We start from the raw sequence: 164,094 nt of genomic DNA, 5'->3' as shown, positions 1-164,094 counted from the left end.
CTCGGCGCTATGCGGCCTCGCGCCGGACGCCGGGTCGTTGATCGCCGCGCGGGTGCTGCAGGGGCTGGCGGCCGCGTTGCTGTTCCCGCAGGTCTACGCTTCGATCCGGGTGCACTTCGAGGGCGACGCCGCGCGCCGCGCGTTCGGCCTGCTCGGCATGACCCTGGGCCTGGCCGCGATCGCCGGCCAGGTGCTCGGCGGATGGCTGGTGCACGCCGATATCGGCCGGCTGGGCTGGCGCACGATCTTCCTGATCAACGTGCCGATCGGCCTGCTCGCGATCGGCATGGCGCGCTTCGTGCCCGAGTCGCACGCGCCGCAGCGCCCGGCGCTGGACTGGGGCGGCGTCGCGCTGGCAAGCGCGGGCCTCGGCCTGCTGCTGGTGCCGCTGCTCGAAGGGCCGGGGCGGGGCTGGCCGGCCTGGGCGCTGGCCGCACTGGCGGCGGGCGTCGCGCTGCTTGCCGTGTTCGCCGTGCACCAGGAACGCCGCAGGCGCGGCGGCCGCGCGCCGCTGGTGGACATGCGGTTGCTGCGCGAACGACGCTTCGCCACCGGTGGCGCGCTGGTGCTGCTGGTCTACTCGACGTCGAGCTCGTTCTTCCTGTGCTTCGCGCTGCTGGTGCAGTCGGGCTTCGGCCTCGACCCGCTGGCCGCGGGCCTGCTGTTCGCGCCGTGCAGCGTTGGTTTCGTCGTCGCCTCGCTGTCGGCGCCGCGGCTCGTCGCACGCTTCGGGCCGGCGGCGATCGCGGCCGGCGCGCTGGTCTACGCGGCGTCGCTGGCATGGCTGGTCGCGCAGGTGGCGCTGGCTGGCGGCGCGCTGCAGCCGCCGGCGCTGGTCCCGGCGCTGGTCGTCGTCGGCGCTGCGCAGGGCCTGATCATGACGCCGCTGCTCAACCTCGTGCTCGGCACGGTCGAGCCCGCGCACGCGGGCATGGCCTCGGGCGTGATCTCGACGCTGCAGCAGGTCGGCGCCGCGTTCGGCGTGGCGGTGGTCGGCATGCTGTTCGGTGCGACGCTGTCCGATGCCGCGACCGGCGAGACGCGCGACCTCTACGCCGAGGCATTCGTTTCGGGTATGGCCTGCAACCTGGTCGCAGCGCTCCTCGCGGCCCTGCTGCTGCGGCGGCTGGCGCGCGCGTCCTGACGTGGAATCGCTGCACCATGACGGCTTCCGTCGAAGCGTCAGGGAGACCAGGACGTGGAGGAATCGGACTGGACGCGGTTCCGCGAGATCCGGAAGCGGGCACTCGACCGCCACTACCAGCAGACGCTCGAACAACTGCGCGCGCTGTGCGATCCGGCAGCCGAGGGTTCGAATCGGGAGCGTCGAGGCCTTTACGCTGCTGCGCGAGCGAGACAAGGAGGTGGCAGTGCTGTTCAACGGGAGTTCGCGCCGCACCTTGGCCATGCAGTTCACCGGCATGTGCCTGCGGGGGCTGATCACCGACGCCGAGCTCGCGCAATTCAGCCAGTCCCTGCGCGACTACGTGGAAGACGCCCGGTCCTGGTTTTGTCTTCTCGTCTGCCTCGCCCGCACGCGCGATACTCGGAAAGGGCGGCGCGCCCGCAGGCGAGGGCAGGCGATGAGCGGATCGATGGGCTGGGCAGGCTGGGCACTCGCGTCGGCGGTGTTCGCGGCGTTGACGGCGATCTTCGCCAAGATCGGCCTGCAGGGCGTCGACTCCGACCTCGCCACGCTGGTGCGCACCGCGGTGATCCTCGTCGTGCTCGCGCTGTTCGTCGCCTGGACCGGCAAGTGGAGCAATCCGCTGCAGCTCCCGCCACGTACGTTGCTGTTCCTCGTGCTGTCGGCGCTCGCGACCGGCGCATCGTGGGTCTGCTACTTCCGCGCGCTGCAGCTCGGCGACGCCTCGCAGGTCGCGCCGATCGACAAGTTCAGCGTCGTGCTCGTCGCCGTCTTCGCGGTGGTGGTGCTCGGCGAGCGGCCATCGCCTCGGGACTGGGCCGGCATCGGCCTGGTGGGCGCGGGCGTGCTGCTGCTGGCGTGGCGGCGGTGAGCGGTTCTGTCGATACCGGAACGCGGATCGCGGCGTGGTCGCTCGTCGGGTGCCGCTCGGGGAAGTCCCGGCATTGCGGCCCCGCATGCTGCTACTCGACCGGGGCAGGTTGCTGAGCGGCTGGGGGCGCAGGGCGAGGGACGCTGATTCTGCGTGCGGCGCACGCCGGGAAACCGGCGGTTCGGGATCGGTGATGCGCCTGTTCGTCCCGCCGTTCTCCCGCTGTTGACGCGGCCGCCCCTAGCCTGTGCGCAGTGACGATGGCAGCGAGGCGCACATGTTCAACGTGATCCGCGTGGCGCCGGACCGGGTCGACGTCGAAATCGGCGGACGGTTCGACCGGGAGGCGATGGCGGGACTGATCGACGCGTTCGTCGAGGCGGCCGACGGCATCGAGGGCGGCACGATGCTCTACCGGGTGCGCGACGTCGACCTGCCGACTTTCGGCGCGGTCGCGGTCGAGTTCTCGCGCCTGCCGGCGCTGCTGCGCGCGGTGCGGCGCTTCGACCGGATCGCGGTGATCGCCGACGCCTTGTGGATCCGAAGCCTCGCCGAGCTGGAAGGGCTGCTGATGCCGGGCGTCGAGGTCCGTGGCTTCACGCCCGAATGCGCGGGCGACGGACAGGCGTGGCTGCGGGCGCGGTGAGGCTGCGCTGGCTGACGCGGGAATCCAGCGTCCCATTGGAACGTAGTCCGGAGCGCATGAGGCCGCCGGTGCGGCGTTGATCTGCGGGATCGCGCGAGGGCGCGCCTGCGACGGGTGCCTCGATTCGGTCGGCCGCACGCCACCTGCAGGCGTCGTTTTCGTGATCGCGCGCGAGCGCGCTCCTACGGCAACCGCCTGCACGATTAGATCGGCAGCCACTGTAGGAGCGCGCTCGCGCGCGCAGGCCTTCCCAAAGAACCTTCGCGCCCCCAAACGCCGCCCATGGCGCACCGCAGCAAGCATGTTCGGCGACAAGTGGCTACAGTGCCCGCACCGCCGATTGACGCCGAACGCGCCCATGCCGCTGCCAGCTCCAAGCCGTGCCGTTTTTTTTAGCCCGAAGAATGGTAGCGCTAACTTTTTGATCGCGCGGAGGGGCGCATGAGCCTCGTCGCCGGCCTGGACCTCGGCACCCAGAGCGTCAAGCTGGTGGTCTACGACCCGGCCTCGCGGCAGGTGCTGGCGACGCAGGGCCGGGCGCTGGACCTGATCGCCGGCGCCGACGGCAGCCGCGAGCAGCACCCGGCCGACTGGCTCGACGCGATCCGCGGCTGCTTCGCCGCGCTCGACCCGGCACTGCGCGGCCGGATCGCCGCGCTCGGCGTGTCGGGCCAGCAGCACGGCTTCGTGCCGCTCGACGCGCAGGGCGCGGTGCTGGCGCCGGCCAAGCTGTGGTGCGACACCAGCACCAGCGCGCAGTGCGGACCGATCATGGACGCGGTCGGCGGTGCGGCCGCCTGCATCGCGCAGGCCGGCAACCCGATCCTGGCCGGCTACACCGCCTCCAAGCTGCCCTGGACGAAGGCCCACCGGCCCGAGGTCTACGCACGGCTGGCGGCGATCGCGCTGCCGCACGACTACATCAACGTCTGGCTGACCGGCCAGCGCTGGATGGAGCATGGCGATGCGTCGGGCACCGGCTGGCTCGACGTGCGCGCGCGCACCTGGTCGCCGGCGCTGCTGCGCGCGACCGACCCCGACCGCGACCTCGCAGCTTGCCTGCCGCCATTGGTCGAGCCCGACGCGCTGGTCCCGGTGCTGCCGGCGATCGCGGAAGAGCTCGGCCTGTCGCCGGACGTGCGGGTATCGGCCGGCGGCGGCGACAACATGATGGCCGCGATCGGCACCGGCTGCGTGGCGCCGGGCCGGCTGGCGATGAGCCTGGGCACCTCGGGCACGCTGTTCGCCTACAGCGACACGCCGGTGGTGTCGGATACCGGCGCCTGGGCCGCGTTCTGCGACTCGACCGGCGGCTGGCTGCCGCTGATCTGCACGATGAACTGCACGGTGGCGACCGAGCAGGTGGCGCGGATGTTCGGCTTCGCCACGCGCGAGGGCGATGCGCACATCGATGCGACGCCGCCGGGCGCCGGCGGGCTGACGCTGCTGCCGTTCCTCAACGGCGAGCGCACCCCCGACCTGCCGCTGGGCCGCGGCGTGCTGGCCGGGCTGACGCCGCAGACCATGGACGCCGCGCACCTGTACCGCGCGGCGATGGAAGGGGCGACCTACAGCCTGAAATACGGGTACGACGCGTTCGTGTCGGCGGGCATGGCGTTCGAGCGCATCGTGCTGACCGGCGGCGGCGCCAACAGTGCGGCGTGGCGGCAACTGGTCGCCGATGTGTTCGGGCTGCCGGTGGACGTGCCGGCGCAAAGCGAGGGCGCGGCGTTCGGCGCGGCGCTGCAGGCGCTGTGGGCACTGGGCCGTGCGCAGGGCGATGCGACGCCGATGGCGGCGCTGGCGGCCGCGCACGTCGCGACCGACCCGGCGCTGGCCTGCACGCCCGATCCGGCGCGTGCGCCGGCCTATCAGGCGGCCTACCGGCGCTTCCTCGACCACCTCGACGCGGTGCGGCCGCTGTACGCCGCGCCGTCTTCATCTCCGCCCCCGTAGGCGCGCGCTGGCGCGCGATGAGGTTTTCCCGGGAACGCCCCATCGCGCGCCAGCGCGCTCCTACGGTTCCTTACCAAGACGAGACCCCCACATGATCAAGACCCCCTTCATCGGCGCACAGGAATACTTCCCCGGCATCGGCGCGATCCCCTTCGAGGGACGCGATTCCGACAACCCGCTGGCGTTCAAGGTCTACGACGCGCAGAAGAAAATCGGCGGCAAGACGATGGCCGAGCACCTGCGCTTCGCGGTGTGCTACTGGCACACGTTCTGCAACGCCGGTGCCGACCCGTTCGGGCCCGGCACGCGACGCTTCCCGTGGGACGGCGGCGCGCCGCTGGCTGCGGCCGAGGCCAAGCTCGACGCCGCGTTCGAGTTCTTCACCAAGCTCGGCGTGCCGTACTGGTGCTTCCACGACGTGGACCTGGCGCCCGACGCCGACGACATCGGCCAGTACGAGCAGAACCTCAAGCACATGGTCGCGCTGGCCAAGGAGCGCCAGCAGGCGACCGGCATGCAACTGCTGTGGGGCACGGCGAACCTGTTCAGCCACCCGCGCTACATGAACGGCGCGGCGACCAACCCGGACTTCGCGGTGGTCGCGCGCGCGGCGGTACAGGTCAAGGCCGCGCTGGAAGCCACCGTCGAACTGGGCGGCGAGCACTACGTGTTCTGGGGCGGGCGGGAAGGTTACGCCAGCCTGCACAACACCGACATGCAGCGCGAGCTGGCGCATTTCGCCCGGTTCCTGACGATGGCGCGCGACTACGGGCGCAGCATCGGGCTCAAGGGCAACTTCCTGATCGAGCCCAAGCCGATGGAGCCGATGAAGCACCAGTACGACTTCGACAGCGCGACTTGCGCGGGCTTCCTGAAGGCGCACGGGCTGGACAAGGACTTCAAGCTCAACATCGAGGCCAACCACGCGACGCTGTCGGGGCACACGTTCGAGCACGACCTGCAGGTGGCGTCCGACCACGGGCTGCTGGGGAGCATCGACGCGAACCGGGGCAATGCGCAGAACGGCTGGGACACCGACCAGTTCCCGACCGACCTGTACGACACGGTGGGCGCGATGCTGGTGGTGCTGCGCCAGGGCGGGCTGGAAGGCGGTCTGAACTTCGATGCCAAGCCGCGGCGCGAGTCGACGGACATGGCCGACCTGTTCATCGCGCACATCGGCGGCATGGACGCGTTCGCGCGCGGGCTGGAAGTGGCCCATGCGCTGCTGAACGAGTCGCCGTGGGAGCAGTGGCGCCGCGACCGCTACGCGAGCTTCGACGGCGGCGACGGCCAGGCGTTCGAACAGGGCCGACTGTCGCTGGCCGATCTGCACGCGATCGCGGGCAAGGCCGGCGAGCCGACGCAGCGCAGCGGCCGGCAGGAGGCTTACGAGAACCTGCTCAACCAGTACCTGCTCCGCTGAGCGATGCGCGCCACGCCCACCACCGCGAGCATTGTGGCCGGCGCGCCCATCGGGCACGCCGCGAGCGGGCAGGGCGCGCTACTTCTTCTTCGGCGGCGCGGCGACCGAATCGCGCGCGATCAGGCGGTGCGGCACCACGCGGTCGGTGAGCACGCGGGTGCTGGCGTCGTTGCGGCGGATGCCGCGCAGCAGCACGTCGATCGCCGCGTCCGCCATCGAGGCGATCGGCTGGTGGATCGTCGTCAGCTCGGGCCAGACCGTGGTCGCGGCCGAGGTGTCGTCGAAGCCGACGACCGACAGGTCGCGCGGCACGTCGAGCCCGCGACGGTGCGCGACCGAGATCGCGGCGGCGGCCATGTCGTCGTTGCTGGCGAAGATCGCGCTTGGCGGCCTGCGCTGGCCGAGCAGCTTCTCGGCCGCCTTCAGTCCCGAGCGGTAGGTGTAGTCGCCCAGTTGCACCAGCGCCGGATCGAGCGCGATGCCGGCCTCTTCGAGCGCGGCCTGGAAGCCCTGGAACCGCCGGGCGCTCGCGCTGAGGTCGGCGCGGCCCTTGATGAAGCCGATGCGGGTGTGCCCACGCTCGATCATGTGCTCGGCCAGTTCCTTGCCGGCGCGGAAGTCGTCGATGCGCACGCAGGAGATGTCGTCGCTGAAGCGCCCCGACGCGATCGCGACGACCGGGATGCCCGCGCGCACGAACTCGGTCACCGCCGCGCGCGATTCGCACAGCGGCGGCGGCAGGATCACCGCGTCCACCCGCTTGCCCAGCGCACGCGCGGCCTTGCGCTCGGCCTCGGCGTCGAGGTCGTCCCAGTAGTCGACGACCAGCTGGATCGCCGTGCGCGAGGCCACGCGCAGCAGCCCGACCAGCAGTTCGCGCAGGTACGCGCCGCTGGGGTTGGTGTAGATCAGCGCGATGCGCGTGTGCTGCGCGGCGGCCAGCGAACTGGCCGCCAGGTTGGGCGTGTAGTTGAGTTCGCGCACCGCGCGCATGACGCGTTCGCGCGTGGTGTCGCGCACCTTGCCCTGGCCGTTAATGACCCGCGAGATCGTCATCGGCGACACGCCCGCCAGGGCGGCGACCTCGTCGATGGTGACGCCGCGGGTCTTGCGGCGGACCGACTTCTTCGGCTTGTCCAACGTTCGTTCCTTCGCCCGGCCGGCGGTCTGCGGGTCCCGTCCGGAAGGCTAGGGGAACAGGGATGAAAACCGTCTGCAGGCAGGTGATCTGATGCCAGGAATGTTACCGCTAACCATGCTGCGCCGCGACCGCGCGCGCCGGGCCGACGCGTCACGCCCTGGCGTCCAGGGCCGGGCCGTCATGCGCCGGCTCCGCGCCGTCGCCACTGTCTTCGGCCTGCTCGCGCTGTGCGGCTCGCCGCTTGCGCAGGCCGAGGACGGCTACGACCTGTGGCTGCGCTACGCGCCGGCCGAGGCCGGCCAGGCCGGCGCGACCCGCGTCACGCAGTTGGCGATCGCGCAGGACACGCCGACCCAGCGCGCGACCCGCGACGAACTGCTGCGCGGTCTGCAGGGGCTGCAGGGGCAGGCGCCCGCCACCGCCCGCGATGCCGATCGCGACGGTGCACTGGTCGTCGGCACGCCGCGCTCGCTGTCCGCGATCGCGCGGCTGCGCCTGGACCTCGACGACCTCGGCCAGGAGGGCTACCTGATCCGCACGCTGCGCGTGGACGGCCGTCCGGCGACCGTGGTCGCCGCCAACACCGATGTCGGCGTGCTCTACGGCGCGTTCGCATACCTGCGCCTGCTGCAGACCGGGCAGCCGGTTGCCGAGCTCGACCTGCGCGAGGCGCCGAAGCTCCGGCACCGCGTGCTCAACCATTGGGACGACCTGGACCGGCACGTCGAGCGCGGCTACGCCGGCCAGTCGATCTGGGACTGGCACCGGCTGCCCGGTTGGCGCGACCCGCGCTACACCGACTACGCCCGCGCCAACGCCTCGCTCGGCATCAACGGCACGGTGCTCAACAACGTCAACGCCAATGCCGACGTGCTGACGCCGATGTACCTGGAGAAGGTCGCCGCATTGGCCGACGTCTTCCGGCCCTGGGGCATCCGCGTCTACCTGTCCGCACGCTTCAGCGCGCCGATCGAGATCGGTGGGCTCGACACCGCCGATCCGCTCGACCCGGCCGTGCGGCGCTGGTGGCGTGCCAAGGCCGACGAGGTCTACGCGGCGATCCCGGACTTCGGCGGCTTCCTGGTCAAGGCCAATTCCGAGGGCCAGCCCGGCCCGCAGGACTACGGCCGCTCGCATGCGGACGGCGCGAACCTGCTGGCCGACGCGCTGGCCCCGCACGGCGGCATCGTGATGTGGCGGGCCTTCGTCTATTCCCACGAGGAACCCGACGACCGCCACAAGCAGGCCTACACCGAGTTCGTGCCGCACGACGGCGCGTTCCGCGACAACGTGATCGTGCAGGTCAAGAACGGGGCGATCGATTTCCAGCCGCGCGAGCCGTTCCATCCGCTGTTCGGCGCGATGCCGAAGACTCCGCTGATGATGGAGTTCCAGATCACCAAGGAATACCTCGGCTTCTCGACGCACCTGGCCTACCTCGGCCCGCTGTACGAGGAAGTGCTGCGCGCCGACACGCAGGTGCAGGGCCCAGGCTCGACGGTCGCCCGCGTGCTCGACGGTTCGCTGCACGGGCAGCGGCTCACCGGCATCGCCGGTGTCGCCAACATCGGCAGCGACCGCAACTGGAGCGGCTCGCACTTCGACCAGGCCAACTGGTACGCCTACGGGCGGCTGGCCTGGAACCCGGAGCGGTCGTCGCGCGACATCGCCGGGGAATGGACGCGCATGACGTTCGGCAACGACCCGGCGGTGGTCGAGCCGGTCGTCGGCATGATGATGGCCTCGCGCGAAGCGGTGGTCGACTACACCGGCGCGCTCGGCCTGCATCACCTGATGGGCCGCGGCCACCACTACGGCCCCGGCCCCTGGGTCGACGGTGGCCCGCGCGCGGACTGGACCTCGATCTACTACCACCGTGCCACGCCGGGCGGCATCGGCTTCGACCGCAGCCGCCGCGGCAGCGATGCGGTCTCGCAGTACGCGCCGCCGGTGGCCGACGTCTTCGACGATCCCGACCGCGTGCCCGAAGAACTGCTGCTGTGGTTCCACCACGTGCCCTGGGACCGCCCGATGGCGTCGGGCCGCCCGCTGTGGGACGAACTGGTGCACCGCTACGACCGCGGCGTCGCCACCGTGCGCGGCATGCGCGACACCTGGGCCGGACTGGACGGGCGCGTCGATGCCGAGCGGCACGCGCAGGTCGCCGCGTTCCTCGCGATCCAGGAGCAGGAAGCGCAGTGGTGGCGCGACGCCAGCATCGCGTACTTCCAGTCGATCTCCGGCCGACCATTGCCCGCCGGCATCGCCCCGCCCGCGCACCTGCTGGCGTACTACCAGGCGCTCGAGTTCCCGCATGCGCCGGGGGATACGCGATGATGCCGCTGGCGCACCTCCCCCGCCCGCGGGGGAGGTCGGCGCGCCCCGCGCGCCGGGTGGGGGCACGGGCGTTACCGATTCACGCGCCGCTGCTCGCCTGCCTGCTCGCACTCGCACCGCTCGCCCACGCCCAAGACCCCGCAGCGCCGCTGCTGCACCCGCTGTTCCAGGACCACGCCGTCCTCCAGCGCGACCGCCCGCTGCGCCTGCATGGCGACGCGCCCGCCGGCGCGACCGTCCACGTGGAACTGGCCGGCCATCGGGCGCAGGTCCGCGCCGACGCATCCGGCCGCTGGCAGGCGGCGCTGCCGCCGCTATCGGCCGGCGGGCCGCACACGTTGACCGTGCGCGCCGGTACCACGACCCGGACCGTCCGCGACCTGCTCGTCGGCGACGTCTGGCTGTGCTCGGGCCAGTCGAACATGGAGCTGCAGCTCTGGCGCTCGCTCGACGCCCGGGCCGAGATCGCCAACGCGGACGATCCTGAGATCCGCCTGCTGACCGTGCCGCAGGCCGGCAGCCCGGTGCCACTGGCGCGTTTCCCACAGCCCGCGGCGTGGCAGCGCGCCACGCCCGAGACCGCACGCGACTTCTCCGCCGCCTGCTTCTACTTCGCCCGCGAACTGCGCAAGACCGTCGACGTGCCGATGGGGCTGATCAACGCCTCGTGGGGCGGGTCGCGCATCCAGGCTTGGACCAGCGGCGACGCGCTGCGCGCGGGCGGCCATGCGGGCGAGGACCTCGACGTGCTCGCGCTCTACGCCGCCGACCCGGTGCGCGCCGCTGCCCGCTGGGGCGAGCGCTGGGGCGCCTGGTGGGCGCAGGCGCCCGGCGTGGCCGCCGGCGACCGGCCGTGGGACGGCACCGCGCACGGCGACTGGCACGAGGCCCCGCGGGACCTCGGCGCCTGGGAGCGCTGGGGCGTGCCGGACCTGGCCGCGTTCGACGGCATGCTCTGGTACCGCAGCACCGCGACGTTGACCGCCGAGCAGGCCGCGCAGGACGCCACGCTCGTGCTCGGGCCCGCCGACGAGATGGACGTCACCTGGGTCAACGGCACCGCGGTCGGCAGCACCTACGGCGCCGGCACGCCGCGCGCGTACCCGCTGCCGCGCGGCCTGCTGCGCGCCGGCGACAACACCGTCGTCGTCAACGTGCTCGACACCTACCGCGAGGGCGGGCTGGCCGGCCCCGCCTCGGCGCACCGGCTGCAACTGGCCGACGGCAGCGCCGTGCCGCTCGACGGCGGCTGGCGCTACCGCGTCGTCCCGCCGGAGACCGGCACGCCGCCGCGCGCGCCGTGGCAGTCCGCGGCCGGGCTGTCGACCTTGTACAACGGCATGATCGCGCCGCTGGCCGGTACCGCGTTGCGCGGCGTGCTCTGGTACCAGGGCGAATCCAACACCGCCGAGCCCGACGCCTACGCCGGCCTGCTGCGCGGTCTGCGCGACGACTGGCGCACGCGCTTCGGCGATCCGCAACTGCCGTTCCTCGTCGTGCAACTGGCCAACTACGGTGCCCAGGCGGACGTGCCCGGCGACAGCGGCTGGCCCGCGTTGCGCGAGGTGCAGCGCCGTGTCGCCGCCGAGCCGCACGGCGGGCTCGCGGTGACCATCGACATCGGCGAGCGCGACGACATCCACCCGCCTAACAAGCAGGCGCTCGGCCTCCGGCTCGCGCGCGCCGCGCGACACGTCGTCTACGGCGAAGCGCTGGCGCCGAGCGGCCCGGTGCCGCGCAGTGCCCGGCGCGAGGGTGGGGCGGTCGTGGTGACGTTCGACGATGTCGAGGGCGGCCTGGTCGCCTACGGCGCGCCGGGGCCGGTCGCCTTCGAGCTGTGCGGTGCCGAGCCCGGCAGCTGTCGCTGGGCACAGGCCACGCTCGATGGCCACCGTGTGCGCCTGCAGGCACCCGACGTGCCCGCCCCGGTCCGCGTACGCCACGCCTGGGCCGACAACCCGCTGGTCAACCTGTTCGACCGCGCCGGCCTGCCGGCGGGACCGTTCGAAATCGAAATCCGCTGACCCTTCCCTGCCAACAGGGGAAGGGAGATGCCATCGCCACGTCCACACCGCATCCAGAGCCGCCCGCATGTCCACCCACGCCGAACCCAGCCGCCACAGCAGCCGCAACGACCGCGAGATCGTCGAGGCCCGGGTCATCGTCACCTGTCCAGGCCGCAACTTCGTCACGCTCAAGATCGTCACCCGATCGGGCATCCACGGCCTGGGCGACGCCACGCTCAACGGTCGCGAGCTCGCCGTCGCCGCGTACCTGCAGGAGCACGTCGTGCCGAACCTGATCGGCCGCGACGCCGGCCGCATCGAGGACCTGTGGCAGTTCCTCTACCGCGGCGCGTACTGGCGGCGCGGCCCGGTGACGATGACCGCGATCGCCGCCGTCGACGTCGCGCTGTGGGACATCCTCGGCAAGATGGCCGGCATGCCGCTGTACCAGCTGCTCGGGGGCCGCTCGCGCGAGGGCGCGCTGGTCTACGCGCACGCCAACGGCCGCGACATCGCCGAGGCGAGCGACGAGGTCGGCAGGTACATCGAGCAGGGCTTCCTCGCCGTGCGCGCGCAGTGCGGCGTGCCGGGCGTCAAGAAGGCCTACGGCATCTCCACCGCCGGCAAGCCCTACGAACCGGCCGAGAGCGCACTGCCGGCCGAGACCGTCTGGAACACGCCGCGCTATCTCGAGACCGCCCCGAAGCTGTTCGAGCAGTTGCGTGCAGACCACGGCAACGATGTCGAGCTGCTGCACGACGTGCACCACCGCCTCTCGCCGATCGAGGCCGCGCGGCTGGCGCGCGATGTCGAGCCGTCCCGGCTGTTCTGGCTCGAGGACGCGACGCCCGCGGAGAACCAGCAGTCCTTCGAACTGATCCGCCAGCACTCGGTGACCCCGCTCGCGGTCGGCGAGGTGTTCAACTCGATCTGGGACTGCAAGCACCTGATCGAGCGGCAGCTGATCGATTACATCCGCACCACGATCGCCCACGGCGGCGGCATCACCCACATCCGCCGCCTCGCCGATTTCGCCGCCCTGCACCAGGTGCGCACCGGCTTCCACGGCGCCACCGACCTGTCGCCGGTCACGATGGGCGCCGCGCTGCACTTCGACACCTGGGTGCCGAACTTCGGCATCCAGGAATACATGTTCCATGGCGACGAGACGCGCGCGGTGTTCCCGCACGACTACGCCTTCCGCGACGGCCGCCTGCACGTCGGCGACACGCCCGGCCACGGCGTCGATATCGACGAAGCGCTGGCCGCGAAGTACCCGTACGCCCCCAAGCAACTGCCCGTCGCGCGCCTGGAAGACGGCGGGATGTGGGACTGGTGATGGCGCTTCCTCTCCGGTCACACGTAGGGGCGCGCTCGCGCGCGTTTGGCCCGGCATGGCGATCGCGCGCGAGCGCGCTCCTACAGGCGTGCTTGGCGCCGACGCTCGTCGCGCAAGCGCCCGTGCGACGACTGATCGCGCAGTGTCCCCAGGCCCTCGTAGGAGCGCGCATGCGCGCCATGGGGATTGGCCAGACATGCGAATCGCGCGCGAGCGCGCTCCTACTGGGGGTGCTGTTGTCGGGTTCTGCGTTCGCCGAGCCGGCGCCCGTGCTCTTCGACTGGTTCGAATACACCGGCCGCGATGCCGCGTTCGAACAGCCGCTGCCCGAGGGCCACTACCGCAACCCGATCCTTGCCGGCTTCTATCCCGATCCGAGCATCGTCCGCGTCGAGGACCGCTACTACCTCGTCAACTCCAGCTTCGGCTACTTCCCCGGCATCCCGATCTTCGAGAGCCGCGACCTCGTGCACTGGACGCAGCTCGGCCACGTCATCGACCGCCCCGAACAGCTCGACGTCGATGGCCTGCGCATCTCGCGCGGCATCTTCGCGCCGGCCATCGAACACCATGACGGCACCTTCTATCTCGTCACCACCGCGGTCGATGCCGGCGGCAACTTCGTCGTCACCGCCACCGATCCCGCCGGCTCGTGGTCGAATCCGCACTGGCTGCCCGAGGTCGACGGCATCGATCCCTCGCTGTTCTTCGACGACGACGGCAGCGCCTGGCTGCTCAACAACGGCGCGCCCGAGGGCACCCCGCGCTACGACGGCCACCGCGCGATCTGGCTGCAGCGCTTCGACCCGGCCGCGCTGCGCACCGTCGGCCCACGCCGCGTGCTCGTCGACGGCGGCGCCGATCCGGCGACGAATCCGATCTGGATCGAGGGTCCGCACCTCTACAAGCGCGACGGCTGGTACCTGCTGACCAGCGCCGAGGGCGGCACCGGGCCGCAGCACTCGCAGGTCGTGCTGCGCAGTCGCGACATCCAGGGCCCGTACGAGGCCTACGCGCACAACCCGATCCTGACCCAGCGCGACCTGCCGGCCGACCGGCCCGCGCCGATCACCAATGCCGGCCACGCCGATCTCGTCGAGGCGCCCGATGGCCGGTGGTGGGCGGTGTTTCTCGCCAGCCGCCCGTACGTGGGCAATCACTACAACACCGGCCGCGAGACCTTCCTGCTGCCGGTCGAATGGCGCGATGGCTGGCCGACGATCCTCGACCGCGGCCAGGCGATCCCGTACGCCGCGCCCGCGCCGGCCGCGATGCCGGCCGCCGCCGCGCAGGCGCCGCTGGCCGGCAACTTCACCTGGCGCGACGACTTCGACGGCCCCGCGCTCGACCCGCTGTGGACCTTCGTGCGCGTGCCGAAGACGCCGTGGGCCGATCTCGCCGCGCAGCCCGGCCAGCTCGCCGTACGCCCGCTGCGCGATGGCCTCGACAGCCTGCACAGCCCCGCCTTCCTCGCCCGTCGCCAGCAGCATCTCGCCTTCGAGGCCAGCACCGCACTCGCCGTGCCGACGGAGGTCGGCGTCTCGGCTGGCCTCGCGCTGTTCCAGGGCGAACGGCACTGGCTGTTCCTCGGCGCGCGGCGCGCGGGGCAGGGCGCCCAGCTGTTCCTCGAGCGCCACGACGGCGACGCGCGCGACATCGTCGCCACCGCCGCGATCGCCGCCGATGCGCCGCTGACGCTGAAGGTCGTCGCCGACGGTGCGCACTACGCCTTCGCCTACAAGGACGGCGACGACTGGCGCTGGCTCGCCCGCGACGTCGACGGCCACCTGCTCAGCACCGAAAGCGCCGGCGGCTTCGTCGGCGCCACACTCGGCCCGCACGCCCGTCTCGATCCCGAGCCTGCCGAATGACCGGTCCCACTCCTGTTTCGCGCCCGCGCCTGTCCGACGCCACCCTCGCCACGCTGCCGTCCGCCGTCGCGCGCCCCGCCTACGAGCGTGCCGCGATCCGCATCGGCATCGTCCATCTCGGCGCCGGCGCGTTCCACCGTGCGCACCAGGCCGTCTACTTCGACGACGCGCTCGCGCTCGATCCCGACTGGGCCGTCTGCGCCGTCTCGCTGCGCAACCCGGACGTGCGCGACGCGCTGCGCCCGCAGGGCGGCCTGTACACGCTCGCGATCCTCGGCCAGATGCCGCAGCTGCGCATCGTCGGCGCGCTGCGCGGGGTGCTGTGCGCCCGCGACGAGGCCGCCGCCGTGCTCGCCCGCCTCGCCGATCCCGCCGTCCGCCTGGTCACGCTGACCGTCACCGAGAAGGGCTACTGCCTCGTCGGCGACCGGCTCGACTTCGCGCATCCGGACATCGTCCACGACCTCGCCACGCCCGACGCGCCGGTCAGCGCGATCGGCCACATCGTGGCCGGCCTCGCGCGCCGTCGCGCCGCCGGCCACGCGCCTTACACCGTGCTCAGCTGCGACAACCTCGCCGACAACGGCGTGCGCCTGCGCCGCGCCGTGCTCGACTTCGCGCAGCGCCTCGACCCCGCGCTCGCCGACTGGATCGCGGCCGAAGTCGCGTTCCCGCGTTCGATGGTCGACAGCATCACCCCCGCCACCGACGACGCGCTGCGCAACCGTGTCGCCGACGCCCTGGGCGAGGATGACGCCTGGCCCGTCCAGCGCGAGCCCTATACCCAGTGGGTCGTCGAGGACCGCTTCTGCAACGGCCGTCCGCCGCTCGAACGCGTCGGCGTGACCCTGAGCGACGACATCGCCGGCTTCGACCGCGCCAAGCTCCGCCTGCTCAACGGCCCGCACAGCGCGCTGGCCTACCTCGGCCTGCTGCTGGGCCTGGAGACCGTCGCCGACGCCATGCGCCACCCTGGCCTCGCCGCGTTCGTCGAGCGCCTGATGCGCGAGGACATCGCGCCGACGCTCGACGTGCCGGTCGGCCTCGATCTCGACGCCTACATCGGCGCCATCCTCGACCGCTTCCGCAACCCCGCCATCGCCCACCGGCTCGCGCAGATCGCCTGGGACGGCAGCCAGAAACTGCCCGTGCGCCTGCTCGGCACGATCCGCGACGCGCTCGCCGCCGGTCGTCCCATCGACCGCCTGTGCCTGCCGATCGCCGCGTGGATGCACTTCGTGCGGCGGCAGGCGCGCGACGGCGTGGCGCTGGTGGACCCGATGGCCGACAGCTTGGCGAAGATCGGGCGCGAGGCGACCGGCGAGGCAGAAGATGTCGCGCGGTTCCTCGTCTTGCGAGAGGTGTTCGGCGAGGCGGCGGGAGAGGCGGCCATTGTCGATGCCATCGCGCGCGGCTACGCGGCGCTCTGCCGGCAATCCGAGTCCGCGATCGCGAGTTAGTCCCCCGCGTGGATGGGTTTGGCCGCGCACGGCCGCCAGGATGCGTAGACCGCTCCCGGACAGGAGTGGTGTCTTCTGTTGGAAAAGCCCAGACTTCCGCAGCAGAACGATGGACGATGGGACATGCAGCCAGCCAGCGTAAGCCGGGCTCGGACGTGAGCCTATCCCCGAAGTCCTCGCCGGAAGCGCTGGCGTTTTCGCCGGCAACCGCGTTGGCGCAGCTGATTCGGCAAAAGCGAATCAGCTCGCTCGAGCTCACCCAGCTCTACATCGAGCGCATCGAGCGGTTCGACAACGCGTTGAATGCCGTGGTGGTGCGGGACTTCGAGCGGGCGCTGGAAGCGGCGAGGCTGGCCGACGCGTCGCTTGCCCGGGGGTGCTGGCTGGGACCGCTGCACGGCGTCCCAATGACGGTGAAGGAAACCTTCGACGTGTCCGGGTTGCCCACGACATGGGGCGTGCCGGAGCAACGGGGCCACCGCGCTTCGAGCGACGCGACGGTCGTCGAGCGCCTGAAGGCAGCCGGCGCGCATGTCATGGGGAAGACGAACATTCCGCTGCGGCTCGGGGACTGGCAGAGCTACAACGCTATCTACGGCACGACCCGCAACCCCTGGGATACGGAACGGTCGCCGGGCGGATCCTCCGGTGGAGCGGCCGCCGCGCTCGCGGCGGGCCTGACCGGCCTGGAGTTCGGCTCGGATATCGGCGGGTCGATCCGGAATCCGTCCCACTTCAGCGGGGTGTATGGGCACAAACCGACCTTTGGCATCGTGCCGACGCATGGTCACAATTCTCCCGGTGTCGTCTCCGCACCGGATCTGAACGTCGTCGGGCCCATGGCGCGAAGCGCGGAAGACCTGGCGCTCGCCCTGGATGTCGCGGCAGGCCCCGACCGGTTCCGTTCGCCGGGCTGGAGGCTTGCGCTTCCACCGCCGAAGGCGCGCACCCTGCGCGGCCTGCGCGTCGCGATCTGGCCGAAAGAAGATGCCCTTCCCATGTCCGCCGAGATATCGGATCGTGTGGAGGAGGTGGGCGCGGCGCTCGCTCGCGCGGGCGCAGTCGTCTCCGATCGGGCGCGCCCCGGAATCTCGCCAAGGGACGCGCACACCACCTACTTGAGCCTGTTGGGATCGACGGGGCTCGTCAACCTGCCCGATGCGTATTACGCCGAGGCCCAGCGGGCGGCCGCAGCGCTCGATGCGAGCGACGACTCGCCGTCGGCGGTCCTCACGCGCGCCCGCGTCCTGGACCATCGAAGCTGGTCCGACCACGACGAAGCGCGGACCCGCGATCGACTGCGATGGCGCGCCTTCTTCGACGACTGGGATGTGCTGATCTGCCCGATCTCCGCAACGACAGCCTACGCGCACGACCATCGGCCCAAGCTCGAGCGAGTGCTCGCCGTCGACACGGCCATGACGTCGCACTACGAGCACTACTTCTGGGTCGGCCTGGCGACCGTCGCCTACTTGCCGAGCACTGCGTTTCCCAGTGGATTGTCGCGCGATGGGCTTCCGATCGGCCTGCAGATCATCGGCCCGGAGTACGGCGATCGGACAACGATCGAAGTCGCCCGGTTGATCGCGCACGAGCTCGGTGGTTTTCGGGCGCCGGCAGGTTTCGGGGGGTGATCCCGGCCGCAAGTCTGAGTTTGGTTGACATGGATGCGGCTGACGGCGCGCCACGCGCCTTTTGGCCAACTCACACGCTATACGCACTGCCCGGCGTCTCGCGGACCTCGCGACGCAGACATCAGAACGCTCCGCGCCCAGCAGGATCCGGATCAGCACCACAGCGGTAATCAGGACCACTAGACAAGCAACGCGAGTGCCCAGGCGGGCTGGATGAGCGACACCGCGCCCGCGCCGGCAAATAATGACCTCCTCCCCGCATCGGGCCCGGGCAGAACTGGAAAATTCGGCCTTGGGTCGAGGGGTGAAACGTGCGGCGAACTCGGCGGGCGGGATGATGTCGTAACCGTTCCATCACTGCCACGACGTCTTTTCCCCTTGAGCCCGCGTGTCTCCTTGCAGGGCAGGCAACGCCAGCGCGGGTGCGTTAACGCAGCCAGAGAACAGCGACGACACCCAGCGCAAGCAAGATCAGGACGGCGCCGGAAATGCGCTCCAGCCAAGGCAGCGCCCGTGCGAAGCGGCGCAGTACGGCCCGGTTGCCGATGAGGAGTGCGACCAGCACGTCCCACAGCAGCACAATGCTGAACATCCAAACGCCATAGATCGTCTTCCAGCCGGCGCTGGCGTGCGCGCCGGTCAGCATTGCGGCCAGGCTCGTGTAGAACAGCGCGTTCTTCGGGTTCAGGATGCCTGCCAGGAAGCCCCTGCCGGTTGCGCGTCGCCACGCGATGAAAGGATTCCCGAGTGCCGTGGAACGCCCCCCATTCGAGACATCCAGGTCGCTGCGCCCCGCGTAGCGGAGGAACAGCACGCCGAGATAGACCAGGTAGGCGCAGCAGGCCAGTTGCAGGATGACAAACGGGAGACTGCCCGGGCGCAGTGCGGCCATGCCGGCGAAGGCGGCGGCAATGAAAACACCGTTGGCCAATGCAATGCCCAGGCATGTCCCGCTGGCCACCCGCCAGCCGGCAGACAAGGAGGTTCGGGCGATCAGGAAAAAATCGGGGCCGGGCGAGAGCAGCGCCAGGAAATGCGCTGCGGCGATTATCAGAAACTGCTGCATTCGGGCGACATTTGCGAGGTTTCCCGCAGTGTGCCGATGGCGGTGATCTCTGTATTGAACGAAATTGCGGCCGAGGTGTTTCAGACCCCTATTTGCGGAAACAGCCGGGCGTTACCCCCGTAAAGGCCTTGAACACCCGATGAAAATGCGCCTGGTCGGCAAAGCCCAGGTGCTGGGCCACTGCAGCAATGTCGTCCCCGTCGCGAAGCCGATTTCTGGCAAGGTTGACGCGCTGGTTCAGTTGCCAGGCATGCGGCGTCATTCCGGTCGCGGCGCGGAAGGCGCGAATCGTCTGGTAGCGGCTCATGCCCGCCAGTCGCGCCAACTCCCCCAGCGCGATGCTGGCCGAGGGGGTCGCGCGCAGGCAGTCCAGCGCCGGGCGGATATGTTCGGTCAAGTGCGTTGGGATGCTTGGGGCGTCGATGCGCAGGCCTTGACCGGTATCGAAGTCGCCGATGAACTCGATCAGCGATGCTTCCTTGTCGCCGGGTTCCACCTGCGAGAACAGCAACGCGTTGAGCTGGGAGAAGCGCGCATAGGTTGCTTTGTCGCTGACGATACGTACCGGCTCGGACGCCCTCGAGGCCGTGTCCGCGTACTCCCGGCGAACGGCGCGGAGCCAGTCGGCATCCAGATGCAGCATCTGGTAACTCCAAGCACTGTCGGGCGCCGGGTTACAGGCGTGCACACGCTCGGCCGGCACGAACACCAGCGCTCCGGGGGATAGCATGACCGGGCCGGCTTCGGCGCCGGTGAAAACGCTGCGGCCGCCATCGACCGCGCCGATGGAAAAAGTCGGGTGGTGATGCGGCTTGTAGCAGGCCCGGCTCTGGCAGGCGCGGCGGCTCTCGACGAAGGGCAGAGCAGGATCGCGCCAGAACGCCTGGGTCGGATCGCTGCGCGACATCCAGTGGGAGGGTTTCGCAGACATGCAAGCGCTCGGCACGGTGAACCGGAGATTTTCGCATGGCGTTCTCGGCCAGGAGAACATGGCCGGTCGCGCTGTCGTGTTTCACATCGAACCCCTCCTCGGCGTTTCGCCTCCGACCCAAGGCGCTCGAGTTCTGGGCACGGTCGGCCAATGCGTCGGGTCCGCTCTCCCGATGCGCCGCCCTGCATTCGGGCGGCTACACTGCCGCCGACGGGAATGGGGCTTCCCGATAACCGCCGGCCGGTGCACGGTCCGGCTGATGGCGCCTGCTGCCAACGGGCGCGTGCGTCCGCTGGGGTGGGGCTGTCCTCGCACCGGCGTGCGTCCGCCGCCTCTCACTGTTGCTGGAGGATGAGATGACACATGTCCTGCTGGTGTTCCTCGGCGGTGGCCTCGGCGCAGCGCTCCGCCACGGGGTGAACATGCTGGCCCTGCGCGCCGGCACGACGTTCCCGTACGGCACGCTGTGCATCAACGTGGTCGGCTCGCTGGTGATGGGCATGGTGGTGTCCTGGTTCGCGCTGCGCAGTGGGCTGTCGCCGTCGCTGCGGCTGTTCCTGACCACCGGGGTGCTGGGCGGCTTCACCACGTTCTCGGCGTTCTCGCTGGAGGCGGCGCTGCTCTACGAGCGCGGGGAGCCGGGGTTGGCGGCGGCGTACGTGGTGGCGTCGGTGGTGCTGTCGATCGGTGGGCTGTTCGCGGGCATGGGATTGGTGCGGGCGATGCTGTAGCAGGTGACCGGCGCTGCCTGGATTCGCGGGGTTCCGAACCTGATCCGATGCTGCGCCATGGCTCGCTAGTCTTCGCGTCGCACCGCCTCGCCCGCCAACAGTCGCGCCTTTTCGTACAACGCTTTGGCCTTCTCATCGTCGCCGTTGGCCGCATGCGCTTCGGCGAGGCTGTCCCAGGCATTGGCCGAGACCGGGAAGAGTTCGGTGTTCAGCGCGAAGACGCGGATTGCGGGTTCGATGCCGAGGTTGTCGCGGATGGCGTAGCCGGTGGCGTTGACGGTGCGCTCGAACTCGGTGTCGTCGAGCTGACTGCCTGCTCGGATGGATCGCGCCTGCGCGGTTGCGTCGCCGTCGGCCGGTGCCTGCAGCGCGTAGCCCATCAGCGTGTCCGACAGGGCTTCCCTCGGGAATCGGTCTGGCGCGGTGATGGCGAGGACGCTGTCCACCAGCGTCCGCGACCAGACGTTGCGAGCGCTGCCGTTGGTCAGGTAGATGATGGTGTAGACGTCGGGCGTCCAGCGTGCCGTCGAACAGCACGCGCGCCCGGACCCGCGTCCCGCCGTCGTGGCCGACCTGGCGGTAGGCGCCGCTCTCGCCGTACTCCCAGCCGGCCGCGAACCAGCCGCGCTGGCCGGTGGGCAGCGTGCGCGGTTGCCAGAGCCGTTGCAGGGTCGCCTTGCCGACCAGTTCCCCCGAGGTCACGGCCTGCAGGAAGCAGGCGAAATCGTCGAGCGTGGTGTACAGCGCGGCGTGGCCGAGGGCGTAGTCGGGCCAGGCCAGGTCGGGTTCCGCCTCGAGCCGGCCGTCCCGGCCGATGTAGCCGGTCGCGACGCCATGCTGGGGCAATGCGGCCCGTCCCAGCCAGGTGTGGCGTAGCGCGAGCGGGCGCAGGATGCGTTCGTCGACGAGCTGGGGGTACGGCTTGCCGGCGTGCGCGGCAAGCAGCGCGGCCAACACGAGGTAGTTGGTCTGGGTGTAGCGGGTCTCGGTGCCAGGGGCGAACTGCAACGGCGTCTCTGCAAGCGAGGCGAAGACGGCCCGTGCGTCGGCGGGAAACGCGATGTCAGGTGCGGCGCCCGCACCCTGGCGATTGTCGAAGTACTCGGGCAGACCGGAGGTGTGGTCGAGGATGTCGCGGAGGGGAATGCGCTGCCAGCGCGCTGGCAGGCCGCGCAGCTGTGCGCCGATGGGGGCGTCCAGGTCCAGAGTCTGGCGCTCGACCAGCTGCATGACCAGCGTGCTGGCGAACAGCTTGGCCAGCGAGTAGCCAGCGAACACGGTGGCCTCGGTCACCGGCGCGTGGGTGTCGGTGTCGGCCTCGCCGTCCACGCCGCGAAAGAGCACCTGGCCGTTGCGCGCCACCAGCACGGCCTGTCCCGCGATGCCGTAGCGCTGCCGGTTGGTTTCCAGTTGCGCGCGCAACGCCGGGGCGAGCGCATCGTCGGCCGAGGCGGCGCAGGGCAGGAGCAGCGCGAGCGCGAGCAGGGGGACAAGCCAGTGGCGAATGCGCATCTCGTGTCCTTGCGAGGCCGGTTGCGGCCGGCGGGCGGGCGGCGCCCGGCGCGCAGCCGGACGCTGCGCAGCTTGCCATTCCCTGCGCGCCAGCGGCGCGGATCGATCCCGCTATCCGTAAGTCCGTCGTAAGAACCCGCGCCGCAAGATGCGCGTCCCCCCCACGATGCGAACCCCGCCATGCGCCCTGCCTGCCTTTTGCTGCTGCTCGCCACGCCCTCGCTGGCGCTCGCCCAACAGACGACCGACCGGGTCGGTGCGGAAGTCGACACGCGGTCCGACCGCTGGACGCTGGGGATCGGCGCGTCGGTGCGCGACAGCCCGTACGCGGGCGAGGGCACGCGGGTGCGGCCGTTCCCGCTGGTGGCATTCCAGGGCGAGCGGTTCTTCTGGCGCGGGCTGACCGGCGGCGCGCATCTGTGGACGTCGCGCGGCTTCACGCTCGATGCGCTGGTGTCGGGCCGCTTCGACGGTTTCGACATCGACGACCTGGGGCGGGCGGAACTGGCGGCGAACGGGCTGGACGCATCGCGGCTGGAGGACCGCGACGACGCCGTCGACGCAGGCCTCGCGGCCGAGTGGAAGGGCCGTGCCGGCGGCCTGCGGGTGCGGGCGCTGGCCGACGTCACCGGCACCAGCGACGGCTACGAGCTCAGCGCCGACTACGGCTATCCGCTGCAACTGGGCAGCACGACGCTGGTGCCCGGCTTCGGCGTGCGCTGGATGTCCGACGACCTGGTCAACTACTACTACGGCACGCTGGACACGGAAGTCGCGCGCGGGGCGCGGGCGTACGCGCCGGGCGCATCGGTCGTGCCGCAGCTCAACCTGGACGTGGTGCACCCGCTGACGCGCCACTGGCGGCTGTTCGGCGCGCTGGAATACCAGTTCCTGCCGGACGAGATCGCCGACAGCCCCTTCATCGAACCCGACACCGACGGTACCGTGCGGTTGATGCTGGGCATCAGCCGCTCGTTCTGAGCGGGCGCGTCTTCCTTTCCGACCGGACCCCGCCGTGCACCGTATCGCCCTGATCGAGGACCACGACCGGCTCGTCTCGCTGGTCCAGCGCGGGATGGCGGCTGCGGGCATCGCGGTGGACGCGTTCCCGGGCGTGGAAGCAGCGTGGCACGCGGTGCGCGCAGCGCCCTACGCGGCGATGATCGTCGACCGCGGGTTGCCGGACGGCGACGGTATCGAGCTGGTGCGCCGGCTTCGGGCGGCCGGTCATCGCACGCCGTGCCTGCTGCTGACCGCGCGCGATGCGCTGCGCGACCGTGTCGATGGGCTCGAGGCGGGTGCGGACGACTACCTGGTCAAGCCGTTCGAGATGGCCGAGCTGGTCGCGCGGGTGCGGGCGCTGATGCGACGGCCGGCGACGGTGCGCACGCTGGAGGTCGAGTACCTGGGCGTGCGCGTGGTGCCGGACGCGGGCTGCATGGTCTGCGGCGAGGACACGATCAGCCTGGCGCCGGCCGAGCTGCAGATCCTGATCTGCCTGCTGCAGGCGCAGGGGCGCACGGTGCGCCGGGCGACGCTCGAATCGGCGGGCTGGGGCGTGGGCACGGCGGTCACGCCGAACGCGGTGGACGTGGCGCTGCACCGGCTGCGGCGCAAGTTGGCCGCGTTCGACGCCAACGTGGGGCTGGTGAACATCCGCGGGCACGGCTTCGCGGTGCGGGCGCTCGATGCGACCGCGTAGCCTGGCGGGCCGGCTGATGCTCGCGGCGCTGGTGGGTGTGCTGGCAGCCGTGGTCGCGGCGCTGGTCGTGCGCGGGCAGTGGCAGCCCTCGATCGAGACGATCTGGCGCAGCGAGCTGGAGGAGGCGGTGCGCGATCTGGCGGACGGCCTGCACACCGATGCGGACGGGCGGGCCACGTTGTGGCTCAAGCCGCTGCACCTGAGCCTCTACGACGCGATGCCCAAGGACGCCGCGTACCGTGTGGTCGATGCCGACGGGCGGCTGGTGGCGCAGAGCGACGACGGCCCGGCGCTGCGCGGCCTGCGCAACGCGCCGGGCGGCGCCAGCCTGTTCGAAGTGGACAACGGCGGCACGCCGATCGTGCTGCAGGCGCTGCGGCGCGACGTCGAGCGCGACGGGCACCGCTACGCGATCGCGGTGGCGCGCAGCGACCGGCTGGTGCTGTCGCTGGACGAGTACGCCGGCCGTCTGTCGCTGCGTGCGGGCGTGCGCACCGCACTGCTGATGCTGCTGGTGTTCCTCCTGGTGGTGTTCCTGATCGTGCGCCAGTCGTTGCGTCCGGTACGTGTGGCCTCGGAACTGGCAGCGCGGATCGGACCGCGCAACCTGTCGGCGCGGCTGCGGATGGACGACCTGCCGACCGAGCTGGTGCCGCTGATCGAAGCGCTCAACAACGCACTGGGGCGGCTGGAGCAGGGCTACCGCGTGCAGCAGGCGTTCCTGGCGACGGCCGCGCACGAGCTCAAGACGCCGCTGGCGCTGCTGCGCGGCGAGATCGAGCTGGGGGGCGCGGCGAACCGCGAGGTCCTGCTGCGCGACACCGCGCTGATGGCGCGCCAGGTCCACCAACTGCTGCACCTGGCCGAGGTCAGCGAGGGCCACAACTACACGTTCGACGCGGTGCCGATGCACGCGGCGGCGTTCGACGCGGCGGACTACCTGGCGCGACTGGCGGACACGCGCGGCGTGGCGATCGAGGTACGCACGTCGGGCACCGAACGCGAGGTCGAGGCCGACGGCGGTGCGGTGTTCGTGCTGCTCAAGAACCTGCTGGAAAACGCGATCCACCACACGCCGCGCGGCGGGTCGGTGCGGCTGCACGTGTCGCGGCAGGGCTTCGCAGTGGAGGACGATGGTGCGGGGGTCGCACCGGCGCAGCGCGCGCGGCTGTTCCAGCGCTTCGGCCATGGCGATGGCCCGCGCGGCGACGGTGCGGGGCTGGGGCTGGCGATCTGCCGCGAGATCTGCCTGGCGCACGGCTGGCACATCGCGCTCGATGCGTCGCATGCGGGGCCGGGGGCGCGGTTCGTCGTGGCGATCGCCGGCGCGGCGACCGGCGGGCCGGCGGCATGAGGGCCCGACCGGCGATGCACGCAACGATCCATCGGATCGCATGCCGGCTGGCGGTGACGCCGGCCGACGTGGCGCAGTGGTACGCGCACGATGCGATCGCGGGACTCGATGGCCTCACCGCGGAGGAACTGGTGGCCTGCGGGCGCGGCGGCGAGGTGGTCCACTTCCTGCTGGGCGTGTTGGCGTCGGAGGGAATCGACGCGTGTGCGGTCGGACCACCGGCCCGGGTCGCGACGACGTGCGCGTCGGCACACGACCGGGAGGCGCCGCGCGGCCGCCGCGCGCGGTCGGCATCGCCATGAGGATCGGCTCGCCCGGCGATGCCTCTTTCCGCGACGGGACGGCCGGTCCCGGCGCCGTTCAGGCGGCCGTGGGCGGCGGCAGCCCGTCGAACCAGCTCAGCGCGTCGCGCCACAGCGGCTCGGCCGTCGGCCGGAAGTAGCCCATGTGGCCGATCGGCGCGCCGAGCACGCGTGGGTCCACGTCGTGCCGCATGGTCGGCGCGTTGCGGTAGGCGAACACGAACGCCTCGCGCGAGCGCGGCGGCGCCCAGCGGTCGTCGAGCGCGTTGACGAAGGCCATCGGCGCGCGGACGGCGGCGTAGCCGCGCTCGATGCCGCGCATCGCCGGGTCGTCGAAAAAGTAGTGCGGGAAGCCGCACCAGCGCCGCCATTGCCGGTACACACCGACCGGCAGGTCCTCGCCCAGGCCGAGCAGCTTCCACGGGCAGTAGCCCTTCCACCAGGTGAGCACCGGGAACCCGACGTGCCACATCGCCAGCACCTTCAGCCGCTCGCCGGGCGGCATGTGGCCATGCCAGCCGGCGCCGGTGCCGAAGACGTAGAAGCCGGCGACCTTGTCGTGGTTGGGCAGCAGGCCGGGCGCGTGCCCGCCGTAGGAGTGGCCGACGACGTGCAGCGGCAAGCCGGGCGCGGCCATGTGGTCGATCGCAGCGGGCAGGTCGAGCCGGCCCCAGTCGAGCATCTCGGCGTGGAAGCCGCGCAGGGTGCGCGGTGCGGACAGGCCGATGCCGCGGTAGTCGAACGTCAGCACGTCGTAGCCGCGCGCGGCAGCGAACCGGGCGAAGCGGCGGTAGAAGCCCTGCGGCACGGCGGTCGCGCCGGCGACGACGATGCGTCCGCGCGGCGCGCCCTCGGCGGCGAAGTACAGCGCGCCGAGCGGCAGGCCATCCACCGCGGTGAGCGTGACGGGCGTGGGCTCGGCATCGGTCGATGCGGGTTCTATGACGACTGTCATAACTGCGGAGGCTAGACGCTCCGCGGCGCCGCTGCAAGACTGCCGGCATGAGCCCCCGCCGTACCGACGCCCGCGCGCGCGTCGTGGCCGCCGCCGCCGAGATGATGGCGCGCCACGGCCTCAATTCAACCAGCATCCGCGAGATGGCGCGGCGCGCCGACGCGCCGCTCGGCTCGACCTACCACCATTTCCCGGGCGGCAAGCAGCAGGTCGTCGTGGAAGCGGTGCGCCATGCCGGCGATCGCATCGACGCGGCGATCGCCGAGCACCTGCGCACGGGGCCGGCGGCGGGCCTGCGCGGGTTCCTGGCGATGTGGCGCGAGCGGCTGGAGCGCTCGGGCTTCCACGGCGGCTGCCCGGTGCTGGCGGCGGCGGTCGAAGAGCCGGTGGACGCCGACAGCGACGGCGCGGCGGCCGAGGCGGCGGACGTGTTCGCGCAATGGGAGCGGCGTCTGTCCGATGCGCTGGCGGACGCGGGCGTGGCCGTGACGCGCGCCGCCGAACTGGCGACGCTGATCGTCGCCGCCGTCGAGGGCGCGGTGGTGCTGGCCCGCGCGCGCCGCGAGATCGGGCCGTTCGACCGGGTGGCCGCGCAGCTGGAACGGCTGGTCGCGGAGGCGGTGGCGGCCCTGTAGGCGCGCGCTCGCACGGTGCCTTCGGGGCTGACGCCCGTGTCCCTACGCGCGACCGCCAGCGAGCGGCAGCCGTCACTGTTCGTCGCGGGACAGGCGCCAATGCCATCGCGCGCGAGCGCGCTCCTACGGGCGATACGTGCGTTCGAAGCGCCGGGCGCGCCGTGGTTACGGTGCCGCGCAGTTGGAGCGGCTGCGTGGCACGTGTAGGAGCGCGCTCGCGCGCGACCCTTGCCCGCCTCGGGGCCGCGCGCGCCTACGGGTTGATGCGCGCGCTCAGAGCGCCTGGCCGCCCGAGACCTCGATGCGCTGGCCGGTGACCCAGCGGCTGGCGTCGCCGAGCAGGCTGGCGATCATCGGGCCGATATCGTCGGGCAGGCCGACGCGGCCGAGCGCGGTGATGCCGGCGAGCTGCTCGTTGACCTGCGGGTTGTCGCGTACGACGCCGCCGCCGAAGTCGGTCTCGATCGCGCCGGGCGCGACAGTGTTGACGGCGATGCCGCGCGGGCCGAGTTCCTTGGCCAGGTACCGGCTCAGCACCTCGACCGCGCCCTTGGCCGCTGCGTAGGCGGCATAGCCCGGATAGGCGAAGCGGGTCAGGCCGCTGGACAGGTTGACGATGCGGCCGCCGTCGGCGATCAGCGGCAGCAGGGCCTGGGTCAGGAAGAACGCGCCCTTGAAGTGCACGTCGACGAGGCGGTCGAATTGCGCTTGCGTGGTCTCGCCGAACGGCGCGGTGTCGCCGTGGCCGGCATTGTTGACCAGGTGGTCGAAGCTGTCGCGTTGCCAGGTCTCTTGCAGCGCGGTGCGCAGGGCGTCGGCGAAGGCCGGGAAGCTGGCGGCGTCGCCGACGTCGAGCCGGAACGTGCGGGCCTTGCGGCCGAGCGCTTCGATCTCGGCGACGACGGCCTGGGCCTCGTCCTCTCCGTTGCGGTAGGTCAGTGCGACGTCGCCGCCGGCGCGGGCGATGGCGAGGGCGGTGTTGCGGCCGAGGCCGCGGCTGGCGCCGGTGATCAGGGTGATGCGGGTCATGGGGCGTCCTGTGGGGCGTCTTGCGGGGGCGACCATGATCGCGCCGCGTCGGTGGCCGCGGTTGCCGGAAGCTGGGCGATGCTTGCCCGATCCTCCAGCGCGATGGCCGATGGGCGCGCGCGGCGCGTAGTCTGGCGCCATGTCCACGTTGCTCGATCTGGTCCGCGGCCATGCGGACGCCCACGCGCCCGGCGGTGGCATCGCCGCCACGCCGATCGCCGGCCTGTCGACGGTGCACGCGCTGGCACCGAGCGGGCTGGGCCACGACATCCAGCGCCCGCTGGCCTGCCTGGTGCTGCAGGGCGCCAAGGAGGTGACGATGGGCGCGCGCACGTTCGCGTTCGCGGCCGGCGACACCTTGGTGATCGCAGCCGACCTGCCGACCGAGAGCCGGATCGTGCAGGCGAGCGCGGCGGCGCCGTACTGCTCGCTGGTGCTGGAGATCGACCCGGCGGTCGTGGCCGACCTGGTCGCGGACATGGACGTCGCGCCGGACGCGGGCGCGCCGCCGATCGGCGTGGAGCCGACCGATGCCGAACTCGCCGAGGCCGCGCTGCAGCTGATGCGGCTGCTGCTCGTGCGGCCGTCGGCGCTGCCGGTGCTGCAGGCCCAACGCGTGCGCGAGATGCACTACTGGCTGCTGGCCGGGCGGCACGGCCCGGCGATCCGGCGACTGGCGTGGCCGAACGGCAGCGCGCAGCGGGTGGCGCGCGCGGTCGCGGCGCTGCGCGCCGGGTACGACCGGCCGCTGCCGGTGGAACGGCTGGCGGCCTTATCGGACATGAGCGTGTCGGCGTTCCATGCGCATTTCCGCGCGGCGACCTCGCTCACGCCGCTGCAGTTCCAGAAACGGCTGCGGCTGATCGAGGCGCGCCGGCGGATGCTGGCCGACGGCGTGGCGGCCAGCGTCGCCGCGCACGGCGTGGGCTATGCGAGCGTGCCGCAGTTCACCCGCGAGTACGCGCGGATGTTCGGCCAACCGCCGACGCGCGAGACCGACGCGGCGCGGCAGCGGGCGCAGGCGGGCTGACGCGGCATCCGGTCCCGTAGGCGCGCGCTTGCGCGCGATGCAGTCTGCGTTGGGGCGCGATGGAAAGCCCATCGCGCGCAAGCGCGCTCCTACGGGGCGGAGAGCCGTTCGTGTCGATATTGCGAGGAGCCCCTGGGATCGCGCGGGCCACAGGCGGTGGGCCGACACGGCATCGGATCCCGTAGGCGCGCGCTTGCGCGCGACGGCGTTTGGTCGTGACCGAGGGCGCGCGCACCTACGGGGCAGGCGTGTGCATGGGCATCGCGAGGAGACCCGGGATCGCGTTCGTGTCGGCGTCGCGAGGGTGAATGGGATCGTGTATGCGCCGAAGTTGCGAGGCGGTCGGTGATCATGCGCGCCGCGAGCGCGACGAGGTTCACGACCGACGCGGCGTCGCGATCGCGGGGATGGGCCAGCGTGCGGCGGGCGATCGGGTGCGTGCCGGCGATGGCGCGGTAGGCGACACGCCCAGCGCGAACCGGGGCATCACCGCAGGCACGACCGAGACGCCGAGCCCGGCGGGCGCCAGCGCCCGTGCCGACGCCCGCTCCGGGACGTCCGGGCCCCAGCGTGGGCGCGGCGTCTTTCGGCGTGCGCCACGGCGCGACCGCCCGGCGCGTGGCACGATGCGGGCTGATCCACGCAGGAGGAACGCGCATGGCCACGGTCTTCATCGTCGGCGGCGCCGGCCAGGTCGGGCGCCGGCTCGCGCAGCGGCTCGCCGACCGCGGGCACGTCGCGCGTGCGCTGCACCGCGATTCCGCGCAGGCGGCGGAACTGGAGGCACTCGGCGCGACGCCGGTCGCCGGCGACCTGACTCGACTCGATGCCGACGGCCTCGCCGCGTTGGTGGCCGACAGCGACGTCGTGGTGTTCACCGCCGGCGCCGGCGGCAAGGGCGGACCCGAACGGATCGATGCGATCGACGGCCGCGGGCTCGAACTGGCCGTCGCCGCGGCGGAGCAGGCAGGCGTCCGGCATTTCCTGCTGGTATCGGCATTCCCGGAGGCCGCGCGTGGCCGCCACGTCTCCGACACGTTCGAGCACTACATGGCGGCCAAGAAGCGCGCCGATGTGCACCTGGCCGCGTCCGGCCTGGACTGGGCGATCCTGCGGCCCGGCACGCTGACCGACGCGCCGGGCACCGGCCGCGTGCGCGCAGGGCTGGCGATCCCGTACGGCGAGGTGCCGCGCGACGACGTCGCGGCGGCGCTGGTCGAACTGGTCGAGCGTCCGGCGGTGCGCCAGGTCATCGTCGAGCTGACCACGGGCGAGACCCCGGTCGGCGCGGCGCTGCAGGCGCTGGCGCGATGAGCGCGGGCGTGCGCCTGCTGCTGGTCGGCGCGACCGGGCTGGTCGGGCGCCACGTGCTGGCGCAGGCGCTGGCCGATCCGCGCGTGGCGACGGTCGCCGCGCCGGTGCGCCGCGCACTGCCCGCGCATCCGAAGCTGCAATCGCCGCAGGTGGACTTCGACCGGCTGCCGGACGACGCCGACTGGTGGCGCGTCGATGCGGCGATCTGCACGCTCGGCACGACGATCCGCGTCGCCGGCTCGCAGGCCGCGTTCCGCCGCGTGGACCACGACTATCCGCTCGACGTCGCACGCCGCGTACATGCGCACGGTGCGCGGGCGTTCGCACTGAACTCGGCGCTGGGCGCGGACGCGGCGTCGCGGGTGTTCTACAACCGGGTCAAGGGCGAACTGGAACGCGACCTGGCGGCGGTGGGCTTCGCATCGCTGACGTATGTGCGCCCGGGCCTGATCGGCGGCGACCGCGATGCGTTCCGGCTGGGCGAGCGCTCGGCCGGCGTCGTGCTCGGCGCGCTCGGCCCGCTGCTGCCGCCGCGCTGGCGGATCAACCCGGCCACGCGCATCGCCGCGGCGCTGCTGGACGCCGCGGTCGCCGCGGTGCCGGGCACGCACGTCGTGGGCTCGGAACGGCTCATCTGATCGCGCCCGGGCGCATGCCGCCCTCCCGTAGGCGCGCGCTCGCGCGCGAAGCATCCGTGATGCGTCATCGCGTCGGAGCGAAAAGGCATCGCGCGCAAGCGCGCTCCTACACGGGAAAGCGGACGATGCGGACCCGGACGACGTTTTCGCAGGAGCGCGCTCGCGCGCGAAGCTCCGTGAGGCGTCATCGCGTCGAAAGGAAAGGGCATCGCGCGCAAGCGCGCTCCTACGGGATGAGGCCGCGAGCGGCAGAAGCGGCATCCGTCAGGGTGCGAACCCGAGGCCGGGTGTCTGCACGCGCACGCGGGCGAGGACGCCGTCGGCGGTCATGTACAGGGTGCGGCCGTCGTCGCCGAAGGTGCAGTTGGAGATCGCGCCGCCGGTCTCGATGCGGCCCAGGCGCGTGCCGTCGGGGGCGAACACCAGCACGCCGCCGGGTCCGGTGGCGAACACGGTGCCGTCGGCGGCGACCGTCATGCCGTCGGGCAGGCCCGGCGCATCGTCGGCCATCAGGTCGCTGGCGTCTGCGAACACGCGACGTCCCGAGACCGCGCCGTCGGCGTCCAGCGCGTAGGCGTACCAGACCGGCGCCTCGGGGTCGGAACTGGCGACGTAGAGCGTGCGCTCGTCGGGCGACAGCGCGATGCCGTTGGGGAAGGGCACGGTGGCATCGAGCAGGTGCAGGCCGCCGTCGGGTGCGATGCGGTAGACGCCATTGAAGTCGAGTTCCTTCGCTGGCGAATCGTTCATGCCCGACAGGCCGTACGGCGGATCGGTGAAGAACACGCTGCCGTCGCTGCGGCGGGCGAGGTCGTTGGGGCTGTTGAGGCGCTTGCCGTCGAAGCGGTCGACGAGCGTGGTCTTGCGGCGGGTCGCCAGGTCCAGGCGCGCGACCAGCCGGCTGCCCGAGTCGGCCAGCAGCAGCGTGCCGCCGGGCTCGGCGAGCAGGCCGTTCGCGCCGGCCTCGCGCAGGGCGTCGGTGTCGGGACCATCGTAGCCGGAGGGGTCGAGGAAGACCGAGACGCCATCGGCCTCGGACCAGCGGTGCATGCGGTTCTCGGGCACGTCGGTGAACAGCAGGTAGGCGCCGTCGGCGATCCACGCGGGGCCCTCGGACCAGGTGAACCCGTCGGCGAGGCGCTCGATGCGCGCGTCGGGCGCGACGACCGCATCGAAGCCGGCGTCCCAGCGCGTGAGCCGGCCGAACGGCGACGCACCGTCGGCAGCGTCGACGGCAGGCGCCGCAGGGCTCGCGCAGGCAGCGAGCAGGGGCAGGGCGAGCAACAGGGCGGGCAATCGCATGGGCATGCGGCCTCCGGTGACGGGGCGGACAGGATGCAACGTCCGGCGCGCACTGGCGAATCGCGGGCTTGGCGTGCGCCGACGCGGGCCGCGCCGGTAAGCATGTGCTAGGCGTGGGACGCGCTCACTGCCATGCCCGCCCGCCACCGTGCGATGGCGGCCCCCGGACGGACATGCGAAGCTTCCCCGCTCGTGGCCGGCCCCCGCCGCGCCGACCACCGCACAGGGAACGCGTGAAGACGCCACAAGGCCTGCAGGCACTGATCGACGACGGCGTGATCGACGCCGTCGTGCGTCCGCTCAAGAGCGGCAAGGAAGCGGCGGTGTACGTCGTGCGCAGCGGCGACGAGGTGCGCTGCGCGAAGGTCTACAAGGACATGGCGCAGCGCAGCTTCCAGCAGCGCGTGCAGTACCAGGAGGGCCGCAAGGTGCGCGGCAGCCGCGAGGCGCGCGCGATCGGCAAGGCCAGCAAGTACGGGCGCAAGCAGCAGGAGACCGCCTGGAAGAACACCGAGGTCGACGCGCTGTACCAGTTGCGCGAAGCGGGCGTGCGCGTGCCCGAGCCGTTCGGCTACGTGCACGGCGTGCTGGTGATGGAGCTGGTGACCGATGCGGACGGCTTCTCGGCCCCGCGGCTGGGCGAGGTCGCGCCCGAGCCGGCGCAGGCGCGCGACTACCACCGGGCGCTGGTGCGCGAGGTCGTGCGGATGTTGTGCTGCGGCCTGATCCACGGTGACCTGTCGCCATACAACGTGCTCGTCGACGCGCAGGGCCCGGTGGTGATCGACTTCCCGCAGGTGGTCAGCGCATCGGGCAACAACGCCGCGCGCACGATGCTGCTGCGCGACGTCAACAACCTCACCGCGTACCTGGGACGCTCGGCGCCGGAGCTGCTCGACACCTGGTACGGCGAGGAGATGTGGGCGCTGTTCGAGGCCGGCGCGCTACAGCCCGACACCGAACTTACCGGTCGCTTCACGCCCGACGCCGGCGCGGTCGACGTCGACGGCGTGCGCGATGCGATCGAGGACGCGCGGCAGGAAGCGCTGATCCGCCAGCAGGGGCGCGAGGCGGCGGACGCGGACGACTAGGGCCGCGGCTTCAGAACTTCTCGCCGACCGGCAGGTAGCGCCAGGCGCCGGGCGGCATCGCCCCGTCCGGGCCCTTGCCCAGCGCGATGCGGCCGATGCGCAGGCGGCGGATCGACACCACCTCCAGTCCGACCTGCGCGCACATCGCGCGCAACTGGCCGTCGCGCGCACCCTTGATCGCGAAGCGCAGCCGGGTCTCGTTCTGCCAGCTGACCTTGCACGGCGGCAGTATGCGACCGTCAATCCGGATGCCGTGCGCGAGCTGGCCCAGGCCGTAAGGCCCGAGCGTGCCGGCGACCTCGACGATGTACTCGTGCTCGATCTGGTCGGCGTCCTCGGTCAGCCGGCGCCAGACGCGGCCATCCTGGCTCAGCACCATCAGGCCGCTGGCCTCGGTGTCGAGCGGCACCAGCGGCGTCAGCCGGTGGAAGTGGCGTTGCAGCAGGCGCACGCCGCTGGGATCGTCGGCCCAGCGCGTGTCGGGCGTCGCCAGCGCGACGGCCGGCCGCGGGCCGTCGATCGCATCGACGCCGGCCGGCTTGTGCAGCAGCAGCGTCGCCGGTTCGACCGCCTCGTCGGTGCGCGCTGCCGGGTCGAGTTCCACGTGCTCGTCGGTCACGCGATGCTGCGGCGCCTCGACCACGACGCCGTCCACCGACACCCAGCCGTTGCGGATGACCTGTTCGGCCTCGTTGCGCGACAGGGCGAACAGCTCGGCGACGCGATGGGCGAGACGGACGGGATCGGACATGGCGGGAATCGGGACGGGGGGCGGGCAGTGTAGCGGCCGGCACGATGCGGGCCGGTCGTCGCCGCGAGATGCGTCGTCGTCGTCGGGCCCGCACCCGCGCGCGATCCGGCTAGGCACGCCGATCAATGGCCGACATCGCCGGCCCAGCGTGCCGCCATCAGCGTCCGGAGGTCGTCGACCTGCGCGGCGTCGAGCGCACGCTTGGGAACCAGTTGGAAGTTGTAGTCGGAGAGAAAGAACACGAACAGGTCCCGGCTTTCCTGGCAGGCCACGTAGGTGCGCCATGCCACCTGGCTTTCGACGCCGCCCTGGCGCGCGCGGTAGGCGGCCTCGTCCCATTGCGCGACGACCGGCTCGCGCAGCAGCGCCTCGCGCCGGAAGCGCTGCCGCACGACGAGCGGCGTGAGCACCAGCGGCAGCCCGAACGCGAAACCGAGGACCGCCGCCGCCACGCCGAGCGCGAGCCATGGCAGGTGGCCGAGGACCTCAGGCCACGGCACGTCCCGGAGCACCAGGAATGCGGTCGCGACGAGCGTCGCGGCAAGCCACAGCAGCGTCAGGCGCAGGCGCGTGCGCCGGTCGCGCATCGCCCGCAGCAGGTGGACGCGCGCACCGCGGCGGTGGTCGCGCTCGTCGAGCGTGAAGGTCGTGCTGCGGTCCATGGCTTGCGGGGGAGAGAACGTGACGCGCGATGCTACCGCGTGACGGCCTCCGGCACCGCCAGCACCGCCTCCAGCGCGGGCCTGGGGCGGCGCTCGCGGTCGAACAGCAGCGGGTAGTTGGTGCGGTTGGGCACGGGATAGTCGTTCTTCCACGACATGCCGTCGTGCACGCCCCAGACGGTGACGCGGTCGATGACGTCGCGCTTGCGGTGGAACAGCGCGAACAGCTCGGCGTAGCGCTGCGCGAGCTGGCGCTCGACATCGGGGGGCAGGCCGTCGGGGTAGGGGTCGAGGTAGCGTTCGAATTCCTCGAGCTGGAACTGCGGATGCGCCAGCCCGGTGCCGATCACCTGGCCCTCGCGCGTGAGCGGCAGCACATCGATGTCGAGTTCGGTGATCATGACCTTGACCCCGAGCGCGGCGTAGGCGTCGATCGAGGCCTCGATGTCCTCCAGCGACGGGTAGTTGAGGCCCCAGTGCGCCTGCATGCCGATGCCGTCGATGCGGATGCCGGCGTCCTGCAGCATCTTCGCCATGCGCACGATGCCGGCGCGCTTGGCCGGGCGCCAGGTGTTGAAGTCGTTGTAGTAGAGCTCGGCGTCGGGGGCGGCGCGCGCTGCGGCGGCGAAGGCTTCGCGCACGACGGTGTCGCCGTCGCCGAGCGCGCGCGTCCAGACGGTGTCGCGATACGCGCCGTCCTCGCCGACGATCTCGTTGACGACATCCCAGGCGTGCACGCGGCCGGTGTAGCGGCCGGCGACGGTGGCGACGTAGTCGCGCAGCCGCGCGGCCATCGCGTCGGGGACGAGCGGGGCGCCGGCGGCGTCGCGGAAGAACCAGTCGGGCGTCTGGTTGTGCCAGACCAGGGTGTGGCCGACGACGAACTGGCCGTGGCGCTGCCCGAAGTCGACGAATGCGTCGGCCGCCGCGAAGTCCCAGGTGTCCGGCGCGGGATGCAGGACCTCGGCCTTCATGACGTTCTCGGCGGTGATCGCATCGAAGTGCAGCGGCACCAGCGCCTGCGCGCGCGGATCGCGGCCCGCGGCGATGTCGTCGTTGACCGCCGTGCCGATGCGGAACGCACCCGCGTAGGCGGCCTTGAGGCTGCCTGCGGCGGCCGGCTGCGCGGCGGGCGTGCCGGGGGCGGGCGCCGCGTGTGGTCCGGCGGCGTGGGCGGCGCCGGTGAATGCGACGAGCGCGAGGGCGAGCAGGGCGTGGCGGGTCGATGCGGTCATGGGGTTTGGCGTCTCGTATGTACGGTTTGCGAAGCGCTGAGCGGCGTCGACGGAACGCCCCCCATCCGCCCTTTGGGCACCTTCCCCCGCGAGCGGGGGAAGGGAGATCAAAGGGCCTCGGCGCGCACGACGACGCGTGCCGGCTGCAGGCCGTCGGCGTCGGCGTGGACGACGATGGCGCCGTGCTGGCCCGGCAGGGCGCGGACGATCGCCAGCGCCTTGCCGCTGAAGGCGCGGCGTTCGGCCGAGGGGAACGGGGTCATGTCGGTCGGGTCGCCGTTGTCGGTCGCGACGAGTTCGGCGGCGCCTTCGACGCGGAAGCGGATGCGGTCGGCGGCCTCGGGCACGGGCTCGCCGGCGGCGTCGCGGACCTGCACGGCGACGAAGGCGAGATCGCGGCCGTCGGCGGCGATGCGCCCGCGGTCGGGCACGGCGTCGAGCGCGGCGGCGGCGCCGGCGGTGCGCACGCGGGTCTCGGCCCAGGGGCGGCCGGCCTTGTAGGCCTGCACGCGCAGTTCGCCGGGGCGGTAGACCACGTCGTCCCAGCGCAGCCGGTACTCGAACGCGCCCTTGCGCTTGCGCCCCTGCGAGACGCCGTCGACGAACAGCTCGGCCTCGTCGCCCGACGTGAACACGTGCACCGGCGTGACCTGGCCCTCGCGGCCGGGCCAGGTCCAGTGCGGCAGCACGTGGACCGTCGGCAGCTCGGGGCGCCAGCGCGAGCGGTAAAGCCAGTAGCGGTCCTTCGGGAAGCCGGCCAGGTCGACGATGCCCGAATACGAACTGCGCGCGTCGTAGTACGGCGTCGGCTCGCCGAGATAGTCGAAGCCGGTCCAGACGAACTCGCCGGCCACGTACGGATGGCGGTCGAGCTGCGCGAACACGTGGTCGGCGCTGGACCCGAAGTCGGCGGCGTGCAGTTCGTAGGCGCTGACCTGGCGGCGCGCGGCGTCGCCGCCGCGGCCCTCGCGCACCGGGCCGCTGGCCGCGGGCGAGACCGGGAACAGGTAGACGCCGCGGCTGCTCAGCGCCGAGGCGGTCTCGCTGCTGAAGATCGGGCGGTCGGGGAACGCGGCGCGGAAGGCCGGGTACTGCGGCGGCGTGCGGATGCGGTCGGTGCCGTCGAACTCGGGCGACTGGCGGATCCCCTCGCCCTGGTAGTTGAGGTGGATCACGTCGAACACCGCGGCGAACGGCGCGTCGGGCTTGGCCCAGTTCATCGACGCCGCCGCCGGGCGGGTCGGATCCTGCTCGGCGACGATCGCGCGCAGGCGCCGGGCGATCGCCGCACCGTCTTCGCCGGTGTACTGCTCGCCGACCTCGTTGCCGACGCCCCACATCACGATCGAAGGATGGTTGCGGTCGCGGCGCAGCATCGCGCGCAGGTCGGGCTCGTGCCAGTCGGGGAAGACGAGGTGGAAATCGAGCGGGGTCTTCTTGCGCGCCCAGCTGTCGAAGATCTCGTCGACGACCAGCAGGCCCATGCGGTCGGTCAACTCAAGCAGCTGCGGATCGGGCGGGTTGTGCGCCATGCGGATCGCGTTGGCGCCCATGTCGCGCAGGATCTCGAGCTGGCGCTGCGCGGCGCGGCGGTTGAACGCCGCGCCGAGCGCGCCGAGGTCGTGGTGGTTGTTGAGCCCGCGCACGACGATGCGCTCGCCGTTCACGTGCAGGCCGTCGGGCGCGAAGCGCAGGTCCCGGATGCCGAACGCGGTCTCGACGCGGTCGATCGTCTCGCCGTCGCGGTGCAGCGTGGTGATCGCGACGTAGCGGTGCGGCGCCTGCGTCGGCGGCGGGCCCCACAGACGCGGGCGAGCAACCGCGACGCGACCGCGCGCGGTGGCGCTGGCGCCGGGCGCGATGCGCAGCCGGGTCGGGTCGATCCGTGCGGCCGCCGTGGCCTCGGGGCGCCCGTCGTCGCCGAGCGCGTGCAGCGCGGTGCGGACCTCGATGTCGGCGGCCGTGTCGCCGGTGTTGTCGACAGCGACCTCGAGCGCGACGACGGCGCGTTCGGCCGAGACCTCGGGCGTGGTGACGACCGTGCCCCAGTGGCCGACGTGCACCGGCGCGGTGCGGGTCAGCCAGACGTTGCGATAGAGCCCGCCGCCGGGATACCAGCGCGCGGAATCGGGCGGGTTGTCGAGCCGGATCGCGAGCTGGTTGCGGCCTTCGACGAGGTACGGGCTCAGGTCCAGCCGCCAGCCGTTGTAGCCGTAGGGCCAGCCGCCGACGAGGCGGCCGTTGAGCCAGACCGCGGCGTAGGCCATCGCGCCGTCGACGTCGAGATAGTGGCGTCGGCCGAGGTCGGCGGCGTCCACCTCCAGCGTGCGGCGGTACCAGCCCACGCCCCAGCTCGGCAGCCGGCCCATGCCGCCGTGCGGGCCGTCTTCGATGAAGGGCCCGGCGATCGCCCAGTCGTGCGGCAGCGTCACGGCCTGCCAGCCGCGGTCGTCGAAGCCGGCCTGGACGAAGGGATGGTCGCCGCCGGGATCGCCGTCGGGACGGACGTGGCGGCGCGCGGGATCGGCGATCAGCGCGTTGCCGCTGGGCAGGATCCAGGGTTTGAGCACGCGGCGGTCGCCGGCGTCGACGCGGCGCGCCTCGGTGGGCCGGGTGTCGGCGTCCTGGCCATCGCTGTGGTCGCCGGGCTCGGGGCGCACGTCGTAGTCGAGCTGCGGGTCGGGGCCGGGCGCCTCGCCGCGATGGAAGCGCCAACCGGTGTCGAGCAGCACGCGTCCGCGTGGCGCGGCGTGGGCGGCCACCGACGCCAGCATGCACACGAGCACCAGCCCACGTAGGAGCGCGCTCGCGCGCGATGCGCCTTGCCGCCGACGCCAGAGAAAAAGCATCGCGCGCCAGCGCGCTCCTACGTGAGCTGTCACCGCTACGCGCACCGTCACAGCCGGTACGCCCGCTTGGGCAGGCGGTAGGCGAGATCGGTCGCGACCTCGACGGCCTCGTCCTCGTCGAGCCGGTGCTCGGCCACCAGCCTGGCGAGGAACGTGCAATCCACGCGGCGGGCGACGTCGTGGCGCGCGGGGATCGACAGGAACGCGCGGGTGTCGTCGTTGAAGCCGACGGTGTTGCAGAAGCCCGCGCTGCTGAGGGTCTGCTCGCGGAAGCGCCACATGCCTTCCGGCGCATCGTGGAACCACCAGGCCGGGCCGAGCGACAGGCAGGGCCAGTGGCCGGCCAGCGGCGCGAGCTCGCGCGCGTAGGTGCTCTCGTCGAGCGTGAACAGGATCAGGCGGAAGTCCGGGGCGTTGCCGGCGACGTCGAGCAGCGGCTTGAGCGCGCGCACGTACTCGGTGCGCAGCGGGATGTCCGCGCCCTTGTCGCGGCCGTGGCGCTCGAACAGGGCGCGGTTGTGGTTGCGGAAGCAGCCTGGATGGATCTGCATGACCAGGCCGTCGTCCAGGCTCATGCGCGCCATCTCGGTCAGCATCTGCGCGCGGAACAGTTCGGCCTGCGCCGGCGTGGCCTCGCCGCGCACGACGGTGTCGAACAGCCGCCGCGCCTCGCCGGGGGGCAGGTCGGCGGTCGCGCAACTCGGGTGTCCGTGGTCGATGGAGGTCGCACCGTGTGCGGCGAAGAATGCGCGACGTGCGCGGTGCGCGCGCAGGTAGCCGTCCCAGTCGTGCACGTCCTCGCCGGTGAGCTCGCCGAAGCGGGCCAGCGCGTCGGGAAACTGCGCGTGCTCGGGATCGATCACCGCGTCCGGGCGGTAGGCGGTGACCACGCGGCCGCTCCAGCCGCTGGCGCGGATCGCGGCGTGGTGGTCGAGCGGGTCGAGCGGCGATTCGGTGGTCGCGATGACCTCGATGCCGAAGCGCTCGAACAGCGCGCGCGGGCGGAACGCGGGCGTCGCCAGCGCCTCGGTGATGGTGTCGTAGTACAGATCGGCAGTCGCCGCCGACAGCCGCACGCGCAGACCGAACACCTCGAAGAACACGTGATTGAGCCACAGCGACGACGGCGTACCGCGGAACAGATGAAAGCGCTCGGCGAAGACGCGCCAGGCCGCGCGCGGATCGACCCGGGCGCGCGAACCGTCGGCACGCGGGATGCCGAGCGTGTCGAGGTCCACGCCCTGGCTGTAGAGCATGCGGAACACGTAGTGGTCGGGCACCAGCAGCAGCTCGGTCGCGTTCTCGAACGGCGCGTCGGTCGCGAACCACGCCGGATCGGTGTGGCCGTGCGGGCTGACGATCGGCAGGCCGGCGATCTCCGCGTACAGCCGCCGCGCGATCGCGCGCTGGGTCGGCTCGGGGGAGAACAGGCGGTCGGGATGCAGGGTGAGGGGCGCGGTGTCTGTGGTCATCGGCAATCTTCTTCGAACCAGTGCAGGAGCGCGCTCGCGCGCGATCGGTATTCCCGGGAAAGCCCGTTCGCGCGCGAGCGCGCTCCTACGGGGGGACTCATCGCTTCACGCTCGCTGCCGGGCCGAGCAGCGTCGTCGGCGTGCCGTCGCGGACGATCTCGATGCGCTGCACGACCACGCCCGGATCGATGCGCCAGAGCTTGAGTGTCTGCGCACCGGCCTCGACGCGGTGGCGCGACGTGGCGACGTGCACGCTGTCGGCGACCGCGCGCTGCCAAGCCGGGAAGTCCGGATGGCCGGGCGTGGGATCGAGCCGCATCGTCTGCAGCTGCGGCGCGGCATCGCCGAACGACACCGCGAAGCGCTGGCCGCCGCGGTGCGCATAGTCGAGCGTCGGCGACAGCACGACGCGCACCTCGACCTCGCCTGCGGCATGCAGGTGGACCGGGTATTCGAGCCAGGCGCCGCCGGGGCCGGCCTCGCCGGGTGCGGCGGTGATCGGCGCCGTGGTCACGCCGGCGCGGGTGCGGCCCAGGTGCGGGATCGTCTCCCAGGCCAGGCCGTCGGGCGCCACGGCGCGTGCGTAGTCGCCGGCCTCGATCGCGACCGCGCCGCCGCTCTCGACGAAGCCGGCCACCGGGCCGTTCGATGCGGGCCGCGACACCGGCACGACCACGCGGACTTCGGTGCGGTCGCTGCCGAGCAGGTCCACGTAGCCGACGTGCGTGCCGGCGGGCACTGCGTCCCAGTCGATCTCGACGCGCAGCGGCTGCGCATCGGCGACCTCGGCGGCGGCCGGGGTCACCCGCAGCCAGGGCTCGGACACGTTCGCGGTGTAGCGGATCGGCGCGGCGCCGCGGTTGAACACCACGAGCCCGGGCGCGCGCGTGGCGTACGGATCGAGCATCGGCAGGCGCGCGGTCTCGGCCGGGACCGGCCAGCCGCGTGCATCGCCCTCGACGGACACGCCCATCGTGCCGTGCTCGCGCACATCGATGCGCGCCAGCGCCGGCAGCACGTTGCGGTCGGGCATCTGCCAGTGGGTGTAGCCGATGCGCGGCTGCGACATCATGTGCACCCACTTGCCGCCGGCGATGTCCTGCTCGTAGACGCGCGCCAGTTCGGCGTCGCGCGCGAACAGCCGCGTCGCTTCATCGGCCCAGGCGTTCGTCGAGGCGCGCCCCTGGTCGGCGTACAGCCGGTTGCGCGCGACCGCCACATGGAAGCGGTTGAGGTTGGCGCTGGCCAGCACCGGGTACGCGATCAACTGGTACCAGGCATCGCGGTGCGAGGCCGGCAGCGCCGCGCCGACGCGTTCGGTCTTCTCGACCAGCGCGTCCCATTCGGCCAGCACGCGTTCGGCCTCGCCATGGTGCAGCAGGCTCCAGGTGTCGGCCGACAGCAGTTCGGGCTTGCGGCGCGCGTTGTACTGCGTGTAGCGGGTCAGGATCTCGCCGATCTCCGCGGCATGGGCGTCGCCGAACTGCTGCGCGGCCCAGGCGGCGGGATAGGCCGCCAGCGCCTCGCGCGTCATCGCGTCCGGGTTCCAGGCCTGGTCGAGGAAGAAGCCGATCGGCAGTTCCATCGGCTTGATGTCGCCGACGTTGACCACCCACAGCCGGTCGACGCCGTGCGCCCAGGCCAGCCGCATCTGTTCCCAGACGCGCTCGATCTGCGTGGTGTTGATCCACTTGTAGTTGCGCGGGCCGCCGACGTAGTCGAAGTGGTAGTAGACGCCAGTGCCGCCGGCGCGGCTTTCGCCCGGTGCGGGCAGCCGGCGCAGGTTGCCCCAGTTGTCGTCGGCGAACAGCAGCGTGACGTCGTCGGGCACCCGCATGCCGGCGTCGAGGTAGTCCTGGACCTCCTTGTACAGCGCCCAGACCTGCGGCGTGTCCTGCGGCGGGCGGCCGGTGACGTCGGCGAGGATCCGTCGCTGGTCGGCGACGATGCCCTCGAGCAGCGAGATCGCGGTGCCCTCGGCCATCGGCTCGTCGCCGTCGCCGCGCATGCCCAGCGTGACCACGGCCTCTCGGCCGTCGAGGCGTTCGATGCCGGTGCGCCAGAACGCCTGCAGCCGGTCCGCGTTCTTCGCGTAGTCCCACGGGCCCTCGCCGTGGCGCGACCATTCGACGTGGGCGCGCATCATCGGCTCGTGGTGGCTGGTGCCGATGACCACGCCCATCTCGTCGGCGAGCGCGGCGTTTTGCGGGTCGTCGTCGTAGAACGCCCGGCCCCACATCGCCGGCCACAGGAAGTTGCCCTTGTGGCGCAGCACGAGTTCGAACACGCGCTCGTAGAACCTGTGGTTGGGACCGCCGTAGGTCGCCTGCATCCAGCCGCCGAGCGCGGGGTCCTCGTCGTTGATGAAGAGGCCGCGGTAGCGCACCGCCGGTGCGTCAACGAAGCGGCCGGGCGCGACGTACAGCGCGGCCCGGCGCGGCGCCGGCACGTCGGCCCACCAGGTCCACGGCGAGACGCCGATGCGGCGCGAGAGTTCGTAGAGGCCGAAGATCGTGCCGCGCCGGTCGGCGCCGACGATCACCAGCGCATGGTCGATGCCCGGCTCGGGGGTATCGACGACCTGCAGCAGGTGGGCCTCCCAGCGGCCCTGGACGCCGGACACGTCGAGCCCGCGCTCGCGCACGATGCGGTCGATGCGCGGGCTGCGGCCGAGCGTGCCCGCGATGACCGCCATGCGCGGCGCGGCCTCGCGTGGCGCGGCGCCGGCGACCGCGGCCAGGTCGCCGCGCAGGTCGCCGGCGGCGCGCAGCACACCGGGGAAGTCGGCCTCGTCGACGAGCACCGGCAGCGGGCGACCGTCGTCGATCAGCGGCAGCGCGCCGGGCACCGCTGCCTCGCAGACCGCGGCCGGCTGCGCGCAGTCGCGCGCGTGCAGCGGCAGGGTGCACAGCAGCGCCAGCAGCGCCACCACCACCGACGTAGGAGCGCGCTTGCGCGCGATCGCGCTTTCCCCGCGATCAGCCATGGCGCGCTCACGCACGCCCGAGGGTCGCCGGGAAAGCGTCTTCGCGCGCAAGCGCGCTCCTACGGGCGGGGTGCCGGTCGCGCGCGCGCCCGCACAGCTCATGGTTGCGCCTCTCCGCCCACGTAGCGGCGCAGCCAGTCCAGCGCCGGCCGCTCGCTGCCGTCGTCGCGGACCAGGTAGGCGCCCTGTTCGTCGCGCCACAGGCCGCGGCGGAAGCCCCACATCGTGATGCCGTGGACCGCCGGATGCTCCCAGAACACCGGGAAGATGCGCTGGTAATCGCGCAGCTGGGTGTCGTCGTCGGGACCGTCGATGTCGAGCTCGGTGACGTAGACCGGCAGGCCGGTCGCGCCGAGCGCGTCGAGGTTGGCGCGATGCACGTCCATCGATGTCTCGGTCGTGGTCGAGAACGCATGGCCCTGTACGCCGATCGCATCGACCAGGTTTTCTGCCTGCAGCAGCCGCACGATCTCCAGGTAGCGCTGCGTCGCCTCGGGATCGTTGGTGACGCTGTACTCGTTGATCATCAGCTTAGAATCGGGGAAGTGCGTTCGGGCGAGGCGGAACGATTCCAGGATCCAGTCCCATCCGCTCTCGCCGTCCCCGCCGAGCGCCTCGATGTAGTGGCCGCCGCCCTGGTCGTCCTTCGACGGCGGGTCGTTGAGCGGCTCGTTGACGACCTCGACGAAGTCGATGCCCGGGTAGCGTTCGGCGACTGCCGCGAACCACTGTTCGATCTCCGCGCGCTGTTCGGCCGGCGGCAGCGTCTTGATCCACTCGGGCTGCTGGTTGCCCCAGACCATCACGTGCATCTGGAACGGCAGGCCGTGGTCCTTCGCCACCTGCCAGGCGGCGTCGAGCTCGTCCCAGACCATCACGTCGCGCTCGGCCTCGACCTCGCCCCACTTGCCGCCGTTCTCCGGGCTGACCTTGTTCCAGTAGTCGACGAAGCCCTCGGCCTGCGACGGGCTGTGCGCGCCGCCAAGAAATTTGGCCTGGCCGTGCGCCAGCGCGGTGGAGGCGGGTGCGGGTGCCGGGTCCGCGGCGGATCCGGGCGCGGCGGGCGGGCGGTCGCCGCAGGCCGACAGTGCGAGCGCCAGCGCGGCGAGCAGGGAGGCGGGGACGTATTTCATGGTCTGCATGTCCTTCTGGAAACGCGCTCGCGCGCGATGGTCTGAACGTGTGACGACAGGGCGCTCGCGCGGCGCCTCAGGGCGATTCGAGCCTGGCCGGTTCCAGCCGCGGCGCCAGCAGGTGCACCACCAGCAGCGCCAGCAGGTAGGCCGAACCCGCCATCAGGAACACCGGCAGGTAGCTGCCGGTGGTCTGCAGCAGCCAGCCGGTGAAGGTCGCGATCATCATGCCGCCGACCGCGCCGGCGAACCCGCCGATGCCGACGACCGACGCGACCGCGTGGCGCGGGAACATGTCCGAGGTCAGCGTGAACACGTTGGCCGACCAGCCCTGGTGGCCGGCGGTCGCCAGGCCGATCAGCGCCACCGCCAGCCACAGGTTGTCGGCCTGCGCGGCGAACACGATCGGCACCACGCATAGCGCGCAGACCAGCATCGCGCCCTTGCGCGCGCGGTTGACGCTCCAGCCCAGGCGCAGGAAGCGCCCGGCCAGCCAGCCGCCCAGGATGCTGCCCACGTCGGCGAGCACGAAGATCGCCACCAGCGGCAGGCCGAGCGCGAGCAGGGTCAGGCCGTACTCGGCGTTGAGGAACTTCGGCAGCCAGAACAGGAAGAACCACCAGATCGGGTCGGTGATGAACTTGGCGGCGACGAAGGCCCACGCCTGGCGATGGCGGAGGATGCGCCGCCAAGGGACCTTGGCCGTGGGCTCGGGCGGATCGCTGCGGATGTGCGCGAGCTCCGCCGCCGACAGCGCCGGCTGTTGCTCCGGTGCGCGGTAGGTCAGCAGCCAGACCGCCAGCCATGTCGCGCTGAGCGCGCCGGTGAACAGGAACGCGGCCTGCCAGCCCCAGGTCACCGCGATGACCGGCACCAGCAGCGGGGCGACGATCGCGCCGATGTTGGAGCCGGAGTTGAAGATGCCGGTCGCGAACGCACGCTCGCGCCGCGGAAACCACTCGGCCACGGTCTTGATCGCGGCCGGGAAGTTGCCGGCCTCGCCCAGCCCCAGCATGAAGCGGGCGATCACGAAGCCGACGACCCCGGCCGCCAGCGAATGGCTCATCGCCGCGATGCTCCACACGCAGATCGCGATCGCATAGCCGGCCTTGGTGCCCAAGCGGTCGATGATCGCGCCGGCGCACAGCAGTCCGATCGCGTACGCGGCCTGGAACGCGGTGACGATGTAGCCGTACTGGATCTCGTTCCAGCCGATCTCGTCCTGCAGGAACGGGGCGAGCACGCCCAGCACCTGGCGGTCGATGTAGTTGATGGTCGTCGCCGCGAGCAGCATCGCGCACACCCGCCACCGGTACATGCCGATCCGCGCCGCCGGCGGCTGCGCGGCGAGCCCCGCAGGAGCGCCGCCGCTCACCTCGGCGGCTCCGTCCGGGTGCCGAATACCATCGCCGGCGACCGCTGCGGCCGCGCCCCTCGAGTCGCTGTCATCGCCTCCCTCCAGGCGTGCTCCACGGCGCAAATCCGTGGTAGCGCTATCATTAACACAGCCTCGCCGGGATTGCGTTCTGCACTGCATCACGCCGCCCGCCTTGGGCAGTCAAGGGAGGAAAACCGGCCTCGAACGTCGCAGCGGCGCGGTTTCGATGGCGCTTGCCGGTCATGCTGCTACGCAGCGTGCGCGCCATTTTTGATAGCGCTACCATCAATTCGAGCGCGGAGGCGGGCATCCACCGACGCGTCAGGGGTGGGACGAACAACACGCAACGGCCCGGGCGACGCGCAGCGCGCCACGTGCCGGTCACCAGAAACGGGAGGGGAGTACGGTGCAGATCCAAGTCTCGAAAACCGCATTGTCGCGTGCGCTGGGCATCGCGCTGCTGGGCACGGCGGGCGCGTCCGCGTTCGCGCAGGACCCGACGCCGCCGACCGAAACATCGGCCTCGGCCACCGACCTCGACGCGGTCGTGGTCCGCGGCTACCGCCAGAGCCTGCAGTTCGCGACCGAGGCCAAGCGCGAGTCGACCGGCTTCACCGACTCGATCTTCGCCGAGGACATCGGCAAGTTCCCCGACACCAACATCGCCGAATCGCTGAGCCGCATCCCCGGCATCCAGCTCAACCGCGACGTCAACGGCGAAGGCCTGAACATCGCGATCCGCGGCCTGCCCAGCAGCTTCACCAAGACCACGATCAACGGCGCATCGGTGGCGACCGCGTCGATCGGCCTGGATGCGACCAACCAGAACCGCGAGGTCGACCTCAACATCTTCCCGACCGAGTTCTTCAACCAGCTCACGGTCTACAAGTCGCCGACCGCCCGGCTCACCGAGGGCGGCGCGTCGGGTGTCGTGGACATGCGCAACATGCGCCCGTTCGACGTCAACGGCAGCCAGGTGACCTACTCGCTGCAGGCCGACTACAACGACATCGCCGAGAAGACCAGTCCGCGCGGCACCGTGATCGGCAGTTGGACCAACGACGAGGGCACGTTCGGCGTGCTCGTCGGCGTGACCTCGCAGCGCGGCAAGATGGGCGTGGAGGGCTACGAGACCGTCGGTTGGACCAACCCCAACCTCACCAATGCGCAGTGCGGCAATGGCGGCGCGCCGGGCGGCTTCCCGGCGCTGGGCAGCGCCTGCAACGTCACCGGCGGCAACGGCTGGCGCATCCCCGATGTGGTACCCAACAACGCGTCGACGATCGCTGCCGGGCTGGTGCCGGGGCAGGCGATCGACGCCGCCTGGCTGCAGGCCAACAACCCCGGCCTGACCACCGCGCAGATCGGCGAGGCGCTGATCCCGCGTCTCGGCCGGCCGGTGCACATGTCCGGCGACCGCGACCGCGACGCGTTCCTGGGGTCGCTGCAATGGCGGCCCAGCGACAACGCCGAGCTCTACCTCGACGTGCTCTACACCAAGGCCAAGCGTACCAACGACCGCATCGACATCAACCTGATCGGCCGCAACGGCGCGCTGATCCCGCTGGACATGCAACTCGATACGAACAACGTCGTCACCGGCGCCACGTTCACCAACGCGCAGTTCTTCCTGGAGGCGCGCCCGTACACCGAGGACGTGCAGTACTGGCACCTGACCCCGGGCGGCACGTTCTGGTTCGGCGACGCCCAGGACGTCAAGCTCGACGTGCAGGCCAACATGAGCCGCAGCTGGATGTTCCGCGACTCGCCGACGATCCTGTTCAACTCGCCCTACACCACGCTGCAGTACGCCAACGACGGCAACGTGCCGACCTGGAACACCGATCTCGACCTCAACGACCCGAACCTGGGATGGACCTGGAACGGCGGGCGCGTCTGGGCGCAGAACGAGAAGCGCGTGACGCAGACCCGCGGCGTGCGCGCCGACCTGCAGCTGGGCGAGGACCGCAACAACGTGACCTTCGGCGTGGCCTGGGACAACAACCAGCGTCGCGTGCAGGGCTTCGGCGACACCGGCACCGACTGGCAGCCGTATGCGTTCTCGCAGGTCAGCGACGCCGAACTGGCCGGCTACATCGTGCCGGGCCCGCTGGGCTTTGTGACCGTCGACTTCGAGCGCTTCATGCGCGACACCAACTACGCCCAGTACCGCGACGCGGCCGGCGAGGCCAGCGGTGCCAACACCGGCGGTCCGACCGGCGGCTTCGACGAGACCACCAAGGCCGCCTACGTGATGGTCAACGGCGAGTCGGAGATCTGGAACCGCAACCTGCGCTACAACATGGGCGTGCGCTACGCGACCACCGACCAGGAGATCAGCGGGCCGGTGACGATCGGCGGCGTGCGCCAGTGGCAGACGCTGACCGGCGACTACGCCGAGTGGCTGCCGTCGTTCAGCGCGGCGTGGGACGTCGCCGACAACGTCGTGCTGCGCACGTCGGCCTCGCGCACGATGACCCGGCCCAACCCCAGCTCGATGCTGCCGGCGACGACGTTCACCGACATCTCGGCGCAGGTGGCCAACCAGGGCAACCCGAACCTCACGCCGTACACCTCGACCAACTTCGACATCGGCGGCGAGTGGTACACCGGTGGCGAGGGCTTCGTCGGGCTGACGCTGTTCAACAAGCGCATCGAGGGCTATACCTACCAGGGCGTGACCACGCGGCCGTTCAGCAGCCTGGGCATCCCGTTCGAGAGCCTGGTCGCCGAGCAGCAGCAGGCGATCCTCTCGCGCGGCGGCCCGGACGTGGCGACCGTCAACGTCAACCAGCAGGTCAACGCCGACGCCGAGCTCGAGGTCCGCGGCTGGGAGGCGATCTGGGTGCAGCCGCTGAGCGTGGTGCTCGAGGGGCTGGGCTTCATGGCCAACTACACCAAGCTCGACATCAAGACGCTCGGCAACGACGCCGACGCGCTGGCGGGCAACGTCTACGGCGTGGCGCCGTCGATGTGGAACGCGACCGCGTACTGGGAGAACGACGTCGCCTCGGTGCGGCTGTCCTACACCTGGGCGGAAGGGGCGGTGGGCACGGGGCCGAACCAGCAGGGCATTCCGTTCGCGCAGATCTACGGCGAGGACCGCGGCCAGCTCGACCTGTCGGCCAGCTACACGCTCAAGGGCATCCGCTCCGAGCCCCAGCTGACCTTCAACGTGCTCAACATCACCGGCGAGGAACGTCGCTCGTACTTCGCCTACCCCAACGCGGTCAACGACATGTACGACCCGGGCACGACGTTCACCGTCGGCATCCGCGGGACGTTCTGACGCGTCGGCGGGCCCTGCGCGACGGCGTCGTCCTCCCGGACGCCGTCGCGCAGGCGCCCGGTGCCGCGAGGCGATGCGGGCACCGCGCCGGTGCCGTCCGGGAGCAGCAGGAAACACAGGAACGATGAGCAACGCATCGCAGCACCTCTCGGTCCGGGAGAAGGTCGGCTACAGCCTCGGCGATCTCGCCGCGAACCTGATCTTCCAGACCCTGATCACCTACCTGGCGTTCTTCTACACCGACGTCTATGCGCTGCCGGCCTCGACCGCGGCGACGATCATCTTCGTCGTCGGCCTGCTCGGCGCGTTCGTGTTCACGCCGGTGATCGGCATCCTGGCCGACCGCACGCGCACGCGCTGGGGCAAGTTCCGGCCGTGGATCCTGTGGACGGCGGTGCCGTTCGGCGTGCTGTCGCTGCTGGCCTTCAGCACGCCGGAACTGGGCGAGCGCGGCAAGGTGATCTACGCGCTGGCGACCTACACGCTGCTGGTGCTGGTCTACGGCGCCAACAACCTGCCGTACTCGGCGCTCAGCGGCGTGCTGACCGGCAACATGGCCCAGCGCAACAGCCTGTCGGCCTACCGCTTCGTCGCGGTGATGATCGCCCAGTTCGTGATCCAGGTGCTGCTGTTGCCGCTGGTGCTGATCCTGGGCGACGGCGACCGGGTGCGCGGCTTCGAGAGCGTGATGACGGTGTTCGCGGTCGTCGGCACGGTGTTCTTCCTGATCACGTTCGCGACCACGCGCGAGCGCATCGTGCCGACCCCGGCGCAGTCGTCGGGCGTGCGCCAGGACCTGGCCGACCTCGCCCGCAACCGGCCGTGGCTGGTGATGCTGGCGCTGACGATCCTGGTGTTCGCGACGCTCGCGCTCAAGGGCGGCATGACGATCTACTACTTCCAGTACTACCTCGACCCGGCGGCGCTGGCGGACTTCCTGGAACGCAGCGGCTTCGAGCGCGCGATCGGCGGGCTCAACGCGATGCTGGCCAGTGCAGGCATGGCCGGCTTCCTGTGGCCGGAGGACGCGCCGACGTCGGCCTTCAGCCTGTTCAACGCCGGCGGCATCGTCTTCATGATCCTGGGCATCGGGCTGTCGCGCCCGCTGGCCGACCGCTTCGGCAAGCGCAACGTGTTCGGCGGCGCGCTGTTCGTCTCGACGCTGTTCCTGCTGGCGTTCTACGTCTATCCGCCCGACGCGATCGGCCTGGTGTTCGGCTCGCAGATCCTGCACGGCTTCTTCTACGGCATCACGATCCCGCTGCTGTGGGCGATGATCGCCGACGTCGCCGACTGGTCGGAGTGGAAGAACGACCGCCGCGCGACCGCGATCATCTTCTCGGCGATGCTGTGCGGCCTGAAGATCGGACTGAGCATCGGCGGCGCGCTGGTCGCCGCGGTATTGGCGCGCTACGGCTACGAGGCCGGCGCGAGCACCCAGCCGGCGGCCGCGATCGACGGCATCCGGCTCGCGGTCAGCGTGTACTGCGCGCTGCCGTTCCTGGCCGCCGTGGCCCTGCTGTTCTTCTACGAGATCGACAAGCCGATGGAAACCCGAATCGAACACGAGCTCGGTGCGCGTCGTGCGCGCGCCGCCGGAGCGACGCCGTGACCGCGCCGCCCGACGATGCCCGTGCGGTCGACGCCGCCGCCGACGCCGCGCCGACCCCCGACCTGCAGGCGCTCGCCGCCACGGCGATCTCGCCGCCGCTGGTGACCCACATCCACACCGCCGACCCGTCGGCGCACGTGTTCGAGGGCCGGATCTACATCTATCCCTCGCACGACATCGACGCCGGCGCGCCGTTCGACGACGAAGGCGGCCACTTCGGCATGGAGGACTACCACGTGCTGCGCCAGGACCGGCCCGACGGCGAGGCCGTGGACTGCGGCTGCGCGCTGCACGTGCGCGACGTGCCGTGGGCGGCGCGGCAGATGTGGGCGCCCGACGCGGCATGCCGCGACGGCCGCTACTACTTCTATTTCCCGGCCAAGCGCGACGACGGGCTGTTCCGCATCGGCGTGGCGGTCGGCGACCGGCCGGAAGGGCCGTTCGTGCCCGACCCCGAGCCCATCGAGGGCACGTACTCGATCGACCCGGCGGTGTTCGCCGACGACGACGGCGAGCAGTACCTGTACTTCGGCGGGATCTGGGGCGGACAGCTGCAGAAGTACCGCGACAACGTCTACGACCCGGGTCACGAGGAACCCACGGGCGATGCGCCGGCGCTGGGGCCGCGGGTGGCGCGGCTGCGCGCGGACATGCGCGGGCTCGCCGAGCCCACGCACGAGGTGGCCATCCTCGACGCCGACGGCCGCCCGCTGCGCGCCGACGATCACGCGCGGCGCTATTTCGAGGGGCCGTGGGTGCACCGCCACGGCGGGCGCTACTACCTGTCGTACTCGACCGGCGACACCCACCTGCTGTGCTACGCGGTGGGCGACAGCCCGTACGGCCCGTTCGTCCACCAGGGCGTGCTGCTCGAGCCGGTGGTCGGCTGGACGACGCACCATTCGATCGTCGCGTTCGACGGGCGCTGGTGGCTGTACTACCACGACGCGTTGCGCTCGGGCGGGGTGACCCACCTGCGCGACGTCAAGGTCGCCGAGCTCCACCACGACGCGCAGGGCCGCATCCGCACGATCGCGCCCTATGGCGGCTGACGCCGGTCCGGCACGTGCGTGGCGCGATGCGACCGCACCATTGCCGCCCGGCCCCCTGCTGCGCATCGGCTGCGGCGCGACCGAGGTCGCCGTCGCACCCGAGGCGGGTGGGCGCATCGCGCAGATCGTGCACGACGGCATCGCGCAGTTGGTCGGGCCCGAGGACGGCACCCTGGCGACGATCGCCTGGGGCTGCTATCCGATGCTGCCGTGGGCGGGCCGCGTACGCCGTGGCCGCTTCCGCTTCGAGGGGCGCGCGCACGCGCTGCGGACGAACTTCGAGGGCCATGCGATCCACGGGCTGGGCTTCGCCTCGGCGTGGCGGGTCGAGGCGCAGGCGCCGGACGCCGTCGCGCTGTCGCTGAGACTGCCGCGCGATACCGACTGGGCGTTCGGCGGCACCGCGCACCAGCGCATCACGGTCGCGCCGGGCCGGGTGAGGCTGACGCTGTCGTTGACGGCGGGCGACACCGCGATGCCGGCCGAGATCGGCTGGCATCCCTGGTTCCGCAAGCCCGAGCGCGTGGACTTCGCGCCGGCGTGGGTCTACCCGCGGGACGCGGAGGGCATCGCGACGCTGCCGCTGGCGCCGGCGCCGCCCGGACCGTGGGACGACTGCTTTCCCGGCGATGGCGAGATCGTGCTGCACCGCGCCGGCCAGCGCCTGCGGCTACGCTCGGACTGCGAGCACCGGGTCGTGTTCGACGCGGCGCCGCATGCGACCTGCATCGAGCCGCAGACCGGGCCACCGGACGCGTTCAACCTCGCGCCAAGGCGGCTGGCGCCGGGCGAACGGCTGACGCGGTGGTTCGAACTGGCGTGGTGACGCCGATGCCGGGGTCGGACGTCTTGCTGCGTGCGTGACGCTCTCGCCTGACAAAAGCGGGCGCCGGGCGATCGTGGATCGGCCGGCGCCCGCAAGGACGGTGACGCGTGGCGTCAGCCCTCGTCGCCGAAGCTGCGGCTCGCGTGCGCCGGGCGCGTCGTCGGTGTGTCGGGGACTTCGCGGTCCGGGCCGCCGACGGTGATCGCATCGCCGTGCGGTGGCGTGCTCCTGCCGTCGTCGAGCGTGCCGGCCGGCGACGTGCCGGCGGTGGCCTGGCGCTTCTGCCAGGCGTTGTAGGCGAAGGCGCCGGCGGCACCGACCGCCAGCCATTTCAGCATTCCCATCGTCGATCTCCGTGGTTGATTGCGACCGGGCAAGCGTCGGCGCTGCGCCGTGAGCCGGCCGTGACCTGGCGGCCGATCGGTGCGCGAATGCGTTGCGCCGTTGTGCCTGCGTTCCGTTCCGGAACCCGGCCGGGATGCCGCGCCGGCGGACGGCGCCATCGCGGGGGGATCGCGCCTGCACATTCGAATGTCCGCAAGACATTGATTCGATTGATTGTCCCCCGGTAGTCATCGGCCGTCCGGATGTGCATACTCCAGGTCCCCCCCCCATCCGTCGGCATCCGGTTTCGTGGATCGAATTCCGGGGCTTGCCCCCCTTCGCAGGAGGTGACGGAGATGAGAGCGACAAGGCAGTGGCTGTTGGCGGCGGCATTGGGCGCGTGCGCCGTGGGCGGCGTCCATGCGCAGACGGGACCCAACCTGAGCCTGGGCGCGAGCGCCGACGGCTCGAGCAAGGGCGGGGGGACGAGTTACGGCAACGCCATCGATGGCGATGCCGGCACGTGGTGGTCGCCCAGCGGCACGACGGGCCGGATCTCGGTCAAGTGGAGCGCGGCGCGCACCGTGGGTGCGGCCGTGATCCGCGAGCCGAGTGGCCAGCAGGGCCGCATCGGCAACTGGCGGCTGGTGAACAACGGCAACGGCCAGGTGCTGGCGACCGGCAGCGGCGCGGGCACGATCGCGTTCGCACCGGTCTCGCTGAGCAAGCTCAACTTCGAGATCCTCAGTGCCAGCGGCACGCCGGCGGTGGCCGAGTTCGAGACCTATGCGGGCGACGGGCCCGCGAACCCGCCCGGCACGCCGTGGACGGTGAGCCTGTCGGCGACCGCGTCGGGCACGACCGCGCAACTGGCGTGGTCGGTCGGCGGCGGGACGCCGGCGCGGCAGCAGGTGTACCGCGACGCCGATGCGAACCCGGCGGGGCGCACGCTCGTGGCCGACCACGTCGTCGGCGGCAGCTATGCGGATGCAGGCCTGGCGGCGGGCACGCACTACTACTGGGTGCGCGTGCTCGACGGCAGCGGCACCGCCTACGAGTCCGCGCCGGTCGCGGTGACGGTCGCGCCGGGCGGCGGCAACGGCGGCGGAGGCGGGGGGGGTGGACCGGGCAGCGGGATCGCCGCGGCCTGCCGGCAGCTGTTGGAGACGCCGTCGATGAACTGGCGGCAGTCGCCGGTGCTGACCACCGACCAGGCGATCGTCCAGTGCCTGTCCGATTCGCTGGGCAAGCCGGTCGGCTTCGGGCACCGCACCACCGGCGGCTACGCGCCGGCCGGCGGCAGCACGCTGGTCGTGGTGACCAAGGGCGGCGCGGTGCCGCCCGAGCAGCAGATCCTCGATGCCATCGGGACCGACACGCCGACCTGGATCGTGTTCGACAAGGTCGATTTCGCCGCGCCGACCGAGATCGGCATGTACCGCAACGGCTGCAGCGATCCGAAGGTGCGCACGGCGCTGGGCAATGCCAGCGTCGCCGAGTGCCGCGATCACCGGCTGTGGTGCAGCAACCGCGGGGTGTCGGCGGCGGCCTGCGAAGACACGTTCTTCAATTCGCGGCTCAACGATTCCAGCCTGGACGCGCTGAAGCTGCCGCTGGTTCAGTCCAACACCACCATCGACGGCCGCGGCGCGAACGCGCGCTTCATCTTCAGCGGCTTCAAGATCGGCGCCGACAGCGGCGGCAGCCCGTCCCACACCTCGCGCAACGTCATCGTCACCAACAACCGGTTCGTCGGCGTCGGGCATACCGAGGACCACGACCTCGACCCGGACATGGTGCGCTCGACCGGCGCCTCGCACGACATCTGGATCCACCAGAACACGTTCGAGAACACCGGCGATTCGGCCTACGACGTCAAGGTCGGCGCGTACGACATCACGGTGTCGTTCAACCGGCTGCACAACGTCAAGCGCGCCGCGCTGCACGGCTCGAGCGACAGCCGCGTCATCAACGAGCAGATCACCAGCACGGTGCACAACAACCTGTACGTGACCACCGACGACGTGTTCGGCGACAGCGCCTACAACGGGCTGCGCCGCGTGCCGCTGCTGCGGCGCGGTCGCTCGCACATGTTCAACAACGTCTTCTACGGCTACCGCAAGGACGTGCTGAGCGTGCGCGTGGGCGGGCGCCTGGCGTTCGAGGACAACCTGCTGCTCAACAACAGCGTCAACAGCAAGGGCGACGATCTCGACGACTGGGTCGCCGCGCTGCTGCGCGACGTGCGCGACACGTCGGGCCTGCGCGTGGAGGGCAGCGTGGTCCGCTATTCGGACGCCAACTGCCAGGCGCACGGCGTGCCGGGTGACCTGACCCGCACGGTCGGTTCGGTGCCCGACATGCTTGCGGCCTACGACGCGCGTTCGCTCGCGTTGTTCGAGGACAACTGGCTGCCGGCCGACATGGACCTGGCGCGCTACGTGTTCGCGACCGCGGGCAAGGGCGGGCTGGCGCCGTACGTGTCGCCGGCGACGCCGGGCTTTTCGGCGATCGTCGCCGCGGCGCCGGCGGGCTGCCAGTAGGTACGCGCCGGCGCATGTAAGGCCGGGCCGCGTGGAAACCGACTGCGGGCAGGTCGGTTCGCGGTCGGCGGGCCTGCCTGGGAGGTGGTTTTCCGGGCAGGCCCGTGCCCCCACCCGGCCCGCGGGGCGGGCCGACCTCCCCCGCAGGGCGGGGGAGGTGCCTCGCCGCGTGGCGGGCTGTGCCCGCGACGCGGTTCGGCTTCAGCCGTCGCTGCGGTCCAGGGCCTGGCGGCCGGCGTCGGTCAGCGTTGCCAGGGTCCGGGGGCCGTCGTCGACGGTGCGGACCCAGCCCAGGCCTTGGGTACCGCCGATCGCGTCCTCGCCGAGGTAGGCGAGCATGCGCATCAGCACGCTCATGCGCAGGCCCAGGCGCTTGCACAGCCGCGGCAGCGAGACGCCGCCGGGCGCGGCGGCGAGCTCGTGCAGCAGCGCCTCGAGCAGGGCGGTGTCAGCGGACAACGGCGGCCGGGATGTCGCGCTGCCGCGGGGTCGCGCCGTCGCCGTCGGGCACGTGCGGAGTGACGATCACCGGCACCGACTTCGACGTCGGCGTGCGCGATTCGTCGGCGTAGCTCGACAGCGGGACCAGCGGGTTGGTCTCCGGGTAGTACGCGGCCAGGCAGCCGCGCGGGATGTCGTACTCGACCAGCAGGAACCGCTTAGCCTGGCGGCGCACACCGTCGTCGCTGAGGCTTTCCAGGTCCACCCAGTCGCCGGCGCGCATGCCGAGTGCGGCGATGTCCTCGGCGCCGATGAACAGCACGCGGCGCTCGCCGAACACGCCGCGGTAGCGGTCGTCCAGGCCATACACGGTGGTGTTGTACTGGTCGTGCGAGCGCGTGGTGGCGAGCGTGAACACCGGGCGGTCGCCGTGCATGCGCCGCGCGCGGTGGATCGGGTTGTCGGTGGGGACGGGCGCGGCGACGAAGTTCGCCTTGCCGGTCGCGGTCACCCAGTGGCGATCGCGCGCGGTGTTCGACAACCGGAAGCCGCCGGGCACGCGCACGCGCGCGTTGAAGTCGCGGAAGTCGTCGAAGGTGCGCGCGATCAGGTCGCGGATGCGGTCGTAGTCCTCGACCAGCGCCAGCCACGGCACGCGGCTGCGTGCGCCGAGCGTGGCGTGCGCGAGCCGGGCGACGATCGCCGGCTCCGACAGCAGGTCGTCGGAGGCCGGCGGATTGATGCCCGACGACAGGTGCACCATGCTCATCGAGTCCTCGACCGTGACGCCCTGCGCGCCGCCGGCCTGGATGTCGATCTCGGTGCGGCCCAGGCACGGCAGGATCAGCGCCTCCTGGCCATGCGTGAGGTGGGTGCGGTTGAGCTTGGTGGTGACGTTGACGGTCAGCGCGCAGTTGCGCAGGCCACGCGCGGTGGCCTCGGTGTCGGGGGTCGCGATCGCGAAGTTGCCGCCCATGCCGAAGAAGACCTTCGCGCGGCCGTCGATCATCGCCTCGATCGCGCCGACGGTGTCGAACCCGTCCTCGCGCGGCGGCTCGAAGCCGAACACGTCGCGCAGCCGGTCGAGGAACGCGACCGGGGGCTTTTCGTAGATCATCATCGTGCGGTCGCCCTGCACGTTGCTGTGGCCGCGCACCGGGCAGGCGCCGGCGCCGGGGCGGCCGAGGTTGCCGCGCAGCAGCAGCAGGTTGACCAGCATGTTGATCGTCGCGACCGAGTGCTTGTGCTGGGTGATGCCCATGCCCCAGCACGCGATGACCCGCTCGGATCGCAGGTAGAGCTCGCCGGCGCGGCGGATCTGCGCCTCGTCGAGCCCGGACTCGTCGACGATGACGTCCCACGATTCGGCCATCACGTCGGCGGCGAAGGCCTCGAAGCCGGCGGTGTGCTCGGCGATGAAGGCGTGGTCGAGCAGCGAGTCGCCGCCCTGGCCGGTGACCTCGACGTCGCGTTCGAGCACGTGCTTGATCATGCCCTTGATCGCGGCCAGATCGCCGCCGATCTTGAGCTGGAAGTAGTCCGACGAGATTCGCGTCGAGCCGTTGGTCAGCATCGCGACCTTGTCCTGCGGGTCGGCGAAGCGCTCCAGGCCGCGCTCGCGCAGCGGGTTGAACGAGGCGATCGCGCAGCCGCGCCGCGCGGCCTCGCGCAGTTCGCCGAGCATGCGCGGATGGTTGGTGCCGGGATTCTGGCCGAAGATGAAGATCGCGTCGGCCAGTTCGAAGTCGTGCAGCGACACCGTGCCCTTGCCCACGCCGATCTGCTTCTTGAGCGCGGTGCCCGACGACTCGTGGCACATGTTCGAGCAGTCGGGGAAGTTGTTGGTGCCGTACTCGCGCACGAACAGCTGGTACAGGAACGCGGCCTCGTTGGAAGTGCGTCCGGAGGTGTAGAAGATCGCCTCGTCGGGCGAGGGCAGGGCGTTGAGGTGCCGGGCGATCAGCGCGAACGCCTCGTCCCAGCTCACCGGCACGTAGTGATCGGTGGCCGCGTCGTAGCGCATCGGCGTCGTCAGCCGACCCTGGCCCTCGAGCCAGTGGTCGCTGTAGCCGCGCAGCTGGGCGACGCTGTACTGCGCGAACAGCTCGGGCCCGGCGCGGAACTTCGTGGCCTCGGCGGCGACCGCCTTGGCGCCGTTCTCGCAGAACTCGAACGTCGAGGTGTGGTCGCGGTCGGGCCAGGCGCAGCCGGGACAGTCGAAGCCGTCGGGCTGGTTGGCGCGCAGCAGCGTCCTGGCGCCGTCGACGGCGATGTTCTGGTCCATCAGCGTCTTGGCGACGCTCTTGAGCGCGCCCCAGCCGCCGGCCGGGGCGTCGTACTTGCGGATCGGATGCTTGCTCATGGCGTGGAGCTCCTGCCTTGGCGCGTGGCTGCGGGCGGCGGCGATGCCGGCTCGGGCAGCAGCCGCTGCGCGTGGGTGTACACGGCGTGCCCGTCGTCGCGGGCGAAGCCGATCAGGGTGAGGTTGGCGCGCTGGGCGAGCGAGATCGCCAGCGCGGTCGGGGCCGAGATCGCGGCCATCAGCGCGATGCCCGCGCTGGCGGCCTTCATCGCCATCTCGTAGCTGGCGCGGCTGGTGACGACCAGGAACCCCGCGTCCAACGCGAGGCCCTCGCGGTGCAGCGCGCCGATCAGCTTGTCGAGCGCGTTGTGCCGGCCGATGTCCTCGCGCAGCAACTGCAGCGTGCCGTCGGTCGCGGCCCAGCCGGCGGCGTGCGTGGCACCGGTCACCGCATTGATCGACTGGGTGTCGCGCAGCTGGTGCATCGCGCGCCGCAGCGCCTGCGCCGAGACTCGCACGTCGGCGGCGACCGGCGGCGGCTGGCGCAGCGCCGCCTCCAGCAGCTCGCTGCCGCACACGCCGCAGCCGCTGCGCCCGCTCATGCTGCGCCGGCGCGAGGCCAGCGCGTCGGCGCGCGCGTCGGGAATGCGCAGGCGGATCTCGATGCCCTCGAGCAGATGCTCGATGCGCTCGATCGCCACGTCGCCGGGGCGCTCGACGATGCCTTCGCTGAGCGCGAAGCCGCGCGCGAAATCCTCCAGGTCGGCGGGCGTGGCCATCATCACCGCGAACGGCGCGTCGTTGTAGACGAACGCGACCGGCACCTCCTCGGCGACCGGGTCGTCGAGGCGGTGGCCCGCGCCGTCGCGCCAGCGTTCGACGGAACGCAGCACGGCGCCTGCGGGCAGATCGGGATCGGTGGACTGGGTCATGGCGGCGAGGGTAGCGGCGGGCGTGTGAGCGCCCGACGGCGACGGGCCTGGCTCAGGAGAACAGCACCAGGGCCTTTTCCAGCGTCTTCCAGATGCCGAAGGCCAGCGGGATGCCGACCGCGGCCCAGCAGAACGCGACCAGCAGCGGGTTGCCGCCCGAGCCGATGCGGTCCATCTCGTCCTGGGAGATCAGCGACTTGCCGCTGGCGTCGACCTTCTCGTGCGCCAGCTGCTTCTCGTGCGCCAGTTCCTCGGGCGTCATGAAGTGCTTCGCGTTCACCGGGCGCACCAGCAGGTTGCAGACCAGGCCCAGCGCCAGCATGCCGGCCAGGATGTACATCGTGGTGTTGTAGACCTGCGACGGCGGCATGCCCAGGCCCAGCTGGTACTCGCGCATGTAACCGATCACCGACGGGCCGAGGATGCCGGCCGTGGCCCAGGCGGTGAGCAGCCGGCCATGGATCGCGCCCACGTGCTGGGTGCCGAACAGGTCGGCCAGGTACGCCGGCACGGTGGCGAAGCCGCCGCCGTACATCGACAGGATCACGAAGAACGCGACGACGAACAGCGCGATCGAGCCGGCGTTGCCGAGCGTCGGTGCGGCCGCGTACAGCGCGATCCCCAGGACGAAGAAGATCGAATAGGTGAGCTTGCGGCCGAACTTGTCCGACATCGTCGCCCAGAAGAACCGGCCCAGGATATTCGCCAGGCTCAGCAGGCCGACGAAGCCGGCGGCGATCGCGGCGATCGCCGAGAGCTGCTCGGCGCTCAGCTCACGAAAGCCCACGTCCTCGCCGATCAGGCGGCCGCCGAACATCTCCTGCAGCATCGGCGACGCCAGGCCCAGCACGCCGATGCCGGCCGAGACGTTCAGGCACAGCACACCCCAGACCAGCCAGAACTGCGGGATCCCCCAGACCTTCTTCACGTGCACGTGGCCCTGGGTGATCATCGCGTTGTTCGCTGCCGGGGGCGGCGTCCAGCCCTTGGGCTTCCAGCCGGTCGGCGGCACGCGGTAGCCGAACGCGCCGGCCATCATGAAGACGAAGTACACCACCGCCATGACCAGGAAGGTTTCCTTCACGCCCACCGAGGTCGGCGAGGCGAAGTAGCGCATCGACATGTCCGCCAGCGGGCTGCCGACAAGCGCGCCGCCGCCGAAGCCCATGATCGCCATGCCGGTCGCCATGCCGCGGCGGTCGGGGAACCACTTGATCAGCGTCGACACCGGCGAGATGTAGCCCAGTCCCAGGCCGATGCCGCCGATCACGCCCGAGCCCAGCCACAGCATCCAGATCTGGTGCAGGTGCACGCCGAGCGCGGAGATCAGCAGGCCGCCGCACCAGCACAGCGCCGCGACGAACCCGGCCTTGCGCGGGCCGACGCGCTCGAGCCAGCCGCCCCAGATTGCGGCCGAGCAGCCCAGCAGCACGAAGAACAGCGTGTACATCCACTGCAGTTCGCTGATGTTCCAGTCGCAGGCGGCCGAGGTGATGCGTGCCAGGAAGCCCATGTCGGCGCCACAGGCGATCGGCGCGTCGATGCCGACGGCCATCGACAGCGGCAGCCAGAACACGCTGAAGCCGTAGGCCATGCCGATGCACAGGTGGATCGCCAACGCGGCCGGCGGGACCAGCCAGCGGTTGAAACCGGGCCGGGCGATGATGCGTTCCTTCGTCAGCAGGCCGCCCGAAGGCGCCCCGGCGGCAGGAAGCGGAATTGCGGTGCTGTTGGCCATGGATCCTCCCGAATCGATCAGCCGGAATGCGGGACCGCGGCCTAATATGCTTTCTATTGCATATTGGCTGCGACAAAGTGTCGCAACGGTACGCGCATCACGCTTGCCCGGGAAGCGTCGTTGATCGAATAATCGGCTTTGAAAAGCCGATTTGAGCCCGTCCGCGGGTGGAGGTTCCGATGTACAAGGTCCGCATCCAGCCGCAGTGGTCGCTGGAGAACGCCGATGGCGTGGCGCTGTCGTCGCAGCTCGTCGACCTGCTGCTGGCCGTACGCGCGACCGGCTCGCTGGCCGCCGCCGCGCGCCAGGCCGGGCTCTCGTACCGCTACGCCTGGGGGCGGCTGCAGGACGCGCAGGCGGTGTTCGGCCAGCCGCTGCTGCGCATGAGCCGCGGCCGGGGTGCCGCGCTGACGCCGATCGGCGAGCGCCTGGTCTGGGCCGACAGCCGCATCGCCGCGCGCCTGTCGCCGCTGCTCGACAGCCTGGCGACCGAACTGGAGGCCGAGCTCGAGCGCACCGTCGGCGCGCATGCGCGGCCGCTGCGCGTGCACGCCTCGCACGGCTTCGGGGTGGAGACGCTGCGCCGCTCGATGGCCGAGTCGGGCGTGGCGCTGGACCTCAAGTACCGCAGCCCCGACGACGCGTTGGCCGCGCTGCGCACCGGCGCCTGCGACATCGCGGGCCTGCACCTGCCGATCGGCGTGCTCGAAGAGCCGCTGTTCGCGCACTACCGCGCGCGGCTCGACCTCGATGCCGACCGCGTGATCCACCTGGCGATGCGCCGGCAGGGGCTGGTGCTGGCGGCCGGCAATCCGCTGGGTATCGGCACGCTGCAGGACCTGGAGCGCCCCGACATCCGCGTGATCCATCGCCAGCCGGGCTCCGGCACGCGGCTGCTGTTCGAGACGATGCTGGTGCGGCACGGCATCGCGTTCGAGCGCATCCGCGCCTGCGACGTCGAGGAACTGACCCACGCTGCGGTCGCGGCGTACGTCGCCAGCGGGCTGGCCGACGTCGGCTTCGCGCTCGAACCGCCGGCGCGGCGCTACGGGCTGGATTTCCACCCGCTGGTCACCGAGCACTATTTCTTCCTGTGCCACAACGACGTGCTGGAGTCGGGCCGCCTGCGCGGCCTGCTCGCGCTGCTGCGCAGCGACGGCTTCCGCCGCGAGCTCGGCCTGCTGCCCGGCTACGACCCAAGCCGCTGCGGGCAGGTGCAGACGCTGCCCGAGGCGTTCGTGTCGGCGCGGGGGTAGATCATTCGCCCCGTCGCATCCGCTGCGCGCCATTGCGTCTGCCGTAGGAGCGCGCTTGCGCGCGATGGGGCTTCACCGGAAATCCCGATCGCGCGCGAGCGCGCTCCTACAGGTGGCACGGGAGATCACTCGATCGCTTCGTCCAGCATCAGCTGGCGCGCGAAGCGGACCGGCGGCGCGCCCTGGGCCAGCATGTCGTCGTGGTACTGCTTGAGGTTGAACGCATCGCCGCGCGCGGTCTCGGCCGCCTTGCGCGCGTCGAAGTGCTCCTGCGCGCCGACGAAGTAGGTCGCCAGCTGCGTCGACGACAGCTGCGCGCGCGTCCACTTGCCCTCGGCCTCGCTCTGCTGCTGGAACGTCTGGTGCACCATCAGGTCCAGCGCCTGTTCCTTGGTCCAGTTGTCGACGTGGATGCCCTGGTCGAGGATCGCGTTGGCGACCGCGCGCGCGTAGAACTTGAGCTGCATCAGCCGGAACAGCGGGTCGCTGTCTGCGTAGCCGGCGTCGGCCATCATCCGCTCGGTGTACACCGCCCAGCCTTCGGCGAACGGGCCGGAGCGGAACACCGCGCGCAGCGTCGAGGGGTGGTTCACCGAATGCGCGCCTTCCAGATAGTGGCCCGGCATCGCCTCGTGGATCGTCAGCACGTGCAGCATGTGCTTGTTGTACTCGCGCAGGAACGAATCGACCTGGGCGTCGTTCCAGTCTTCGGGGATCGGCGAGATCGCGTAATAGGTGTCCAGGCCCTTGTCGAGCGGGCCGGGCGAATCGCAGTACGCCGCCGCGACGCCGCGCTGGAACTCCGGCATCAGGATGATCTTGACCGGATCGTCGGGCACGGTGACCAGGTCGTGCTCGCGGGTGAACGCGGTGGCGACGTCGAGCGTGTGGCGCGCGTACTCCACGACCTCCTCGCGGCCCGGGCGGTCGGCATAGGCCACTTCCATCGCCGCCTCGATCGCCGCCTGGCGCTGGTCCTCGGTCGGCTGCGCCGGCGTTGCGGGCGCGCCGTCGCGGCCGTCGAGCACCGTCTGCGCGACGACGTACATCTCCTCGCGGATGCGCGCCAGTTCGGCCTCGGCGCGCTGGCGGATGTCCTGGCGCGAGAGCGAGGAGTTGAGCGCGAACTTGAGCTTCTGGTCGTACTTCTCCGCGCCGATGCGGAACTCGCCCTTGGCGTTGGGCACCAGCGTGCCGTCGAGCCAGGCCTGGTGTTCCTCGACCGCCGCACGCAGCGTCTCGACCGCCGCGTCCAGGCGCGTGCGGTCCTCGCCCTGCAACTGGTCGGCGTTGGGCGCGATGAAGGTCTCGATCAGCGCCAGCACGCCCTTGTTCTGCGCCGCGACGGTGCGCGCGTGCGTCGGCGGCACCCGCACCGGGTCCAGGTTCTCGCGGGCCTGGGCGAGGATCGCCGGGATCTTCTCCATGCGCTGCGTCGCCGACTTCAGGCGCTCGGGCATCGGCGCGAACTCGCGCGCCATCAGCCCGTAGATCGCTCCGCCGGCCAGCCCGCTGTAGGTCTGCGGGTCCCAGGCCCAGCTCTGCATGACCTCGGTGTCCCAGACGCCGTACTCGAGCTGGTTGCGCAGGATCAGCGCATCGACGCGGTTCTCGCGCGAGAGCTTGTCGAAGTCGATCGCGTCGAGCTCGGCCAGATACCGGCGGTTGAAGTCCAGCCCGGCCTGCCGGCCCGCTGCCGACAGGTCGTCGATCTCGGTGTCGAAGCGGTGGTCGCCGATCTGCGTGGCCGACACCGGCGACAGCGCCATGGCCTCGTCGAGGTAGCGCTTGGACAGCTCGGCGAACGCGGCGTCGGCCGGGGACGCCGCGGTGGCGGCCGCGCCCTCCTGCGCGCTGGCGGGCGCGCTCGGCGCCTCCCGGTTGCAGCCGGCGAGGGCGGCGGTGAGCACGGCAACGGCGAGCAGGGAACGGCGCATGCGGCAACTTCCAGGCATTGGGACAGCCCGCAAGCATAGAGGCGCCGCCCACGCGCCGCATGTGCCGATCGTGCCGACTCGTCCTGTCCGTGCGCCGGTCGTGGCCATGCTCGTGCATATGTCGGTTGCTCCGGGCCGTTCCGGTTGATCGCGCCAACCTGCTGGGTAGGAGCGCGCTCGCGCGCGATGAAGCATCCCGGGTAGCGCCATTCGCGCGCGAGCGCGCTCCTACGGGCGACGCTCCTGTAGGCGCGCGCTTGCGCGCGACCGGGCCTGTCGCGGATCGCCCTTTGCGCGCGAGCGTGCGCCGACGCTGCGGCGTGATTCGACCGGCCATGCGGCGCAAGTTGACCCGGGCGGCGCATGCACAGAAGAATCGACGCTGCGCGGCCATCGCCGCAGGGGAGAATGCAATGCGACGTCGCGACTTCATGGCCCTGGGCGGGATCGGGCTGGGCAGCCTGCTGCTGCCCGGCGGCATCGGCCGCGCGATCGCGGCCGAGGACCTGACCAGCACGCTCGATCCGGCACTGAAGAAGCGGCTCGCCGACGTCGGGCTGCAGGCCGCGCGCGACGGCGGCGCCGGCTACTGCGACGTGCGCATCGGCCGCTACCTGCGCCAGTACGTGATGACCCGCGAGACGCGGGTGGAGAACGTGGTCAACGAGGAATCCACCGGCGTGGGCGTGCGCGTGCTCGCCGACGGCGCCTGGGGCTTCGCGGCGACGAACGCGCTCGATCCCGACAGCGTCGCCGCAGCCGCACGCCAGGCGGTGGCGATCGCGAAGGCCAATGCGCGCATCCAGGCGACGCCGGTGCAACTGGCGCCGGTTCGCGGGGTCGGCGAGGTGACCTGGCGCACGCCCATCGCCACCAACGGTATGGCGGTACCGGTCGAGGACAAGGTTGCGCTGCTGCTCGACATCAACGCCGCGGCGACCGCCGCCGGCGCCGACTTCGTCGGTTCGCGGCTGTTCCTGGTCAACGAGCAGAAGTACTTCGCGAGCACCGACGGCTCGTACATCGATCAGGACGTGCACCGGATCTGGGCGCCCTTCACCGTGACCGCGATCGACAAGGCGAGCGGGAAGTTCCGCACGCGCGACGGACTGTCGGCGCCGATGGGCCTGGGCTACGAGTACCTCACCCCCGACCCGGCGCAGCGCTTCGAACTGCCCGGCGGCGTGATCGCCTACGGGCGGGCCTACGACATGCGCGAGGACGCCGTCGCCGCCGCGCGCCAGGCCCGCGAGAAGCTGCGCGCGCCGTCGGTCCAGCCCGGCCGCTACGACCTCGTGCTCGATCCGTCGAACCTGTTCCTGACCATCCACGAGAACGTCGGCCATCCGCTCGAACTCGACCGCGTGCTCGGCTACGAGGCCAACTACGCCGGCACCAGCTTCGCCACGCTCGACAAGCGCGCCGCCGGCTACCGCTGGGGCAGCGACATCGTGAACTTCGTCGCCGACAAGACCCAGCCCGGCAGCCTGGGCGCGGTCGGCTACGACGACGAAGGCGTGCGGTGCAAGCGCTGGGACCTGGTGAAGGACGGCATCCTCGTCGACTACCAGGCCACGCGCGACCAGGCGCACATCCTGGGCAAGACCGCGTCCGACGGCTGCAGCTACGCCGATGCGTGGTCGAGCGTGCAGTTCCAGCGCATGCCCAACGTTTCGCTGGCGCCGGGCCGGGCGCCGCTGACGGTGCGCGAGATGATCGCCGGCGTCGAGCGCGGCCTCTACATCCACGGCCGCGGTTCGTACTCGATCGACCAGCAGCGCTACAACGCCCAGTTCGGCGGCCAGCTGTACTACGAGATCCGCAACGGCGAGATCGCCGGCATGGTCGAGGACGCCGCCTACCAGATCCGCACGCCGGAGTTCTGGAACGCCTGCAGCGCGATCTGCGACGAGCGCGACTACCGCCTGGGCGGCTCGTTCTTCGACGGCAAGGGCCAGCCCAGCCAGGTCTCGGCGGTCTCGCACGGCGCGGCGACCACCCGCTTCGACGGCATCAATGTGATCAATACGGCGCGCAATCTCTAGTGCGTGATGGCGGGATCGGTGACAGGCGATTCGAAAGGGCGCCGGGTCCAGGGTCTGTTCGCGATCATGCGCCGGCCGGGCGACAGGCTGTCCCGAATCCCGAATCCCGAATCCCGTCTATGCCATTCGTCACTGGACGGCGCGCGCGCGGCATGTCATCAATCCGGACGGCGCGTAGGGGACGCGTCGCCATCTCATCGCCCCGTCCGCGCGCGCCGCGGACCCTCGCTTTTCGGGAGAGCTGCTGTGCATAGACGCGATTTCCTCGCCCTCGCTGGTGTCGGCGCGGGCGGCCTGTTGCTGCCCGCCGTCTTCGGCAAGGTGATTGCCGCCGAACAACTGCTGTCCGCGCTCGACGTGGGCTTCAAGAAGCGACTGGCCGATGCCGGCCTGAATGCGGCGTCCGCCGCCGGCGCGAGCTACTGCGACGTGCGCGTGGGCCGCTATCTGCGCCAGTTCGTGATGACCCGCGAGGACAAGGTGCAGAACGTGGTCAGCACCGAGTCGACCGGCGTGGGCGTGCGCGTCGTCGCCGGCGGGGCCTGGGGCTTCGCGGCGACCAACACGCTGACCGAGCAGGGCGTGGCCGAGGCCGCGCGCCAGGCCGTCGCGATCGCACAGGCCAACGCCAAGGTCCAGACCGCGCAGGTGCAGCTGGCGCCGGTCAAGGGCGTGGGCGAGGTGGCCTGGCGCACCCCGATCGCCCGCAACGGCATGGAGGTGCCGGTCAAGGACAAGGTGGACCTGCTGCTGGGCGTCAACGCCGCGGCGCTGTCGGCCGGTGCGAGTTTCGTCAACTCCACGTTGTTCCTCGTCAACGAGCAGAAGTATTTCGCCAGCACCGACGGGTCGTACATCGACCAGGACGTGCACCGGATCTGGGCGCCGATGACGGTGACCGCGATCGACAAGGCCAGTGGCAAGTTCCGCACCCGCGAGGGCCTGTCTGCGCCGATGGGCATGGGCTTCGAGTACCTCGACGGCGCGGCCGCGGGCAAGGTCGTCTCGCCCAACGGCGTGGTCAACTACAGCACCTCCTACGACATGCGCGAGGACGCGATCGCCGCGGCGCGCCAGGCGCAGGAGAAGCTGCGCGCGCCGTCGGTCAAGCCCGGCCGCTACGATCTGGTGCTCGACCCTTCGCACACTTGGCTGACGATCCACGAGTCGATCGGCCACCCGCTCGAGCTCGACCGCGTGCTCGGCTACGAGGCCAACTACGCCGGCACCAGCTTCGCCACGCTCGACAAGCGCGAGCAGCGCTTCCAGTACGGCAGCGACCAGGTGACCGTGTTCGCCGACAAGACCCAGCCCGGCAGCCTGGGCGCGGTGGCCTACGACGATGAAGGCGTGGCGACCAAGCGCTGGAACCTGATCGACGCCGGCAAGCTGGTCGACTACCAGGCCACGCGCGACCAGGCGCACATCCTGGGCAAGACCGAGTCCGACGGCTGCAGCTACGCCGACGCCTGGTCGAGCGTGCAGTTCCAGCGCATGCCCAACGTCTCGCTGGCCGCCGGCCGCACGCCGCTGAGCGTGGAGCAGATGATCGGCGACGTCGAGAACGGCATCTACATCGTCGGCGACGGCTCGTTCTCGATCGACCAGCAGCGCTACAACGCCCAGTTCGGCGGGCAGCTGTTCTACGAGATCCGCAACGGGAAGATCGCCGGCATGATCGAGGACGTCGCCTACCAGATCCGCACGCCGGAGTTCTGGAACGCCTGCGTCGCGGTCTGCGACGAGCGCGACTACCGTCTGGGCGGCTCGTTCTTCGACGGCAAGGGCCAGCCCAGCCAGGTCTCGGCGGTCTCGCACGGCTCGGCGACCGCCCGCTTCAACGGCATCAACGTCATCAACACCGCGCGTTCGCTCGGCTAAGGAGTTCCGACCATGACCATCTTCACCGAAGCCCAGGCCCGCGAACTGCTCGAGAAGACCGTCGCGCTGTCGACCGCCGACGAGTGCACCGCGACGCTGTCGGGCTCGATCGACGGCAACATCCGCTTCGCGCTCAACAACGTCTCCACCAGCGGCATCGTCAGCAACGCCGAACTCGCCGTCCAGGTCGCGTTCGGCAAGCGCGTGGGCACGGCCAGCATCAACGCCTTCGACGATGCGTCGCTGCGCAGCGTGGTCAAGCGCGCCGAGGATCTCGCCCGGCTGGCGCCGGAGAACCCCGAGTTCCTGCCGGCGATCGGCAAGCAGGACTATCGGCCGAGCCCGACGTTCAGCGAGTCGACCGCGGCGATCACCCCCGAGTTCCGCGCCGACGTGGCCGCCGGCTCGATCGCGCCTTGCCGCGCCGAGCAACTGATCGCAGCCGGCTTCCTCGAGGACGGCCGCAGTTTCGTCGCGTTCGCCAACAGCAACGGCAATTTCGGCTACCAGCAGGCGACCAACTTCAACTACACCTGCACCGTGCGGACCGAGGACGGCCGCGGTTCGGGCTGGGTCGGGCGCAACCTCAAGGACGCCAGCGCGTTCGACGCCGGCCGCGACGTGCGCGTGGCGATGCGCAAGGCCAGCGATTCGGCCCAGGCGCAGGCGCTGGAGCCGGGCAAGTACACGGTGATCCTGGAGCCGGCGGCGGCCGCCGGGCTGATCTCGTTCATGATGCGCTTCTTCGACGCGCGCACGGCCGACGAGGGGCGCAGCTTCCTGTCCAAACGCGGCGGCGGCAACAAGCTCGGCGAGCAGGTCTACGACCCGCGCGTCAACATCGTCGCCGACCCCTGGCACCCCGAGGCGCCGGTGCTGCCGTGGGACGGCGAGGGCCTGCCGCGCGAGAAGATGGCGATCATCGAAAACGGCAAGGTCGTCAACCTCGACTACTCGCGCTTCTGGGCGCAGCAGCAGGGCAAGCGCGCGGTCGGCCGGCCGGGCAACCTGCTGATGTCGGGCGGCGACAAGTCGACCGCCGACCTGATCGCCGGCACCGACCGCGGCATCCTCGTCACCCGCACCTGGTACATCCGCATGGTCGATCCGCAGACCGTGCTGCTGACCGGCCTGACCCGCGACGGCACGTTCTACATCGAGAACGGCGAGATCAAGTACCCGCTGAAGAACTTCCGCTTCAACGAATCGCCGGTGATCATGCTCAACAACATCGACGAGCTCGGCCGGCCGGTGCGCGTGGGCGGCGACGAGTCGTCGATGGTGATGATGCTGCCGCCGATGCGGCTGCGCGACTTCACGTTCACGTCGTTGTCGGATGCGGTCTGAGGCACGACGCGCCGACGCGGCTCGATAGTGCAAGGCTTTTGCTCTCCGTGACACTCTCAGCGCTATCTGCCGACCCGAAGGGCGCCACCCATGGATGGGTGGCGTTTTCCGACCGAGGCAGGATGCCGAGTCGGAAAATCCCGGAACGAATGACTGACCAGGTTAGCTTCTTCGGGGAGGCCATTTCTTTTGGTTACTTTTCTTTGGGCCAGCAAAGAAAAGTGACCCGCTCGCCGGCAGGCGAGTGGAAGCTCTGCTTTTCAAGGAAAATGGCGCGAACCCGCGAAGATCAAGTTCTTTTGGGGTCTGGTGAGCGCCTCGACGATGCGTTAAGCGCCAACGGCAGCCGGGCCTTGCGCGGAGGCGTGAGGCCGTGAACCGTCGCCAGTCGCTCCAGCTGCTGCTTGGCGCCGCCGCCGGCTTCGCATTGCCGCAGGTTCCGGCCCAGTCGGCGCGCTACGACTTCTGGTTCACGCGGCTGCGCTACGAGTCGGGCGACTGGGACGTCGATGCGCGGATGCCGTCGAACGTGATCACCTCGCTGATCGACTACACCGACCTGCGCGTCGATCCGGTCGAGCACGTGGTCGCGCTGTCGGACCCGAAGATGCTCGCCGCGCCGTTCTGCTACCTGGCCGGGCACCGGCTGGTCGAGTTCAGCCCGGCCGAGCGCCGCAACTTCGAGCGCTACGTGCGCGGCGGCGGCTTCGTGTTCGTCGACGACTGCAACCACGACATCGACGGCCTGTTCGCGAAGTCGTTCGAGGCGCAGATGGCCGCGCTGTTCGGCGCCTCGGCGATGCGCAAGCTGCCGAACTCGCACGCGCTCTACCACAGCTTCTTCCGCTTCCCGGACGGCCCGCCGGCGACCGGCTTCGAGCTCAACGGCTGGGGCGACGATCTGGTGCACGACTACCTCAAGGGCATCGAGATCGACGGCCGGCTGGCGGTGCTCTACAGCAACAAGGACTACGGCTGCGAATGGGACTACGACTGGCGCAACAAGCGCTTCCTGGCCGAGGACAATACGAAGTTCGCGGTCAACATCGTCATGTACGCATTGAGCGCATGACCCCCATATTTCCTGTAGGAGCGCGCTTGCGCGCGACGAGGCTGTACCGGTACAGCCCCATCGCGCGCAAGCGCGCGCCTACAGGGTTTTCAAGGACTTCCACATGACCACTATCGCTCCGACCGAAGCCGACCTGCAGGCGCGCCTGGCGCAGCTCGACACGCTGCGCGCCGCGATCGCGCGCGCCGTCGTCGGCCAGGCCGGCGTCGTCGAACAGTTGCTGGTCGCGCTGCTCGCCGGCGGGCACGTGCTGCTCGAGGGCGTGCCGGGGCTGGGCAAGACGCTGCTGGTGCGCACGCTCGGCCAGGCGCTCGACCTGGACTTCCGGCGCGTGCAGTTCACGCCCGACCTGATGCCCAGCGACCTGCTGGGTACCGAACTGCTCGAGGAGGACCACGGCACCGGCCGGCGCCACTTCCGCTTCCAGGAAGGGCCGGTGTTCACCCAGTTGCTGCTGGCCGACGAACTCAACCGCACGCCGCCCAAGACCCAGGCCGCGCTGCTCGAGGCGATGGCCGAGCGCACGGTCAGCCACGCCGGCGTGACCCGCGCGCTGCCGCGGCCGTTCTTCGTGCTGGCGACCCAGAACCCGATCGAGCAGGCCGGGACCTACCCGCTGCCCGAGGCGCAGCTCGACCGCTTCCTGCTGCACGTCGCGCTGGGCTATCCGGATGCCGACGAGGAGCAGGCGATCCTGGCGCGCACGACCGGCGCCACCGAGGCCGAGGTGCCGCGCGTCATGGACGCCGACGCCGTGCTCGCGTTGCAGGCGCTGGTGCGGCAGGTGCATCTGGGCGAGGCCCTGCTGGGCTGGATCGCGGCGCTGGTGCGCGCAACGCGACCGGGCGAGGGTGCCCCCGAGATCGTGCGCGAGTACGTGCGCTGGGGCGCCGGGCCGCGTGCCGGGCAGTCGCTGGTGCTCGCGGCCAAGGCGCGCGCATTGCTGCACGGCCGGATCGCCGCGACGCGCGACGACGTCGCTGCCTTGATCACGCCGGTGCTGCGCCATCGCCTGGTGCTGTCGTTCGCGGCCGAGGCCGGGCAGGTCGATGCCGACGCCGTCGTCGCCGGCCTGCTGCGGGCACTGCCCGCACCGGACCGCTGAGGCGCACCGTGGCGGCTGCGAGCCCGGCAACGCCGTCGTCGTCGGACGGCCCGCCGCCCGGCGACGGGCTGACGCCCGCGCTGCGGGCGTGCCTGGCGACGCTGCGGCTGCGGCTGCGGCCGCGTCACGCGCGGGGCCGCGACGGCCTAGGCCAGCACGCCAGCCGCAACCGCGGCGCGGGCCTGGAGTTCGCGCAGTACCGCGCCTACGAGCCCGGCGACGAGCCACGGCAGATCGACTGGCGGTTGTACGCGCGCAGCGACCGGTTCTTCGTGCGCGAGGCCGAGCGTGAGAGCCCGGTCCGGGCCTGGGTGCTGCTCGACACCACCGCGTCGATGGCCCAGGCCGACGAGGCCGCGCCGCAGCGCACGCGGCTGGACGTTGCGCGCCTGCTGGCGACGTGCGTGGCCGAGATCGCGCAGCGCCAGGGCGACGCCTGCGGGCTGGCGACCTGCGGCGGCGCCGGCGTCGCGCTGGTGGCGCCGGGCACCGGGCCGCGGCAGCGCGACCGCCTGCGCCACGCGCTGGCGCAGGCGACGCCGGCCGATGGCTGGCCCGAGGCCGCGACGCTCGCCCCGGTCTGGGGCCGCATCGCGCGCGGCGACCTGGTCGTCGCGATCGGCGACTGGTTCGACGCGGGCGCGGTGGACGCGCTGCTACAACTGGCGCAGGCCGGGCGCGACGTGGTCGCGCTGCAGGTGCTGACCGCCGACGAGCGCGATTTTCCGTTCCGCGACGGCCGCCGCTTCGTCGACCCCGAGACCGGCGAGGCGCTGCTCGGCGACGGGCCGGCGCTGCGTGCCGACTATCTCGCGCGCTTCGGCGCGGCGCAGCGCGCGCTGGCGGCCCGATTGGGGGCGGCCGGCATCGCGTTCGCGACGCACGTCGCCGACGCGCCGGCCCAGGACGTGCTGCGCGCGCTGTTCGGCGATCGCGCGCGATGAGCCTCGGCCTGCTCGCACCGGCCGCGCTCGCCGCGCTGGCGGCGCTGGTGCTGCCGCTGCTGCTGCATCTGGCGCGCCGCGATGCGACGCGGCCCACGCCGTTCGCGGCACTGCGCTGGCTGCGCGAGCGGCCGAAGCCGCGCCGGCGTCTGCGCTTCGACGACTGGCCGCTGCTGCTGGCCCGCCTGCTGCTGCTTGCGCTGCTCGCGCTGTGGCTGGCGTGGCCGGTGCTGCACGGGGGTGCGGCGCCGGAACGCTGGACGGTCGTTGTGCCCGGCGTCGCGGCCGACGCGATGCCAGAGGCCGACCCCGACGCGCCGGTGCGCTGGCTGGCACCGGGCTTTCCCGAGGCGACGGGCGCCGCGCCGGCCGGCCCGGTGCCGGTCGCCAGCCTGCTGCGCGAACTCGACATGATGCTGCCGGCCGGCACCGCGTTGACGGTCGTCGTGCCCGGGACCGTCGACGGGGCCGACGGTGGCCGCGTGCTGCTGTCGCGCGCCGTGGACTGGCGGATCGTGGCGGCCGCGTCCGCTGCAGGTGAGCAGACCGTCGCGCCGCCGCCGCGGCTCGACGTGTTCGGGATTGCCGACGACGATCCCGCGCTGCGCACGCTCGCCGCGGTCGCGCGCGCCTGGCGCCCCGACGATGCGGACGCGCTGCGGCGTGGCGCGCCTGGCGATGCCCCGCGCGCGGATGCGGCGCTCGCCTGGTGGGGCACAGCCGCGCCGCCGCGCGCGCTGCTCGACGCCGCGGCCGGTCGCGTGCTGCTGCTCGGTCCGGCGGCCACGCTGCCGGGCGGCGCGCAGTGGCAGGCGAGTGGGGACGCCGCCGGGTTCGCACAGGCGGCCTGCGGCGCGTCGACCTGCGTGCGCTGGACCGGCCCGTTCGACCCGGCGCTCGACCCGGATCTGCTCGATCCCGGATTTCCGGCGAGTCTGCGCGACCGGCTGCAGCCGCGGCCGCCGCCGGCGCGCATTGCCGCAAGCGCGCTCGCGCCCGGCGCCGGCCTGGCGGCGTATCCGCCGACGCCGCGCGACCTGCGGCCATGGTGGGCGCTGCTGGTCGCGCTGGCGTTCGCGCTCGAGCGCTGGCTGGCCGCCGCCGCGCGCCGGACAACTGCCGCATGAGCGTCGCGTCCGCCCTGCAACGCGTGCGCCGTGCGGCGCGACGGCGCGCGGCCGCCGGCGTCGCACTGGTGGCCGCGCCGCTGGCGGTCGGCGTCGCTGCGATCGCCTGGCGGGCGGCCGGCGCACCGGCTGCAGCCGTCGCCGCGTCGCTGGTCGCCGCGGTGGCCGTGGGCGTCGCCGTGCGCCGCGTCCGCCACCTCGACACCCGCTGGCTGGTGCGGCGGGTCGATGCCGACCGCGTCGACATGGACGACAGCGCCGCGCTGCTGTTCGCCGACCCGGGCGCGCTCGCGCCGCTGCAGCGCTTGCAGCGCGCGCGGTTGGACGCCCGGCTCGCCGCGCGGCCGTGGACCCCGACGCCGGCGCCCTGGCCGCGGCGTGCGCTGGCGCTGGCGTGGGGGGCCGGTGCGCTGCTGGTGGCCGGCGCGCTTGCCTGGCCGACGGCCGCGCCCGCTGGAACCGCCGACGCCGTGCCCGCGCGCGCCGCGGCGCCGGGCGCGCCGGTGCTGCGGTCGCAGGCGCTGCGCATCGACGCGCCGGCCTACACCGGCCTGGCGCCGCGCACGCAGGTCGAGCTCGACGCGCAAGCGACGACCGGCGCGACGTTGCGCTGGACGCTGCGTTTCGCGCCGCAGCCGCAGCGTGTGGCCCTGCAGTTGCACGACGGCAGCGGGCTTGCGTTCGTGCGCCAGGGCGAGGATTGGACCGCGACGCTGCGGCTCGACCGGTCGTGGCTGTACCGCATCGCGGTCGATGGCAGGACCGACGGGGCCCTCGCGCGCGCCCAGCCCTGGCGCCTGGACGCGGTGCCCGACCGTCCGCCCGAGGTGCGCGTGCGCGCACCCGAGGCCACGCTGTCGACCTACGTGCGCGGCCAGCGCGCCTGGACGCTGGCGTTCGAGGCGGTCGACGACTTCGGGGTCGCGGCCGACGCGCGCCTGCGCATCACCGTCACCCGCGGCAGCGGCGAGGCGGTCACGTTCGAGGACCGCACGCGCACGCTGCGCGGCACCGGCGATGCGCGGGCGCGCGCGTTCGCGGCGACGCTCGACCCGGTCGCGCTGGGCCTGGAGGAGGGCGGCGACCTGGTCGTCCAGCTCGAGGTCCGCGATCACCGCGCCCCCGACCCGCAGGTCGCCCGCAGCGCCAGCCTGATCCTGCGCTGGCCGCCACCGACGCCACCCGATGCCGACGGGCTCGAAGGCCTGGCGCGCGACGTGCTGCCGGCATATTTCCGCAGCCAGCGCCAGATCATCCTCGACGCCGAAGCGTTGATCGCCGAGCAGCCGCGACTGGCGCGCGAGACGTTCGAGACCCGCTCGGACACGCTCGGCGTCGACCAGCGCCTGCTGCGGCTGCGCTACGGGCAGTTCCTGGGCGAGGAATCGGAAGGTGGCGCGCGTCGGCCGCCGCCGACCGCCGATGCCGACGACGCACCGCCTCCGCCGCCGCGCAAGCCGCTGCCGATCGACGACTTCGGCCAGGGCGAACCGCCCGCCACCGTCGCGCCGGAGGAAGACGCGCACGCACACGATGCGCAGGGCCACGACGCTGCGCACGACGACCACGACCACGACCACGACCACGACCATGACCACGGACAGGGACACGACCACGGACACGACCACGCGCCGCGGGACGCGACGACGTTCGGCCGCGCCGACGACGTGCTCGAGACGTTCGGCCACACCCACGACCTGCCGGAGGCCGCGACGCTGCTCGATCCGCAGACGCGCGAACTGCTGCGCGCCGCGCTGCGCGAGATGTGGCAGTCCGAACTGCACCTGCGCCAGGCCGCGCCGCGCGAGGCGCTGGCGCCGGCGAACCGTGCACTGGTGCTGATCAAGCAGGTCCAGCAGGCTGACCGCATCTACCTGGCGCGGGTGGGCACCGCGCTGCCGCCGGTGGATTTCGCCCGGCGCCTGGGCGGCGACCGCGACGGCATCGCCCCGCGCACCGTGCCGGGGCCGGACGCGACCGATGCCGACGTACCCGCCGCGGCCTGGCAGTCGCTGGCCTGGGACGAGGCCTTCGATCCGGCGGCGCTCGTCGCCTGGGCGCAGGCGCACCCGCGTGCGGTCGACGACCCGCTGGCGCTGCTGGCCGCGGTCGACGCGTTGCAGCGCGACCCGGGCTGCGCCGCGTGCCGGCAGGCGCTGCGGGGCCAGCTGTGGCACGTGCTGCAGCGGCCGCTGCCTGCACCGCCGCGCCGCGCCGCGATCGACGCAATCGGTGCACGCTATCTCGACGCGCTGCGGGAGGACGCGCCATGACGCCAGAACGCTGGCTGGTCGCGCTGTTGTCCGCCGGCGCCGCGCTGTCGATCCTGCGGCTGGCGACTGCGCACCTGCGCGCGCCGCGCGGCGCCCGGCCCGCGGTCTGGCGCACCTGCGCGCTCGCGGCGCTGACGGCGGTGTCCGCGGCCCTGCTGGCGCTGACGCTGCAGCCGCCGCCGGTGCCGGTCGCGCGCGACACGCTGGTCGTGCTGACCGCCGGCTGGGCGGATTTGCCGCGGCCCGCGTCGCAGCGGGTCGTCGCGTTGCCCGAGGCCGGCGACGGGCCGCCGGGGGCGACGCGGATGCCCGATCTGGCGACCGCGCTGCGGCGCCATCCCGACACGCAGGCGCTGGCCGTCGTCGGCGCCGGGCTGACGGCGCGCGACCGCGATGCGGTCGACGGGCGTGCGCTGGCGTTCGTACCGGCGGCGCTGCCTGCCGGCATCGTCGCGCTGGAGGTGCCGCGTGGCATCGCGCCGGGGGCGCGGTTCGAGGTGCGCGGCCGGGTCGCCGGCATCGACGGTGCGCAGGTCTCGCTGTCCGATCCCGCAGGCCGCGTCGTCGACGCGGCGGCGGCCGACGACGCGGGCCGCTTCCGGCTCGCCGGCACGGCGCGCGATGCCGGGGCCGCGACATTCGTCGTGCGGGTGCGCGACGCGGACGACGGCGAGGCGGACCGGGTCGACGTGCCGGTGGTCGTCGAGGACGTCGCGCCGGTCCGGGTGCTGCTGCTGGCCGGCGCGCCGAACCCGGACCTGCGCGCGCTGCGCCGCTGGTCCGAGGATGCGGGCCTAGGCCTGCGGTGGCGGGCCGCGCTGGGGGGCGGTGCCGGCGTGGGCGATGCGCCGGCGCTCGAGGCGGCGGGCCTCGCCGAACAGGACCTGGTCGTGCTCGATGCGCGTGCGTTCGACGGCCTGGGCGCGGGCGCGCGGGCCGCGCTGCGCAGCGCTGTGGCCGACGGCCTCGGCCTGCTGGTGCACGCGCCGCAGCCGCCGTCGGCCGCGCTGCGCGACTGGCTGCGTGGTACCGGGCTGACGATCGAAGCAGGGCCGGTGCGTCCCTGGCGGCCCGATCCCGGCCCGGCCGACGCGGCGCGGTGGCGCGCGTGGGCCGGCCCCGGCAGCGACGACGCGCCGTTCGACCCGCTGCTTGCCGGCGAGACGCCGCCGGCACTGGCCTATCGTCCGCTGACCGGCGGGTTGCCGGGTGCGGACGTCGGCCCGCCGGACATGATGCGCTGGCAGGCCTTCGGCCGCGGCCGCATCGGCCTGGTCACGCTGGCCGACAGCTGGCGCCTGCCGCTGGCCGGCCGCGCGGACCTGCACGCGGGACTGTGGAGTGGCTGGGCGGGCACGCTCGCGCGCGCCGGCGACCGCGCGGTGCCGGGGGTCGAGGGGCAGGGCCGTGTCGGCGACCGGCTGGCGCTGTGCGGGCTCGGCCCGGACGCGCACGTGGTCGCGCTCGACGGGCGCGCGGTGCCGCTGCTGCGCGACCCGGTCGCCGGCGGCTGCACCGGCCTGTGGCCGGACGCGCCCGGCTGGCATCGCATCGTCGACGCGGGCCGCAGCTGGCCGTTGCCGGTGCGCGCCGCGGACGACGCGCCGGGCCTGCAGGCCGCGCGTCTGCAGGCCGCGACGCGCGCACTGGTGCGCGAGGCCCCGGGTGCGGCCCCGGCGCAGGCGAGCGTCCCCGGCCCGAGCTGGCCCTGGGCGCTGGCCTGGCTGCTCGCGACGACCGCGCTGTGGGCGCTGGGCCGGGCGCGCCTGGGGCGCGCACGGGTGTCGGCGCCGCCCGGGATCGCCTAGCCTGCGGCCTGGGCGAGGGAGGGGCGACGATGACGCATCGCGGACGCTGCCATTGCGGCAGCCTGGCATTCGAACTGGACGGCGAGATCGCCGAGGTCTACGACTGCAACTGCTCGATGTGCCGCCGGCGCGGCGGCCTGCTGGCGTTCGCGCCCGCCGACGCGCTGCGCGAGACCGGCACCGGCGAAGCGGGCACGTACCGCTTCAACGCGCACCGGATCGACCACCATTTCTGCACCGTCTGCGGCATCGCGCCCTACAGCCGCGGTACCGGGCCGGACGGATCGCCGATGGCCTGCGTCAACGTGCGCTGCATCGACGGACTGGACCTGGCGTTGCTGAAGATCGTCCAGATCGACGGCGCCAGCTTCTGACGGCGACGCGGGCGCCGCCCGGGCGCCGGTTGCCCGCCCGGGCCGGGCTGCGGCAGACTCGGGGCGCCGCGCGATCGCCGGCTTTCCCTGCGCGCCGTCGGCGCCGTCCCGGCGCAGGTCCGTCGCCTGCGTCATCCCTGCGAGGAGCACGCCATGGTCACCCGTCGCGATTGCCTGAAACTCTCCCTCGGTGCCGGCCTGTCGCTTGCGCTGCCCGGCGCTGCGTTCGCCGTCTCCGCCGCGCCGTTGAACACGCGCGCGATCCCGTCGAGCGGCCAGCGCATCCCGGTCGTCGGGCTGGGCAGTTCGGCCACGTTCTCCCGCGCCGCGGGCGAGGACGCGGCCGCGGTGCGCGAGGTGCTGCGCACGCTGGCCGCCGAGGGCGGGGTGTTCGACACCGCACCCAGCTACGGCGCGTCGGAGGAGGTCGCCGGCCGCGCGGCGCAGGACCTGGGCATCGCCGATCGCCTGTTCTGGGCGACGAAGGTCAACGTCGCCGGCCGCGGCGCGGAGGCCAAGGCCGATCCGGCGCAGGCGCGCGCGCAGATCGAGACCTCGTTCGCGCGCCTGGGCCGCGACACCATCGACCTGGTGCAGGTGCACAACCTCGGCGACGTGCCGACGCAGCTGGGGATCCTGAAGACGCTCAAGGCCTCCGGGCGCGTGCGCCACATCGGCGTGACCTCGACGTCCAAGGCCGACTATCCGCGGCTGGTCGAGACGATGCGCCGCGAGCCGCTCGACTTCATCGGCGTGGACTACGCGATCGACAACCGCGACGTCGAGCGGACGATCCTGCCGCTGGCCGCCGAGCGCGGCATCGCGGTGCTGGTCTACGCGCCGTTCGGGCGTACGCGGCTGTGGAACCGCGTCGGCGACCGCGCGCTGCCGGACTGGGCCGCCGAGTTCGACGCCGCGAGCTGGGGGCAGTTCTTCCTGAAGTTCGTGCTCGCCAATCCGACGGTCACCTGCGTGACGCCGGCGACCAGTCGCGTGCGCAATCTCGTCGACAATCTCGGTGCCGGACGCGGGCGGCTGCCCGACGAGGCGCAGCGGCGGCGGATGATCGACCTGATCGAGGCGCTGCCGGCGGCGTGACCGGCGCAGCGCCGCGGGGGCCGGTCCGACGCGCGTGCGTGGGCCGGCCGGGCTCAGCCTTCCTCTTCCTCCTCGAACTCGACCAGCGCATCGAGGTCGAATGCCAGCGCCTCGACCGCCTCGCGCACCTTGCGCGCGGTCGCAGGGTTTCCGACCTCGACCTCGATCTCGTGCATCTGCGGACCGCCCACGTCGCTCAGACCGGCGGAGCTGGAGTCGGCGTCGTCCATGTGCGGCATCAGGTCGTCGATCTCCTCGACATGCTCGATGCCTTCGACGCTCTGCAGGAGATTGATCACCGCGCGGGCGGTGTCGTCGCTGCCGGTCAGGCGGATACGGAGCATGGGCATGGCGGTTCCTCTTCTTCGATCGGGCGGGGAAGCGTGAGGCTGGAAGAAGCCGGCGCAAGCCCGCGTGACGAATGCGTGCGATGCGCGTCGGTCAGGCGCGCAGCCAGCGCATCGACAGTGCGACGCACGCGATCGCCACGGCGACGCCGAGGAACGCGACGATCAGTCCGGTCGCGTGCGCGACGAAGCCGATCAGCGCCGGACCGGCGAGCACGCCGGTGTAGCCGAGCGTGCTGATCGCCGGGATCGCCTGCGCCTCGGGCATCGTCGTCTGCCGGCCGGCCATCGAGAACATCACCGGCACGATGTTGGCGCAGCCCGCGCCGACCAGCGCGTAGCCGGCGAGCGCGAGCGTGCCGTCGGGCACGAGCGTCGCCACGCAGAGCCCGGCGCAGGCGCACAGCGCACCCAGCACCACCGCGCGGCGGTCGCCCAGGCGCTGCACGAGGCCGTCGCCGAGCAGCCGCGCCACCGTCATCGCCAGCGAGAACACGACGAACCCGAGCCCCGCGCGTGCAGCGTCCACGCCACGGACCTCGTGCAGGAACACCGCACTCCAGTCGAGCATCGAGCCCTCGACCAGGAACGTCACGAAGCACAGCACGCCGATGAACGCGACCACGCCGCGCGGCCATGCGAACGCGGCGGTGTCGCGCGCCAGCCGCTCGCTCCGCCAGTGCCGCGCCGAGGGCCCGTGCAGCGCCAGGATCGCGGCCGCGACCAGCACCGCCGCCAGCCACGGCGCCAGGCCCGCGCTCAGCAGCGCGGTCATGCCGGCGGCGCCGACGAAACCGCCGATGCTGTAGAACGCGTGGAAGCCCGACATCATCGGACGCGCGGCGTCGCGCTCGACCGCGACCGCCTGCAGGTTCATCGCGCAGTCCATCGCGCCGATGCCGGCGCCGAACGCGAACAGCGCGGCCGCCAGCAGCCACGGCGCACCGGCGAGCGTGAGTGCCGGCAGCGCCGCGCAGATCAGCAGCAGCGCGGCGACCATGACGCGCCGGCAGCCCTGGCGCGCGGCGAGCGCGCCGGCCATCGGCATCGCCAGCAGCGAGCCGGTGCCCAGGCACAGCAGCACCAGGCCGAGCGAGGCTTCGTCCAGGCCGGTGCGGGTCTTGGCGAACGGGACGATCGGGGCCCAGGCGGCGATCGCGAAGCCGGGGATGAAGAACGCGGCGCGCGTCGCATGCTGCTGCGCGCGGGGAGAGGAGGCGGGGGAGGACATGCAAGAAGAAGGGCGGTGCGGCGCGGCAGTGTGCGACAGGGGCGCGTCGGACGCGAGTGTGTCAGGCGGCGAAGGCCGGACCCGGACGAAGACTCACGCGCCTTCGGGCGAACGGCCGAAATCCGGTCCGAGTCCCCGGCGGAAATCTGCAAAGCCGGCACCGCCGAGATAATGGCCGGTGTCGCGGTGCAGCACCGCGAAGATGCCGTAGCCCAATGCCTGCCAGTGACCGATGTAGCGCAGCAGTCGGTTCCAGACGTCTTCTTCGGTCGGCGGCACGGCCGAGAGATGCCGCAGGACTTCAGGGTCGGCCAGCATGGCGCGCATCGGCGCGAAGTCGTCGAGGACATGCGGGCGCAGCCTCAGGCGGGCGGTTTCGACGATGGTCATGGCGCTGTGGGCGTGCGCACCGGCACCGTGATGTTGCACAGGTCGATGTGCTCGGCCGGACGCAGGTACCAGGCGTCGCGGCGGTTGCGGCGCGACTCGACCACCGCGTCGAACAGCGGCGTGTCGGTACGCAGCACCTCGAGCGGCGTGCGTTCGGCGAGCGGCGTCTCGGAGGCCAGCCGGACCGCGCGGATCGGCGTGCGCTGCGCGGCATCGGTGTAGAAGCCGAGCGGACCTGTGCCGCGCGGGAGCACGCTCAGCAGTTCCATGCCCCGCAGCACGCGGCCGACGACGGTGATGTTGCGGTCGAGCTGGCGCGGCGACTGCCCGGTGACGACGTAGAGCTCGGTGCCGTTGCTCGAATCGGGCGCGGTGTCGCGGCCGGCGCCGAGCGTGCCGTAACAGTGCGCGAGCCAGGCGCGCCCGTCGCGGCCGGCCTGTGCGGCGGCGTCGCGCGCGGCCGGAAAACCGGCGGCGAACCCGGTCTGCGCGGCCCAGCCGTCGGGGTCGGGCAGGGCGTGGAAGTCCAGCCCCGTCGCCGGGCGGTCGAACTCGGCCGGCAACCGCGCGCGGGCGCTGCCGATCGGCTTGCCCGGCGCGCCGTCCTCGACGATGTCGCCGAACTGCACGACGAAGTTGTCCTGCGCGCGGTAGAGCGTCAGGCCGTTCCAGAAGCCCTCGCGTGCGAGCGTGCGGATGTTGGTCACGTGCGCAGGCGCGAAGTCCGGCGCCAGTTCGATGATCACCCGACCGGTCGCGAGGTCGAGATACAGCGTGTCCTGCGGGTCGGGCGTGCGCCAGTCCGCCGGCGTCGAGGCGTCGAGCAGGTCCTGGGTCGAGCGCGCGTCGGGCGCACGCGTGTCGGCGGCGCCGGGGGCGGGCACGCTCGCGCAGCCGGCGAGCAGCAGCGCGAGCGCGATCGCGCATGCGGCGGGACGGTGCGGACGGGACGGGAGCAGGCGCATGGGCGGATTCCGGCGGGGTCGAGCGCCGATTGTGGCCGACGCGGGCCGCCGCATGACTAGCGGCACATTCGCTATAGCGAAGTTCGCAATAGAGTCCTGGTCGAACGAGTGGAGGGGCGGGCATTGACCGGGAGCGACGACGGCGACGACGCGGGCCTGCGCAAGTTCCAGAAGGAACTGAGCGCAGGCACGGTGTCGCTCGCGCTGCTGGCGGTGCTGGGCGCGAGCGCCGAGCCGATGTACGGCTACCAGATCGCCAAGCGGCTCGAACGGCTCGACGGCGTGCTCGCCGGCAAGCAGAGCGCGCTGTACCCGGTGCTGCGCAACCTCGGTGCCGCGGGGCTGCTCGACAGCCACGTCGCGCCGTCGGACGCCGGGCCGCCGCGCCGCTACTACCGCATCACCGAGGCAGGGCGGACGACCCTGCGCCACTGGGCCGCCGCCTGGCGTGCCACCCGCGATTCCGTCGACGCCGTCCTGGAGGGGATGATCGAATGAACACCCAAGGCCTGCCGCAGAGCATCCCCGAATACCTGGAGCAGCTGCGCCGTGCGCTGGCCGGTGCCGACCCGGCGCTGGTCCAGGACGCGCTGTACGACGCCGAGGAATACCTGCGCTCGGAATTGGCCGAGCAGCCCGGGCGCTCGGAGGCCGAGGTCATCGCCGCGGTCGCCTCGAGCTACGGCGCGCCCGACGAGGTCGCCGAGATCTACCGCGACACCGAGGTCAAGGTGCAGACCGCGCTGCGGCCGCCGGTGCCGGCGCCGCGCAGCTCGCTGGCCGGGCGCTTCTTCGGCGTCGCCGCCGATCCGCGCACATGGTCGGCGCTGTTCTACATGCTGCTGTCGCTGGCCACGGGCATCTTCTACTTCCTGTGGGTGGTGCTGGGCCTGTCGATCTCCGGCGGCCTGGTCATCGTGCTGGTCGGCATCCCGCTGCTGATCCTGTTCCTGGGCTCGGTGCGGGTGCTGTCGTTGGTGGAAGGCCGGCTGGTCGAGGTCATGCTCGGCGAGCGCATGCCGCGCCGGCCGCTGTACGCGGCGCGCGGCCGCAGCTGGACCCAGCGCATCGCCGACATGTTCACCGACGCGCGGACCTGGAGCACGCTGCTGTACATGCTGCTGATGCTGCCGCTGGGCATCGTCTACTTCACGGTGGTGGTGAGCCTGCTGAGCGTCGCGCTGCCGCTGGTCGCCGCGCCGCTGGCGCTGCTGCCGGGCTTGAACCTCAACCTCTGGATCTCGGGCATCGACGTGCCGCGGCAGGCGCCGTTCCTGCTGCCGCTGCTGTCTGGCGTCGGCGTGCTGCTGCTGTTCGCGACCTTGCACCTGTGCCGCGGCATCGGCCGCGTGCACGGCGCGATCGCCAAGCAGTTGCTGGTCAAGTCCGCGCAATTCGCATGAGCCGGGGCATGCTCGGCGGCTGTCGGGGCGAGAGCGGGTGTTGTCGTACTACGCACGGCCGGCGCGAGCCAGGCGAGAGCCGCAGCACCGCAGCCGCGAGACCGCATTGGGACTGCGCAAGCGGGGCGCTCGAGCTCGCGGCCACGCTGCTGGACGCGCTGCGCGCGGCCGGGCGTCGCCTGTCGACGTGTCGCCCGCGAGATGGCGCCCCCGGGCGTGAAGGCGGCGCAGACCCAGACTCGATGTCACGTCGACCCCGGAAACGCGAAAGGCCGCCTCTCGGCGGCCTTCGGGCATCGTGGCGCGGCGGGTCAGACGCCGGCGACGCGGCGGGCGACCTGGAATCGGGTGGCCCAGTAGCCGGAATCGAGGTCGGAGACCATCACGTCCTTGCCGGTGCGCGGGGCGTGCACGAAGCGGCCTTCGCCCAGGTAGATGCCGACGTGGTCGATGCGGTTGCCGCGGCGGCCGAAGAACACCAGGTCGCCGGCGGTCAGCGAGGTGCGGTCGATCCGCTCGCCGTTCTGGGCCATGTCGCGCGAGACGCGCGGCAGCTCGATGCCCAGCGCGGTGCGGAAGACGTAGCCGACCAGGCCGCTGCAGTCGAAGCCGCTGTCGGGGCTGGACCCGCCCCAGCGGTATGGGGTGCCGATCAGGGTGAGCGCGCGCTTGAGCAGCGACTCGACCCGGCCGTCGGCGACCTGCACCGGCTTGTCGACGTCCATCGCGATCAGCTGGTTGATGTCGCTGGCCAGCAGCATCTGCGGCTGCTGCAGCTGGGCGGCGGGGGCGGCGATGGCCTTGGCGACCGAGGTGGTCTGCTCGATCTGGTCGGCCGAGTCGGCGGCCAGGCCGGGGCCTGCGAAAGCGGGGGCGGCGGCCAGCGCGAGAACCAGCGCGGCGGCGGTGTTGCGGAGGAGGCTGCGGGAGGCGCGAGCGCCGTTCAGGGGCGCGTCTGTCGTCGTCACGTGGGCTTCACATCGTCCGGACCAGCGGGGGAAGCTACCGGGTTTGCGCGAAGGAGTTGTTAAACGAAAGTTACTGAATACGCGCAAGCCCCTGTTTAGGCTGGTAATTCAGTGAAGAACGCGTCGAGAGCCGGTGTAGTGGCTGCGCCAGTAACTGCCGTCCAAGTGGTCGAGGCGGACGGTGCCGCCGGTGCTCGGGGCGTGCACGAACCGGCCTTCGCCGACATAGATGCCCACGTGCGAGACCGCGCCGCCGCTGCCGAAGAACACCAGGTCGCCGGGCGCCAGGCGCGCGGCGTCGATCTTCGGCCCCTGGTAGGCGTAGAGCTCGCGCGAGGAGCGAGGCAGCCGCAGGTCGAGCATGTCGCGGAACACGTAGTTGACCAGCCCGCTGCAGTCGAAGCCGCCCTCGGGCGTGTTGCCGCCGTAGCGGTAGGGCGTGCCGACCAGGCTGATCGCGCGCATCAGCACCGCGTTCGCTGCGGCGGGGTCCGACGGGGCGACCGCCGTCCATGCGCGTTGCGGCGCCGGTGCCGAGGCGGCCGGCGCGGCCGGGCGCACGTCGCGGCCGCCGCAGCCGGCCAGCGCGAGCAGCGCCGGCACCAGCGCGGCGACCGCCAGCCGCCGGCCGGGGACGGTTGGCGCGGACGCACCCGAGTCGGGATAATGCGGCGCTGCCTGCATGACGTCGCTCCGCCTTCGAAAGTGCCGGCATCGTGCCGCATCTGCGCCATCGTCCTCAAGCGGCCTCGCGGCCGCGCCACCGGGTATCCCTAATGAAGATCGAGAAAGACCGCGTCGTCCGTTTCCACTACAGCGTCGCGGAGGCCGGCCAGGCGCCGGTGGAGACGTCGCGCGATCGCGATCCGCTGGCGATCCTGTTCGGCCACGGCAACATCATCCCGGGCCTGGAGAAGGCGATGGACGGCCGCGAGGCCGGCGAGAGCTTCCAGGCCGACGTCACCGCGGCCGAGGCCTATGGCGAGCGTCGCGAGGGCATGAGCCAGCGCGTGCCCAAGAAGCACTTCGGCGACCAGAAGCTCAGCGTCGGCCAGCAGGTCGTACTCAACACCAGCTTCGGCCCGCGCGCGGTGACGATCGAGAAGGTCGGCATGAGCGTGGTCGACGTCGACCTGAACCATCCGATGGCCGGCAAGGACCTGACGTTTGACATCGAGATCGTCGAGGTGCGTGAGGCCTCGCCCGAGGAGATCGAGCACGGCCACGTCCACGGCGACGGCGGCCACCACCACTGATCCGGCGACGGCGCGCGACGCGGGGAGGCGTCGCGCGGCCGGGACGGATCCGCTGGCAGGGGGACATGCGATGAACGCGCCACGGCACGCTGCGCTCGGACCGGTGCCCGCCACCGAGCGGCTGGACATCCTCGATGCCCTGCGCGGCGTCGCGCTGCTGGGCGTGTTCGCGATGAACGTCGAATGGTTCTCGCGGCCGATGCAGGAGATGGGCACGGGCATCGCGCCCGACGCCGTCGGCCTCGACCGGGCGGTCGCGTGGGGCGTCCACGTGTTCGTCGCCGGCAAGTTCTGGACGATGTTCTCGCTGCTGTTCGGCATGGGCTTCGCGCTGATGAGCGACCGCATCGCCGCGTCCGGACGGCCGGTCGCGCCGGTCTTCCTGCGCCGCCAGGCGGTGCTGCTGGCGTTCGGCCTGCTGCATATCGCACTGATGTGGTGGGGTGACATCCTGCACAGCTATGCGATCGCGGGCCTGCTGCTGCTGGCGATGCGCGAGGTCGCGCCGCGCTGGCAGCTCGTTGCGGGCCTGGCGCTGTACGGCGGCATGGGCCTGGTCTACCTGGCCAACGCCGCGGTGCTGGTCATCGTGCCCGAGTCGATGCTGGCCGACCTGGCGGGCGCGATCGCCTCCGGCCGCGAGGCGGCCGAGCGCGTCTATCCCGGCGGAAGCTTCGGCGCGGTCGCGCAACGGCGCGTCCTCGACTACCTGCAGCTCGGCCTGCAGGGCCAGATGTTCCAGGTTCCGATGATCGCCGGCGTATTCCTGATCGGCAGCTGGCTGCTGCGCGGCGGCTGGCTGCGCGCGCCGGCCGCGCATCGCGGGTTCTGGCTGCGGCTGCTGTGCTGGGCGCTGCCGCCGGGCGTGCTGTTCACCGCGCTGGGCGTGTGGCTGGGGACCTCGTTCGACGGCCCGCTCGCGCCGCGCGCGGCAGGGTCGGGCGGGTTGATGCTGCTCGGCGCGCTGCCGCTGTCGCTGGTCTACGTCGCGTTGCTGGTGCTGGCGTGGACGTCGACATCCGGCGCGCGGGTGCTGCGCGCGTTCGCGCCGGCCGGGCGCATGGCGCTGACGCACTACCTGGCCCAGTCGCTGCTGTGCTCGCTGCTGTTCTACGGCTACGGCGCCGGGCTGTGGGGCGAGCTCGGCCGTGCGGCGCAGACCGGCCTGGTGCTGGCGGTGTTCGCGCTGCAGTTGGCGATCAGCCATGCGTGGCTGGCCCGGCACCGCCACGGGCCGGCGGAATGGCTGTGGCGCTGGGCGACCTACGGCCACCGGCCGCAGTGGCGGCGCGCGTCCGGGATGGCATGAGGCCACGCGACGACGTACTGATCGTCGGCGGCGGCGCGATCGGGCTGGCCTGCGGGCTGGCGCTGGTCGAGGCCGGGCGCCGGGTGCGGGTGCTCGAGGCGGGCACCGCGGGTTGCGGCAGCTCGCACGGCAACTGCGGCACGATCACGCCCAGCCACGCAGGGCCGCTGGCGGCGCCGGGCACGATCGCCCGCGCGCTGCGCTGGCTGTTCGCCGGCGACGCGCCGCTGCGCATCGCACCGCGTTTCGACCCGGCGCTGTGGGCGTGGCTGGCGGGCTTCGCGCTGCGCTGCAACCGCCGCGACTGGCGGCACGCGATGCGCGCGCGGGCGTCGATCCTGCAGGCGTCGCGGGCGGCGTTTCCCGGCTGGCTCGCCGACCACGGCATCGACTGCGAGTTCGCGGCGACCGGCATCGACTACGTCTACCGCGACCGCGCGCAGTTCGACGCCTTCGAGGCGGAGGGGCGGGCGCTGCGCGAGCTGGGGATCGAGCTGTCGCAGATCGACGGCGCACGTGCGCTGCGCGAGGAGCCGGCGCTGCGCGAGGGCACCGCCGGCGTCGTGCGCTTCCCGGGCGATGCGCGGCTGCGGCCCGACCGCTACGTCGCCGGGCTCGCCACCGCGTTCCGCGCGGCGGGCGGCGTGCTGGAGGAGCATTGCGAGGTGCTGTCGGCCGGGGAGACCGCCGACGGCGTGCGCGTGACGACCGCGCGCGGCGGGTTCGCCGGCCGCGACCTGCTGCTGGCCGCCGGCGCCTGGTCGCCGGGCGTCGCGCGCGGGCTGGGGCTGCGCGTGCCGGTGCAACCGGGCAAAGGCTACTCGATGACGTATGCGCGGCCGCCGTCGGCGCCGGCGCGCTCGATTGTGCTGCACGAGCGCAGCGTGTTCGTGACCGTCTGGGAGGCCGGACTGCGGCTTGGCGGCACGATGGAGTTCGCCGGCCACGACCGCAGCCTCAACCGTGTTCGGATCGACGCGATCGAGCGCGCGGCCGGCGAGTACCTGCACCTGCCGGCGGCGCCGCATCGCGAGGACACCTGGACCGGCCTGCGGCCGGTCTGCGTCGACGACTTGCCGCTGATCGGACCGGCGCCGGGGCATCGTCACGTCTGGCTGGCGACCGGCCATGGCATGCTCGGCATCAGCATGAGTGTCGCCACCGCCCACCTGATCCGCGATCTGATCCGCGGAACCCCGCCGGGGTTCGACCCGGCCCCGTTCACGCCGGCGAGGTTCGCGTGACCGCGGCCGGCGATGCGCTCGCGTTCGACCTGATCGTCCTCGGCGGCGGCTCGGGCGGGCTCGCCGCGGCCTTCCGCGCCGCCGAGCACGGACAGCGGGTCGCGCTGCTCGAGCCGTCCGAGCTCGGCGGGACCTGCGTCAATGTCGGCTGCGTGCCGAAGAAGGCGATGTGGCTGGCCGCCGACCTCGGGTTGCGTATCGGCCACGCGGCGCGGCTGGGTTTCGCGCTGCCGGCCGACGGACGCCGCACGTTCGACTGGCCGGCGTTCCTGACCGACCGCCAGCGCTATATCCACAACATCCATGCCAGCTATCGCTGGCGCCTCGACCGCGACGGCGTGGCGCTGCTGCCCACGCGCGGCCGGCTGGCCGGGCAGGGCACGGTGGAGACCGCCGACGGCGCGCTGCTGCGCGCGCCGCACATCGTGCTCGCGACCGGATCGCGGCCGATCGTACCCGACATCCCCGGCGCGCCGCTGGGCGTGGTGTCGGACGATTTCTTCGGCTGGACGCAGGCGCCGTCGCGCGTGGCGATCGTCGGCGGCGGTTACGTCGCAGTCGAACTCGCGGGCGTGCTGCAGGCGCTCGGCAGCCAGGTCGACCTGGTTGTGCGCGACGGCCGGCTGTTGCGCCAGGCCGAGCCCGAACTGGTCGCCCAGTTGCAGGACAACTACCGCCAGCAGGGCGTGGAGCTTCGGCTGGGCGTCGCGTCGCGCGCGCTGCACCGTCAGCCCGGCGGGCGGATCGCGATCGAGACCGATGGCGACGAGCGGCTCGACGGCTACGACGAAGTGCTGTTCGCGACCGGCCGCCGGCCCAATACCGATGATCTGGGCCTGGATCGCGTGGGGATCGTGCCCGACCCGAAGGGGCACCTGCCGGTCGACGCGTTCCAGGACACGCCGGCGCCGGGCGTGCACGCGGTCGGCGACATCTGCGGCTGCGGGCCTGCGCTCACGCCGGTCGCGATCGCGGCCGCGCGTCGGCTCTGCGACCGGCTGTTCGGCGGCCGGCCCGAGGCCCGGCTCGATCCGGACAACGTGCCCAGCGCGATCTTTTCCCATCCGCCGCTGGCGATGGTCGGGCTCACCGAGGCCCAGGCGCGCGAGCGCCACGGCGACGACGTGCACGTGTACACCAGCCGCTTCCGCCCGATGATCGAGGCGCTGGCCGACACGCCGCAGTGCAGCCTGTTCAAGCTGGTCTGCATCGGCGAGTCGCGCCGCGTGGTCGGCCTGCACCTGCTCGGCGACGCCGCCGACGAGATCCTGCAGGGCTTCGCCGTCGCGCTGAAGATGGGCGCCACGCTGGACGATTTCCACGACACCATCGCGATCCATCCCACCAGCGCCGAGGAAGTGGTGCTGATGCGCTGACCGGCTGCGCGGGCCGGGCGTTCAGGGCAACAGGCGCAGGGCCTCGGCGCCGCCGCGGACCGCATCGACGACCAGCCTGCGATCGAAGCTGGCCAGCCGTCCGCCCATCCGGACCGCGAGCGCCAGCAGATAGGTATCGGTGACCTGGCCCGAGGACAGCAGCCGGTCGTGCGCGACGTGCGACGCATCGAGCAGGCTCAACGCGTCGGGCCAGAAGCGGTGCGCCGGGTGCGCGCACAGGCCGGCCAGCACCTGCGCGGCCTCGGCGACCGAGCCGGCCGGGTTGGGATAGCGCGGGTTGGCCATGATCCGCAGCGCGCCGTTCTGGGTGATCGGGCATGAGGCCCAGCCCTGCGCGCCTTCCTCGGCGAACCAGTCGTGGGCGCGGTCGTGGTGGGCGTGCAGGGGGTCGATCAGCGCGAGCAGCACGTTGACGTCGAGCAGGTGGACCGGCGCGCCCGGCGGCCAGCCGGGCGCACGCTCCGCGACCCGATGCCGGGCCGCCGTCACGGGGCCTCGTCCCGGAGCCGGTTCACCAGCTCGAGCGTCGCCCGGTCGGCACCGGGCCGCGCCGGCAGCAGCGGGATCCCGTTGCGGTAGCGCGGGGCGGGCGCGGCCGGCCTCAGGCCCTTGCGGGCGAGTTCGGACACCACTTCCCCGAGGCTGCGACCCTGCGCCTGGGCGAGCGCGCGGGCAGCGGCGAGTACGTCGTCGTCGAGCGAAAGGGTGGTGCGCATGGCCGGCACTCCGCGAACGGGCTGCATCAAGCATCACGCATCAAGCATCGGCTTGCAAGCGGGCGCCAGGTGCGCCACAGGGCTGCGCGTCCGCCGCAGATGTCGCGTCTATCGTGCGTCGCGCCCGTCCGCTCGCGCCTGCGCGTATCGCGACCAGGTCGCCTCGATCGTTTCGCCGGTCAGCGCGGCCCAGGTGTCGGGCGTGTACGCGCCGGCCCGCAGCGCGGCGTCGAGCCGGCGGACCAGGCCCGGGTGCGCGGCGTCGGCCCACTTGAGGAACGCGCCGCTGACGCGGTAGCCGGTGTCGTGGCGGTGGTCGTCCGCGACGGCGTCGGGCAGGGCCCAGCCGCTGGCCGCATTGTCGAGGCCGTAGCGGTCGCGCGCGTAGTCGGCGATCCCCTCGGTCAGCCAGACCGGCGCGCCTACGCCATAGCCGGGGTAGGCCTGCACGATGTGCATGGCCTCGTGCGTGACCAGGTCGACATCGCCCGGCCGCTCGACGAGCCAGGCCGGGTTGATCGTCATCGTCGCGTGGCCCTTGTTGTCGACGAAGGCGACGCCGTCGTAGCCGGCGTCGATGACGATGTCGACGGCGTCCGCCGCCGCGGGGTTGAAGTCCGCGCGCTGGCGCGCGTACGCGGAGAAGAACGTCTCGACGATGCGCGCGCGCATCGTGGCGTCGAGCGCGTCGGACGCATCGCGATAGACGAGCGTCACGCCGTCGCGCTCGATCGTGGTCTCGGTGGCCGCGGCGGTCGCCAGCGGCAGCAGGCACAGCAGCGGAAGCAGGCGGGCGGACCGGATCATCGGCGGGTCTCCAGCGGAACGGGCACGTGGGGGGCGAGCAGCTCGATCTCCGCCAGCTGCAGGCGGCCGGGCGCGGAGAAGCGCACGCGGTAGGCGTCGAAGTCGCCGGGCGACCCGATGCGGAACGGGCGCGTCTGGCGCGGCCAGTCGAAGGACTCGGCCCGGCGGATGTCGAGCGTGCGCCAGGCGCCGTCGCCGCGACGCGCCTCGAGCGTCCACGCGGCGTCGCGGACCGGGCGCTCGCCCGAGGTCAGCGTATAGAAGTGCGCGCGGGCGGCCTGCGGCAGCGCGACCTCGACCGTGGCGTCGTCGCCGCGCAGCCACAGGTCGGTCGTGGCGTCGTCGTCGAGCAGCGCCCCGGCTGCGGTGCCGTCGGCGAGCGCGGCCCGCGCGCCGGGCGTCGCGAGATCGGCCAGCGTCGTCGGCGCCTGGCCGGCCGGCGTCAGCGACGGCGGCGCATCCTCGGGGCGGCTGCCCCAGGTCGAGGGCTCGGGTCCCATGCGGAACTCCAGCGTGGCACCGGCCGCGACGATCTCGTGCGGGATCCAGCTGCGATGCCACGGTCGGCCGTTCACGGTCAGCGACTGCACGTAGACGTTGCGCGGCGCGTGGTCGATCGCGCGCACCTCCAGCGTCCGGCCTTCGCCCAGCCGCACGCGCGCGTGCTCGAACAGCGGCGAGCCGATCACATATTCGGGCGCGCCCATGCGCAGCGGATACAGGCCCAGCGCCGCGAACAGGTACCAGGCCGACATCTCGCCGTTGTCCTCGTCGCCCGGGTAGCCCTGGCCGATCTCGCTGCCCAGGTACAGCCGCGCCAGCGCCTCGCGCACGATGCGCTGGGTCTTCCACGGCTGGCCGGCGTACAGGTACATCCACGGGATGTGGTGCGCGGGCTGGTTGCTGTGCGCGTACATGCCCATGCGCACGTCGCGCGCCTCGGTCATCTCGTGGATCACGCCGCCATAGGCGCCGACCAGCGCCGGGTCCGCCGTTTCGGGCGTGGCGAAGAACGCATCGAGCTTGGCCGCCAGCGCTTCGCGGCCGCCGTAGAGTGCGGCCAGGCCGTTGCCGTCGTGCGGCGCGGTGAACGCGAACGTCCAGCCGTTGGATTCGGTGTAGTCGTGGCCCCACACCCGCGGGTCGTACTGCGCGGACGGCACCCGCCAGGCGCCCTCGGCGTCGCGGCCCTGGAAGAAGCCGGCCTGCCGGTCGAACAGCTGCGCGTAGGCCGCCGCACGGTAGCGGAAGTACTCGGCCTCCTCGTCGTAGCGGCGTCGGGCCTGTGGCGTGTCGGCGCGCTCGGCCAGCGCCTGCGCCATGCCGGCGATGCCGAAGTCGTTGAGCGCGCCCTCCATCGTCCACGACATGCCCTCCGGCACGCGGGTGTCGGCGTAGCCGCGGAACGTCGCTTCGGCCATGCCTTTGCGGCCGACGTGGCGGCTGGGCGGCACGACCGTCGCGTTCTTGCGCGCCGCCTCGTAGGCCAGCACCGGGTCGAAGCCGCTCACGCCCTTGCGCCAGGCATCGGCGAAGGCGACGTCCGTGCTGGTGCCGACCATCAGGTCGGCGTAGCCGGGCGAGGACCAGCGCGCCAGCCAGCCACCGGCCCGGTACTGCTCGAGGAAGCCGTCGACGAGTCCGCCGGCCTCGTCGGCCGCGAACAGCGTGTAGGCCGGCCACGCAGTGCGGAAGGTGTCCCACAGGCCGTTGTTGACGACGATCCGGCCGTCGCGCACCGGCGCGAAGCTGCGCTGCGCATTGCCCTGCGCGTTGTCGTCGGCGCTGCTCATCTGGCTGGCGTAGCGCCAGTCGGGCCGCGCGGCGGTGCCGGCGTTCTCGGCGCCGCTGTTGGGGTACAGGAACAGTCGGTAGAGGTTGGAGTAGAGCGTGGTGCGCTGGTCGTCGCTGGCGCCGTCGACCTCGATCCGTCCCAGCAGTGCGTCCCACTGTCCGCGGGCACGTTCGGAGACGCTGGCGACGGTGTCGGCCTCGGCGATCTCCAGCGCGAGGTTGTGCCAGGCCTGCTCGATCGAGATCAGCGAGGTCGCGACGTGCATGCGGACGGTACGCGTGGCGTCGACGTCGAACTTGACGTAGCCGGTCGGCCGGCCGGTGTCGATCGTGCCGCTGTTGCGCCACGGCCTGTCGAAGCGCGCGACCACGAACATGCGCGTCGCGCCGGTCGACAGCCCGCTGCGCACGTCGGTGTGGCCGGCCAGCGTGCCGGTGGCGGGGTCGAGCTGCAGGCCGCCGCGGTCGTCGACGTTGTCGAACAGCAGGTTCGCGTCGCCGCCTTCCGGGAACGCGAACTCGAAGACCGCCGCATGGTCGGTCGGTGCGAGCGCCGTCTCGATACCGTTGTCGAAGCGCACGCGGTACAGGTGCGGGCGCGCGGTCTCGGTCTCGCGCGCGAACGGCAACGACCGCGCGATGCGGTCGGCGTCGGGCACGCCGCGCGCCGACGACGGCATGACCTGGAAGGTCTGGCGGTCGCCCATCCACGGGCTGGTCTGGTGGCTGAGCGCCAGCGCCTGCAGCCGTGGGCGGTTGGCCGCATCGTTGTGCTCGTTCCAGCGGTAGAGCCAGTTCAGCACGCCGGCGTCGGTCACCGGCGTCCAGAAGTTGAAGCCATGCGGCACCGCGGTCGCCGGGATGTTGTTGCCGCGCGAGAAACGGCCATTGGACTGGGTGCCGCGGGTCGTGAGCACCCAGTCGCTGGGATGCGCCGGCACCGTGCGCGCGACCCGTGCCAGCGCGACGTCGTCGATCCAGCCGCGTGCCGGTACGCCGTCGGGCGGTTGCACATCGAGCTCGATCGCGACCACGCGCCGGCCGTGCAGCGCCGGCACGTCGCCCAGGCGCACCGCCTTGCGCGCCCATTGCTGCGGGTACAGCGATTTCGACGCGCCCTGCGCATGCGCGCCGAGCGCGACGCCGTGCTGGTCGCGCGCGTCGCTGGCCGACAGCCGGCTGCCGTCGTCGAACACCAGGTCCAGCGACACCCAGGTCGAGGCCGTGGTGTCGCCGTCGATGATCTCCGGCAGCGCCAGCCACGACAGTTCGGTGTCGGCCTCGACGGTCACGTCGACGTCGAACAGCCGGCGACGGCCCGGCGCCGCGGCCACGTAGCGCAGCGCGTGCAGGCCGCTGTAGCCGGCGCCCGCGCGCGCGGCGTACGGCGCCTCGGGGCCGTCGCCCACGCGCACGTCGATGCGGGCCTCGGCCGACGCCGCCGGCTGCGGCTGCCCGCGCTCGAACGAACTGGCGAAGCCGGTGTCGCGTGCCTGCGCCGGCAGCGCGAACGCGGCGACGAGCGCGCAGGTCCCCAACACGCGAGGGACGGGGTTGCGGGTCATGCCGGTTCGCTCCTGTCGCGAGGGCGCGGTGCGGACGTGCGCGTGCCGCGGTCGTCGGGCGCGTGCGCGTAGGTCAACGAGCTGTCGCGCTCGACCAGGTGCACCGCCGCGATCGTCGTGCGCTGCGGGGCATCGGGCGCACGACCGCGCGCGAGCACGATGTCCACCGCCTGGCGGCCGAGCGCGCGCGGCGCGGTGGCCAGCGTCGTCAGTGCCGGCACCTGTGCGCAGGCCTCGGGCGTGTCGTCGAAGCCGGTGATCGCGAAGTCCCGACCGGGCGCGATATTGCGCGCGCGCAGGCCCATCATCAGCCCGAACGCGACGCCGTCGTTGTAGGCGACCACGGCCGTGGGCGCCGGGTCGCGCGCGAACAGCGCCGACGTCGCCAGGCTCGCGGCGACCCGGGTCGGCGGGCATTCGACGACCCACTGCGGCTCGGGCGTCACGCCGGCGTCGGCGAGCGCGGTGCGATAGCCGTCCGCGCGCTGGCGGAACGAGCTCGAGGTGCGGCTGCCGCCGAAGAACGCGATGCGCCGGTGGCCCTGGGCGAGCAGGTGCTCGGTCGCCAGTCGCGCGCCGGCGGCGTTGTCGGCACCCAGGTAGTCCCAGTCGCCGTCGGCGACCTCGCGGTTGAACAGCAGCAGCGGCGTGTGCAGCCCGACGACGGGACGCAGGTCGTCGGCGCGGGTGCCGTCGGCAGGCGTCAGGATCACGCCCGCCGGTCCATGCTCGACCAGCGACGCCAGCACCGCGCGCTGGCGCTCCACCGACTCGCCGCTGCTGCCCAGCAGCATCACGCAGCCGGCAGCGGCCAGCGCTTCGTCGACGCCCGCGGCGAACTCCGCGACGAACGGGTTGGACAGGTCGTTGACGACGAGTGCGACGCTGGTGGAGATCTTGCGGCGCAGGTTCGCCGCGCTGCGGTTGTAGACGTAGCCCTGGCGGCGGATTTCGGCTTCCACACGGCGTCGGGTCTGCGCGGCGACGACCGGGCTGCCGCCGAGCACCAGCGAGACCGTCGCCGGCGACACACCGCAGGCGCGTGCGATGTCGGCCAGGGTCACCCGTCGGCGCGGTTCGGGTCGGGTCATGGCTGGATCGTTTTAAGGGTGGGGCCGATCGTGCAGAAGAACCGTGCGCTTGGCAAACCGCGCCGCAACACCGGGTGGCCGTGCAGAGCCGTATAGACGCGGGTCGGGCGCGCGAAAGCATGTCGCAGTGCCATGCTGGCAATGGTTTTTAACGATTTAATCGAATCCGGGCGTCGCCGAGCGGCCGCATCGCCCGATCATTCGCGGTCTGCCGGACCGTCCGGTGGTGCCGCGGCGTGGCGACAGGTGCGACGCGATCCTGTACCGCGGCGCCGTACCCGCGCCGGCGTCGTCCGTCGTCCGCGCTTCGGCGACCGCTCCGGGATGCTGCTGTCGGTCAACAACATCGCCGCCCGCCGCCCGCTGCTGGACCGCACCGACGGCCACTGGCCGTTCTACGACCGCGGCCTGTACGACGCGCTGGGCCGCTCGGTGCAGGGGGATGGTCGGTGGACCTGCCGCCGGACGCCGCCCGCGGGGAGCGGCCTACAATGGGGCATGGCCGACATCCTCGAACTCCATCGCGGCACCGCGCCGCTGCTGGTCAGCCTGCCGCACGACGGCACCCGGCTGCCGGACGACATCGCGCAGCGGCTCACGCCCGAGGCCCGGGCCGTGCCCGACACCGACTGGCATGTCTCGCGGCTGTACGCGTTCGCGCGCGCGCTCGGCGCCTCGGTGCTGGTACCGCGCTACTCGCGCTACGTGATCGACCTCAACCGCCCCGAGGACGACGCCTCGCTGTATCCCGGGCAGAACACCACCGGGCTCTGCCCGCGGGTGCGCTTCGACGGCGGGCCGGTCTACCTGGACGGCGCGGCGCCGGATGCGGCCGAGATCGCGGCGCGGGTCGACCGCTACTGGCGGCCCTACCACGCGGCGCTGCGCGACGAGCTCGACCGCCTGCGCGCCCGGCACCGGCGCGTCGTGCTGTGGGAGGGGCATTCGATCCGCGGCACGCTGCCGTTCCTGTTCGAGGGCCGGCTGCCAGACCTCAACCTCGGCACGGCCGGCGGCACCAGCTGCACGCTGGCGCTGGAGGCGCGGATCTCGACGCTGCTCGCCGACCAGGCCGACTACGGCTGGGTCGCGAACGGGCGCTTCCGCGGCGGCCACATCACCCGCCACTACGCCGCGCCCGAAGACGGCATCGAGGCGGTGCAGCTGGAGATCAGCCAGCGCTGCTACATGGACGAGGCCGGCTTCGACTGGGATCCGGCGCGGGCCGAGGCGCTGCAGCCGCTGCTGCGCCGACTGCTCGAAACCGCGATCGCGCACGCGCGGGGCAGCCGGACCGGGTGACGCTTGGCGGTGCCATGACGGCGTTGACGGCATGCTGGCCGGCATGAGCCAGTCCGAAGCTTTGCGCCCCCACCGGCCGATGCTGTGGCTGGTCGCGGCCGCGGTGTTCATGCAGATGCTGGACACCACGATCGTCAACACCGCGCTGCCCGCGATGGCCGCCAGCCTCGACCAGTCGCCGCTGCGGATGCAGGCGGTGGTCGTGGCCTACGCGCTGACCGTCGCGGTGCTGATCCCGGCCTCGGGCTGGCTGGCCGACCGCTTCGGCACCCGGCGCGTGTTCCTGGCCGCGATCGTCGTGTTCACCGCCGGCTCGCTCGCCTGCGCGCTGTCGCAGACGCTGCAGGCGCTGGTCGCCGCGCGCGTGCTGCAGGGCGTGGGCGGCGCGATGCTGCTGCCGATCGGCCGGCTCGCGGTGCTGCGCGCGGTGCCGCGCACCGAGTTCCTCGCCGCGATGACCTTCGTCACCGTGCCGGGGCTGATCGGTCCGCTGATCGGCCCTTCGCTCGGTGGCTGGCTGGTCGAGGTCGCGAGCTGGCACTGGATCTTCCTGATCAACCTGCCGCTGGGCATCGCCGGCGCACTCGCCACGCTGCGGCTGATGCCCGACCTGCGTGCGGCGGTCTCGCGCTTCGACCTGCTCGGCTACTGCCTGCTGGCGTTCGGCATGGCGGCGGTGTCGCTGTCGGTCGACGCGCTGTCGGGTCACGCCGCCCACGGCGCGGCGCTGGTGGTGCTGCTGGTCGCCGGCCTCGGCGCGCTGGTCGCCTACTGGCTGCATGCCGCGCGTACGGCGGCGCCGCTGTTCCCGCTGTCGCTGTTCCGCGTGCGCAGCTTCAGCGTCGGCGTGCTCGGCAACCTGTTCGCGCGACTGGGCAGCGGCGGCATGCCGTACCTGATCCCGCTGCTGCTGCAGGTCGGACTGGGCGTGGCGCCGGCGCGCGCGGGCATGATGATGATCCCGGTCGTGGTCGCGGGCATGTTCTCCAAGCGCATCGTGGTGCCGCTGGTGCAGCGCTTCGGCTACCGCCGCGTGCTGGTCGTCAACACCGTGCTGACGGGCCTTGCGATGGCGAGCTTCGCGCTGGTCCAGCCGGGCCAGCCGTTGTGGCTGCAGATCGTCCAGTTCGCGTGCTTCGGCGCGGTCAACTCGCTGCAGTTCACTGCGATGAACACGCTGACGTTGCGCGACCTCGACGGCGAGCACGCCAGCGCGGGCAACGGCCTGCTGTCGATGGTGATGATGCTCGCGATGAGCCTCGGGGTCGCGACCGCCGGCGGACTGCTGGCCGCGTTCGGCGAGTCGGGCGGCGGCGAGCCGGTCATCGCGGCGTTCCGCTGGACGTTCGTCTGCGTCGGTGTGCTGACCCTGGTGTCGGCGGGGATCTTCGCCCAGCTCGGGCGCACGCGGCGCATTCCCGAGCAGGCCGTCGGGCAGGCCGAGCAGGGCTGAGCCGCCCCTGCGGGTCAGCCCGCGAACCAGGCCGGCAGTCGCATCGCCAGCGGCACCGTGACCACCGCCAGCAGGGTCTGCAGCGTGATCAGCGCGGCCATCAGCGGCGCGTCGCCGCCCATCTGGCGCGCCATGATGTAGGCATTGGACGCCGTCGGCAGCGCGGCATAGAAGCAGCTGGCCGCGGTCACCGCCTCGCTGGCGCCGAGCAGGCGGCAGGCGGACACCGCGACCAGGGGCAGCGCCAGCAGCTTGAGCGCCGAGGTCGCGGCCAGCGCCGCCGGCCGCGACGCCGACCAGTCGAACACCAGGCCGCCGCCGACGCAGACCAGGCCGAGCGCGAGCGCGGCGGCGCCCAGGATATCCAGGGCGTGGACAAGTGCGCCCGGCAGCGGCAGCCCGGACAGGTTGACCGCCGCACCGGCGGCGGTCGCGACGATGATCGGATTGCCCGCCAGGGCGCGCGCGATCCGCCCCGGACCGGCCGGCCGCCCGCTCCAGCGGGTCAGCGCCACCACCGCGATCACGTTGACCGCCGGCAGGCAGATCGCCAGTGCCAGCATCACCAGCGCGGCGGTCTCGCGCTCGAACACGAGCGCGGCGACCGACAGGCCGAAGTAGGTGCTCGGCCGGGTCGCGCCCTGGATCACCGAGGACCGGCTGGCATCGGGCAGGCCACGGGCCAATGGCAGCACCAGCGCGACGGCGGCGGCGAACAGCAGCGTCGGCAGCAGCGTGGCCGCGGTCAGGTCGCGCAGCTGGGCGCCGGAGACGTCCAGTTGCGCGGTGTTGACGAACAGCAATGCCGGGAACGCGACGTAGAACGTGAACCATTCGATCGCCGGGAAGAAGCCCTCGGGCGTACGCGGCGCGCGGCGCAGCCAGACGCCGAGCAGCACCAGCAGCAGCACCGGGACGGTGTGGGCGATCACCGGGACCACCGTGGCGCTACGACCCGCCTAGGCATGCGGCATGTCCGATGGGTGGCCGTCAGACTTCCAGCGTTGCCAGATCGCCCTTGGTTTCCAGCCACGCCTTCCGATCCCCGGCCCGCTTCTTCGCCAGCAGCATGTCGATCAGCGAGCGCGTCTGCAGGTCGTCGTCGACGGTCAGCTGGACCAGGCGGCGGGTGTCGGGATGGATCGCCGATTCGCGCAGCTGCGAGGGGTTCATCTCGCCCAGGCCCTTGAAGCGGGTGACGTTGACCTGGCTCTTGAGCTTCTCGCGCGCGATCTTCTCCAGCAGCAGGCGCTTCTCTTCCTCGTCGAGCGCGTAGAACACCTGCTTGCCAACGTCGACGCGGAACAGCGGCGGCATCGCGACGAACACGTGGCCGGCCGCGACCAGCGCCGGGAAATGCCGCAGGAACAGCGCGCTGAGCAGCGTGGCGATGTGCAGGCCGTCGGAGTCGGCGTCGGCCAGGATCACGACCTTGCCGTAGCGCAGCCCGGCGATCTCGTCCTTGCCCGGGTCGCAGCCGATCGCGACCGCGAGGTTGTGCACTTCTTCGGAGCCGAGCACCGTGGTGCTGGCCACTTCCCAGGTGTTGAGGATCTTGCCGCGCAACGGCAGGATCGCCTGGAAATCCTTGTCGCGCGCCTGCTTGGCGCTGCCGCCGGCCGAATCGCCCTCGACCAGGAACAGCTCGGTGCGCGACAGATCCTGGCTGATGCAGTCGGCGAGCTTGCCGGGCAGGGCGGGGCCCTGGGTGACCTTCTTGCGGACGATCTGCTTCTCGGTCTTCAGCCGCGCGCTGGCGCGCTCGATCGCCAACTGCGCAATCCGCTCGCCGAGCTCGACATGCTGGTTGAGCCACAGCGAGAACGCGTCGTGCGCGGCGCCCTCGACGAAGCCCGCCGCCTGGCGCGACGACAGCCGCTCCTTGGTCTGGCCGCTGAACTGCGGGTCGGTCATCTTCAGCGACAGCACGAACGCGACGCGGTCCCAGACATCCTCGGGCGCGAGCTTGACCCCGCGCGGCAACAGGCTGCGGAAGTCGCAGAACTCGCGCAGCGCATCGGTGAAGCCGGTACGCAGGCCGTTGACGTGGGTGCCGTGCTGGGCGGTCGGGATCAGGTTGACGTAGCTCTCCTGCACCAGTTCGCCCTCGGGCAGCCACGCGACCGCCCAGTCGACGGTCTCGGTCTCCCGGCCCAGCCCGCCGACGAACAGCTCGGGCGGCAGCAGTTCGCGTCCCTCGAGCGCGCCGCGCAGGTAGTCGCGCAGGCCGTCCTCGTAGTACCACTCGTCGCGCTCGCCGCTGGCCTCGTCGTGCAAGGTGACGCGCAAGCCCGGGCACAGCACCGCCTTGGCGCGCAGCAGGTGGCGCAGCGCCCGTACGCTGAACTTCGGCGAGTCGAAGTACTTCGGATCGGGCCAGAAGCGCACGCGCGTGCCGGTGTTCTTGCGGCCGACGCTGCCGACCACTTCCAGCGGCGTGGCGCGGTCGCCGTCGCGGAAGGTGATGCGGTGCTCGCTGCCCTCGCGCTTGATGTGCACCTCGACCAGCGTCGAGAGCGCGTTGACCACGCTCACGCCGACGCCGTGCAGGCCGCCGCTGAAGGTGTAGTTGCGGTTGTTGAACTTGCCGCCGGCGTGCAGCCGCGTGAGGATCAGTTCGACGCCGGGGATCTTCTCCTCGGGATGGATGTCCACCGGCATGCCGCGACCGTCGTCGGCGACCTCGCAGCTGCCGTCGGCGTACAGCCGGACCTCGATGCCGCGGGCATGGCCGGCCAGCGCCTCGTCGACGGCATTGTCGATGACCTCCTGCGCCAGGTGGTTCGGGCGCGCGGTGTCGGTGTACATGCCGGGGCGGCGCTTGACCGGGTCCAGGCCAGAAAGCACTTCGATGTCGGCGGCGTTGTAGCGGTTGTTCATGCGGCGATGCTGCGGGGAGGTCGGCGCATGGTAATGGAATTGCGCCTGTGCCGATCCCGCGCGCCGGATGCGGGAAAGCGCGGCGCGGCGCGATGTAACCGGTTCCGGTTGCGTTAAGCCTGAGTGCATGGGACGTAAGGCGCCGGTTGTTCAGTCCGGGGCCGGTTGGGCGTGGCTACGGTGGATCCGTCGCCACGTCCGTGGCACATCGCGCCGCGACGCCGGCGCATCCGACCATCGAGGTATGCATCCGGGACCAGTCCCGCAGACGGAGATCCGCCTTATGAAGACCCGCACCGTGCTGTTCGCCGCCGTCGTCGCCACGGCCTTCGCCGCCCCTGCGTTTGCGCAGGACGCCCAGGATGTCCAGCAGCAGGTCCGCCAGGCGGAAGCTGCGGCGCAGCAAGCCGAGCAGGATGCGCAGACCGCCGAGGCGGCGGCCCAGGCGGCCGAGAGCGCGGCGGCCGAGACCTACGCGGCCGATGCGGTCAACGAGGCGCAGGATGCGCAGGCCGAGGCCGAGGCGGCAGCTGCCGAGGCCCAGGCCGAGCGCACCACCGACCAGGACGACGATCCGGGATGACCCGTGGCGGGCCGTCGCCCGCCGACCCGCCCGAACGCCCCGGCCCGCCGGGGCGTTCGCACGTCCGGGCCCCTTGCGCCGGCGCTGCGCCGCCGCAGCCTGTAGAATGGGGCTTTCCAGCGACCGCTGTTCCCATGACGCTCCCCACCAGCTCCATCACTCCGCTCGTATTCGTGACCGGCGGCGTGGTCTCTTCCCTCGGGAAGGGCATCGCCGCAGCGTCCCTGGCCGCCATCCTCGAAGCCCGCGGCCTGCGGGTGACGATGATGAAGCTCGATCCCTACATCAACGTCGATCCGGGCACGATGAGCCCGTTCCAGCACGGCGAGGTCTACGTGACCGACGACGGCGCCGAGACCGACCTGGACCTGGGGCACTACGAGCGCTTCATCAACGTCCGGCTGTCGGGCAAGAACTCGATCACGACCGGCAAGATCTACGAGAGCGTGATCCGCAAGGAGCGTCGCGGCGACTACCTCGGCGCGACGGTGCAGGTGATCCCGCACATCACCGATGCGATCAAGCGCGCGATCGACCAGGCCACGCAGGGCTACGACGTGGCGCTGGTGGAGATCGGCGGCACGGTCGGCGACATCGAGTCGCTGCCGTTCCTCGAGGCGATCCGCCAGATCCGCACCGACCGCGGCAGCGAGAAGGCGGTGTTCATGCACCTGACGCTGGTGCCGTTCATCGCCGCGGCCGGCGAGCTGAAGACCAAGCCCACCCAGCACTCGGTCAAGGAGCTGCGCTCGATCGGCATCCAGCCCGACGTGCTGCTGTGCCGCAGCGAGCAGCCGCTGCCCGACGGCGAGCGGCGCAAGATCGCCTCGTTCACCAACGTCTCCGAAAAGGCGGTGATCTCGGCGGTCGACCTCGACAACATCCACAAGATCCCGATGTGGCTGCACGCGCAGGGCCTGGACCAGCTGATCGTCCAGCGCCTGGGCCTGGACGCCAAGGCCGCGCCGACCGCCGACCTGTCGGAGTGGCTCGACGTCGTCGAGGCGGTCGAGCACCCGCTCGACGAGGTCATGATCGCGGTCGTCGGCAAGTACGTCGACCACAAGGACGCCTACAAGTCGGTCGGCGAGGCGCTCAAGCACGGCGGCATCCGCCAGCGCACGCGCGTGAGCCTGAAGTGGATCGAGTCGCAGGACATCGAGCGCGACGGCGCCGCCGCGTGGCTGGGCGACGTCGACGGCGTGCTCGTGCCCGGCGGCTTCGGCGACCGCGGCTTCGAGGGCAAGGTGCTGGCGTCCGAACACGCACGCACGACCGGCCTGCCGTACTTCGGCATCTGCTACGGCATGCAGGCCGCGGTGGTCGACGTGGCCCGCAATCTCGCCGGGCTCGAGGGCGCCAACAGCACCGAGAACGACCGCCAGTCGCCGCATCCGGTGATCGGCCTGATCACCGAGTGGCGCACCCAGTCGGGCGAGCTCGAGCGCCGCAGCGAGGCGAGCGACCTGGGCGGCACCATGCGCCTGGGGCTGCAGGAGCAGCGGCTCAAGCCCGGCACCCGTGCACGCGCGCTCTACGGCAAGGACGTCGTCGGCGAGCGCCACCGCCACCGCTACGAGTTCAACAACCGCTACCGCACCCAGCTCGAGGACGCGGGCCTTGTGATCAGCGGCAAATCGATGGACGACCTGCTGGTCGAGATGATCGAGCTGCCCGACCACCCGTGGTTCATCGCCTGCCAGGCGCATCCCGAGTTCCTGTCCACGCCGCGCACCGGCCACCCGCTGTTCGTCGGCTTCGTCCGCGCCGCGCGCGAGAAGAAGGCCGGCGGCAAGCTGCTCAAGGAGGCACACGCATGAAGCTCTGTGGATTCGAGGTCGGTCTCGACCAGCCGTTTTTCCTGATCGCCGGCCCCTGCGTGATCGAGAGTGAGCAGTTGCAGCTCGACGTCGCCGGCCAGCTCAAGGAGATCACGTCCGGTCTCGGCATCAACTTCATCTTCAAGTCGAGCTTCGACAAGGCCAACCGCACGTCCGGCACGTCGTTCCGCGGCCCCGGCATGGAGGAGGGCCTGCGCGTGCTGGCCGAGGTCAAGCGCCAGATCGGCGTGCCGGTGCTCACCGACGTGCACGAGTACACGCCGATGGACGAGGTCGCCAGCGTCGTCGACGTGCTGCAGACCCCTGCGTTCCTGGTGCGCCAGACCGACTTCATCAAGAAGGTCTGCAGCGCCGGCAAGCCGGTCAACATCAAGAAGGGCCAGTTCCTCTCGCCCTGGGACATGAAGCCGGTCGTCGAGAAGGCGAAGGCCACCGGCAACGACGCGATCATGGTCTGCGAGCGCGGTGCGAGCTTCGGCTACAACAACCTCGTCTCGGACATGCGCTCGCTCGCCGTGATGCGCGGGACCGGCTGCCCGGTCGTGTTCGACGCGACCCATTCGGTGCAGCTGCCGGGCGGGCAGGGCACCTCCAGCGGCGGCCAGCGCGAATTCGTGCCGGTGCTCGCGCGCGCGGCCGTCGCGGTCGGCGTCGCCGGCGTGTTCATGGAGACCCATCCGCGCCCGGCCGAAGCGCTCAGCGACGGCCCCAATGCCTGGCCGCTGGACCGGATGCGCGCGCTGCTGGAGACCATGCTCGAACTCGACGCGGTCACCAAGCGCGCCGGTTTCGTGGAAGCCGAACTGACCGCATGAGGCGTCGGATCGCCGGCCAGGCGGTGCTCCTTGCCGTCGCGCTCGCCGCCTCGTCGGCGGCGCTTGCCTGCCTGCCCGTGCCGGGCGATCCGATCCAGCGTGAGACCAGGGCCTGCCGGGACGCCGATGTGGTGTTCGTGGCCACGCTCGGCGAGACCGCATCGGTCGCGCCGGATGCCGATTTCCCGTGGACGATGTCGACCTCGTCGTTCGAGGTGGTCGAGGTGCTGCGTGGGTCTCCCGACGCCGACGCGCGGATCGCCACGGAAGATCCGGCCGAACCCGGCCTGCGGCGCCTCCCGCCGCACAGCTGCCTGGGAAGCGGCCTGCGCCTGGCGGGTTCGGAAGGCAGGCGCCTTCTGGTCTTCGCCACGGCCGCGACCCGCGACGGGCGGACGCTGTACCGGCTTGCCCGTGGCTCCAGGTTTCTGGATAACTGCAGCGGCTGCGACGACGCGCTCGCGCGATTGCGCCGCCATGCGCAGACCGAACCGGCCGACCTTCCCGGTGCCGGGGCGGACATCGCGCCGGCGCTGCGCTGACTGCTTCCTTTTTTGACGAACGAACAGGACACCATGACCACAATCGCCAAGATTCACGCCCGTGAAATCCTCGATTCGCGCGGCAACCCGACCCTCGAAGCGGAAGTCACGCTGGCCGACGGCAGCTTCGGTCGTGCGATGGTGCCCTCGGGCGCCTCGACCGGTGCCCGCGAGGCCGTGGAACTGCGCGACGGCGACCGTACCCGCTACCTGGGCAAGGGCGTGGGCAAGGCGGTGGCGAACGTCAACGGCGCGATCGCTGAGGCCCTGGCCGGCTTCGACGCGGCCGACCAGGCCGGGCTGGACAAGCGCCTGATCGACCTCGACGGCACCGAGAACAAGGGCCGGCTGGGGGCGAACGCGCTGCTGGGCGTGTCGCTGGCGAACGCGCACGCGCTCGCCGCCTCGAAGAAGGTGCCGCTGTGGAAGCACCTGGCCGATATCGATATGACGCAAGTGGCTGCCGTCCATGGCGCAACGGGACCGGCTTCGGATGACCCAGCCCGGCCGTCCGTGGCCGGGCGCTCGCAGGCGCAGCCGTCGCCGGAGGGGCGACGGCTAAACGCGCCCACTCTCCCAGTCCCGATGATGAACATCATCAACGGTGGCGCGCACGCCGACAACAACGTCGATTTCCAGGAGTTCATGGTCCTGCCGGTCGGCTTTTCGAGCTTCTCCGAGTCGCTGCGCGCCGGCACCGAGATCTTCCACGCGCTCAAATCGGTGCTCAAGGGCCACGGCCTGAGCACGGCGGTCGGCGACGAGGGCGGCTTCGCCCCGGACTTCCGCAGCAACGTCGAGGCGCTCGACACCATCCTCGAGGCGATCGGCAAGGCCGGCTACGCGGCCGGCGAGGACGTGCTGCTGGGCCTGGACGTGGCCTCGAGCGAGTTCCACGACAACGGCAAGTACCACCTGGTGGGCGAGGGCAAGCGGCTGAGCGGCGAGCAGTTCGTCGACTTCCTCGCCGACTGGGCCGCGCAGTACCCGATCGTCACGATCGAGGACGGCATGGCCGAGGACGACTGGGCGGGCTGGAAGCTGTTGACCGAGCGCATCGGCCAGAAGGTGCAGCTGGTCGGCGACGACCTGTTCGTGACCAACCCGCGCATCTTCAAGGAAGGCATCGACTCGCAGACCGCGAATGCCATCCTGATCAAGGTCAACCAGATCGGCACGCTGAGCGAGACGCTCGAGGCGATCGCGATGGCCGACGCGGCCGGCTATGCGGCGATCGTCTCGCACCGCTCGGGCGAGACCGAGGACACCACGATCGCCGACATCGCCGTCGCCACCACCGCCACGCAGATCAAGACCGGCTCGCTGTGCCGCAGCGACCGCGTCGCCAAGTACAACCAGCTGCTGCGCATCGAGGAGGCGCTGGGCGGACAGGCCCGCTACGCCGGCCGCGACGCGTTCGTCTCGCTCAAGCGCTGACCCGGGAGCGAGGCGCATGCGCGGTGTCCTGGTCGTCCTGCTGGTGCTGGCCGCGCTGCTCGGATGGCTGCAGTACCGGCTGTGGCACGGCGTTGGCGGGACCGGCCAGGTCGAGGAGCTGCGCGCGCGCGTCGAGGCGCAGGCCCGCCAGAACGAGGGCCTGCAGCAGCGCAACGACGCGCTGGCCGCCGAGGTCGCCGATCTCAAGTCCGGCGAGGCCGCGATCGAGGAGCGCGCGCGCGGCGAGCTGGGCATGATCAAGCCCGGCGAGACGTTCTACCGCGTGGTCGACGACGCGCGGCTCGCGCCGTTGCCGGCCGAGCACGCGGTCGACCCGGGCGCCGGTGCGCGCGACGGGGACGCCCCGTGATCGCCGATTCGGCGCGCGGCGGGTCGTGGGCCATCGTGCCGGCGGCCGGGCGCGGGACCCGCTTCGGCGGGGACGTGCCCAAGCAGTACCTGGAGGTGGGCGGCCGCAGCGTGCTCGCGCACACGCTGGCGTGCCTGGCCGGCCACCCGGGCGTGGCCGGCATCGTGCTGGTGCTGCCTGCCGCCGACGCGGTGGATCTCGACGGCCTGCGTGCCGGGCTCGGCGACACGCCGTTGCTGCGCGCCGACGGCGGCGACAGCCGCGCCGATTCGGTGCTCGCCGGACTGCATGCGCTGCCGGACACGGTGCGCGCCGACGATTTCGTGCTCGTCCACGACGCTGCGCGCCCGAACCTCGCCGCGGCCGATCTCGACGCGCTGCTCGAGCGCGGGCGCAACGATCCGGTCGGCGCGATCCTCGCCGCGCCGGTGCGCGACACCCTCAAACGCGCCGGCGACGACGGCGGCATCGACGGCACCGAGCCGCGCGAACGGCTGTGGCGCGCGCTGACCCCGCAGCTGTTCCGCCGCCTGCAACTGGGCCGCGCGCTGGAAGCGGCGCGCGAGGCGGGCGTCGCCGTCACCGACGAGGCGATGGCGATGGAGCGCCAGGGCGCACGCCCGCTGCTGGTCGAGGGCCGCGACGACAACTTCAAGATCACCACCCCGGCCGACCTCGCGCGCTTCGCCTTCGAGCTGTCGCGACGCGGTTGAGGCGGCGCCCGCTTGCCTTGCCGTCGAACCATGGCAAGCTGCGGCCCCCATTTCCCCAGGTGCGCACCATGTCCGACACGCCCCGTTTCCGCATCGGCCAGGGGTTCGACGTCCACGCGTTCGGCGACGGCGACCACGTCATGATCGGCGGCGTGCGCGTGCCGCACGTGCGCGGCGTGCTCGCGCACAGCGACGGCGACGTCGCGCTGCACGCGCTGTGCGACGCGATGCTCGGCGCGCTCGCGCTGGGGGACATCGGCGTGCATTTCCCGCCCAGCGACGACCGCTGGAAGGGCGCCGACAGCCGGGCGCTGCTGCGCCACTGCAACGCGCTGCTCGGCGAGCGCGGCTGGCGCGTCGGCAATGCCGACGTCACCGTGATCTGCGAGCGGCCGAAGATCGGCCCGCACGCGCCGGCGATGCGCGAGGCGATCGCGGCCGATCTCGGGATCGCGCTGGACTGCGTCAGCGTCAAGGCCACGACCAGCGAGACGCTCGGCTTCACCGGCCGCGGCGAGGGCATCGCCGCACAGGCCGCCTGTCTGCTCGTCGCCGCGTGAGCGCGCCCGCGCTGCCGCGCGCCCACGGCGAGGCGGCGCTGTCGGCGACGATCCGCCAGGACGCCGAGGATTTCCGCGTCGACGAGCTCGACGCGTTCGCGCCTTCGGGCAGCGGCGAGCACCTGCTGCTGACGATCGAGAAGCGCGGCATGAACACCGCCTTCGTCGCGCGGCTGCTCGCGCAGTGGGCCGGCGTCGACGAACGCGCGGTCGGCTACGCCGGGCTCAAGGACCGGCACGCGCTGACGACCCAGCGTTTCACCGTGCAGTTGCCCGGTCGCGAGGATCCCGACATCGCCGCGCTCGAGGCGATGGGCGAGGGCGCCGGCCAGGCGCTGCGGGTGCGCGCGCGGTCGCGGCACGCGCGCAAGCTGCCGCGCGGTGCGCTGGCCGGCAACCGGTTCGCGCTGACACTGCGCGACGTGGCGGGCGACCGTATGGAGATCGAGGCGCGGCTGCGCACGATCGCCGCCGACGGCGTGCCCAACTACTTCGGCGAGCAGCGCTTCGGCCACGGCGGCGGCAACGTCGACAAGGCGCTGGCGTTCTTCGCCGCGCCGCGCCGGCGGCTCGGCCGCGAGCAGCGTGCGCTGCTGCTGTCGTCGGCGCGCTCGGCGCTGTTCAACCAGGTGCTGGCGGCGCGAGTGGCCGCCGGCGACTGGGCCCGCGGCTGCGACGGCGAGGTCTGGATGCTCGACGGCAGTCGCAGCGTGTTCGGCCCCGAGCCGTGGACCAAGGCGCTGGCCGCGCGGGCCGCCGCGCACGACATCCATCCCACTGGGCCGCTGTGGGGGCGGGGTGAGACCCGGGCGCTCGGTGCCGCCCGCGACGCGGAGCTGGCGGCGCTCGCCGATGCCCGCGCGCTCGCGCTACGCGAGGGACTCGAGCGCGCGGGCCTGTCGCAGGAGCGGCGTGCGGCCCGGCTGGTGCCCGGCGGGCTGGCCTGGGAATGGGAGGACGGCCCGGTGCTGCGGCTGGGCTTTTCGCTGCCGCCCGGTTGCTATGCGACCAGCGTGCTCGCCGAACTGGGCGCCATCGCCAACGCGGCGACGCCCAGGCCGTTCGAGGCACCGGCCGGCTGACGCTTGCGGGGTCGGTCGTTAGTAGTAATACTACCCGGCATGGACCTGTCCCCGACCCAGCATGCGATCCTCGACATGATCGCCGACCGCATCGAGACCGAGGGCATGCCGCCCTCGCAGACCGAGATCGCCCGCGCATTCGGGTTCAGCGGCGTGCGCGCCGCCCAGTACCACCTCGACGCGCTCGAGGCCGCCGGTGCGATCGAGCGGTTGCCCGGGCGCGCGCGCGGCATCCGCCTGCGCGCGGCGTCCCAGCCCCGTGAGCGGGCGCCGGCGCTGGCCGAGGTCGTGGCCGGCGATGCGCTGCGGCTGCCGGTGCTCGGGCAGGTCGCGGCCGGCATGCCGATCGGCGCCCACGCGCCCGACGCGATGCCCGATCCGGACGACTACGTTGTGCTCGACCGCGTGCTGTTCTCGCCGTCGCCCGACTACCTGCTCAAGGTCAAGGGCGACTCGATGCGCGACGAGGGCATTTTCGAGGGCGACCTGATCGGCGTGCACCGCACGCGCGACGCGCAGTCGGGTCAGATCGTCGTCGCCCGGCTCGACGACGCGATCACCGTCAAGCTGCTGAAGATCGGCAAGGACCGCATCCGCCTGCTGCCGCGCAATCCCGACTACGCGCCGATCGAGGTGCTGCCCGACCAGGACTTCGCGATCGAGGGGCTGTACTGCGGGCTGGTCAGGCCGAATCGGTGACGTCCGTCCGATGACACGCAGACCGCCCGGTGGCCGTCGGGGCGTTCCCCGATGGCCGCGTGCGGACTCCCCCGCTGACCTGCGCGCCGGTGCCGGCGCAGGATCGAGATCACGGCATCGCGTCGCAGCCCGTGCGATCCGCGCCTGCGACGATGCCTCCAACTTCCCGGAACACGAATGACAAGGACCACCACGATGGACGAGAACAAGAAGCGCGCGCTGGCGGCCGCCCTGGGCCAGATCGAAAAGCAGTTCGGCAAGGGCTCGGTGATGCGCATGGGCGACGGCACCGCCGAGGCGGCCGAGGTCATCGGCACCGGCTCGCTGCAGCTCGACCTCGCGCTCGGCATCGGCGGCCTGCCCAAGGGCCGGGTGGTCGAGATCTACGGTCCCGAGTCGTCGGGCAAGACCACGCTGACGCTGCAGACGATCGCCCAGTGCCAGAAGGCCGGCGGCACCGCGGCGTTCATCGACGCCGAGCACGCGCTCGATCCCACCTACGCGACCAAGCTCGGCGTCAATCTCGACGACCTGCTGGTGTCCCAGCCCGACACCGGCGAGCAGGCGCTGGAGATCGCCGACATGCTGGTGCGCTCCAACGCGGTCGACATGGTCGTCGTCGACTCGGTCGCCGCGCTCACGCCCAAGGCCGAGATCGAGGGCGAGATGGGCGACCAGCTGCCCGGCCTGCAGGCCCGCCTGATGAGCCAGGCCCTGCGCAAGCTCACCGGCAACATCAAGCGCAGCAACTGCATGGTGATCTTCATCAACCAGCTGCGCATGAAGATCGGCATCATGATGCCGGGCCAGAGCCCGGAGACGACCACCGGCGGCAACGCGCTGAAGTTCTACGCCTCGGTTCGCCTGGACATCCGCCGCATCGGCGCGATCAAGAAGGGCGACGAGATCATCGGCAACCAGACGCGCATCAAGGTCGTCAAGAACAAGATGGCGCCCCCGTTCAAGCAGATCGTTACCGAGATCCTCTACGGCGAAGGCATCAGCCGCGAGGGCGAGCTGATCGACATGGGCGTGGAGGCCAAGCTGGTCGACAAGGCCGGCGCTTGGTACAGCTGCGGCGACGAGCGCATCGGCCAGGGCAAGGAGAACGCGCGCCAGTACCTCAAGGACAATCCCGAGGTCGCCACCCGGCTCGAGGCGGCGCTGCGCGAGCGGCTGATGCCGACGGTCGTGGCGGCAGGCAGTGGCGAAGACGACGCCGATTGAGGCGGGGGTGGGTGGTGCCCGGCCGGCATCCGGCAGCGAGGACCAGGACGGTCCCGTGCCGGACGTCGGGCAGGGCGGGTCGCTGACCACCGACGACGCTGCCGCGGGCGCCCCGCCGCGGCGGCGCGGCCGGCAGATGACGCCCGCCCAGCGGGCGCTGTCGCTGCTGGTGCGTCGCGAGCACTCGCAGCTGGAGCTGCGACGCAAGCTGCTGGCCAAGGGCATCGACGCCGGGGACGCCGACGCGGCGGTCGAGCGCATGACCCGGGAAGGCTGGCAGGACGACACCCGGTTCGCGGCCAGCCTGGCGCGCTCGCGAGCGGTCAACGGCTACGGGCCGCTGCGCATCGAGGCCGAGCTGGCGATGCACCAGCTCGATGCGGGTCAGGTCGCGGCCGCGTTCGAGGCGCTGGACGAAGACGGCGAGGGCGACTGGCAGGCCCGGGCCTGCGACCTGCTGGCCCGTCGCTACGATGGCGCGGCGCTGGAGGCCGATCCGGCGCTGCGACGCAAGGCCGTGGATTTCCTGCTCCGGCGGGGTTTCGGCGGCGAGACGGCCTACGCCGCGGTCCGGCGCCTGCGCGAGCGCTGAATCGGCGGGCGACGCAAACGGCGGCCGGGGCGGCCCGTGGGCCATCGCGGGCGGTCGGCCTGCTAATCTTGCGGGTCTTGGGCGCAAGTTCCGGACCGGCCCCGCCAGCGGCGGTGATGCCCGGCCCGGGGCGTGCCCGTCCCGTCACGCTAGGCACATGACCACGCACAGCTCCACGACCGCGCAGATCCGCAGCGACTTCATCGAGTTCTTCCGCAGCAAGGGGCACACCATCGTGCCGTCGGCACCGCTGGTGCCTGGCAACGATCCGACGCTGTTGTTCACCAACTCCGGCATGGTGCAGTTCAAGGACGTGTTCCTGGGCGCGGAGAAGCGCAGCTACGTGCGCGCGGCCGACGTGCAGCGCTGCCTGCGCGCGGGCGGCAAGCACAACGACCTCGACGCGGTCGGCTACACCGCGCGCCACCACACGTTCTTCGAGATGCTCGGCAACTGGTCGTTCGGCGACTACTTCAAGCGGGACGCGATCGCCTGGGCCTGGGAGCTGCTGACCGGCGTCTGGAAGCTGCCGGCCGAGCGCCTGCTGGTCACCGTCTACCACACCGACGACGAGGCCTATGCGCTGTGGCGCGACATGGTCGGCGTGCCGGAGGACCGCATCGTCCGCATCGGCGACAACAAGGGCGCGCCATTCGCTTCCGACAATTTCTGGCAGATGGCCGACACCGGCCCCTGCGGCCCGTGCACTGAGATCTTCTACGACCACGGCGATCACATCGCCGGTGGACCGCCGGGCTCGCCTGACGAGGACGGCGACCGCTTCATCGAGATCTGGAACCTGGTGTTCATGCAGTTCGACCGCCAGGCCGACGGCACGCTCGCACCGCTGCCGGCGCCGTGCGTCGATACCGGCATGGGGCTGGAGCGCCTGGCGGCGATCCTGCAGGGCGTGCACAGCAACTACGAGATCGACCTGTTCCAGGCCCTGATCCGCAAGGCGGCCGAACTCACCGCGACGGCTGACTTGGAGAACAAGTCGCTGCGCGTGATCGCCGACCACATTCGCGCCTGCAGCTTCCTGATCGTCGACGGCGTGCTGCCGTCCAACGAGGGCCGCGGCTACGTGCTGCGCCGGATCATCCGTCGCGCGCTGCGCCACGGCTGGATGCTCGGCGTGCGCCAGCCGTTCTTCCACGCGATGGTGGCCACGCTCGACGCGGCGATGGGCGATGCATATCCCGAGCTGCGCGACAAGCGCGCGCTGGTCGAACGCGCGTTGCGCGCCGAGGAGGAGCGCTTCGCCGAGACGCTCGATGCGGGCATGCGCATCTTCGACGAGGTCGCCGCCCGCAGCGAGGGCGCGATTCCCGGCGAGGACGCCTTCCGCCTCTACGACACCTACGGCTTCCCGCTCGACCTCACCGCCGACATCGCGCGCGAGCGCGGGCTGGAGGTCGACATGGCCGGCTTCGACGCCGCGATGCAGCGCCAGCGCGAGACCGCGCGCGCCGCCGGGCGTTTCGCGTCGGGCACCGCGCTGCCGGCCGAGCTGGTCGCGCAGCTCTCGCCGACCGTGTTCGTCGGTTACGACGCCACGCAGGCGGACGATCTCACGGTCGTCGCGCTGCTCAAGGATGGGCGCCCGGTCGATGCGATCGAGGCGGGCGACGAGGCGGTGGTGATCCTCGACCGCACGCCGTTCTACGGCGAGTCGGGCGGCCAGGTCGGCGATACCGGCGTGCTCGAGGCCGAGGGTCTCCGCTTCGAGGTCGGCGACACCCAGAAGTTCGCCGGCCAGTTCCATGGACATCTGGGCCGGCTCGCCACCGGCGCGCTGCGGCGCGGCGATCACGTGCGGGGCGACGTCGACGCCGAGCGCCGCGGCACCATCGTGCTCAACCACAGTGCCACGCACCTGCTGCACGGCGCGCTGCGCGACCTGCTCGGCACGCACGTCGCGCAGAAGGGCTCGCTGGTCGCGCCCGAGCGGCTGCGCTTCGATTTCTCGCATTTCCAGCCGGTCGCCGCCGACGAGCTCGCCGAGATCGAGCGCCGCGTCAACGTCGAGGTCCGCGCCAACCACCCGGTCTCGATCGAGCAGATGGACATGCAGGCCGCGCTCGACGCCGGCGCGATGGCGCTGTTCGGCGAGAAGTACGGCGAGCGCGTGCGCGTGGTCACGATGGGCGAGTCGGTCGAGCTGTGCGGCGGCACCCACGTCGACCGCACCGGCCGCATCGGCCTGTTCAAGCTGGTGTCCGAGGGCGGCGTGTCGGCCGGCGTGCGGCGGATCGAGGCGCTGACCGGCCAGGCGGCGCTCGACCACGTGCGTGCCGAGGAAGACCGCCTGCGGCAGGCGGCGGGGCTGCTCGGCGGCACCGGTGCCGAGGTCGGCGATCGCCTGCGGGCGCTGCTCGACCGCCAGAAGCAGCTCGAGCGCGAGCTCGACGCGCTCAAGGCCAAGGCCGCCAGCGGTGCCACGGCCGACCTCGCGTCGAGCGCGGTCGACGTCGGCGGCGTCAAGGTCGTCGCCGCGCGCGTCGAAGGGCTCGACGCGAAGGCGCTGCGCGATGCGGTCGACCGCCTCAAGCAGCAGCTCGGCGACGCGGTCATCGTGCTCGCCGGGGCCAGCGACGGGCGCGCGGCGCTGGTCGCGGGCGTGGCGGGCAGCGCGAGCGGGCGCGTCAAGGCCGGCGAGCTGCTGTCGGAGATCGCCGGCCGGATCGGCGGCAAGGGCGGTGGACGCCCGGACCTCGCGCAGGGTGGCGGCGAGGATGGCCCGGCACTGCGGTCGGCGCTTGCCGACGTCGGGGCCTGGGTCGGTGCGCGGATCGGTTAAGCGCACGCTAAACGCGTTTCAAACGCGGTTGACCCGCCGCGTTCGAGACGACATCCTTCACGGTTCAATTGGTCTGTAATCGGTTCCCAAGGTCGAGAACGGTCCGAATTGCAGTCCACGCCGGCGGGGCGTTCCGCGCCGGCCTCAGGAGATTTCTATGTTGATTCTGACCCGTCGCGTCGGTGAGACGTTGATGATTGGGGACTCGGTCTCGGTGACGGTACTGGGTGTGAAGGGCAATCAGGTGCGCATCGGCATCACCGCGCCGAAGGACGTCGCCGTCCATCGCGAGGAGATCTACCAGCGCATCCACCGCGGCGAAGGCGTCGATGCACCGGCCGATGTCGACGAGGATTTGCCGCAGACGAGGTGAATCGGTATCCTTCGCACCGCGTCGGGCAATTGATCGCCTGATGTGATGCTTCGGAGAGTTGCCCGAGAGGCCGAAGGGGCTCCCCTGCTAAGGGAGTATGGGGTCAAAAGCTCCATCGAGGGTTCGAATCCCTCACTCTCCGCCATTGTCTGGATTCCGACGTCGGCGAAACCGACGGAAGAAAAAATCCTCGCAAAGGCATTGACGGAATTTCGCTTTACCGGCAAAATTCCGCTCCTGTTCAAGGCGCCCGTAGCTCAGTTGGATAGAGCACCAGGCTACGAACTTGGGGGTCGGAGGTTCGAATCCTTCCGGGCGCGCCAGAACAAACAGAAGAGCCGGCGAGCGATCGTCGGCTTTTTTGTTTTGTTTTTGGTCTTGCCGAAGTCAGCGGAATCTTGCGCCTGCTCGATCAGGGCGTGCTTCTCCGGAAGCGCGCGTCGCGCCGCCCGCGACTGCTCTCCATCCCGCTCCGCGGGCCATCCATGGCCGCTATCGCAATTCCCGTCCAGCACGACGCACTGAGACCGAAGGCGCGCGATTTCTTTCAGCGGGCGACTCCGCACCTACCGAAGTCGGGTTGCAAGCGTCCGCAGCAGCGGACTGACGGCCGGTGGCCACGTCAAGCGCGCCCTGGGTGCCCGCTCTGCCTGCGCGGCATGCCGCGCGAACGGGCGAACGCACGGCGCGCTGCGCCGGGCCGGACCGATCCGTGCAGCGGAGCGGGCGCGCGCCCGAGTCAAGGCAGGGTGAGCATGGATGGCGTGCGCGGCACTGCCGCGCATCCATGCGAAGGCCGCGCGTGCTTCGCGTGGCCGGACCACGAAGTGGCCTTGACCGAGGGGGAAGCGGCTTCCGGGCGGCAGGCGGCTGCGCATCCGAAGTGGAACTTCCAGGCCGCGCTCGGGGGAAGGACTTTTTGCGCTTCTTCGGAGCGGCGATCGTCGCCGGGCGTCCGGCTACAGCCGCGCGTCGACCTCGTCGGCCGGCAGGATCGCCTTGACGTCGAACAGCACCGCGCCCGGCTTGCCGAACGCACGGATGCCCGCGCTGCCGAGCTCGCGGAACTGCGTGTGCGCGACCGCCAGCACCATCGCGTCGTAGGCGCCGGCCTCGGGCGTGGCGACCGGGCGCAGCCCGTATTCGTGCTCGGCGTAGGCCGGCGCCACCCAGGGGTCGTGCACGTCCACTTCGACGCCGTAGCTGCGCAGTTCGGCGACCACGTCGACGACGCGCGTGTTGCGCAGGTCCGGACAGTTCTCCTTGAACGCCAGGCCCAGCACCAGCACGCGCGCGCCGGCGGTCTGGATGCCGCGCTGCTGCATCAGCTTCACCAGCCGCTGCGCGACGTGCAGGCCCATGCTGTCGTTGATGCGGCGGCCGGCGAGGATCACCTCGGGGTGGTAGCCGATCTGCTGCGCCTTGTGGGTGAGGTAGTACGGATCGACGCCGATGCAGTGGCCGCCGACCAGGCCCGGGCGGAACGGCAGGAAGTTCCACTTCGTGCCGGCGGCTTCGAGCACCTCGTGGGTGTCGATGCCCAGCCGCTCGAAGATCAGCGCCAGTTCGTTGACCAGCGCGATGTTGACGTCGCGCTGCGTGTTCTCGATGACCTTCGCGGCCTCGGCGACGCGGATGCTCGACACCCGGTGCGTGCCGGCCTCGACGATGTCGCGGTAGAGCGCGTCGACGAAGTCGGCCGCCGCGGGCGACGAGCCGGCGGTGACCTTGAGCGTGTTCTCCAGGCGGTGCAGCTTGTCGCCCGGGTTGATCCGCTCGGGGCTGTAGCCGACGTGGAAGTCGTCGCGGTAGCGCAGGCCCGAGGCGCGCTCGAGGATCGGCACGCAGACCTCCTCGGTCGCGCCGGGATAGACGGTGGATTCGTAGATCACCACGTCGCCGGCGGTGAGCGTGGCGCCGACCGCGCGGCTTGCGCTCTCCAGTGCCGACAGGTCCGGACGCCGGTAGTCGTCGACCGGGGTCGGTACCGTGATCACGTGCACGTTGCAGCCGGCCAGCGCGGCGGGGTCGGCGCTGTAGCGCAGGCGTGCGGCGGCGCGCAGTTCGTCTTCCGACAGCTCGCGCGTGTGGTCGTGCCCGGCCTGCAGCGCCTCGACGCGGTCCTGGTCGATATCGAAGCCCAGCGTGGGATGGCGGCGCCCGAACGCGACCGCGAGCGGCAGGCCGACGTATCCCAGGCCGACGACGGAGATGCGGATGTCGTCGCGTGCGGGCAGCGCTGCGCTCATGGAATCGGATCGCCGTGAAAAGAGGGACCGCGCAGTGTAGCGGACGCTCCGACGCCCTCGGCTCAGGCGCGCGCGAGCCAGTCGGCGATCGCGTCCGGCTGCCGCATCCAGGCGAAGTGGTCGGCGCGGGCGCCCAGCGCCGTCGCGTCGAAGGTCGCGACCTCGGGCGTGCGCGTGGCGAGCTTGCCGAGCAGGCAGCGCAGCGACGACGCCGGGCCCAGCCAGTCGTCGGCCAGCACGGCGGCGCGGACCGGCACGTCGACGCGTCGCAGCCCGGCGTCCAGGTCGAGATCGAGCCCGGCCGCGCCGTAGCGGCCGGACAGGCCGCTGCGCGTCCAGTCGGCGATGACGCCGCGGGCCTCGTTGCCGCCGAAGCCCAGCCGGCGGCCGGGCAGGACGCCGTTGACCCGTGACAACCAGGCCATGAACCGGTAGAGCGGCGGCAGCGCGAATGCGCGCGGCGCGGGGAACGCGCGCCAGTACGGCGCGCCGCTGGCGACCAGCCACAGCGCCTGCGCAGCGTGGGGCCGGCACGCGAGATGGCAGCAGGCCAGTTGCCCGCCGAGGCTGTGGCCGCCGACCGCGCGTGCGACACCGGGCACGGCCGCGCGCATCGCCGCGTCGCTGCAGGCGATGTCGTGCACCAGCAGATCGCGGTAGCCCCAGTCGGTGCGTCGCCCGGCACGCAGCGCGCTCGAGCCGATGCCGCGCCACTCGTGCAGGAACACCGCGACGTCGTGCGCCGCCAGGCGTTCGGCGAACGGCAGGTAGTGCCTGGCCGGCACGCCCATCGCGGGCAGCCACAGCAGGCTGCGCCGCGGCGAGGCCGGCACGCATGCGATCAGCTCGTAGCGGTGGCCGTCGCCGGCGACCTGGGGCAGGGGGCGCGGCGACGCGGTGCTCATGGCACCAGCGGGCCCAGGTGGCCGAGCACGCTGACCGCGCTCGCGCCGGGACGGTAGGCGTCGCGCATCGTCGCGTGCACGTAGTCGATCGCCTGGCGGCAGGCCTCGGCCGGCGACGCGCCGAGCGCCAGGCGCGCGGCGATCGCCGACGACAGCGTGCAGCCGGTGCCGTGGCCGTCGATGTCCAGCCGCGGCGCGGCGTGCTCGAACTGCGCCTGCGCGTCGGCGTAGCGGTCCACCACGCACGCCCCTTCGTCGAGATGGCCGCCCTTGAGCAGCACGCCGCGCGCGCCGATCGCACGCAGTTCGCCCAGCGCCGCGCGTGCGCGGCCGGCGTCGGCGATCGGTGCGCCGAGCAGCAGTTCGGCCTCGGGGATGTTGGGCGTGAGCACGGTCGCGCGTGGCAGCAGGCGCGTGCGCAGCGCCTCGAGCGCGTCGTCGTCGAGCAGCTTCGCGCCGGAGGTCGCGATCATCACCGGATCGAGCACGACCGGGACCTGTGGACGGGCCGCCAGCGCGTCGGCCACGGCGACGACGATCTGCGCGGTTGCGAGCATGCCGACCTTCACCGCGCGCACGTCGAAGTCGTCGAAGCAGGCGTCGATCTGCGCCTGCAGGAACGCGACCGGCGGAGCGTGGACGGCGGTCACGCCGCGGGTGTGCTGCGCGGTCAGCGCCGCGATCGCCGACAGGCCGTGCACGCGCTGGGCGGCGAAGGTCTTCAGGTCGGCCTGGATGCCGGCACCGCCGCCCGAGTCGGAGCCGGCGATGGTGAGCGCGGAAGGAGGGCGATGGTCGGGCATGCGGCTATTCTGCCGGAACGGCCCGACGTGCACGCGCCGGTGCCGGGCTCAGGCGTCGCGGCGCGCGTCGCGCACGAGCGTCCAGTGCCGGTAGCCCGCATAGCCGATGCCGGTCAGCCCGGTCAGCGCCGACGGGATCAGCAGCGCGTGGTAGTGCAGGGCGCGGAACAGCCAGGTGCCGAGCACGCCGCCGCCGAGGAAGCCGGCGATGATCAGGCCGCTGAGCGTGAGCCGGCGCATCGGCAGCGGCATGCCGCGGATCAGGTGGCCCAGGCCGATCCCCAGGTCGGTGAACATGCCGCTCAGGTGCGTGGTGCGCACGATCGCGCCGCTGTAGGTCGTCACCATCGCGTTCTGCAGGCCGCAGGCCATCGCCGCCAGCAGCGCGCCGTTGAGCTGCTGCGATTCGAACAGCGGCACCGAGGCGAGCAGCAGCAGCGCCTCGAGCGACAGCGCGACGCCGTAGCGCCGGCCCAGGCGCAGCGCGCTGTCCTGGATGATCAGGCCGCTGAGCATCGCGCCGAGGCTGAAGGCGATCAGGATCGCCCACAGGTGCCGCACCGGGCGCCAGTCGCCGTCGGCGAGCGCCGCGCCCAGCAGGCTGGTGGTGCCGGTGAGGTGGCTGACGGCCAGGTGCTCGAAGCCCAGATAGCCGATCACGTTGACCATGCCGGCGATGCACGCCAGCGTCACCGCGCCCACCCAGACCCAGCGTGGCAGCTGCATGCCCATCGCCTCAGCGCACCGCCTGGTCGGTCCGGGAAGCGCTCATGCCGGGTCCTTGAGCCGCACGCCGCGGCCGCGTCCGTGGCTGGGACGGTCGTTGCCGATCAGTTCCACGCCGGCCGCCTCCAGTGCGTCGACGATCTTGGTCAGCGTCGCGATCGAACCGCGCACACGGCCCTGGCTGGCCTCCATGCGCTGGACCGTCGGCAGCGACACGCCCGACATCGCCGCCAGCGTGCGCTGGTCGACGCCGAGCAACGCGCGTGCGGCACGCAACTGGGTGGCGGAAATCATGGCGGGAACCCGAGCACCCGCCCATGTTGCACCGCAGCGCATGTCCCTGCAAGCTGGAGCACTGCATATCGATGTCTGATGCATCACGTCCGCGGTGCAGGACGAGCGCGTCCAGACGCCGGGGCGGCGCGCGTCCTCGGGCGCCGGCGCCGCCCCGGCGTTGCCTCGGTCAGAGCACCTCGGACGCGAAATCGGCCAGGCGCGAACGCTCGCCGCGCCGCAGCGTGATGTGCGCGCTGTGCGCCCAGTGCTTGAAGCGGTCCACCGCGTAGGTCAGGCCCGACGTCGTCTCGGTCAGGTACGGGGTGTCGATCTGCTCGACGTTGCCCAGGCACACGATCTTGGTGCCCGGGCCGGCGCGGGTGATCAGCGTCTTCATCTGCTTGGGCGTGAGGTTCTGCGCCTCGTCGAGGATCAGGTAGCGGCTGAGGAACGTGCGCCCGCGCATGAAGTTCAGCGAGCGGATCTTGATCCGCGACGCGAGCAGGTCGTTCGTCGCCGCGCGGCCCCAGCTGCCGCCTTCCTGGTTGTGCGTGAGCACCTCGAGGTTGTCGGTCAGCGCGCCCATCCACGGCGTCATCTTCTCCTCCTCGGTGCCGGGCAGGAAGCCGATGTCCTCGCCGACGCTGACCGTCGCGCGGGTCATGATGATCTCGCGGTAGCGCTGCTGGTCCATCGTCTGCGCCAGGCCCGCCGCGAGCGCCAGCAGCGTCTTGCCGGTGCCGGCGGTGCCCAGCAGCGTGACGAAGTCGATGTCCGGGTCCATCAGCGCGTTGAGCGCGAAGTTCTGCTCGCGGTTGCGCGCCAGGATGCCCCAGACCGCGTGCTGGTTGTGGCGGAAGTCGTCGACGATCTGCAGCGTCGCGCGCCCGTCCTCGACCGCCGCGACGCGGAACTCCGATTCCTCGTCGCCCGGCAGGTACAGGAACTGGTTGGGATACCAGCCGTCTTCCTCGTCGGCCGCGAGCTCGTAGAACGTACGTCCCTTGTCGGTCCACGAGCGCAGGTCCTTGCCGTGCCGCGACCAGAAGTCCTCGGGCAGCGCGGTGGCGCCGGTGTAGAGCAGGCTGAAGTCGTCGAGCGCGCGGTCGTTCTCGTAGTCCTCGTTGGCGATGCCGGCGATCGCGGCCTTGATCCGCAGGTTGATGTCCTTGGAGACGAACACCACCGGGTAGTCGGGCTCGTCGCGCTTGAGCGCCAGGATCGCGCCGAGGATGCGGTTGTCGGGTGCGACCGCGCCGAACGAGGTCTTGTCCTCCTTCGGCACCGTGGTCTGGAAGCGCAGGCAACCCACGCTGTTGGCGCCGCGCAGCTGCAGGCCCTGCGGGCGCGCCAGCGGCAGGCCCGAGGCGATGCGCTCGCTGCCCGAGGCCTCGATCAGTTCGTTGATGAACCGGCTGACCTGCCGCGCGTTGCGGCTCGATTCGCTGGTGCCCTTCTTGGCGTTGTCGAGCTCCTCGATCACCTGCATCGGCAGGTAGACATCGTGCTCCTCGAACTTGAACAGCGCCGTGGGATCGTGCATCAGCACGTTGGTGTCGAGGACGTAGACGCGCTTGCCTTGGGTCATCATCGTGGTCGCGGCGCTCCGTGGCGGGGCGGGGAGGGAAACGGGCTCGACGCCAGCATCCGCGCCGGCGGTCGAGAACGGGTGAGGCCGGGCGGACGGCAGGCGCGGACCGCGCACGGCGGCGCCGCCATGGCCCGGGATCCGGGATGGCGGCCGCCGTGGCGGGACAGGGCGATCACCGGGACTGCGCGGCCTGCAGCGCGTCGAGCACGGCCTGGGCGTGGCCGGCGACGCGGACCTTGCGCCACTCGGCGACGATGCGGCCCGTCGGGTCGATCAGGAACGTGCTGCGCTCGATGCCGAGCACCTTGCGGCCGTACATCGTCTTCTCGCGGATGACGTCGAACGCGCGGCACAGCGCCTCGTCGGCGTCGCTGACCAGCGGGAACGCGAAGCCCTGCTTTGCGCAGAAGTTGTCGTGCGCGCGCACCGAGTCGCGCGACACGCCGAGCACGTCGGCGTGTCGCGCGCCGAAGCGCGGCAGCAGCGCGTTGAAATCCAGCCCCTCGGTCGTGCAGCCGGGCGTGGCGTCCTTGGGATAGAAGTACAGCGCCAGCCAGCGGCCCGCGTATGCGGCGAGCGTGGTGGTCGTGCCGCCGGACAGGGCCAGCGGCAGCTGCAGCGTCGAGACGGCGAGCGGGGTGGCGCTCATCGAGCGGTCGGCCGTTCCATGCCGGTGGCGTTGCGCGCCACGATGCGCGAAGCGGATGCGGGAGGCAAGCGGTGCGCCATCGGCATCAGAACTTCATCGGGTCCATGATGGCGTCGAGGTTCAGATGGTCGCAGAACTCGAGGAAGTCGTCGCGCAACGCGGCGATGTGCATGTTCGAGGGGATGCCGACCGTGATCTGCGCCGAGAACATGTCCGCGCCGGTCTGCATCGCGCGGTAGCGCGAGGAATGCAGGCTCTCGATCGTGATGCCCTGCCGGTCGAAGAAGTCGGCCAGCTGGAACAGGATGCCGGGCTTGTCGGCCGCGACGACCTCGACCACGTACGGCAGCAGGTTCGACTGCACGGGCTTGGGGCCTGTGCGGTACCAGATCAGCTTCAGGCCTTCCTCGCGCTCGAGCCGGGTGAGCATCGCCTCGAGCTTGGCGACCGCGTCCCACGGGCCGTTGGCCAGCGCGGTGACCGATACGTCGCGGCCCACCGTGGACAGGCGGGTGTCGACGAGGTTGCAGCCGCTGTCGGCGATCCGCCGCGACACCGACAGCAGCGGCGAGGCCGGATGCGTGGTGTAGGCGTTGATGAGCAGGTAGTTCTCGTTCGGCGCAGGCCGTGAAGCGGTATCGGAATCGGTCAAGGCGGCGTCCGCGGCGGTGGATCTGTTCGACGGGTGGCGTCGAGGGCGACTGGAGGGTGAACGGCGAACCGGCCGGGGCCGGCGCCGCGGTCAGCATACTTGCCCGCGCTTCGCGGCCGCAAGTAACATCGGCCGGCATTTTCCGCGTGTTTCCGCCGTTCGTGCGTCCATCGGCGCGTCCCGGCGGTAGTTCCGCCTCCCTCCTCGTCCCCGGGTTCATCATCTTGCGACTCTCCGGCAGCATCACCGCCCTCGCCACTCCGTTCACGTCCTCGGGCGCGCTCGACCGGCCGGCGTGGAAACGCCTGGTGGACGCGCAGTTGGCGGCGGGGACCCAGGGGCTGGTGGTCGCCGGTTCGACCGGCGAGGCGGCGACGCTTGACGACGACGAGTACGACTGGCTGATCGCCGACGCCGTCGAGCGCGTGGCCGGACGCGTGCCGGTGCTGGCCGGGACCGGGCAGCCGGGCACCGCGAAGACGGTCGCGCTGACCCGCCGCGCGGCCGCGCTGGGCATCGACGCGGCGCTGGTCGTGGTGCCGGCCTACGTGCGCCCGACCCAGCCGGGCCTGGACGCGCACTTCCGGGCGATCGCCGACGACGGCGCGGCGCCGGTCGTGCTCTACAACGTGCCCGGCCGCACCGGGACCGATCTGCTGCCGGAGACCGTCGCCGGGCTGGCGACGCATCCGCGCATCGTCGGGATCAAGGAGGCGCACAACGGGCAGGCGCGGATGCAGGCGCTGCTGGCGCTCCAGGGCGAGGGCTTCTCGGTGCTCAGCGGCGACGATCCCACTGCCGCGCGTGCGATGCTGGCAGGGGCCGACGGCACGATCTCGGTGGTCTCCAACATCGTGCCCGCCGCGTTCCGCCACCTGTGCGAGCTGGCGCGTTCGGGCCGCACGGACGAGGCGATGGCCTGGGACGCGCGGCTGCAGCCGATCCATGCGTTCTCGGGCATCGAATCGAACCCGATCCCGGTCAAGGCGGTGCTGGCGCGCCAGGGCTTCGGCCACGGGCTGCGGCTGCCGCTGACTTCACTGGCCGAGGCGCATCGCGCGCAGGCCGACGACGCGGCGCGACTGGCGGCGGACCTCGAAGGGTCCTGCCGCGCGCGCGCCGCCTGATTTCCCAGGAGAACTCCACCCATGCGTCGATCCCATTCCCCCATCCGTTACGTCGCCATCGCCGTCCTGGCCGTCGCGGTCGTGGGCGCCAGCGGCTGCCGCTGGTTCAAGAAGGAAAACGCGCTCTACGCGCAGAGCCCCGAGAGCCGTCCGCTGGAAGTGCCGCCGGACCTGGACCAGCCGCGGACAGACGGGGCGATGGCGCTGCCGGCGGCGGGCTCGGCGACGCGCTCGGGCACGGTGGCGGCCGCCGCCTCGAACGTCGGGTTCACGGTGGCGGGCGAGCGCGAGGCGGTGTTCGCGCGGGTCGGCGAGGCGCTGGCCGGGATCGAGGGCGTGGTCGTCAACAGCCAGTCGCAGGCGCTGGGCACCTACGACGTCGCATACGCGGGCAGCCAGTTCCTGGTGCGCGTGGGCGCGGGGCAGGGTGGGACGTCGGTGTCGGCGGTCGATCCGCGCGGCGTGGCGGCGACCGGCGCAGGCGCGGAGCGGGTGATCGCGGCGCTGCGGGCGGCGCTGGCCGACTGATGCGATGGGCGCGCGGCCCGGTCGGGTCGTGCGCTGCCGCCATACCGGAACGGGCGCCCTGCGGCGCCCGTTCTGCGTTTCGATCTGGGGCGCTGCGCCTCAGCGTTCGAGCAGGGGGAGCTTGCCGGGCTTGCCTTCCCAGTCCTTGGCGTCGGGCAGGGGGTCCTTGCGCGTGGTGATGACCGGCCAGGCCTGCGACAGTTCGGCGTTCAGGGCGACGTACTGCTCCTGGCCGGCGGGGACGTCGTCCTCGGGATAGATCGCGTTGATCGGGCACTCGGGCTCGCACAGGGTGCAGTCGATGCACTCGTCGGGATCGATGACGAGGAAGTTCGGGCCTTCGTGGAAGCAGTCCACCGGGCAGACTTCGACACAGTCGGTGTACTTGCACTTGATGCAGTTTTCGGTGACGACGAAAGGCATGGAGATCTTCGAGCGCGCGGCAATGCGACAAGTTTAAGGCAGCGGTCCCCGCTTCGGTGGGAAGGATTCGCATTTGCGCGCTCGCGCGGGCGTCGTCACCTCCTGGCGTGCGAGGAAGATCGGCGCGCTTGTGCGCCGGGTCGGGCGAAGGCGGGACTTGGAATTCGATGCGACGAAACGGACTCGCAATGCGTGCGTGCCCGCCGGGTACCGCGCCGAGTCGCGGCCCGATATCCGCTTGGTCGGCCCGGCACCCGGCGGGCACTGGACGCTCTCCCGGCGGCGGAACGGAAGGCGAGGCGCAACGACGCTGGTGGGTCCTTGGTTCGCCTGCAGCGCGACGTCGCCAAGTGGCAGTGCGTGCGTGCCCGCCGGGTACCGCGCCGAGTCGCGGCCCGATATCCGCTTGGTCGGCCCGGCACCCGGCGGGCACTGGACGTTCTCCCGGCGGCGGAACGGGAGGCGGGGCGTAACGACGCTGGTGGGTCCTTGGTTCGCCTGCAGCGCGCCGTCGCCGTGGCAGTGTGTGTCCGCCGGGTACCGCGCCGAGTCGCGGCCCGATACCCGCTTGGTCGGCCCGGCACCCAGCGGGCACTGGACGCTCTCCCGGCGGCGGAATGGAAGGCGAGGCGCGCGATGGTGTCGGTGTGAGCGGTGGCCTGGGGCACCTCCCCCGCGTGCGGGGGAGGTCGGCGCGCCTGCGCGCCGGGTGGGGGCAGTCCGGCGAAGCGAAGTGCGCCTGCCGGACGCCCCAACGAAAAAGACCCGCTTGCGCGGGTCTTTTTCTTGAAGATGGCGCTCCCTACGGGATTCGAACCCGTGTTTTAGCCTTGAGAGGGCCACGTCCTAGGCCTCTAGACGAAGGGAGCTGGTATGCCGCCAAGGCGGCGACCGGTTGGACGACCGGTCTGCAGTGCGTCTGAAGACGTGTGCAGCTTGCTAGTATAGCAGGCTTGCGGGCCCCGCAACGGGTCGCCCACGGAAAATTTTCATTTTGATGCACGACGACACTTCGACCCTCGGCTCCGCGCTGCGGACCATCCCCCGCGACCAGCACGCCATCTCGCGCCGGCAGATCAGCCAGAGCGCGCTGCGCGTGCTCTACCGGCTGCACGAGGCCGGGCACGCCGCCTATCTGGTCGGCGGTGCGGTCCGCGACATCCTCGTCGGCCTGGCGCCCAAGGACTTCGACGTCGCGACCGACGCGACCCCCGAGCAGGTCAAGGCACTGTTCCGCAATTGCCGTCTGATCGGGCGGCGCTTCCGGCTGGCACACGTGGTGTTCGGCCGCGAGATCATCGAGGTCGCGACGTTCCGCGCCAACGTCGACGACGGCAGCGGTGACCGCGAGGTCCACGACGACGGCCGCCTGCTGCGCGACAACGTCTACGGCACGATCGAGGACGATGCGATCCGGCGCGACTTCACCGCGAACGCGCTCTATTACGCGATCGCCGACTTCTCGGTGCGCGACTACGTCGGCGGCTTCGAGGACGTCGAGAACCGGGTGCTGCGGCTGATCGGCGATCCGGAGACGCGCTACCGCGAGGATCCGGTGCGGATGCTGCGCGCGGTACGGCTGGCGGCGAAGCTGGACTTCTCGATCGCGCCCGACACCGCGGCGCCGATCCCGCAGCTGGCGGGGCTGCTGGCCGAGGCGGCGCCGGCGCGACTGTTCGAGGAATGCCTGAAGCTGTTCCTGTCGGGACACGCGGTGGCGAGCTTCGAGGGCCTGGAACGCCATGGCCTGCTGGGCGCGCTGTTTCCCGAGACCGCGAAGGCGCTGGCGAGCAACCGCAGCGGGGCGCTGCGCACGATGGTCGTCGCGGGACTGCGCTCGACCGATGCGCGCATCGCCGCCGGCGATCCGGTGTCGCCGGCGTTCCTGTTCGCGACGTTGCTGTGGCCGGCGTACTGCAGGACCTTGATGAAGCTGCAGTCCGAGGGCGTGCAGCCGATCGATGCGCAGCGCCGCGCTGCGGACCGGGTGACGCTGCATCAGCTGTCGACGGTCGCGCTGCCGCGCCGGTTCTCGCTGCCGATGCAGGAGATCTGGCTGCTGCAGGCGCGCTTCCCGCAGCGCCAGCGCAAGCGCGTGACCCGGATGCTGTCGCATCCGCGCTTCCGCGCCGCGTTCGATTTCCTGGTGCTGCGCAGCGCGGCGTCCGACGCGCATGCCGCCGACGTCGCGTTCTGGCAGGAGGCGCAGCGCGATCCGGATCATGCGATCGCGCTGTTTCCGGGCGAGGACGACGCGGACGGCGAGGCCCAGGCGCCGCGCCGCAAGCGCCGTCGCCGGCGCGCGCCCGCCGCCGCAGGATGAGCGCTGCGCCGCCGGGGGCGGGCACGGCGCGGGTCCGCGCCTGCGTCGGGCTCGGCGCCAACCTCGGCGACGCGGCGGGGACGCTGCGCGTCGCTGCGCGTGCGCTGGCGGCGCTGCCGGGCGTCTCTGCGTTCGCGCTGTCGCGGCTCTACCGCACGCCCGCCTGGGGCGTGGCCGATCAGCCGGACTTCGTCAACGCCGCAGCCGCGTTCGAGACGGACCTGCCGCCGGCGGCGCTGCTCGAGGCGCTGCTGTCGATCGAGACCGCGATGGGCCGGCGCCGCGCCGCCGACGGCAGCGACCGCTGGGGGCCGCGCACGCTCGACCTCGACCTGCTGCTGTACGGGGACGCCGTCGTCGCGCTGCCGGGACTGATCGTTCCGCATCCGCACCTGCACGCGCGTGCATTCGCGCTGGTGCCGCTGCTCGACGTGGCGCCGGATGCGACGATCCCCGGCGTCGGCGCGGCGGTCGAGGTGCTCGCCGGCATGGATCGGGGCGACATCGAAGCGATACCCTAGTGCGATGACGACCTCCAACCCCTCCGCGCCGGTTACCGTGCCCGCGCTGTTCGAGGCCCGCGCCGCGGGCCGCCGGCTCTCGATGCTCACCGCCTACGACGCGGGCTTCGCGCGCACGTTCGACGCGGCCGGCGTCGAGCTGCTGCTGATCGGCGATTCGCTGGGCATGGTGGTGCAGGGACACGGCTCGACGCTGCCGGTCACCGTCGACGACATGGTCTACCACACCGCCTGCGTGGCGCGGGCGACGCGGCGCGCGCTGATCGTCGCCGACCTGCCGTTCCAGGCCGACGCAACGCCCGAGCGTGCGCTCGACGCCTCGACGCGGCTGCTGCAGGCCGGCGCGGGCATGGTCAAGCTCGAAGGCGCGACCGCGAACAAGCGCGAGGTCGTGCGTTTCCTGGTCGAGCGCGAGATCCCGGTCTGCGCGCACCTGGGCCTGACCCCGCAGTCGGTGTTGCGCTTCGGCGGCTTCAAGGTGCAGGGCCGCGGCGAGGCCGCGGCGCAGGCGCTGCGCGAGGACGCGCTGGGCATCGCCGAAGCCGGCGCATCGCTGATCGTGCTCGAGGGCGTGCCGGCCGCGCTGGCCGCCGGGATCACCGCCGCCTCGCCGGTGCCGACGATCGGCATCGGCGCCGGCCCCGGCTGCGACGGGCAGGTGCTGGTGCTGCACGACATGCTGGGCCTGGACAGCGGCCACCGCCGGCCGAAATTCGTCCGCGACTTCCTGGCCGACGGCGGCTCGGTCGCCGGCGCGGCGCGCGCCTATGTCGAAGCCGTGCGCGACGGCAGCTTCCCCGGGCCCGAGCATTCCTACAGCTGAGCGCCGTGGTCCGCCGGATCGCCGTCGGGCCCGCCAGCGGCCTTTCTTCCTCTCTTTCCGTACGCCCGTCATGATCGAAACCGTCGACAGCCTGCCCGTCCTGCGCGAACGCATCGCGGACTGGAAGCGCGCCGGCCTGCGCGTGGGCCTGGTGCCGACGATGGGCAACCTGCACGCGGGGCATTTCTCCCTGGTCGAGGCGCTGCGCGCGCGCGTGGACCGCGTCGTCGCCAGCGTATTCGTCAATCCCACGCAGTTCGGGCCCAACGAGGACTTCGCCCGCTATCCGCGCACGCCCGAGCAGGACGCGCAGGGCCTGGCCGCCGCGGGCTGCGACCTGCTGTGGCAGCCGTCGGTGGGGACGATGTACCCGCTGGGACTGGCGAACACGGTCACCGTGCGCGTGCCCGGGATCACCGAGGTGCTCGACGGCGCACACCGGCCGGGGCATTTCGACGGTGTGGCGACGGTCGTCGCGCGCCTGTTCAACCAGGTCCGGCCCGACGTCGCGGCGTTCGGCCGCAAGGACTACCAGCAGCTGGCGGTGATCGCGCACCTGGTGGCCGAGCTCGCGTTCCCGGTCGAGCTGTTGCCGGTCGCGATCGCCCGCGACGCCGACGGGCTCGCGCTGAGTTCGCGCAACCAGTACCTCGATGCCGGCCAGCGCGCGCTGGCGCCGCAGCTCTACCGCACGCTGCAGGCGATGCGCGGCGGCCTGCGCGCCGGCCGCACGCCGGCGCAGGTGGAGGCCGACGCCGAGGCGCAGTTGCGCGCGCAGGGCTTCGCGGTCGACTACGCGGTCGTGCGCACCCCGGCGCTCGGGCCGCTGGCGCCGGGCGATCGGGACGTCGTCGCACTGCTGGCCGCGCGGCTGGGCACGACGCGGCTGATCGACAACCTCGAATTCAGCCTCACGCCATCGCCCACGGCCGGCTGAATCGCCGCCCGCGTGCGCGGGCGGCATGTTGCGATGCCGCAGCCGGCCCCTATACTTGCCGATTCCTGCGGAAACCCCGCGTTTTCCGAGGCCGCGAACCGGCCGCCGCCATGCAACTGACCCTGCTCAAAGCCAAGATCCACCGCGCGTCCGTGACCCACGCCGAGCTGCACTACGAAGGCTCGTGCGCGATCGACGGTCACCTGCTCGACCTGTCGGGCATCCGTGAGTACGAGCGCATCGAGATCTACAACATCAACAACGGCGAGCGCTTCGCGACCTACGCGATCCGCGCCGAGGCCGGCAGCGGCATCATCTCGGTCAACGGCGCGGCCGCGCACAAGGCCGGTGTCGGCGATCTGGTGATCATCTGCGCCTACGGCGCGCTCGACGAGGCGCAGGTGGCGGCGTTCAAGCCGACGCTGGTCTACGTCGACCGGCAGAATCGGATGACCCACACCAACGATTCGATCCCGGCGCAGGCGGCCTGATGACGACGGCGGCGCAGCGGATCGAGGACACGCTGGCGCCGCATGCGCGGCGCCTGGACGCGGCGCGCATCGCCGACCTCGTCGCCGACGATGCCGCGCGCCCGCGCGACTTCGCGCTGCGCGTGGGCGGGCTCTACGCCAGCTTCGCGCGCCAGCGCTTCGACCGCGATGCGCGCGATGCGCTGCTCGCGCTCGGCGCGTCGGCCGAACTGGCGGACGCGATGCGCGCGCTGTTCGACGGCGCCATCGTCAACACCTCCGAGCAGCGCCCGGCGCTGCACGTCGCGCTGCGCTCGGCGCTGTCGCAGTCGCCGGTGGCGCGCGACGCACGCGAGCAGGCGCTCGCCGCGCGCACGCGCATGCGCGCGCTGGTCGCGCAGCTCGAGGCGTCCGACGTCACCGACATCGTCAACGTCGGCATCGGCGGCTCCGATCTCGGCCCGCGGCTGGTGGTCGACGCGCTCAAGGACTTCGGCACCGGCCGTTTCCGGGTGCATTTCCTGACCAACGTCGACGGCAGCGACGCGCAGCACCGCCTCGCGAAGCTCGATCCGTCGAGGACCGCCGCGATCCTCGTCTCCAAGACGTTCGGCACGCAGGAGACGCTGCTCAACGGCGCGGTCGTGCGCGACTGGCTGGGCGGCAGCGAGCGCCTGTACGCGGTCAGCGCCAACGTGCCGCGCGCGCAGGCCTTCGGCGTCGCGCCCGAACGCGTGCTGCCGATGTGGGACTGGGTCGGCGGCCGCTACTCGCTGTGGTCGGCGGTCGGTTTCTCGATCGCGCTGGCGATCGGGGCCGACGGCTTCGACGCGCTGCTCGACGGCGCGGCGGAGATGGACGCGCACGCCCTGCAGGCGCCGCTGGACGGCAACCTGCCGCTGCTGCATGCGCTGATCGCGGTCTGGAACCGCAACGCGCTGGGCCTGGCCACGCACGCGGTGCTGCCCTACGACGAGCGCCTGGCGCTGCTGCCGGCCTACCTGCAGCAGCTGGTGATGGAGAGCCTGGGCAAGTCGGTCACGCCGGAAGGCGCGCCGGTCGGTCTGGACACCGTGCCGGTGCTTTGGGGCGGGCCGGGCACCAACTCGCAGCACAGTTTCTTCCAGGCGCTGCACCAAGGGACGCAAACGGTGCCGGCCGATTTCATCGGCGTCGCCAAGCCTGCGCATCCGCACGCCGACAATCACGACGCGCTGCTGTCGAACCTGCTCGCGCAGACGCAGGCGCTGGCCAACGGTTTTGCCGCGGACGATCCGCAGAAGTCCTATCCCGGCAACCGGCCGTCGACGCTGCTGCTGCTCGACCGGCTCGAGCCCCGCAGCCTCGGTGCGCTGATCGCGCTCTACGAGCACAGCGTCTACGCGCAGTCGGTGCTGTGGGGCATCAACGCCTTCGACCAGTGGGGCGTCGAACTGGGCAAGCGCATCGCCGGCGAACTGCTGCCCGCGGTCCAAGGCCAGGACGTCGAGATCGCCGACCCGGTCACCCGCGCACTGCTCGACGAGATCCACGCACGCCGGTCGTCCGCGCCGTAGGCGCGCCGGTGGCTCTCCCGTAGGAGCGCGCTTGCGCGCGATGGGCGTTTGCCGGGAATGCTTCACCGCGCGCAAGCGCGCTCCTACATGGGGCTGACGCTTGGAGCGGCGTACCGGTGTTCGACCGGCTGGCGCGCTGTTCGATGAGATGCCCGCGCCGTAGGCGCGCCGGTGGCTCTCGTGTAGGAGCGCGCTTGCGCGCGATGGGCGTTGCCAGGAATGCTTCATCGCGCGCAAGCGCGCTCCTACATGGGGCTGACGCTTGGAGCGGCGTACCGGTGCTCGATCGGCTGGCGCGCTGTTCGATGAGATGCGCGCGCGGTAGGCGTGCCGTTGGCTCTCCTGTAGGAGCGCGCTTGCGCGCGATGGGCGTTGCCAGAAATGCTTCATCGCGCGCAAGCGCGCTTCTACATGGGCTGACGCTTGGGCGGCGTGCCCGGTGCTTGATCGGCTGGCGCGCTGTTCGATGAGATGCGCGCGCGGTAGGCGTGCCGTTGGCCCTCCCGTAGGAGCGCGCTTGCGCGCGAGGGCGTGATCGGAAATGCCCCATCGCGCGCAAGCGCGCTCCTACGTGGGGTCGGCGCTCGCATCGTGGGGCGGATTCGGGCGTGGCGCGCCGGCGCGGGCCTAGATCTCGCCGTGGCGCGCCAGCGCCCAGTCGACGTGTTCGTCGACCAGTGTGTCGCCCGAATCCCGGCGCGAATGCAGCGCGGCCAGCGTTTCGGGCGTCGTCGGTGCGTTGCCCAGTGCGACGGCGAGGTTGCGCAGCCAGCGACGATGCCCGCTGCGGCGGATCGGCGAGCCTTCGGTGCGCTGGAGGAATTCGTCTTCGTCCCAGGCGAACAATTCGGCCAGCGTCGCGGTGTCCAGGTTGTTGCGCGCGCGGAAGTCCGGCTCGTCGTGGCGCTTGGCGAACTTGTTCCACGGGCAGACCAGCTGGCAGTCGTCGCAGCCGAAGATGCGGTTGCCGATCGGCGCGCGCAGCGGCTCGGGGATCGCGCCGTCGTGCTCGATCGTCAGATAGGAGATGCAGCGCCGCGCATCGAGACGGTGCGGCGCGACGATCGCCTGCGTCGGGCAGACGTCGATGCAGCGCGTGCAGGTACCGCAGTGCGCGCTCGCCGGCGGATCGATCGGCAGCGGCACGTCGACGTAGATCTCGCCGAGGAAGAACCACGAGCCGCCGCGCTTGTCGATCAGGCAGGTGTGCTTGCCGATCCAGCCCAGCCCCGCGTTGCGCGCGAGCGCGCGCTCGAGCACCGGCGCCGAATCGACGAACACCCGGTGGCCGAACGGGCCGATCTCCTCGCCGATGCGGCGCGCGAGCGTCTGCAGCCGGTTGCGCATGAGCTTGTGGTAGTCGCGGCCCAAGGCGTAGCGCGCGATGTAGGCGCGCCGGCCGTCGGCCAATGTCTCCCAGGCGCTGTCGTCGTCGTTGCGGCCGTAGTCGAGGCCGACCGAGATCACCCGGACCGTGCCGGGCAGCAGCTCGGCCGGCCGCGCGCGCATCGTGCCGTGGCGCGCCATCCAGTCCATCGTCCCGTACAGGCCCTGCGCGAGCCAGTCGCGCAGGTGGGCCTCGTCCTCGGCGAGCTCGATGCCGGCGATACCGCAGCGCTGGAAACCCATGTCGGCCGCGATCGCACGGATGCGCGCGGCGACGTGCCGCGGATCGGGGGAGGGGGCTGCCGATGCGGCGGGGTCGGGGATGGTCGGACGCGGGTTCACGGTGCGCGAAGTATAGAATCGGCCCGATGAGCCCACCCTGTGCCCCGAACGCGGCGTCGCTGCCGGGAACCCCGCTGTACGACGCCGCGGCGCTGCGCGCCATCGAGGCCGCGGCCATCGCGGCCGAGGGCGGCGATGCCGGTGCATTGATGGCGCGCGCCGGACTGGCCGCGTGGTGCCTGCTGCAGGCGCGTTGGCCCTCGGCGCGGCGCATCGTCGTCGCCTGCGGGCCGGGCAACAACGGCGGCGACGGCTACGTGCTCGCGCGGCATGCGTTGCTGGCCGGCTGCGACGTGCGGGTGGTCCGGCTCGACGCGCACGCGCCGCGGACCGGCATCGCGCGCGCGGCCTGCGCGGCCTACGTCGAGGCCGGCGGACAGGTCGCGGCATTCGACGGCGGACGGCTGTCGTCGGCCGACCTGGTCGTCGACGCGGTGTTCGGCATCGGCCTGTCGCGCGCGCCGGACGCCGATGCCGCGGCACTGATCGCGGCGATCGACGCGGCTGTCGCGCCGGTGCTGGCGCTCGACGTGCCCAGCGGGCTCGATGCCGGCCGCGGCAGCGCGCCGGGCGTCGCGCTGCATGCCGATGTCACGCTGCAGTTCCTCGCTGTGCACATCGGCCTGCAGACCGGCGACGGCCCCGATCATGCCGGCGACCTGGCGCTCGATACGCTGGGCATCGATCCCGCGCACGTCGCGGCCGCCGGCGCCGGGGTCGCGCGCCGGATCGATGCCGGCGATCTGGCGCACTGGCTGCGCCCACGTCCGCGCAACAGCCACAAGGGGGCGTCGGGCCGGGTGCTGTGCGTCGGCGGCGACCACGGCATGGGCGGGGCGGTGATGCTCGCCGCCGAGGCTGCGCTGCGCACCGGCGCCGGGCTGGTGTCGGTCGCGACCCAGGCGGCGCACGTCGCGCCGCTGCTGGTCCGCTGTCCCGAGGCGATGGCCAGCCGCATCGACAACGCCTCGGCGCTCGCGCACCTGCTCGAGGCTGCCGACGTCGTCGCGCTCGGCCCAGGGCTGGGGCGGGGCGCCTGGGGCCACGGGCTGCACGACGAGGTGCTCGGCAGCGGCCGGCCGCTGGTGCTCGACGCCGATGCGCTGAACCTGCTCGCCGCCGCGCCGCGCGCGTTGCCGCCGGGCACGGTGCTGACGCCGCATCCGGGCGAGGCCGCGCGCCTGCTCGGCACGGCCACGGCCGAGATCCAGCGCGATCGGCCTGCCGCGGTCCGCCGGCTCGCCGCCGACACCGGTGCGGTCGTCGTGCTCAAGGGCGCCGGCACGCTGGTCTGCGCGCCCGGGGGCACGCCGTGGCTGGTTGCCGCGGGCAATCCCGGCATGGCGACCGGGGGCATGGGCGACGCGCTGACCGGCACGATCGCCGCGCTGCGCGCGCAGGGGCTCGACGGCGAATCCGCCGCGGCCTGCGGCGCGCTGCTGCATGGCGCCGCCGGCGACGTCGCCGCGTGCACCGGCGGCGAGCGCGGGCTGCTGCCGGTCGACCTGATCGCCGCATTGCGTCCGCTGGCCAACCCCGCGTCCCCGGAGCGGGGGCGATGAGCGCGTGGCAGCTCGACGGCGAGGCGGCGACGCAGGCGTTCGCGCAGGCGCTCGCCGCAACCGCGCCCGCGCCGGCGGTCGTGCACCTGCAGGGCGACCTGGGCGCGGGCAAGTCCACGCTGGCGCGCGCCTGGCTGCGCGCGCTGGGCGTGACCGGCACGGTGCGCAGCCCCACGTACACGCTCGTCGAGCGGTACCCGGTCCCGGGCGGCGAGGCGCTGCATCTCGACTTGTACCGCATCGGCGACGTCGGGGAACTGGAGTTCCTCGGCCTCGACGACGTCGTTGCGCGGCTGTGGCTGATCGAATGGCCCGAGCGCGGCGCCGACGCGTTGCCGCGGCCCGACCTGCGGGTGGCGCTGTCGCTGTCGGGCAACGGGCGCAGCGCGCGTCTGGAGGCGCTGTCGCCGGTCGGCGAGCGCTGGCGCGACGCGCTCGCGGCGCAGGGCCGCTTGCCCGGCCTTCCTGAACCGAAACCGTAGGAAGGGTGCGCAGGCCCCGGATTTGCAAGGAAAAACGTATTGCATTGTCCTGGCGGCGGTGATTGACTAACCGCATGCGTATCCGGGGGATCAATCTGTCTCAGGCCTTGCTGGCGCTCGCGCTGCTCGCGGCGCTGTGCTGGAACCTGGCCTACGGCGCCGAATTGCGCGGGGTCGACCTGCAGACCGGGGCGACCGGCACGCGGGCCGAACTGCGGCTCGACGGCAAGCCCGAGTTCTCGGTGATCTCGCTCGCCAATCCCGACCGCCTGGTCGTCGACCTGCCGGGGACGAAGCTGCGCGGCGGCGTCGCCCTGCCGGCGTCGCGCGGTGTCGTGCGCAGCGTGCGCAGCGGACAGCCCGTCGCCGGCACCACGCGCATCGTGTTCGATCTCGCCAGTCCGGTCGTGGCGATGAAGCCGCGGCTGGAGGAGGGTACGGACGGCGTGCGCCTGGTCGTCGAATGGCCCGGCGACGGCGAGGCCGACCCGATCGCGCGCGCCGCGGCCGGTACGGCGTCACCTTCTGCATCCGCATCCGCTTCTGCATCCGCGCCCGGCGCGTCCGCCGCGCCTCCGGCACCGCCGCCCAATCCCGCACTCGCCTCCAACGATGCGACCTCGCGACTGATCGCCGAGATGGCGCAGGCACGGGCGCCGGCAACGCCGGCACCGCAGCCCGCCGCCACGTCGACCGCCCCGGTGCCGGCGCCCATACCGGCGCCCGTTCCGGTCGCGCAGGCGCCGGCGCCCGTCCCCGAGGCCGCGGCGCCGGCACCGCGGACCGCCGCCCCGCCGCTGCCGACCACGGTCGGCCCGGGCATGCGCCCGCTGGTGATCGCGATCGACGCCGGCCACGGCGGGCAGGACCCCGGTGCGATCGGGCCGGGCGGTACCTACGAGAAGCACGTCGTGCTGGCGATCTCGCGCGAGCTCGCGCGGCAGATCAACGCCACGCCCGGCATGCGCGCGCACCTGATCCGCGACAGCGACAGCTACGTCGAACTGCCGCAGCGCGCGCGCCGCGCGCGCCAGGCCAAGGCCGACATGTTCGTCTCGATCCACGCCGACGCCGCGCTCAATCGCGCCGCCTACGGGTCGTCGGTCTACACGCTGTCGCTGCGCGGCGCGTCCTCGCAGCAGGCGCGCTGGCTGGCCGACCGCGAGAACAGCGCCGACCTCGTGGGCGGCGTCCGGCTGGAAAAGGACACGCTGTCGAACGTGCTGCTGGAAATGGCGCAGAGCGGCCACATGCGCGCCTCGCAGGATGCCGCCGCGCATGTCCTGACCGGGCTGCGCGACGTCGGCAAGACCCACAAGCCGAACGTGGAGTACGCGAACTTCTCGGTGCTGCGCAACGCCGACATGCCGGCGATGCTGGTCGAGACCGGCTTCATCTCCAATCCCGACGAGGAAAAGCGTCTGCTCGACCCGTCGCACCAGCGCCGCGTCGCCAGCGCGGTGCTGCAGGGGATCAACGCCTTCTTCACCAGCCAGCCGCCGCCGGGCACGCTGTACGCGGCGCGCGCCGCCGCCGCGGCCGCTGGCGCCAGCGCGGGCGGCGGCAGTCCCTGAGCATCGCCGGAGGCGGCGAAGCGACGCGCCGGGCGGCAGCGGCGGCCGCCGACCGCTATCATCGCGATCCCCCCGTTCCCCAACGCGCGCCGCGCGCCGTTCCCGCCGTGCCGATCCGCCAGCTGCCCGACATCCTGATCAACCAGATCGCCGCCGGCGAGGTCGTCGAGCGACCCGCGTCGGTCGTCAAGGAACTGGTCGAGAACGCGCTCGATGCCGGCGCGCGTCGGGTCGACATCGAACTCGAGGAAGGCGGCGTGCGGCTGATCCGCATCCGCGACGACGGCGGTGGCATCGCGCCGGAGGAACTGGCGCTCGCCGTGTCGCGGCATGCGACGAGCAAGATCGGCTCGCTCGACGACCTCGAGGCGGTCGCCACGCTCGGGTTCCGCGGCGAGGCGCTGCCGTCGATCGCGTCGGTGAGCCGATTCTCGCTGGCCTCGCGCCGCGACGACGATGCGCACGGCACGGTGCTGCAGGTCGACGGCGGCCGCGTCGGCACGCCGGCGCCCAAGCCGCATCCGCGCGGCACCACCGTCGAGGTGCGCGACCTGTTCTACAACGTGCCGGCGCGGCGCAAGTTCATGCGCGCCGAGCGCACCGAGCTCGGCCACATCGAGGAATGGCTGCGCGCGCTGGCGCTGGTGCGGCCGGACGTCGAGCTGCGCGTGAGCCACAACGGCAAGCCGTCGCGCCGCTACAAGGGCGACGAGGACCTGTTCTCGGGCGTGCGCCTGGTGGAGACGCTGGGGCGCGAGTTCGCCGACGCCGCGCTGCGCATCGAGCACGCCGCGGCCGGTCTGCGACTGTCGGGCTGGATCGCGCGCCCGGCGTACTCGCGCGCCAGCGCCGACCAGCAGTACCTCTACGTCAACGGCCGCTCGATCCGCGACCGCAGCGTCGCGCATGCGGTCAAGCAGGCCTACGCCGACGTGATGTACCACGGCCGCCAGCCGGCGTACGTGCTGTTTCTCGAACTCGACCCGACCCGGGTCGACGTCAACGTGCACCCGGCCAAGCACGAGGTGCGGTTCCGCGACGCGCGGCTGGTGCACGACTTCCTCTATCGCACGCTGCACGAGGCGCTGGCCGATACCCGCGCCGGTCAGGCCGCGGACGTCGCGGCGGCCGAGGCACCTGCCACCGGCCCGGCGTTCGCCGTGGCGCCGACGACCGGCGCCGGCAGCGCGTGGTCGCGGCCGATGCCGCAGACGCACCTGGCGCTGCGCGTGGGCGAGGCGCGCGCGGCCTACGCCAGCCTCTACGGCGGCGGCATGGGCAGCGGCGATGCCGGCGGCGACGCGACGTTCGCGCCGGCGCCGGGGGGCGATGCCTGGACGGGCGCAGGCGGCGCGAGCGCCAACGGCATGGCCATCGACAACGCGGCCGCCGACAGCGCCACCGCCGACAGCACCGCCTTCGTGCCGCCGCTCGGCTACGCGGTCGCGCAGTTGCACGGCATCTACATCCTCAGCCAGGCCGCCGACGGCATGATCGTCGTCGACATGCACGCCGCCCACGAGCGCATCGGCTACGAACGGCTCAAGACCGCGCACGACGGCGACGGCGTGCGCATGCAGCCGCTGCTGGTGCCGCAGACCGTCGCGGTCTCCGAGCGCGAGGCCGACGTCGCCGAGCAGGAGGCGGGTACGCTCGCCGACCTCGGCTTCGAGGTCTCGCGCAGCGGGCCGCAGTCGCTGCTGCTGCGCGGCGTGCCGGCGTTGCTGGTCGACGGCGATACCGAGGCGCTGCTGCGCGACGTGCTGGCCGACCTGCGCGAGCACGGCGAGAGCCGGCGCGTGCGCGCGGCCCGCGACGAACTGCTGTCGACGATGGCCTGCCACGGCGCGGTGCGCGCGAACCGGCGGCTGACGGTGCCCGAGATGAACGCGCTGCTGCGCCAGATGGAGGCGACCGAACGCTCGGGGCAGTGCAACCACGGCCGCCCGACGTGGGCGCATTTCCCGCTCGCGGAGATCGACCGTTGGTTCCTGCGCGGACGCTGAGCGTTCCGACAGCCGACGGGCGGGCGGCGCAGGCCGTCGAACCCGTCCACGGACGGCCCGGCGCGGCCATCCCATCCACGCCCTGTCCGCGGCCGCCGGCCGGGCGGGCAGGCCTACCGTCCGGCGCATCGAGCCGGTCGTTTCCAGGAGTCCGCATGCGTTTCCATCGTCTGTCGCGTGTCGCCCGCGTCGCCGTCGTCGCGGTCGCCCTGCTGGTCCCCGGCCTGGTGCCGGCGCAGTCGCCCGTCGCCGATGGCGAGGCCGGTGCCGTCGACATTCCGCACATCGCCGAGGTGCCCGCGCCGGCACCGCCGGTGCCGCTGCTGTGGAAGGTCTCGGGCGAGCGCGGCGCGCTGTACCTGCTCGGCTCGTTCCATTTCCTCCAGCCCGCGGACTACCCGCTGTCCGACGACGTCGGCCACGTGCTGGACCGGGCCGGCGAGGTGGTGTTCGAGCTGTCGCCCGAGGAACTCGAATCGCCGACGCTGGCGATGCAGATGATGCAGGCCGGGCTGCGCAGCGACGGCAGCCGCCTCGACGACGACCTGCCGCCGGCGCTCGCCGCCGACCTGGCGGCCTGGGGCGAGGCCAATCTGGCCGCGCAGCCGACCGGGGGCATGAGCGCGCAGAGCCTGCAGCTGTTCGAGCCGTGGTTCGCCTCGCTGCTGGTGACGACGACCGAGCTGGGCCGCTACGGCCTGCAGGCGCAACTGGGCATGGACGCGTATCTGGCCCGCCAGGCGCGCGAGGCGGGCAAGCCGACGGCGGGCCTGGAGACCGCGGCCGAACAGATCGGCTTCCTCGACGGCCTCGGGCGGGTCGAGCAGGTGGAGATGCTGCGCGAGGCGCTGGACCAGGCCGACGGCGGGCAGGCCGCGATCGAGGCGCTGCATGGCGCCTGGCGCGCGGGCGATGCGACGCAGCTGTGGAACGGCATGGCGCTGGACATGCGCGCGCGCTTCCCGGCGCTGTACCGGCGCATCAACAGCGAACGCAACGACGCCTGGCTGCCCAAGCTCGAGCAGATGCTGCAGCAGGACGGCGAGATTCTGGTCGTCGTCGGCACGCTGCACCTGCTCGGCGAGGACGGGGTGGTCGAGAAGCTGGCCGCCAAGGGCTACGAGGTCGAGCGCATCTGCAGCGCCTGCGCGCCGCCGCCGGTGATCGAGATCGGCGACGGCATCGCGCCGCCGCCGGACGAAACGGTGCCCGCGCCCGAGCCGCCGTCGGCCGTGCCCACCGACGGCACGCCGACGCAGCCGCCACCGACAGACGACGATGGCCAGGACGACGACGAGGTGCCGGCGCCGGCCGTGCCGGCGCCTCCGGTCGCGCCTGCGCGTGCCGACGGAAACGGGACGCCGCGCGGGCGTTGAACCGCCGGCGGCCTCAGGCCGCCTCGACCATGACGATGCAGTCGACCGGGCACGCCGGCACGCACAGCTCGCAGCCGGTGCACAGCGGCTCGACGACGGTGTGCATCAGCTTCGATGCGCCGACGATCGCATCGACCGGGCAGGCGCGGATGCACTTGGTGCAGCCGATGCAGTCGGCCTCGACGACCAGCGCCACCGGCGGGCGCGGATGGTGGCGGCCGCGGTTGCGGTCGAACGGCCGCGCCGGCACGCCGAGCAGCGTCGCCAGCGCTCGCGCGCCGGCGTCGCCGCCGGGCGGGCAGCGGTCGACGTCCGCCTCGCCGCGCGCCATCGCGTCGGCATAGGGTCGGCAGCCGTCGAAGCCGCACTGGCCGCACTGGGTCTGCGGCAGCAGGCGGTCGAGGCGTTCGACGAGGTCGGGGGCGGGGCGCATGCGAATCGGACGGAGAACGGCGGCGCACAGGGTAGCGCGGCGCGTGCCGTCGCAGGTGCGCGGAGGCGGTCGGCCTGCATGCGCGCGAGCGCGATCGGCATTCCTGACTGCGCGCCCTAGTCCCAATGGGTGACCGCGCGGCGCGACGCGTTCTGGCAGGCTCGATTCATGCCGACCGACACGACGCCGCCGATCGCGCCCGCCGCGACACCCCGCCCTCCCGTCCGCCGCCGCAAGCCGTTATGGCACCTCCTCTATTTCTGGGTGCTGCTCGGCATCGCCGCCGGCATCGTCATCGGCCTGGCCGCGCCGCAGGTCGGCGCGCAGATGAAATGGCTGGCCGACCTGTTCATCAAGCTGGTCAAGGTGGTCATCGCGCCGACGATCTTCGCAACCGTCGCGGTCGGCATCGCGGGCCTGGGCAACCTCGCCAAGGCCGGCGGGCTGGCGCTCAAGACCGTCGTGTACTTCAACGTCACCACGGTATTCGCGCTCGGCATCGGCCTGGTCGTCGTCAACCTGCTCGGGCCCGGCCGCAACCTCGGCCTCGACATCGCCACCTTCGACGCGTCCGCGGCCGACGGCACGCTGCAGAGCGCGGGTGCGGCGGCGGGCGAGGGCATCACCGGCTTCCTGCTGCATCTGGTACCGACCTCGTTCTTCGGCGCCTTCGTCGAGGGCCAGCTGATCCAGGTGCTGGTGATGGCGATCCTCGTGGCCTGCGCGATCACGATGCTGGGCGAGCGCGGCAGGCCGGCGGTCGCCGCGCTCGACACGATCGCCCAGGTGATGTTCGGCGTCATCAAGATCGTCATGTGGTTCGCGCCGCTGGGCGCGATGGGCGGCATGGCGTTCACGATCGGCGAGTACGGCGGCGCGATCCTCGGCTCGCTCGGCTACTTCATGCTCAGCTTCTGGCTGACCTGCCTGCTGTTCCTGTTGCTGGTGCTCGGGCCGATCTGCTGGTGGTCGGGCTTCAGCTTGCTCAAGTACATCCGCATGATCCGCGACGAACTGCTGATCGTGCTCGGCACCTCGTCGTCGGAGACCGTGCTGCCGCGCATGCTGGCCAAGCTCGAGGCGGCCGGCGTGCCCAAGTCGGTGGTCGGGCTGACGATCCCGACCGGCTATTCGTTCAACCTCGACGGCACCGCGATCTACATGGCGATGGGCGCGATCTTCATCGCGCAGGCGTTCGGCATCGAGGTGCCGATCGGCACGCAGATCGCGCTGCTGGTGTTCATGCTGATCTCCTCCAACGGCGCGGCGGGCGTGTCGGGCGCCGGGCTGGTGACGCTGGCCGCGTCGCTGGCCGCGTTCGAGAGCGTGATCCCGCTGGCCGGCATCGCGCTGATCGTCGGCATCGATCGCTTCATGTCCGAGGGGCGCGCGCTGACCAACCTGACCGGCAACGGCATCGGCACGCTGGTGATCGCGCGCTGGACCGGCCAGCTCGACCGCGCGCGGCTGGCGACGGTGCTCGACAACCCGCAGCTGGTCGATCCCGATCGCGTGCTCGCCGGAAACGTCGCGCGCGACGCGGCGCCGCCGGCCGATGCGGTGCCGGTGCGGCCCGCCTGACGCACGGGCGGGCCGTTGCGCACGCAACCGTTGCGCGGCGTCGGCACAGCGGTTAGGGTCGATCCCATGCCGCGCATCACCGCCCGCAATACCAACCGCAACGCCCCGCGCACGAACAATCGTGCGCGGCCGAGGCGGGTGTGGGAGCGGGCGCGAGGATAAGGCAACAACGCGCAGGCACCAGGACACACAACCCGCATCGGCCGCGATGCGGGTTTTTTCTTGCCCGCGCGCGGCTCCCACCCAAGGAGCCCCACCATGTGTTCGATCTTCGGCATCTTCGGCCTGCAACCGGGCGACAACGTCGCCGCGCTGCGCCGGCAGGCGCTCGCCTGCTCGCAGCGACAGCGCCACCGCGGTCCCGACTGGAGCGGCGTGCACGCCGACGAGCGCGCGATCCTCGTGCACGAGCGGCTGGCGATCGTCGATCCGGCCGGCGGCGCCCAGCCGCTGCGCTCGACCGACGGCGCGCTGGTGCTGGCGGTCAACGGCGAGATCTACAACCACCAGGCGCTGCGGGCGGACCTGCGTGCGCCCTATGCGTTCGCGACCGCGTCCGACTGCGAAGTGATCAACGCGCTGTATCGCGAGCACGCGGACGACCCCGCGGGCCCGTCGACATGGCTCGAACGGCTCAACGGCATCTTCGCGTTCGCGCTGTGGGACCGCACGTCCGGCCGCGCGATCATCGCCCGCGACCCGATCGGCGTGGTGCCGTTGTACTGGGGCCACGACCGCGAGGGCCGGCTGCGCGTGGCCTCGGAGATGAAGGCGCTGGTCGACAGCTGCGCCGACGTGGCGCAGTTCCCGCCCGGCCACTGGTACGACAGCGCGACCGGCACGCTGACGCGCTACTACGCGCGGCCCTGGCGCGAGCACGACGCAGTGGCTGGGCACACGCCGTCGCTGCCCGCGCTGCGCGACGCCTTCGAGGCGGCCGTGCATCGGCAGCTGATGACCGACGTGCCGTACGGCGTGCTGCTGTCGGGCGGGCTGGATTCCTCGCTCGTCGCCGCGGTCGCGGCGCGCTACGCGCGCCACCGCATCGAGGATGGCGACCGCAGCGAGGCCTGGTGGCCGCGTCTGCATTCGTTCGCGATCGGCTTGGCAGGCTCGCCGGACCTCGCCGCCGCGGCGATCGCAGCCGAGGCGCTGGGTACGGTGCACCACGGCTTCGAGTACACGTTCGAGGAAGGCCTCGACGCGCTGCCGGACGTGATCCGGCACATCGAGACCTTCGACGTGACCACGATCCGCGCGTCCACGCCGATGTTCCTGCTCGCGCGACGGATCAAGGCGATGGGCGTGAAGATGGTGCTCTCGGGCGAGGGCAGCGACGAGATCTTCGGCGGCTACCTGTACTTCCACAAGGCGCCCGACGCGCGGCAGTTCCACGAAGAGCTGGTGCGCAAGCTCGACGCGCTGCACAACTACGACTGTCTGCGCGCGAACAAGGCGATGATGGCCTGGGGCGTCGAGCCGCGGGTGCCGTTCCTCGACCGCGCGTTCCTGGACGTGGCGATGGACATCGACGCCGCGCACAAGATGATCGAGCGCGGCAGCGATGGCTGGCAGCGCATGGAGAAGGGCCTGCTGCGCGCCGCGTTCGACGGGGCACTGCCCGACGAGATCCTGTGGCGGCAGAAGGAGCAGTTCAGCGACGGCGTGGGCTATGGCTGGATCGACGGCCTCAAGGCGCATGCCGAGACGCAGGTCAGCGACCGCGAGCTGGCGGCCGCGGCGAGCCGCTTCCCGCACGCGCCGCCGCAGACCAAGGAGGCGTACCTCTACCGCAGCCTGTTCGAGCAGGCCTTTCCGACCCCGGCCGCGGCGGCCACCGTGCCCGGCGGCAAGTCGATCGCGTGCTCGTCGCCGGCCGCGATCGCCTGGGACGCCGCGTTCGCGAACGCGGCCGACCCGTCGGGACGCGCGGTTGCGGGCGTGCACAACGCCGCGACCGCCTGAGGGTCCCCGGCGCCAGGATCCCCGTAGGAGCGGCGCTTGTGCTTGCATCCCCCTTTTCGGGGACGCGCGATGGGGTATCGGTGAAGCCCGATCGTGCGCAAGCGCGCGCCTACCGGGGGGCGGAGATGGCGCAGGGGATGCGCTGCGGTGGCCCGAGCGCGTGCGAGCCGCGCCGGGGCGGTCCGCGTTTTCGGCTTCAGGATTGCCGTAGGAGCGCGCTTGCGCGCGATGGGCGTCACCGGTGAAGCGCGGTCGCGCGTCCCCGAAAAGGGGATGCAAGCACAAGCGCCGCGCCTGCAGGGGGCCGAGATGGCGCAGGGGATGCCGCCGGCGATCGCGTGCCGGGTGGGGCGGGTCAGAAGACGAACTGCACCTTCGCGTACCAGGCGCGGCCTTCCTGCGGCAGGCCCCAGGCCAGTTCGGCGTAGTCGTCGAACAGGTTGCGGCCGCCGAACGCCACGCGCGTGCGGTCGTCGAGGTCCCACTGCACCTGCAGGTTGGCCAGGGTGTAGGCGCCGGTGCGCAGATAATCCGTGGTGGGGCCGGTGCTCCAGCGGTCGTTCGCGTACTCGACGCTCGGCGTGAACGACCAGCGCGCCAGCGGCGACCAGGTCGCGTACAGCAGCGCCTGGCGATCGGGCACGCCGGTGGGACGGTACTCGGGCTGCAGCGCGTCCTCGATCGTGCGGTGCATCCAGGTCGCGTTGCCGCCGAGCACCAGCGTGTCGCTCACGCGCGCCTGGCCACCAAACTCGACGCCGTAGAATTCGCCGTTGCCGACGTTGCGGGTCTGGGTGATCTGGTTCGGGCCGTCGATCACGACGGTCTGGATCATGTCCGAGACGTCGGCGTAGAAGACCGCGGTGCTGACGCTCACGTCGTCGGAGACCCGGCGCTCCCACGACAGTTCGAGGTGGGTCCCGCGCTCGCTGCCGAGGTCGGGATTGGGCAGCGCGGTGCCGAAGCGGGTGCTGTAGCGCTCGAAGTTGGTCGCGAAGCGCACGCGCGAGGACAGCGTGGCACCGAAGCGCGCGTGTTCGTCGGCCTGCCAGTAGACGGCGGCCTGACCGTTCCACGCCGAACTGCTGCCGACCGGCCGCTCGAACAGGCCGTCGGTCGCGTTCCAGTCCTGCGCCAGCTTGACCTCGTTGCGGTCGTAGCTCGCGCCGACCAGCACGTCGAGCGCGCGGGTCGCGTGCCAGGTGTTCTCGGCTGCCAGCGAGAGCGTGTCCTCGCGGTTGCGCTCGGTCGGCGTGATCTCCGACAGCGTCGGATGGTCGGGGCGGTTGTGGCTGGTCTCGTCGTGGCGGTCGGTGCGCCAGTGCACCGCCAGCCGCGTGTCGTGGTCGGGCGCGGGGCGGAAGCCGTACTCGACGCTGGCGCCGTAGCTCTCGTCGGCGTAGAGGCTGCGGAACGCACGGTTCGTCGCCTGGGTGGCGTAGGTCTCGTCGTCGTAGGTGTGGAGCGCGTTGTCGAAGGTGTTGTAGTACGCCTTGACCTTCAGCCGCCCGTCGCCGACCTGCGTGCTCGACAGGAAGTACAGGGTCTCGATGTCCCACTTCGGCCAGTCCCAGAAGCGGTTGCCGGGGTTCGTGTACAGGTGCAGCGGCGCGCCCTTGGCACCCTCCTGGCGCGTGTAGTTGAGCGAGTACTCGTCGGTGGCATTGGGTTCGAAGCCCAGCTTGAGATTGGTGCGGGTGTCGCGGCTGGCCGAGCGCACGCGCTCACCGCGCGGCTGGAAGGCGCTGCCCTCGAAGTTCGACGGCAGCGTCCAGTGGTCGCGGTCGACGACGCTGAAGCTCGCCTGCGCGTAGAAGCGATCGCGGCGCGTGCCGAACGAGGCGTAGCTGTTCCAGGCGCCGACGTCGCCGTCGCGGTCCAGGTCCACGCCCGCCTGCACGACGCCCTCGAACGCGCGCACCGGCTTGCGCGTGACCAGATTGATCGCGCCGCCCATCGCACCGGGACCGTCGATCACCGACACGTAGCCCTTCTTGATCTGCACCTGCGCCAGGTCGGCGGTCAGGAAGCGGCGGAAGTCGAGGCGGTTGTCGGCCGGCAGGTAGATCCGCACGCCGTCGATCGACAGCGGCACCTGCCAGCGGCCGAAGCCGCGCACGAAGATGTCGTGCTCGTTGCGGCGGCCGTTGCCGTCGCGGGTGGTCATCACGCCGGGCGTCAGCTTGACCGCGTCGTCGAGCGTGAGTGTGTTGAACGACCACATCTCCTCGCGCGTGATCGTCGCATCGCCGGTCGCCACCGGTTCGGGCGCCTTGGCGGTCACGGTGACCTGGCCGAGCGTGAACACGTCGCCGCCAGTGGTGCGATCGGCCTCTTCGGCGGTGGCGGTGAAGGGGAGGGTCAGCGCCAGGGCGAGCGCGGCGGCGAGCGGGCACGGTCGGGACATGCGGATTTCCAATCGGGGGGCATGCGCGCGGCCGACGCGCCGGCCCGGTCGGGCGGTCGCGTGCGGTCGTGGGCGGGTGGTCCGCCGGCGGCGGGTCGTTATATTCAATCGGATATAGCGATCCGAGGTCAACCGGCGCGTGCATTGCCGGTGCGGGTGCGGCCCGGGGCGGGGGCGGTCAGAGCGCGGAGATCCAGGCGAGCAGGCGGGCGCGCTCGGCCGCCGGCATGCGCTCGTAGCGGGCGCGGGCCGGCGCGGCGTTGCCGTCGTGCCAGCCGATCGCCTCGTCGATGCTGCGCGCGCGCCCGTCGTGCAGCAGCCGGACCGGGCGACCGCCCTCGAGCGCGGTGCTCATGCCCCACAGCGGCGCCGTGCGCCACAGGCTCCGCACAGGCGCGCCGAGCCCGTCGCGCCGGCCGCCGCCGTCGCCCGCGGGCAGCCACGAGGTGTTGTAGACGGCGTGGCCGAGATGGAAGGCCTCGGTCTGCGCGGCATCGAGCGCGCGCCATGCCACCGGCGTGCGGCCATCGGCCTGCACGGCGACCGGCGATGGCGCGACGGCGGCGAACGCGGCCAGCGCCGCGCCGCCCAGCAGCAGCGACGACGCCAGGCGCCTGCGCGAGGTCATCGCGCGGGCGCGGGCACCGCGGTCACCGCGACGCCCGACACGGGCGCGTCGCCACCGGCGAACTGCAGCACCAGGTCGCGGCCGTCCCGCAGTTCGAACTCGACGATCTTGTGCGCCAGCGGGCAGCCGCGGCGGCCCTGGAAGTCCAGCGAGGCGACGATCGCGCCGTCGTCGACGACGTCGATCCAGTGGCCGGTGGTGATCGAGACGCGGTAGCGGCCGTCGGCGGGTACGCGGAACGTCAGCAGCCCGGCCATCGCGTCGTCGTCGAGCATCGGCTTGCCCGGGGGCGCCGCGAGCGCGACCTCCGCCTGCGGGTGCAGCGCGGCGCGATAGAACGTGCCCGGCTCGATCCGCGTCGTCGCCTCGCCGCCGGTGCCGGCGACCACGGCGGCGGGCGGGGTCTGCAGCAGCGACAGTTCCTGCGCGACGTCCCAATGGAAGGTGTCGCAGCCCGCGGGCAGGGCCGCGGCGGGCGCGGGACCGGCCGCGAACGCGGGGACGGCGAGCAGCGACAGGACGAGGAGCGGGAGACAGGGACGCATGGCGGGGCCGGTTCCGATATGTCCGAAAGGATATAACGAAACCGGCGAGCCGCGCCGGCGACCGGTCGTCGCAGGCGCCCGGCGTGCGCCTAAAGCCGACCGGCCATCCGCGCGAGCGTGGTGTCGCGCCAGAACAGGTGGTGCACCGCGACCATCAGCACGTGGCCGACGACCAGCGCGAGCAACGTCCAGGCCAGCACGCCGTGCGACAGGTTCGCCGGCGCCATCCATGCCGCCTGTTCGACGCCGGTGGCGGGCAGCAGCGGCACGCCCCAGGGCGCGAAGCCCTTGCCCGAGCCGTACTCGCGCAGCAGCGCGACCGTCGGCACCCAGGCCATCAGCGCGTACAGCGCCGCGTGCCCGGCCAGCGCGGCGCGGCCGGTCCAGGTCGGCGGATGCGGCGGCCGGCGCCGCCATTGCGACAGCCCCCATGCGCCGCGCGCGAGGATCAGCAGCATCAGCAGCGTGCCGACCGGCTTGTGGGTGCCGACGAGGAAGGCGGTCAGGGCGTGGCGGCCGAGCGCCAGCTTCACGCCCATGCCGACGAACTGCCACGCGAACAGCGCGGCCATGCCCCAGTGCAGCAGGCGGGTGACCAGGCCGTAGCGGTCCGGGGAATCGAGCCAGCGGGATGACATCGGAAGCGGGATCCGCAGCAGGGCGCAGGCGCGCCCGGGGCGCCCAGTTCAGCGGGCGGCCGGCGCGCTGTCAATCGCGCCGACGCAATGCAGCATCCGGGTTCGCCGCGCACCATTGCCCCCCGTACGGGACCGAGGCGGCGGCACGCCTTAAACTGGCGCCCGATTTCCACGACAACCGGGCAGCACAGTGATCATCCATCCCAAGGTCCGCGGCTTCATCTGCACCACCACGCATCCCACCGGATGCGCGTACAACGTGCGCGACCAGATCGAGGCGACGCAGGCGCGCGGCGTGCGCGACGACGGCCCGAAGAAGGTGCTGGTGATCGGTGCGTCGAGCGGCTACGGGCTGGCGGCGCGCATCAGCGCGGCCTTCGGCTTCGGCGCCGACACGCTCGGCGTGTTCTTCGAGAAGCCCGGCACCGAGAAGAAGCCCGGCACCGCCGGCTGGTACAACGCCGCGGCGTTCGACAAGGCCGCCAAGCAGGCGGGGCTGTACAGCCGCTCGATCAACGGCGACGCGTTCTCCGACGCCGCGCGCGAGCAGGCGATCGCGCTGATCCGCGACGAGATGGGCGGGCAGGTGGATCTGGTGATCTATTCGCTGGCCTCGCCGGTGCGCAAGCTGCCCGGCACCGGCGAGCTCAAGCGCTCGGCGCTCAAGCCGATCGGCCAGGCCTACACCTCGACCGCGATCGACACCAACAAGGACCAGGTGATCGAGGCGACCGTCGAGCCGGCGACCGAGCAGGAGATCGCCGACACCGTGACCGTCATGGGCGGCCAGGACTGGCAGCTGTGGATCGACGCGCTGCGCGAGGCCGGCGTGCTGGCCGACGGCGCGAAGACCGTCGCCTTCAGCTACATTGGCACCGAGATCACCTGGCCGATCTACTGGCACGGCGCGCTGGGCCGCGCCAAGGCCGATCTCGACGCGACCGCGCGCCGGCTCGACGCGCAGCTGCGGCCCACGGGCGGCAGCGCCAACGTCGCCGTGCTCAAGTCGGTGGTCACCCAGGCCAGCGCCGCGATCCCGGTGCTGCCGCTGTACATCGCGATCGTCTTCAAGGTCATGAAGGAACTGGGCCTGCACGAAGGCACGCTCGACCAGCTCGACCGCCTGCTGCGCGAGCGCATGTACCGCGCCGACGGCGCGCCGGCCGAGCTCGACGACGAGCACCGCCTGCGTCTGGACGACTGGGAACTGCGCGACGAGGTGCAGGCGCAGTGCAAGGTGCTGTGGCCGCAGGTCACGACCGACAACCTGACCGCGCTGACCGATTACGCCGGCTACAAGCACGAGTTCCTGAAGCTGTTCGGCTTCGAGCGCGACGACGTCGACTACGACGCGGACGTCGACCCGGTGGTCGAGTTCGACGTGATCGAACTGCGCGACTGAGCGCGCGCGACCGCGGTGCGTGCCCGGCGCCGGCGTTCGCCGGCACCGGGCATGTCCGCACTCAGCCGCAGCAGTAGCACTGCAGCGGCTGGCCCGGCCCGCCCGGCCCCAGGTCGCCGCCGAACGGCGCGCATTCCTGCGCGCAGGCCCACGCGCTGCACGAGGCCTCGCCGGTCGTGCCGTCGTCGGCCACGGCCTGCATCGCGCCGAAGCCCATGCAGCCCACGAACAGCGCGGCGGCCGCGGCGTTGCGCATCGTCTTCCAGTAACGTCTCATCTCATCGCTCCTCGACAGTGGCCAGGGCCGCCGACGCATCCGTGCGTCGCAGCGCGGCCAGAAGGTCCTGCACCCGCTCCTTGGTATCGAAGGCGCCCACGCGCGCGTAGCGGACCCGGCCGTCGCGGTCGAGCGCCAGCGTCGCGGGCACGTTGCGCGCGCGAAACAGCATCACGTGGCGTCGGTCGGTCAGCGTGGTCACCGGAAACGGAAGGCGGTGCTCGGCCGCGTACGCGCGCGCCTGCGCCGGCGTGCAATGGCACACGCCCAGCAACTGCGCGTCCGGCCCGTGCGTCTCGGCGATGCGGCGCGCCGCATCGGCCACGCGCGGCAGCGAGCGGCGCGAGTACGGGCAGGTCGGGGTGAAGAAGTACAGCACCTGGAATGCGCCGTCCGGCGCGCCGAGCACGTGCGACGCGCCGTCGAGCGTCGTCGCCTCGACCTTCGGGACGTACATGCCCAAGTACGGCTCGGTGGTCCGCGCGACGAACCAGCGCCGTTCCTCGCGCAGCTCGCGGTTCTGCCAGGCGAGCACCGCGACCAGCGCGCAGGCGCCCAGCAGGCCCAACCAGATCCATGGCATGCGACGTGGCATGCGACCGCCTCCTGCGTCCGATGTCCTCCGGACCCTGCGCACGCGGCGGGCTGGGGTCAATCGCCGGGCGGCCGATTCGCCGTCGGAGGATCCGAATTGCCCAGCCAGTCACAGTTCCGATGCAATGGCGTTGGCGCCTGGGGCCGGCCGGTGCGGCAGTGCATCACTGCCCTGGCGGCGCATCCGGTGGCGGCGTGCCAGGCGCGGGCTGCGCGCCGTCGCCGAGCGGGCTCTTAGGGTGGCGATGCGTCCGCGACCTCGACGAACACCGGATTGGCGTAGAACCACAGGTCCTGCCAGGGATCCTCGCCCGGCACGTCGGCCAGCGGCTCGACCTCGTCTGTGCTGCTGCCGCGGGCGCGGACGAAGGCGCCTGCGGCGGGGGCGGGGATCTCCAGATCGACCGACCACCAGGCGCCCTCGCGCTGCAGCTGCGCGCGTTCGAAACGATGGACCTGCATGGCCGGCGCGCCGCCGGCGACCGGCGTGCCGACGATCACCGCCATCTGCGCCAGGGGCGGGCGGTCGCCGTTCGCGTTCGGCGCGGCCGGCTGGCGGACCCGCAGCCGGATGCGCAGCGTCTCCCCGGGGGCGGCGGCCAGGCGGCCGCCCATCGTCGCGCTGCCGCGCTCGCTGCGCACCGTCAGCTCCAGGGCGTCGATCAGGTCGCCGGTGACCGCGAACATGCGACCGGCGCGCAGGCCGTCGAGGAGATCGTGCGCGTCCGGCCGCGCCCAGACCCAGGTCTTGCTGTACTCGCCTGGGTCGAAGTCGCGGCCGCCGTCGCGCAGGTTCTTGTGCGAATCGGAGGTCGCGGTGATCCAGAAGCGGCGGCCTTCGGCCAGCAGTTCGTCCCACACGCCGCCGACGGTGGCGGTCATCTGGTCGAAGCCGCCGAACGTCGGTGCGGCCGGGTTGCGGTACAGCCCGCGTTCGTCGCGCGTGGCCTGGTGGCCTGGCGCGCCCTCCATGCCGACCACGACCTGCGGCGCGGCATCGTGCCAGGCGCGCAATTCGCGCGGTTCGACCTGGCCCCAGGTGCCGATGCCGGTCGCGGTGCGCGCGGGATGGTTGACCACGAGCAGCGGCGGTGTCGGCAACGCGCGCATGTGCGCCAGGGCGTCGAGCATTAACTCTTCGTGATCGCGCCCCTCGCCGTGCAGCGGTTCGCTGCGTCCGAATCGCCGTTCGATCTCCACCAGCCGGTCGCGTTCGTCCGGCCCTGGGGCGACGATCAGCGAGGCGTGTTCGGCGCCCGGCACGTCGAACTCCATGCCGTTGAACTGGATCAGGTCGGGCACGTCTCGGCGGGCACGCTGGAGTGCCGGCCAGGCCTGGTCGCGCGTGACGACCGAATGGCCGGGGCCGCCGTGGTCGGTGTGCACGATCCAGCGCAGGCCGTGGGCCAGCGCCTGCTGCGCGTTGCGGGACCGCGTGTAGGGCGAATCGCCGCCGCGGATCGGACGCGGCGGCGAGACCGTGCGGTCCCAGGTCACGCTCCATTCGCTGTGGACGTGGTGGTCGCCCGCCTGCCAGGCGCGCCCTGCATCGGCATCGGTGGCCGTTGCGGTGGCGGCGAGGGTGACCGCCCAGGCTAGCGCCAGGGCCGGCAACGGGCGGTATGGTCGGAGATGCATGCGATGTCCTGTGTTCGTCGTCGGGTATCCGGCGCGGGCTGCGGATCGTGCACGCAGCCGGCCGCCGCCCCGCGCGCGGGACGCGATGCCCCACGCGCGGGCGCGGTGCTCAGAAGTCGGCGCGCAGGCCCAGGCTGATGCGCTTGCCCGACAGCTCGTACATCGTCGGGAACGACGGGTCCATGGTGTAGCCGGTCGTCGCCTCGTCGGTGAGGTTGATGCCCTTGAGGCTGAGCTTGAGATGGTCGTTCAGGCGCCAGCCGATCGACACGTCGAGCTGGCCGTAGGCATCGCGGTAGATCGGGTACATGTTGTAGCCGATGCTCTCCACGTATTCGTCCTTGTGGTTGTAGGCCAGCCGTGCGTCGAAGCGGTCGTTCTCGTAGTAGACGGTGAGGTTGTAGGTCTTCTCGGCCAGGCCCGGCATCGGCGTGGCGATGCCCAGGTCCGATTCGCCGGCCAGCGAACTGTCGAGCAGGGTGTAGTTGGCGTTGACGCCGAAGCCCTCGAGCGCGGGATGGAGCATCGACAGCGGCAGCTGGGCGATCAGCTCGATGCCGTCGACGCGATAGCTGCCGTCGGCGTTGACCGGCTGGTAGACGTCGAAGTCGTAGATGCCGTTGAGCGTGCCGTTGGCGTTGTAGACGGCCACGTCCTCGACCGTGCCCGTCAGCGCGTTGATCACCACGCCGTCGATGGTCTTGCGGAAGTACGAGGCCGCCAGCAGGCCGCCGTTGTCGAGGTACTTTTCCAGGCCGATCTCCCACTGGTCGGCGTAGGTCGGCTGCAGGTCCGGGTTGCCGTCGGTGAACCGGTAGGAACTCCAGCTGGCGGTGCGCTTGTAGGCCACGTCCGTCAGGGCGGGCCGGATCAGCGTCTTCGACGCCGCGGCGCGCAGCAGCAGGCCGCTGGCGAGCTCGGCGGTCGCGTTGAAGCTCGGCAGCACGTCGGTGTAGCTGCCGGCCTTCGACACGGGCGCGTCGGTGTAGCCGGTGCTGCCGTCCTCGCGCTGGACGGGGTGGTAGCCGTAGGACAGCACCGAGGTGTCGACCCAGCGCACGCCGGCATTCGCCGAGACCGGCACCATGCCGACGTCGAAGGCCAGTTCGGCCATCGCGTAGGCGCTGGTCACGTCCTCGTCGACGCGGTAGTACTGGCCATCCTCGAACGGCGTGGAGAACCCCGGGTAGCGGAACGCGTCGCGGGCGTAGTCGTTGGAGACCTGCCGCCAGGCCAGGTCCCCGGCGCGATAGCGGCCGCCGGGCACGATGTCGCCGATCCATTCCAGCGGGCTGTCGGCCAGTGTGCGGACGTTCGCCCACGAGCCGTCGCCGGCGGCCGGCCCGGTGATCTTGGCCTCGCCGTACTCGCGCTCCTTGGACTTGTCGGTGCGGCGTGCGCCCAAGCGCAGCGTGTGCAGCGCCGGCGCGAACGCCAGGTCGAGGGTACGTGCGACATTGACCTGGGCGGCGTACTTGTCGTCGACGACGCGCTCGCGAGTGGTCTCGTAGGCCTCGAACAGGTAGCGGTCGGGCGCATCGTACATGTCGATCGTCGCCGGATCGTCGCTGGGGATCGTCTCGCCGCTGCGCCCGGTCCAGCGCGTGCGCGACGGCGCGTAGGCGACATGCTTGAGGTTGGCGTAGTCGAGCGTGCGGTCCGCGCCGGAATAGCCGAGCATCGCATCGACGCGCCACGCGTCGCCGCGCCAGTCCAGGGCGGCGCTGTACTGGCGATAGTCGGTCTCGCTCACGCGTTCCTTGCTGAGGAACTCGTGCTGGGTCGCGGTGTAGGACACGTCGCGCAGCACCACGATGCCGTGCCGGGCGAGCGTGTCGGCGTCGTATTCGTGGATGGTGTCGAGCGTGCTGCGGCTGGAGGCCGAATAGGCGGCGGCGTCGTACTCGCCCTCGGTCGTGTCGTAGCCGCCGAGCATCGCGTCGAAGGTCAGGCCGAACGACGCACTGGGCCGGTACTGCAGCGATGCGGTCGCGCCCCATTTCTCCTGTTCGTTGAGATAGACGCGATCGCCGACCTTGTCCTGGAACACGATCAGATTGCTCTCGGCGGTGTCGGTGCGGTCGCCGATCGCCAGCCCGGTGTCGCGTTCGAACACCGCCTCGGCGTGCGCGCCGCGCGTGCCCGACGCGCCCAGGAAGCGCGACAGCGGCCGGAAGTTGATGCCCGAGGTCGCGTCGGTGCGGTTGGTGCGCCGGGCGTGCGAGAACGAGGCCAGCGCGCCCCAGTCGCCCCAGGTGTCGCTGGCCAGGAACGAGACCTTGGGATCGTTCTCGCCGGAGATCGAGTTGTGCGCGCCCTCGGCGGAGGCGACCAGCTTGCGGCCCGCATAGTCGAACGGGCGCGCGGTGGAGATCCGCACGGCGCCGGCGATGCCGCCTTCCTCGTCCGCCGCGGTCGGGGACTTCTGCACGGTGACCTGCTGGATGATCTCCGAGGCGAAGATGTCGAACTCGACGTCGCGTCCGCCGTTGCCCGACGCGGTCGCCAGGTCGTTGATCGCGACATGGGTGTAGTCGGCGGGCAGGCCGCGCACGTTGACGCGGCTGCCCAGGCCCTTGTTGCGTTCGATCGCCACGCCGGGCATGCGCTGCAGCGCCTCGGCGAGATTCTGTTCGGGAAAGTCCGCGACGTCGGTGGCGACGATCGAATCGGAGAACGCGAGGGTCGCGCGCTTGAGGTCGACCGCCTGCTCGAGACTGCGGCTGTAGCTGCCGACGACGGAGATGCCGTCGAGTTGCAGCGGTTCGCCGGTGCGGGCGACGTCGCCCGCGCCCGGCGTCGCGGCCGTACCGGCGCCCGGGCGCGGCGCAGGCGTGGCAACGGGCGCGGGGTCGGCCTCGATCGTCACCGTGGACGCGTTGACGTAGCGATGGCGCAGCCCGGTGCCGGCCAGCAGCCGCTGCAGGCTTTCGTCCGCGGACAGGCCGGCCGGGACCGCGTGCGCCTGCGGGTTGCCCAGTGCGCCGGCGTCGTAGACGAACTGCAGGCCGGTCCTGCGCGAGAGCGCATCGAGCGCGCGGTCCAGCGGCTGGGCGGGAAGGGCGGAGTCGGCGACCGTGGTCGGTGTCTGCGCGCCGACGGTGGCGGTGGCCTGCAGCGCGAGCGCGATCGAGAGGAACAGGGTGCGACGCATCGTGGGATCCAGTGGAAGAGGGACGGATGGGGCGAGGCGGATGCCGCCTGCCGTGGATCTACGAGTGCGCAGCGCGCCGGTCGGGTACCTGGATGCCGATGAATTTTTTTTGACACCGCGCCGGTGCCGGCCCGCTCATCGCGGCGGAAGCCGCGCGGCCGTCGCGACGTGGATGTCGCCATCGACGACGCGCGTGCGCAGCGACGGCTGCAGCGCCAGGAACGCGCGCAGCGATTCGATGTCGTCGCCGCGCAGGTTGCCGGTCAGCCGCATCGCGCCCGCCGCCGCATCGTCGATGCGCAGTCGCACCCGGCTGACGCGGTTGAACGCGTCGGCGACGTCGCGCAGCGGCTCGTTGCGGAATACGATCCGCCCGGTCCACCAGGCCGTCATCGCGCCGATGTCCTCGTCCGTCACGCGGACGCGGCGGTCGCGGTAGCCGATGCCGGCGCGCTGGCCGGCCACGAGGTCGGCGAGCATCGGCCCGCGGCCGGCGTCGTCCAGGACCTGGACACGGCCTTCGACGACGGCGACACGGGCCTGCCCGCGGCGCAGTGCGACGTCGAACGTGGTGCCGATGTCGCGGACCTCCAGGCCCGCGGCGTGGACGGCGAACGGGCGGCGCCCGGGTGCGACGACGAAGCTGGCCTGTCCGCGCAGCAGCTCGACCCTGCGCGAGAACAGCCCGAAGCGCGTGGTCAGCGCGCTCTCGGCATTGAGATGCACCACGGTGCCGTCCGGGAGCGCGAGACGGCGCGGCGCACCATGGCCTGCCGCGTGCTCGGACGTGCGTGGCAGCGCGGCCAGCAGCGCAAGGCCCAGACCGAGCGCCAGCACCGCGGCCATCGCCGTGCGATGCCGGCGCGGGGCGGGCAACGTCGACCGGAAGCGCGTCGCCGTGGACGTTCGCGCAGGCGGCAGCGGCACGACCGTGCCGTGCGATGCGGCCGCGCGGGCGGTGGCGGCCGACGGCGCCGAGCCTCGCAGCAGGCCGCTCAGCTCCCCGGCCATGCGCGTCACCGCCAGGTATTCGCGGACGTGTTCGGGCGAGGCGCGCAGCCACGCGGCGAACCGGGCCTGCGCTTCGGCATCCAGGCCGCCTGCGTGTCGCCGCGCATGCCAGCGCGCGGCGGCGCGCGTGACCTCGTGCGACGCGCCGGACGCGCTCATCGGGCCTCGCCCGCGTCGAGTTGCGCGCGCCGGCACATCGCCAGCCCGCGTACGACGTGTTTCTTGACCATGTGCGCAGACATGCCGAGCCGCTCGCCGATCTGCCGGTACGTCAGGCCGTCGCGGTACTGCAGCACCAGCACCTCCCGCGTCCGCGCGGGCAGTGCATCGAGCGTCGCCTGCAGGCGCTGCCGGTATTGCGCGCGTTCGACGGCGTCCTCGGTCGCGTGCGCGTCCGAGCGCAGCGCATCCACCGGCTCGAGTTCCTCGAGCGGCAACGGCGCCCGGCGACGATGGAGCGCCCGTTCGCGCGCGAGGTTCTGCGCGACGGCGAACAGGTAGGCCTCGGGATTGGCGATCGTCGCGCCGCGGTCGCGATCGGCGTGCAGCAGCCTGGCGTAGGTCTCCTGCACGAGGTCCTCGGCATCGTCGCGCGCCCCGCGGCGGACGAAGAAGCCGCGCAGCCCGGGGCCGTGCTCGGCGAACATCGTTGCCCACCGTCGCCGTGCCGTCTCGGCCAATGTCGCGGATCCGTCGGTCGAAAGCGCCGCACGGTATCGGCGGCAGATGACGCCGGCATGACGCGTCGCAAGCCCGGCGTCGACACCGCTCGCGGCCGTCATCGCGCTGTAGCGCCGCGGCGGTAGAACACGCAGGTCCGCAAGGCACGCGACGCCGTGGTCCGCAATGGCGTGCTCAAGTTCCCGGCGGCCAGGCCGATACCGATGCGTCACTCTGCCTGGAAGACGCCCATGCCGGTCGCCACGTTCCCGTCTTTGCCGTCGCGAGGGTCGCAGGCCCTCGCCCACGTTCGCCGACGCCTGTCCCGGATCGCTGCGCCGGGCTGGCTGCGGCCGCTCGCACGCGCCACGTTGGCGACCAAGATCAAGGCCAGTCTGGTGGTCTGCGGCCTCGGGCTGCTGGTCGTGGCCTTCGCCTACTGGCGCGCGGGCCTGGGGGTGGAGCGGGCCGGCGCGATGTTCGCACACCACCAGGCGCAGGCGGTGCTGGCCGGCACGCTCGCCGGCCAGGTGTCGGAAGCGCGGCGGCGGCAGACCGCCTATGCGCACAGCCTGGAGGCGGCGGACCGGGCGCGGCTGCAGGACGCACAGGCGCAACTGTCCCGGACACTCGCCGCGCTGCAGCCGTCGGATGCCGGTGCGCAGGCCTCGCCGGCGCTGGATGCAGTGGCGACGCGGGTCGCGGACTTCGGGGCCGGCATCGCCTCGCTCAACGCGCGCGTCGACGAGATGGGCGCCGGCGCCGAGGGGCTGCGCGGTCGGCTGGAGGCGGCAGCCGATGCGGTCGCCGCCGACGTCGACGCGCTCGGCGATCCGGTGCTGGCCGGGCACCTGCAGCGCATGCGACTGCACGAGCTTCGCTTCCTGCTGAGCGGCGATCCGGGGCAGGCCGACCGCGCCAGCGAGGGCAAGCTGGACTTCGACCTGGCGCTCGCAGCCACGCGTGCCGACGATGCGACGCAGGCCGCGGTGCGCGCGCGCATGGACGACTACCAGGGCGCGCTGCTGGGCTACGTCGCGGCGCGCGTCGGCCTGGACATCGAGGCGCAATCGCTCGAGGACGTCGCGGCCGGGATCGCACCGGCCCTGGAGGCGCTGCACGCCGAGCGCTCGGCGGCGCTGGCGGCCGCGCGGGCGCGCCAGCAGGCGCAGGGGCGCTGGATGGATGCGTTCTTCGCCGCGACGCTGCTGCTGGTCGCGATCGCGCTGATCGCCACGCTGCTGGCGGTGCTGCGCGCGGTCCGGCGCCCGATCGAGGACACGCTGCGCTTCGCGCAGGCGATCGCCGACGATCGGCTCGACGCCACGCTCGCGGTACGCAACCCGCACGACGAGCTCGGCCGCCTGGCCGGGATGCTGGTGCACATGCAGCAGCGCCTGCGCACGCGCATCGAGGGCGAGCGTGCGGTCGCGCGCGAGAATGCACGGATCCGCCAGGCGCTCGACAGTGCGCAGTCGGGGCTGATGCTGCTCGATCACGACGGCCGCATCGCCTATGCCAACCGCGCGTTGCGCGACGCGCTCGGTGCGGACGCCGCCGGGGGGCTCGACAGCGGCGATGCCGCCGCGCTGCATCCCGACTTCGCCGACGTCCAGCGTCGCCTGTGCGCCGGCGAGACCGCGTTCGCGCACGAGGCCGACCACGCCGGCACCCGCTATTCGTGGGCGGTCGCCGCGGTCGCGGTCGACGGTCAGCGCATCGGCGCGGCGATCGAATGGCGCAGCCGCGCGCTGGAGACGATGGTCGAGCAGGAGATCGCGGCGCTGGTCGAGGCGGCCGCGCGCGGCGACCTGCACGGGCGGATCGCGCTGGCCGGCAAGGACGGGTTCGTGCGCACGCTCTCGATCGGCATCAATGGACTGCTCGACACCTTCCAGCACAATCTCTCGTCGCTTCAGGGCCTGCTGGCCGCGCTGTCGCAGGGCGACCTGTCGGCGCGCATGGAAGGCGATTTCCACGGCGTGTTCGCCCGCATGCGCGACGACGCCAATGCCACGGTCGCCCAGCTCACCGGCATCGTCGCGCGCATCCAGGACGCCTCGGTCGCGATCGGGCGCGCCGCCGACGAGATCGTGGCCGGCAACGCCGACCTCTCGCGCAGCACCGCCCAGCAGACGGTCGAGCTCGAAGCGACCGCGGCGTCGATGGCCGCGTTCGCCGACGCCGTGCGCCAGAATGCCGAGCACGCGCGCCAGGCCGACGCGCTGGTCGTCGACGCGGCCGCGGTCGCCTCGCGCGGCGGCGACGCGGTCGGCCGGGTGGTGACGACGATGGCCGACATCGAGCGCGCATCGCGCCGGATCGCCGACATCCTGTCGGTGATCGACACGATCGCGTTCCAGACCAACATCCTCGCGCTCAACGCCGCGGTCGAGGCCGCGCGCGCGGGCGAGCAGGGCCGTGGCTTCGCCGTCGTCGCTTCCGAGGTGCGGATGCTGGCCAAGCGCAGCGCCGACGCCGCGCGCGAGATCAAGGGGCTGATCGACGATGCCGGTGCGAAGGTCGCCGACGGCGCCGCGCTCGCCGGACGCGCGGGCGGCACGATGGGCGAGATCGTCGCCTCGGTGCAGGGCGTGACCGCGATCATGGCCGGCATCCGCGCGGCGTCGCAGGCGCAGGCCGAGGGCATCGACCGGATCGACCGGACCGTGTCGGGCATGGACGCGGCCACCCGCCGCAACGCCGCGCGGGTCGAGGGCGCCACCGCGGCCGCCTCGCGCATGCACGCGCAGGCAGCCCGGCTGAACGCCAGCGTCGCCGCGTTCCGCACCGACGCGGCGGCGGTGCCGGCGGCCTGAGGCCGGTTGTCCGGCGCGCCGAACGACCCCATCTGGGCGGCATGGACCTGTTCCCGACCGCCGGCCCGCGGATCCTCGTCGACGACGACGAGGGCGGCATCCGCTACTGGGCGGATGCGGTCGATGCGGCGACCGCCGCGGCGTGGTTCGAGGCGCTGCGCGCCGGCGCGCACTGGGAGATGCAGCACCGGCCGATGCATGGCCGCGTGGTCGCGGTCCCGCGGCTGCTGGCGTCCTACCGGCTCGACGCGCTGCCGTCGTCATTGCCGCTGGCGGACATGCACCGCGCCGTGCAGCGGCGGGTGCCGGCGCCGTACACCGCGGTCGGGCTGAACCTCTACCGCGACGGCCGCGACAGCGTGGCGATGCACCACGACAAGCTGCACACGCTGGTGCCCGGGCAGCCGATCGCGCTGCTGTCGCTGGGCGACGCGCGGCGGATGTCGATCCGTGCGAAGGACGGGCGCGGCAAGGCGATCGCGATCGAGCTCGCGCCCGGCAGCGTGCTGGCGATGAGCCACGCCTCGCAGCTGACCCATGCGCACGGGATCGCGAAGACCACGCGTCCGGTGGGGCCGCGGATCAGCGCGGTGTTCCGCGCGCGCCCGGCCGCGAAGATGGCGGCCGGGCTGTACGGCACCCACTGGCAGGGGCCGCTCGGCGCTTAGTCGCCGGGGCGCGTGCGTGCCGGCGCGGGGCCGGGCACGAGCCGCAGCACGTGCGTCGCCGGGCCCGGCAGCAGCGGCGAGGGCCGGCCCTGTACCCAGTCGCCGTGGCCGGCGCCCCAGAACGGCGACAGGGGATGGCCGCTCTGGCCGCCGGGCATGTGTGCGATGCCGTCGGCCTCGTGCCCCGGTGCGACGACCATGCGCTGCGAGGCGCCGAACGCCGGCGCCTGCACGCGCGGCACGGTGCCGTCGCCGGGCAAGGGCTGCGCCGGCATGCACAGCGCGCGCCGGCCGACGAGCGGGATCGCGGCCGCGAGCGGATGGCAGATCGCCGCGGTGTTGTGCTCGCCCCAGCGGCGCTGCGCCAGCGGCCCGTCGGCCTGCAGCGTGTCGCGGACCTCGCGCGCGGCGTCCTCCAGCAGCGCGGTCCAGCCGTCGGCGACCGGCACGCAGCGTCCGCGCCGGGTCTGCGGCGTGCACGCGAAGCGGCGCGGCAACAGATGTTCGGGGCGCTGGCTCACCAGCGGCCAGACCACGCCCTCGAAGTTCGGCGGGTCCGGCCAGGCGATCGCGTCCCCGGCCGCCGCGCGCGCGGGCGCCAGCAGGCCGTCGGCGATGCGCGCGTGCACCGCCAACCGCCACGCGCGGACGATGCGGTAGCCGGCCGAATCGACGTCGGCGCGGCCGCTCCAGTCGCGCGCGGCGCCGGCGAGCACGCGCAGCGCGGTGTCGCCGCCGCCGTCCGCGTCGGCCGCCCGGCCGAGCAGGGCATGCCACTGCGACAGCAGCACCGCGCGGTCGTCGAGCTGGATCGCGAGCAGGTCGCGTTCGGCGAAACGGTCGCGGGCGCCGAGCCCTTCGCGGATCTGCCAGGCGCGGATGCCGAGCGCCGCGCCGCCGTCGCCGATCCGGGCGAAGTCCGCGCCATCGACGACGCGGCTGTTCGCGGTCCACAGCCGCGTCGCGTCGGGCGAACGCACGAGTGGCGAAGCGTCGGTGGCGATCGTCCACGGCGCGCAGACGTTGCCGGCATCGCCCGGCGCAGCGCCGGGGCCTGGCGGACGGGAGACCGTCCGGCCGTCGCAACCGGGCGCCCGCGCCGGGATCGGCCCGAGCAGGCGCCAGGCGACCGCGCCGTGCAGGTCGCCGAGCACCAGGTTCTGCGTCGGCGTCGCGGTGCGGTCGGCGATCGCCAGCGCGTCGTCGAGGTCGCCGGCGTGGGCGAAGTCGGCCAGACCGAAGTTCAGCGCGCCGGGCAGGTGCGCGGTCCAGCGCAGCGCCAGCGCGCTGCTGTCGGGCTCGCGGTGGACCACCGGCCCCCAGTCGCTGTCCTCGACGGTCAGCGTGTCCGGGGCGCGTCCGGCGACGGCGATCGTCTCGGCGTGGCGCCGCAGCGGCGTGCAGCCGGGCGCCGCCGGACCGGCGGCGTCGCAGGGCACGATGCGCTGCCAGTCCAGGTAGTCGCCGTAGCTGTTGGTGAAACCCCAGGCGACGTGCCCGTTGCTGCCGACGATGATCGCGGGCAGGCCCGGCAGCGTGAAGCCGACGACGTCGACGCGGCCGCCGGGCGCGCGCGGGTCGGGATAGCGCAGCCGCGCACGGAACCACAGGTTGGGCGCGCGCAGGCCCAGGTGCATGTCGTCGGCGACCAGCGCCCGCCCGTCGGCGGTCAGCGCCCCGCCCACCGCGAAGTTGTTGCTCCCCCAACCCAGATCGGCCGCCGCAGGCGGCCCGCCGCCGTCTCTCCCCCGCGCCGCGGGGGAGAGGGGGACCGCTCGCGGCGCGAGCGGTGGAGAGGGGGGGAATCGAACCATCGCCGCAGGCGTCCCGCCACCGTCGCCCCCGTCCGCCATGTCCGCTACGTCCAGCCGGCGCAGGTCCACCGTATCGGCATCCGGCAACGCCGCGTCGCCGCGCGGCCCGCCCTGCAACGGCGCGTCCCAGCGGCTGCCGTCGTGGGCCACGAGCGCGAACAGCGCCGGCGGCAGGTGCGGCCGCAACCGGTGCAGCGCCAGTTCGCGGGCGTTGCCCGCGTCCTGGAGGTCGAAGTACATCGAGAAGCCGACCAGGGCCGAGTCGGCCGGCGTCCACGGCGTGGGCTGCTGGCGCAGCAGCAGGTACGGCCAGGGCCGTGCCCGCAACGCGGCGAGCCCCGCGTTCGCGCCGTCGGAGTAGGCGCGCAACTGTGGCATGCGCTCGCCGGCGACCTCGGCGAGCGAGGCGTCGACGCGGGCGCGCATGCGGTGCAGGCGATGGCGGCGGTCGGTCTCGAGCGCCCGCTCGCCGAACAGCGCCGAGAGCTCGCCCGCGGGCAGGCGCCGCATCAGGTCCATCTCGAAGTAGCGCTCCTGCGCGTGCACCCAGCCGAGCGCGCGCATCGCGTCCACCTCGCTGTCGGCGGTGATCGTCACCGTGCCCAGCGCGTCGCGCACGATCGTCGCCGGCGCATCGAGCCCGGACAGCGTCCGCGCGCCCTCGAGCGCGGGCAGGCTGCCGCGCAGCTGCCACCACAGCGTCGCCGTGATCGCCAGTGCGATCAACGCCAGCGCGAGCGTCGCCCGCTGGATCCACGCACGCAGCGTGTTGCGCATTGCCGAACTCCCCGTCGCGGCGGCCTGCCGCCGCCCGATTGTTTCAGCTTCGACGCGCGATCGAGCGCGTTCCGCCGTCCGCGGCGCCTCAGCCCGCGGTGGCGGCCGCGTTGCGCGCGTGCTCGGCCAGCCCCGAGACCACGCCCAGCGACGGATCGCCGAGCACGACCCGGGCCTGCGGGAACCGCGCCCGCGCGGCGGCCTGCACGTACGGTGCGCCGGACATGCCGCCGGTCAGGAACAGGCTGTCGGGCGGCTGCGCCAGGTCGGCGCGGACCTCGTCGAGCAGCCCGCCGATCTGGCCGAGGAAGCGGGCCGCCGCCGTCCCCAGGTCGCCGCGGCCGGCATCGACGCGCAGGCCGGGCTCGATGAAGTCCAGCGGCTGCCCGGCAGTGTCGTCGGCGCTGAGCCGGACCTTCATCGCCTCGATGCCGCGGTACAGCCGCGTGGTCCCGCCCTCGTCCTGCAGCGCCCGCAGGCGCGCGCCGTACGGCGCCTCGACGTCGCGGTAGTCGTGGCGGTGGAACTCGCGCTGGCGCGGCAGGTCCTGCACGGTCGCGGCCTCGACGAAGTGGTGCACCGGCGTGCGCGTGACGCCCTTGCCGAACAGCGGCATCGCGCGCGCCAGGCTCAGCGCGACGTCGACGTCGGTGCCGCCGTTGGCGATGCCCCAGGCGCGGTGCACCTGCGGCGCGGTGTCGCCGCCGATGCTCGCCAGCGCGATGTCGGTGGTGCCGCCGCCGACGTCGACGACCAGCGTGGTCTGGCGCTGCGGGCTGATCGCGTGGTGGTGCAGCGCGGCCGCGGCCGGTTCCTCGAGGAAGTG

135 protein-coding genes, 3 tRNA genes, 1 pseudogene and 1 riboswitch are annotated in these 164,094 nt (G+C 72.2%); of the genes and pseudogenes, 81 read left to right on the top strand and 58 right to left on the bottom strand.

Annotation, left to right across the window (positions count from 1 at the left end):
- The 5 genes from WQ56_RS10125 to xylA all read left to right on the top strand — a co-directional run.
- Positions 1-1,144, top strand: a 1,144-nt coding sequence (locus WQ56_RS10125) for an MFS transporter (RefSeq protein ID WP_047136998.1), incomplete at its 5' end; no start/stop codon positions are given.
- 439 nt (positions 1,145-1,583) lie between these two features.
- A complete protein-coding gene (locus WQ56_RS10115) occupies positions 1,584-2,018 on the top strand; it encodes an EamA family transporter (RefSeq protein ID WP_047136970.1) in 435 nt (144 codons plus the stop codon).
- Between the two features lie 277 nt (positions 2,019-2,295).
- Positions 2,296-2,664 (top strand): STAS/SEC14 domain-containing protein, encoded by a 369-nt coding sequence (locus WQ56_RS10110; RefSeq protein WP_047136969.1) that lies wholly within the window; start codon positions 2,296-2,298, stop codon positions 2,662-2,664.
- A gap of 441 nt (positions 2,665-3,105) precedes the next feature.
- Entirely contained in the window at positions 3,106-4,620 is a 1,515-nt protein-coding gene (xylB, locus tag WQ56_RS10105) for a xylulokinase (RefSeq protein ID WP_047136968.1), read from the top strand.
- A gap of 91 nt (positions 4,621-4,711) precedes the next feature.
- Positions 4,712-6,046, top strand: a complete 1,335-nt coding sequence (gene xylA / locus WQ56_RS10100; RefSeq protein ID WP_047136967.1) for a xylose isomerase — start codon at positions 4,712-4,714, stop codon at positions 6,044-6,046.
- Between the two features lie 78 nt (positions 6,047-6,124).
- Here xylA and WQ56_RS10095 read toward each other — a convergent pair whose 3' ends face one another.
- Entirely contained in the window at positions 6,125-7,186 is a 1,062-nt protein-coding gene (locus WQ56_RS10095; RefSeq protein ID WP_047136966.1) for a LacI family DNA-binding transcriptional regulator, read from the bottom strand.
- Positions 7,187-7,367: 181 nt separating this feature from the next.
- Here WQ56_RS10095 and WQ56_RS10090 point away from each other — a divergent pair, with 181 nt between their 5' ends.
- From WQ56_RS10090 to WQ56_RS10065, 6 genes are all read left to right on the top strand, one after another.
- The gene (locus WQ56_RS10090; protein WP_047136997.1) at positions 7,368-9,524 is read left to right on the top strand and encodes an alpha-glucuronidase family glycosyl hydrolase; all 2,157 of its coding nucleotides are present in this window, start codon (positions 7,368-7,370) and stop codon (positions 9,522-9,524) included.
- A 56-nt stretch (positions 9,525-9,580) separates the two neighbouring features.
- The gene (locus WQ56_RS10085; RefSeq protein WP_052772954.1) at positions 9,581-11,548 is read left to right on the top strand and encodes a sialate O-acetylesterase; all 1,968 of its coding nucleotides are present in this window, start codon (positions 9,581-9,583) and stop codon (positions 11,546-11,548) included.
- Positions 11,549-11,615: 67 nt separating this feature from the next.
- Positions 11,616-12,869 carry a D-mannonate dehydratase ManD gene (manD, locus tag WQ56_RS10080; RefSeq protein WP_047136965.1) on the top strand — a complete coding sequence of 418 codons (1,254 nt, stop codon included), beginning with the start codon at positions 11,616-11,618 and terminating at the stop codon, positions 12,867-12,869.
- Positions 12,870-13,048: 179 nt separating this feature from the next.
- Positions 13,049-14,740 carry a glycoside hydrolase family 43 protein gene (locus WQ56_RS10075; RefSeq protein WP_156170499.1) on the top strand — a complete coding sequence of 564 codons (1,692 nt, stop codon included), beginning with the start codon at positions 13,049-13,051 and terminating at the stop codon, positions 14,738-14,740.
- Positions 14,737-16,200 (top strand): mannitol dehydrogenase family protein, encoded by a 1,464-nt coding sequence (locus WQ56_RS10070; protein ID WP_047136964.1) that lies wholly within the window; start codon positions 14,737-14,739, stop codon positions 16,198-16,200. The genes WQ56_RS10075 and WQ56_RS10070 overlap by 4 nt, the downstream gene beginning before the upstream one ends.
- 116 nt (positions 16,201-16,316) lie before the next feature.
- Positions 16,317-17,834: an amidase gene (locus WQ56_RS10065; RefSeq protein ID WP_082132326.1), complete on the top strand. Its 1,518-nt coding sequence runs from the start codon at positions 16,317-16,319 to the stop codon at positions 17,832-17,834.
- Between the two features lie 427 nt (positions 17,835-18,261).
- Here the strand turns inward: WQ56_RS10065 and WQ56_RS10060 are convergent, their stop codons facing one another.
- Both WQ56_RS10060 and WQ56_RS10055 read right to left on the bottom strand, forming a co-directional pair.
- Positions 18,262-18,900 (bottom strand): LysE family translocator, encoded by a 639-nt coding sequence (locus WQ56_RS10060; protein ID WP_047136963.1) that lies wholly within the window; start codon positions 18,898-18,900, stop codon positions 18,262-18,264.
- A gap of 88 nt (positions 18,901-18,988) precedes the next feature.
- Positions 18,989-19,831 (bottom strand): AraC family transcriptional regulator, encoded by an 843-nt coding sequence (locus WQ56_RS10055; RefSeq protein ID WP_047136962.1) that lies wholly within the window; start codon positions 19,829-19,831, stop codon positions 18,989-18,991.
- 203 nt (positions 19,832-20,034) lie between these two features.
- A riboswitch (Fluoride riboswitch) is annotated at positions 20,035-20,107 on the top strand.
- Positions 20,108-20,187: 80 nt separating this feature from the next.
- Here WQ56_RS10055 and crcB point away from each other — a divergent pair.
- Positions 20,188-20,562, top strand: a complete 375-nt coding sequence (crcB, locus tag WQ56_RS10050) for a fluoride efflux transporter CrcB (RefSeq protein WP_047136961.1) — start codon at positions 20,188-20,190, stop codon at positions 20,560-20,562.
- Between the two features lie 132 nt (positions 20,563-20,694).
- Here the strand turns inward: crcB and WQ56_RS10045 are convergent, their stop codons facing one another.
- On the bottom strand, positions 20,695-22,074 hold the full coding sequence (locus tag WQ56_RS10045; protein ID WP_231583393.1) for a serine hydrolase domain-containing protein: 1,380 nt from the start codon (positions 22,072-22,074) through the stop codon (positions 20,695-20,697).
- 180 nt (positions 22,075-22,254) lie between these two features.
- Here WQ56_RS10045 and WQ56_RS10040 point away from each other — a divergent pair, with 180 nt between their 5' ends.
- Genes WQ56_RS10040 through WQ56_RS10025 form a run of 4 tightly spaced genes read left to right on the top strand, consistent with a single transcriptional unit; the run spans position 22,255 to position 25,432 of the window.
- Positions 22,255-23,055 carry a MipA/OmpV family protein gene (locus tag WQ56_RS10040; protein WP_047136960.1) on the top strand — a complete coding sequence of 267 codons (801 nt, stop codon included), beginning with the start codon at positions 22,255-22,257 and terminating at the stop codon, positions 23,053-23,055.
- Positions 23,056-23,089: 34 nt separating this feature from the next.
- Positions 23,090-23,776, top strand: a complete 687-nt coding sequence (locus WQ56_RS10035) for a response regulator transcription factor (protein WP_047136959.1) — start codon at positions 23,090-23,092, stop codon at positions 23,774-23,776.
- Positions 23,763-25,130: an ATP-binding protein gene (locus WQ56_RS10030; protein WP_047136958.1), complete on the top strand. Its 1,368-nt coding sequence runs from the start codon at positions 23,763-23,765 to the stop codon at positions 25,128-25,130. Before WQ56_RS10035 ends, WQ56_RS10030 begins: the two co-directional genes overlap by 14 nt.
- 53 nt (positions 25,131-25,183) lie before the next feature.
- Complete coding sequence (locus WQ56_RS10025) at positions 25,184-25,432, top strand: hypothetical protein (protein ID WP_156170495.1); 249 nt, start codon at positions 25,184-25,186, stop codon at positions 25,430-25,432.
- A 58-nt stretch (positions 25,433-25,490) separates the two neighbouring features.
- Here the strand turns inward: WQ56_RS10025 and WQ56_RS10020 are convergent, their stop codons facing one another.
- Positions 25,491-26,387 carry an alpha/beta fold hydrolase gene (locus WQ56_RS10020; protein WP_082132325.1) on the bottom strand — a complete coding sequence of 299 codons (897 nt, stop codon included), beginning with the start codon at positions 26,385-26,387 and terminating at the stop codon, positions 25,491-25,493.
- A 47-nt stretch (positions 26,388-26,434) separates the two neighbouring features.
- On the opposite strand from WQ56_RS10020, the gene WQ56_RS10015 reads away from it, so the two are divergent.
- On the top strand, positions 26,435-27,022 hold the full coding sequence (locus WQ56_RS10015) for a TetR/AcrR family transcriptional regulator (protein ID WP_047136955.1): 588 nt from the start codon (positions 26,435-26,437) through the stop codon (positions 27,020-27,022).
- Between the two features lie 273 nt (positions 27,023-27,295).
- Here WQ56_RS10015 and WQ56_RS10010 read toward each other — a convergent pair whose 3' ends face one another.
- Positions 27,296-28,051, bottom strand: coding sequence for an SDR family oxidoreductase (locus WQ56_RS10010; protein WP_047136954.1), 756 nt, complete (start codon positions 28,049-28,051; stop codon positions 27,296-27,298).
- A 139-nt stretch (positions 28,052-28,190) separates the two neighbouring features.
- Between WQ56_RS10010 and WQ56_RS10005 the strand changes: the two genes are divergently transcribed.
- The 3 genes from WQ56_RS10005 (at position 28,191) to WQ56_RS09995 (ending at position 31,033) form a co-directional block, all read left to right on the top strand.
- Positions 28,191-29,081 carry an AraC family transcriptional regulator gene (locus tag WQ56_RS10005; RefSeq protein WP_047136953.1) on the top strand — a complete coding sequence of 297 codons (891 nt, stop codon included), beginning with the start codon at positions 28,191-28,193 and terminating at the stop codon, positions 29,079-29,081.
- 657 nt (positions 29,082-29,738) lie between these two features.
- Positions 29,739-30,395, top strand: coding sequence for an SDR family oxidoreductase (locus WQ56_RS10000; RefSeq protein WP_047136952.1), 657 nt, complete (start codon positions 29,739-29,741; stop codon positions 30,393-30,395).
- Entirely contained in the window at positions 30,392-31,033 is a 642-nt protein-coding gene (locus WQ56_RS09995) for an NAD-dependent dehydratase (protein ID WP_197076470.1), read from the top strand. The genes WQ56_RS10000 and WQ56_RS09995 overlap by 4 nt, the downstream gene beginning before the upstream one ends.
- A gap of 264 nt (positions 31,034-31,297) precedes the next feature.
- Here the strand turns inward: WQ56_RS09995 and WQ56_RS09990 are convergent, their stop codons facing one another.
- On the bottom strand, positions 31,298-32,335 hold the full coding sequence (locus WQ56_RS09990; protein ID WP_047136951.1) for an SMP-30/gluconolactonase/LRE family protein: 1,038 nt from the start codon (positions 32,333-32,335) through the stop codon (positions 31,298-31,300).
- A gap of 233 nt (positions 32,336-32,568) precedes the next feature.
- Here WQ56_RS09990 and WQ56_RS09985 point away from each other — a divergent pair, with 233 nt between their 5' ends.
- On the top strand, positions 32,569-33,426 hold the full coding sequence (locus WQ56_RS09985) for a PA4780 family RIO1-like protein kinase (RefSeq protein WP_047136950.1): 858 nt from the start codon (positions 32,569-32,571) through the stop codon (positions 33,424-33,426).
- Between the two features lie 10 nt (positions 33,427-33,436).
- Here WQ56_RS09985 and WQ56_RS09980 read toward each other — a convergent pair whose 3' ends face one another.
- The 8 genes from WQ56_RS09980 to WQ56_RS09945 form a co-directional block, all read right to left on the bottom strand.
- Positions 33,437-34,177 carry an rRNA pseudouridine synthase gene (locus tag WQ56_RS09980; RefSeq protein WP_047136949.1) on the bottom strand — a complete coding sequence of 247 codons (741 nt, stop codon included), beginning with the start codon at positions 34,175-34,177 and terminating at the stop codon, positions 33,437-33,439.
- 122 nt (positions 34,178-34,299) lie between these two features.
- Positions 34,300-34,839, bottom strand: coding sequence for a YcxB family protein (locus WQ56_RS09975; protein ID WP_047136948.1), 540 nt, complete (start codon positions 34,837-34,839; stop codon positions 34,300-34,302).
- A 32-nt stretch (positions 34,840-34,871) separates the two neighbouring features.
- Positions 34,872-36,074 (bottom strand): endo-1,4-beta-xylanase, encoded by a 1,203-nt coding sequence (locus WQ56_RS09970; RefSeq protein ID WP_082132324.1) that lies wholly within the window; start codon positions 36,072-36,074, stop codon positions 34,872-34,874.
- Positions 36,075-36,181: 107 nt separating this feature from the next.
- Positions 36,182-38,848 carry a beta-galactosidase GalB gene (gene galB, locus WQ56_RS09965; protein WP_047136991.1) on the bottom strand — a complete coding sequence of 889 codons (2,667 nt, stop codon included), beginning with the start codon at positions 38,846-38,848 and terminating at the stop codon, positions 36,182-36,184.
- Positions 38,849-38,970: 122 nt separating this feature from the next.
- Positions 38,971-40,395 carry a glucuronate isomerase gene (uxaC, locus tag WQ56_RS09960; protein ID WP_047136947.1) on the bottom strand — a complete coding sequence of 475 codons (1,425 nt, stop codon included), beginning with the start codon at positions 40,393-40,395 and terminating at the stop codon, positions 38,971-38,973.
- A 97-nt stretch (positions 40,396-40,492) separates the two neighbouring features.
- Positions 40,493-43,381, bottom strand: coding sequence for a glycosyl hydrolase 115 family protein (locus WQ56_RS09955; RefSeq protein WP_047136946.1), 2,889 nt, complete (start codon positions 43,379-43,381; stop codon positions 40,493-40,495).
- Between the two features lie 98 nt (positions 43,382-43,479).
- On the bottom strand, positions 43,480-44,514 hold the full coding sequence (locus tag WQ56_RS09950) for an endo-1,4-beta-xylanase (RefSeq protein ID WP_082132330.1): 1,035 nt from the start codon (positions 44,512-44,514) through the stop codon (positions 43,480-43,482).
- A gap of 76 nt (positions 44,515-44,590) precedes the next feature.
- Complete coding sequence (locus WQ56_RS09945) at positions 44,591-45,832, bottom strand: MFS transporter (protein ID WP_047136945.1); 1,242 nt, start codon at positions 45,830-45,832, stop codon at positions 44,591-44,593.
- 466 nt (positions 45,833-46,298) lie between these two features.
- Here WQ56_RS09945 and WQ56_RS09940 point away from each other — a divergent pair, with 466 nt between their 5' ends.
- The 4 genes from WQ56_RS09940 to WQ56_RS09925 all read left to right on the top strand — a co-directional run bounded on the left by WQ56_RS09940 (position 46,299) and on the right by WQ56_RS09925 (position 52,671).
- Positions 46,299-49,181, top strand: coding sequence for a TonB-dependent receptor (locus WQ56_RS09940; RefSeq protein WP_047136944.1), 2,883 nt, complete (start codon positions 46,299-46,301; stop codon positions 49,179-49,181).
- A gap of 124 nt (positions 49,182-49,305) precedes the next feature.
- Positions 49,306-50,793: an MFS transporter gene (locus tag WQ56_RS09935; RefSeq protein WP_047136943.1), complete on the top strand. Its 1,488-nt coding sequence runs from the start codon at positions 49,306-49,308 to the stop codon at positions 50,791-50,793.
- Between the two features lie 62 nt (positions 50,794-50,855).
- Positions 50,856-51,845 (top strand): glycoside hydrolase family 43 protein, encoded by a 990-nt coding sequence (locus WQ56_RS09930; RefSeq protein WP_047136989.1) that lies wholly within the window; start codon positions 50,856-50,858, stop codon positions 51,843-51,845.
- On the top strand, positions 51,835-52,671 hold the full coding sequence (locus WQ56_RS09925; protein ID WP_047136942.1) for an aldose epimerase: 837 nt from the start codon (positions 51,835-51,837) through the stop codon (positions 52,669-52,671). Before WQ56_RS09930 ends, WQ56_RS09925 begins: the two co-directional genes overlap by 11 nt.
- A 113-nt stretch (positions 52,672-52,784) precedes the next feature.
- On the opposite strand, the gene WQ56_RS18675 is transcribed toward WQ56_RS09925, so the two are convergent.
- Positions 52,785-53,015, bottom strand: coding sequence for a hypothetical protein (locus tag WQ56_RS18675; protein ID WP_156170493.1), 231 nt, complete (start codon positions 53,013-53,015; stop codon positions 52,785-52,787).
- Between the two features lie 336 nt (positions 53,016-53,351).
- Here WQ56_RS18675 and WQ56_RS19075 point away from each other — a divergent pair, with 336 nt between their 5' ends.
- Entirely contained in the window at positions 53,352-55,538 is a 2,187-nt protein-coding gene (locus WQ56_RS19075; RefSeq protein ID WP_047136940.1) for a hypothetical protein, read from the top strand.
- A gap of 201 nt (positions 55,539-55,739) precedes the next feature.
- Here the strand turns inward: WQ56_RS19075 and WQ56_RS09910 are convergent, their stop codons facing one another.
- Genes WQ56_RS09910 through WQ56_RS09895 form a run of 4 tightly spaced genes read right to left on the bottom strand, consistent with a single transcriptional unit; the run spans position 55,740 to position 60,951 of the window.
- Entirely contained in the window at positions 55,740-55,997 is a 258-nt protein-coding gene (locus tag WQ56_RS09910) for a hypothetical protein (protein ID WP_047136939.1), read from the bottom strand.
- Entirely contained in the window at positions 55,987-58,341 is a 2,355-nt protein-coding gene (locus WQ56_RS09905) for an FdhF/YdeP family oxidoreductase (protein ID WP_047136938.1), read from the bottom strand. Before WQ56_RS09905 ends, WQ56_RS09910 begins: the two co-directional genes overlap by 11 nt.
- Entirely contained in the window at positions 58,338-59,213 is an 876-nt protein-coding gene (fdhD, locus tag WQ56_RS09900) for a formate dehydrogenase accessory sulfurtransferase FdhD (protein WP_047136937.1), read from the bottom strand. The genes WQ56_RS09905 and fdhD overlap by 4 nt, the downstream gene beginning before the upstream one ends.
- Positions 59,214-59,265: 52 nt before the next feature.
- Complete coding sequence (locus WQ56_RS09895) at positions 59,266-60,951, bottom strand: OFA family MFS transporter (RefSeq protein WP_047136936.1); 1,686 nt, start codon at positions 60,949-60,951, stop codon at positions 59,266-59,268.
- Positions 60,952-61,130: 179 nt separating this feature from the next.
- Between WQ56_RS09895 and WQ56_RS09890 the strand changes: the two genes are divergently transcribed.
- On the top strand, positions 61,131-62,207 hold the full coding sequence (locus tag WQ56_RS09890; protein WP_047136935.1) for a substrate-binding domain-containing protein: 1,077 nt from the start codon (positions 61,131-61,133) through the stop codon (positions 62,205-62,207).
- Between the two features lie 125 nt (positions 62,208-62,332).
- Here WQ56_RS09890 and WQ56_RS09885 read toward each other — a convergent pair whose 3' ends face one another.
- The gene (locus tag WQ56_RS09885; RefSeq protein ID WP_047136934.1) at positions 62,333-64,144 is read right to left on the bottom strand and encodes a DUF885 domain-containing protein; all 1,812 of its coding nucleotides are present in this window, start codon (positions 64,142-64,144) and stop codon (positions 62,333-62,335) included.
- A gap of 413 nt (positions 64,145-64,557) precedes the next feature.
- Between WQ56_RS09885 and WQ56_RS09880 the strand changes: the two genes are divergently transcribed.
- From WQ56_RS09880 to WQ56_RS09830, 12 genes are all read left to right on the top strand, one after another.
- A complete protein-coding gene (locus WQ56_RS09880) occupies positions 64,558-66,189 on the top strand; it encodes a TldD/PmbA family protein (protein WP_047136933.1) in 1,632 nt (543 codons plus the stop codon).
- 246 nt (positions 66,190-66,435) lie between these two features.
- Entirely contained in the window at positions 66,436-68,070 is a 1,635-nt protein-coding gene (locus tag WQ56_RS09875) for a TldD/PmbA family protein (RefSeq protein WP_047136932.1), read from the top strand.
- Positions 68,071-68,082: 12 nt separating this feature from the next.
- A complete protein-coding gene (locus tag WQ56_RS09870) occupies positions 68,083-69,417 on the top strand; it encodes a TldD/PmbA family protein (RefSeq protein WP_047136931.1) in 1,335 nt (444 codons plus the stop codon).
- 149 nt (positions 69,418-69,566) lie between these two features.
- Positions 69,567-69,794, top strand: coding sequence for a hypothetical protein (locus tag WQ56_RS18670; RefSeq protein ID WP_156170492.1), 228 nt, complete (start codon positions 69,567-69,569; stop codon positions 69,792-69,794).
- Positions 69,791-70,489, top strand: coding sequence for a DUF4159 domain-containing protein (locus tag WQ56_RS09865; RefSeq protein ID WP_047136930.1), 699 nt, complete (start codon positions 69,791-69,793; stop codon positions 70,487-70,489). Before WQ56_RS18670 ends, WQ56_RS09865 begins: the two co-directional genes overlap by 4 nt.
- A gap of 103 nt (positions 70,490-70,592) precedes the next feature.
- Entirely contained in the window at positions 70,593-71,594 is a 1,002-nt protein-coding gene (locus WQ56_RS09860) for a MoxR family ATPase (RefSeq protein WP_047136929.1), read from the top strand.
- Between the two features lie 68 nt (positions 71,595-71,662).
- On the top strand, positions 71,663-72,538 hold the full coding sequence (locus tag WQ56_RS09855) for a DUF58 domain-containing protein (protein ID WP_047136988.1): 876 nt from the start codon (positions 71,663-71,665) through the stop codon (positions 72,536-72,538).
- Entirely contained in the window at positions 72,535-73,665 is a 1,131-nt protein-coding gene (locus tag WQ56_RS09850; RefSeq protein ID WP_047136928.1) for a BatA domain-containing protein, read from the top strand. Before WQ56_RS09855 ends, WQ56_RS09850 begins: the two co-directional genes overlap by 4 nt.
- Positions 73,662-75,938, top strand: coding sequence for a hypothetical protein (locus WQ56_RS09845; protein WP_047136927.1), 2,277 nt, complete (start codon positions 73,662-73,664; stop codon positions 75,936-75,938). The genes WQ56_RS09850 and WQ56_RS09845 overlap by 4 nt, the downstream gene beginning before the upstream one ends.
- Positions 75,935-77,746 (top strand): hypothetical protein, encoded by a 1,812-nt coding sequence (locus WQ56_RS09840; RefSeq protein WP_047136926.1) that lies wholly within the window; start codon positions 75,935-75,937, stop codon positions 77,744-77,746. The genes WQ56_RS09845 and WQ56_RS09840 overlap by 4 nt, the downstream gene beginning before the upstream one ends.
- Before the next feature lie 29 nt (positions 77,747-77,775).
- Positions 77,776-78,120, top strand: coding sequence for a GFA family protein (locus WQ56_RS09835; RefSeq protein ID WP_047136925.1), 345 nt, complete (start codon positions 77,776-77,778; stop codon positions 78,118-78,120).
- A gap of 153 nt (positions 78,121-78,273) precedes the next feature.
- Positions 78,274-79,218: an aldo/keto reductase gene (locus tag WQ56_RS09830; protein WP_047136924.1), complete on the top strand. Its 945-nt coding sequence runs from the start codon at positions 78,274-78,276 to the stop codon at positions 79,216-79,218.
- Between the two features lie 53 nt (positions 79,219-79,271).
- On the opposite strand, the gene WQ56_RS09825 is transcribed toward WQ56_RS09830, so the two are convergent.
- The 4 genes from WQ56_RS09825 to WQ56_RS09810 all read right to left on the bottom strand — a co-directional run bounded on the left by WQ56_RS09825 (position 79,272) and on the right by WQ56_RS09810 (position 82,151).
- Positions 79,272-79,568: a hypothetical protein gene (locus tag WQ56_RS09825; protein WP_047136923.1), complete on the bottom strand. Its 297-nt coding sequence runs from the start codon at positions 79,566-79,568 to the stop codon at positions 79,272-79,274.
- 91 nt (positions 79,569-79,659) lie between these two features.
- Entirely contained in the window at positions 79,660-80,796 is a 1,137-nt protein-coding gene (locus tag WQ56_RS09820) for an MFS transporter (protein ID WP_047136922.1), read from the bottom strand.
- A gap of 93 nt (positions 80,797-80,889) precedes the next feature.
- Positions 80,890-81,186, bottom strand: a complete 297-nt coding sequence (locus WQ56_RS09815) for a GNAT family N-acetyltransferase (protein ID WP_052772950.1) — start codon at positions 81,184-81,186, stop codon at positions 80,890-80,892.
- Entirely contained in the window at positions 81,183-82,151 is a 969-nt protein-coding gene (locus WQ56_RS09810) for a peptidylprolyl isomerase (protein WP_047136921.1), read from the bottom strand. Before WQ56_RS09810 ends, WQ56_RS09815 begins: the two co-directional genes overlap by 4 nt.
- A 123-nt stretch (positions 82,152-82,274) precedes the next feature.
- Between WQ56_RS09810 and WQ56_RS09805 the strand changes: the two genes are divergently transcribed.
- Both WQ56_RS09805 and WQ56_RS09800 read left to right on the top strand, forming a co-directional pair.
- A complete protein-coding gene (locus tag WQ56_RS09805; protein ID WP_047136920.1) occupies positions 82,275-82,649 on the top strand; it encodes a PadR family transcriptional regulator in 375 nt (124 codons plus the stop codon).
- Complete coding sequence (locus WQ56_RS09800; protein ID WP_047136919.1) at positions 82,646-83,554, top strand: sensor domain-containing protein; 909 nt, start codon at positions 82,646-82,648, stop codon at positions 83,552-83,554. The genes WQ56_RS09805 and WQ56_RS09800 overlap by 4 nt, the downstream gene beginning before the upstream one ends.
- A 311-nt stretch (positions 83,555-83,865) precedes the next feature.
- Here the strand turns inward: WQ56_RS09800 and WQ56_RS09795 are convergent, their stop codons facing one another.
- Together WQ56_RS09795 and WQ56_RS09790 are read right to left on the bottom strand one after the other, a co-directional pair.
- A complete protein-coding gene (locus WQ56_RS09795) occupies positions 83,866-84,522 on the bottom strand; it encodes a C40 family peptidase (protein ID WP_047136918.1) in 657 nt (218 codons plus the stop codon).
- 108 nt (positions 84,523-84,630) lie between these two features.
- Positions 84,631-85,206, bottom strand: coding sequence for a C40 family peptidase (locus WQ56_RS09790; protein ID WP_047136917.1), 576 nt, complete (start codon positions 85,204-85,206; stop codon positions 84,631-84,633).
- 92 nt (positions 85,207-85,298) lie between these two features.
- Between WQ56_RS09790 and WQ56_RS09785 the strand changes: the two genes are divergently transcribed.
- The 4 genes from WQ56_RS09785 (at position 85,299) to gorA (ending at position 89,707) form a co-directional block, all read left to right on the top strand.
- Entirely contained in the window at positions 85,299-85,778 is a 480-nt protein-coding gene (locus tag WQ56_RS09785; protein ID WP_047136916.1) for a peptidylprolyl isomerase, read from the top strand.
- A gap of 70 nt (positions 85,779-85,848) precedes the next feature.
- Complete coding sequence (locus WQ56_RS09780; protein ID WP_047136915.1) at positions 85,849-87,087, top strand: DUF418 domain-containing protein; 1,239 nt, start codon at positions 85,849-85,851, stop codon at positions 87,085-87,087.
- Positions 87,084-88,331 (top strand): FAD-dependent oxidoreductase, encoded by a 1,248-nt coding sequence (locus WQ56_RS19315; RefSeq protein WP_047136986.1) that lies wholly within the window; start codon positions 87,084-87,086, stop codon positions 88,329-88,331. Before WQ56_RS09780 ends, WQ56_RS19315 begins: the two co-directional genes overlap by 4 nt.
- Positions 88,328-89,707, top strand: coding sequence for a glutathione-disulfide reductase (gorA, locus tag WQ56_RS19310; RefSeq protein WP_047136914.1), 1,380 nt, complete (start codon positions 88,328-88,330; stop codon positions 89,705-89,707). The genes WQ56_RS19315 and gorA overlap by 4 nt, the downstream gene beginning before the upstream one ends.
- Positions 89,708-89,728: 21 nt before the next feature.
- Here the strand turns inward: gorA and WQ56_RS09765 are convergent, their stop codons facing one another.
- The 5 genes from WQ56_RS09765 to WQ56_RS09745 all read right to left on the bottom strand — a co-directional run bounded on the left by WQ56_RS09765 (position 89,729) and on the right by WQ56_RS09745 (position 95,701).
- On the bottom strand, positions 89,729-90,217 hold the full coding sequence (locus tag WQ56_RS09765) for a TA system VapC family ribonuclease toxin (protein ID WP_156170491.1): 489 nt from the start codon (positions 90,215-90,217) through the stop codon (positions 89,729-89,731).
- Entirely contained in the window at positions 90,214-90,444 is a 231-nt protein-coding gene (locus WQ56_RS09760; RefSeq protein ID WP_047136913.1) for a CopG family transcriptional regulator, read from the bottom strand. Before WQ56_RS09760 ends, WQ56_RS09765 begins: the two co-directional genes overlap by 4 nt.
- Before the next feature lie 108 nt (positions 90,445-90,552).
- Positions 90,553-91,251, bottom strand: a complete 699-nt coding sequence (locus WQ56_RS09755) for a basic secretory protein-like protein (RefSeq protein WP_047136912.1) — start codon at positions 91,249-91,251, stop codon at positions 90,553-90,555.
- Positions 91,248-94,610 (bottom strand): GH92 family glycosyl hydrolase, encoded by a 3,363-nt coding sequence (locus tag WQ56_RS09750; RefSeq protein WP_047136911.1) that lies wholly within the window; start codon positions 94,608-94,610, stop codon positions 91,248-91,250. The genes WQ56_RS09755 and WQ56_RS09750 overlap by 4 nt, the downstream gene beginning before the upstream one ends.
- Positions 94,607-95,701, bottom strand: coding sequence for a LacI family DNA-binding transcriptional regulator (locus WQ56_RS09745; protein WP_047136910.1), 1,095 nt, complete (start codon positions 95,699-95,701; stop codon positions 94,607-94,609). The genes WQ56_RS09750 and WQ56_RS09745 overlap by 4 nt, the downstream gene beginning before the upstream one ends.
- A gap of 498 nt (positions 95,702-96,199) precedes the next feature.
- On the opposite strand from WQ56_RS09745, the gene hutG reads away from it, so the two are divergent.
- Both hutG and mdtD read left to right on the top strand, forming a co-directional pair.
- Positions 96,200-97,003, top strand: a complete 804-nt coding sequence (gene hutG, locus WQ56_RS09740; RefSeq protein WP_047136984.1) for an N-formylglutamate deformylase — start codon at positions 96,200-96,202, stop codon at positions 97,001-97,003.
- A 43-nt stretch (positions 97,004-97,046) separates the two neighbouring features.
- Positions 97,047-98,456, top strand: coding sequence for a multidrug transporter subunit MdtD (mdtD, locus tag WQ56_RS09735; protein ID WP_047136983.1), 1,410 nt, complete (start codon positions 97,047-97,049; stop codon positions 98,454-98,456).
- A 14-nt stretch (positions 98,457-98,470) separates the two neighbouring features.
- Here the strand turns inward: mdtD and WQ56_RS09730 are convergent, their stop codons facing one another.
- Together WQ56_RS09730 and parE are read right to left on the bottom strand one after the other, a co-directional pair.
- Positions 98,471-99,388 (bottom strand): AEC family transporter, encoded by a 918-nt coding sequence (locus WQ56_RS09730; protein WP_082132321.1) that lies wholly within the window; start codon positions 99,386-99,388, stop codon positions 98,471-98,473.
- A 58-nt stretch (positions 99,389-99,446) separates the two neighbouring features.
- Positions 99,447-101,336 (bottom strand): DNA topoisomerase IV subunit B, encoded by a 1,890-nt coding sequence (gene parE / locus WQ56_RS09725; RefSeq protein WP_047136908.1) that lies wholly within the window; start codon positions 101,334-101,336, stop codon positions 99,447-99,449.
- 283 nt (positions 101,337-101,619) lie between these two features.
- Between parE and WQ56_RS09720 the strand changes: the two genes are divergently transcribed.
- From WQ56_RS09720 to WQ56_RS09645, 16 genes are all read left to right on the top strand, one after another.
- On the top strand, positions 101,620-101,919 hold the full coding sequence (locus WQ56_RS09720) for a hypothetical protein (protein WP_047136907.1): 300 nt from the start codon (positions 101,620-101,622) through the stop codon (positions 101,917-101,919).
- 155 nt (positions 101,920-102,074) lie between these two features.
- Complete coding sequence (locus WQ56_RS09715) at positions 102,075-103,739, top strand: CTP synthase (protein ID WP_047136982.1); 1,665 nt, start codon at positions 102,075-102,077, stop codon at positions 103,737-103,739.
- Positions 103,736-104,575 (top strand): 3-deoxy-8-phosphooctulonate synthase, encoded by an 840-nt coding sequence (gene kdsA / locus WQ56_RS09710; RefSeq protein WP_047136906.1) that lies wholly within the window; start codon positions 103,736-103,738, stop codon positions 104,573-104,575. The genes WQ56_RS09715 and kdsA overlap by 4 nt, the downstream gene beginning before the upstream one ends.
- 23 nt (positions 104,576-104,598) lie before the next feature.
- Complete coding sequence (locus WQ56_RS09705; protein ID WP_156170490.1) at positions 104,599-105,117, top strand: hypothetical protein; 519 nt, start codon at positions 104,599-104,601, stop codon at positions 105,115-105,117.
- 33 nt (positions 105,118-105,150) lie between these two features.
- Positions 105,151-106,554, top strand: coding sequence for a phosphopyruvate hydratase (gene eno / locus WQ56_RS09700; protein ID WP_047136981.1), 1,404 nt, complete (start codon positions 105,151-105,153; stop codon positions 106,552-106,554).
- A gap of 16 nt (positions 106,555-106,570) precedes the next feature.
- Positions 106,571-106,924 carry a cell division protein FtsB gene (gene ftsB, locus WQ56_RS19070; RefSeq protein ID WP_047136904.1) on the top strand — a complete coding sequence of 118 codons (354 nt, stop codon included), beginning with the start codon at positions 106,571-106,573 and terminating at the stop codon, positions 106,922-106,924.
- Complete coding sequence (ispD, locus tag WQ56_RS09690; RefSeq protein ID WP_047136980.1) at positions 106,924-107,637, top strand: 2-C-methyl-D-erythritol 4-phosphate cytidylyltransferase; 714 nt, start codon at positions 106,924-106,926, stop codon at positions 107,635-107,637. The genes ftsB and ispD overlap by 1 nt, the downstream gene beginning before the upstream one ends.
- Before the next feature lie 68 nt (positions 107,638-107,705).
- Positions 107,706-108,197 (top strand): 2-C-methyl-D-erythritol 2,4-cyclodiphosphate synthase, encoded by a 492-nt coding sequence (gene ispF, locus WQ56_RS09685; protein ID WP_047136903.1) that lies wholly within the window; start codon positions 107,706-107,708, stop codon positions 108,195-108,197.
- Positions 108,194-109,279 carry a tRNA pseudouridine(13) synthase TruD gene (truD, locus tag WQ56_RS09680; RefSeq protein ID WP_047136902.1) on the top strand — a complete coding sequence of 362 codons (1,086 nt, stop codon included), beginning with the start codon at positions 108,194-108,196 and terminating at the stop codon, positions 109,277-109,279. Before ispF ends, truD begins: the two co-directional genes overlap by 4 nt.
- Before the next feature lie 39 nt (positions 109,280-109,318).
- Entirely contained in the window at positions 109,319-109,978 is a 660-nt protein-coding gene (gene lexA / locus WQ56_RS09675) for a transcriptional repressor LexA (RefSeq protein ID WP_047136901.1), read from the top strand.
- A gap of 195 nt (positions 109,979-110,173) precedes the next feature.
- Positions 110,174-111,205 (top strand): recombinase RecA, encoded by a 1,032-nt coding sequence (gene recA, locus WQ56_RS09670; RefSeq protein ID WP_047136900.1) that lies wholly within the window; start codon positions 110,174-110,176, stop codon positions 111,203-111,205.
- Between the two features lie 136 nt (positions 111,206-111,341).
- Positions 111,342-111,797 carry a regulatory protein RecX gene (locus tag WQ56_RS09665; protein ID WP_047136979.1) on the top strand — a complete coding sequence of 152 codons (456 nt, stop codon included), beginning with the start codon at positions 111,342-111,344 and terminating at the stop codon, positions 111,795-111,797.
- A gap of 157 nt (positions 111,798-111,954) precedes the next feature.
- Positions 111,955-114,597 carry an alanine--tRNA ligase gene (gene alaS / locus WQ56_RS09660; protein ID WP_047136899.1) on the top strand — a complete coding sequence of 881 codons (2,643 nt, stop codon included), beginning with the start codon at positions 111,955-111,957 and terminating at the stop codon, positions 114,595-114,597.
- 157 nt (positions 114,598-114,754) lie between these two features.
- Positions 114,755-114,970: a carbon storage regulator CsrA gene (gene csrA / locus WQ56_RS09655; protein ID WP_047136898.1), complete on the top strand. Its 216-nt coding sequence runs from the start codon at positions 114,755-114,757 to the stop codon at positions 114,968-114,970.
- A 52-nt stretch (positions 114,971-115,022) separates the two neighbouring features.
- Positions 115,023-115,115 (top strand) — tRNA-Ser (locus WQ56_RS09650).
- A 101-nt stretch (positions 115,116-115,216) separates the two neighbouring features.
- A tRNA-Arg gene (locus WQ56_RS09645) sits at positions 115,217-115,293 on the top strand.
- Positions 115,294-115,929: 636 nt separating this feature from the next.
- Here the strand turns inward: WQ56_RS09645 and WQ56_RS09640 are convergent.
- The 8 genes from WQ56_RS09640 to WQ56_RS09605 all read right to left on the bottom strand — a co-directional run bounded on the left by WQ56_RS09640 (position 115,930) and on the right by WQ56_RS09605 (position 122,821).
- Positions 115,930-117,219, bottom strand: coding sequence for a nucleotide sugar dehydrogenase (locus WQ56_RS09640; protein ID WP_047136897.1), 1,290 nt, complete (start codon positions 117,217-117,219; stop codon positions 115,930-115,932).
- 62 nt (positions 117,220-117,281) lie between these two features.
- A complete protein-coding gene (locus WQ56_RS09635; protein ID WP_047136896.1) occupies positions 117,282-118,124 on the bottom strand; it encodes an alpha/beta hydrolase in 843 nt (280 codons plus the stop codon).
- Entirely contained in the window at positions 118,121-118,927 is an 807-nt protein-coding gene (gene thiD / locus WQ56_RS09630; protein ID WP_047136895.1) for a bifunctional hydroxymethylpyrimidine kinase/phosphomethylpyrimidine kinase, read from the bottom strand. Before thiD ends, WQ56_RS09635 begins: the two co-directional genes overlap by 4 nt.
- A gap of 48 nt (positions 118,928-118,975) precedes the next feature.
- Positions 118,976-119,659, bottom strand: a complete 684-nt coding sequence (locus WQ56_RS09625; RefSeq protein ID WP_047136894.1) for a YoaK family protein — start codon at positions 119,657-119,659, stop codon at positions 118,976-118,978.
- A 36-nt stretch (positions 119,660-119,695) separates the two neighbouring features.
- Positions 119,696-119,947 (bottom strand): helix-turn-helix transcriptional regulator, encoded by a 252-nt coding sequence (locus WQ56_RS09620; RefSeq protein WP_047136893.1) that lies wholly within the window; start codon positions 119,945-119,947, stop codon positions 119,696-119,698.
- Between the two features lie 169 nt (positions 119,948-120,116).
- Complete coding sequence (locus tag WQ56_RS09615) at positions 120,117-121,517, bottom strand: PhoH family protein (RefSeq protein WP_047136978.1); 1,401 nt, start codon at positions 121,515-121,517, stop codon at positions 120,117-120,119.
- A 175-nt stretch (positions 121,518-121,692) separates the two neighbouring features.
- Complete coding sequence (locus tag WQ56_RS09610) at positions 121,693-122,169, bottom strand: peroxiredoxin (RefSeq protein WP_047136892.1); 477 nt, start codon at positions 122,167-122,169, stop codon at positions 121,693-121,695.
- 85 nt (positions 122,170-122,254) lie between these two features.
- Complete coding sequence (locus tag WQ56_RS09605) at positions 122,255-122,821, bottom strand: glycine cleavage system protein R (RefSeq protein ID WP_047136891.1); 567 nt, start codon at positions 122,819-122,821, stop codon at positions 122,255-122,257.
- Between the two features lie 224 nt (positions 122,822-123,045).
- Between WQ56_RS09605 and dapA the strand changes: the two genes are divergently transcribed.
- Positions 123,046-123,948 carry a 4-hydroxy-tetrahydrodipicolinate synthase gene (gene dapA / locus WQ56_RS09600; RefSeq protein ID WP_047136890.1) on the top strand — a complete coding sequence of 301 codons (903 nt, stop codon included), beginning with the start codon at positions 123,046-123,048 and terminating at the stop codon, positions 123,946-123,948.
- A 21-nt stretch (positions 123,949-123,969) separates the two neighbouring features.
- Positions 123,970-124,476 (top strand): hypothetical protein, encoded by a 507-nt coding sequence (locus WQ56_RS09595; protein WP_047136889.1) that lies wholly within the window; start codon positions 123,970-123,972, stop codon positions 124,474-124,476.
- Positions 124,477-124,575: 99 nt separating this feature from the next.
- Here the strand turns inward: WQ56_RS09595 and fdxA are convergent, their stop codons facing one another.
- Together fdxA and WQ56_RS09585 are read right to left on the bottom strand one after the other, a co-directional pair.
- Positions 124,576-124,899 (bottom strand): ferredoxin FdxA, encoded by a 324-nt coding sequence (gene fdxA / locus WQ56_RS09590; RefSeq protein WP_047136888.1) that lies wholly within the window; start codon positions 124,897-124,899, stop codon positions 124,576-124,578.
- Between the two features lie 793 nt (positions 124,900-125,692).
- Positions 125,693-125,768, bottom strand: a tRNA-Glu gene (locus tag WQ56_RS09585).
- A gap of 128 nt (positions 125,769-125,896) precedes the next feature.
- On the opposite strand from WQ56_RS09585, the gene pcnB reads away from it, so the two are divergent.
- The 6 genes from pcnB (at position 125,897) to pgi (ending at position 131,529) form a co-directional block, all read left to right on the top strand.
- Positions 125,897-127,222 (top strand): polynucleotide adenylyltransferase PcnB, encoded by a 1,326-nt coding sequence (pcnB, locus tag WQ56_RS09580; protein WP_047136887.1) that lies wholly within the window; start codon positions 125,897-125,899, stop codon positions 127,220-127,222.
- Positions 127,219-127,743 carry a 2-amino-4-hydroxy-6-hydroxymethyldihydropteridine diphosphokinase gene (gene folK / locus WQ56_RS09575; protein WP_047136886.1) on the top strand — a complete coding sequence of 175 codons (525 nt, stop codon included), beginning with the start codon at positions 127,219-127,221 and terminating at the stop codon, positions 127,741-127,743. Before pcnB ends, folK begins: the two co-directional genes overlap by 4 nt.
- 4 nt (positions 127,744-127,747) lie before the next feature.
- Positions 127,748-128,566: a 3-methyl-2-oxobutanoate hydroxymethyltransferase gene (panB, locus tag WQ56_RS09570; protein ID WP_047136885.1), complete on the top strand. Its 819-nt coding sequence runs from the start codon at positions 127,748-127,750 to the stop codon at positions 128,564-128,566.
- A gap of 70 nt (positions 128,567-128,636) precedes the next feature.
- On the top strand, positions 128,637-129,503 hold the full coding sequence (gene panC, locus WQ56_RS09565) for a pantoate--beta-alanine ligase (protein ID WP_047136884.1): 867 nt from the start codon (positions 128,637-128,639) through the stop codon (positions 129,501-129,503).
- Positions 129,504-129,613: 110 nt separating this feature from the next.
- On the top strand, positions 129,614-129,994 hold the full coding sequence (gene panD, locus WQ56_RS09560) for an aspartate 1-decarboxylase (protein WP_047136883.1): 381 nt from the start codon (positions 129,614-129,616) through the stop codon (positions 129,992-129,994).
- Positions 129,994-131,529 (top strand): glucose-6-phosphate isomerase, encoded by a 1,536-nt coding sequence (pgi, locus tag WQ56_RS09555; RefSeq protein WP_047136882.1) that lies wholly within the window; start codon positions 129,994-129,996, stop codon positions 131,527-131,529. Before panD ends, pgi begins: the two co-directional genes overlap by 1 nt.
- A gap of 627 nt (positions 131,530-132,156) precedes the next feature.
- Here the strand turns inward: pgi and queG are convergent.
- Positions 132,157-133,239, bottom strand: a complete 1,083-nt coding sequence (gene queG / locus WQ56_RS09550; protein ID WP_047136977.1) for a tRNA epoxyqueuosine(34) reductase QueG — start codon at positions 133,237-133,239, stop codon at positions 132,157-132,159.
- Between the two features lie 44 nt (positions 133,240-133,283).
- Here queG and WQ56_RS09545 point away from each other — a divergent pair, with 44 nt between their 5' ends.
- From WQ56_RS09545 to WQ56_RS09525, 5 genes are all read left to right on the top strand, one after another.
- Positions 133,284-134,819, top strand: coding sequence for a bifunctional ADP-dependent NAD(P)H-hydrate dehydratase/NAD(P)H-hydrate epimerase (locus WQ56_RS09545; protein WP_047136881.1), 1,536 nt, complete (start codon positions 133,284-133,286; stop codon positions 134,817-134,819).
- Positions 134,816-135,301, top strand: a complete 486-nt coding sequence (gene tsaE, locus WQ56_RS09540; protein WP_047136880.1) for a tRNA (adenosine(37)-N6)-threonylcarbamoyltransferase complex ATPase subunit type 1 TsaE — start codon at positions 134,816-134,818, stop codon at positions 135,299-135,301. Before WQ56_RS09545 ends, tsaE begins: the two co-directional genes overlap by 4 nt.
- 74 nt (positions 135,302-135,375) lie before the next feature.
- Complete coding sequence (locus WQ56_RS09535) at positions 135,376-136,875, top strand: N-acetylmuramoyl-L-alanine amidase (protein WP_052772949.1); 1,500 nt, start codon at positions 135,376-135,378, stop codon at positions 136,873-136,875.
- 107 nt (positions 136,876-136,982) lie between these two features.
- On the top strand, positions 136,983-138,881 hold the full coding sequence (mutL, locus tag WQ56_RS09530; protein WP_047136878.1) for a DNA mismatch repair endonuclease MutL: 1,899 nt from the start codon (positions 136,983-136,985) through the stop codon (positions 138,879-138,881).
- 155 nt (positions 138,882-139,036) lie between these two features.
- Positions 139,037-140,257: a TraB/GumN family protein gene (locus WQ56_RS09525; protein ID WP_082132319.1), complete on the top strand. Its 1,221-nt coding sequence runs from the start codon at positions 139,037-139,039 to the stop codon at positions 140,255-140,257.
- Positions 140,258-140,270: 13 nt separating this feature from the next.
- Here WQ56_RS09525 and rnfB read toward each other — a convergent pair whose 3' ends face one another.
- On the bottom strand, positions 140,271-140,690 hold the full coding sequence (rnfB, locus tag WQ56_RS09520) for an Rnf electron transport complex subunit RnfB (RefSeq protein WP_082132318.1): 420 nt from the start codon (positions 140,688-140,690) through the stop codon (positions 140,271-140,273).
- Between the two features lie 168 nt (positions 140,691-140,858).
- Here rnfB and WQ56_RS09515 point away from each other — a divergent pair, with 168 nt between their 5' ends.
- Together WQ56_RS09515 and asnB are read left to right on the top strand one after the other, a co-directional pair.
- Positions 140,859-142,271: a cation:dicarboxylase symporter family transporter gene (locus tag WQ56_RS09515; RefSeq protein WP_047136974.1), complete on the top strand. Its 1,413-nt coding sequence runs from the start codon at positions 140,859-140,861 to the stop codon at positions 142,269-142,271.
- Positions 142,272-142,529: 258 nt separating this feature from the next.
- Positions 142,530-144,236 carry an asparagine synthase B gene (gene asnB, locus WQ56_RS09510; protein WP_047136877.1) on the top strand — a complete coding sequence of 569 codons (1,707 nt, stop codon included), beginning with the start codon at positions 142,530-142,532 and terminating at the stop codon, positions 144,234-144,236.
- A 355-nt stretch (positions 144,237-144,591) separates the two neighbouring features.
- Here the strand turns inward: asnB and WQ56_RS09505 are convergent, their stop codons facing one another.
- From WQ56_RS09505 to WQ56_RS09490, 4 genes are all read right to left on the bottom strand, one after another.
- Positions 144,592-146,643, bottom strand: coding sequence for a TonB-dependent receptor (locus WQ56_RS09505; RefSeq protein WP_047136876.1), 2,052 nt, complete (start codon positions 146,641-146,643; stop codon positions 144,592-144,594).
- 178 nt (positions 146,644-146,821) lie between these two features.
- Complete coding sequence (locus WQ56_RS09500; protein WP_047136875.1) at positions 146,822-147,271, bottom strand: di-heme oxidoredictase family protein; 450 nt, start codon at positions 147,269-147,271, stop codon at positions 146,822-146,824.
- On the bottom strand, positions 147,268-147,816 hold the full coding sequence (locus WQ56_RS09495; protein ID WP_052772948.1) for a hypothetical protein: 549 nt from the start codon (positions 147,814-147,816) through the stop codon (positions 147,268-147,270). The genes WQ56_RS09500 and WQ56_RS09495 overlap by 4 nt, the downstream gene beginning before the upstream one ends.
- Positions 147,817-147,905: 89 nt before the next feature.
- Positions 147,906-148,454 (bottom strand): cytochrome b, encoded by a 549-nt coding sequence (locus tag WQ56_RS09490; protein WP_047136874.1) that lies wholly within the window; start codon positions 148,452-148,454, stop codon positions 147,906-147,908.
- Between the two features lie 190 nt (positions 148,455-148,644).
- On the opposite strand from WQ56_RS09490, the gene fabV reads away from it, so the two are divergent.
- Positions 148,645-149,856, top strand: coding sequence for an enoyl-ACP reductase FabV (fabV, locus tag WQ56_RS09485; protein ID WP_047136873.1), 1,212 nt, complete (start codon positions 148,645-148,647; stop codon positions 149,854-149,856).
- A gap of 61 nt (positions 149,857-149,917) precedes the next feature.
- Here the strand turns inward: fabV and WQ56_RS09480 are convergent, their stop codons facing one another.
- The 6 genes from WQ56_RS09480 to WQ56_RS09455 form a co-directional block, all read right to left on the bottom strand.
- Positions 149,918-150,133 carry a hypothetical protein gene (locus WQ56_RS09480; protein WP_047136872.1) on the bottom strand — a complete coding sequence of 72 codons (216 nt, stop codon included), beginning with the start codon at positions 150,131-150,133 and terminating at the stop codon, positions 149,918-149,920.
- A 1-nt stretch (position 150,134) separates the two neighbouring features.
- Positions 150,135-150,701, bottom strand: a complete 567-nt coding sequence (locus tag WQ56_RS09475; protein ID WP_197076471.1) for a TlpA disulfide reductase family protein — start codon at positions 150,699-150,701, stop codon at positions 150,135-150,137.
- Positions 150,702-150,961: 260 nt separating this feature from the next.
- Positions 150,962-152,365, bottom strand: coding sequence for a hypothetical protein (locus tag WQ56_RS09470; protein WP_082132317.1), 1,404 nt, complete (start codon positions 152,363-152,365; stop codon positions 150,962-150,964).
- A 109-nt stretch (positions 152,366-152,474) separates the two neighbouring features.
- Positions 152,475-155,519 carry a TonB-dependent receptor gene (locus tag WQ56_RS09465; RefSeq protein ID WP_047136869.1) on the bottom strand — a complete coding sequence of 1,015 codons (3,045 nt, stop codon included), beginning with the start codon at positions 155,517-155,519 and terminating at the stop codon, positions 152,475-152,477.
- A 135-nt stretch (positions 155,520-155,654) separates the two neighbouring features.
- A complete protein-coding gene (locus WQ56_RS09460) occupies positions 155,655-156,689 on the bottom strand; it encodes a FecR domain-containing protein (protein WP_047136868.1) in 1,035 nt (344 codons plus the stop codon).
- A complete protein-coding gene (locus WQ56_RS09455) occupies positions 156,686-157,210 on the bottom strand; it encodes a sigma-70 family RNA polymerase sigma factor (RefSeq protein WP_047136867.1) in 525 nt (174 codons plus the stop codon). Before WQ56_RS09455 ends, WQ56_RS09460 begins: the two co-directional genes overlap by 4 nt.
- A gap of 351 nt (positions 157,211-157,561) precedes the next feature.
- On the opposite strand from WQ56_RS09455, the gene WQ56_RS09450 reads away from it, so the two are divergent.
- Together WQ56_RS09450 and WQ56_RS09445 are read left to right on the top strand one after the other, a co-directional pair.
- Positions 157,562-160,009: a methyl-accepting chemotaxis protein gene (locus tag WQ56_RS09450; protein ID WP_231583392.1), complete on the top strand. Its 2,448-nt coding sequence runs from the start codon at positions 157,562-157,564 to the stop codon at positions 160,007-160,009.
- Positions 160,010-160,050: 41 nt separating this feature from the next.
- Positions 160,051-160,677, top strand: coding sequence for an alpha-ketoglutarate-dependent dioxygenase AlkB (locus WQ56_RS09445; RefSeq protein WP_047136865.1), 627 nt, complete (start codon positions 160,051-160,053; stop codon positions 160,675-160,677).
- Here the strand turns inward: WQ56_RS09445 and WQ56_RS09440 are convergent.
- Positions 160,674-163,268, bottom strand: a complete 2,595-nt coding sequence (locus tag WQ56_RS09440; protein WP_082132315.1) for a penicillin acylase family protein — start codon at positions 163,266-163,268, stop codon at positions 160,674-160,676. The genes WQ56_RS09445 and WQ56_RS09440 overlap by 4 nt on opposite strands.
- 88 nt (positions 163,269-163,356) lie before the next feature.
- Positions 163,357-164,094: pseudogene (locus WQ56_RS09435) on the bottom strand (rod shape-determining protein); the annotation flags it as partial.

This window comes from Luteimonas sp. FCS-9 (genome assembly GCF_001014645.1).
Classification (GTDB): domain Bacteria; phylum Pseudomonadota; class Gammaproteobacteria; order Xanthomonadales; family Xanthomonadaceae; genus Luteimonas.
This window is presented reverse-complemented; position numbering and strand designations above follow the sequence as displayed.

Excerpts from the sequence above, each read along its gene's own strand:
- WQ56_RS09975 (WP_047136948.1), bottom strand. The coding sequence starts at position 34,839 with ATGGACCGCAGCACGACCTTCACGCTCGACGAGCGCGACCACCGCCGC.
- mdtD (WP_047136983.1), top strand. The coding sequence starts at position 97,047 with ATGAGCCAGTCCGAAGCTTTGCGCCCCCACCGGCCGATGCTGTGGCTG.
- eno (WP_047136981.1), top strand. The coding sequence starts at position 105,151 with ATGACCACAATCGCCAAGATTCACGCCCGTGAAATCCTCGATTCGCGC.
- WQ56_RS09535 (WP_052772949.1), top strand. The coding sequence starts at position 135,376 with ATGCGTATCCGGGGGATCAATCTGTCTCAGGCCTTGCTGGCGCTCGCG.
- WQ56_RS09790 (WP_047136917.1), bottom strand. The coding sequence starts at position 85,206 with ATGCAGGCAGCGCCGCATTATCCCGACTCGGGTGCGTCCGCGCCAACC.
- WQ56_RS10060 (WP_047136963.1), bottom strand. The coding sequence starts at position 18,900 with ATGCAGCAGTTTCTGATAATCGCCGCAGCGCATTTCCTGGCGCTGCTC.
- WQ56_RS09890 (WP_047136935.1), top strand. The coding sequence starts at position 61,131 with ATGTACAAGGTCCGCATCCAGCCGCAGTGGTCGCTGGAGAACGCCGAT.
- csrA (WP_047136898.1), top strand. The coding sequence starts at position 114,755 with ATGTTGATTCTGACCCGTCGCGTCGGTGAGACGTTGATGATTGGGGAC.
- pcnB (WP_047136887.1), top strand. The coding sequence starts at position 125,897 with ATGCACGACGACACTTCGACCCTCGGCTCCGCGCTGCGGACCATCCCC.
- kdsA (WP_047136906.1), top strand. The coding sequence starts at position 103,736 with ATGAAGCTCTGTGGATTCGAGGTCGGTCTCGACCAGCCGTTTTTCCTG.
- uxaC (WP_047136947.1), bottom strand. The coding sequence starts at position 40,395 with ATGACCACAGACACCGCGCCCCTCACCCTGCATCCCGACCGCCTGTTC.
- WQ56_RS09955 (WP_047136946.1), bottom strand. The coding sequence starts at position 43,381 with ATGGCTGATCGCGGGGAAAGCGCGATCGCGCGCAAGCGCGCTCCTACG.
- WQ56_RS09895 (WP_047136936.1), bottom strand. The coding sequence starts at position 60,951 with ATGGCCAACAGCACCGCAATTCCGCTTCCTGCCGCCGGGGCGCCTTCG.
- WQ56_RS18670 (WP_156170492.1), top strand. The coding sequence starts at position 69,567 with ATGACTGACCAGGTTAGCTTCTTCGGGGAGGCCATTTCTTTTGGTTAC.
- WQ56_RS09515 (WP_047136974.1), top strand. The coding sequence starts at position 140,859 with ATGCCGACCGACACGACGCCGCCGATCGCGCCCGCCGCGACACCCCGC.
- WQ56_RS09545 (WP_047136881.1), top strand. The coding sequence starts at position 133,284 with ATGAGCCCACCCTGTGCCCCGAACGCGGCGTCGCTGCCGGGAACCCCG.
- hutG (WP_047136984.1), top strand. The coding sequence starts at position 96,200 with ATGGCCGACATCCTCGAACTCCATCGCGGCACCGCGCCGCTGCTGGTC.
- WQ56_RS09970 (WP_082132324.1), bottom strand. The coding sequence starts at position 36,074 with ATGACCGCATCGACCCGCCACGCCCTGCTCGCCCTCGCGCTCGTCGCA.
- WQ56_RS10055 (WP_047136962.1), bottom strand. The coding sequence starts at position 19,831 with ATGTCTGCGAAACCCTCCCACTGGATGTCGCGCAGCGATCCGACCCAG.
- WQ56_RS09785 (WP_047136916.1), top strand. The coding sequence starts at position 85,299 with ATGAAGATCGAGAAAGACCGCGTCGTCCGTTTCCACTACAGCGTCGCG.
- xylB (WP_047136968.1), top strand. The coding sequence starts at position 3,106 with ATGAGCCTCGTCGCCGGCCTGGACCTCGGCACCCAGAGCGTCAAGCTG.
- WQ56_RS10110 (WP_047136969.1), top strand. The coding sequence starts at position 2,296 with ATGTTCAACGTGATCCGCGTGGCGCCGGACCGGGTCGACGTCGAAATC.
- fdhD (WP_047136937.1), bottom strand. The coding sequence starts at position 59,213 with ATGACCCAGTCCACCGATCCCGATCTGCCCGCAGGCGCCGTGCTGCGT.
- WQ56_RS09665 (WP_047136979.1), top strand. The coding sequence starts at position 111,342 with ATGACGCCCGCCCAGCGGGCGCTGTCGCTGCTGGTGCGTCGCGAGCAC.
- WQ56_RS09460 (WP_047136868.1), bottom strand. The coding sequence starts at position 156,689 with ATGAGCGCGTCCGGCGCGTCGCACGAGGTCACGCGCGCCGCCGCGCGC.
- WQ56_RS09995 (WP_197076470.1), top strand. The coding sequence starts at position 30,392 with ATGAGCGCGGGCGTGCGCCTGCTGCTGGTCGGCGCGACCGGGCTGGTC.
- WQ56_RS09445 (WP_047136865.1), top strand. The coding sequence starts at position 160,051 with ATGGACCTGTTCCCGACCGCCGGCCCGCGGATCCTCGTCGACGACGAC.
- thiD (WP_047136895.1), bottom strand. The coding sequence starts at position 118,927 with ATGCCCGACCATCGCCCTCCTTCCGCGCTCACCATCGCCGGCTCCGAC.
- panD (WP_047136883.1), top strand. The coding sequence starts at position 129,614 with ATGCAACTGACCCTGCTCAAAGCCAAGATCCACCGCGCGTCCGTGACC.
- WQ56_RS09945 (WP_047136945.1), bottom strand. The coding sequence starts at position 45,832 with ATGTACCGGTGGCGGGTGTGCGCGATGCTGCTCGCGGCGACGACCATC.
- WQ56_RS09810 (WP_047136921.1), bottom strand. The coding sequence starts at position 82,151 with ATGCGCCTGCTCCCGTCCCGTCCGCACCGTCCCGCCGCATGCGCGATC.
- WQ56_RS09870 (WP_047136931.1), top strand. The coding sequence starts at position 68,083 with ATGACCATCTTCACCGAAGCCCAGGCCCGCGAACTGCTCGAGAAGACC.
- alaS (WP_047136899.1), top strand. The coding sequence starts at position 111,955 with ATGACCACGCACAGCTCCACGACCGCGCAGATCCGCAGCGACTTCATC.
- WQ56_RS18675 (WP_156170493.1), bottom strand. The coding sequence starts at position 53,015 with ATGGGAATGCTGAAATGGCTGGCGGTCGGTGCCGCCGGCGCCTTCGCC.
- WQ56_RS09465 (WP_047136869.1), bottom strand. The coding sequence starts at position 155,519 with ATGCGTCGCACCCTGTTCCTCTCGATCGCGCTCGCGCTGCAGGCCACC.
- ftsB (WP_047136904.1), top strand. The coding sequence starts at position 106,571 with ATGCGCGGTGTCCTGGTCGTCCTGCTGGTGCTGGCCGCGCTGCTCGGA.
- WQ56_RS09925 (WP_047136942.1), top strand. The coding sequence starts at position 51,835 with ATGGCGGCTGACGCCGGTCCGGCACGTGCGTGGCGCGATGCGACCGCA.
- fdxA (WP_047136888.1), bottom strand. The coding sequence starts at position 124,899 with ATGCCTTTCGTCGTCACCGAAAACTGCATCAAGTGCAAGTACACCGAC.
- WQ56_RS09835 (WP_047136925.1), top strand. The coding sequence starts at position 77,776 with ATGACGCATCGCGGACGCTGCCATTGCGGCAGCCTGGCATTCGAACTG.
- folK (WP_047136886.1), top strand. The coding sequence starts at position 127,219 with ATGAGCGCTGCGCCGCCGGGGGCGGGCACGGCGCGGGTCCGCGCCTGC.
- WQ56_RS09635 (WP_047136896.1), bottom strand. The coding sequence starts at position 118,124 with ATGAGCACCGCGTCGCCGCGCCCCCTGCCCCAGGTCGCCGGCGACGGC.
- WQ56_RS09480 (WP_047136872.1), bottom strand. The coding sequence starts at position 150,133 with ATGAGACGTTACTGGAAGACGATGCGCAACGCCGCGGCCGCCGCGCTG.
- WQ56_RS10115 (WP_047136970.1), top strand. The coding sequence starts at position 1,584 with ATGAGCGGATCGATGGGCTGGGCAGGCTGGGCACTCGCGTCGGCGGTG.
- WQ56_RS09745 (WP_047136910.1), bottom strand. The coding sequence starts at position 95,701 with ATGACCCGACCCGAACCGCGCCGACGGGTGACCCTGGCCGACATCGCA.
- WQ56_RS09610 (WP_047136892.1), bottom strand. The coding sequence starts at position 122,169 with ATGAGCGCCACCCCGCTCGCCGTCTCGACGCTGCAGCTGCCGCTGGCC.
- WQ56_RS09880 (WP_047136933.1), top strand. The coding sequence starts at position 64,558 with ATGCGACGTCGCGACTTCATGGCCCTGGGCGGGATCGGGCTGGGCAGC.
- WQ56_RS09720 (WP_047136907.1), top strand. The coding sequence starts at position 101,620 with ATGAAGACCCGCACCGTGCTGTTCGCCGCCGTCGTCGCCACGGCCTTC.
- WQ56_RS09825 (WP_047136923.1), bottom strand. The coding sequence starts at position 79,568 with ATGCCCATGCTCCGTATCCGCCTGACCGGCAGCGACGACACCGCCCGC.
- galB (WP_047136991.1), bottom strand. The coding sequence starts at position 38,848 with ATGCTGGCGTCGGTGGCCGCCCACGCCGCGCCACGCGGACGCGTGCTG.
- WQ56_RS19075 (WP_047136940.1), top strand. The coding sequence starts at position 53,352 with ATGAGAGCGACAAGGCAGTGGCTGTTGGCGGCGGCATTGGGCGCGTGC.
- crcB (WP_047136961.1), top strand. The coding sequence starts at position 20,188 with ATGACACATGTCCTGCTGGTGTTCCTCGGCGGTGGCCTCGGCGCAGCG.
- WQ56_RS10065 (WP_082132326.1), top strand. The coding sequence starts at position 16,317 with ATGGGACATGCAGCCAGCCAGCGTAAGCCGGGCTCGGACGTGAGCCTA.
- WQ56_RS09615 (WP_047136978.1), bottom strand. The coding sequence starts at position 121,517 with ATGACCCAAGGCAAGCGCGTCTACGTCCTCGACACCAACGTGCTGATG.
- WQ56_RS09815 (WP_052772950.1), bottom strand. The coding sequence starts at position 81,186 with ATGACCATCGTCGAAACCGCCCGCCTGAGGCTGCGCCCGCATGTCCTC.
- WQ56_RS09760 (WP_047136913.1), bottom strand. The coding sequence starts at position 90,444 with ATGCGCACCACCCTTTCGCTCGACGACGACGTACTCGCCGCTGCCCGC.
- rnfB (WP_082132318.1), bottom strand. The coding sequence starts at position 140,690 with ATGCGCCCCGCCCCCGACCTCGTCGAACGCCTCGACCGCCTGCTGCCG.
- WQ56_RS10090 (WP_047136997.1), top strand. The coding sequence starts at position 7,368 with ATGCGCCGGCTCCGCGCCGTCGCCACTGTCTTCGGCCTGCTCGCGCTG.
- WQ56_RS09840 (WP_047136926.1), top strand. The coding sequence starts at position 75,935 with ATGACGCCAGAACGCTGGCTGGTCGCGCTGTTGTCCGCCGGCGCCGCG.
- WQ56_RS09980 (WP_047136949.1), bottom strand. The coding sequence starts at position 34,177 with ATGTCCGATCCCGTCCGTCTCGCCCATCGCGTCGCCGAGCTGTTCGCC.
- WQ56_RS09625 (WP_047136894.1), bottom strand. The coding sequence starts at position 119,659 with ATGGGCATGCAGCTGCCACGCTGGGTCTGGGTGGGCGCGGTGACGCTG.
- ispF (WP_047136903.1), top strand. The coding sequence starts at position 107,706 with ATGTCCGACACGCCCCGTTTCCGCATCGGCCAGGGGTTCGACGTCCAC.
- WQ56_RS09860 (WP_047136929.1), top strand. The coding sequence starts at position 70,593 with ATGACCACTATCGCTCCGACCGAAGCCGACCTGCAGGCGCGCCTGGCG.
- manD (WP_047136965.1), top strand. The coding sequence starts at position 11,616 with ATGTCCACCCACGCCGAACCCAGCCGCCACAGCAGCCGCAACGACCGC.
- WQ56_RS09750 (WP_047136911.1), bottom strand. The coding sequence starts at position 94,610 with ATGACCCGCAACCCCGTCCCTCGCGTGTTGGGGACCTGCGCGCTCGTC.
- WQ56_RS09640 (WP_047136897.1), bottom strand. The coding sequence starts at position 117,219 with ATGAGCGCAGCGCTGCCCGCACGCGACGACATCCGCATCTCCGTCGTC.
- lexA (WP_047136901.1), top strand. The coding sequence starts at position 109,319 with ATGGACCTGTCCCCGACCCAGCATGCGATCCTCGACATGATCGCCGAC.
- WQ56_RS09525 (WP_082132319.1), top strand. The coding sequence starts at position 139,037 with ATGCGTTTCCATCGTCTGTCGCGTGTCGCCCGCGTCGCCGTCGTCGCG.
- WQ56_RS09935 (WP_047136943.1), top strand. The coding sequence starts at position 49,306 with ATGAGCAACGCATCGCAGCACCTCTCGGTCCGGGAGAAGGTCGGCTAC.
- WQ56_RS09505 (WP_047136876.1), bottom strand. The coding sequence starts at position 146,643 with ATGTCCCGACCGTGCCCGCTCGCCGCCGCGCTCGCCCTGGCGCTGACC.
- panC (WP_047136884.1), top strand. The coding sequence starts at position 128,637 with ATGATCGAAACCGTCGACAGCCTGCCCGTCCTGCGCGAACGCATCGCG.
- WQ56_RS09500 (WP_047136875.1), bottom strand. The coding sequence starts at position 147,271 with ATGACCTCGCGCAGGCGCCTGGCGTCGTCGCTGCTGCTGGGCGGCGCG.
- WQ56_RS10045 (WP_231583393.1), bottom strand. The coding sequence starts at position 22,074 with ATGCGCATTCGCCACTGGCTTGTCCCCCTGCTCGCGCTCGCGCTGCTC.
- WQ56_RS10000 (WP_047136952.1), top strand. The coding sequence starts at position 29,739 with ATGGCCACGGTCTTCATCGTCGGCGGCGCCGGCCAGGTCGGGCGCCGG.
- WQ56_RS09495 (WP_052772948.1), bottom strand. The coding sequence starts at position 147,816 with ATGCGTCCCTGTCTCCCGCTCCTCGTCCTGTCGCTGCTCGCCGTCCCC.
- tsaE (WP_047136880.1), top strand. The coding sequence starts at position 134,816 with ATGAGCGCGTGGCAGCTCGACGGCGAGGCGGCGACGCAGGCGTTCGCG.
- WQ56_RS09780 (WP_047136915.1), top strand. The coding sequence starts at position 85,849 with ATGAACGCGCCACGGCACGCTGCGCTCGGACCGGTGCCCGCCACCGAG.
- WQ56_RS10015 (WP_047136955.1), top strand. The coding sequence starts at position 26,435 with ATGAGCCCCCGCCGTACCGACGCCCGCGCGCGCGTCGTGGCCGCCGCC.
- WQ56_RS09905 (WP_047136938.1), bottom strand. The coding sequence starts at position 58,341 with ATGAGCAAGCATCCGATCCGCAAGTACGACGCCCCGGCCGGCGGCTGG.
- WQ56_RS10040 (WP_047136960.1), top strand. The coding sequence starts at position 22,255 with ATGCGCCCTGCCTGCCTTTTGCTGCTGCTCGCCACGCCCTCGCTGGCG.
- WQ56_RS09820 (WP_047136922.1), bottom strand. The coding sequence starts at position 80,796 with ATGTCCTCCCCCGCCTCCTCTCCCCGCGCGCAGCAGCATGCGACGCGC.
- WQ56_RS10020 (WP_082132325.1), bottom strand. The coding sequence starts at position 26,387 with ATGACAGTCGTCATAGAACCCGCATCGACCGATGCCGAGCCCACGCCC.
- WQ56_RS10005 (WP_047136953.1), top strand. The coding sequence starts at position 28,191 with ATGTCCACGTTGCTCGATCTGGTCCGCGGCCATGCGGACGCCCACGCG.
- parE (WP_047136908.1), bottom strand. The coding sequence starts at position 101,336 with ATGAACAACCGCTACAACGCCGCCGACATCGAAGTGCTTTCTGGCCTG.
- pgi (WP_047136882.1), top strand. The coding sequence starts at position 129,994 with ATGACGACGGCGGCGCAGCGGATCGAGGACACGCTGGCGCCGCATGCG.
- WQ56_RS10075 (WP_156170499.1), top strand. The coding sequence starts at position 13,049 with ATGGGGATTGGCCAGACATGCGAATCGCGCGCGAGCGCGCTCCTACTG.
- WQ56_RS09950 (WP_082132330.1), bottom strand. The coding sequence starts at position 44,514 with ATGAAATACGTCCCCGCCTCCCTGCTCGCCGCGCTGGCGCTCGCACTG.
- WQ56_RS09755 (WP_047136912.1), bottom strand. The coding sequence starts at position 91,251 with ATGATCCGGTCCGCCCGCCTGCTTCCGCTGCTGTGCCTGCTGCCGCTG.
- WQ56_RS09800 (WP_047136919.1), top strand. The coding sequence starts at position 82,646 with ATGAACACCCAAGGCCTGCCGCAGAGCATCCCCGAATACCTGGAGCAG.
- WQ56_RS10070 (WP_047136964.1), top strand. The coding sequence starts at position 14,737 with ATGACCGGTCCCACTCCTGTTTCGCGCCCGCGCCTGTCCGACGCCACC.
- recA (WP_047136900.1), top strand. The coding sequence starts at position 110,174 with ATGGACGAGAACAAGAAGCGCGCGCTGGCGGCCGCCCTGGGCCAGATC.
- WQ56_RS09845 (WP_047136927.1), top strand. The coding sequence starts at position 73,662 with ATGAGCGTCGCGTCCGCCCTGCAACGCGTGCGCCGTGCGGCGCGACGG.
- WQ56_RS09490 (WP_047136874.1), bottom strand. The coding sequence starts at position 148,454 with ATGTCATCCCGCTGGCTCGATTCCCCGGACCGCTACGGCCTGGTCACC.
- WQ56_RS19315 (WP_047136986.1), top strand. The coding sequence starts at position 87,084 with ATGAGGCCACGCGACGACGTACTGATCGTCGGCGGCGGCGCGATCGGG.
- WQ56_RS09470 (WP_082132317.1), bottom strand. The coding sequence starts at position 152,365 with ATGCATCTCCGACCATACCGCCCGTTGCCGGCCCTGGCGCTAGCCTGG.
- WQ56_RS09990 (WP_047136951.1), bottom strand. The coding sequence starts at position 32,335 with ATGCGATTGCCCGCCCTGTTGCTCGCCCTGCCCCTGCTCGCTGCCTGC.
- WQ56_RS09885 (WP_047136934.1), bottom strand. The coding sequence starts at position 64,144 with ATGCGCCGTTCCCTGCTCGCCGTTGCCGTGCTCACCGCCGCCCTCGCC.
- WQ56_RS09850 (WP_047136928.1), top strand. The coding sequence starts at position 72,535 with ATGAGCCTCGGCCTGCTCGCACCGGCCGCGCTCGCCGCGCTGGCGGCG.
- WQ56_RS10030 (WP_047136958.1), top strand. The coding sequence starts at position 23,763 with ATGCGACCGCGTAGCCTGGCGGGCCGGCTGATGCTCGCGGCGCTGGTG.
- WQ56_RS09595 (WP_047136889.1), top strand. The coding sequence starts at position 123,970 with ATGCGTCGATCCCATTCCCCCATCCGTTACGTCGCCATCGCCGTCCTG.
- WQ56_RS09440 (WP_082132315.1), bottom strand. The coding sequence starts at position 163,268 with ATGCGCAACACGCTGCGTGCGTGGATCCAGCGGGCGACGCTCGCGCTG.
- panB (WP_047136885.1), top strand. The coding sequence starts at position 127,748 with ATGACGACCTCCAACCCCTCCGCGCCGGTTACCGTGCCCGCGCTGTTC.
- WQ56_RS09830 (WP_047136924.1), top strand. The coding sequence starts at position 78,274 with ATGGTCACCCGTCGCGATTGCCTGAAACTCTCCCTCGGTGCCGGCCTG.
- xylA (WP_047136967.1), top strand. The coding sequence starts at position 4,712 with ATGATCAAGACCCCCTTCATCGGCGCACAGGAATACTTCCCCGGCATC.
- WQ56_RS09620 (WP_047136893.1), bottom strand. The coding sequence starts at position 119,947 with ATGATTTCCGCCACCCAGTTGCGTGCCGCACGCGCGTTGCTCGGCGTC.
- asnB (WP_047136877.1), top strand. The coding sequence starts at position 142,530 with ATGTGTTCGATCTTCGGCATCTTCGGCCTGCAACCGGGCGACAACGTC.
- WQ56_RS10010 (WP_047136954.1), bottom strand. The coding sequence starts at position 28,051 with ATGACCCGCATCACCCTGATCACCGGCGCCAGCCGCGGCCTCGGCCGC.